225 protein-coding genes, 1 tRNA gene and 1 pseudogene (1 of these 227 only partly in view) are annotated in these 225,975 nt (G+C 63.9%); 119 read left to right on the top strand and 108 right to left on the bottom strand.

The annotated features are described in order from the left end of the window. From EB815_RS11460 to EB815_RS11445, 4 genes are all read left to right on the top strand, one after another. On the top strand, positions 1–68 hold the final stretch of the coding sequence (locus tag EB815_RS11460) for an APH(3')-II family aminoglycoside O-phosphotransferase (protein ID WP_056577984.1). It extends 721 nt beyond the left edge of the window; 68 of the gene's 789 nt are visible here — the last part of the coding sequence; its start codon lies off the left edge, out of view; its stop codon occupies positions 66–68. Positions 69–220: 152 nt separating this feature from the next. Beyond that, entirely contained in the window at positions 221–1,195 is a 975-nt protein-coding gene (gene corA / locus EB815_RS11455) for a magnesium/cobalt transporter CorA (RefSeq protein ID WP_056577986.1), read from the top strand. Positions 1,196–1,318: 123 nt separating this feature from the next. Next, complete coding sequence (locus tag EB815_RS11450) at positions 1,319–1,789, top strand: MaoC family dehydratase (protein WP_056577988.1); 471 nt, start codon at positions 1,319–1,321, stop codon at positions 1,787–1,789. After that, positions 1,786–2,247 carry a MaoC family dehydratase gene (locus EB815_RS11445; RefSeq protein ID WP_056577990.1) on the top strand — a complete coding sequence of 154 codons (462 nt, stop codon included), beginning with the start codon at positions 1,786–1,788 and terminating at the stop codon, positions 2,245–2,247. Before EB815_RS11450 ends, EB815_RS11445 begins: the two co-directional genes overlap by 4 nt. A gap of 153 nt (positions 2,248–2,400) precedes the next feature. Here EB815_RS11445 and EB815_RS11440 read toward each other — a convergent pair whose 3' ends face one another. From EB815_RS11440 to petA, 4 genes are all read right to left on the bottom strand, one after another. Next, the gene (locus EB815_RS11440; RefSeq protein WP_056577992.1) at positions 2,401–2,946 is read right to left on the bottom strand and encodes an adenine phosphoribosyltransferase; all 546 of its coding nucleotides are present in this window, start codon (positions 2,944–2,946) and stop codon (positions 2,401–2,403) included. Positions 2,947–3,043: 97 nt separating this feature from the next. Next, positions 3,044–3,901, bottom strand: coding sequence for a cytochrome c1 (locus EB815_RS11435; protein WP_056577994.1), 858 nt, complete (start codon positions 3,899–3,901; stop codon positions 3,044–3,046). 27 nt (positions 3,902–3,928) lie between these two features. Then, positions 3,929–5,230, bottom strand: coding sequence for a cytochrome b (locus tag EB815_RS11430; RefSeq protein WP_056577996.1), 1,302 nt, complete (start codon positions 5,228–5,230; stop codon positions 3,929–3,931). Positions 5,231–5,246: 16 nt separating this feature from the next. After that, positions 5,247–5,747 carry a ubiquinol-cytochrome c reductase iron-sulfur subunit gene (petA, locus tag EB815_RS11425; RefSeq protein ID WP_236952375.1) on the bottom strand — a complete coding sequence of 167 codons (501 nt, stop codon included), beginning with the start codon at positions 5,745–5,747 and terminating at the stop codon, positions 5,247–5,249. A 375-nt stretch (positions 5,748–6,122) separates the two neighbouring features. Here petA and EB815_RS11420 point away from each other — a divergent pair, with 375 nt between their 5' ends. Next, entirely contained in the window at positions 6,123–6,467 is a 345-nt protein-coding gene (locus EB815_RS11420) for a cupin domain-containing protein (RefSeq protein ID WP_056577998.1), read from the top strand. Positions 6,468–6,527: 60 nt separating this feature from the next. Here EB815_RS11420 and EB815_RS11415 read toward each other — a convergent pair whose 3' ends face one another. From EB815_RS11415 to EB815_RS11395, 5 genes are read right to left on the bottom strand one after another with little or no spacing between them, the layout of a single operon-like run. Beyond that, positions 6,528–6,839 carry a DUF6665 family protein gene (locus EB815_RS11415; protein WP_056578000.1) on the bottom strand — a complete coding sequence of 104 codons (312 nt, stop codon included), beginning with the start codon at positions 6,837–6,839 and terminating at the stop codon, positions 6,528–6,530. A 1-nt stretch (position 6,840) separates the two neighbouring features. Next, positions 6,841–7,320, bottom strand: a complete 480-nt coding sequence (locus EB815_RS11410) for a GNAT family N-acetyltransferase (RefSeq protein WP_056578002.1) — start codon at positions 7,318–7,320, stop codon at positions 6,841–6,843. A 4-nt stretch (positions 7,321–7,324) separates the two neighbouring features. Next, complete coding sequence (locus tag EB815_RS11405; protein ID WP_056578004.1) at positions 7,325–9,208, bottom strand: ABC transporter ATP-binding protein; 1,884 nt, start codon at positions 9,206–9,208, stop codon at positions 7,325–7,327. Beyond that, a complete protein-coding gene (locus EB815_RS11400) occupies positions 9,205–11,091 on the bottom strand; it encodes an ABC transporter ATP-binding protein (RefSeq protein WP_056578006.1) in 1,887 nt (628 codons plus the stop codon). Before EB815_RS11400 ends, EB815_RS11405 begins: the two co-directional genes overlap by 4 nt. A 29-nt stretch (positions 11,092–11,120) precedes the next feature. Next, entirely contained in the window at positions 11,121–11,516 is a 396-nt protein-coding gene (locus EB815_RS11395) for a hypothetical protein (protein WP_081294812.1), read from the bottom strand. 446 nt (positions 11,517–11,962) lie between these two features. Between EB815_RS11395 and EB815_RS11390 the strand changes: the two genes are divergently transcribed. After that, positions 11,963–12,421: a tRNA (cytidine(34)-2'-O)-methyltransferase gene (locus tag EB815_RS11390; RefSeq protein WP_056578010.1), complete on the top strand. Its 459-nt coding sequence runs from the start codon at positions 11,963–11,965 to the stop codon at positions 12,419–12,421. 159 nt (positions 12,422–12,580) lie between these two features. Then, complete coding sequence (gene soxR / locus EB815_RS11385; protein ID WP_056578013.1) at positions 12,581–13,027, top strand: redox-sensitive transcriptional activator SoxR; 447 nt, start codon at positions 12,581–12,583, stop codon at positions 13,025–13,027. Here soxR and EB815_RS11380 read toward each other — a convergent pair. After that, positions 13,024–13,281: a hypothetical protein gene (locus EB815_RS11380; protein WP_027030665.1), complete on the bottom strand. Its 258-nt coding sequence runs from the start codon at positions 13,279–13,281 to the stop codon at positions 13,024–13,026. The genes soxR and EB815_RS11380 overlap by 4 nt on opposite strands. Before the next feature lie 209 nt (positions 13,282–13,490). On the opposite strand from EB815_RS11380, the gene hemF reads away from it, so the two are divergent. Beyond that, a complete protein-coding gene (hemF, locus tag EB815_RS11375; protein ID WP_056578015.1) occupies positions 13,491–14,405 on the top strand; it encodes an oxygen-dependent coproporphyrinogen oxidase in 915 nt (304 codons plus the stop codon). Between the two features lie 159 nt (positions 14,406–14,564). Then, positions 14,565–14,750 (top strand): DUF1059 domain-containing protein, encoded by a 186-nt coding sequence (locus tag EB815_RS11370; RefSeq protein ID WP_056578017.1) that lies wholly within the window; start codon positions 14,565–14,567, stop codon positions 14,748–14,750. Positions 14,751–14,910: 160 nt separating this feature from the next. Here EB815_RS11370 and EB815_RS11365 read toward each other — a convergent pair whose 3' ends face one another. Genes EB815_RS11365 through EB815_RS11355 form a run of 3 tightly spaced genes read right to left on the bottom strand, consistent with a single transcriptional unit; the run spans position 14,911 to position 17,434 of the window. Then, positions 14,911–16,176, bottom strand: coding sequence for a CCA tRNA nucleotidyltransferase (locus EB815_RS11365; protein ID WP_056578019.1), 1,266 nt, complete (start codon positions 16,174–16,176; stop codon positions 14,911–14,913). After that, positions 16,173–16,805 (bottom strand): CoA pyrophosphatase, encoded by a 633-nt coding sequence (locus tag EB815_RS11360; RefSeq protein WP_056578361.1) that lies wholly within the window; start codon positions 16,803–16,805, stop codon positions 16,173–16,175. Before EB815_RS11360 ends, EB815_RS11365 begins: the two co-directional genes overlap by 4 nt. Then, positions 16,805–17,434 (bottom strand): DUF1285 domain-containing protein, encoded by a 630-nt coding sequence (locus EB815_RS11355; RefSeq protein ID WP_056578021.1) that lies wholly within the window; start codon positions 17,432–17,434, stop codon positions 16,805–16,807. The genes EB815_RS11360 and EB815_RS11355 overlap by 1 nt, the downstream gene beginning before the upstream one ends. A 142-nt stretch (positions 17,435–17,576) precedes the next feature. Between EB815_RS11355 and EB815_RS11350 the strand changes: the two genes are divergently transcribed. Genes EB815_RS11350 through EB815_RS11335 form a run of 4 tightly spaced genes read left to right on the top strand, consistent with a single transcriptional unit; the run spans position 17,577 to position 24,420 of the window. Beyond that, a complete protein-coding gene (locus EB815_RS11350; RefSeq protein ID WP_056578023.1) occupies positions 17,577–18,581 on the top strand; it encodes an AAA family ATPase in 1,005 nt (334 codons plus the stop codon). Further along, on the top strand, positions 18,581–19,519 hold the full coding sequence (locus tag EB815_RS11345; RefSeq protein ID WP_056578025.1) for a DUF58 domain-containing protein: 939 nt from the start codon (positions 18,581–18,583) through the stop codon (positions 19,517–19,519). Before EB815_RS11350 ends, EB815_RS11345 begins: the two co-directional genes overlap by 1 nt. After that, positions 19,516–22,338, top strand: a complete 2,823-nt coding sequence (locus tag EB815_RS11340; RefSeq protein ID WP_056578027.1) for a DUF4159 domain-containing protein — start codon at positions 19,516–19,518, stop codon at positions 22,336–22,338. Before EB815_RS11345 ends, EB815_RS11340 begins: the two co-directional genes overlap by 4 nt. A 3-nt stretch (positions 22,339–22,341) precedes the next feature. Then, positions 22,342–24,420 (top strand): hypothetical protein, encoded by a 2,079-nt coding sequence (locus tag EB815_RS11335; RefSeq protein WP_056578029.1) that lies wholly within the window; start codon positions 22,342–22,344, stop codon positions 24,418–24,420. 175 nt (positions 24,421–24,595) lie between these two features. Here the strand turns inward: EB815_RS11335 and clpS are convergent, their stop codons facing one another. The 4 genes from clpS to EB815_RS11315 form a co-directional block, all read right to left on the bottom strand. Continuing rightward, positions 24,596–24,901, bottom strand: a complete 306-nt coding sequence (clpS, locus tag EB815_RS11330; RefSeq protein ID WP_056578031.1) for an ATP-dependent Clp protease adapter ClpS — start codon at positions 24,899–24,901, stop codon at positions 24,596–24,598. Between the two features lie 139 nt (positions 24,902–25,040). Beyond that, entirely contained in the window at positions 25,041–25,355 is a 315-nt protein-coding gene (locus EB815_RS11325) for a hypothetical protein (RefSeq protein WP_056578033.1), read from the bottom strand. Between the two features lie 158 nt (positions 25,356–25,513). After that, positions 25,514–25,765 carry a hypothetical protein gene (locus EB815_RS11320; protein WP_056578035.1) on the bottom strand — a complete coding sequence of 84 codons (252 nt, stop codon included), beginning with the start codon at positions 25,763–25,765 and terminating at the stop codon, positions 25,514–25,516. Positions 25,766–25,802: 37 nt separating this feature from the next. Next, on the bottom strand, positions 25,803–26,102 hold the full coding sequence (locus EB815_RS11315; protein WP_056578037.1) for a hypothetical protein: 300 nt from the start codon (positions 26,100–26,102) through the stop codon (positions 25,803–25,805). A 271-nt stretch (positions 26,103–26,373) separates the two neighbouring features. On the opposite strand from EB815_RS11315, the gene EB815_RS11310 reads away from it, so the two are divergent. Together EB815_RS11310 and EB815_RS11305 are read left to right on the top strand one after the other, a co-directional pair. After that, positions 26,374–27,090: a response regulator gene (locus EB815_RS11310; RefSeq protein WP_056578039.1), complete on the top strand. Its 717-nt coding sequence runs from the start codon at positions 26,374–26,376 to the stop codon at positions 27,088–27,090. Continuing rightward, the gene (locus EB815_RS11305) at positions 27,087–28,496 is read left to right on the top strand and encodes an ATP-binding protein (protein ID WP_056578041.1); all 1,410 of its coding nucleotides are present in this window, start codon (positions 27,087–27,089) and stop codon (positions 28,494–28,496) included. Before EB815_RS11310 ends, EB815_RS11305 begins: the two co-directional genes overlap by 4 nt. Before the next feature lie 36 nt (positions 28,497–28,532). On the opposite strand, the gene choV is transcribed toward EB815_RS11305, so the two are convergent. The 3 genes from choV to EB815_RS11290 all read right to left on the bottom strand — a co-directional run bounded on the left by choV (position 28,533) and on the right by EB815_RS11290 (position 31,632). Continuing rightward, positions 28,533–29,714, bottom strand: a complete 1,182-nt coding sequence (choV, locus tag EB815_RS11300; protein ID WP_056578043.1) for a choline ABC transporter ATP-binding protein — start codon at positions 29,712–29,714, stop codon at positions 28,533–28,535. After that, a complete protein-coding gene (choW, locus tag EB815_RS11295; RefSeq protein WP_056578045.1) occupies positions 29,711–30,565 on the bottom strand; it encodes a choline ABC transporter permease subunit in 855 nt (284 codons plus the stop codon). The genes choV and choW overlap by 4 nt, the downstream gene beginning before the upstream one ends. A gap of 131 nt (positions 30,566–30,696) precedes the next feature. Then, a complete protein-coding gene (locus EB815_RS11290) occupies positions 30,697–31,632 on the bottom strand; it encodes a choline ABC transporter substrate-binding protein (RefSeq protein ID WP_056578047.1) in 936 nt (311 codons plus the stop codon). Positions 31,633–31,919: 287 nt separating this feature from the next. On the opposite strand from EB815_RS11290, the gene EB815_RS11285 reads away from it, so the two are divergent. Continuing rightward, positions 31,920–32,531, top strand: a complete 612-nt coding sequence (locus EB815_RS11285; RefSeq protein ID WP_056578049.1) for a thymidine kinase — start codon at positions 31,920–31,922, stop codon at positions 32,529–32,531. Between the two features lie 21 nt (positions 32,532–32,552). Here EB815_RS11285 and EB815_RS11280 read toward each other — a convergent pair whose 3' ends face one another. After that, on the bottom strand, positions 32,553–33,449 hold the full coding sequence (locus EB815_RS11280) for a DMT family transporter (protein ID WP_056578050.1): 897 nt from the start codon (positions 33,447–33,449) through the stop codon (positions 32,553–32,555). 97 nt (positions 33,450–33,546) lie between these two features. Between EB815_RS11280 and EB815_RS11275 the strand changes: the two genes are divergently transcribed. The 8 genes from EB815_RS11275 to EB815_RS11240 all read left to right on the top strand — a co-directional run bounded on the left by EB815_RS11275 (position 33,547) and on the right by EB815_RS11240 (position 44,156). Beyond that, entirely contained in the window at positions 33,547–34,401 is an 855-nt protein-coding gene (locus tag EB815_RS11275) for a LysR substrate-binding domain-containing protein (protein ID WP_056578052.1), read from the top strand. 117 nt (positions 34,402–34,518) lie between these two features. Next, the gene (locus EB815_RS11270) at positions 34,519–34,908 is read left to right on the top strand and encodes a c-type cytochrome (RefSeq protein WP_056578053.1); all 390 of its coding nucleotides are present in this window, start codon (positions 34,519–34,521) and stop codon (positions 34,906–34,908) included. Positions 34,909–35,216: 308 nt separating this feature from the next. Continuing rightward, entirely contained in the window at positions 35,217–36,305 is a 1,089-nt protein-coding gene (locus EB815_RS11265; protein ID WP_056578056.1) for a hypothetical protein, read from the top strand. A 40-nt stretch (positions 36,306–36,345) separates the two neighbouring features. Continuing rightward, a complete protein-coding gene (locus tag EB815_RS11260) occupies positions 36,346–37,491 on the top strand; it encodes a hypothetical protein (RefSeq protein WP_056578058.1) in 1,146 nt (381 codons plus the stop codon). 24 nt (positions 37,492–37,515) lie between these two features. Next, positions 37,516–39,426 (top strand): AAA family ATPase, encoded by a 1,911-nt coding sequence (locus EB815_RS11255; protein WP_056578060.1) that lies wholly within the window; start codon positions 37,516–37,518, stop codon positions 39,424–39,426. 219 nt (positions 39,427–39,645) lie between these two features. Continuing rightward, a complete protein-coding gene (locus EB815_RS11250) occupies positions 39,646–40,944 on the top strand; it encodes a DUF6638 family protein (protein WP_056578061.1) in 1,299 nt (432 codons plus the stop codon). A gap of 103 nt (positions 40,945–41,047) precedes the next feature. Further along, on the top strand, positions 41,048–42,172 hold the full coding sequence (locus EB815_RS11245; protein ID WP_056578063.1) for a DUF2333 family protein: 1,125 nt from the start codon (positions 41,048–41,050) through the stop codon (positions 42,170–42,172). A 304-nt stretch (positions 42,173–42,476) separates the two neighbouring features. Beyond that, positions 42,477–44,156, top strand: coding sequence for a formate--tetrahydrofolate ligase (locus tag EB815_RS11240; protein WP_056578065.1), 1,680 nt, complete (start codon positions 42,477–42,479; stop codon positions 44,154–44,156). 67 nt (positions 44,157–44,223) lie between these two features. Here the strand turns inward: EB815_RS11240 and EB815_RS11235 are convergent, their stop codons facing one another. After that, positions 44,224–44,868, bottom strand: coding sequence for a cysteine hydrolase family protein (locus EB815_RS11235; protein ID WP_056578067.1), 645 nt, complete (start codon positions 44,866–44,868; stop codon positions 44,224–44,226). Between the two features lie 126 nt (positions 44,869–44,994). Here EB815_RS11235 and EB815_RS11230 point away from each other — a divergent pair, with 126 nt between their 5' ends. Next, entirely contained in the window at positions 44,995–45,990 is a 996-nt protein-coding gene (locus EB815_RS11230; RefSeq protein ID WP_056578070.1) for a GlxA family transcriptional regulator, read from the top strand. On the opposite strand, the gene EB815_RS34220 is transcribed toward EB815_RS11230, so the two are convergent. Both EB815_RS34220 and EB815_RS11220 read right to left on the bottom strand, forming a co-directional pair. Further along, on the bottom strand, positions 45,954–46,277 hold the full coding sequence (locus EB815_RS34220; RefSeq protein ID WP_056578072.1) for a cytochrome b/b6 domain-containing protein: 324 nt from the start codon (positions 46,275–46,277) through the stop codon (positions 45,954–45,956). The genes EB815_RS11230 and EB815_RS34220 overlap by 37 nt on opposite strands. A 199-nt stretch (positions 46,278–46,476) precedes the next feature. Beyond that, positions 46,477–47,034, bottom strand: a complete 558-nt coding sequence (locus EB815_RS11220; protein WP_056578073.1) for a sugar O-acetyltransferase — start codon at positions 47,032–47,034, stop codon at positions 46,477–46,479. Between the two features lie 139 nt (positions 47,035–47,173). Here EB815_RS11220 and EB815_RS11215 point away from each other — a divergent pair, with 139 nt between their 5' ends. Further along, positions 47,174–47,635, top strand: coding sequence for a hypothetical protein (locus tag EB815_RS11215; protein ID WP_056578363.1), 462 nt, complete (start codon positions 47,174–47,176; stop codon positions 47,633–47,635). Next, positions 47,632–49,023, top strand: a complete 1,392-nt coding sequence (locus EB815_RS11210; protein ID WP_056578075.1) for an FAD-containing oxidoreductase — start codon at positions 47,632–47,634, stop codon at positions 49,021–49,023. The genes EB815_RS11215 and EB815_RS11210 overlap by 4 nt, the downstream gene beginning before the upstream one ends. Positions 49,024–49,026: 3 nt before the next feature. On the opposite strand, the gene EB815_RS11205 is transcribed toward EB815_RS11210, so the two are convergent. Further along, positions 49,027–49,476, bottom strand: coding sequence for a MarR family winged helix-turn-helix transcriptional regulator (locus EB815_RS11205; protein WP_056578077.1), 450 nt, complete (start codon positions 49,474–49,476; stop codon positions 49,027–49,029). A 170-nt stretch (positions 49,477–49,646) separates the two neighbouring features. Here EB815_RS11205 and EB815_RS11200 point away from each other — a divergent pair, with 170 nt between their 5' ends. The 3 genes from EB815_RS11200 to EB815_RS11190 all read left to right on the top strand — a co-directional run bounded on the left by EB815_RS11200 (position 49,647) and on the right by EB815_RS11190 (position 54,521). Next, positions 49,647–52,010, top strand: coding sequence for a membrane-bound PQQ-dependent dehydrogenase, glucose/quinate/shikimate family (locus EB815_RS11200; RefSeq protein ID WP_056578079.1), 2,364 nt, complete (start codon positions 49,647–49,649; stop codon positions 52,008–52,010). A gap of 166 nt (positions 52,011–52,176) precedes the next feature. Beyond that, on the top strand, positions 52,177–53,352 hold the full coding sequence (locus EB815_RS11195) for an MFS transporter (protein ID WP_065005141.1): 1,176 nt from the start codon (positions 52,177–52,179) through the stop codon (positions 53,350–53,352). A 113-nt stretch (positions 53,353–53,465) separates the two neighbouring features. Continuing rightward, the gene (locus tag EB815_RS11190) at positions 53,466–54,521 is read left to right on the top strand and encodes a succinylglutamate desuccinylase/aspartoacylase family protein (RefSeq protein WP_056578365.1); all 1,056 of its coding nucleotides are present in this window, start codon (positions 53,466–53,468) and stop codon (positions 54,519–54,521) included. A 1-nt stretch (position 54,522) separates the two neighbouring features. Here the strand turns inward: EB815_RS11190 and EB815_RS11185 are convergent, their stop codons facing one another. Further along, a complete protein-coding gene (locus EB815_RS11185; RefSeq protein WP_056578083.1) occupies positions 54,523–55,293 on the bottom strand; it encodes an isocitrate lyase/PEP mutase family protein in 771 nt (256 codons plus the stop codon). Between the two features lie 68 nt (positions 55,294–55,361). Here EB815_RS11185 and EB815_RS33945 point away from each other — a divergent pair, with 68 nt between their 5' ends. The 3 genes from EB815_RS33945 (at position 55,362) to EB815_RS11175 (ending at position 58,754) form a co-directional block, all read left to right on the top strand. Next, positions 55,362–55,487, top strand: a complete 126-nt coding sequence (locus EB815_RS33945; protein ID WP_274534618.1) for a hypothetical protein — start codon at positions 55,362–55,364, stop codon at positions 55,485–55,487. 125 nt (positions 55,488–55,612) lie between these two features. After that, positions 55,613–57,802 carry an anthranilate synthase gene (locus EB815_RS11180; RefSeq protein ID WP_056578367.1) on the top strand — a complete coding sequence of 730 codons (2,190 nt, stop codon included), beginning with the start codon at positions 55,613–55,615 and terminating at the stop codon, positions 57,800–57,802. Between the two features lie 4 nt (positions 57,803–57,806). Next, the gene (locus EB815_RS11175) at positions 57,807–58,754 is read left to right on the top strand and encodes a cation diffusion facilitator family transporter (protein ID WP_056578085.1); all 948 of its coding nucleotides are present in this window, start codon (positions 57,807–57,809) and stop codon (positions 58,752–58,754) included. 152 nt (positions 58,755–58,906) lie between these two features. On the opposite strand, the gene EB815_RS11170 is transcribed toward EB815_RS11175, so the two are convergent. Then, entirely contained in the window at positions 58,907–59,113 is a 207-nt protein-coding gene (locus EB815_RS11170) for an antitoxin (RefSeq protein ID WP_065005140.1), read from the bottom strand. A 20-nt stretch (positions 59,114–59,133) separates the two neighbouring features. After that, on the bottom strand, positions 59,134–60,237 hold the full coding sequence (locus EB815_RS11165; RefSeq protein WP_056578087.1) for a hypothetical protein: 1,104 nt from the start codon (positions 60,235–60,237) through the stop codon (positions 59,134–59,136). Positions 60,238–60,332: 95 nt separating this feature from the next. On the opposite strand from EB815_RS11165, the gene EB815_RS11160 reads away from it, so the two are divergent. The 4 genes from EB815_RS11160 (at position 60,333) to EB815_RS11145 (ending at position 63,357) form a co-directional block, all read left to right on the top strand. Then, positions 60,333–60,770, top strand: a complete 438-nt coding sequence (locus EB815_RS11160; protein ID WP_056578369.1) for a DsrE family protein — start codon at positions 60,333–60,335, stop codon at positions 60,768–60,770. A 63-nt stretch (positions 60,771–60,833) separates the two neighbouring features. Then, a complete protein-coding gene (locus EB815_RS11155; RefSeq protein ID WP_056578089.1) occupies positions 60,834–61,616 on the top strand; it encodes an SDR family NAD(P)-dependent oxidoreductase in 783 nt (260 codons plus the stop codon). Between the two features lie 63 nt (positions 61,617–61,679). Then, positions 61,680–61,988: a putative quinol monooxygenase gene (locus EB815_RS11150; RefSeq protein ID WP_056578090.1), complete on the top strand. Its 309-nt coding sequence runs from the start codon at positions 61,680–61,682 to the stop codon at positions 61,986–61,988. A 265-nt stretch (positions 61,989–62,253) separates the two neighbouring features. Beyond that, positions 62,254–63,357 (top strand): AbrB family transcriptional regulator, encoded by a 1,104-nt coding sequence (locus EB815_RS11145; RefSeq protein WP_056578092.1) that lies wholly within the window; start codon positions 62,254–62,256, stop codon positions 63,355–63,357. Between the two features lie 242 nt (positions 63,358–63,599). Here EB815_RS11145 and EB815_RS11140 read toward each other — a convergent pair whose 3' ends face one another. From EB815_RS11140 to EB815_RS11120, 5 genes are all read right to left on the bottom strand, one after another. Then, positions 63,600–64,889: an MFS transporter gene (locus EB815_RS11140; protein WP_056578094.1), complete on the bottom strand. Its 1,290-nt coding sequence runs from the start codon at positions 64,887–64,889 to the stop codon at positions 63,600–63,602. After that, the gene (locus EB815_RS11135) at positions 64,886–65,215 is read right to left on the bottom strand and encodes a hypothetical protein (RefSeq protein WP_056578096.1); all 330 of its coding nucleotides are present in this window, start codon (positions 65,213–65,215) and stop codon (positions 64,886–64,888) included. Before EB815_RS11135 ends, EB815_RS11140 begins: the two co-directional genes overlap by 4 nt. 2 nt (positions 65,216–65,217) lie before the next feature. After that, entirely contained in the window at positions 65,218–65,781 is a 564-nt protein-coding gene (locus EB815_RS11130; RefSeq protein ID WP_065005139.1) for a cysteine hydrolase family protein, read from the bottom strand. Positions 65,782–65,833: 52 nt separating this feature from the next. Then, the gene (locus tag EB815_RS11125; RefSeq protein WP_056578100.1) at positions 65,834–66,295 is read right to left on the bottom strand and encodes a MarR family winged helix-turn-helix transcriptional regulator; all 462 of its coding nucleotides are present in this window, start codon (positions 66,293–66,295) and stop codon (positions 65,834–65,836) included. Between the two features lie 155 nt (positions 66,296–66,450). Next, on the bottom strand, positions 66,451–67,332 hold the full coding sequence (locus EB815_RS11120; protein WP_056578102.1) for a LysR family transcriptional regulator: 882 nt from the start codon (positions 67,330–67,332) through the stop codon (positions 66,451–66,453). 145 nt (positions 67,333–67,477) lie between these two features. Here EB815_RS11120 and EB815_RS11115 point away from each other — a divergent pair, with 145 nt between their 5' ends. Then, the gene (locus EB815_RS11115; protein ID WP_056578370.1) at positions 67,478–69,010 is read left to right on the top strand and encodes an MFS transporter; all 1,533 of its coding nucleotides are present in this window, start codon (positions 67,478–67,480) and stop codon (positions 69,008–69,010) included. A 63-nt stretch (positions 69,011–69,073) separates the two neighbouring features. On the opposite strand, the gene EB815_RS11110 is transcribed toward EB815_RS11115, so the two are convergent. Both EB815_RS11110 and EB815_RS11105 read right to left on the bottom strand, forming a co-directional pair. Beyond that, complete coding sequence (locus tag EB815_RS11110; RefSeq protein ID WP_065005138.1) at positions 69,074–69,850, bottom strand: esterase family protein; 777 nt, start codon at positions 69,848–69,850, stop codon at positions 69,074–69,076. Between the two features lie 5 nt (positions 69,851–69,855). After that, entirely contained in the window at positions 69,856–71,022 is a 1,167-nt protein-coding gene (locus EB815_RS11105; protein ID WP_056578107.1) for an ATP-grasp domain-containing protein, read from the bottom strand. Between the two features lie 516 nt (positions 71,023–71,538). Between EB815_RS11105 and leuA the strand changes: the two genes are divergently transcribed. The 4 genes from leuA to EB815_RS11085 all read left to right on the top strand — a co-directional run bounded on the left by leuA (position 71,539) and on the right by EB815_RS11085 (position 76,970). Next, a complete protein-coding gene (gene leuA / locus EB815_RS11100) occupies positions 71,539–73,215 on the top strand; it encodes a 2-isopropylmalate synthase (RefSeq protein WP_065005142.1) in 1,677 nt (558 codons plus the stop codon). Between the two features lie 241 nt (positions 73,216–73,456). Beyond that, positions 73,457–75,220 (top strand): tetratricopeptide repeat protein, encoded by a 1,764-nt coding sequence (locus EB815_RS11095; protein WP_056578109.1) that lies wholly within the window; start codon positions 73,457–73,459, stop codon positions 75,218–75,220. Between the two features lie 224 nt (positions 75,221–75,444). After that, entirely contained in the window at positions 75,445–76,248 is an 804-nt protein-coding gene (locus tag EB815_RS11090) for an alpha/beta fold hydrolase (RefSeq protein ID WP_056578111.1), read from the top strand. Between the two features lie 107 nt (positions 76,249–76,355). Next, positions 76,356–76,970 (top strand): hypothetical protein, encoded by a 615-nt coding sequence (locus tag EB815_RS11085; protein WP_056578113.1) that lies wholly within the window; start codon positions 76,356–76,358, stop codon positions 76,968–76,970. Here the strand turns inward: EB815_RS11085 and EB815_RS11080 are convergent. Continuing rightward, a complete protein-coding gene (locus tag EB815_RS11080; protein ID WP_081294810.1) occupies positions 76,954–77,883 on the bottom strand; it encodes a metallophosphoesterase family protein in 930 nt (309 codons plus the stop codon). The genes EB815_RS11085 and EB815_RS11080 overlap by 17 nt on opposite strands. 71 nt (positions 77,884–77,954) lie before the next feature. Between EB815_RS11080 and EB815_RS11075 the strand changes: the two genes are divergently transcribed. Continuing rightward, complete coding sequence (locus EB815_RS11075) at positions 77,955–78,449, top strand: NUDIX domain-containing protein (RefSeq protein WP_056578117.1); 495 nt, start codon at positions 77,955–77,957, stop codon at positions 78,447–78,449. A 1-nt stretch (position 78,450) separates the two neighbouring features. Here the strand turns inward: EB815_RS11075 and EB815_RS11070 are convergent, their stop codons facing one another. Further along, on the bottom strand, positions 78,451–79,440 hold the full coding sequence (locus tag EB815_RS11070) for a glutathione S-transferase family protein (RefSeq protein ID WP_056578118.1): 990 nt from the start codon (positions 79,438–79,440) through the stop codon (positions 78,451–78,453). A gap of 265 nt (positions 79,441–79,705) precedes the next feature. On the opposite strand from EB815_RS11070, the gene EB815_RS11065 reads away from it, so the two are divergent. From EB815_RS11065 to EB815_RS11045, 5 genes are all read left to right on the top strand, one after another. Next, on the top strand, positions 79,706–80,230 hold the full coding sequence (locus EB815_RS11065) for a GNAT family N-acetyltransferase (protein WP_056578374.1): 525 nt from the start codon (positions 79,706–79,708) through the stop codon (positions 80,228–80,230). Between the two features lie 123 nt (positions 80,231–80,353). Further along, on the top strand, positions 80,354–81,115 hold the full coding sequence (locus tag EB815_RS11060; RefSeq protein ID WP_056578120.1) for a 3-hydroxyacyl-CoA dehydrogenase: 762 nt from the start codon (positions 80,354–80,356) through the stop codon (positions 81,113–81,115). 145 nt (positions 81,116–81,260) lie between these two features. Next, positions 81,261–82,040 carry a HugZ family protein gene (locus EB815_RS11055; RefSeq protein ID WP_056578122.1) on the top strand — a complete coding sequence of 260 codons (780 nt, stop codon included), beginning with the start codon at positions 81,261–81,263 and terminating at the stop codon, positions 82,038–82,040. Between the two features lie 155 nt (positions 82,041–82,195). Then, positions 82,196–82,540 carry an ArsR/SmtB family transcription factor gene (locus tag EB815_RS11050; RefSeq protein ID WP_056578376.1) on the top strand — a complete coding sequence of 115 codons (345 nt, stop codon included), beginning with the start codon at positions 82,196–82,198 and terminating at the stop codon, positions 82,538–82,540. A 103-nt stretch (positions 82,541–82,643) separates the two neighbouring features. Further along, positions 82,644–83,441, top strand: a complete 798-nt coding sequence (locus tag EB815_RS11045; protein WP_056578124.1) for a TrmH family RNA methyltransferase — start codon at positions 82,644–82,646, stop codon at positions 83,439–83,441. 170 nt (positions 83,442–83,611) lie between these two features. Here the strand turns inward: EB815_RS11045 and EB815_RS11040 are convergent, their stop codons facing one another. Next, a complete protein-coding gene (locus tag EB815_RS11040; RefSeq protein WP_056578126.1) occupies positions 83,612–84,763 on the bottom strand; it encodes a hypothetical protein in 1,152 nt (383 codons plus the stop codon). A 158-nt stretch (positions 84,764–84,921) separates the two neighbouring features. Beyond that, positions 84,922–85,458, bottom strand: coding sequence for a DUF1134 domain-containing protein (locus EB815_RS11035; protein WP_244494150.1), 537 nt, complete (start codon positions 85,456–85,458; stop codon positions 84,922–84,924). 385 nt (positions 85,459–85,843) lie between these two features. Between EB815_RS11035 and chpT the strand changes: the two genes are divergently transcribed. Both chpT and EB815_RS11025 read left to right on the top strand, forming a co-directional pair. Beyond that, complete coding sequence (gene chpT, locus EB815_RS11030; protein ID WP_019860754.1) at positions 85,844–86,473, top strand: histidine phosphotransferase ChpT; 630 nt, start codon at positions 85,844–85,846, stop codon at positions 86,471–86,473. A 219-nt stretch (positions 86,474–86,692) separates the two neighbouring features. Then, the gene (locus EB815_RS11025) at positions 86,693–87,061 is read left to right on the top strand and encodes a response regulator (protein WP_056578130.1); all 369 of its coding nucleotides are present in this window, start codon (positions 86,693–86,695) and stop codon (positions 87,059–87,061) included. A 190-nt stretch (positions 87,062–87,251) separates the two neighbouring features. Here EB815_RS11025 and ctrA read toward each other — a convergent pair whose 3' ends face one another. After that, a complete protein-coding gene (gene ctrA / locus EB815_RS11020) occupies positions 87,252–87,947 on the bottom strand; it encodes a response regulator transcription factor CtrA (protein WP_006203583.1) in 696 nt (231 codons plus the stop codon). Between the two features lie 451 nt (positions 87,948–88,398). Between ctrA and EB815_RS11015 the strand changes: the two genes are divergently transcribed. Further along, positions 88,399–88,776, top strand: coding sequence for a hypothetical protein (locus EB815_RS11015; RefSeq protein WP_056578132.1), 378 nt, complete (start codon positions 88,399–88,401; stop codon positions 88,774–88,776). 132 nt (positions 88,777–88,908) lie between these two features. On the opposite strand, the gene EB815_RS11010 is transcribed toward EB815_RS11015, so the two are convergent. Both EB815_RS11010 and EB815_RS11005 read right to left on the bottom strand, forming a co-directional pair. Beyond that, positions 88,909–89,851, bottom strand: a protein-coding gene (locus EB815_RS11010) for an IS630 family transposase (RefSeq protein ID WP_156394344.1) whose coding sequence is annotated in 2 segments (ribosomal slippage) — positions 88,909–89,514 and positions 89,516–89,851 — 942 coding nt in all. Because the reading frame shifts where the segments join, the coding sequence is not laid out codon by codon here. An 89-nt stretch (positions 89,852–89,940) separates the two neighbouring features. Continuing rightward, positions 89,941–90,339 carry a winged helix-turn-helix transcriptional regulator gene (locus EB815_RS11005; RefSeq protein ID WP_056578134.1) on the bottom strand — a complete coding sequence of 133 codons (399 nt, stop codon included), beginning with the start codon at positions 90,337–90,339 and terminating at the stop codon, positions 89,941–89,943. Positions 90,340–90,428: 89 nt separating this feature from the next. On the opposite strand from EB815_RS11005, the gene EB815_RS11000 reads away from it, so the two are divergent. Then, positions 90,429–91,355, top strand: a complete 927-nt coding sequence (locus EB815_RS11000) for an NADP-dependent oxidoreductase (RefSeq protein ID WP_056578136.1) — start codon at positions 90,429–90,431, stop codon at positions 91,353–91,355. Positions 91,356–91,439: 84 nt separating this feature from the next. Here the strand turns inward: EB815_RS11000 and EB815_RS10995 are convergent, their stop codons facing one another. Continuing rightward, a complete protein-coding gene (locus EB815_RS10995; RefSeq protein WP_006203587.1) occupies positions 91,440–91,715 on the bottom strand; it encodes a DUF1153 domain-containing protein in 276 nt (91 codons plus the stop codon). A gap of 287 nt (positions 91,716–92,002) precedes the next feature. On the opposite strand from EB815_RS10995, the gene mnmA reads away from it, so the two are divergent. Further along, the gene (gene mnmA, locus EB815_RS10990) at positions 92,003–93,193 is read left to right on the top strand and encodes a tRNA 2-thiouridine(34) synthase MnmA (RefSeq protein WP_056578138.1); all 1,191 of its coding nucleotides are present in this window, start codon (positions 92,003–92,005) and stop codon (positions 93,191–93,193) included. 15 nt (positions 93,194–93,208) lie between these two features. Here the strand turns inward: mnmA and EB815_RS10985 are convergent, their stop codons facing one another. Then, positions 93,209–94,174 (bottom strand): Gfo/Idh/MocA family protein, encoded by a 966-nt coding sequence (locus tag EB815_RS10985; protein WP_056578140.1) that lies wholly within the window; start codon positions 94,172–94,174, stop codon positions 93,209–93,211. A gap of 241 nt (positions 94,175–94,415) precedes the next feature. Between EB815_RS10985 and EB815_RS10980 the strand changes: the two genes are divergently transcribed. After that, positions 94,416–94,492, top strand: a tRNA-Met gene (locus EB815_RS10980). 130 nt (positions 94,493–94,622) lie between these two features. Here EB815_RS10980 and EB815_RS10975 read toward each other — a convergent pair. Further along, positions 94,623–97,733 (bottom strand): efflux RND transporter permease subunit, encoded by a 3,111-nt coding sequence (locus EB815_RS10975; protein WP_056578142.1) that lies wholly within the window; start codon positions 97,731–97,733, stop codon positions 94,623–94,625. After that, complete coding sequence (locus EB815_RS10970; protein WP_413814144.1) at positions 97,733–98,848, bottom strand: efflux RND transporter periplasmic adaptor subunit; 1,116 nt, start codon at positions 98,846–98,848, stop codon at positions 97,733–97,735. The genes EB815_RS10975 and EB815_RS10970 overlap by 1 nt, the downstream gene beginning before the upstream one ends. Before the next feature lie 78 nt (positions 98,849–98,926). Between EB815_RS10970 and EB815_RS10965 the strand changes: the two genes are divergently transcribed. From EB815_RS10965 to EB815_RS10940, 6 genes are all read left to right on the top strand, one after another. Then, a complete protein-coding gene (locus EB815_RS10965; RefSeq protein WP_056578144.1) occupies positions 98,927–99,505 on the top strand; it encodes a TetR/AcrR family transcriptional regulator in 579 nt (192 codons plus the stop codon). A gap of 46 nt (positions 99,506–99,551) precedes the next feature. After that, on the top strand, positions 99,552–100,850 hold the full coding sequence (fabF, locus tag EB815_RS10960) for a beta-ketoacyl-ACP synthase II (RefSeq protein ID WP_056578146.1): 1,299 nt from the start codon (positions 99,552–99,554) through the stop codon (positions 100,848–100,850). 73 nt (positions 100,851–100,923) lie between these two features. Then, positions 100,924–101,739: an oxidoreductase gene (locus tag EB815_RS10955; RefSeq protein ID WP_056578379.1), complete on the top strand. Its 816-nt coding sequence runs from the start codon at positions 100,924–100,926 to the stop codon at positions 101,737–101,739. Positions 101,740–102,418: 679 nt separating this feature from the next. After that, a complete protein-coding gene (locus EB815_RS10950) occupies positions 102,419–103,882 on the top strand; it encodes a phospholipase D-like domain-containing protein (RefSeq protein ID WP_056578147.1) in 1,464 nt (487 codons plus the stop codon). A gap of 120 nt (positions 103,883–104,002) precedes the next feature. Further along, on the top strand, positions 104,003–104,845 hold the full coding sequence (locus EB815_RS10945; protein WP_081295210.1) for an endonuclease/exonuclease/phosphatase family protein: 843 nt from the start codon (positions 104,003–104,005) through the stop codon (positions 104,843–104,845). A gap of 198 nt (positions 104,846–105,043) precedes the next feature. Then, positions 105,044–105,361: a hypothetical protein gene (locus tag EB815_RS10940; protein WP_081295209.1), complete on the top strand. Its 318-nt coding sequence runs from the start codon at positions 105,044–105,046 to the stop codon at positions 105,359–105,361. Positions 105,362–105,378: 17 nt separating this feature from the next. On the opposite strand, the gene EB815_RS10935 is transcribed toward EB815_RS10940, so the two are convergent. The 9 genes from EB815_RS10935 to EB815_RS10895 all read right to left on the bottom strand — a co-directional run bounded on the left by EB815_RS10935 (position 105,379) and on the right by EB815_RS10895 (position 114,534). After that, positions 105,379–106,773: a glutamine synthetase family protein gene (locus EB815_RS10935; protein ID WP_056578149.1), complete on the bottom strand. Its 1,395-nt coding sequence runs from the start codon at positions 106,771–106,773 to the stop codon at positions 105,379–105,381. A gap of 32 nt (positions 106,774–106,805) precedes the next feature. Continuing rightward, positions 106,806–107,891: a branched-chain amino acid ABC transporter permease gene (locus EB815_RS10930; protein WP_056578151.1), complete on the bottom strand. Its 1,086-nt coding sequence runs from the start codon at positions 107,889–107,891 to the stop codon at positions 106,806–106,808. Between the two features lie 33 nt (positions 107,892–107,924). Then, positions 107,925–108,824: a branched-chain amino acid ABC transporter permease gene (locus EB815_RS10925; protein ID WP_056578152.1), complete on the bottom strand. Its 900-nt coding sequence runs from the start codon at positions 108,822–108,824 to the stop codon at positions 107,925–107,927. Positions 108,825–108,832: 8 nt separating this feature from the next. Next, a complete protein-coding gene (locus EB815_RS10920; RefSeq protein WP_056578155.1) occupies positions 108,833–109,537 on the bottom strand; it encodes an ABC transporter ATP-binding protein in 705 nt (234 codons plus the stop codon). A 42-nt stretch (positions 109,538–109,579) separates the two neighbouring features. After that, positions 109,580–110,734, bottom strand: coding sequence for an ABC transporter substrate-binding protein (locus EB815_RS10915; RefSeq protein WP_056578157.1), 1,155 nt, complete (start codon positions 110,732–110,734; stop codon positions 109,580–109,582). A 43-nt stretch (positions 110,735–110,777) separates the two neighbouring features. Continuing rightward, a complete protein-coding gene (locus EB815_RS10910) occupies positions 110,778–111,503 on the bottom strand; it encodes an ABC transporter ATP-binding protein (protein WP_056578159.1) in 726 nt (241 codons plus the stop codon). Positions 111,504–111,648: 145 nt separating this feature from the next. Beyond that, entirely contained in the window at positions 111,649–112,233 is a 585-nt protein-coding gene (locus tag EB815_RS10905; RefSeq protein WP_056578162.1) for a helix-turn-helix domain-containing protein, read from the bottom strand. A 71-nt stretch (positions 112,234–112,304) separates the two neighbouring features. Beyond that, positions 112,305–113,108 carry an N-formylglutamate amidohydrolase gene (locus EB815_RS10900; RefSeq protein WP_056578163.1) on the bottom strand — a complete coding sequence of 268 codons (804 nt, stop codon included), beginning with the start codon at positions 113,106–113,108 and terminating at the stop codon, positions 112,305–112,307. A gap of 16 nt (positions 113,109–113,124) precedes the next feature. After that, positions 113,125–114,534: an aldehyde dehydrogenase family protein gene (locus tag EB815_RS10895; RefSeq protein WP_056578383.1), complete on the bottom strand. Its 1,410-nt coding sequence runs from the start codon at positions 114,532–114,534 to the stop codon at positions 113,125–113,127. 155 nt (positions 114,535–114,689) lie between these two features. On the opposite strand from EB815_RS10895, the gene EB815_RS10890 reads away from it, so the two are divergent. The 5 genes and pseudogenes from EB815_RS10890 to EB815_RS10870 all read left to right on the top strand — a co-directional run bounded on the left by EB815_RS10890 (position 114,690) and on the right by EB815_RS10870 (position 118,890). Next, a complete protein-coding gene (locus EB815_RS10890) occupies positions 114,690–115,448 on the top strand; it encodes an SDR family NAD(P)-dependent oxidoreductase (RefSeq protein WP_056578165.1) in 759 nt (252 codons plus the stop codon). Positions 115,449–115,499: 51 nt separating this feature from the next. Next, a pseudogene (locus EB815_RS10885) lies at positions 115,500–115,935 on the top strand (efflux RND transporter permease subunit); the annotation flags it as partial. Positions 115,936–116,122: 187 nt separating this feature from the next. Then, positions 116,123–116,497 carry a hypothetical protein gene (locus EB815_RS10880; RefSeq protein WP_056578171.1) on the top strand — a complete coding sequence of 125 codons (375 nt, stop codon included), beginning with the start codon at positions 116,123–116,125 and terminating at the stop codon, positions 116,495–116,497. 455 nt (positions 116,498–116,952) lie between these two features. Beyond that, positions 116,953–117,867, top strand: coding sequence for a hypothetical protein (locus tag EB815_RS10875; RefSeq protein ID WP_056578173.1), 915 nt, complete (start codon positions 116,953–116,955; stop codon positions 117,865–117,867). A 156-nt stretch (positions 117,868–118,023) separates the two neighbouring features. Next, positions 118,024–118,890 (top strand): hypothetical protein, encoded by an 867-nt coding sequence (locus tag EB815_RS10870; protein ID WP_056578175.1) that lies wholly within the window; start codon positions 118,024–118,026, stop codon positions 118,888–118,890. Positions 118,891–119,388: 498 nt separating this feature from the next. Here the strand turns inward: EB815_RS10870 and amaB are convergent, their stop codons facing one another. The 9 genes from amaB to EB815_RS10825 form a co-directional block, all read right to left on the bottom strand. After that, positions 119,389–120,903, bottom strand: a complete 1,515-nt coding sequence (amaB, locus tag EB815_RS10865; protein WP_056578177.1) for an L-piperidine-6-carboxylate dehydrogenase — start codon at positions 120,901–120,903, stop codon at positions 119,389–119,391. Positions 120,904–121,106: 203 nt separating this feature from the next. After that, the gene (locus tag EB815_RS10860; RefSeq protein WP_056578179.1) at positions 121,107–122,381 is read right to left on the bottom strand and encodes an RNA polymerase sigma factor; all 1,275 of its coding nucleotides are present in this window, start codon (positions 122,379–122,381) and stop codon (positions 121,107–121,109) included. Next, positions 122,378–122,752 (bottom strand): YciI family protein, encoded by a 375-nt coding sequence (locus tag EB815_RS10855; protein ID WP_056578181.1) that lies wholly within the window; start codon positions 122,750–122,752, stop codon positions 122,378–122,380. The genes EB815_RS10860 and EB815_RS10855 overlap by 4 nt, the downstream gene beginning before the upstream one ends. Positions 122,753–122,846: 94 nt before the next feature. Continuing rightward, a complete protein-coding gene (locus EB815_RS10850) occupies positions 122,847–123,935 on the bottom strand; it encodes a DNA topoisomerase IB (protein WP_056578184.1) in 1,089 nt (362 codons plus the stop codon). A gap of 103 nt (positions 123,936–124,038) precedes the next feature. Continuing rightward, entirely contained in the window at positions 124,039–124,977 is a 939-nt protein-coding gene (locus tag EB815_RS10845) for a glycosyltransferase family A protein (protein ID WP_056578186.1), read from the bottom strand. A 146-nt stretch (positions 124,978–125,123) separates the two neighbouring features. After that, on the bottom strand, positions 125,124–126,008 hold the full coding sequence (locus EB815_RS10840; protein WP_065005774.1) for a transglutaminase family protein: 885 nt from the start codon (positions 126,006–126,008) through the stop codon (positions 125,124–125,126). Between the two features lie 3 nt (positions 126,009–126,011). Further along, entirely contained in the window at positions 126,012–128,423 is a 2,412-nt protein-coding gene (locus EB815_RS10835) for a circularly permuted type 2 ATP-grasp protein (RefSeq protein ID WP_056578190.1), read from the bottom strand. Positions 128,424–128,429: 6 nt separating this feature from the next. Continuing rightward, a complete protein-coding gene (locus EB815_RS10830) occupies positions 128,430–131,789 on the bottom strand; it encodes a DUF2126 domain-containing protein (RefSeq protein ID WP_056578192.1) in 3,360 nt (1,119 codons plus the stop codon). Positions 131,790–131,904: 115 nt separating this feature from the next. Then, on the bottom strand, positions 131,905–133,101 hold the full coding sequence (locus EB815_RS10825; RefSeq protein ID WP_056578194.1) for an acyl-CoA dehydrogenase: 1,197 nt from the start codon (positions 133,099–133,101) through the stop codon (positions 131,905–131,907). 157 nt (positions 133,102–133,258) lie between these two features. Between EB815_RS10825 and EB815_RS10820 the strand changes: the two genes are divergently transcribed. Further along, positions 133,259–134,170 carry a LysR family transcriptional regulator gene (locus tag EB815_RS10820; RefSeq protein ID WP_056578385.1) on the top strand — a complete coding sequence of 304 codons (912 nt, stop codon included), beginning with the start codon at positions 133,259–133,261 and terminating at the stop codon, positions 134,168–134,170. Here EB815_RS10820 and EB815_RS10815 read toward each other — a convergent pair whose 3' ends face one another. The 8 genes from EB815_RS10815 to EB815_RS10780 form a co-directional block, all read right to left on the bottom strand. Further along, positions 134,171–136,489, bottom strand: coding sequence for a Tex family protein (locus EB815_RS10815; RefSeq protein WP_056578387.1), 2,319 nt, complete (start codon positions 136,487–136,489; stop codon positions 134,171–134,173). It abuts the gene before it with no gap. Between the two features lie 332 nt (positions 136,490–136,821). Continuing rightward, entirely contained in the window at positions 136,822–138,003 is a 1,182-nt protein-coding gene (locus EB815_RS10810) for a serine hydrolase domain-containing protein (protein WP_056578196.1), read from the bottom strand. A gap of 33 nt (positions 138,004–138,036) precedes the next feature. After that, a complete protein-coding gene (locus EB815_RS10805; protein WP_056578198.1) occupies positions 138,037–139,233 on the bottom strand; it encodes a serine hydrolase domain-containing protein in 1,197 nt (398 codons plus the stop codon). Positions 139,234–139,295: 62 nt separating this feature from the next. After that, complete coding sequence (locus EB815_RS10800; RefSeq protein ID WP_056578200.1) at positions 139,296–140,330, bottom strand: extracellular solute-binding protein; 1,035 nt, start codon at positions 140,328–140,330, stop codon at positions 139,296–139,298. 22 nt (positions 140,331–140,352) lie between these two features. Further along, the gene (locus EB815_RS10795) at positions 140,353–141,153 is read right to left on the bottom strand and encodes an ABC transporter permease (RefSeq protein WP_065005773.1); all 801 of its coding nucleotides are present in this window, start codon (positions 141,151–141,153) and stop codon (positions 140,353–140,355) included. Continuing rightward, positions 141,146–142,066, bottom strand: a complete 921-nt coding sequence (locus EB815_RS10790) for an ABC transporter permease (RefSeq protein ID WP_056578204.1) — start codon at positions 142,064–142,066, stop codon at positions 141,146–141,148. The genes EB815_RS10795 and EB815_RS10790 overlap by 8 nt, the downstream gene beginning before the upstream one ends. Further along, the gene (locus tag EB815_RS10785) at positions 142,066–143,160 is read right to left on the bottom strand and encodes an ABC transporter ATP-binding protein (RefSeq protein ID WP_056578206.1); all 1,095 of its coding nucleotides are present in this window, start codon (positions 143,158–143,160) and stop codon (positions 142,066–142,068) included. The genes EB815_RS10790 and EB815_RS10785 overlap by 1 nt, the downstream gene beginning before the upstream one ends. A gap of 138 nt (positions 143,161–143,298) precedes the next feature. Further along, positions 143,299–144,978, bottom strand: a complete 1,680-nt coding sequence (locus tag EB815_RS10780; protein WP_056578208.1) for an amidohydrolase — start codon at positions 144,976–144,978, stop codon at positions 143,299–143,301. Positions 144,979–145,236: 258 nt separating this feature from the next. Here EB815_RS10780 and EB815_RS10775 point away from each other — a divergent pair, with 258 nt between their 5' ends. The 4 genes from EB815_RS10775 (at position 145,237) to EB815_RS10760 (ending at position 148,870) form a co-directional block, all read left to right on the top strand. Then, a complete protein-coding gene (locus tag EB815_RS10775) occupies positions 145,237–145,890 on the top strand; it encodes a TetR/AcrR family transcriptional regulator (RefSeq protein ID WP_056578210.1) in 654 nt (217 codons plus the stop codon). Between the two features lie 23 nt (positions 145,891–145,913). Then, positions 145,914–146,945, top strand: coding sequence for a histone deacetylase family protein (locus tag EB815_RS10770; RefSeq protein ID WP_056578213.1), 1,032 nt, complete (start codon positions 145,914–145,916; stop codon positions 146,943–146,945). Between the two features lie 447 nt (positions 146,946–147,392). Next, positions 147,393–148,103, top strand: a complete 711-nt coding sequence (locus EB815_RS10765) for a helix-turn-helix transcriptional regulator (protein ID WP_065005772.1) — start codon at positions 147,393–147,395, stop codon at positions 148,101–148,103. Beyond that, positions 148,100–148,870 (top strand): response regulator transcription factor, encoded by a 771-nt coding sequence (locus tag EB815_RS10760; RefSeq protein WP_056578217.1) that lies wholly within the window; start codon positions 148,100–148,102, stop codon positions 148,868–148,870. The genes EB815_RS10765 and EB815_RS10760 overlap by 4 nt, the downstream gene beginning before the upstream one ends. Positions 148,871–148,985: 115 nt before the next feature. Here the strand turns inward: EB815_RS10760 and EB815_RS10755 are convergent, their stop codons facing one another. Genes EB815_RS10755 through motA form a run of 6 tightly spaced genes read right to left on the bottom strand, consistent with a single transcriptional unit; the run spans position 148,986 to position 153,819 of the window. Continuing rightward, a complete protein-coding gene (locus EB815_RS10755; RefSeq protein WP_056578219.1) occupies positions 148,986–149,420 on the bottom strand; it encodes a hypothetical protein in 435 nt (144 codons plus the stop codon). Further along, on the bottom strand, positions 149,417–150,499 hold the full coding sequence (flhB, locus tag EB815_RS10750; RefSeq protein WP_065005771.1) for a flagellar biosynthesis protein FlhB: 1,083 nt from the start codon (positions 150,497–150,499) through the stop codon (positions 149,417–149,419). The genes EB815_RS10755 and flhB overlap by 4 nt, the downstream gene beginning before the upstream one ends. 3 nt (positions 150,500–150,502) lie before the next feature. Continuing rightward, positions 150,503–151,513 (bottom strand): flagellar motor switch protein FliG, encoded by a 1,011-nt coding sequence (locus tag EB815_RS10745; RefSeq protein ID WP_056578223.1) that lies wholly within the window; start codon positions 151,511–151,513, stop codon positions 150,503–150,505. 46 nt (positions 151,514–151,559) lie between these two features. Then, entirely contained in the window at positions 151,560–151,946 is a 387-nt protein-coding gene (fliN, locus tag EB815_RS10740; RefSeq protein WP_056578225.1) for a flagellar motor switch protein FliN, read from the bottom strand. Positions 151,947–151,963: 17 nt separating this feature from the next. Beyond that, entirely contained in the window at positions 151,964–152,911 is a 948-nt protein-coding gene (locus tag EB815_RS10735; protein WP_065005770.1) for a FliM/FliN family flagellar motor switch protein, read from the bottom strand. A 32-nt stretch (positions 152,912–152,943) separates the two neighbouring features. After that, positions 152,944–153,819 carry a flagellar motor stator protein MotA gene (gene motA, locus EB815_RS10730; protein ID WP_056578229.1) on the bottom strand — a complete coding sequence of 292 codons (876 nt, stop codon included), beginning with the start codon at positions 153,817–153,819 and terminating at the stop codon, positions 152,944–152,946. A 161-nt stretch (positions 153,820–153,980) separates the two neighbouring features. On the opposite strand from motA, the gene EB815_RS10725 reads away from it, so the two are divergent. The 31 genes from EB815_RS10725 to EB815_RS10575 all read left to right on the top strand — a co-directional run bounded on the left by EB815_RS10725 (position 153,981) and on the right by EB815_RS10575 (position 182,298). Continuing rightward, a complete protein-coding gene (locus tag EB815_RS10725; protein WP_056578231.1) occupies positions 153,981–155,102 on the top strand; it encodes a DUF1217 domain-containing protein in 1,122 nt (373 codons plus the stop codon). Positions 155,103–155,104: 2 nt separating this feature from the next. Beyond that, entirely contained in the window at positions 155,105–155,830 is a 726-nt protein-coding gene (gene flgF, locus EB815_RS10720) for a flagellar basal-body rod protein FlgF (RefSeq protein ID WP_056578233.1), read from the top strand. 1 nt (position 155,831) lies between these two features. Continuing rightward, positions 155,832–157,229: a flagellar protein export ATPase FliI gene (gene fliI / locus EB815_RS10715; RefSeq protein ID WP_056578236.1), complete on the top strand. Its 1,398-nt coding sequence runs from the start codon at positions 155,832–155,834 to the stop codon at positions 157,227–157,229. Further along, positions 157,210–158,064 carry a hypothetical protein gene (locus EB815_RS10710; protein ID WP_056578237.1) on the top strand — a complete coding sequence of 285 codons (855 nt, stop codon included), beginning with the start codon at positions 157,210–157,212 and terminating at the stop codon, positions 158,062–158,064. Before fliI ends, EB815_RS10710 begins: the two co-directional genes overlap by 20 nt. Positions 158,065–158,219: 155 nt before the next feature. After that, a complete protein-coding gene (gene flgB, locus EB815_RS10705; RefSeq protein ID WP_056578239.1) occupies positions 158,220–158,600 on the top strand; it encodes a flagellar basal body rod protein FlgB in 381 nt (126 codons plus the stop codon). A gap of 2 nt (positions 158,601–158,602) precedes the next feature. Next, complete coding sequence (gene flgC / locus EB815_RS10700) at positions 158,603–159,019, top strand: flagellar basal body rod protein FlgC (protein WP_056578241.1); 417 nt, start codon at positions 158,603–158,605, stop codon at positions 159,017–159,019. Then, a complete protein-coding gene (locus tag EB815_RS10695; protein ID WP_056578243.1) occupies positions 159,016–159,339 on the top strand; it encodes a flagellar hook-basal body complex protein FliE in 324 nt (107 codons plus the stop codon). The genes flgC and EB815_RS10695 overlap by 4 nt, the downstream gene beginning before the upstream one ends. Positions 159,340–159,349: 10 nt before the next feature. Beyond that, entirely contained in the window at positions 159,350–160,138 is a 789-nt protein-coding gene (gene flgG / locus EB815_RS10690) for a flagellar basal-body rod protein FlgG (RefSeq protein WP_056578245.1), read from the top strand. A 6-nt stretch (positions 160,139–160,144) separates the two neighbouring features. Further along, positions 160,145–160,681 carry a flagellar basal body P-ring formation chaperone FlgA gene (gene flgA / locus EB815_RS10685; RefSeq protein WP_171883283.1) on the top strand — a complete coding sequence of 179 codons (537 nt, stop codon included), beginning with the start codon at positions 160,145–160,147 and terminating at the stop codon, positions 160,679–160,681. Further along, positions 160,678–161,919 carry a flagellar basal body P-ring protein FlgI gene (locus EB815_RS10680; RefSeq protein WP_056578249.1) on the top strand — a complete coding sequence of 414 codons (1,242 nt, stop codon included), beginning with the start codon at positions 160,678–160,680 and terminating at the stop codon, positions 161,917–161,919. The genes flgA and EB815_RS10680 overlap by 4 nt, the downstream gene beginning before the upstream one ends. Positions 161,920–161,922: 3 nt before the next feature. Continuing rightward, entirely contained in the window at positions 161,923–162,507 is a 585-nt protein-coding gene (locus EB815_RS10675) for a MotE family protein (RefSeq protein ID WP_056578251.1), read from the top strand. Then, positions 162,504–163,214, top strand: a complete 711-nt coding sequence (gene flgH / locus EB815_RS10670) for a flagellar basal body L-ring protein FlgH (RefSeq protein ID WP_056578253.1) — start codon at positions 162,504–162,506, stop codon at positions 163,212–163,214. The genes EB815_RS10675 and flgH overlap by 4 nt, the downstream gene beginning before the upstream one ends. A 20-nt stretch (positions 163,215–163,234) precedes the next feature. Then, the gene (locus EB815_RS10665) at positions 163,235–163,729 is read left to right on the top strand and encodes a flagellar basal body-associated FliL family protein (RefSeq protein WP_056578255.1); all 495 of its coding nucleotides are present in this window, start codon (positions 163,235–163,237) and stop codon (positions 163,727–163,729) included. Then, positions 163,726–164,457, top strand: a complete 732-nt coding sequence (gene fliP, locus EB815_RS10660; protein WP_056578257.1) for a flagellar type III secretion system pore protein FliP — start codon at positions 163,726–163,728, stop codon at positions 164,455–164,457. Before EB815_RS10665 ends, fliP begins: the two co-directional genes overlap by 4 nt. Positions 164,458–164,708: 251 nt before the next feature. Next, positions 164,709–165,704 carry a flagellin gene (locus EB815_RS10655; RefSeq protein WP_056578259.1) on the top strand — a complete coding sequence of 332 codons (996 nt, stop codon included), beginning with the start codon at positions 164,709–164,711 and terminating at the stop codon, positions 165,702–165,704. 274 nt (positions 165,705–165,978) lie between these two features. Continuing rightward, positions 165,979–167,049: a flagellin gene (locus tag EB815_RS10650; protein WP_056578261.1), complete on the top strand. Its 1,071-nt coding sequence runs from the start codon at positions 165,979–165,981 to the stop codon at positions 167,047–167,049. Between the two features lie 130 nt (positions 167,050–167,179). Beyond that, on the top strand, positions 167,180–168,832 hold the full coding sequence (fliF, locus tag EB815_RS10645) for a flagellar basal-body MS-ring/collar protein FliF (RefSeq protein WP_056578263.1): 1,653 nt from the start codon (positions 167,180–167,182) through the stop codon (positions 168,830–168,832). A 3-nt stretch (positions 168,833–168,835) separates the two neighbouring features. Then, positions 168,836–169,459, top strand: a complete 624-nt coding sequence (locus EB815_RS10640) for a hypothetical protein (RefSeq protein ID WP_056578266.1) — start codon at positions 168,836–168,838, stop codon at positions 169,457–169,459. Beyond that, the gene (locus EB815_RS10635) at positions 169,456–170,805 is read left to right on the top strand and encodes a MotB family protein (protein WP_056578268.1); all 1,350 of its coding nucleotides are present in this window, start codon (positions 169,456–169,458) and stop codon (positions 170,803–170,805) included. The genes EB815_RS10640 and EB815_RS10635 overlap by 4 nt, the downstream gene beginning before the upstream one ends. After that, a complete protein-coding gene (locus EB815_RS10630) occupies positions 170,802–172,169 on the top strand; it encodes a hypothetical protein (protein WP_056578270.1) in 1,368 nt (455 codons plus the stop codon). The genes EB815_RS10635 and EB815_RS10630 overlap by 4 nt, the downstream gene beginning before the upstream one ends. Continuing rightward, on the top strand, positions 172,166–173,536 hold the full coding sequence (locus tag EB815_RS10625) for a flagellar hook-length control protein FliK (protein ID WP_056578271.1): 1,371 nt from the start codon (positions 172,166–172,168) through the stop codon (positions 173,534–173,536). Before EB815_RS10630 ends, EB815_RS10625 begins: the two co-directional genes overlap by 4 nt. After that, positions 173,466–174,053, top strand: a complete 588-nt coding sequence (locus EB815_RS10620) for a transglycosylase SLT domain-containing protein (protein WP_056578273.1) — start codon at positions 173,466–173,468, stop codon at positions 174,051–174,053. The genes EB815_RS10625 and EB815_RS10620 overlap by 71 nt, the downstream gene beginning before the upstream one ends. Before the next feature lie 224 nt (positions 174,054–174,277). Then, complete coding sequence (locus EB815_RS10615; protein ID WP_019860967.1) at positions 174,278–174,946, top strand: response regulator transcription factor; 669 nt, start codon at positions 174,278–174,280, stop codon at positions 174,944–174,946. Between the two features lie 79 nt (positions 174,947–175,025). Beyond that, positions 175,026–176,282: a flagellar hook protein FlgE gene (locus EB815_RS10610; protein WP_056578275.1), complete on the top strand. Its 1,257-nt coding sequence runs from the start codon at positions 175,026–175,028 to the stop codon at positions 176,280–176,282. Positions 176,283–176,309: 27 nt separating this feature from the next. After that, complete coding sequence (flgK, locus tag EB815_RS10605; protein WP_056578277.1) at positions 176,310–177,764, top strand: flagellar hook-associated protein FlgK; 1,455 nt, start codon at positions 176,310–176,312, stop codon at positions 177,762–177,764. Positions 177,765–177,767: 3 nt separating this feature from the next. Next, positions 177,768–178,811 (top strand): flagellar hook-associated family protein, encoded by a 1,044-nt coding sequence (locus EB815_RS10600; RefSeq protein WP_056578279.1) that lies wholly within the window; start codon positions 177,768–177,770, stop codon positions 178,809–178,811. A 29-nt stretch (positions 178,812–178,840) separates the two neighbouring features. Beyond that, positions 178,841–179,188, top strand: a complete 348-nt coding sequence (flaF, locus tag EB815_RS10595; protein WP_056578281.1) for a flagellar biosynthesis regulator FlaF — start codon at positions 178,841–178,843, stop codon at positions 179,186–179,188. Beyond that, positions 179,185–179,628, top strand: a complete 444-nt coding sequence (flbT, locus tag EB815_RS10590; protein WP_056578283.1) for a flagellar biosynthesis repressor FlbT — start codon at positions 179,185–179,187, stop codon at positions 179,626–179,628. Before flaF ends, flbT begins: the two co-directional genes overlap by 4 nt. 11 nt (positions 179,629–179,639) lie before the next feature. Continuing rightward, positions 179,640–180,035, top strand: coding sequence for a flagellar hook assembly protein FlgD (gene flgD, locus EB815_RS10585; RefSeq protein ID WP_171883351.1), 396 nt, complete (start codon positions 179,640–179,642; stop codon positions 180,033–180,035). 13 nt (positions 180,036–180,048) lie between these two features. Then, on the top strand, positions 180,049–180,315 hold the full coding sequence (gene fliQ, locus EB815_RS10580; RefSeq protein WP_013893193.1) for a flagellar biosynthesis protein FliQ: 267 nt from the start codon (positions 180,049–180,051) through the stop codon (positions 180,313–180,315). A gap of 339 nt (positions 180,316–180,654) precedes the next feature. Then, positions 180,655–182,298, top strand: coding sequence for an MFS transporter (locus tag EB815_RS10575; protein WP_056578287.1), 1,644 nt, complete (start codon positions 180,655–180,657; stop codon positions 182,296–182,298). Positions 182,299–182,325: 27 nt separating this feature from the next. On the opposite strand, the gene EB815_RS10570 is transcribed toward EB815_RS10575, so the two are convergent. The 10 genes from EB815_RS10570 to EB815_RS10525 form a co-directional block, all read right to left on the bottom strand. After that, a complete protein-coding gene (locus EB815_RS10570; RefSeq protein WP_081295200.1) occupies positions 182,326–182,694 on the bottom strand; it encodes a cupin domain-containing protein in 369 nt (122 codons plus the stop codon). 3 nt (positions 182,695–182,697) lie between these two features. After that, positions 182,698–184,083 carry an NAD(P)/FAD-dependent oxidoreductase gene (locus tag EB815_RS10565; RefSeq protein WP_056578391.1) on the bottom strand — a complete coding sequence of 462 codons (1,386 nt, stop codon included), beginning with the start codon at positions 184,081–184,083 and terminating at the stop codon, positions 182,698–182,700. Between the two features lie 83 nt (positions 184,084–184,166). Further along, positions 184,167–185,282, bottom strand: a complete 1,116-nt coding sequence (locus tag EB815_RS10560; RefSeq protein WP_056578288.1) for an ABC transporter ATP-binding protein — start codon at positions 185,280–185,282, stop codon at positions 184,167–184,169. After that, positions 185,279–186,076, bottom strand: a complete 798-nt coding sequence (locus EB815_RS10555; RefSeq protein WP_056578290.1) for an ABC transporter permease — start codon at positions 186,074–186,076, stop codon at positions 185,279–185,281. The genes EB815_RS10560 and EB815_RS10555 overlap by 4 nt, the downstream gene beginning before the upstream one ends. Beyond that, the gene (locus tag EB815_RS10550; RefSeq protein ID WP_056578292.1) at positions 186,076–186,945 is read right to left on the bottom strand and encodes an ABC transporter permease; all 870 of its coding nucleotides are present in this window, start codon (positions 186,943–186,945) and stop codon (positions 186,076–186,078) included. The genes EB815_RS10555 and EB815_RS10550 overlap by 1 nt, the downstream gene beginning before the upstream one ends. A 24-nt stretch (positions 186,946–186,969) precedes the next feature. Beyond that, positions 186,970–188,046 carry an extracellular solute-binding protein gene (locus EB815_RS10545; protein WP_056578294.1) on the bottom strand — a complete coding sequence of 359 codons (1,077 nt, stop codon included), beginning with the start codon at positions 188,044–188,046 and terminating at the stop codon, positions 186,970–186,972. Between the two features lie 39 nt (positions 188,047–188,085). Next, positions 188,086–188,745: a helix-turn-helix domain-containing protein gene (locus EB815_RS10540; protein WP_056578296.1), complete on the bottom strand. Its 660-nt coding sequence runs from the start codon at positions 188,743–188,745 to the stop codon at positions 188,086–188,088. A gap of 161 nt (positions 188,746–188,906) precedes the next feature. Next, positions 188,907–190,688 (bottom strand): chloride channel protein, encoded by a 1,782-nt coding sequence (locus EB815_RS10535; protein ID WP_056578298.1) that lies wholly within the window; start codon positions 190,686–190,688, stop codon positions 188,907–188,909. 156 nt (positions 190,689–190,844) lie between these two features. Further along, positions 190,845–191,357: a cupin domain-containing protein gene (locus EB815_RS10530; RefSeq protein ID WP_056578300.1), complete on the bottom strand. Its 513-nt coding sequence runs from the start codon at positions 191,355–191,357 to the stop codon at positions 190,845–190,847. Between the two features lie 16 nt (positions 191,358–191,373). After that, on the bottom strand, positions 191,374–192,108 hold the full coding sequence (locus EB815_RS10525; protein ID WP_246740214.1) for an NAD-dependent epimerase/dehydratase family protein: 735 nt from the start codon (positions 192,106–192,108) through the stop codon (positions 191,374–191,376). A gap of 56 nt (positions 192,109–192,164) precedes the next feature. Here EB815_RS10525 and EB815_RS10520 point away from each other — a divergent pair, with 56 nt between their 5' ends. Continuing rightward, a complete protein-coding gene (locus EB815_RS10520; RefSeq protein ID WP_155772552.1) occupies positions 192,165–192,638 on the top strand; it encodes a MarR family winged helix-turn-helix transcriptional regulator in 474 nt (157 codons plus the stop codon). Between the two features lie 39 nt (positions 192,639–192,677). On the opposite strand, the gene EB815_RS10515 is transcribed toward EB815_RS10520, so the two are convergent. Next, positions 192,678–192,977, bottom strand: a complete 300-nt coding sequence (locus EB815_RS10515; RefSeq protein WP_056578304.1) for a putative quinol monooxygenase — start codon at positions 192,975–192,977, stop codon at positions 192,678–192,680. A gap of 172 nt (positions 192,978–193,149) precedes the next feature. Between EB815_RS10515 and flhA the strand changes: the two genes are divergently transcribed. The 3 genes from flhA to EB815_RS10500 are packed head-to-tail and all read left to right on the top strand — an operon-like array spanning position 193,150 to position 196,371. Continuing rightward, on the top strand, positions 193,150–195,237 hold the full coding sequence (gene flhA, locus EB815_RS10510; RefSeq protein WP_056578306.1) for a flagellar biosynthesis protein FlhA: 2,088 nt from the start codon (positions 193,150–193,152) through the stop codon (positions 195,235–195,237). Next, positions 195,234–195,986 carry a flagellar biosynthetic protein FliR gene (gene fliR / locus EB815_RS10505; protein ID WP_038649353.1) on the top strand — a complete coding sequence of 251 codons (753 nt, stop codon included), beginning with the start codon at positions 195,234–195,236 and terminating at the stop codon, positions 195,984–195,986. Before flhA ends, fliR begins: the two co-directional genes overlap by 4 nt. Before the next feature lies 1 nt (position 195,987). Beyond that, positions 195,988–196,371 (top strand): hypothetical protein, encoded by a 384-nt coding sequence (locus EB815_RS10500; RefSeq protein ID WP_056578308.1) that lies wholly within the window; start codon positions 195,988–195,990, stop codon positions 196,369–196,371. Positions 196,372–196,442: 71 nt separating this feature from the next. On the opposite strand, the gene EB815_RS10495 is transcribed toward EB815_RS10500, so the two are convergent. The 4 genes from EB815_RS10495 to EB815_RS10480 form a co-directional block, all read right to left on the bottom strand. After that, positions 196,443–197,660: an SAM-dependent methyltransferase gene (locus tag EB815_RS10495; RefSeq protein ID WP_056578310.1), complete on the bottom strand. Its 1,218-nt coding sequence runs from the start codon at positions 197,658–197,660 to the stop codon at positions 196,443–196,445. Then, positions 197,644–198,501, bottom strand: coding sequence for a DUF1365 domain-containing protein (locus EB815_RS10490; RefSeq protein ID WP_056578312.1), 858 nt, complete (start codon positions 198,499–198,501; stop codon positions 197,644–197,646). The genes EB815_RS10495 and EB815_RS10490 overlap by 17 nt, the downstream gene beginning before the upstream one ends. Before the next feature lie 13 nt (positions 198,502–198,514). Further along, entirely contained in the window at positions 198,515–199,861 is a 1,347-nt protein-coding gene (locus EB815_RS10485) for an NAD(P)/FAD-dependent oxidoreductase (protein WP_056578314.1), read from the bottom strand. 152 nt (positions 199,862–200,013) lie between these two features. Continuing rightward, the gene (locus tag EB815_RS10480; protein WP_056578396.1) at positions 200,014–200,397 is read right to left on the bottom strand and encodes a DUF2147 domain-containing protein; all 384 of its coding nucleotides are present in this window, start codon (positions 200,395–200,397) and stop codon (positions 200,014–200,016) included. A gap of 129 nt (positions 200,398–200,526) precedes the next feature. On the opposite strand from EB815_RS10480, the gene EB815_RS10475 reads away from it, so the two are divergent. After that, positions 200,527–200,937, top strand: coding sequence for a DUF2177 family protein (locus EB815_RS10475; protein ID WP_081295205.1), 411 nt, complete (start codon positions 200,527–200,529; stop codon positions 200,935–200,937). Positions 200,938–200,943: 6 nt separating this feature from the next. On the opposite strand, the gene EB815_RS10470 is transcribed toward EB815_RS10475, so the two are convergent. The 3 genes from EB815_RS10470 to EB815_RS10460 are packed head-to-tail and all read right to left on the bottom strand — an operon-like array spanning position 200,944 to position 203,413. Then, positions 200,944–201,534: a hypothetical protein gene (locus EB815_RS10470; RefSeq protein ID WP_065005768.1), complete on the bottom strand. Its 591-nt coding sequence runs from the start codon at positions 201,532–201,534 to the stop codon at positions 200,944–200,946. After that, the gene (locus tag EB815_RS10465; protein ID WP_056578318.1) at positions 201,531–202,559 is read right to left on the bottom strand and encodes an SAM-dependent methyltransferase; all 1,029 of its coding nucleotides are present in this window, start codon (positions 202,557–202,559) and stop codon (positions 201,531–201,533) included. The genes EB815_RS10470 and EB815_RS10465 overlap by 4 nt, the downstream gene beginning before the upstream one ends. After that, positions 202,556–203,413: a DUF1295 domain-containing protein gene (locus tag EB815_RS10460; protein WP_056578320.1), complete on the bottom strand. Its 858-nt coding sequence runs from the start codon at positions 203,411–203,413 to the stop codon at positions 202,556–202,558. The genes EB815_RS10465 and EB815_RS10460 overlap by 4 nt, the downstream gene beginning before the upstream one ends. 96 nt (positions 203,414–203,509) lie before the next feature. Between EB815_RS10460 and EB815_RS10455 the strand changes: the two genes are divergently transcribed. From EB815_RS10455 to EB815_RS10440, 4 genes are all read left to right on the top strand, one after another. Next, positions 203,510–204,118 carry a rod-binding protein gene (locus EB815_RS10455; protein ID WP_056578322.1) on the top strand — a complete coding sequence of 203 codons (609 nt, stop codon included), beginning with the start codon at positions 203,510–203,512 and terminating at the stop codon, positions 204,116–204,118. Positions 204,119–204,131: 13 nt separating this feature from the next. Beyond that, positions 204,132–204,557, top strand: coding sequence for a hypothetical protein (locus EB815_RS10450; RefSeq protein WP_056578324.1), 426 nt, complete (start codon positions 204,132–204,134; stop codon positions 204,555–204,557). A gap of 29 nt (positions 204,558–204,586) precedes the next feature. Beyond that, on the top strand, positions 204,587–205,108 hold the full coding sequence (locus tag EB815_RS10445; RefSeq protein WP_056578326.1) for a hypothetical protein: 522 nt from the start codon (positions 204,587–204,589) through the stop codon (positions 205,106–205,108). A gap of 194 nt (positions 205,109–205,302) precedes the next feature. Then, positions 205,303–205,587 (top strand): SCP2 sterol-binding domain-containing protein, encoded by a 285-nt coding sequence (locus EB815_RS10440; RefSeq protein WP_013529756.1) that lies wholly within the window; start codon positions 205,303–205,305, stop codon positions 205,585–205,587. An 86-nt stretch (positions 205,588–205,673) separates the two neighbouring features. On the opposite strand, the gene EB815_RS10435 is transcribed toward EB815_RS10440, so the two are convergent. Together EB815_RS10435 and odc2 are read right to left on the bottom strand one after the other, a co-directional pair. Next, positions 205,674–206,243, bottom strand: coding sequence for a GNAT family N-acetyltransferase (locus tag EB815_RS10435; protein ID WP_056578328.1), 570 nt, complete (start codon positions 206,241–206,243; stop codon positions 205,674–205,676). Between the two features lie 152 nt (positions 206,244–206,395). After that, positions 206,396–207,529: an ornithine/lysine decarboxylase gene (gene odc2, locus EB815_RS10430; RefSeq protein ID WP_056578400.1), complete on the bottom strand. Its 1,134-nt coding sequence runs from the start codon at positions 207,527–207,529 to the stop codon at positions 206,396–206,398. A gap of 540 nt (positions 207,530–208,069) precedes the next feature. Here odc2 and EB815_RS10425 point away from each other — a divergent pair. From EB815_RS10425 to EB815_RS10410, 4 genes are all read left to right on the top strand, one after another. Then, positions 208,070–209,266 carry an amidase gene (locus EB815_RS10425; protein WP_056578330.1) on the top strand — a complete coding sequence of 399 codons (1,197 nt, stop codon included), beginning with the start codon at positions 208,070–208,072 and terminating at the stop codon, positions 209,264–209,266. Positions 209,267–209,269: 3 nt separating this feature from the next. Then, positions 209,270–210,169, top strand: coding sequence for a LysR family transcriptional regulator (locus tag EB815_RS10420; protein WP_056578331.1), 900 nt, complete (start codon positions 209,270–209,272; stop codon positions 210,167–210,169). Between the two features lie 200 nt (positions 210,170–210,369). Next, positions 210,370–211,038 carry a DUF1007 family protein gene (locus EB815_RS10415; protein WP_056578333.1) on the top strand — a complete coding sequence of 223 codons (669 nt, stop codon included), beginning with the start codon at positions 210,370–210,372 and terminating at the stop codon, positions 211,036–211,038. Continuing rightward, positions 211,035–212,255: a nickel/cobalt transporter gene (locus EB815_RS10410; RefSeq protein WP_056578335.1), complete on the top strand. Its 1,221-nt coding sequence runs from the start codon at positions 211,035–211,037 to the stop codon at positions 212,253–212,255. Before EB815_RS10415 ends, EB815_RS10410 begins: the two co-directional genes overlap by 4 nt. A gap of 36 nt (positions 212,256–212,291) precedes the next feature. On the opposite strand, the gene denD is transcribed toward EB815_RS10410, so the two are convergent. From denD to EB815_RS10390, 4 genes are all read right to left on the bottom strand, one after another. Further along, positions 212,292–213,269: a D-erythronate dehydrogenase gene (denD, locus tag EB815_RS10405; RefSeq protein WP_056578337.1), complete on the bottom strand. Its 978-nt coding sequence runs from the start codon at positions 213,267–213,269 to the stop codon at positions 212,292–212,294. Between the two features lie 12 nt (positions 213,270–213,281). Next, entirely contained in the window at positions 213,282–213,494 is a 213-nt protein-coding gene (locus tag EB815_RS10400) for a hypothetical protein (RefSeq protein WP_081295203.1), read from the bottom strand. Between the two features lie 89 nt (positions 213,495–213,583). Further along, positions 213,584–214,555: a cation diffusion facilitator family transporter gene (locus tag EB815_RS10395; protein WP_056578338.1), complete on the bottom strand. Its 972-nt coding sequence runs from the start codon at positions 214,553–214,555 to the stop codon at positions 213,584–213,586. A gap of 32 nt (positions 214,556–214,587) precedes the next feature. Beyond that, a complete protein-coding gene (locus tag EB815_RS10390) occupies positions 214,588–215,274 on the bottom strand; it encodes a GNAT family N-acetyltransferase (protein ID WP_056578405.1) in 687 nt (228 codons plus the stop codon). Between the two features lie 83 nt (positions 215,275–215,357). Here EB815_RS10390 and EB815_RS10385 point away from each other — a divergent pair, with 83 nt between their 5' ends. Both EB815_RS10385 and EB815_RS10380 read left to right on the top strand, forming a co-directional pair. After that, a complete protein-coding gene (locus tag EB815_RS10385) occupies positions 215,358–216,542 on the top strand; it encodes a pyridoxal phosphate-dependent aminotransferase (protein ID WP_056578340.1) in 1,185 nt (394 codons plus the stop codon). Positions 216,543–216,693: 151 nt separating this feature from the next. Then, positions 216,694–217,068, top strand: a complete 375-nt coding sequence (locus tag EB815_RS10380) for a YciI family protein (protein ID WP_056578342.1) — start codon at positions 216,694–216,696, stop codon at positions 217,066–217,068. A gap of 30 nt (positions 217,069–217,098) precedes the next feature. Here the strand turns inward: EB815_RS10380 and EB815_RS10375 are convergent, their stop codons facing one another. The 3 genes from EB815_RS10375 to EB815_RS10365 form a co-directional block, all read right to left on the bottom strand. Further along, positions 217,099–217,854, bottom strand: coding sequence for an SDR family oxidoreductase (locus tag EB815_RS10375; protein ID WP_056578344.1), 756 nt, complete (start codon positions 217,852–217,854; stop codon positions 217,099–217,101). Positions 217,855–218,142: 288 nt separating this feature from the next. Then, positions 218,143–218,883 carry a tellurite resistance TerB family protein gene (locus tag EB815_RS10370; protein WP_056578345.1) on the bottom strand — a complete coding sequence of 247 codons (741 nt, stop codon included), beginning with the start codon at positions 218,881–218,883 and terminating at the stop codon, positions 218,143–218,145. A 120-nt stretch (positions 218,884–219,003) separates the two neighbouring features. Next, positions 219,004–219,933: a rhodanese-related sulfurtransferase gene (locus tag EB815_RS10365; protein WP_056578348.1), complete on the bottom strand. Its 930-nt coding sequence runs from the start codon at positions 219,931–219,933 to the stop codon at positions 219,004–219,006. 229 nt (positions 219,934–220,162) lie between these two features. On the opposite strand from EB815_RS10365, the gene EB815_RS10360 reads away from it, so the two are divergent. Further along, positions 220,163–220,801, top strand: coding sequence for a 2-dehydro-3-deoxy-phosphogluconate aldolase (locus tag EB815_RS10360; RefSeq protein WP_056578350.1), 639 nt, complete (start codon positions 220,163–220,165; stop codon positions 220,799–220,801). An 11-nt stretch (positions 220,802–220,812) separates the two neighbouring features. Here the strand turns inward: EB815_RS10360 and EB815_RS10355 are convergent, their stop codons facing one another. Beyond that, complete coding sequence (locus EB815_RS10355) at positions 220,813–221,562, bottom strand: SDR family oxidoreductase (protein WP_056578353.1); 750 nt, start codon at positions 221,560–221,562, stop codon at positions 220,813–220,815. 130 nt (positions 221,563–221,692) lie between these two features. On the opposite strand from EB815_RS10355, the gene EB815_RS10350 reads away from it, so the two are divergent. Together EB815_RS10350 and EB815_RS10345 are read left to right on the top strand one after the other, a co-directional pair. Continuing rightward, positions 221,693–222,586 (top strand): AraC family transcriptional regulator, encoded by an 894-nt coding sequence (locus EB815_RS10350; RefSeq protein ID WP_056578355.1) that lies wholly within the window; start codon positions 221,693–221,695, stop codon positions 222,584–222,586. A gap of 89 nt (positions 222,587–222,675) precedes the next feature. Next, a protein-coding gene (locus EB815_RS10345) for an IS630 family transposase (RefSeq protein ID WP_156394344.1) occupies positions 222,676–223,618 on the top strand; the annotation gives its coding sequence in 2 pieces (ribosomal slippage) (positions 222,676–223,011 and positions 223,013–223,618; 942 coding nt in all). A 119-nt stretch (positions 223,619–223,737) separates the two neighbouring features. On the opposite strand, the gene EB815_RS10340 is transcribed toward EB815_RS10345, so the two are convergent. Continuing rightward, positions 223,738–223,914, bottom strand: a complete 177-nt coding sequence (locus tag EB815_RS10340) for a hypothetical protein (protein ID WP_081295183.1) — start codon at positions 223,912–223,914, stop codon at positions 223,738–223,740. 175 nt (positions 223,915–224,089) lie between these two features. Then, positions 224,090–225,895, bottom strand: a complete 1,806-nt coding sequence (locus EB815_RS10335; RefSeq protein ID WP_244494145.1) for a DUF882 domain-containing protein — start codon at positions 225,893–225,895, stop codon at positions 224,090–224,092. Between the last annotated feature and the right edge of the window lie 80 nt (positions 225,896–225,975).

The following is a 225,975-nucleotide window of genomic DNA, read 5'->3' as shown; positions in this document are numbered from 1 at the left end:
GCTACGGACCACCGCAAGCAGAGCCGGCGAAGCTTTCCTGGTATCGGCTCCTCGACGAGTTTTTCTGAGCGGCCGATGGCGGCCTGTCCCGGTGGGGCTTGTCTTGATTTTGTCATGCCACGGGTCTAAGCGGCAGGCACACGGTCGCGCACACGACGAAGAGCCGTGCAATCCGACACGACGCGCAATCCGAACGCACCTTCGCAGGGGAGATCTGGCGATGATCAAGGCATTTGTCGTGGACAATGATCGCCTGCGCGTCGTCGACGACCTGCTGGCGGATGGCGACAGGGTCGTCTGGGCCGATCTGGTCAATCCGACCAAGGAGGAAGAGGCCACCATCGAAAGCTGGCTCGGGGTCGCCATCCCGACCCGCGAGGAGATGGAGGAGATCGAGATTTCCAGCCGCCTCTACATCGAGGACGGCGCCTACTTTATGACCGCCACCTTGCCCGCGCAGACCGAGGTCGACGATCCCCTGATGTCGCCGGTCACCTTCGCGCTCGCCGGCAACAGGCTGATCACCATTCGCTATCATGAACCCAAGGCCTTCAAGACCTTCCCGCTGCGCGCCGAGAAGGTGGCGACCGGCTGCACCAGCGGCGACACCATCCTGATCGGCCTGCTGGAGGCGATCGTCGACCGTCTCGCCGACATCCTTGAGCGCGCAGGCCGCGACATCGAGGGGATTTCGCGCGACATTTTCGAGGCACGCTCGACCAAGGTGTCGAAGCGCAACCGCGACTTTCAGGAATTGCTCAAAGCCATCGGCCGCAAGGAGGACATCACCTCTTCCGTCCGCGACAGCCTGATCTCGCTGCAGCGCCTCGCCGGCTTCCTCGCCCATGTCGCCACCCAGACCAAGATGAGCAAGGATGTGCGCGCCCGCATCAAGACCTTGTCGCGCGACGTGCTGTCGCTCGCCGACCACGCCACCTTCCTGTCGCAGAAGATCTCCTTCCTGCTCGACGCCACGCTCGGCATGATCTCGATCGAGCAGAACGCCATCATCAAGATCTTTTCTGTCGCCGCCGTCATCTTCCTGCCACCGACGCTGGTCGCCTCGATCTACGGCATGAATTTCGATATCATTCCCGAGCTGAAATGGGAGCTTGGCTATCCCTTCGCCATCGGCCTGATGATCCTGTCGGCGATCCTGCCCTTCTGGTATTTCCGCCGCCGCGGCTGGCTCTGACCGCTGCCGCGGGTGCCCGCTGCCTACGCTGGCTCACCAGAAAGGACTTGACCAAATCGCCCCTGGCCTGCATCCGGGTTTGCCGATCCATGCGGGTCGCGCGTTCCGCAGGGATTCCAGACCATGACCGGAAAGACATGGGCCTATGAGGATTTCGTCGAGGGTGCCTCGTTCGACCTCGGCACCAAACAGGTAACCGCCGCCGAGATCATCGAATTCGCCAGCGAGTTCGATGCCCAGCCCATGCATCTCGACGAGGAAGCCGGCAAGGCCAGCATCCTGGGCGGCCTCTCGGCCTCCGGCTGGCACACCTGCGCCATGTTCATGCGCATGTGGTGCGACGCGTTCCTCTTGGACTCCACCTGCCAGGGTGCGCCCGGCGTCGACCAGGTCAGGTGGAAGAAGCCGGTCCTGGCTGGCGACAGGCTGGTCGGCACCATGGTCGTGCTTGCCAAGCGCCTGTCGAAGTCGAAGCCGGATCTCGGTTTCGTCACCTTGCGCAGCGAGTTGGTCAACCAGCGTGGCGAAAGCGTCTTCGAGCTTGAGAACTCCGTCATGTTCCTGACGCGTGACGCGGCGGGGAATATGGCATGACCCTGGACGAATTCTTCCGCATCGGCACCACCGTCACGCTGGGCTCGCACAAGTTCGAAGCCGAGGCGATCAAGGCGTTTGCCCGCAAATACGACCCTCAGATCTTCCACATCGACGAGGAGGCGGCCAGGAAAAGCCTGCTCGGCGGGCTCTGCGCCTCCGGCTGGCACACCGCCGCCACCTGGATGAAGCTCAACCTCGAAAGCCGGATGGGCGCCGAGTGGACCGGTCCTGGCCCGGCGCCCGAATTCGGCCCTTCGCCCGGCTTCAAGAACCTGAAATGGCTGAAACCGGTCTTCGCCGGCGAGACCGTCACCTTCACCCGCACCGCGCTGTCCCACCGCCCGATCTCGTCACGCCCCGGCTGGCGGCTTTTGTCGCTGCGCTCGGAAGCTTTCGATTCGACCGGCGACAAGGTGCTGGAGTTTGAGAGCGCCGTGCTGGTGAAAGTGGAGTGATTTCTTCCTTCGCCCCGTTTACGGGGAGAAGGTGCCCGAAGGGCGGATGAGGGGCGGCGCCAGCGGTGGTGTCTTGCACTCGACGGTCGTACTATACCCCTGCTCCGCTCGCCTTGCTCGCCTCCCTCCTCGCAAACCGGGCGAGGGAAAGATCTAATGTCCCTCGAACCCGATCAGCGTCCTTACCGGAACACCGAGCGCCTCGAGCTTGGCGCGGCCACCCAGATCCGGCAGGTCGATGACGAAGCATGCCGCCAGTATATCGGCGCCGATCTGGCGCAGAAGCCTGACCGCCGCTTCCGCCGTGCCGCCGGTGGCGATCAGATCGTCGACCAGGATCACCTTCTCGCCCGGTGAAACGCCGTCCTTGTGCATCTCCATCTCGTCCAGCCCGTATTCCAGGCTGTAGGCGACGCGCACCGTCTCATAGGGCAGCTTGCCCTTCTTGCGGATCGGCACGAAGCCGGCCGAGAGCTGATGGGCGACGGCGCCACCCAGGATGAAGCCGCGTGCCTCGATGCCGGCTATCTTGTCGACCTTCTGCCCGGCATAGGGATGCACCAGCTCGTCGATGGCGCGGCGAAAGGCGCGCGCATTGCCAAGCAGCGTGGTGATGTCGCGAAACAGGATGCCTGGCTTGGGGTAATCGGGGATGGTGCGGATGGCCGACAGCAGGGTCTCTTCCAGGGAGGATTTCATGGGCAATTGTTCCGTTGCCTTACAGTTTTGCCGGTAAGCGGCCGAAAAGAAAAGGGCGCCTTTCGGCGCCCTTGCATTTTCAGGTGCCGGCGCGGCCTTAGTGCGCCACGCCTTCCCACACCTTGCGCTTGGTCAGGTAGACGAGCGCGCCGAACAGAAGCAGGAACACCAGCACGCGGAAGCCCATCTTCTTGCGGGCCTCCATGTGCGGCTCGGCTGCCCATGTCAGGAAGGCAGCCACATCGCGGGAATACTGGTCGACGGTCTGCGGCGAGCCGTCGTCATAGGTCACCTGACCGTCGGAGAGCGGCTTGGGCATCTTCAGCGACACGCCCGACATGAAGTACGGGTTGTAGTGCGTGCCTTCCGGGATGACCATTCCGGCCGGCGGCGTCTGGTCGTAGCCGGTCAGCAGCGAATGGATGTAGTCGGGACCGCCGGCGTCATACTGGGTGAAGATGTCGAAGACGAACTGCGGAAAGCCGCGCTCGACGCCGCGCGCCTTGGCCAGCAGCGACATGTCGGGCGGGGCAGCGCCGCCGTTGGAGGCAGCAGCGGCTTGCTCATTGGCGAACGGCGCCGGGAAATGGTCCGACGGCTTGCCGGGACGGTCGAACATGTCGCCGGCATCGTTGGGGCCGTCATGGATGGTGTATTCGGCCGCCAGCGTCTTGATCTGCGCGTCGTTGTAGCCGAGGTCCGACAGCGTGCGGAACGCCACCAGGTTCATCGAATGGCAGGCCGAGCAGACTTCCTTGTAGACCTTCAGGCCGCGCTGCAGCTGCGCCTTGTCATAGGTGCCGAACGGGCCGGTGAAGCTCCAGCCCATTTCCTTCGGCTCGTTGATCGGGAAATGCGTCGGAGCCGCCGCATTGTGCGCCTCTTCGGCCGCGAACGCCGCGGTGCCGGCGGCCACAAGGCCGATCAGCGCAAGCGAGGTGAGAATCTTTTTCATGCCAAATCCCCTTAGATTCTCTACCGCTCAGCCCTTGGTCTGTGGTGCGGCCGTGGCGCCCGCCGGATGCCCGCTGCCACCCTTGTTCTTCTCCAGAACCGCCTCGGTAATCGAGTTCGGCAGCCTGCGCGGCGTCTCGATCAGGCCGAGGACCGGCATGATGATCAGGAAGAAGGCGAAGTAGAACAGCGTTGCCATCTGCGCCATGAACACATAGCTGCCTTCCGCCGGCTGCGAGCCCAGCCAGCCAAGCAGGATGGCATCGGCCACGAACAGCCAGAAGAACAGCTTGTACCAGGGCCGGTAGACGGCCGAGCGCACCTTGGAAGTGTCGAGCCACGGCACCAGGAACAGCATGGCGATGGCGCCGAACATGCACAGCACGCCGCCGAGCTTGGAGTTGATCGGCCCGATGTTGAACGTGATGGCGCGCAGGATCGCGTAGAACGGCAGGAAGTACCATTCAGGGACGATGTGGGCCGGGGTCTTCAGCGGGTTGGCGACCGTGTAGTTGTCCGGATGGCCGAGATAGTTCGGCAGGTAGAAGACGAAGTAGGCGAAGAAGAACAGGAACACGATCATGCCGAACGCGTCCTTGATCGTCGCGTAGGGCGTGAAGGCGACGGTGTCGGTCTTCGACTTGACCTCGATGCCGGTCGGGTTCGACTGGCCCACGACATGCAGCGCCCAGACGTGCAGCACGACAACGCCTGCGATCATGAACGGCAGCAGATAGTGCAGCGCGAAGAAGCGGTTGAGCGTCGGATTGTCGACGGCGAAGCCGCCAAGCAGCAATTGCTGGATCCACTCGCCGACCAGCGGTATGGCGCTGAAGAAGCCGGTGATGACGGTGGCGCCCCAGAAGCTCATCTGCCCCCACGGCAGCACGTAGCCCATGAAGCCGGTCGCCATCATCAGGAGGTAGATGATGCAGCCCAGGATCCACAGCAGTTCGCGCGGTGTCTTGTAGGAGCCGTAATAGAGGCCTCGGAAAATGTGGATATAGACGGCGACGAAGAAGAACGAGGCGCCGTTGGCATGCATGTAGCGCAACAGCCAGCCGGAATTCACGTCGCGCATGATCTTCTCGACCGAATCGAAGGCGAGCGTGGTGTCGTTCGAGTAGTGCATGGCCAGCACGATGCCGGTCAGGATCTGCGCCACCAGCATGATCGACAGGATGCCGCCGAAGGTCCACGCATAGTTGAGGTTGCGCGGCACCGGATAGGCGATGAAGCTGTCATAAACCAGCCGCGGCAGCGGCATGCGGGCGTCGAACCAGCGTCCGAGACCGGTTTTGGGCGTATAGGTCGAGTGTCCCTCGCTCATCGAAATATCCCCTGCCTCAACCGATAAGGATCTTGGTATCGGAAATGAACTTGAATACCGGCACAGCCATGTTCTCTGGCGCCGGGCCTTTGCGGATGCGGCCGGCGGTATCGTATTGCGAACCGTGGCATGGGCAGAACCAGCCGCCGAAATCGCCTTCCTGGCCGAGCGGGATGCAGCCCAGATGCGTGCAGACCTGAACCATCACCATCCAGGCTTCCTTGCCGGGCGTGGTGCGGTTGGCGTCGGTCGCCGGCGCGTCGGCCGGCAGATTGGCGTTGCGGGCGATCGGATCCTTGAGATCGGAAAGGTTGACCGCCTCGCCGTCCTTCATTTCCTTTTCGGTGCGGTTGCGCACCACCACCGGCTTGCCGCGCCACTTGACGATCAAGGACATGCCCGGCGTCAGCGAGGCGACGTCGACTTCAACCGAGGCGAGCGCCAGCGTCGAGGCATCGGGGCGCATCTGGTCGATGAACGGCCAGGCGACGGCACCGGCTCCGACCACGGCCGCCATGCCGGTGGCGACGTAAAGAAAATCTCGACGATTGGGATCGTGGATGTCGGTTGCGCTCACGGGTGCCTGATCCTTTCGCCTCTTCCGCGCCGGTGGCCGAGCCTTGTTCCCCGCTCAATCACGCCAACCCGACAGCGCATGGCGAACAGGCTAGCGAATTCCTCCGGCATTTGGACTTCGGTTTATGCGTGAAGCCCGTTTTTGTCCAGACGGGTCAAGGCACAAGGGCAGATTGTCGCGGGGACAAAATCCCCTATTGCGCGGCAAGGCGGGGAACGGCCGCGAAAGGACGCTAAACAACCGGGAAATATCAGCAAAATCGGGCGTCCTTGTTTACCTCGACTCAGGACACCGGTGTGATCTATCTTCCCTGGCATGGCGCACGTCATCGACCGTGAGGAATGGGCCGTTCGTCCCGACCGCTGGAAGGGCGAGCTGCAATGCGGTGCCTACGGCTCCAACTCCTGCCTGATCTTCAACTACCTGGCCGATGTCGGCGGCGGCCCGCGGCTGCACTCCCATCCCTACGCGGAGATTTTCATCATCCGCCAGGGCGCCGGCCTGTTCACCATCGGCGACAGGGAAATCGAGGCCTCCGCCGGCCAGATCGTCATCGTGCCGCCTCACACGCCGCACAAATTCACCAATCTCGGTCCGGGGCCGCTGGAGACCACCGACATCCACGAGAACGGCAGCTTCATCACGAAATGGCTGGAGTGACCATGATCCCGAAAAGTGGGACCCGGTTTTCGGAAAAGATTATGGTCGACAAAAAGTCCCCTACATGGCGCCAAGCCTGACCAGGACGGCTTTGGGGATGTCGTATTCGCGGATCACGGCGTCGTGCCTTCGCAGGCCGCACAGTTCTCGCTGGATGAAATAGCCATGCACCGCGGCGGCCGCCTCCTTGAGCAGAAGGGGGCGCGACTGCTCGTCGCCATTGTCGCGCAGCCTGGCCAGGGTTTCTTCCACGCGCTGTCCGGCACGGCCGAGCGCGGCCGCCTTCTCGGCCAGGACCTCATGGCCAAGCGCATCGAAGGCCGCTTCAGCGGCCGAGGCGCCGGCAAGATGAGATGGCGGACGCAAGGACATTTCAGTTCCCCTTTCCGAACACCATGCGATGGGTGACGAATTCTTCGCCTTCCACGCGCTCAAAGCCAAGCCGTTCATAAAAAATGAAGGCTTCCCGCGGCGCGCGGGTGTTCAACACGGTGAAATAGCGGCGTGCCCGATCGATGACGGTCTCGACCAGCATGCGGCCAAGGCCGGCGCGACGGTGAGGCGCGCCGACGAACAGGTGCCGGACCCGGCCATGGCTCCTGCCCTCGACATAAGGATCGATGTTCAGCCCGCAGACACCGGCGAGGTCGCGGCCATGCCATGCCCCGTAAAGCGCCTCGCCTCGCTTCAGGAACTTGTTACGGCCACTTGACCAGCCATCCGCCAGGCGCACCAGCATCCAGTAGCCCTCCAGCCGGCTCTCGTCCTTCAGCCTGTCGAAGGCCGGCGTGGTCGGCCGGAGCCGCTTGAGCTCATAACCGATCCCTGGGCTGGCCCTGAGCGATCCACCCATGCGCCTACTCCGCCGGCCGCGTCTCTTCGAGCACGCTTTCCTCGTGATAGAGGAAGCCGCCGGACTGCCGCTTCCACAGCCGCGCATAGAGCCCGTCGAGCGCCACCAGTTCGTCATGCGTGCCTTGTTCGACGATGCGGCCGCCATCCAGCACGACGAGGCGGTCGAGCGCGGCGATCGTCGACAGCCGGTGGGCGATGGCGATGACCGTCTTGTTCTCCATCAGCCGGGTGAGGTTCTCCTGGATCGCCGCCTCGATGTCGGAATCGAGCGCCGAGGTCGCCTCGTCGAGGATCAGGATCGGCGCGTCCTTGAGGAAGACACGCGCGATCGCCACGCGCTGGCGCTGGCCGCCCGACAGTTTCACGCCGCGCTCACCGACAAAGGCCTCGTAGCCGGCGCGATCCCTGTTGTCCCGCAGGCCCAGGATGAAATCATGCGCCTCGGCCTTCTTCGCCGCCGCGATCACCTCGGCATCGGTCGCGTCGGGCATGCCGAGCTTGATGTTGTCGCGCAGCGAGCGGTGGAACAGGGCGGTGTCCTGGCTGACGACGCCGATATTGGCGCGCAACGAGTTCTGCGTCACCCGGGAAACATTCTGGCCATCGATGGCGATGGAGCCGCTTTCCAGCTCGTAGAGCCGCAGGATCAGATTGGCGAGTGTCGTTTTGCCCGCACCCGACGGCCCGACCAGCCCGACCTTCTCGCCCGGCCGCACGACAAGGTCGATGCCGTTCAGCACACCGAACCCCTTGCCGTAATGGAACTCGACATTCTTCACGTCGATGCGCCCGCCGGCGACGACGAGCTCCTTCGCATCGGGTGCGTCGGTGAGTCCGAGCGGCTGCGAGATCAGCGCCTTGGAATTCTCCAGCACGCCGAGATTGCGCAGAATGCTGTTGAGCTGCATCATCAGCCGGCCGAGCAGCATGTTGAGCCTGAGCACCAGCGAAAGCGTGAAGGCGACCGCGCCGACGGTGATCGAGCCCTCGACCCAGAGATAGACGGCAAAACAGCCGATCGCCGTGATCATGATGCCCGACAAGGTCGTCAGCGCCATGCGCACGCCGGTCAGCCTGCGGGTGAAAGGCCGCAGCGCGTCGAGATAGATGTCGAAGCCGTTCCTGATATAGCGGTCGTCGCCATCGGCCGCGAACAGCTTCAGCGTCTGCACATTGGAATAGGAATCGACGATGCGGCCGTTGATCATCGAGCCCGCCTCGGCGGTCGCCTCGGCATGTTTGCGGATCGCCGGCAAATAGAGCCTGGCCAGCCAGCCAAAGGCCACGATCCAGATCACCACCAGCGCCGCCAGCCTGAGATCGAGCCCCGCGACCAGCGCCAGCGTCGTGACCGTATAGACGAGCATGAACCAGACGACCTCGATGAAGCTCTCCATCAGGTCGCCGGTGGCCTGGCCCGCCTGCCAGACCTTGGTGGCGATGCGGCCGGCGAAATCGTTCTGGAAGAATGCGTAGGACTGGCGCGACACGTGGCGATGCGCCTGCCAGCGGACCAGATTGTAGAAGCCGGGCGTGATCGTCTGCTCGTCGACCAGCGCCGACAGGCCGACGACGATGGTGCGGACGACCAGCACAACCGCGACCATGAACACCAGTTCGGGGCCGGCGGCGGTCCACAGCGCATGCCAGCTGCGCTCGCCGGGAAGCTGGTCGAGAATATCGACCAGCCGCCCGACGAAGTAGAACAGGCCGGCTTCGACCAGCGGCGCGATGCCGCCTATGACCAGCATGGCGAAGAAGGCGAATTTCGCTTGGCCGACATAATGCCAGAGAAAACCGCCGACGCTCGCCGGTGGCCGAAGATTCGCCGGCTCCCTGAACGGATAGACCCAGTTCTCGAACCAGCGATAGACGGCTGTCATCATTCGGCAGCTTGGCCCTTTGCAATTGCGTCGTTGGCGACTTCGGTCGGTATGTCCTCGAGCAGGAACCCGCCCGACTGGCGTTGCCAGAGCTGCGCGTAGAGCCCGCCCTTGGCGACCAGTTCGTCGTGCGAACCTTCCTCGATGACACGACCCTGATCCATCACCACGAGCCTGTCCATCGCCGCGATGGTCGAAAGCCGATGCGCGATGGCGATGACGGTCTTGCCCTGCATGAGCTTGTAGAGATTCTCCTGGATGGCCGCCTCGGCCTCGGAATCCAGCGCCGACGTCGCCTCGTCAAGGATAAGTATCGGTGCATCCTTCAACATAACGCGAGCGATGGCGATGCGTTGCCGCTGGCCGCCGGACAATTTGACGCCGCGGTCGCCGACATAGGCGTCAAACCCCTTGCGGCCGTTGTGGTCCGAAAGTCCGCCGATGAAGTCCAAAGCCTCGGCCCGCCGCGCCGCCTCGACGAGCATCTCCTCGGTGGCGTCGGGGCGGCCATAGAGGATGTTCTCGCGCACCGAACGATGCAAAAGCGAGGTGTCCTGCGTGACCATGCCGATCTGGGCCCGCAGCGAATCCTGTTTCACACCGGCGATCTCCTGGCCGTCGATCAGGATCCGGCCGCCCTCCAGGTCGTAAAAACGCAACAAGAGGTTGACCAGCGTCGACTTGCCGGCCCCCGAGCGGCCGACAATGCCGACCTTCTCGCCAGACTTCACCGCCAGCGACAGGTTTTCGATGACGCCCTTCTGCTTGCCGTAGTGGAAGCGGATATCCTCGAAACGGATCTCGCCCTTGGAGACGGCGATCTCCTTCGCATCCGGCCTGTCCTCGACAAGGCGCGGCAGCGAGATCGAGGCGATGCCGTCATGCACCGTGCCGATGTTCTCGAACAGGCCCGACATCTCCCACATGATCCATTGCGACATGCCCCACATCCTGAGCACCAGGCCGATGACCACGGCGACCGCGCCGATCGTCACCACTTGCCCCATCCACAGCCACAGCGAGATGACGGTGACCGAGAACAGGAGCAGCGCGTTCAATATGTAGAGCGTGCCGAAAAGCACCGTCACCAGCCGCATCGACCGGTAGACCGTGTCGAGGAAGCCCATCATGCCTTCCCTGGCGAAAGTGGCCTCGCGGCGCGCATGGGAAAACAGCTTGACCGTCTGGATGTTGGAGTAGCTGTCGACAACGCGGCCGGTCATGATCGAGCGCGCATTGGCCTGCTCCTCGCCGACCTTGCCCAGTCGGGGAATGAAGAAGCGCAGCAACAGTACGTAGCCGACCAGCCAGACGCCCAGCGGCGCGGCCAGCCGCCAGTCCGCCGAACCGACGATGAACAGCATGCCGAGGAAGTAGACGATGACGTAGTTCAGGACGTCGATCACCTTGATGACGCATTCGCGCACGGCGAGCGCCGTCTGCATCAGCTTGGTGGCGATGCGGCCGGCGAACTCGTCCTGGTAGAAGCTCATCGACTGCTTGAGCAGATAGCGGTGCACCTGCCAGCGGATGCGCATGGGATAGTTGCCCATCAGCGTCTGCTGGTTGAGCAGCGAATGCAGCCACACCGTGCCGGGCAGCGCGAACAGCACGATGAAGGCCATGCCGGCGAGCTTCCAGCCCTCCGTCTGCAGGAAGGTTTCGCGATTCTGCCCCGACAGCCAGTCGACGATGCGGCCAAGGAAGCCGAACATCCACACTTCCGCGATGGCGATCGCCGTCACCAGCACCGCATCGATGAGGATATAGGGCCATGCCCCGCGCGTATAATGCAGGCAGAAGGCCACCAGGGTCTTGGGCGGCTCGACCGGTTCCGCTGCGGGGAACGGATCGAGCCTTCTTTCAAACCAGCTAAACAACAACATGAGTCATGCCTGTAAAATCTGTTTTCCGCTTATGCGGCTTGGCGACGTACGAGGTCCCCGGCCCGCATGGCGCCGAGGGCCGACGGTCCGGAATCACCCTGACCGTCGGCCCTGCTTCGCGCTATATAGGGGTTCGCGGGCTTTTCGCCGACAGGCGCGTTTGCCGATCCTGCCGACACCGTGCCGGCAGCCCGGTTTTTCGCGCCCGGCCGGATCAGCCGGATGATCCGGCGCACCAAAGACGGCCGGCTCGGATCGGGAACGGCGCGCGAGAAATCGACATCCGGCAGCATGCCGCGATGCGGGCGGCGGCGGACTTCGGCATGGACCGCAGACGAATAGGTTTCGCCGATCAGCAGCGCCCAGGTCGGCAGCCGGTGGATATGCAGGCTCCTGGAGCCCGGTATTCTGTAGGGATCGAACATCGGTCCGTCCTCCGTGTGAAAATAGAGATAAAAAGGCGAAGCAACATCCTCCGCCGGCATTCGGCCGGAGGCGTGGGTCGCGTCGGTCCGGACACGACGCCAGGCGTCGGTCTGGACATGTTCAGATTGGGCGTTCAGCCCTTTTGACTTTTTGAAAAACATCGCAGGATTCCTTCGAGAGCCGAAAAGGTGTTTCGGCGGGAATCGGTGCGATCAAGTCTTAGAGAGTCAGGAGAATCGTCGTACCGAAACCGCCGGCAGGCAGGTAAGCCCACGAGAGGGGCGCTGGATGTGCATGGTCATCATGAATTACCCCTCCATCGGTTCGGGTTGACAATGCTGGCCGTATACCCGACTTCGCAAAAAATGGCCACCCGCAGGTCCAGCAATTTCCAAAACCGGGAGGTCCCTGTGGCCGATCTGCCACTTATTAGAAGGACGCGGAAATGAACGGTCGTCTCCGCATCGCGCTCTACCAGCCTGACATTGCCGGCAATACCGGGACAATCCTGCGCTTCGCCGCGTGCCTCGGGCTTGGCGTCGACATCATCGAGCCGGCCGGCTTTCCGCTCTCCGATAAGGCGCTCAGGCGCTCCGGCATGGACTATCTCGAAATGGCTGCCCTGACCCGCCATGTCGACTGGCAGGCCTTCGAGGATTGGCGCAAGGCCGGCGCGCACCGGCTGGTGCTCTTGTCGACCAAGGCCACGGCCGCCTACACCGGCTTCACCTTCGCCGACGGCGACATCCTCTTGTTTGGCCGCGAATCCGCAGGCGTGCCGGATCCTGTCCATCAGGCGGCGGACGCGCGGCTGACCATCCCCATGCAGGGCGCCGCGCGCAGCATAAACGTCGCGTTGTCGGTCGCCATGGTGGCGGGCGAAGCCATCCGGCAGCTCGGATAGGATCGGCGGCCCGTCGACAGCGCTCTTGCCGTCGCCGACGACAGTGGTTTCTCCGGTCATTCTCACCCAGGCGCACATCGCCTTCTCCTGTCATTTGCCCGATCAGCATTTCTTCGCTACAAGCTCAACTTAACTTGAGGTCAAGCGGAAAAGTCGGAAATGGCTCCAGTAACGGAATTGACGGTCGGCCAGGTGGCCATGCGCAGCGGCGTCGCGGTGTCGGCGCTGCATTTCTATGAGGCGCGCGGGCTGATCCGCAGCCATCGCACGTCGGGCAACCAGCGGCGCTACGGCCGCGACGTGCTGCGGCGGGTGGCGATCATCCGGATCGCCCAGGAGGTCGGTATCTCGCTCGCCGAGATCGGCGAGGCACTGGCATCCCTGCCGGAAGGCCGCACGCCGACGCGCGACGACTGGAGCCTGCTTTCAACCGCCTGGCGCGATGGGCTCGACCACAAGATCGCTCAGTTGAAGAAACTGCGCGACGGGCTGACCGACTGTATCGGCTGCGGCTGCATGTCTATCGACAAATGCCCGCTCCGGAACAAGGGCGACCGGCTGGCAAGGCAAGGCACGGGGGCGAGGCGTCTGGTGATAGGATCCTAATCCGCCACCGGCAACCGCCTTATCGTGAACTCGATGAGGTCGCCCGGGCGCTCGAACCAGCTTTCGATCTCGGTCCAGTAGGCTTGCTTGGGAAAGCGCTCGAACCATTCCTTGGCCTTGAGCCGCGCATCGGAGCGCGGCAGGACGAAGGTTTCGCGCAGGAAACCGTCGCGCGGCATGCGTGCGCGCTCGGCCCGGCTTTGATCGAGCCTTTTCTTCAAGCCATCCAGCGGCGGTCTTGCCGGGGTGCGCACGAAAAAACTCCTTGCACCGCAGCGCATGATCCGAAACCGGGTTTCGGCAAGGATCACGCGCAAAACCAAAGTCCTGCGGCGTTCCCTGCGCGTCCAATAGACGCGCGGCCCTGCAGCGGGACTTGACCCTGTTCCTCAAGAGATTAGGGATCGCGCCCGGAAAAGACGAGTCTTTTGTCGACTCGCCGCCCCGCAATCGGAGACGGCACTTGGAACGACCCGAAATACCCGCCGGCCTGCCCGCCGACATCGAAGAGAAGAAGATGAAGGCCCGCCTGTGGTTCGAGGCGCTGCGCGAACGCATTTGCGGCGCCTTCGAGCAGATCGAGCAGGATCTCCAGGGCCCACTGGCCTCCTGGTCCCCTGGCCGTTTCGAGAAGACGCCTTGGGAGCGTGACCAGGGTAAGGGCGGCGGCGGCACAATGTCTATGATGCATGGCCGCGTCTTCGAGAAGGTCGGTGTGCACACCTCGACCGTTTACGGCGAGTTCTCGCCTGAGTTCAGGAAGCAGATGCCCGGCGCCGAGGAAGACCCGCGCTTCTGGGCATCCGGCATTTCGCTGATCGCGCACCCCTGGAATCCCAACGTGCCGGCCGTGCACATGAACACGCGCATGGTGGTTACCTCGCGCCAATGGTTCGGCGGCGGCGCCGACCTGACCCCGGTGCTCGACCGCCGCCGCGTCCAGGACGATCCCGACACCGTCGCCTTCCACCGCGCCATGCAGTTCGCCTGCGAGAAGAACGCCGGCGTCGCCGACTACCCGAAATTCAAGACCTGGTGCGACGAGTACTTCTTCCTGGCCCACCGCAACGAGCCGCGCGGCACCGGCGGCATCTTCTTCGACTGGCTGCATTCGGGCGAGGAGAAAGGCGGCTGGAATGCCGACTTCAACTTCGTCCAGGATGTCGGGCGCTCCTTTCTTGTCGTCTACGGCCACCTCGTGCGCGCCAACTTCAACGAGAACTGGACCGACGGCGACCGCGACGAACAGCTTATCCGCCGTGGCCGCTACGTCGAATTCAACCTGCTTTACGACCGCGGAACCATCTTCGGCCTGAAAACCGGCGGCAATGTCGCCTCGATCCTGTCCAGCCTGCCGCCAGAGGTACGCTGGCCGTGAATGTCAGGTAAGCGCAAGGCGCACGGCGCTTTGATGCAACCAGACAGCCCCTTCCGTGTTATCGTTTCTACCCTGCTCATGGTCCGAAGCCCTCATCTGTAATCGACCGTGGGCCAAAGGGAGCCTTGACTGGCTCCATGGAGGAAAAGGAGAAATCCGATGAAGCAATTCCACTGCGGGTCGCTCGTTCCCGGCTGTGACTGGCACACCCGTGCCGACGAGGAAGCCGAAGTGATGCGCCGTGCCGTCGAGCATATGCGCGAGACGCATGGTGAGACCGTCATCCGCGAAACGATGATCGAGGCGATCCGCTCGCGCATCGAAAAAGTCCGCGACGCAGCCTGACTTGAAGCATTCCCTGAGGAATCGCTGCTAGAGCAATTCCAGGAAAAGTGTGAGCGGTTTTCCCGGGACAAGCGCGTAGCGCTTGCCCTTGGGAATTGCGTCTAAACAAGGAGTTAGAGCGGTTCGCCGTTTCCGTGAAACCGTGAAGTGCTCTAATACCCTATCTGGCGTTCAGGGCTTGCGCGGCGCGTTCGAGCAGCGCGCCGCGGTCCGGCGCAAATCCGGCGTCGATCCATTCCGCCTCGAGGTTCTTGAGGATCTCACCCAGCTTCGGCCCTGGCGTCGCGCCGAGCGCCGTCAGATCGGCGCCCTTCAGCGGAAACACCGGCTTTTCCCATTTGAGTGCGAAGGCCAGCAGGCGCGAAAAGCCGCCGGCCTCCAGCAGCGCGTCATTGTTCTCGACAGCGCGCACCCGCGCCGCCGCAAGCGACAGCCGCAGGCGATCGACAAAGCCTTTCCGGTCGCCGCGATAGAGTCGTTTGGCCAGTTCGCCCTCGGTGATCTTCGGCTCGACGGCGGTCGTGAGTGTCCAATAGCGCAGGCGGTGTGCTTCATCGGTCGAAAACCGGAGCCGCTCGGCAAGCGTTTGCATGCGCGCGGCATCCGGCGGCACAAGCGCCTCCAGCCGCAGCAGCGGATCCGCCGCCCAGCCGAGATCCTTTTCGGCCTTGGTCAGCCCATGGATGGCATCGATGCCCCATTTCTCGCTTTCCGGCAGCGCGGTGGTCAGCACACTCGCCTGCCGCATCCACAGCAGCGCCCGCGACGGGTCAGGTGCCGACAAGAGCTTCTTCAGTTCGGACCAGACGCGCTCCGCCGAAAGCTGGGCCAAGCCCTCCTTCAGCCGGGCGCAGGCCTTCAGCCCTTCGGCGTCCGGCCGGCCCTCGCCATACCAGGCGAAGAAGCGGAAGAAGCGCAGGATGCGCAGATAATCCTCGCGGATGCGCGCCTCCGGATCGCCGATGAAGCGCAGCTGGCGCGCCTCGATGTCGGCGATGCCGCCGACCAGGTCGACGACGGTGCCGTCGGCGTCGGCATAGAGCGCGTTTATGGTGAAGTCGCGCCGCTCGGCGTCCAGCTTCCAGTCGCGTCCGAACGACACCTTGGCGCGGCGGCCGTCGGTCTCGACATCGGCGCGCAAGGTGGTGACTTCATAGGGCTTGCCGCCGGCGACGACGGTGATCGTGCCGTGCTCGATGCCGGTTGGCACCGGCTTGAAGCCTTCCGCCCCGGCGCGGCGGATGGTTTCCTCGGGCAAACAGGTGGTGGCGATGTCGACGTCGGCGACCGATTGGCCCATCAGCGTGTTGCGCACCGCGCCACCGGCGACACGCGCCTCTTCGCCGCCTTCGGCCAAGGCGGCAAGCAGGCGCTGCAAATGCTTTTCGGTGAGCCAGTCGGCCCTGCCCGCGATCGAAACACTCACGCATAAAGCCTTTCATAGAGTGTACGGATGATGCCGGCGGTGACGCCCCAGATGCGCCGGTCGCCATAGGGCATGTCGTAGAAGAACCATTCGAGATCGTTCCACATGCGGCTGTCGCGCTTGTGGTTCAACGGGTCCATCAGGAAGTGCAACGGCACCTCGAAGGCGGCATCGACCTCGTCGGCGTTCAAGGTCAGCTGGAAGCCGGGCCGAACGATGCCGAGCACCGGCGCGATCCTGTAGCCGCTGCCGGCGACATAGTCCGGCATGCGGCCGATGATCTCGATGCGATCCCGGCCAAGCCCGATCTCCTCGAAGGTCTCGCGCAGCGCCGCCGCTTCCGGGCTTGCGTCGGTCGGGTCGATGGTGCCGCCGGGAAAGGCCACCTGCCCCGAATGGCTGCGCAGCTTTTCGGCCCGTTTGGTCAGGAGAACCGTGGCCTCACCATCATGATCGACCACCGGGATCAGCACCGCCGCGTCGCGCAGCGCCTTGCCCTGGTTGAGGCGCGGATGGCCTGGATTGAAGCGATGGTCGCCATAATCGTCGCCGGCATGCGCTTGCGGCTGCGCAGCAAAGCGCGCGCGAAAATCCGCCGATGAAAACGGCGCCGGTGACACCTGGTCCATCATGCGCTCAGCCGCTTAAGTTGGCCAGCCGGCATGATTGGAAACACAGCGCCCTTCGAGCGGACCGCGAACATGGTCTCGCCGCCGACCTCGATCTCCTCGCCATGTCCTACCAGTTCGTACATGACGGGCCGCGCCACCAGCGCTTCCAGCCGGCCGCGTACCAGCACATAGGGCTTCAGGCCGCCGGTCTCGTTCTCGTCGACGAAGCGCAGCGGCCGCTCCGGTCCGGCCTCGACCACGTCGCCGACATTGGTGCGAAAGGTGATGATCTGTTCCTCGCCGCTGCCCGAAACATCCAGTTCGACGGCGATGAACGGCGCGTCGGCGACGCGGATGCCGACTTTTTCCACCGGCGTCACCAGATAGGTCCTGCCATCCGCGTCCTTGCGCAGCACCGAGGAGAAAAGCTGCACCAGCGGCATCCGGCCGATCGGCGTTCCCAGGTAAAACCAGGTGCCGTCGGCCTTGATCTCCATGTCGAGATCACCGCAAAAATCGGGATTCCAGCGCTCGACGGGGGCCGCGCCCTTGCCGGCCCGCGCCGCGCGCGAGATCAGCGCCTCCAGGCCGCGTGCCTCGGTCGCCTGCGTAAGGCTTTGTTGGCGATGTTCGTCGTGTTCCGTCATCGTCACGAAATAGTCACTGTTGTTCCGCTTGTCAGCCTAAGTCTGTGATTTAAGTTCGACCATAGGCGCTACGCGAGGCCGAATCGCGGCAACCTATGATATGGTGCGGGCCGGTATTTCCAACCAAAGGGATCGATACGACATGAGCGTGATGGTCAAGGAAAGCCCGATCAGCGAAACGGACATGATCGCTGAGGCCGAGAAGGCGCTGGCTGACATTTCCAGGATCCGCGACGGGGTCGGCCGGGTGATCTTCGGCCAAGAGAATGTCGTCGAGCGCACTTTGGTGGCGCTGCTGGCCGGCGGCCATGCGCTGCTGGTCGGCGTGCCGGGCCTTGCCAAGACCAAGCTGGTCGAGACGCTGGGCGTCGTGCTCGGCCTCGATTCGCGCCGCATCCAGTTCACGCCCGACCTGATGCCATCGGACATTCTCGGCTCCGAGGTGATGGAGCAGGACGAGACCGGCAAGCGCTCCTTCCGCTTCATCTCCGGGCCGATCTTCGCCCAGTTGCTGATGGCCGATGAGATCAACCGCGCTTCGCCGCGCACGCAGTCGGCGCTGCTTCAGGCCATGCAGGAGTATCACGTTACCATCGCCGGCGCCCGCTACGATCTGCCGGCGCCCTTCCACGTGCTGGCGACGCAGAATCCGCTGGAGCAGGAAGGCACCTATCCGCTGCCCGAAGCCCAGCTCGACCGCTTCCTGATGCAGGTCGACATCCTCTATCCCGAAATCGAGGCCGAACGCCGCATCCTCCTGGAAACCACCGGCATCGAGGATGCGAAGGCCCAGAACGTGCTGCAGCCGGCACGGCTGAAGGAGATCCAGACGCTGATCCGCCGCATGCCGGTGCCCGAAAGCGTCGTCGAGGCGATCCTGACCCTGGTGCGCTCGGCGCGTCCGGGCCAGGGCAATGCCGAGACCGACAAGCATGTCGCCTGGGGCCCCGGCCCACGCGCCAGCCAGGCACTGATGTTGTGCACGCGCGCCCGAGCGCTCTACGATGGGCGGCTGGCACCTTCGATCGACGATGTGCGGGCCCTGGCCGAGCCGGTGCTGCAGCATCGTATGGCACTGACCTTCGCCGCCCGCGCCGAGGGCACCAGCGTGCGCGATGTGGTGGCGAAACTTGTGAAAGGGATTTGATGACGCGTATCGGCGAGGTCCAGGCTCCGGCAGCGACGCGCGACGCGCTCGCCCGTGGCCGGTTGCGGGCTTCGCTTGTGCCCGACCTGCTGGTCGAGGCGCGCCGCATCGTCAACACCGTGATCGCCGGCTGGCATGGCCGCCGCAAGCGCGGCATCGGCGAGAATTTCTGGCAGTTCCGGCCCTATGTCGAAGGCGACTCTTCGCGCATCGACTGGCGCCGCTCGGCGCGCGACGACCACACCTATGTGCGCGACCGCGAATGGGAGGCCGCCCATACGGTGTGGCTGTGGGCAGATCCCTCGCCATCCATGCTCTACAAGTCAACCGGCGCCAGCGTTTCCAAGCAATCGCGCGCACTGGTGCTGGCGCTGGCCATGGCCGAGTTGTTGTCGCGCAGCGGCGAGCGTATCGCCTGGCCGGGACTGACCGATCCGTTCACGGCCCGCAACGGCGCAGAGCGCATCGCCGCCCAGCTGATGCATGCCGGCGACCTGCCGGCCAAGCCTGATCTGTCGGACATCAGGCGGTTCTGCGACATCGTCATCGCCAGCGATTTCCTCGATCCGGTCGAAGAGACGATGGAATGGCTCGACGTGCTCGCCCGCCACGGCGTGCGCGCGCATCTGATCGAGGTCGCCGACCCGGCCGAGGAAACCTTCCCCTATGCCGGCCGTACCGAGTTCACCGATCCCGAGACGGGCGAAAAACTGACCGCCGGTCGTGCCGAAATGCTCGGCGACGAGTATCGCCTGCTCTACACCGCCCGCCGCGCGGAATTGGCCGGCTGGTGCAAACGGCTCGGCTGGAGTTTCACCGTCAACCACACCGATCGGCTGGCGTCCGACGCACTGGTGCGCCTGCACATGGCGATGACCGCCGATGGGGGTTATTCCGGGCCAACCTCCGCTCGCGCCGGAAAGGTGGCTGTCGCATGAGTTGGCTGCCGCTCTCCTTTGGCGCTCCCATGGTGCTGTGGGGCCTGCTGGCATTGCCGGTGATATGGTGGCTGCTCAGGCTGACGCCGCCCAAGCCGCAGAGCGAGATCTTCCCGCCGCTGAAAATCCTGGCGCGGGTGCTGAAGCGCGAGGAGACGCCGCAGCAGAGCCCATGGTGGCTGACGCTGCTCAGGCTGCTGATGGCGGCGCTCATCGTCGCGGCATTGGCCGAACCGGTCTTCAACCCGCGCGAAAAGCTGCCGGCCGAGGGGGCTGCCCTTGCGCTGGTCATCGACAATGACTGGGCAAGTGCGGCCGACTGGAACAAGCGCGTCGCCACCGCCGAACGGCTGATCGCCGACGCCGGCTCGAACGGTGTGCCGGTCATCATCGCCTTCACCGCCGAAAAGGCCAATGCGGAGATCGGTCCCTTCGATGCCGCCGCCGCGCTCGACCGGCTGCGCGCCGCCAAGCCGCGGCCAATCCCGACCGATCGACCCGCCGTCTATGCCCGCGTCGCCGGCGTTCTGGAGGGCCTGCCCGGCGCCAGCGTCGCCGTGCTGGCCGACGGACTGGCGGCCAAGGGCGACGAGGCCGCCTTCAACACGCTTTTGTCGAAAAATGCCGCCCGCATCGTCTGGGCAACCGCCGACCGGCTTTCCCTGACCGGCCTGACCGCCGCCGACAACCAGGTCGACGGCTTTGCCCTCACCGCCATCCGCGCGCCGGGCGACCCGGCGCCCGCGCAGGTCATCGCCGGCGCCTTCGACGACAAGGGCCGCCGCATCGCCGATGCGACGCTGACCTTCGCGCCCGGCGAAGCCACCGCCACCGGCACCATGGCGGTGCCGTTCGAGCTGCGCAATGATTTCGCCTCGATCGCGCTCGACGGCGAGCGCCAGGCGGGCGCGGTGCGTGTGCTCGACGAAAGCTCCAAGCGCCGCCGTGTCGGGCTGCTGTCACAGGCCGAGGCAGACCAGGCGCAGCCGCTTCTGTCGCCGCTCTACTACATCAGGCGCGCGCTGCAGCCCTTCGCCGACTTGGTCGAACCCTCCAGCGCCGATCTCGCCGACGCCATCCCACAGATCCTCGACCAGAAGCCGGCGATGATCATCATGGCCGACATCGGCACCATTCCCGCACAGGTCCGGCAAAGGCTGGTCGACTGGGTCGACAATGGCGGCACGCTGGTGCGTTTCGCCGGCTCGCGGCTGGCCGCCGCCGGCAATGATGACGATTTGCTGCCGGTCCGCCTGCGCATCGGCGAGCGTTCGCTCGGCGGCGCCCTGTCATGGACGTCGCCGCAGCCGGTCACCGAATTCCCCAAGGCCGGCCCGTTCGCCGATCTGGCGCCGCCCACCGAGGTCACCGTGAGCAGGCAGGTGCTGGCCGAGCCGACACCCGATATCGTCGAGCGCACCTGGGCGGCGCTGGCCGATGGCACCCCGCTGGTCACCGGGCTGAAGAAAGGCAAGGGCACGCTGGTGCTGTTCCACGTCACGCCCGAGGCGACATGGTCGAACCTGCCGATCTCGGGCAGCTTCGTCGAGATGCTGCGCCGCATCGTCCAGCTGTCGCGCAACCAGGGCGCGGCGGTCGCCAATGCCGAGGCCGCCGCCACCTCGCTGGCCCCCTACCGGATGATCGCGGCCGACGGCTCGCTGGGGCCGCCGACGCCGGATGCGCGGCCGCTGGTGCCGGGCGCCGGCGCTTTGCCGGTGACCTTCGAGAACCCGCCGGGCCTCTATGGTTCCGAGACCGGCGTCTTCGCCCATAATCTGCTCGATGCCGCAACCAAGTTCGAGCCGCTGGCGCGCCCGCAGGTCGCCGTTCCGGTCACCACGATCCAGTATGCTTTCGACGAATCCCGCAACCTGAAGGGCGCGATGGTCGCCGCGGCGCTGGTGCTGATGCTGCTCGACACGCTGGCGGTATTCTGGATGGGCGGCCTGTTTTCACGCCGGCGGCGCCGTGCCGGTGCCGTGGCCACGGCCGCGGCAGTCCTGATGGCCCTTGGCGCACTGTTCGCCAATGCCGATTACGCCCGCGCCGACGATGCCAAGCCGGGCGACGAGGCGGCGATCGCGGCGATCTCCAAGACCCGCATCGCCTATGTGCTGACTGGCGTGCCGGGCGTCGATTCGATCAGCCGCGCCGGGCTCGAGGGCCTGACGCGCTTCCTGATCGAGAAGACAGCGCTCGAACCGGGCGCGCCGGCCGGCGTCGATATTTCGAAGGACGAGCTATCCTTCTATCCGCTGATCTACTGGCCGATCGATCCGGCGGCACCCATGCCGAGCCAGGCCGCGATCGCCCGCATCGATGCCTATATGCAGCAGGGTGGCACCGTATTGTTCGACACGCGCGACCAGTTCGCCAACGGCATCGGCGCCGATTCCACCAGCCCGGCGACCGAGCGGCTGCGCGACATCCTCGGCAACCTCAACGTGCCGCCGCTGGAGCCGGTGCCGTCGGACCACGTGCTGACCAAGTCCTTCTTCATCCTGCCCGAATTTCCCGGCCGTTTCGCCGGCAGCCCACTCTGGGTCGAGGCATCGCTCGATGCAAGCAACGCCGACAACCGGCCGGTACGCACCGGCGACGGCGTCTCGCCGATCATGATCACCGCCAATGATTTCGCCGGCGCATGGGCGGTCGACGAGAATGGCGATCCGCTGCTGCCGACCGTGCCGGCCGACCCGATGCAGCGCATCTATGCGCTGCGCGCCGGCGTCAACATCATGATGTACATGCTGACCGGCAACTACAAATCCGACCAGGTGCACGTGCCCATACTGCTCGAACGATTGGGGCAGTAGCGGATGAACTGGTCAATCTCCCTCGAACCGCTGATCTCCTGGCCGCTGCTCGCTGTGGTGCTGGTGCCGCTGGCGCTGCTTGCGCTCGTCGGCCTGTGGTTTCGCCAGCGCGGTGGTGTCCTGCGCTTCGTCGCCCTGCTGGCGCTCGCTGCCGCGCTGTTCAACCCGGTGTTCCTCAATGAGGAGCGCGAGCCGCTGAAGAGCGTCGTCGCGCTGATCGTCGACCGCAGCCAGAGCCAGGACATCGGCGACCGCACCAGGCAGACCGATGAAGCGCTGGCCGGGCTGCAGCAGCGTCTTGGCCGCTTCAAGCAGTTCGACGTCCGCGTCGTCGAGGCCGGCAAGTCCGATGCCGCCGAGGAGCGCACCGCAACGCGGCTGTTCGGCGCGCTGGAAGGCGCCTTCCGCGACGTGCCGCCCTCGCGCATCGGCGGCGCCATCATGATCACCGATGGCGAGGTGCATGACACGCCTTCGGGCGCGCCCGACTTCAACGCCCCGCTGCATGCGCTCATCACCGGCAACGACCACGAAAAGGACCGCCGCATCCGCTTCGAGAACGCGCCGCGCTTCGGCCTTGTCGGCAAGCCGCTAGACATGACCTACCGCGTCATCTCGGCGGAAAACGAGGCCGGCCCGGTCGATGTGCGTGTTTCGGTCAATGGCGAGCAGGTCTCGGTCGAGCATGCCACCGTCGGCCAGGCCATGCCGCTGCAGGTGACCATTCCGGGCGCCGGCCGCAACATCATCGAACTCGCCATCGACCGCGAGCCGGGCGAACTCACCGACACCAACAACCGCGCCATCGCGCTGGTCGACGGCATCCGCGAGAATTTGCGCGTGCTGCTGGTTTCCGGCGAGCCGCATGCCGGCGAGCGCACCTGGCGCAATCTGTTGAAATCCGACGCCTCTGTAGATCTCGTCCACTTCACCATTCTGCGGCCGCCGGAGAAGCAGGACGGCACGCCGATCAACGAATTGTCGCTGATCGCCTTCCCGACCCGCGAGCTGTTCGTCGAGAAGATCAAGGATTTCGACCTCATCATCTTCGACCGCTACCAGCACCGCGACGTGCTGCCGATCCTCTATTACGACTACATCTCCGAATATGTCGAAAAGGGCGGCGCGTTGCTGATCGCCGCCGGCCCCGAATATGCCGGCGAGGCTTCGATCGCGCGCACCCCGCTGATGTCGGCCCTGCCCGCAATGCCGACCGGCGAGGTGGTCGAAAAGGCGTTCTATCCGCGTCTGACCGACCTTGGCCAGCGTCATCCGGTGACGCGCGGCCTCGACGGTTCGGCCACCGAGCCGCCGCATTGGAGCCGCTGGTTCCGCACCATCGGCGTGCAGAACCCGCAAGGCGAAGTGGTGATGAAGGGCGCCGACAACCGGCCCCTGCTCCTGCTCGACCGCAAGGGCGAAGGCCGCGTCGGCATGCTTCTGTCCGACCAGGGCTGGCTGTGGGCGCGCGGCTTCGAGGGCGGCGGCCCGCATGTCCAGCTCTACCGGCGCATCGCCCACTGGCTGATGAAGGAACCCGAACTCGAGGAAGAGCGGTTGACCGCCGAGGGACGCGGCATGGTGCTTGATATCCGCCGCCAGACCATGGCCGACGATCCCGGCCCCGCACAGATCATCACGCCCTCCGGCAAGACCGTGACCGTCAAGCTCAACAAAACCGAGCCCGGCGTCTTCCTTGGCAGCGTGCAAACCAATGAGATCGGCCTGTTCCAGGTTGCCAATGGCGATCTCACCGCGCTTGCCCATGTCGGGCCGGTCAACGCCCCGGAATTCGCCGACGTCATCTCAACCGAGGATCGGCTGAAAGCGCCGGCCGAAGCCACCGGCGGCAGCGTGCGCCGGCTGGCCTCGTCCGCGGCCACTGGCGGCGACGTGACCCTGCCTTCCATCGTGCCGGTGCGCTCGGCCGGCGATGCCTCCGGCAGTGACTGGATCGGCCTGCGCACCACCGATGACAGCGTCCTGAAGGCCGTCTCGCGCGTGCCCCTGTTCGGCGGCTTCCTCGGCCTCGGCCTGCTGCTCCTGGCGATGGGTTCGATGTGGTACCGCGAGGGAAGGTAGCGCGGCGCCGTTTTCCTTCTCCCCTTGTGGGAGAAGGTGGATCGGCGCGCAGCGCCGAGACGGTTGAGGGGTGTTCCAGCGGAGTGAGGCGTCGGTGTTCCCTGGAACACCCCTCATCCGACCTCGCTTCGCGAGGCCACCTTCTCCCACAAGGGGAGAAGGGAAGAACCCCTCCTCACTCTTCCGGTTCCGTCGTGAACAGCAAGGGATAGCCCTTGGCCTTGCCGGCATCGGTGGCCCGCGTCGCCTTGGTCTCGGCGACATCCCTTGTGAAGACCGCGACCACACAGGCGCCGCGCCGGTGCGCGGTGATCATGATCCGGTGCGCCTGGTCCTCGCTCAGCTTGAATTCACCCTTCAGCACCGTCACCACGAATTCGCGCGGCGTGAAATCATCATTGATGAGGATGACCTTGTAGAGCTTCGGCCGCTCGGTCTGCGGCTTGACCTTGGTGCGGGGTTTCGTGGTGGTTTCAGGCATCGGAACCGACAGTTTCGCGATCGGGCTTCACCGCGTATTTTGCCACGGGCGGCGGCGATCGTCCATTTTGATTGGCGTGCGGACCGCCGGCGGGCGGGCCCGGTCATTCACAATCATGTGGGAGATTGTCGGTCGCGGTTCAACGGCCCTGGCGGCCGAAGACGCGGCGGTTTGCTCCGGCGTCCGCCCGGCGTTCCATCCAGGCCGCGATCGGCCATCCGGCAACGCAGACCAGCGTCACGGCAAGAAGCACGATCAGCAGCCACGCCTGGACAGGCGTGATGTAGTCCCAGTTGCTGGAAATTATCGGCGCGAACAGCGAGGGTTCGGTGCGGCCACTGGCAGGATCGGGCACGGGGCTCGCGGTGAGCAGAATCAGCGCCCTGGCGACACCGGTGGCAACCAGGCCGCCGATCACCATCGAACGCAAAATGGACGAAAGCCGCTTCTTCATGCGGATTGTCCTACACGGCCGGCGTTGAAAACGGGTTAAGTCAGATCGAGATTACAGGCTGTGGGCGCCGGTGCTCAGCCTCTCGATCGGGTACCTGGCAGAAGGCCGCCCCAGCCGGTGCGGCTGGAGCGGCCTTGATGAAAATCGTCGGACCTGGATCAGGCCTTCGGAGCATCCTTGGCCTTGGCCTTCTTCACGGTCTTCTTGGCGGGAGCCTTCTTGTGCTTGACCTTCTTGACGACCTTCTTCACCGGGGGCTTGGCGGTGGCGTCAGCAGCCGGAGCGGTGGTGGTCGTCGTGGTCGAGGCAGCCGGAGCAGCGGTCGTGGTGGCAGCGGCGTTGCCGAGAGCGGGCATCGCGAAAGCCAGGGCAACGGCGAGACCGGTGGCGGACAGGATGGACTTTTTCATGGCTTCATTTCCTTTTTATGCGGGTCGATTTTGAGTGTCACTGGACCGGGTCGTTCGGTGCCACTCCAAGCAGCTTCAAAGCATTGGCGAGCATCCGAATTCCCTGTGCCTGTTTCTTGGCGGCGCAGTACCGGTTGCCCTTTCTCTGAAGTGCCTTTGCCGCGGTGACCTGCGTTGCCGTGGCGTGGGTTTCGAGGGCTTCATCAAATTGGTGGCTGAGATTGGCGCACCGTTCGCTCCGGGTGAGCGGCGCCTTTGCATCCGATTGTCCAACAGCGGCAGTGACCAGGCCAAGGCCCAGCAACGCACCCAACAAACTGATCGACAAGCTTGGCATCGGTTTTTCCGTGAACCCGGAGACTTTGCGTCGCAGCCGGTAATCTGACCGCCACGGCACCGTTATGCCGCCTTACCTTTTCAGGAGTTTTTCCCGATTGTAGAATTTTGTTTCTGGATTGTGTCTGCCAGGACCCCGCCGCTTTCCATGTGGAGAAGGCGGAATTCGTTCTCCCTTGAAATCCAAGGCACTGGCCAACATATGGCCCGAATTCTATCGTGTGGCTCACCTGCCAGGAATGGCTTGGCCGGCAACCGGGACAGGGTACCTCGTGAAATCCGACGCACACATACTGATCGTCGACGACGACAAGGGCATCCGCGACCTGCTTCAGGAGTTCTTCCAGAAGCGAGGCCTGCACACTTCGGTTGCCGCCGACGGCACCGAGATGGAGACCATCCTGCGCCGCTCGCAGGTGGACCTCATCGTCCTCGACGTGATGCTGCCCGGCAAGAGCGGGCTGGAATTGTGCCGCGACCTGCGCGCCCAGTACACGACGCCGATCATCATGCTGACCGCCGTCACCGAGACAACCGACCGCGTGGTCGGCCTGGAGATGGGCGCCGACGACTATGTCCCCAAGCCCTTCGATCCGCGCGAACTCCTGGCCCGGATCCGCGCCGTGCTGCGGCGCAATGGTGCCGCCGAGCCGAAACGCGCCGCGACCAAGCAGATCTATCGTTTCGCCGGCTGGACGATGGACTGTGCGCGGCGACGGCTGACCGCGCCCGACGATGTCAGGGTCGAGCTGACCATGGCCGAATTCAACCTGCTGCAAACCTTCGTCAAGAGCGCCCAGCGCGTGCTGACCCGCGACCAGCTCATCGAGCTGTCCGGTGGCGACAGCGACTATTCCTTCGATCGCAGCATCGACATCCTCGTCAGCAGGTTGCGGCGCAAGATGGAAGATGACCCCAAAACGCCCAAGCTGATCCTCACGGTGCGCAGCGGCGGCTACCAGTTCCTGCCCGAGACGACCTCCGAATGAGACGTCTCCTGCCGCAGACCTTGCCTGCCTGGGTGCTGCTGATTGTCATTGCCGGCCTTTTGATCAGCCAGGTCGCGACCCTCTATATCGTGTCGCGCGACCGCGCCGCCTCCAACGACGTGGTCGACCTCTATCGCCTCAACGACCGCGCCTTCTCGCTGGTGCAGCTGATGAGCGGCGCCACGCCCGAGGAGCGCAAGGCGACCGCGGCAGGCCTGTTCAACTCGACCTACGCCCTTACCGTCTCGGACACGCCCGCCGTCACCTCCTCGATCGCCGGTGACGACGAACTGGCCGAACTCGAGGACATCCTCGTTGGCCGGCTGTCGAAGTTCGGCGTCACCGACGCGCGCGTGCGGCGCGATCCGGCGACGCGCGAGGCCGACGACGCCAGCGGCACCGCATCCGGCCCCGATATCGGCCAGGTGGAGCGCGACCTTCTGGTGCTCGCAGCCGATTTCGCCCAGAGCGACAAGCTGACGGCCTCCTTGCGCTTCGCCGACGGCCAGTGGCTGAATTTCACCGAGCCGATCACGCCGATTGGCCCGATCCTGAGCTTCGACAGCCTGCCGCTCTATGCGCTGATCGCCGGGCTGGTGGTGATCATGTCGATCTGGTCGCTGCGGCGGCTGACGGCGCCCTACCGGATGATGGAAACCGCCGTGAACAGGATCGGCAAGGACCTGAAGAGCCCGCCGATCGCCGAGAGCGGCAGCCGCGAGGTTAAGGCCGCGGCGAGGGCAATCAACGCCATGCAGGCCAGGCTGCGCGAATATGTCGAGGACCGCGAGCATCTTGCCGCCGCGCTGGCGCACGACCTGCGCACGCCGATGACGCGCATGCGGCTGCGGCTGGAATTGTTGCGCAAATCGGCGGTTCGCGAGGCGCTGGCGCATGATCTTGCCGATGTAGAGAGCATCGCCAGTTCGGTGATCGACTTCGCCACCTTCGAGGTGAACGAGGAAAAGACCGAGCGCATCGACTTCTGGTCGCTCGTGGAATCGATCGCCGACCCTTATCCGGAGGTCTCATTCGACAATGACGACACCCGTTCGCGCGGCCTGATCTGCATCGCGCGGCCGGTCGCGCTCAGACGCTGCGTCACCAATCTGGTGCAGAATGCCGTCACCTACGGCAAGAAGGCGCATCTCAGCCTGCACCGCTCGGACGGCACGATCACGCTCACCATCCGCGATGAAGGACCTGGTATACCGCAGGCCCAGATCGATGCCGTGTTCGGCTCCTTCGTGCGCCTCGAACAGTCCCGCAACCGCCAGACCGGCGGCCTTGGGCTGGGCCTCACCATTGCCCGCAACATCGCGCGCGCCGCCGGCGGCGAGATCCGCCTGTCCAATCATCCGGATGGCGGATTGCTGACGGAGCTGCGCCTGCCACTGGCGGCCTGACGCGGGAATTGCGTCAAACGGGAGATTGCGAGGCGCCTACCGACGCAACACCGCGCTCAGCACGTCGCGGATGCCGATGGCGCCGACGAAGCGCGACTGGTCGTCGAACAGCGCCACGGGCGCCGTCTGCGAGCGGTGCATGGCCAGCATCACGGTTTTCAGCGACGTGCCGGGAGTGGCCCAGAAGACTTGCGCCGCTTCCTCCGACTGGGCCTCGACATCGGCGCAAGATACCCACACCGCCGGCTTGCCGTCGCGCTCGGCCGCCGCCACCAGCCCGTGCTCGTCGATCTTGAAGCGTGTCGTCTTGCGCCGGTCGAGCCACACCCAGCCGTCCTTGCCCTCTTCGAGGTCGCGGCGGTCGCGCATCACGTTCCAGGCGGTGAGCACCGAGAGCGGGTTCACATTGGCGATGAAGTCGCGGACATAGTCGTTGGCGGGCCGCAGCACGATGTCCTCCGGCGCCCCGGTCTGGACGATGCGCCCGCCCTCCATGATGGTGATGTGGCTGCCGATCTTCAGCGCCTCCTCGAGGTCATGGCTGACGAATATGATGGTCTTCTTCAGCTCGGCCTGCAGCTGCAGCAATTCGTCCTGCAGCTTGGTGCGGATCAGCGGATCGAGCGCCGAGAACGGCTCGTCCATCAACAGGATCGGCGCCTCGGTGGCGAAGGCGCGGGCGAGACCGACGCGCTGCTGCATGCCGCCCGACAGTTCATGCGCGTATTTCTTCGACCACTGGTCGAGATTGACCAGCTTGAGCTGCTTGTGCACGCGTTCCTTGCGTTCGGCTTCCGGCACGCCGGCAAGTTCGAGGCCAAGCCCGACATTCTCCTCGACCGTGCGCCATGGCAGCAGGCCGAACTGCTGGAAGACCATCGCCACCTGCTTCTGGCGCAAGCGCCGCAAGGTCGGCTCGTCGCAAGTGACCACGTCGACAATCTTGTCGCCGTCCTTGACCAGAACCTGGCCGCGCGACACCACGTTGAGCCGGTTGACGGCTCTGAGCAGCGTCGACTTGCCGGAGCCCGACAGGCCCATCAGCACCGAGATTTCGCCCTCATGCACCGTCAAGCTGGCGTCGGCGCAGCCCAGCACATTGCCGGTCTTTTCGAGGATTTCAGCGCGCGTGGCGCCCTTGTCGATCATCGCCAGCGAACCGGCCTGGTCGGCGCCGAAGACGATATCGACGTTCTTGAAATCGACGGCGACGGTCATTTCTTGCCTCCAACGCCAATGCGGGTCATTCGGTCGAGCACGATGGCGAGCACGACGATCGCCAGCCCTGCTTCAAGCCCGAGGTCGATGCGGCGCGAACCGAGCGCGCGGTTGATTTCGGTACCCAGGCCGCCGGCGCCGATCAGGGCCGCGAACACCACCATCGACAGCGACAGCATGATCGACTGCGTCAATCCCGCCATGATCGTCGGCAGCGCCGAAGGCAGTTCCACCTTCCACAGAAGCTGGCTTTTGGTCGCGCCGAACGCCTCGCCGGCCTCGATGATCGACTTCGGTACCGAGACGACGCCGAGATGCGTGAGCCGGACCGCGGTCGGGATGACGAAGATGATGGTGACGATGAGACCAGGCGCGTTGCCGAGACCGAACAGGGTCAGCACCGGGATCAGGTAGACAAAGGTCGGCAGCGTCTGCATCAGATCGAGCACCGGCAGCATGACGCGGTAGACCTTTGGCTTGTGCGCCGCCCAGATGCCGAGCGGCACGCCGATGGCCATGGCCATGGCGGCGGCGGCGACGACCAGCACCAGTGTCTGCACCGTCTGCTTCCAGAGGTTCTGGTTGATGATGAAGATCAGGCCGAGGAAGACGCCGATGGCAAGCGGCCGCGAGCGCTGCAGCAGCCAGGCGATGACGGCGATGACCAGCGCCAGCAGCACCGGCGGCACCATCAGCAGGAGCTCGACCAGCCCGTCGAGCAAGAAATTCAAACCGTTCGAGAAGGCTCTGAAGATGGTGTCGAAATTGTCGGTGAGGAAGCCGAAGAACGCCTTTCCCCAGGCACCGATCGGGATTTTGTGATCGACCATGAATTGCGAAATCGGATCCATCTTACCCCTCTTCGTCATGAGCCGCCCTGCTCTCGGCTCGCGCAACGTCATCTTGTCACAGGATATGGAAAAGGGCAGCCTTTTCTAAGATGGCTGCCCTTCCTGTTTCGGACTTGCCGAATGCAGTCGGCTCAGCTTCCGAGCGCGGTCTTGATCGCTGCGGCGGCATCGCCACCGTCGAACGTGGTAACGCCCGCGATCCATGGCTTGATGGCATCCGGATTCTTCTTCAGCCAGTCGGCCGCCACCGTGTTGGCGTCGCCGCCTTTCAGGATCGCGTCCATCATCTGGCCTTCCATGTCCAGATTGAACTTCAGGTTGGCGATGAACTTGCCGGCATTCGGGCATTCGGTGGTGTAGCCCTTGCGCGCAACGGTGTAGACGGTCGCCGCGCCGAAGCCGCTGTCGCCCATGCCGTCGAGGTAGGTGATCTTCATGGCGCCCATCACCGGATGCGGCGTCCAGCCGAGGAACGCGATCCACTCATTGTTCTTCATCGACTGCTCGGCTTGCGTCAGCATGCCGGCCTCCGAGGACTCGACCAGCTCGAAACCTTCGAGATTGTCCTTCGGGTTCTTGATCATGTCGAGGATGATGCGGTTGCCGTCATTGCCGGCCTCGATGCCGTAGATCTTGCCGTTGAACTTGTCCTTGAACTTGCCGATGTCGGTCAGCGACTTTACGCCGGCATCGGCGACATAGGTCGGCACGACGATGCCGTAGCCGGCACCGGTCAGGTTGGTGCTGATCGTTTCGACCGAACCGTCGGCGGTGTAGTCCTTGATGTCGTTGGTCATCGACGGCATCCAGTTGCCGAGGAACACATCGAGGTCCTTGTTCTTCAGCGACGCCATGGTCACCGGCACCGACAGCTGGATCGTTTGTGGCGCATAGCCGAGCGCGGTAAGCAGCACCGATGCGACGCCAGTGGTCGCCTGGATGTCGGTCCAGCCGACATCGGAGAGACGCACCGCCTTGCAGCTCGCCGGATCGCCGGCAAAGGCAGCGCTCGTGGACAACAGAGCCGCAAGGCCGAGGCCGGCGGCGAAGGAATTCATACGCGACATAGACAGTCTCCCATTGTGATTCTTTGGCGAAGCGTGGTCACGGTTTCTCTGCCCGCCTTGTTTCGTCAGCCAAACACCATTCTGTTTAGGATTCAAGCGTCAAGGCAATCACGATCAACGGCGCGGACTGGCCAATCAGCGACACGGCTGACGCTTTTATGGTGCCAATATGGTGCCGAGTATTTTTTTAGAGGCTCGGCATCCTTTTCGGAGGCGAGCCGGCTTTTTCAGGGGAATGCGGCGGCGGCCCCTCCCCGCGCGGCGGCAACTCGGCTTAAAAGAGCGGCATGGCCAAGCTCTACTTCAACTACGCAACGATGAATGCCGGCAAGACAACGATGTTGCTGCAGGCGTCGTACAATTATCGCGAGCGCGGCATGACCACGATGTTGTTCGTCGCCGGTCATTACCGCAAGGGCGACAGTGGCCTGATCTCGTCGCGCATCGGACTGGAGACGGAAGCCGAGATGTTTCGCGATGGCGACGACCTGTTCGCCCGCGTCGCCGAGCATCACGACCACACGACGGTGCATTGCGTCTTCGTCGACGAGGCGCAATTCCTTGAGGAGGAGCAGGTCTGGCAATTGGCCCGCATTGCCGACCGGCTGAACATCCCTGTGATGTGCTACGGCCTGCGCACCGATTTCCAGGGCAAGCTGTTTTCCGGCTCGCGTGCGCTGCTGGCGATAGCCGACGACCTGCGCGAGGTGCGCACCATCTGTCGTTGCGGCCGCAAGGCAACGATGGTCGTGCGCCTCGGCGCCGACGGCAAGGTTGCCCGCCAGGGCGACCAGGTGGCGATCGGCAAGGACGTCTATGTCTCGCTCTGCCGTCGTCACTGGGAGGAAGAAATGGGCCGCGCCACGCCCGACGATTTCATCGGCTTCATGGAACCCTGAACATGCTTCCTGCGATCCGCGTCAGGCCGCCGAGACACGCCGTCGCGGGAACCGCCAGCCCAACCGGACACCAAGCGTCGCCACTGCGATCAGTACCATGCCGGCGGCCTGTGCCGGCCCAAGGGGATGCCCATAGATCGCCCAGTCGATGATGATGGCAACGACCGGATAGATGAAGGTGATGATGCCTATCACCGGCGTCGTCAGGCGCGGAAAGGCCGAGTTCATCAGCACATAGGCAATACCGGTGTGCAGCACGCCAATGCTGACCAGCCAGCCCCATGAATGCGCGGGAACATGCTGGCCGATCCCGGCGAAGGGGGCGAGCATGACAAGTCCGACGATCGTCTGGCAAAGCACGGTGACCTCGGCGCGCTGCTGGCCCAGACCCTTGGCGAGGATCGTCGCCACCGCATAGAGCAGCGCGGCGACCAGCGTCAATGCGATGCCCAGCGCCCATGCCGTGCTGGCTTGCGCATGCGAGACCAAAAGACCGCTGGCCAGCACGACGCCAAGGAACGCGCCGAGCATCCACAGCATCTGGTCGAGCGAGATACGCTCCTTCAGGAAGACCACCCCGATGATAACCACGAAGAAGGGCTGGACGTGATAGACGATCGTCGTCGTGGCGATCGACGTCATGGCGAAGCCGGCGAAGAAGGCCGTCCAGCTCAGCACCATGCAGGCCCCGGCAAGCGCTGCCAGCGCGAGGCGGGACAAGGACAGGGTGCGGTCCGGCAGATAGCCACGCAGAAGGCACCAAGTGCCGAGGAACGCGGCGCCGAACACGCATCGCCAGAAGACGACGGTGACGGGGTGCAATCCCGATTCCGTGACGAAGGCGCCGACCGTGCCGGCGATCGTCATCGCAAAGGCGAGGCTCGCAGCTGGAAAACGGGAAGTTGGCAGGTCCTTCATCGACGTTTCCTCAAGCGCACGCCCTATCTGGCCAGGAATACAGCTTTCAAACAAGCGAATAGATTTGGAGCAAGCTATTCGATATGCTGATAGCACTATGGCCGCTCCACTTGACCTCAACCTCTTGAAAACCTTCGTCGCCGTCGTCGAGAGCGGCAGCCTGTCCAGTGCCGCGCCGCGTGTTGGCCGCAGCCAGTCAGCCGTCAGCATGCAGATGCAGCGGCTGGAGGAGATGGTCGGCAACCAGCTTCTGGTTCGCGGTCCCCGAACCGTCACGCCGAACGCGATCGGCGAGGATTTCGTGATCTATGCGCGCCGGCTGCTGAAATTGTCGGACGAGGCATGGGCGAGCGTCACCCGGCCAAAGGAGACAGGCAGCGTGCGCCTTGGCGTGCCGGACGACTATGCCGCATTCCTGCTGCCGCCCGTCCTGTCACGCTTCGCCGAGGATCACCCGCTGGTGACGGCGGAACTGATCTGCGAACAGTCGACCGCACTGGTGAAGACCCTGGCGGAGGGGCGGCTCGATCTGGCGATCGTCACCCGGCTGCCGGAGCAGCCGCTTGACGTGATCCGGCTGGAACGCTTCGTCTGGGTCGCCTCGCCCAACCACGTCGCCTGGCAGACCGATCCCTTGCCCGTCGCTTTGTTCGAGCCGGGCTGCGCCGCCAGGATGAGTGTCCTGCAGGCGCTTGGCGATGCCGATCGCGCCTACCGTTGCACCTATTCCAGCGCCTCGCTGCTGGGCCTGGTCGCGGTCGTGCAGGCCGGCCTGGCGGTCGCCGGTTTGGCGCAGCGCAGCGTGCCGCCGTCGCTGCGCATCATCGGCGGCAATGAAGGTCTTCCAGTGCTGCCGGATCTCGAAATAGGCATCCTGCGCAACCCGCTGTCAACGACACCGGCGGTCGATCGGCTGCACGACTTCCTGCGCCGCGATCTGGCGCAGGCCTGAGTCATCCTCCGGTCGCGGGAGATCGGCCGAAGGTCCGCCTTGCCAACCCGCCACGATGCAGCGTTTGTTAAGGCCTCGGTCCTATAAGGCCGTCAGCCAAGCTCTTCGGGGTCAGCCATGCTTCGAGCCGTTTCCAAAGCCAGCCTTCTTCTGCTTGCCACCTCCATTGCCGCCCATGCCGGCGGCGACCCCGTGCAGGGCAAGCACGTCTTCAACCGGTGCATAGCCTGTCACGAAGCGGCCAGCGACCGCGACAAGGTCGGCCCGCACCTCATGGGTGTGGTCGGCCGCACCGCCGGTACAGCCGAGAGCTTCCTTGGCCATTATTCCGAAGCGATGAAGGGTGCGGGCGCTGCTGGTCTCGTCTGGGACGAGGCCAATCTTGCCGAATATCTCAAGGCTCCCAAGCTCAAGGTTCCCGGCAACAAAATGGCTTTTGGCGGCCTGGCCAATGACGACGACATCGCCAATGTCATTGCCTATCTGAAGGCCGATCCGAAGCCCTGAGCGCGCGCCGGCGCGCGCGACCGCATCGATCTGTTTGCCTGCAACCGGTCCAATCCCCTTTCGAATTCAGCATTTCCGCGTCGTTGGGGGCCGACTGTTTTAGCGGCATGAAAGTTCAATGGCAGTTGAACCAGCCCCGACGGACCGGCTAATCACGCCATGACCCCACCTGCATTGTCTTTCAAGGCCTTGGCGGATTCCTTTGTTTTCATGCGACCCTTGTCTTCACGTCTTTCAATCCCCGGAAGCCCCACATATATTCGCCGCTGTTCGCAACCAGCGACCGGAAGCCGATGCGGGAGGCCCCTATGGCGACATTGCAGAATTTCGACGCCGAAATTGCCAAGACCAAGCAGGTCGTCCAGGACATGCGAACCAAGATCGAGCAGTCCGGCACCGTGCTCGACACACTCGCCACCGCCGACAAGAAGATCGGCGACGCCAATTTCGACATCGAGAACGCCCGCATCGAGGATGTGCTGAAGCAGCAGAAGGTGATGGAAGGCAACATCGCCGACCTGATCATTGGCCTTGAGGACGCCACCAACGTCTTTGGCGCCGAGTTCGAGAGCATGAAGAACTATACCGGCTGGGAGAACTTCGTCGGCGTCTTCTCCAGCCAGCGCAAACAGCGCCTGCGCACTGACCGCGTGCGCAACATGTCGCTGGCCGGCAACCTGCAGGAACTTCTCGCCAAGTCCGACACCATCGTCGGCATCCTGAAGGCGCAGAAAGAGGTTCTCGACCAGCGCTACAAGACTTCCGAGACGAGCCTGTCGCAGGTGATCGAGCGCCGCAAGACCACCATGACCAACCTCGAAGCCGTGCAGAAGCGCATCGAGGAACTCAACCCGATGCTGCTCGACATCGAGAACAAGATCGCCGCCTCGACCAGCCAGAAGGACCGCACGCAGCTCGAGGGTGAACGCTCCAAGCTCGCCACCGAATACAATGAGAAGCAGGCCAAGGAGCAGGAACTGCTCGCCGAAAGCCAGACGCTGGAGCGCTATACCTCGATGTTCCAGACCTTCGTCGATTCGCTCAACAACCAGATCGCCGCGCAGTCGACGCTGATCAACAAGCTGACCATCGATACCGAGCAGCGCATCGTGCTCTACAAGGCGCTGGAAGATTCGCTGAAGACCGCGGCCCAGCAGGACGTCGCCCACAAGATCAACACGCTGGGCAGTCAGGTCGACAACACGGCGGAAGAAACCATGGCCGGCATCGGTGCCGCCTCGCAGAAGCACATCGGCGACCTGCTCGAGATGCATGAGAAGAACATGGTCGCCAGCGCCGATATCCAGCGCCGCAAGAAGCTCGCCGACGACGCCTTTGCCCGCCGCTTCGACGAGGTGCTGAAGAAGCACAATTCGGCCAACTACGTGCAGTCATAATTGCCGCGCGCACCGGTGCGACAATCCCAGGGCTGACAGCATGACCCCCGAAAACGACGCGGCGGCGCGGTATTTCTCGGCAATAACGGCCGCGCTCAGCGGCCTTGAAGTGTTCATGCGCGACGACCGCTCGCCGCTCTACCGGCATGGCATCGTCGCCAAGATCGTTGCCGAATATATCGCCCGGCTCGACAAGTCCTTCTCCTGCTGGCGCAACCGGCTGGGCTTCATGGACACATTCCGCATTTCGCGCGCCGAAAGCGGTTTCCCGGTGTTCCAGAACCTGCTCGAACTGGAGAACGACCGCCGGCAGGCTGATGCACGCCTTGCCAACATCCCGCTGGCCGGCGAGCTGCGTGAGGAGATGGCCGACTTCATCCTGCGCCACAAGGAATTCCCCGAAGCGTTGCAGAAGTCGATGGCCGAGCGGCTCTACCTCGAGGACGTCAGGAGCGAGCAGACCTTCGGTCCCTTCACGCTGGCGCAGACCGCCAAGGTCTCTGTCAATCCGAAGACGGCACGGCCCTATTATCTCGTCCATTGGGCCACCTTCGACGGCAGCGCCAACCTGCCGCTGGTCTACATGGTGACGGTGGAGGATTCTTCTGAAAGCATGATCCGCCAGCTCGTCGACCGAGACGGCAAGCTCAACGAAAAGGTCGACATCCCGCTGCCGGTCGACGGCCTGCTCAACCCCGAGCTTGCGCACCGTTTCGATGATTTCACCGAAAAGAATTCCGCCTACACGCTGTCGCCGGCGACGATCGCGGTCAATCTCGACAAGGATTTCGAACCCCTGCACCCCAAGCAGTTGCGCCGCGTCGTGCTCGGCCCTTTCTATTCCGCGGGCATTACCGACAACAATTCGACGGTGACGGAAGTGCTGGCCAAGGTGCGCAAGCCGGAAAACGCCTGGCTGCTGACCTGGACCATCCAGGAGGTCTACTCCAAGGGCGAGAAGCCCGGCCGCAAGGGGCTGTTTTCCAGCGAAAAGACGACGCAGGAATTCTTCATCAACACCGATGACCTGGAAGCCGCGCGCCAGGGCGTGTCGAGTTACGAGAACCACGCGCTGATCCCGCACGAGGCCTACCAGGCGCTCTACGCCGCCGGCGAGGCACAGAAGATCTTCGGCGGCTACAAGGTTCACATCCTGTCCAATGGGCAGGTCATCTCAGACGTCTGACCGTAACACCACGGAGCATCCTTCATGGACACCGGCCTGACCACCATCCCGGAAGCGGCGATCGAGAAGCACCGCGCCACCGCGCAGAGCTTCATCACCCGCATCGTCGTGCTGGAGGATCCTTCGCGCGAATCCGGCACGGCATTGGCCGGCACCAACCGCCGCTTCGTCTCCACCGTCTCGGTCGGCTCGGTGCGCCGCACGCGCGAGGTCGAGCTGTCGAAGACCGTTGGCGCCGTCCATCCCGACGACCAGTTGCTCACCATCCCGCAGCATACGCTTCTGTTCCGCGCCCGGCGCGGCGCGGCAATCGCGCTCGCCATATCGGATGTCTTCGCCGAGGGGTCAGACCTCGAAAGCCTGCAGGCGAAAAACACCCGCGCCCCGCTCGAGGGCGACGAGGCGTCGGCCTTCAAGAAACTCCTGTCGGCCTCGGCCTACATCTCGGCTTTCAGCCTCGCCTCCTATCTGTTCCAGCTTATCGACAGCGACGGCGAGGCGCCCAACGACATCCCCGAGCCGGATTTTCTGTTCGACACGCCGCAGGATGCGGTGAAGTCGATCCTGGCCGGCCTCGACAAGGCGATAGCGGGCTCGAAGGACGATGCCGACCTGGTGACGCGGGCACGCGCCTTCGCCCGCGTCGCCATCGACGGGTTGCTGGCCCGCAAAGGCCGCTTCGACGGCATCGGCCCGTTCGAGAACGCCCATATCCGCATCGACGCCGACGACTTCACCCTCGACGGCTTCGACGTCGCGCCGGGCAAGCGCTCCAAGCCGCTGGTGATGACCTTCAAGAAGCCCGAAGAGGTCGTCGGCAACCACATCGCCAAGTACCAGTCGGTCAAGCTTGCCAAGATGCTGATGGCCTATGATTTCGAGCGCGAGCTGAACCCGTTCGTCGAGCTCGGCGGCTTCCTGTTCACCTTCATCGGCGACGGCGCGCCCGGCACCGGCAAGACGACGCTTATCCAGATGATCGCCGGTCTCGTCAACGGCTACTGCCAGGTCGCCGGCTATCCTTTCGCCTATGAGAATTTCGGCGTCGACCAGATCTCGTCCTACCAGGGCAAGTCAGGCCAGAACTGCCGCCAGTTCATCAACAATGTCTTGAACCCGCGCGTCATCGGCTTCGGCACCATAGACGACATCGACCAGGTGGCGGCACGCCGCTCCGACGACCGCGCCTCGGCCGGCCAGCAGGAGATCACCGGCGTCTTGATGGATGCCTTCGCCGGCGCGGCTACGGTGGTGCGCGGCAACTGCTCGTTCGGCATGTTCTCCAACTATCCCGAAAACGTCGATGATGCGCTGCGCCAGCGCGCCGGCGCCCGCTGGCTGGTCGACGGACCGCAGACCCGCGACGACTATATCGACATTTTCGTGCTGCTCGCCGGCAAGAACCACAAGATACCGCTCGGCGATCACGAACTCTACGCCGCGCAGGAGATCCAGCGCGCCGTTACCGAGGCTTATGAGGAACACGAGAAGCCGCGGGAAGACGGGCTGATGAAGGTCTATGAGCGCTACATGAAGGAAAATGGCGCGCCCAAGACGATGGCCGACATCGGCACCTACTTGCACCTGATCAAGGATGCCGAGCCACGCTTCACCGGCCGCGCCATCAAGAACGTCACCGACGCCATCAAGATGCGCGCCATGGACATCGAGCTTCCCGACGACTGGTTCGAGAAGCCGGAAGCCTTCATGCACAAGGGCTACGACGAGAAGAAGGCCATGATCGAGGAACTGCGCGGTCCGTTCTCGATGGACATGGTCATGCAGGAGATCAACCGCTACGCCGACAGCGAGTTCCGCTATTCCGACAAGTCCGACGACGCCGCCGTGGAAAAGCTGCTGCGCGACGCCCGCCTGCGCGAACGAGCCGCGCGCGAGATGGAGGAGATGAAGAAGAAGGGGCTGTGGAATGCGTGAGGTGAGCCCGCCTTCCCTTCTCCCCTTGTGGGAGAAGGTGTCGCCGAAGGCGACGGATGAGGGGTGTTCCAGCTTGGCGCCGACGGTACTCTGTGGCGCACCCCTCATCCGTCTCGGCGCTACGCGCCGATCCACCTTCTCCCACAAGGGGAGAAGGGAAGACCGCGCCCCTCATCCGTCCTTCGGGCACCTTCTCCCCGTAAGCGGGGAGAAGGAAAGGTGAGCAAAAAACCCGACCTCCTTCGCGACAACGAGCTGATCTACGGCCGGCTGCTGCCCGTCGACGAGCCGCATCTCATCCAGCGCTACAACAAAGCGCTGGCCGCCTTCGGCCTCAAGCCGACCAGGCTGAAGAGTTTCCAGATCGACCGCACGGGCTTCTCGCCCGAAGTGGCCGAGGAATGCGGCGACTATGATTATCTCGACCCCAACGAGGTCAATCGCCGCTTCATCATCCTGACGCCGTCGCAGATCGACCTGCCGGTGGTGCACACCGCCTTCTCCAACACCTCGCAGCTGATGTTCGAGTTCATGTCCAAGAACCAGCGTGCCATCGACGCGCTGACCATCAAGGACGTCATCTACGGCGAGATCGAAGACTCCGTTCCCAAGGTCAACGACATTGAGGACTTGCTGTCGATCAACCAGGTCGAGTTCAAGGTGCTGTCGGCGGAGGATGTGCTGGGCAAGGCCGCCGAACTCGGCAAGCTGGTCGACCGGCTGAAGCAGGAGCCGGATGCCTGGCGCGACAATGCCATGCTGACCCGCATGGTGGACCTGGCGAAGGTCTGCGGCGATATCCGCGAGAACGCGCTGGTGCCCGACCAGGTGATCTTCCGCCACAACGCCTACTGGACCAGCCATTTTGGCGGGCTCTACGTGTTCGTCGATCCCGACATGACGACGGTGATCAGCGATCCCGCCGCGCCGGGCTTCCGCCGCTCGCGGCCGTGGCAGGTGAGCTATCTCTCGATCAACGACGCCGACAAGGTGTTCAAGTTCCTGGCCAGCACCGGCCGCATCGAGTTGCCGCGCGCCTCCTGGATCGAGGCGTCCGGCTATCTCGAGCACCGGGCTGAGATGGTGGTGCGTGCGCTGATTCGCGACGCCGAGCCGAACCGCAATCTGACCGATGTCGACAAGGTCTTGCTGCAGACCTGGATCCAGAGCCACGCAGACCTGATCACCAGGGACGGCAACTTTCCCTTCCTCAACGCCGCCAAGCGCGAAATCGCCCAGCTTGGCCATCTCAAGATCGAGGATGTGTTCCCGCAACAGCGCTTCCTGGTGATCCGTGCCAAGCCGGACCATCCCGACGCCTGGCTGACCAACCGGCTGATCTCGGATTTCGTGCCGACCGACTTCGTCTCGCGCTATATCTTCAACAAGCAGGGCTTCTACAAGGACTATGAGGGCTTCAGCGACGCCTGGCGATCGCATGTTGTGGACGTTCTGAAAACCACATATTTGAAGGACAAGGTGGCGTTTCGCACACGCCTCTACGGCCTGACTGACTAGAACGAAATGAACCCGTCATTTCGTTCTGACTTATTGTTTTGGCGCATGATGTCATCCAAAAAGTCTGCAACTTTTTGGCATCATGCTGAGGGGTGACACAGCCATGCTCGATCCGATCGTGAACTTCTTCGTCCGGATTTTCCAATGGATCGGCCGCGGCATCGGCCTTTTGATCGGCGTCATCCTGTGGCCGTTCCTGTGGGCCGGGCGCTGGTACGCGCAGCGCGGCTGGATCCTCAAGGCGATGGTCGGCCTGGCCCTGCTGGTCTTGATCGGCCTCTACGCCAACTTCTTCTACGCCACCCAGTGGTGGAACAATTTCAACCCCGACTATCCGGACACCTACACTTTCGAGAAGCGCAATGTTTCCGCCGGTGAGCAGGTGGCCGCGGGCACCGGCACCGACACGGCCAAGACTTGCGGCAACTCGGGCATCGCCCAGGTGGCGGCGGACCTGACCGACTTCAACGTCAACCAGAATGCCTGGATCTCGTCGATGATCCTCTACAAGCTTGGCCTGTTCGGCATCGACTGGGACAACACGCCGTGGATGGACAACAAGGCCTCGTTCCAGCGTGGCATCAACCAGGCGGTGCGGCGCACGGCGACCGAGCTTGCCGACAATCTCGGCCGCGTGCGCACGACCTCGCAGATCGATGCCGACCTGCAGGATGCGCGCGGCAATCTGCAGTTCGACGAATACACCTGGTATTTCGGCGTGAGCCCGTTCGGTCCGAAGACGCCGACGCCGAGCTATTATCGTGACGCGGTGCGCAAGCTGCGCTCGTTCAACGCACGGCTGGCCACCTGCCAGGCCACCTTCGATGCCCGCGCCGACAATCTGAAGCAGTATATCGACCGCATCGCTTCGGACATCGGCTCCACCTCGGCCATCCTCAAGGAGCGCGCCGAGAACCACAACAATGGCTGGTTCGACACCCGCGCCGACGACCGTTACTGGTTCGCCTACGGCCAGCTATATGCCTACTACGGACTGATGAAGGGCGCCCAGGCCGATTTCGAGGACGTCATCAAGGAAAAGCACCTGCAGAGCCTGTGGGACACGATGGACGCGCAATTCGTCTCGGCCCTGCGCATCCAGCCCTTCATCATCGCCAATGGCCGCGAGGATGGCTGGCTGCTGCCCACGCATCTGACGACGATGGGCTTCTACATCCTGCGCGTGCGCTCCAACATGGTCGAAATCAGCAACGTGCTGACACAGTAGCGTTCGCCCGGCGATGGCGAATTTGCGCCGTCGCTTCTGTCGCATTCCGTGCATTGTGCGGCTGTTTTGAGACGGCGGAAGCGCCCCTGCTCTGGCTTCTATACGGCGCGGCAAGCGGAGCCAGAAGGAACCGAGAGCAGGTCGGCCGACCGCAGAGGAATTTTCTCTATAGGAAACATAGTTGCATGAAAGTTGACGCCACGGCAGCGACAGGGTTAGAACATGCCCGCGCTCCCGGTTCAAACCTGCTTGCGATAGAGATCAACCCCGTCCCCTCCACCGTCCAATCCAGAGGAAAGCCGTTATGGCCGAAGTGAAGTCCGACATCGAGATCGCGCGCGCCGCCAAGAAAAAGCAGATCCAGGAGATCGGCCAGAAGATCGGCATCCCGACCGAGCACCTGCTGCCCTATGGCCACGACAAGGCCAAGATATCGGCCGAGTTCATAAAGTCGGTGAAGGGCAACAAGGACGGCAAGCTGATCCTGGTCACCGCTATCAACCCGACCCCGGCCGGCGAAGGCAAGACCACCACCACGGTCGGCCTCGGCGACGGCCTCAACCGCATCGGCAAGAAGGCGATCGTCTGCATACGCGAAGCCTCGCTTGGCCCGAATTTCGGCGTCAAGGGCGGTGCCGCGGGCGGCGGCTACGCACAGGTGGTGCCGATGGAGGACATGAACCTCCATTTCACCGGCGACTTCCATGCCATCACCACCGCGCACAATCTGCTTTCGGCGCTGATCGACAACCACATCTACTGGGGCAATGAGCTCGGCATCGACACCCGCCGCGTGGTGTGGCGCCGCGTCATGGACATGAACGACCGGGCGCTTCGCGAGATCATCTGCTCGCTCGGCGGCGTCGCCAACGGTTTCCCGCGCGAGGCCGGCTTCGACATCACCGTCGCTTCGGAAGTCATGGCGATCCTGTGCCTTGCCACCGACCTGAAGGACCTTGAGAAGCGCCTCGGCGACATCATCGTCGCCTACCGCCGCGACAAGTCGCCGGTCTATGCCCGGGACCTCAAGGCCGACGGCGCCATGGCCGTGCTTCTGAAGGACGCCATGCAGCCGAACCTGGTGCAGACGCTGGAGAACAACCCGGCCTTCGTCCATGGCGGCCCGTTCGCCAACATCGCGCATGGGTGCAACTCGGTCGTCGCCACCACGACGGCGCTGAAGCTCGCCGACTATGTCGTCACCGAAGCCGGTTTCGGCGCCGACCTTGGCGCCGAGAAATTCTTCGACATCAAGTGCCGCAAGGCCGGCCTCAAGCCGGCGGCGGCCGTCATCGTGGCCACCGTGCGCGCCATGAAGATGAATGGCGGCGTCAAGAAGGAAGACCTCGGCAAGGAAAACATCGAGGCGGTGAAGAAGGGTTGCGCCAATCTCGGCCGTCACATCGAGAACATCAGGCAGTTCGGCGTGCCGGCGGTGGTTGCCATCAACCACTTCTATTCCGATACCGACGCCGAAATCCAGGCGATGAAGGACTACGTCGCCTCGATGGGCGAAGAGGCGATCCTGTGCAAGCATTGGGCCAAGGGCTCGGCCGGCATCGAGGACCTCGCCAACAAGGTGGTGGCGCTTGCCGAATCCGGTGCCTCGCAGTTCGCGCCGCTCTATCCCGATGCCATGCCGCTGTTCGAGAAGATCAACACCATCGTCCAGCGCATCTATCGCGGCTCGGAGGCGATCGCCGACAAGTCGGTGCGCGACCAGCTCAAGGCCTGGGAAGACGCCGGCTACGGCAATCTGCCGGTCTGCATGGCCAAGACCCAGTACTCCTTCTCGACCGACCCGAACCTGCGCGGCGCGCCGACCGGCCACACCGTGCCGGTCCGCGAGGTCAGGCTTTCGGCGGGTGCCGGCTTCGTCGTCATCATCTGCGGCGAGGTCATGACCATGCCCGGCCTGCCCAAGGCGCCGTCCTCGGAAAAGATCTTCCTCAACGAGGCCGGCCAGATCGAAGGCTTGTTCTAAAATCCTTCAATTCGAAATCGCAAAGGGCGCCGCGGCTATGCGGCGCCCTTTTTGTTTGCGGATAGTCCTACGCGGCGTTGCGCGCCAGCGCCCGCTGATTGGAGGCGTGGATCGTGTCGCGCTCCGGGAGGACACCGGTCTTCAGGCACTCGGCCCATTCGGCGGTCTTCAGCACCGCGGCGAAGCGCGACTGCAGAATGATCGTGACCACGCGGTGGATCTCCTCGGCCGAGGCATAGCCGGCGCTGTTGGCATAGGGAACCGAGCCTGTCGCATCGGACAGGAACTCGACGGCAAACCCCATATGCACGGCGTGGATGATGGTCGACAGGTCGCAATTATGCGTCATGTAGCCGACGACCGTGATCGTATCGATGGCATTGGCGCGCAGCCAGTCCTCGAGGTCCGTGCCGGTGAACGCCGAGGGCAGCATCTTCTCGACATAATGGTCGCGGCCGCGCCTGGCGATCTCCGGATGCAGTTCGCCGCCATGGCTGCCCTTGGCGAAGATCGGTGACGTCTCGGGGGCCATCTGCTTGATGACAACCACCTTGATGCCGGCGGCGGCCGCGGCGTCCATTGCGCGCGCGACATTGACGACGCTGTCGCGAAACGGCGGATGCTGGATAGCCAGGTTGCCGCCATCGTAGTCGTTCTGGACATCCACGACGACGAGTGCGCGGCGCGGTGTGGTGTTGGCTCTGTCGGACATGGTGTTTTCCTTCCGGCTTGAATGCGATGGGCTGAAATTAGACCGGTCGACAAGCGGCCAAAAGTGGCCCGATTGACATCATTCGAAAGAATTGGGACAATCAGGCTTCCCACACTGGAAACGCCCATGACCGCCCCGATCATTGCCGTCCTCGCCTTCGACGGCATCAGTCCGTTCCATCTCTCCGTGCCTTGCCTGGTGTTCGGCGCCGACCGCACCAGACTTGGCCTGCCGCGCTTTGATTTTCGCGTCTGCGGGGCCGAGGCAGGTATGATCGAGACGGATGCCGGGCTGAGTATCCTTGTCCCACATGGACTCTCCGCGCTCGACGACGCCGACATCGTCATCATCCCGAGCTGGAAGGATCTCGAAGCCCCGCTGGCCAGGCCGATCAAAGAAGCGCTGTGCCGCGCGCACCGGCGCGGGGCGTTGATCGTCGGCCTGTGCCTCGGCACCTTTGCCATTGCCGCGGCCGGCCTGCTATCGGGCCGGAAGGCGACCACGCATTGGGCCTATACGGACCAGTTGCAGGCCTTGCATCCCGACATCTCGGTCGATGCCGATGTGCTCTATGTCGATGACGGCGATATCGTCACTTCCGCCGGGGTCGCGGCCGGGTTGGATTGCTGCCTGCATATCGTGCGTGCCCGCTATGGCGCGGAGGCGGCACTGCGGCTCGCCCGGCACGTCGTGCTCTCACCGCACCGGCAGGGCGGGCAGGCGCAGTTCATCGAACGCCCCGTGGCAAGAAGCGCGAATGCCGACCGCTTCACCCAGGCGCTTGACGCGGTGCGCGCGACGCTCGGCGAAACGCACAGCCTCGACAGCGTCGCCGAATTGGCCGGCCTCACTCGGCGCACCTTCACCCGCCGCTTCCAGAAATCGATCGGCACCAGTTTTGGCGATTGGCTGACCAGCCAGCGCATCGAACTGGCGCAGCGGTTGCTGGAAGCCACGGAGAAATCGATGGATGTCGTGGCCTTCGAGGCCGGCTTCGGCAGCGCCACATCGCTGCGCCAGCATTTCGCCGCGAGGCTGAGGACATCGCCGGCGCAATACCGGCGGGAGTTTTCCAGGCGGGCCGATCAGGGCACGCGCGTGGCGCACGTCCTTTCATCCTGAACGGCAAAGGCGCCGTATCGATACGGCGCCTTTGCATTCCAACCGCCTGGATCAGGCAACGTCTTGCGACGATGGCGCACGCTTGCGCCCGTGATCATGGCGCGAACCAGAGTCTCGTGATGACGCAGGCTGGCCAGCAGCACGCCGCCGACATGAAGCCCGATCAGCACCAGAATACCATTGCCCAGGATCTTGTGCGTGTCCTCGACCCAGGCCACGCCCCACCAGGCATCGGCGAGGTTGTCGTGCGCATCGACGAGGACGCCCGGCTCAGTGTGATCAACCAAGGTCCGGTGGTTCCCGCCCCGGAGAGCTTGGTCAAAACGGTACGAACGCGGCGCGACTCGTGCGGAGGGGTCGGGCCTCGGATTGGCCATCGTCAACAAGATCCTGCAACAGATCGATGCGACGCTGGTCCTGTGAACTCGCCAGCATCCGGCCGGCAGGATGGTTTTGAGGCAACGATCCGGTTTCCCGCGGTGTACGTCAACGACGCTTGACCGGTCGCGCCGGATTGCCGACCACCGTCTCGTTCGCGGGCACATCGCGCGTCACCACGGCACCGGCGCCGACGATGGCGCCTTCACCGATGCTGACGCCGCCAAGGATGATGGCGCTGCCGCCGATCCAGGCATGGGCACCGATCCCGACCGGCCTGGCGATCTCAAGCCCCGCCTGTCGCCCAGCGGCTTCCTTGTGGTGCTCGGCGCAATAGATCTGCACATTGGGGCCAAGCAGCGTTCCCTTGCCGATGCGCACGCTTGCCGTGTCGAGTATGATGCAGCCGGCATTGAGGAAGACGCCATCATCGAGAACGATGTTGAAGCCATAGGCGCAGTGGAACGGCGCCTCGATGCGGGCGCCCTCGCCCACCCCGCCGAGCAATGCCTTCAGGCCTGGCCCGAGATTGCCGCGCTGCTTTGGCGGCAATGAATTGTGCTCGAACACGGCTTCGCGCGCCGTGACGCGCAGCGCCTCCAACTCGTCGTCGAGGCAAGTGTACCATTCGCCGGCCGCCATCTTCGCGCGCTCGCTTCTGGCCATGGCGTGGTCTCCCATCGACGTCTTTGAAATGCATGAGTTCGGCCGGCACAAAAGCATCAATCCGAGTACTGATCAAATATCGGACCTATGGTAGCCTGCCGTTTCGAGGCCGTTCTGGCCGATGATCGAGGGGATCAACATGCTCTTGCTTCTTGCACTTCTGATCGGCGTCATTGCCGGCCTGCGCGCCATGACCGCGCCGGCGGCCGTCGCCTGGGGCGCCTATCTCGGCTGGCTGCCGGTTGCCGGCACCTGGGCGAGCTTCATGAGCCATTGGGCGGCCGTCGGCATCTTCACCATCCTGGCCATCGTCGAGCTCGTCGCCGACCAGCTGCCGTCGACGCCAAGCCGCAAGGTGCCGCAGCAGTTCGGTCCCCGCATCCTGCTTGGTGCTTTCAGCGGCGCGGTGATCGGTGCGACCGGCGGTTCCACCATAGGCGGCCTGATCGCCGGCGCCATCGGCGCGGTCATCGGCACGTTGGGCGGCGCCGAAGCGCGCGGCCGGCTGGCGGCGGCCTTCGGCAACGATCCGCCCGCCGCCTTCATCGAGGACGCGGTGGCGATCATCGGCGGCCTGCTGATCGTGGCGGCGGTGGCATGACGGCCCAGAGCCTAAACGCAAAGACCTTCGACGCCATCATCATCGGCGCCGGCCAGGCGGGGTCGCCATTGGCGGGCCACCTGGCCGCCGCTGGCATGAGCGTGGCGCTGATCGAGCGCAAGCTGGTCGGCGGCACCTGCGTCAACACGGGCTGCATGCCGACCAAGACCATGGTCGCCAGCGCCTATGCCGCGCATCTGGCGAGGCGTGCCGCCGACTATGGCGTCACGCTCGGTGGCCCTGTCGGTGTGGATTATCAACGGATCAAGGCGCGCAAGGACAAGGTGACCAACGACGCCCGCGGCAATCTGGAAACATGGATCGCCGGCATGAAAGGCTGCACGCTCTATCGCGGCCATGCGCGCTTCGAATCCGCCAACACGGTGCGCGTCGGCGACGAGGTTCTGACCGCCGAAAAGATCTTCCTGAACACCGGCGGCCGTGCCTCGGTGCCTGACCTGCCCGGCATTAACGACATCGACTACCTGACCAATTCCTCGATGATGGATCTCGACGTGCTGCCACGCCATCTCATCGTCGTCGGCGGCAGCTACATCTCGCTCGAATTCGCGCAGATGTTCCGTCGTTTCGGCTCTGACGTCACCGTCATCGAGAAGAGCCCGCGCCTGACCGGCCGCGAGGACGAAGACGTCTCGGCCACCATCCTGTCGATCCTCGAGAACGAAGGCATCGCGGTCCATGCCGGCGCCGACGGCATCGGCTTCGCCAAGCGAGGCAACGACATCGCGGTGACCTTCTCGGCCGGCAAGCAGCCGGCCGTCGGTTCTCACGTTCTGCTGGCGCTGGGACGCACCCCCAACACCGACGATCTTGGCCTCGACAAAGCCGGCGTCGCGGTTGACAGGCGTGGCTTCGTCATCGTCGACGATCAGCTGCGCACCAGCGTGCCAGGCATCTGGGCGATGGGCGACTGCAACGGCAAGGGCGCTTTCACCCATACCTCCTACAACGACTACGAGATCGTCGCCGCCAATCTGCTCGACAATGATCCGCGCAAGGTCAGCGACCGCATCGAGGCTTACGCGCTCTACATCGACCCGCCGCTCGGCCGCTGCGGCATGACCGAGGCAGCCGTAAGGAAATCCGGACGCCGCGCGCTGGTCGGCCAGCGGCCGATGACGCGCGTCGGCCGTGCCGTCGAAAAGGGCGAAACGCAAGGGTTCATGAAGATCCTTGTCGATGCCGACACGCGCGAGATCCTCGGCTGCTCGGTGCTCGGCCCGGGCGGCGACGAGGCGGTGCATTGCGTGCTCGACCTGATGTACGCCAAGGCGTCCGTCGACACTCTGGCCCGCGCGGTGCACATCCACCCCACCGTGTCGGAACTGCTGCCCACGATCGCGCAGGAACTGAAGCCGCTGGTCTGAAATCTATTCGCTATCCGGCCCGCTCAGCTTCGTCTCCAGCCGGCCGAGCAGCAGCAGCGCCCCTTTCAGCTCGTCGTCACCGACATCACTGAGCAGATCGGCGCGCAGCACCGCCAGCAGGCGCTCGATCTCGGTCACACGGCCGCGCCCCGCATCGGTGAGCGACAGGATCTTGGCCCGCCTGTCGGCGGCATCCTCGGTGCGCGTCACCAGCCCCTCCTCGACCAGCAGGTCGACGATGCGCACCAGGGACGGCCCTTCGAAACCGAGATGATCGGCGAGGACACCCTGGCGCCGATTGTCACCCAGCCGCGACAGCATCACCAGTGGCATGGCGGTGGCATGCGACAGACCGCAATCGTCGAGCGCCTTGTCGGCCGCGCGCCGCCAAAGCCTTGCGACTGATATAACCAGTTGGCCAAATCTGGCACGATCCGGGTCTTGCTTGGGCATGGCGAAAAAGATAACATGCTATTTATTAGGTTGCGATAAAATTCTTTTCCCTGGCGAAGCCCCAATCGCCAAGAACCGGAAGCCGACGACCGAGCTCCAAAGATCGCCCTGACGGCCCGTTCGGCCGCCGCGACCGCGAGGCGCCGCCCCGGAAAAGCGTGAGGACCGATATGTCGAAACAAGATTCCAACAGCTCTGGCGGCATCTGGCTGCTCGTGCTTTTCGGCCTGGTGCTGATGATCATCGGCCTGCCGCTGCTCTATGGCGGCGTCCAGCTCATCGGTCTTGGCGGCTCCTGGTATTACGCGCTGGCAGGCGCCGGCATCATCGTTTCCGGTTTCCTCTTCGCCTTGCGCCGGCGCGCGGGCTTCTGGCTCTACCTCCTCATCTTCCTCGCCACCATTGCCTGGGCATTGTGGGAGGCTGGGCTGAACTTCTGGCCGCTGGTGCCGCGGCTGGTCGCGCCAGCGGTGCTGGCGGTGATCGCCCTCCTGCTGGCGCCGCTGTTCCCGTCATCCGGCGGCGGCAAGCGCGGCCCGTTCGCCGTTGCCGGTGTCCTCGTGCTCGGCCTGATCGCCACCGCCGCCTACGCCTTCCAGCCGCATGGCGTGATCCGCGATACGGTCGCCGCCAGCGAAGCGCCGCCACTTGCCGCGGCCGCCTCCAGCACCGACTGGCGCCATTACGGCCGCACGCCCGCCGGTACGCGCTATGCGCCGATCGGCCAGATCAACAAGGACAATGTGAAGGACCTCAAGGTCGCCTGGACCTTCCGCACCGGCGACATACCGGTCAAGGGCGCCGAGGACCAGAACACGCCGCTGCAGATCGGCGACACGGTCTACACCTGCTCCTCGAAAAATGTCGTCAACGCGCTCAATGCCGAAACCGGCGAGCCGCGCTGGAAATTCGACCCGAAGGCTTCGGCGCCGCTGTGGCAGCGCTGCCGTGGCGTCAGCTACTACGAGCCGGCGCCCGAAGCCGCGGCCAGTGGCGCCCCAGCGGTCTGTGCCGGACGCATCGTCATGACCACCATCGATGCGCGGCTGATCGAGATCGATGCCAAGACCGGCCAGCCCTGCGCCGACTTCGGCCAGGGCGGCACCGTCGACCTCAAGCAAGGCATGGGCGAGGTGAAGGCCGGTTTCTATTTCCAGACGTCGGCGCCCACCGTCATGCGCGACCTGATCATGGTCGGCGGCTGGGTCTGGGACAATGTCGAGACCGGCGAGCCGTCCGGCGCCGTCAGGGCCTTCAACGCCAGGACAGGCGAGTTGGTATGGGCCTGGGACCTCGGCAATCCGGCGATCACCAAACTGCCGCCGGAAGGCCAGAGCTACACGCGCGGCACGCCCAACGTGTGGTCGACGCCGAGCTATGACGACGCGCTCGGCCTCGTCTATTTGCCGACCGGCAACGCCACGCCCGACTTCTTCGGCGCCGAGCGCAGCAAGGCGGCGGAGGATTACACCGCTTCGGTCGTCGCGCTCGACATCGCCACCGGCCGTGAGCGCTGGAAATTCCAGACCGTGCATCATGACCTGTGGGATTATGACCTTCCCTCGCAGCCGGCGCTCTATGACGTGCCCGACGGCAAGGGCGGAAAGGTACCGGCGCTGATCCAGGTCACCAAGCGCGGCCAGATCTTCATGCTCGACCGCCGCGACGGCAAGGCGATCGCCGAGGTGCAGGAAAAGCCGGTGCCGCAGGATGGCGGCGCCAAGGAGGATTTCCTGTCGCCGACCCAGCCCTATTCGGTCGGCATGCCTTCGATCGGCGATCAGCCTTTCACCGAGGCCAGCATGTGGGGCGCCACCCCGTTCGACCAGCTCTATTGCCGTATCGGCTTCAAGAAGCTGCGCTACGAGGGCGAGTTCACCCCTCCAGGTCCGACGCGTTCGCTGCAGTTTCCCGGCTATTATGGCGGCATGAACTGGGGCAGCGCCTCGATCGACGAAGCCAACGGCTACCTGATCGTCAACGATATCCGCATGCCGCAATTCGTCGAATTGCTGCCGCGCGCCGTGGCCGACAATTATGGCCCCTCGGCGGCGCATGACGGTCTGGGCACCCAGCTCGGCACGCCGTATGGCGCGCTCAAGAACGGCTTCATGTCGCCGCTCGGCGTGCCCTGCCACCAGCCGCCCTACGGCACGATCAGCGCCATCGACCTGAACACGCGAAAACTCGTCTGGCAGATTCCGGCCGGCACGCTGCAGGACACCGGCCCGCTCGAGATGAAGACCGGCCTGCGGATCCCGATCGGCATGCCGTCGCTCGGCGGCCCTGTGACGACGGCGGGCGGGCTCGTCTTCTATGCCGGCACACAGGACTACTATCTGCGCGCCATCGACGTCGCCACCGGCGAGGAGCTTTGGAAAGGCCGCCTGCCGGTCGGCGCGCAGGCAACGCCGATGACCTACACCTCGCCCGAAAGCGGCCGCCAGTTCGTCGTGGTGTCGGCGGGTGGCGCGCGTCAGTCACCCGATCGTGGCGATTACATCATCGCCTATGCCTTGCCGAAGGCGCCATGATCGGGAAAAGCTTGTTCCCCCAAGGCTGATCACCAACGAGGCGCTGCGGCGCCTCGTTTCAATCTGCTCCACGCTTTCTGCATCGCTGCAATGCAGCAATATACATTGCGCCCGGCACGGCTCCTCGCGCAGACTAAAAATTGAACCGATTCAGTCTGGACGTCCCATGCCCTTGCCGATCCTTGCGCTTGCCATTGCGTCTTTCTGCATCGGCACCACCGAGTTCGTCATCATGGGCCTGCTGCCGGAGGTCGCCGCCGACCTTCGCGTGTCGATCCCGTCGGCCGGCCTGCTGGTCACGGGCTATGCCTTGGGCGTCGTCTTCGGGGCACCGATCGTCGCCATGGCCACCGCGCATCTGCCGCGCAAGCCGGTGCTGGTCGGGCTGACGGCTTCATTCGTCGTCGGCAATCTGTTTTGCGCCATCGCGCCTGATTATTGGACGCTGATGGCGGCGCGTGTCTTCACCGCTTTTGGGCACGGCGCCTTCTTCGGCATCGGCTCGGTCGTTGCCGCGAGCCTGGTGCCGCGCAACAAGCGCGCCAGCGCCATGGCGCTGATGTTCGCCGGCCTGACGCTTTCGAACATTCTGGGCGTTCCCGCCGGCACAGCCCTTGGCGAAGCGTTCGGCTGGCGCTCCACATTCATCGCCGTGGTCGGCATCGGTCTGATCTCGGTCGCGGCCATCGCCTGGCTGGTGCCGTCCGATGTCACTGAGCCGAGCGGCGGTGGCCTGCGCGGCGAGTTGCGCGTGCTCGGCAGGTTGCAGGTCTGGCTGGCGATGCTGATCGCCTCGCTGGCCTCGGCCAGCCTGTTTGCCGTGTTCACCTACATCAAGCCCTACCTGACCGACGTGTCCGGCCTGTCGACCTCCGCCGTTACCTGGGTGCTCCTGTTGTTCGGCGCCGGCATGACGATCGGCAACATCATTGGTGGGCGGCTGGCCGACTGGAAGCTGATGCCGACCGTCATCGGCACGCTGCTGTTGATGGCGGTGCTGTTTGTCGGTTTCATGCAGTTCGGCGCCATCGCAAGTGTGGCCGTCGGCATCGTCTTCCTGTGGGGATTGCTCATCTTCGTCGTCGTGCCGCCACTGCAGATCCGCGTCGTCGAGGCGGCCTCGGAAGGGCCAAACCTTGCCGCCACGCTGAACCAGGGCGCCTTCAATGTCGGCAATGCCGGCGGCGCCTGGATTGGCGGCGTGGCCCTGTCGGCCGGCGTTTCCTACGCCAATCTGCCGCTGGTCGGCGCGGTGCTCGCCTTGCTGGCCGTCACCGTGGCAGTGCTGTCGCAGGCATTGGACCGGCGCGCGCCTGTCCCGCTCCAGGCTGCCGCGGAATAGACTTCTCTTCCGTCAGAGGGATGGAAAGCTTGCGCCCATAGCGCGGCCGGCTGGACCAATCGACATCGACAGCCTCAAATGGGCATGTCTTCTTGCTCTTGATGGAGGAAGTCATGCAGAAATCGATCGAACGCATCGCCGGTGACAGCGAAGGCGTTTCCTACGAATTCCCGGTATTCCGCTTCACAGGCGGCGACAAGGCGGCGCCCTCGGCCTATCTGCAGGCGGCACTCCATGCCGGTGAACTGCCAGGCGTCGTCGCCATCGACGCGCTGATGCCGGCGCTGAACAAGGCGGAGGCCGAAGGCCGCATCAAGGGCAGTATCACCATCGTGCCATGGGCCAACCCGATCGGCCGCGCGCAATATCATTTCGGCGAGCACCAGGGCCGCTTCCATCTGGGCACCCGCACCAACTTCAACCGCGGCTTTCCGCTGCTTGCGGCGCCCGACGCCAAGCTCTTGCCGGACACCTCGTTTGGCGGCGCCGACCAGCGGCTGAAGTCACGCCTGGTGCAGCTGTCGCTGGGCCACGACATCGTGCTCGACCTGCACTGCGATGACGAAGGTCTTGCCTATCTCTACGTCCACACCAGCCTGTGGCCGGCCATGGCCGATTGCGCCGCAGCCATGGGCGTCGATGCGGTCGTGCTGTGGAGCGAGGATACCGACGGCACCTTCGAGGGCGCTTCGATCATGCCGTACCAGAACGTTCCCGCCGATGTGGCCAAGTTCGACCGCCGTGTCGCCACCACGGTCGAGTATCGCGGCATCCTCGATGTCGATGGCGTCCTGGCCAAAGCCGATGCCGAAGGCCTCTACCGGCTGCTGGTGGCGCGCGGCGTGATCGCCGACAGCGCGCTCCCCGCACCCGGCCCCTTCACCGGCACCGTGGCCCCCCTGGAAAACATCGATATGATGCCCGCGCCCCGGGCGGGTGCTGTGCTCTATGACGTCAAGCCCGGCGACCGTGTCGCCAGGGGCACGCGCCTCGCCACCATCGTCCACGCGCCGGGCGAAGCCGATGGCCGCACGGAAGTGTTCGCGCCGCAGGACGGCATCATCCTGACCCGCCGCTCGCGCCGCATCATCCGCGCCGGCGAGGATCTTCTGAAGCTGGTCGGCGACAGGAAGAGCGCCGACGCAAGGTCGGGTACGCTCGAGGATTGACCTAGCCAGAAATGGCCAGCCGCGCCTTGGCCTCCAGCCATTCCGCCATCTGCCGGTAGGGCACCGGGCCATGGCTGATACGGGCGACGCCGAGTTCGGCCAGCCGCTGGCGCGGCGGCACATGTGCCAATGCGATGATGTTGACCGGCAGTGCCGTGGCCTTGCAGAGCGCCTCGATGAGGCCCTCGTCGCCGAGACCCGGCGCGAAGAAGCCGCTTGCTCCGGCCTTTTCATAGGCATGCGCCCGCTCGATCGCTTGGTCGAGCAGCGCCTTGTCATGCGCATCGGGCTTGGCCTTGAGGAAGATGTCGGTGCGGGCGTTGAGGAAAGCCGGAATACCGGAGGCCTTGACGGCAGCGGCGGCCGCTTCGACCCGCTTCACCTGCATGCCGATGTCGTGCAGGCCCATGCCGCCAACGATCTGGTCTTCGAAATTGAAGCCGATGGCACCAGCCTGCAAGGCCTGTGTCACCGTCTGGGCAACGACCCCCGGTTCGACACCATAACCGCCTTCGAGGTCCATCGTCACCGGCAGGTCTACCGCCGCCACGATACGCTTGATATTGTCGAGCGCCAGCTCCAGCGGGATCTTCTCGCCGTCGGCATAGCCGAACGCTGCCGCGACCGGCCAGCTTCCGGTAGCGATGGCCTTGGCGCCGGCCTTCTCGACGATCTTGGCAGAGCCCGGATCCCAGGCATTGTAGAGAACGATGGGGTTGCCCTTGACGTGAAGGGAATGGAACGTCCGCGCGCGCTCGGCCTGTTCGGTCATTGGTGTTTCCCGTCTTCGCAGTGTTGAAGGTCCAGCCTAGACGCGACCGCCGGCCCTGGCGATGTGCCATGAGCCTGGGAAGCGGCGGCCACCGAAGAGGCTTTTCAAATCAGTTGCGCATCCAGTTTTTCGCCGCTATGGATTTTGCCATGAACATGCGTTCGACCAAGACCATTTGGTGGTGGGCCTGCTGACAGCGGCCTGTTCGAACGCGCGTGCGTGAAAAGAGAGGGTGGCCGCAACGGAAAGTCCGGGCGGCCATTTGTTTTTTCCAAGCCAGTCCCGGGTCCGTTGCCCAACAAGCCAGATGGAGACGGCAATGACGATGAAGGTTCTGGAAAACGGCGCGGAAAGCTTCGTGACCGCAGGTGGCATCACCATCACCCGCGAGCGCCACGACCGGCCCTATGCAGGCGCGATCGACACTTACGTCGACGGGCTGAATTCGCGCCGCGGTGCCGTGTTTTCCTCGAATTACGAATATCCCGGCCGCTATACGCGCTGGGACACGGCCATCATCGACCCGCCTCTGGTCATCTCCGCGCGCGGTCGCGCCATGCGCATCGAGGCGCTGAACGGGCGTGGCGAAGCGCTGTTGCCGGTCATCGGCAAGACGCTGAGCGGCCTGGCTGATGTCACCATCGCCGAGACGACCAGCAAGCTGATCCGCCTCGATGTCGCCAAACCGGGCCGTGTCTTCACTGAAGAGGAACGCAGCCGCGTGCCTTCGGTCTTTACCGTGCTGCGTGCCATCACCGCTTTGTTCAAAACGGCGGAAGACGCCAATCTCGGCCTCTATGGCGCCTTCGGCTACGACCTGGCCTTCCAGTTCGACCCGGTCGACTACAAGCTCGAGCGCAGGGAGAGCCAGCGCGACCTGGTGCTGTTCCTGCCTGACGAGATCCTGGTCGTCGACCACTATTCGGCCAAGGCCTGGACCGACCGCTATGATTATTCAGGCGAGGGTTTTTCGACCGAGGGCTTGCAGCGCGACGAAATCGCCGAGCCGTTCCAGACCGCCGACCGCATCCCGCCGCGCGGCGACCATGAGCCCGGCGAATATGCCAACCTTGTGCGGCGCGCGATGGACTCGTTCAAGCGCGGCGACCTGTTCGAGGTCGTTCCCGGCCAGATGTTCTACGAGCGTTGCGAGACGCAGCCATCCGAGATTTCGCGCAAGCTGAAGTCGATCAACCCTTCGCCCTATTCGTTCTTCATCAATCTGGGCGAAGGCGAATACCTGATCGGCGCCTCGCCGGAAATGTTCGTGCGCGTCAACGGCCGCCGTGTCGAGACCTGCCCGATCTCCGGCACCATCAAGCGCGGCGACGACGCCATTTCCGACAGCGAGCAGATCCTGAAGCTGCTCAACTCCAAGAAGGACGAATCCGAGCTCACAATGTGCTCGGACGTCGACCGCAACGACAAGTCGCGGGTCTGCGAGCCGGGCTCGGTACGCGTCATCGGCCGCCGCCAGATCGAGATGTATTCGCGCCTGATCCATACCGTGGATCATATCGAGGGCCGGCTGCGCGAAGGCATGGATGCCTTCGATGCCTTCCTCTCGCATGCCTGGGCGGTCACCGTCACCGGCGCGCCGAAACTGTGGGCGATGCGCTTCATCGAGCAGAACGAGAAAAGCCCCCGCGCCTGGTATGGCGGCGCCATCGGCATGGTCAATTTCAACGGCGACATGAACACCGGCCTGACGCTGCGCACCATCCGCATCAAGGACGGCATCGCCGAGGTGCGCGCCGGCGCCACATTGCTGTTCGACAGCATCCCCGAGGAAGAAGAAGCCGAAACCGAATTGAAGGCATCCGCCATGCTCTCCGCCATCCGCGACGCCAAGACGGGCAATTCCGCCAGCACCGAGCGCACCACCGCGCGCGTCGGCGACGGCGTCAACATCCTGCTCGTCGACCACGAGGATAGTTTCGTCCACACGCTGGCCAACTACTTCCGCCAGACCGGCGCCAATGTCTCGACCGTGCGCACGCCGGTGCCGGAGGAAGTCTTCGAGCGGCTGAAGCCGGATCTCGTCGTACTATCGCCCGGACCCGGCACGCCGAAGGATTTCGACTGCGCCGCCACCATCAAGAAGGCGCGCGCCCGCGACCTGCCGATCTTCGGTGTCTGCCTCGGCCTGCAGGCGCTGGCCGAGGCCTATGGCGGGGAACTGCGGCAGCTGCATATCCCGATGCACGGCAAACCCTCGCGCATCCGCGTCTCCAAGCCGGGCATCATCTTCTCCGGCCTGCCCAAGGAAGTCACCGTCGGCCGCTACCACTCGATCTTCGCCGATCCGGTGCGGCTGCCCGATGACTTCATCGTCACGGCGGAGACAGAGGACGGCGTGATCATGGCCTTCGAACATCGCAAGGAGCCGATCGCCGCGGTGCAGTTCCACCCGGAATCGATCATGACGCTCGGCCACAATGCCGGCATGCGCATCATCGAGAACATCGTCGCCCATTTGCCGCGCAAGGCAAAGGAAAAGGCAGCCTGACGAAATGGTCGGAGCCGAGAACGCCATGACGATCGCGACGAAAGCCGCCGGCAAGCGCAAGGTCGCCAACCTTGCCTTCTGGTCGATCGTGATCGCCTTTGTCGTACTCGCGCTGAAGGTCGCCGCCTGGTACGTCACCGGCTCCGTCGCGCTCTATTCGGACGCGCTGGAATCCATCGTCAACGTCATTGCCTCGGTCGCCGCCTTCTGGGCGATCCAGGTCAGCTACAAGCCGGCCGACCAGGACCACCCGTTCGGCCATCACAAGGCCGAGTATTTCTCGGCCGTGCTTGAAGGCGTGCTGATCGTCGTCGCCGCGCTTTTGATCCTGAACGAAGTCTGGCGCTCCTGGCAAACGCCGGCGCCGCTCGAGCAGCCCTGGAAAGGACTTGCCATCAATGGCGTCGCCACCGCCATCAATGCCTTCTGGGCCTGGACGCTGATCCGCGTCGGCCGGGCCGAGAAGTCGCCGGCGCTGGTCGCCGACGGCAATCACATCATGACCGATGTGGTGACCTCGATCGGCGTCTTCGGCGGCCTGGTCGGGGCGATCCTGACCGGCTGGCAGATCCTCGATCCAGCCCTTGCCGTCATCGTCGCGCTCAACATCCTGTGGCAGGGCTGGCACGTCATCGGGTCGTCGATGAACGGGCTGATGGACCGCGCCGTCGACACGCAGGAACATATGCGCATCCGCGACATCATCTCGGCCAACTGCAAGGGCGCGCTGGAGGTGCACGACCTCAAGACCCGCATCGCCGGCCGCGCCACCTTCATCGAGTTCCATCTGGTCGTCGACGCCGACATGTCGGTCGGCGCCAGCCACGTCATCTGCGACCGCATCGAGGACGCGCTGAAAGCCGAAATCCCCTCGGTGCGCGTCACCATCCATGTCGAGCCCGACGATGAGGCGAAGTTGCCCAAGGGTACGACCGCCGTGCCTTTCGCCTGACGCGATTCCTGGTACGACCTTGGAAATTTAGCCGAAGCCTCTCGACTTCGTCATCCACGGGCGGAGCAGGAGCGAAGCTCCGTCGCGAAGACCCGAGGATGACGAGGCGATAGGCTTAGCTCCCGAAAACGTCCGCGCCGAGTAATTCGTCGCTATCGGCCGTCTAAGGCCGCCTCGACAAAATCATCGTCAAGCGGTCCAGTCAGACGGTCGAGCCAGCCCCAATCCTGCGCAAGCGGTTCGAGAACGACCGCTCGGCCCTCGCGGCGGATTGAAACCTCGCTGGTTTCGAAACGATATTTCTTCGGCAGACGTACCGCTTGCGATCGGCCAGACCAAAAGACCTTCGCCTTATCCATTTGCGCTCCTCCATCCGAGCTCAAGGTGCGCAGGCCGATTGCGGCATAGGCTCCAGCCGATAGACCTTGTCGTCCGACTTCGTCTTGCCGTCGGCGGCCTTCGAGCACAGATCGACGATCGCCAGGCTGCTATTGGGGTTGGCCAGCATCATCATGCCGTTGGCGCCGCGCTTGAGGAAGATCTCCTTCTGCGCGATGTCGCAGGAGAAATTGCTCATCTTCGCACTCGCGGCGCAACGCCACTGGTCGGCCTCGCCCTGGCAGGAATAGGTCTGCGTGACCTTGGCGCCATTCTTTCTGGCCGTCACTGAGACGGCAATGTCAGCGCCGTCGGGCCAGTTGGCGGCGTCGCCCCCTGAGGCGAAGGATGCCAGTTCCACGGGTCCGCGGAACACCCGGATCGACTGCGTCAGCTGGTTGGGGTGCGAACTCATATGCGCCGCGTCATAGTCCCGCCCATAGCAGAACGGCTGGTCCGGCTTCAGCCGCACGCGCAACGGGTCCCCGAGCGCCGGATCGATGGGATCGATGCGTGCGAACTCGGCCTTGCAGGTCGCGGCCGGCATCGGGTCGAGGCGGAAATTGTCATCCTCCGGGCCGAGCGCCTGGCGGTTGTATTCCGCCTTGCCAAGCTGCTCCTCCGAGTCCGGATCGAGGTAGATATCGGAGGACAGGTCAGAAAGCAGCAGCCGGCCCTTGTCGTCGACCTTCAGCGAGGCCAGCGTACGGTCGCAATCCATGCCGCAGCGGATTGGACCTGATGTGCCGTCCCCGGATTCATGATTGCACCAGCCGCCGGCCCATTCCGGCGCCTTGGCGCCACGCACCGTGGTGGAGAGAAAGCCATTGTACGACGTGACGGCGTTTGCCGTGGGCTCTTCGTTCGGCCGGCTGACCGGATCATGGCCGTAGTAGAAGAAGATCCGCGTCACCTTCTGCTTCGGATGCACCTTGAGATGGGCCGCGTCATAGACCCGGCCGAAACAGGCATCCGCCCCGTTCGGGCTGAGTTCCCTCAGTTTAAGCGTGTCGCCGGCGACAGCCGTGCCCGACAACAAACAGAGCAGCACCACGCCAAATCCAGCGCCCGCAATTATCTTCCATTCCCCTGCCCTGAACGTCACGTGACCCCTCCCCGCATCGACAGGACGCAGCGTCAATTTATGCTAGTATTGCGGCCGGAGCCATGCAAATCGCGGTGAAATTGGAGGAGGAAGCCATGCGCCGGCGTGACATGTTCCGCGCGGTTCTTGCCGGAACCGCAACGTTTCTTGGCTTGCGGGCGGTGCGGGCGGCGGCCACCGAGCCCGCCAGGCTGAAGGTCGCCTATCACCTGAGCGATGTGGACAAGGTCAATTTCGTGCTCGGCAACATCAAGAACCACTATGAGGGCACCGGCGGCAATGTCGACATCGTGCTGGTGGTGCATGGCCCGGCGCTGGCCGCCTTCAAGTCGAAGGGCATATCGGCCGCGGTCTCCGGCCGCTTCGCCGGCCTGATGCGGCAGGGGCTCGAGCCGCAGGCCTGCGCCAACACCATGCAAGGCATGGACATTTCGCTCGCCGACCTGCTCGACGGCTTCCATGCCGCCGACAAGGGCGGCGTCGTCAAGCTCGCGGAACTGCAAAGCCAGGGCTATGCCTATCTACGGCCATAGTGCACAGTCTCGGCCATGGGACCTGGAACGGCAGCTCCCGTTGAACCCTCCGGAGGACCGACAGTGCCCACCACGACCGCGCTTACCATCCCCGATCTCGCCGGCAAGGCGGTGCTGGTCACCGGCGCCTCGACCGGCATAGGCGCGGCACTCGCACTGGCCTATGCCGCCCAGAAATCCAAGGTGGCGCTGCATTACAATTCAAGCCAAGAGGCCGCCGAGAAACTGGGCAAGACCATTCGCGACAGCGGCGGCGAGGTCTTCCTCGTCCAGGGTGATTTTTCCTTGCCCGCCGATGTCGAACGCGTTGTCGAGGACAGTGCGCGGCATTTCGGCCGTCTCGACGGACTGGTCAACAATGCCGGCGGCATGCTCGGCCGGGTTCCCTACGCCGAGCAGACCGAAGCACATTACGACGCGGTGATGGACCTCAACGCGCGCTCGGTGCTGACCGCCTCTCGAAAGGCAATCCCGTGGCTGAAGAAGCAGGGCGGCTTCATCGTCAACACCTCCTCGATAGCCGCGCGCAATGGCGCGGGCGGCGGTGCCGGTCTCTACGGGTCGGCCAAGGCCTTCGTCTCCAATGTGACGCGCGGCATGGCCAAGGAGCTGATCGGCTTCGGCATCCGCGTCAACGCCGTGGCGCCTGGCACCATTCTCACCCCGTTCCACGAGCGCTATTCGACCGAGGAGCAGATCAAGGGCATGGTCGCCACAATTCCGCAGGGGCGGGCCGGCACGGCGCAAGACTGCGTCGGCGCCTATCTGTTCCTCTCGTCCGATCTCTTGAGCGGCTACATCACTGGCCAGGTGATCGAGGTGAATGGCGGCCAGTTGATGCCGTGACCGGGCAATTGCATACTGGTGACCCATATACTCTTGTCGGAGACTTCAAAGGGAGGCGAAGGAATGTATGGACTGATCGGCAAGATGCGGGCGGCGCGCGGCCAGCGCGACGCGGTCATGGATGTGCTGCGTGACAGCACCGGCGCCTTGCCGGGTTGCCTCAGCTACATCATCGCCACCGATCCGGCCGATGCCGATGCGATCTGGGTCACCGAAGTGTGGACCGACGCCGAAAGTCACAAGACTTCACTGCAGCTTCCGGAAGTCCAGGCGGCCATCGCCAAGGCCCGACCGTTCATCGCCGGCTTCGAGTTCCAGGTGGAGACCCACCCCGTCGGCGGCTTCGGGTTGGTCGACGGCAAGACGGGCTGAGCCGGACGGACGGCTCGATACCTGCTCCGAGCACAGATCTCGCGTCATATCGATACGGTGAACGGTGATAGCCGCGGGTTTCGCAAGCTCAGTCCTAGCGACCCGTGATGGCAATCGTGGAAGGCATTACCCTGCCGACAACGGACGATATTGTGGCTCGTTACCCTGGTCCCATCCGAAAGTTCTGATCAAGGCTTTGGAATCGCGCTTCATTTCTCGGCATTGCGGGGTTCGCATCACGCCGCTCCAGGTCTAAGACCGAAGAATGGATTCCTCGGCCGAGTCTCCACCCCCGGACCAGCCTGCCACCGAGCGCATGGCGCGGATGGGCAAGCCTTGGCAATGGCTGGTCCTGCTCGCCATCTCCACCCTGTTTGCCGGTGCGCTCGAGCTCGCCGCTCTGCCGGCGGCGCTGCTGATCGGGCCGATGCTGGCGGCGATCGTCGCCGGCACCAATGGCGCCACGGTGCGCGTGCCGCGCCTGCTGTTCGGCTCCGCCCAGGCCATTGTCGGCTGTCTCGTCGCCGCATCGATCTCGGCCGACATCTTTCCCGTCTTCTACGCCGAGTGGCCGCTGTTCCTGGGCGTTGTAATCGCCACGGTCGCGGCCTCCAGCCTGCTTGGCTGGCTGATCAGCCGCTGGCGCATCCTGCCCGGCACCACCGCCGTCTGGGGTTCCTCGCCGGGCGCGGCCACCGCCATGGTGCTGATGGCGGGCGCCTTCGGCGCCGACCAGCGCCTCGTCGCCTTCATGCAGTATCTGCGCGTCATCTTCGTTTCGATGACGGCCGCCATCGTCGCCAAGATGTGGGTCGACACGTCGGGCATCGAAATACCGCCCATCATCTGGTTTCCGCCGATCGATGCCCAGGCCTTCGCCGCCACATCAGGAATCGCGCTGGTCGGCGGCCTGGCGGGCAAGCTCTGCCGGCTGCCCTCGCCCTTCTTCCTCGGCACCTTCATCTTCGGCAGCGTCATCCATCTCGGCCTGGGTGTCGAGATGCAGTTGCCGCCCTGGTTGCTGGCTGTCAGCTACGCCATGGTCGGCTGGTCGATCGGGCTGAATTTCACCAGGCCGATCCTGCGCCATGCGACGCGGGCCTTGCCCCAGATCATCGCCTCGATCGTGGCGCTGATCGCATTCTGTGGCGGGCTCGCCTTCCTGATCAGCCATCTCCTGGGCATCGATCCGCTGACGGCCTATCTGGCGACCAGCCCCGGCGGCATGGACAGCGTGGCCATCATTGCCGCCGCGGCGCAGAACGTCGACATCTCTTTCGTCATGGCGCTGCAGTCAGCGCGCTTCCTGCTCGTGCTGCTCGTCGGCCCGAGCGTCGCGCGCCTGGTGGCCAGGAGCATCCGGGATTGATCGGCCTCAGCGCCATCGGCGCCCTATTCCTCGCCGCCGCCATTCTCGCCTTGCGCGCCGCGGCGCCAATAGGCGGTGACCACATGCCTGTCGCGTGGCAACCCCCACTCGATAGCGCTTCAAACGAAGCCGCCGAAAAATCCTGGCCTCGTTGCCATCACGGAGCATGCCACCGCGTCGCCGGGGTTTCCACCAAAAACTTTACCTAAGTATTCATATCTATCGGGACGCCGGAGAAGACCCTATCCGGCCTCCGCCGGCTCGGCTTTGCCATCATCGTGATCGAAGCGGAGACGTCCGGCCTCGATCCGCACGCGCAAGCGGCGATACCTCGCGAGATAGCGAACCCCGACGAGAGCCGCAGCAAAGCCGGCAATGGCGGCCACGCCAAGCGCCCAGCGTGGACCGACATCATCGGCCACCCAGCCGACCACCGGGGCGCCGAGAGCGGTACCGCCCAGCGTTGTGGCCAGCAGGATCGCCATCACACGCCCGCGCATGGCAGGTTCGGTCGAAAGCTGCACCAGGCCGATGGTCGAAGTGGTCATCGTCTGGGCCGAGACGCCGATGACAACGAGCGCCAGGCCGAACAGCCAGTAATTGGGCATGATCGCGGCCAGGCTGAAGCCAAGGCCGAAGATCGCGGCACCCGCCAGAAGAAACGCCAGGCGGGGCTGCTCGCGCCGGGCCGCCAGCAATGCCCCGGTGACCGATCCGATCGCCATGGTCGACGTCAACAGCCCATACTGGCCGGCACCCGCGTGAAAGACGGAAACTGACATGGTCGAAATGAAGATCGGGAAGTTGAGCCCGAACGTGCCGATCAGGAAAAGCATCAAAAGGACGGCTTTAAGGTCAGGACGCTTCCAGACATAGGCAAAACCCTCGGCAAGGCTGCCGCGGCTCCGCTGCGTCTTGTCCTTCAGGTGAAGCTCACTGAGGCGGAGCAGGCCGAGCGAGGCAAGGACAGCGGCAAACGATGCCGCGTTGATCAGGAACACCCAGCCGGAGCCGACGGAGGCGATAAGGGTGCCGGCGACGGCAGGGCCGATCATGCGCGCGACATTGAACGAGGTGGAATTCAACGCCACGGCATTCGACAGATCCGTCTCGCCGACCAGATCTGAGACGAAGGTCTGGCGCGCTGGTGCGTCGAACGCCGTCGTGCAGCCAAGCAGGAATGCGAACACATAGACGTGCCACAATTGGACGAGCCCAGCGACGGTGAGCAGGCCAAGACCGAGCGCGATCAGGCCCATGGCGGCTTGCGTGGCGAACAGCAGCTTGCGCCGGTCGAGATGATCGGCGGCAAAGCCCGTCCATGGCAGCAAGAGGATCTGCGGCGCGAACTGCAGCGCCATCACCACACCCATGGCGGTCGCGTTGTTGTGGGTCAGTTGGGTCAGCACCAGCCAGTCCTGGGCGGTGCGCTGCATCCAGGTTCCCACATTGGACACGATCGCGCCGCCGGCCCAGATCCGGTAGTTGAAATTGGCCAGCGAACGGAACGTGCCTTTTGCCGGGTCGCTCATCCGTCGGCCGGGGCATTGCCGCCGTTGAAGCGGCCGAACATGCGCGCCATTGCTACCCCCATGAGGAGGGTGCCCAAACCCAATGCGACGACATCAGCCGTGGATCGCAGGTCGAAATCTCCGACACGGACCACCAGGAGATAACCGACCGCCAGGTTCAGAAATCCCCACAGGGCATTCACTGTCGAGGAGGAATGGCCCTGGCCGCGCGGCTGGGCGAAGGGGCTTTGAAAAGGCCGCCCCATCACGCCGCTGACGAAATGCGGCACGGCATTCGTCAGCACGGCGCCACCAAGGAAATAGGACACACAGTCGATCCATTGCATTGTCAGGCACCTCCCTTGTCCAAGAGATCGAGGATGTCCCGTGTCGTGCCGTTTTCGCCCAGCCTGGGGAAAATATGCCCGATGCTGTTGGTGTGGGCATCGAGGTTCATATCGGTCATGGCATCGATGGCGAGCGTAACGTTGAACCCGAGATCGCGCGCGTGACGGGCGGTCGCTTCGACGCCCATGCTGGTGGAGACGCCTGATATCACCACCTGGGTGACGCCCTCGCCCTTCAGCCAGGCTTCGAGGCCGGTGTTGACGAAGGCGTCCACAGTGCGTTTGGTCACGATGTGATCCCACCGCTGCTGCTTCAGCTCAGGGACAAGATCAGTCCAGCCGGCGGGAAATTCCCGCACGCGCGGCGCCTGCTCCGTCCGGCCCGAAGGGGCGCCGGCGACGTTGACGAGCACGACCGGCAAGGCGCGGCCGCGGAACGCGTCGGCGAGCGCGCCGGCCCGCTGTACGACGTCGCCGATGGGATGGGCACAGGGTAGCGAAACGATGCCCTTTTGCAGATCGATGACGATGAGTGCGGTCTTCGGGTCAAGCGTGGTGACTGCCATTATGCTTCCTTTCGGCGATCGAAGGGCGGCGTGGATCGTGGATATTGAAGGGTCAGGAGTCAGCGAGCCGTTTCAACAATTCGACGGCGCCCGCGAGTTGCTCCTGCTCCTCGCGGTCAAGGTTCGCCTGGATGGCGCGGAACAACCAGTCCTGTCGTGCCGCCCGCCCGGTCGCGATCATGTCCAGGCAAGCAGACGTAAGCGACAGGAGGACCTGCCGGCCATCGGCCGGATCCGGCGCGCCTTCCACCAGACCGGCCAGTTGCAGAGCCGACACAATGGCGCCCATCGACTGCGGACGCATGTCCTGGGCGCGCGCCAGCGTCGTCACCGTCGCCGGACCCTCGCGCTCCAGATGCAGCAGCGCCGACTTCTGCGACGTGGTCAGATCACCGGTATCGGCCTGTTCGCGCAGCCGCCGGATCAGCCTGCCGGCCACCACCCGAAGCTCGGCCGCCAGGGCCAGCGCATGCGCGGCTTCGGGGTCGTCCTGCGGGGGCAATTGATCTTTCATGGCGGGCTTCTACTAGATACGAAGCTAAACTTCAAAGTTTAACTTCGCATCTGAAATCACAAGACCGTGACCTCTGGCCGGTCGAAGACCGTGACCCCGGGCCGGCCTGTGGCCGTGACCCCGGGCCGGCCGAAGGCCGTGCCCCCTGGGCCTGCCTATCGCACCACGGCGAGGCGCTCGGGAAGAAAATCGACGAGGACGCGCACCTTCGGCGACAAATGGCGATTGGACGGCCACAGCATCCGGAACTGGCCACGGCCATCGACATGATCGTCCAGCACGGTGCACAGCCTGCCGTCACGCAACGCTTCCCGGACCAGGAAATCGGGCATGCAGCCGATACCAAGGCCGGCGATCGTGGCGCCCTTCAAGGCTTCCATGTTGTTGCAGGTCAGCATCGAGCGTGGGTCGGAGCGATCGGCGATGAACGGCCACTCCTGCAGCTTGCCGCTGTTGGGGAAGCGGAAGCGGATGCCGAAATGCCGGGCGAGATCCGCCGGCACCCTCGGTGTGCCATGACGCTCAAGGTAGGAAGGCGCGGCGCACAACAGCAGCCGGAACGGTGCGAGCGGACGCGCCACCAGGCGGGAATCCGGCAGCTCGCCGCTGCGGATGGCGACGTCGATGCCTTCCTCGATGACATCGACGATGCGATCGTTGAAATCGATATCGAGTTCGATCTCGGGATAGCGGGCCATGAACTCCGACAACACCGGCAGCAGCAGATGATAGGTGACGATCGGGGTCGAGACCCGCAGCCGTCCGTGCGGCATCTCCCGCGTCCGCGACAGCATCGCCTCGGCATCGTCGATGTCGTCGAGGATGCGGCGCACCCGCTCGTTGAACAGCCTGCCCTCTTCCGTCAGCCCGATGCGTCTTGTGCTGCGTTGCAGGAGGCGCACGCCGAGTTCCTGTTCGAGCCTGGCGACACTCTTGCCAACGGCGGAGGCGGAGATGCCGAGCGCACGCCCGGCGGCGATGAAACTGCCGAGTTCGGCCGTGCGGGCGAAAGCCAGGAGGCCACTGAGACGATCCATCGCGTTCCCATTCGAGCGTTTCAGTCCGGTATATCAGGAGATATAGTAGCATTTTTCCTGAAAGGCCACCGACCTATCTTGTGGCTGCGACCGGCGCCGCAACCCACGCGCCATGCCGGCGATGCTTCTTCAGATAGGAAAATCCATGACCTTGCAGACCACAACCGGCCCGACCGCGAGATGGCTCGTGCTCTTGTCGGTATGCCTTGCCGCGATGACGATGCCCTTGACCTTCACCGGCCCGGCCGTCGCGCTCTCCCGCATCGCTGCCGATCTCGGCGGCAGCCCGATCGCACTCAACTGGGTGACAAACGCCTTCATGCTGACCTTCGGCGCCGGCCTGATGGCATCGGGAGCGCTGGCTGACAACCACGGCCGCAAACGCGTCTTCCTTGCCGGCCTCTGCCTTTTTGTCGTGGCATCACTCGGCGCGATGCTGGCGCCCGACATCGCCTGGTTCGACATGTTCAGGGCCGCGCAAGGGATCGGCAGTGCCTTGGCCTTCGCCGGCGGCGCCTCGGCACTTGCCCAGGAATTCGAAGGGCCGCTGCGGCTGCGCGCCTTCTCCTTCCTCGGCACCAGTTTCGGCATCGGCCTGGCCTTCGGCCCCATCGCCTCGGGCCTGCTCATCTCCGCATTCGGCTGGCGGTCGATCCTTGTTCTGGTGGCAGTGCTCGCGATCGCGGCGGCAGCCCTCGGCCTGCGCACCATCAGGGAATCGCGCGACCCGGATGCGACCGTGCTCGACTGGGCGGGAGCCGGCACCTTCACCATCGCGCTGGCCGCGCTGACCTATGGTGTGCTGCAGGCGCCGCAGGTCGGCTGGACCGATCCCGTCGTCATCGCGTTGCTGGTGGCGGCAGTGCTCTTCTTCGCGGCCTTCATCATCGTTGAGCGGCGCGTGCGCCGGCCGATGCTCGATCTCACCCTGTTTCGCTTTCCCCGCTTCGTCGGCGTCCAGTTCCTGGCGGCGGCACCAGCCTATGGCTTCGTCGTCCTGCTGGTGCTTTTGCCGATCCGCTTCATCGGCATCCAGGGAATGAGCGAGGTCAAGGCCGGACAATTGATGATCTGCCTGTCGGGGCCACTGCTGATCCTGCCCTTGCTCGCCGGCCAATTGGCGCGCTGGATAGCACCGGCCACGATCTGCGGCGTCGGTCTGCTCATCGCCGCCGCCGGCCTCGTCTGGCTGAGCCTGACACCACCGGTTGCCGTCGCTCTGGTGGCGCCGCTGATGCTGATCGGCGTCGGCATCGCTCTACCCTGGGGATTGATGGACGGGCTCGCCGTCAGCGTCGTGCCGAAGGAGCGCGCCGGCATGGCGGTCGGCATCTTCAACACCACCCGTGTCGCCTGCGAGGGCGTGGCGCTGGCCATCGTCATGGCGACCCTGTCGGGCTTCACCGCGACACAACTCGCTCCTCGAGGCGTATCTTCCGCGGATACGGCCGCCGCGGCGCAGTTGCTTGTCACCGGCAATGTCGGTGAAACGGCGCAACATCTGCCATTGGCCAATGCCGGCGTGCTGGTGCAAGCCTATGAGACGGCGTTCGATCGGCTGCTGGTCGTGCTGGCCGTAATCACCATCGCCACCGCCCTTGTCGTCTTCCTCGGCCTGCGGCGCGGATCGGCGACTGAACACGAGACTGTTTCGCTGCCGGTCTGCCAGGAAGGGTAAGTTGCCCAGGCGTCCGCCAAGTGATGGCGAGGCAGTCGACCCGCCGCTGGATGTCAATGGACCTCAGTCGAGCCTGTGCATCAGGTCATCATCCAGCCAGCGGCCGAAGAAATAGACCAGCTGCTTGTGCCACCATGGCCAGTCATGGCTGACATCGCCCCCCCAATAGTCGACCCAGGCCGGAATCGACTTGTCGCGCAGTATCTGCTCCAGCTGGCGCGTCTCGACCAGCATGCGCTCTTCCCAGGCGCCCTGCCCGGAGCAGAAGATCAGCCTCAGCGCCTTCAGCCGGGCCAGCAGCTTGGGGTCGACGATGCCGGGCAGATAGTCGAGCGGCGAGTTGTAGAAGATATCGCCCTCCAGCGCCTTGCCGAAGAAATCGCGGGCCGAATAGACACCCGACAACGAGATGACGCCGCTGGCCAGCTCCGGAAAGCGGAAGACGAAGTTCGAGGAGTGGTAGCCGCCCATCGAACAGCCTGAAAACAACGGCTTCAGCTTGCGCCCGCCATTGGCGGCCGCCGCGGTGGACAAGAATTCCGGCAGTGCCTCCTCGCGCACGTAGCGGAAATAGGCCTCGTGCCGGGCGATGCGCTGCGCGGCGTCGTGATGCTTGTCGAAGAAGGATTCAGAATCGACGCCGTCGACCGTGAACAGCTGGATGCGGCCGGTGTCGACGAATTCGGCCAGTGCGCCGACCCCGCCGGAATCCTCGAACTGATAGAACCTTCCCTGCGAGGTCGGGAACACCACCACCGGCCGGCCGGCATGGCCGTAGCGCTTGTATTCCATGTCGCGGCCGAGCTTGCCCGAGAAATGCTTATGATAGGAGATGTCCATCGCCTTCAGGCCTTTTCCGCATGGATATAGGCGACCGCTTCACGCAGATCAGCCTGATCCTTCGAGCGCATCTGGTAGGCGTAATTTCCCATGGCGCGGCTGAAAACCTCTTCTATCGGCTGATGGTGGACGATCTTGTCGCGGTGCGCCGCTAGCACGTCCTCATGGCTGTGCAAATAGTGGAGGTGCCGCTTGCGGCTGGCATAGGCGGTGAAATATTTGCCCTCATAGGGCCCGCCGGCGGCGTCCTTGACCACCATATCGGCCCATGCCGCGTAGACGTCGATATCGAACGTGTAGTTGATCGCATCGGTCATCCAGGCGCCGGGCGGCCGCATGTTGACCTCCAGCGCGATGATCCGGTCGTCCCTGGTCTCGAACAGCTCGATGTGGAAGAAGCGCTCGCGCACGTCGAACGCCTTCAGGATCTTGCGTCCGGCCTCCTCGACGACAGGTCGGATCCGGGGAAAGCAGGTGTAGCTCATGTGGCGGTCCTTGTTGACCACCTCCATGACGCTCTGGTCATAGCGGTGGCTGGCCGCCAGCACCACCTCGCCGTCGCGGTTGACCAGCCCGTCATAGGTCACCACCAGCCCTTCGATGAACTGCTCCATGACAAAGGTCACGTCCTCGGGCTTGTCCCGGAAGAACTGGTCGAGCTCCCTGGCGTTGGAGATCTTGAAGGTGTTCGAAGCCCCGGAGCCCGAATCCGGCTTCACCACGACGGGATAGCCGACGCGGCGGATGAAGGTCATGGCGCCGGCGCGGTCGGAGCATTTGCGCTGCGCGATCGTCTCGACGCCGCTCTTGCGGAAGAAGGCGCGCATGCGGCTCTTGCGCTTCAGGTTCTTCACGAAATCGAGCTTGGTGCCGTAGATGTTGAAATCGGTGCGAATGTTGGCTTCCAGTTCCAGCCAGTGCTCGTTGAGCGATTCGAAGCGGTCGATGCGGCCCCATTTGTGGATGAAATGGCCTATCGCCCGGAACACCGCATCGTAGTCCTCCATGTCGGCGACACGGTAATATTCCGAAAGCGCTGCCTTCAGCTTGCCGTCCAGCGCGTCATGGGGCGCATCGCCAATGCCGAGCACGGTGGCGCCCGCCTTCTTCAGCCGGTCGCAGAAATCGGCGCCGTTGGCGGGGAAATGCGGCGAGAAGAACACGAAATTCATGGACGACCCCCTTCCCGGCGATGGTGCACCGCAACCCTCCGGCGCCCAAGTCTGGCGCATTTGCGGCGCGCGGGAAAGAGCACCCGCATCAGGGATAACAATCGACGGATCCCGGCCCGCTTGCCTCTCACGGGCCGCTCCTGTATGAGAGCCGGCATGAACACGCGCGCCACCACCGCTTCCCGTCAGACCGGCTTTGCCGGCGAGACCGTGCGCGCGTTTGCCTCGACCCTGCTTCTTCTCGGCCTTATCGGCGATCGCCGGGTTCGCTGAAGGAGCGCCCGGCGGTCGAACCGCCGCGCAAGCGCATGCTCCTTGGCAGTCATATCAAGCGAACGAAAATCTGGTAAAGGCGCCACTCGCCACCCATCCGTCCAAGACGGATCCGAGGGCCGCCGGGAGAACAAGACGATGAACGCACGAGAAGAAATCCGCCCTGATGCCGCGGTAGCCGGCAAGAATGCTCCGAACGGCATGACCGGGTCGGCCCAGGGCACGACAGGGTCAGCCCGCGGCATGCCGGATGCGGCCAGCAAATATCAGCCCTATCCGACCGTGGGCCTCACCGATCGGACCTGGCCCTCGAAGGTGATCGACAAGGCGCCGATCTGGTGCTCGGTCGATTTGCGCGACGGCAACCAGGCGCTGATCGATCCGATGGGTCATGAGCGCAAGGCGCGCATGTTCGGCCTGCTGCTCGACATGGGCTTCAAGGAAATCGAGATCGGCTTCCCCTCGGCCTCGCAGACCGATTTCGACTTCGCCCGCTGGTGCATCGAGGAAGGCAACGTCCCCGCCGACGTATCGCTGCAGGTGCTGGTGCAGTGCCGGCCTGAGCTGATCACCCGCACCTTCGAAGCGCTGAAGGGCGCCACCAACCCGATCGTGCATTTCTACAATTCGACAAGCGAATTGCAGCGCCGCGTCGTCTTCGAAAAAGATGTCGGCGGCATCAAGCGCATCGCCACCGACGCCGCCAAGATGATCACCGACATGGCGGCCAAGGCCGGCGGCGGCTACCGTTTCGAATATTCGCCGGAGAGCTTTACCGGCACCGAGCTCGAAGTGGCGCTGGAGATCTGCAACGCCGTCACCGAGATCGTCAGGCCGACTTCAGACAACAAGCTGATCATCAACCTGCCGTCGACGGTCGAGATGTCGACGCCAAACGTCTATGCCGACCGCATCGAATCGATGTGCCGCAATCTCGACAACCGTGAAAATCTGATCATCTCGCTGCATCCGCACAATGACCGCGGCACCGGCATCGCCACCACCGAGCTCGGCCTGATGGCCGGCGCCGACCGCGTCGAAGGCACGCTGTTCGGCAATGGCGAGCGCACCGGCAATGTCGACATCGTCACCCTGGCGCTCAACATGTATACGCAAGGCGTCGATCCGGGCATCGACTGCTCCGACATCAACCGGATGAAGGACGTCTATGAATATTCGAACCAGCTGAAGATCCCCGAGCGTCACCCCTATGTCGGCGAGCTCGTCTACACGGCCTTTTCCGGCTCGCACCAGGATGCGATCAACAAGGGCATGAAGGCCTTGAAGAAGGCCAACACCAGCCTGTGGGAAGTGCCCTATCTGCCGATCGACCCGGCCGATGTCGGCCGCAGCTACGAAGCGATCATTCGCATCAACTCGCAGTCGGGCAAGGGCGGCATCGCCTATGTGCTGCAGGCCGATTACGGCTTGAACCTGCCGCGCAATCTGCAGATCGAGTTCAGCCAGGCGATCCAGGCGATCACCGATGCCGAAGGCAAGGAGGTTCCGGCCAAACGCATTCATGAACGCTTCCTCGAGACCTATGTCGACCAGCCGGGCGCGCGCCTGAAATTCCTCGACCACCACACCTATCCCGATACCGAGGTGAAGGGCCGGCGCGTTGTCGAGGCGGTCATCCTCGACAACGGCAAGGAAGTGACCATATCAGGCACCGGCACCGGTCCGATCGACGGCTTCGTCGACGCTCTGTCGCGCCATGTCGGCGTCGAGATGTCGGTGCTCGACTACTCCGAGCACTCGATGCAGCGCGGCTCGAACGCGTCGGCCATTTCCTACGTCGAGATGGAATATCCCGGCGGCAAACTGTTCGGCGCCGGCATCAACACCAACATCGTCGCCGCATCGCTGGAAGCGGTGACTTCGGCCGCCAACCGCATCGTCGGCCGCAAGGCCAAGTAGCATTTGCCGGTTATCGGCGCGAGAGCTTCGACTGGCTCTCGCGCCGCTATTTTTTCAAGCCGGAACAAAGGCTTGGCGATATCAACCCGCATCGTTCGGCGATCGGCGGCGGCCCCGGTCATTAACCACCGGAAAATTATCCGGTTAGGTACGCGATCGCATAAGGGCTGCATACTTGTGTGGCGATGGGGGCACTATATGATCGTGCCTCACCCTGTGCCGACTTCGAGAGGATCGACACTTGCAGCATGCCACGCCTGCCGCCCCCGCAGTGCGCGAGACACTGGAGCGACTGCTTGCCAGCGAAACGTTCGGACGGTCCGAGCGTGCGCGCAAACTGATCCGTTATCTCGTCGAACGCGAGCAGGCCGGCGAAGCCGACAGGCTGAAGGGCTTTTCCATCGCCATGGACGTCTTCGGCAAGGACGGCGATTTCGATCCGTCGACCGATGCCGTGGTGCGCGTGCAGGCAGGCAGACTGCGCGAACTGCTGCAGCAGTATTTCGCCAATGAAGGCATCGCCGAGCCCGTCCGCATCGCCATTCCACGCGGCGGTTACGTCCCGGCCTATGAGCTCAACGCGATCCGTTTGCCGGAAACCGTGGAACCTGCCAGACAGGCCGAACCGGCGACTGCTCCGCCCGAACCATCCGGCGATGCCCCTGCCGCGGCATTGCCCTCTATCGTGCCCTCTGCCGCCCCCTCGGTGGCGCGCCATCTCAGGTTCTTCTGGATGGCGATCGCCCTGGTGATCGCCATGCTCGGAGTTCTGATCATGCGTCAGGGCAGCGGCGCGCTGCTCGCGGGCGGCGACGTGCCGGCCGCGGTCGAGGCCGCAGGCCTGAGCAGCAGCACTGCATCATCGCCTGCGAGCGAAGCCTTGCCGCTCGTCTATATCGCCGTCAAGGCCAGCGGCACCGACGCCAGCCGCGTCGCCGCGGCGCTGCGCGCCGGTCTAAGTGGCTTCGACACGATCGACTTCATCGGTCGCGATACGGTCGACAAGACCGATTCGGTCGCCAGCGCGACAAGCTTCATCTTCGATGTCCTGCCTGGACCGGATGCTGGCGACGTCACCATCGAATTGCAGAGCGTGGCGACCGGACGGGTGCTTTTGTCACGCAACCTGACCGCGGCCGACAGCGCGCCATCGGCAGTCGAGGACCGTATCGCCGGCATACTGAGTTCCGCCCTTCCCGCGTCCGGCACCATCTACAGCTATATCGAGCAGAGCGGCATTCAGACCGCCCTGACGCAGTGCCTGTTGCTCAACGACAAATATTATCTCGACCAGAACGCCAAGACGCACGAGGCCGCCTATCGCTGCCTCGAAACCCTTGCCGACAATGGCGCCAGATCGCCGCTGGTCTATTCGGAGCTTGCCTCGCTGCATCTGGAGGCTGTGAACGACCACTACGCCTATCCGCCGGACGCGACGATCGAGAAGGCGGTGACATTCGCCCATCGCGCCGTGCAGATGGGGCCGACCAGCCCCTACGCGCATCGCTCGTACGGCTACATCAATTCGCGTATCGGCAACGCCGACGAGGCCCTGCGCTGGATGCGCAAGGCCTATGACCTCAACCCCTACGATCTCGCCATGGCCGCCGCTTATGGCTATGGGCTGATCTTCACCGGTCGGTACGCCGAGGGAACGCCGATCCTGGCCCATGCGGTGGACGCCTCCAGCGGCCATCCGACCTGGTGGGATTTCGGGCTTTTCGCTGGCGAACTCATGCTCGGCGACACGAACAAGGCAGCCATCGCCAGTTCCGCCCTGCGAACGACCGCAACCAAATCGCACTATCTCGCCGCCCGGCTGATCGGCGCCAAGATCTCCGGCCAGGACGGTCAAGCGCGAAAGCTGGTCGATGAGCTGAGCGCCAAGTTTCCGAGATTCGCCGCCAATCCGCGCGCGACCTTCATCGACCGAAAATATCCGGCCGACCTGACCGAACGCCTGGTCGGCGCCTTGCGCGCCGCCGGACTCGGCAACGCCAGCTGATGTCAAATGGACCGGACCTGTTTGGATCAACGGGATAGTTGGACGCCCGCGCGCGGCGGACAAAGCCACAATCGCGCTGATTTAGCCGGCTTTGCCGGCAAAGCCACGGAACGGCATGCTCGCGCCCAGGCGCCAGTCGCGAAAACTTTACTGGCCATCCGGTTGGACAAGGAGCAATCCAGCCACATTTCGAGTTTTCCCGCAATTTAACACCTTCCGCGATCATGATCTCATCGCTCCATGCCACCGAACAGGGTGTTGGCTCGAAGACCATCGTCCTGCTGCACGGTTTCGGCGGTTGCTCCGACGGCTGGCGCGACGTGGTCGCCTCGCTCGCGCCTTCCATGCGCACGCTTGCTTATGACTTGCCGGGGCACGGCCTGTCGCTCGATTTTCCGGGCGCCGGGCCTGCAAAGGTCGCGGCAAGGGCCGTTCTTGCCGACCTTGCGGCGCGCGCGGTCAAACGGATCCACCTCGTTGGCCATTCGATGGGCGGAGCGGTGGCGACGCTGATGGCGCTGGCCGAGCCCGAGAAGGTGGCCTCGCTGACCCTGTTGGCGCCCGGCGGCTTCGGTCCGGAAATCAACGGGCCACTGTTGCGCCGCTATGCCTGCGCACGCAGCCCATCAGAGATCCGCGCCTGCCTTGCCGCCATGTCGGGACCACGGGCACGGCCTTTTGATCACGCCGCCGACACCCTCTGCGGCATGCGCCAACGCCCTGGGCAACTGGAAAAACTCGTCGAGATCGCCGCCGCCATGACCAGGGACGACCGGCAAGGCGTCATCCCGCGCGACCAGTTGGAGAGGCTGGCCATGCCGGTGATGGTGGTGTGGGGCAGTGATGACGCGGTACTGCCCTTCACCCAGGCGGACGACCTGCCGGCGCGCTTTCATGTGCATCACGTGCTGGAGGCCGGCCATATGCTGGTCGAGGAAGCACCCGATCTGGTGGCGAACATCATCCAGCGCAACATGAGCCGTCGCGCCAGGCCCATTCGCCCGAGACTCGCCACCGCGACTGGTTGAGTTCTTCCAGCGCACGGCGCCCCGCGCCGCGCGCCGTCTTCTCGCCAGTGCATTTTGCCGGCGGCTGTGTTAACTGCGTGTTAACCAACCCCGCGAGGCAGACGCCGATGAAGGACGCAGGCGAAAAGATCGATCCGTCGAGAAAACTGTCCGATGCCATCCGTGATGTGAAGAACGCTTTCGCCGACCGCGACGATGTCGTCGTCGACATGCGCGAGGCGCATCGCATGCGCCTCGATCTCCTGGCAGCCGAACTTGCGCCTGTCTTCGCCGACGTGCCCGCCGACATGGACAATTTCGATTTCGTCGTTTCCTCGGGACTGCAGCCGCGCCTCTGGATCGATGCCGTCAGCCATGTCGCGATGGGCCGCGACCGCCGCACCTACCGCTTCCTCAAGGACACCCGTATTGGCCGCGTGGTGCTTGCCGAATCGACCGAGATGAAGCCGATTGCCGATTCCGTGACACGCTATGTCGCCGAGCGCATCGTCGAGCGGCAGAGGATGATGGAGGGCGGGGTCGAACCGGCCGTCGCCGGCATGAAGCGCGCCCAGGTGGCGGAAGCCGAGCCGCCGCTGCGCTCGACGACGCGCGGCAATAGCTGGTCGGCCTTCCTGTCAGGCCTTGGCCTGATCGCTGCCGGGGCCCTGGTCGGCCTGGCGGTGTCGGTCGCCCTTTTCTGGGACCGCCTCGTGGCTATGGTGTTCAGCCTGCGGCAATAGAAGCGCTGGCCTCCACACCCAGTTCCATGGTCTGCAGATCGGCAGGCGGTATCGCCGGCCCGGTCAGGCCGCGCCGGGTCAGGCGGATGCGCCAATTGCCCTTTTCGCCATCGATGTCGAACAGATTATACTGTGCCGCCGGATGCTTTCCCCCCGGCGCCTGACCGGCGGCGGCGACGCCGACCACCGGGACCTTGGCGTCGCGCGGGCCGATCTGGAACAGCGACGGTAGATGCGAATGTCCGTGCAGGACGAGCTCCGCGCCGTGCCGGCGGATGATCTTGTGGAAGCGGGCGATGCCGAACAGCCGCTTGTGCTGCGAGACGGCGCCGCGCACCGGCGGGTGGTGGATCATGATCGCGCGAAACAGGCCTTGGGCGGCCGTGTCGCGAAGAATCTTGCCGAGCCGCTCCGCCTGCCCCTCCATGAAGAAGCCGTTGGCCATGAAGGGGGCCGTGGCCCGCGCCGTCGAGACGCCGATCAGCGCGACATTGCCGCGCACGCGCAGATAGGGAAATGCGTTGCGGTCGACCGGTGCGTTGACGCCGTCGCCGCTCATCCAGGCCGCCCATGCGCGGCAGACCTTGTCGAAGGCGCCCGGCACATAGGCGTCGTGGTTTCCCGGAACCACCGAAACATCATGCGGCGATCCCAACGTCTCCAGCCAGTGCTTGGCCATCTCGATCTCGCCGTCGAGCGCCAGATTGACCAGGTCGCCGGTGACGGCGAGATGGTCGGGGTTCTGCGCCTTGATATCGGCGGTGATGGCATCGATGACGGCGTCATGCATGTGGCGGCGGCGGTTGCGCTGCCAGTTTACGTAGCCGAGCACGCGCTTGGAGGCGAGATCGCGATAGGATACATCGGGGAGCGGCCCCAGATGGACATCGGAAATATGCGCGAGCCTGAACATCCATCCCTCATAGGCGACCAGCGTCCCGCTTTCCACTCAAGGTTTCCTTATCACCCACGGTTTCGCACCTGATGGCAAATCCGGAAGATGCCTTCCGCCAGACCGGTTGGTCGGGGCTGCGCGCCAGACTGTTCCATCTCTATTTCGTGCTGCGGCGGCCAATGACGCTCGGCGTGCGCGGCCTCATCCATGATGCCGCCAACAATTCGGTGTTCCTCATCCGGCATACCTATGTGCCGGGCTGGCAGCTTCCCGGCGGCGGCGTCGAAACGGGCGAAACGCTTGCCGAGGCGCTGGCGCGCGAACTGGCCGAGGAAGGCAACATCGCGCTGGCAGCACCGCCGGTTCTCAAATCGATGCATTTCAACCGCCGCTCCAGCCGCCGCGACCATGTCGGCCTCTACCTGATCGAGCACTTCAGCCAGACGGCACCGAAGCAGCCGGACCATGAGATCGCCGAGGCCGGCTTCTTCCCGCTGGATCGCTTGCCGGAAGGCACGACGCCGGCGACGCTGCGGCGCATCGCCGAGGTTTTTCGGGATGAGCCGACATCGCCCTACTGGTAGATCAGGCCCGCTCCCCGAACCGCGCGCGGTCATGCGGCGCGCCATAGTCCAGTTCCGGCCCCACCGGCACGATCCGTGTGGGATTGATCGTTTCATGACTGCCGTAATAATGCGCCTTGATGTGATGCAGGTTTACCGTCCCCGCGACACCAGGCACCTGATAGAGGTCGCGCAAATAGTTCGACAGGTTCGGATAGTCGGCGATGCGGCGCAAATTGCACTTGAAATGGCCGACATAGACCGGGTCGAAACGCACCAGCGTGGTGAACAGCCGCCAGTCGGCCTCGGTGATGCGATCGCCCACCAGATAGCGTTGCCTGGATAGGCGATCCTCCAGGGTGTCGAGCGCCGAAAACAGCTCGCCGAAGGCTTCCTCGTACGCCGCCTGCGTGGTGGCGAAGCCCGCGCGGTAGACGCCGTTGTTGATGGCGGGATAGACCAGCGCGTTGACCGCATCGATCTCGCCCCGCAACGCTTCAGGATAGAAATCGAGGCTGGCGTCCCCCCATTCGTCGAAGGCTGAATTGAGCATCCGGATGATTTCGGAAGACTCATTGGAAACGATGGTCCGCTCCTTCTTGTCCCATAGCACCGGCACCGTCACCCGGCCGGAATAGGCCGGATCTGCCCTGGTATAGATCTGGTGCAGGAAATCGAGGCCGTAGAGCGTGTCGCCGGTGGCGCCGTCCTCGGCGAGAAACGTCCAGCCATTCGCGCCCATGAAATGATGCACAACCGAGACCGAGATGATGCCTTCGAGCTTCTTCAGCGCGCGAAAGATCAGCGTCCGGTGCGCCCACGGACAGGCGAGCGAGACATACAGGTGATAACGGCCGGGCTCGGCCTTGAAACCGCGGCCGCGGTCTCCGGCGGGCATTCCGTCGCGCGTGATCCAGTCGCGCCATTGCGATTGCGGCCGCACGAACTTGCCGCCGCTATCCTTGGTGCCGTACCAGCGGTCCTGCCATTTGCCGTCGACCAGCAATCCCATGAGATGTCCTTTCGCGTTTCCACCTGATGTAGAGCGCGATGCGGCAGGCCGGAAATCATTCGGGGCTGAACAGATTGTCAATCGGTAGGGCCAGCGAAGGCGCCGATTGCGGCGGCCGAAAATTGATGCTAGCGGACACTCCGCATGTTCGACTTTGCTTTGATCCGGTTTGACCGACGACGAAAGGGCGCCCGCGCTTGAAGCGCTGACTGGCGAATGCTGCCGTTTGCAGCAACCTTTCCTCCCCTACCGGAACGCAAAGACCATGAGCCTTGCCGACGTGAAATACCTGCCGGAAACTCCGGCGCACGACCCTGAAATCGAAGCCATCAATGACGAAGCCTTCGGGCCTGGCCGTTTCGTGCTTGCCGCCTACAAGATCCGTGAAGCCGGCGGCCACGAGCGTGGCTTGTCCTTTGTCGCGGTCGACGGCGATATTGTCGTCGCCTCGGTGCGCATGACCCGCATCGCCGCCGGTGCCGGCCGCGCGCTGATGCTCGGGCCGCTTGCCGTGCGGCCGGCCTTCAAGAATCTCGGCATCGGCCGCCGGCTGGTGGCGATCGCACTGGAGGCCGCCGCAAAGTCCGGCGCGCCGGCCGTCATACTGGTCGGCGACGAGCCCTATTACGGGCCGCTCGGCTTCAAGCGCATCCCGCGCGGCCAGATCTCGATGCCGCGTCCTGTCGACCTCGACCGCCTTTTGTCGCACGAGATCACGCCGGGCGCGGTTGCCAGGCTCACGGGCGAGGTCGGTCATGCCAGCCAGGCCAGGGTCGCCGAGCACGCCTAGGCGGTGGCTTGACCTGGCCTGTCGATCCGGGCCTGATCCGTCCTGTTCTCCTGGAGCAATTCCAGGAAAAGTGTGAAACGGTTTCCCACGGGAATTGGAACCGCTTTAGGAAAGGATGACGCCATGAATCCGAACGGCCAGATCGCGATCGTGACCGGCGGCGGCTCCGGCCTTGGCGAGGCAACCGCGCGTGCGCTTGCCGCCAAGGGCGCTCGCGTCGCCATCTTCGACGTCGGCATCGATCGCGCTGCCAAGGTCGCGGCCGACATCGCCGGCATTGCCGTGCAATGCGACGTCAGCAGCGCCGACAGCGGCACCGCGGCCCTCGCCGAGACGGCGAGCAAGCTGGGCGAGCCGCGCATCCTGGTCAATTGCGCCGGCATCGCCATTGGCGTGAAGACGATCGGCAAGGATGGCCCCCATCCGCTCGACCAGTACCGCAAGGTGATCGAGGTCAACCTGATCGGCACCTTCAATATGATCCGCCTCGTTGCGGACCGCGCCGCCAGGCTCGAGCCTCTGCAGGGCGGCGAGCGTGGCGTCATCGTCAACACCGCTTCGGTCGCCGCCTATGACGGCCAGATCGGCCAGGCCGCGTACTCCGCCTCCAAGGGCGGCGTGGTGGGCATGACACTGCCGGTGGCGCGCGACCTTGCCCGTTCCGGCATTCGGGTCTGCACCATCGCGCCCGGCATCTTCAAGACCCCGATGATGGCCGGCATGCCGCAGGACGTGCAGGATTCGCTGGGCGCCGCCGTGCCCTTCCCCTCCCGCCTCGGCGAACCATCCGAATATGCCGCCCTTGCCCTCCACATTGTGGAAAACCAGATGCTGAACGGCGAAACCATCCGCCTCGACGGCGCCATCCGCATGGCGCCGAGGTAATGCAATGCCGCCCATGAGCCTGCCCACGCCTCGAGTCACCAATGCGAGGGAGTTATGGGATGGCGACATGCATGGAACGCTTGCCAAGACCGCCATCATCGTCCGATAAGTGGAATAGAAAAATCAACTTAGCAGGGCGAGAATTTTGGACGACCGAAAGAAGGATGTGATCCGCGAGACCGACGCCGAGGCAATCCGATTGGCGAAAACGCTTCTGCGCAGTGCCCGCTTCGGCGCACTGGCGGTGCTGGAGGTACAGACCGGGTCGCCGCTGGCAAGCCGGGTCGGCGTCGCCACCGACATCGACGGCGCGCCGCTGATCCTGGTCTCGATGCTCTCGGCGCATACGCCTGCCATCCTTGCCGATCCACGCTGTTCCCTGCTGCTCGGCGAGCCTGGCAAGGGCGACCCGTTGGCGCATCCGCGCCTGACCCTGATCTGCCGGGCGTCGCGGCTGGAGCGTGGCTCTGACGCGCATGCTCGTGCCGAGCGCCGCTATCTCAACCGCAATCCCAAGGCGAGCCTTTATGCCGGGCTCGGCGACTTCTCGATCTTTCGCCTCGAGCCGGAGCGCGCCAGCCTCAATGGCGGTTTCGGCAAGGCCTATCTGCTCGATCGCTCCGATCTCGTCACCGGCGGGCCTATCGTCGAAGAACTTGCGACGAGCGAACAATCCGCCGTCGAGCACATGAACGCGGACCATCTCGACGCGATCGCGGTTTATGCGCACCATTATGCCGGGGCATCCGGCGACGGCTGGAGCATCGCGGGTTTGGACGCCGATGGCATGGATCTGGTGTCGAAAGACAATGTTTGCCGGGTATTCTTTCCGCAACCCCTGGTGGCGGCACAAGACCTGCGACCCGTTCTGGTCGCCATGGCCAGGAGCGGCCGCGCCGCCGGGCAGGCAACCAACGAAACTTAATTGCATTTGATCGAAAGCAACACTTGAGATTTGAAAGAAATGTTCTACCCTTTGCGAAGGGCGCTGAATCGTCGGCGGCCTTTCGCTAGTGAATTTATGGATTCAGGCACCATTGCCCCCATGGCGCCTCGATGAACAAACAGCATGGGGCATTCATGGTCTCGACAAAGCTAATCGCCAACGCCGAATCGGCTGCCGAATTTCTGATGCTGATGGGCAACGAAAAACGGCTGTTGATCATGAGCCATCTGATCGACGGTGAAATGTCGGTCGGCGCTATCGCCGAAAAGGTGATGCTCAGCCAATCCGCCCTCTCGCAGCATCTGGCCAAGTTGCGGGCGCTCGACCTCGTGGAAACCCGCCGCGACCGCCAGATGATCTACTACTCCTGCAACTCAGACGCGGTGCGGGAGTTGCTTGTCGTGCTGGATGGTATTTTCGGTGGTGGCAAGGAAGATCTGTCCCAGATGGCACAGAGATTGCGCCGCGCCGGCACTTGACCGAACGCGGCCTCGGCCGTCTACCTCGCTGACGATTTCCGGAACGTGGCTTGCGCGCGGTCATCGACGCACGAACCACGCTCTCGATGTTTGGGCGGAGGATATGGACCCAATTCGCATCGAAGACCCAGGCGATCCCAGGGTCGCCACCTATCTTGATATCCGCGAACGCGATCTCGCCGGCCGGCAAGGGCGTTTCGTCGCCGAAGGCAAGGTGGTGCTCGACCTGCTTCTGTCGTCCGGCCGCTTCGGTGCCGAATCCGTTCTGGTCCTGGAAAACCGGCTCGGCGGCCTGAGGAACATCCTGTACAAGGCACCGGCGGACCTGCCGGTCTACGTCGTCACCAGCGCGGTGATGGACGCGATCGCCGGCTTCCACATGCATCGCGGCATCCTGGCCATCGGCCGCAAGGAGACGCCGCAAGCGGCCGGGCCATTGCTGGATGCCTTGCCCGACCGAGCCCTGGTGGTGGTGCTGGTCGGCATCGCCAACCACGACAATATGGGTTCGATTTTTCGCAATGCCGCTGCCTTCGGCGCCGATGCGGTACTGATGGACGCGACATGCTGCGATCCGCTGTACCGCAAGGCGATTCGCGTTTCCGTCGGCGCCGCGCTCAAGATCCCGTTCGCATCCTTCAGCGACGCCCCTGGCTTTGTCGCAACGCTCGCCGAACGGAGTTTTGAACAATTCGCCCTGTCGCCGCGCGGACGAACCGACATACGCGATGCAAGGCCGGCCGAACGCCTGGCGCTCTATCTCGGCACCGAGGGCGAAGGCCTGCCCGAAAACCTGCTAGCCAGCCTGCGGACAGTGCGGATCACAATGTCGAAAGGCTTCGACAGCCTGAACGTCGCCGCTGCTTCGGCCATCGCCCTGCATCATTTCTCGCATCGTTGAACAAGCGTGACGGCGGCATCACCGCTTAAGGTGCGTTGAGATTCAGGTCAGGCCGAGCCTAAAATGGTGGCTTTCGAGAACCGGAGCGGAGCGTACTTTTGGGTACGTGAGCACCGGAAGCGCAGAAAGCCGCCGTTTGCAGGCCGGCATCACCTGAATCTCGACACACCTTAGTTCGCGGCCGCCTTCTGCAAGGCCCGCACGCGGTCGGCGAGACTGAGATTGCCGCCATCGGATCGGCTGTCCTGCGGGCCCGCCAGCGCTTTTGCGATCGGCGAATCGGGCCCCTCCAGCTTGGCCGTCAGGTGGACGACTTCAGCCGCCAACTCGTTCATCTGCTCGCGCAGCGCGGCACTGCCATTCGCCGAACCCGACGATGCCAAGGCGCCGAGATCCGCCTTGAGCAGCTTGTTCTCGCGCGCCAGCGCCGTTAGCCTGGCCTCCAGCCGTTCGCGATCGCTGTCGAGCTTGGCGATCGCCTGGTCCAGGTCGTCGCGCCTCTTGGCCTCGTCGTCCCCTCCCGCTTCATCCGGCCTGCCGACCAGGCGCAAGGCCGGTCCGCCCTCCTCGGCCTTCGGCTTTTCGCGCAGCCGCGCCAGTTCCTTCTCGCGGCGGTCGAGCTTGTCCTCGCGGTCGGCGAGCGTCGCCAGCAGCCGTTCGACCTTCTTGTCGAGTTCAGCCACCCTTTTCTTCTCCACCTTCAGGGCATCGCGCGCGGCCTTGCTTTCGGCCGCGATTTCCTGATTGCGCCGATCCGCTTCCTTGCGCTGGCCGCGCAGCAGCGAGATGTCGCTGGCAAGCTTCTGCAATTCGGACTCACGCGCCACGAGTTCGATTTGCCGGCTGCTGGAGGCAAAACTGGCATCGTCGTACATATGCTCCAGCTTTTCGAGTTCGAGCGCCCGCTTCTCCAACTTGCGCTCGGTTTCCTTGAGCCGCTCCGAAAGCTGGTGCAGTTCCTCTTCGCGCTGCCGCAATGCTTCGCTTTTGGCGCCGAGTTCCGCGAGCGCGTGATTCTTGTCCGTGCGTTCGACCGCCAGCCCCTTCAACGCCTCGTGGCCGCGAGTGATCTCGACGAGTTGTTCGGCCACCTTTTCGCGCAACGCCTTGACGTTCATCTCGAGGCGGCGCGTCGACATGGCGTACTCGGCCCGGATCCGGTCCTTGTCGGCCTGGATCTCGGCCTGCGTCAACGGGATAGAGGCCTCGATGCGCCGGCGGGTCAGGGAGACCGCACGCCGCCAGACGGCCGGGGCCACGATCAGCGCCAGAAAGCCGGCGCAGAGAAAGCCGAGGGCAAAGAACAGGACCGACTGAACCAAAAGACAACCCGCTATCGGCGGCGACCACCTGGACTGGACCGCATCATACTGGCATGGCGGAAATCCGGCGCTGCGGCAAGGGCCTGCCGCGACGCATGGAGCGTCGCAGGCCTACAATTCCCACGGAAAAGCCGGCTTTGCGGCGACGACGGCTGGAATCAGAATGGATTCCAGGTCGCCCGTTCGGTCAGCTTCAGGTAGCCGAGATTGACGCCGAGCCGGGCGCCGACACCGGTGCGGATCGGTACCAGAAGCACATTGTTGTTCTTCAGCACATTGAAGCCGACACCCGCCACCACATAGGCCGAACCGGCCACACCGCCATAGCGGTTGTAGAGGTTGCCGACATCGTCGAGATTGTAGACCAGCATCATCACCCGGGACCCCTCGCCGCCGAAATCCCAGCCCAGCGACGGGCCTTGCCAGAACACTTTGTGGTCGCCGGCATTCTTGGTGTAGAGCGTGCCTTCGCCATAGGTCAGGCCGCCGATCAGCGCACCCGACCCCTCCTCACCGAGGAGATAGCCATTGGGCAAGCCGTAGGAGGCGAAGATCTTCTCCACGACCGTGGCGAGTCCACCCGATGTCGCGCCGAAGAACTTGTGACCGGAATCGATAATCTCCTGAGCGGTATATTCCTGGGCCCGCAGGGCTGAAGTCGAGAAGACGAGGACGCCCATGAGCGTGATCGCCATTGAGAGGACACGGAGGACACTCCGGTCATAGAATCGGGAAAACATGCTTCCAATCTCCGTCATGGAGCACTTTCGCCGACGCCTCGCATCCGGTCCGGCTCTTTAGGCGGCCGTTAAGGATGACAGTTAGGGCAAACTATGCCGTAATTCTTTTTCAACCATTAACTCCCACAGGAAGATGGCGGTTCGAAGGCTGGCTTTGGGGTCGCGCGGCGCTGCGGCCTGCGCGAACACGCCACTTGCCAGACGAAAATTTTGGGTTTGTTGCTGTACCTACGAGTGCTGTGTATTCAGAAAGCCTCGGGTTGGAGCATGATTCGTGTGCGCAGGCGCGGTAATCAATCGCTCGGCCATGAATTGTGGATTTTTGCAGGGATTTTCACCGATGGCCGATCTGTTCACCCTTTCCGCGCCTGACCTGGCGGCGCTTCTGTGCAGCCGCGTCTGCCACGACATCATCTCGCCGGTCGGCGCGATCAACAACGGGCTTGAACTGCTTGACGAGGGCGGCGCCGACGAAGACGCCATGCGGCTCATTCGCCAGAGCGCCAAGAACGCCTCGGCCCGGCTGCAGTTCGCCCGCATCGCCTTCGGCGCGGCCGGTTCGGCCGGCATGCTGATCGACACCGGCGATGCCGAAGCGGTGGCGATCGCCTTCCTCAAGAATGAAAAGCCGGAGCTGACCTGGAACGGGGCGCGGGCGCTGCTGCCCAAGAACAAGGTCAAGCTGCTGCTCAACCTGATCCTGGTCGCCAACGCCGCCATTCCGCGTGGCGGCAAGCTGGTCGTCACCCTCGAGAATCTCGAAACCGAGCCGCGCATTTCCCTATCGGCAAGCGGCCCGATGCTGCGCGTGCCGCCGAAATTCCTCGAACTGCATTCCGGCCACAAGCCGGAAGAGCCGATCGATGCGCATTCGGTGCAGCCCTACTACACGCTGCTTCTGGCCCGCGAGGCCGGCATGACGATATCGATCCACGCGACGGCGGAAGAAATCGTACTTTCGGCTGCCTGAGCTGCCCGACTTGCCGGCAGAGCAAAGTATTTCAGCACCGTAATATTGTCGTGATGGCTCGGCTGGAAGCGCCAGCGAAGCATCCGCAAAGAAAAGCGCCTCATCCGCATCTTTGCAAAAATTTTACCCAATGGCTTTCCGGGTTCTTTACCAGATTGGTCTAGGGTGCGCAGCAGATGCCCGCACGACCGGATTGCCCAAGGGCAAAGAGGACCCGGAATGAAACGCTGCATGTTCGTCGACGATTCAAGCGTCATCAGGAAAGTTGCAAAACGCATCCTGGGCGGTTCCGACATGATGGTCATCGAAGCGGCCAGCGGGCTTGATGCGCTGGAGATGTGCGCCGCCGACATGCCCGACATCATCGTCGTCGACGGCGCCCTGCCGGACGTCCAGGCGGTCGACCTCATCCGCCGCGTACGCGCCATGGAGAGCCCGATAAAGCCGCAGATCCTGATCTCGCTGGTCGAACTCGACATCGCGTCGATCATGCGGGCCAAGCGCGCGGGCGCCCAGGGTTATCTCCTGAAGCCGTTCAATCGCCCGCAGCTGCTCGAGCGCTTTCGCACCCTGAAGATCGCAGCCTGAGACGCCGGAACGTTTCGCCGTTTCACGGAAACGCCGAACCGCCCTATCTCATTTTTTGCGCGAAGTTCTGGACGGAAAACCGTGTCACGCTTTTCCTGGAATTGCTCTGGCAGCCCACCGTCATTGCGGCCGCTGACGCAAAAACCCGGCTGAAGCCGGGTTTTATTGAAGATGACAATAGTCGGGCGGCTCACGCGCTGACGCGGATGTCCTCGGGTTCGCGCAGCACATAGCCGCGGCCCCAGACCGTCTCGATGTAGTTCTGGCCGCCGGACGCGGCGTCGAGCTTCTTGCGCAGCTTGCAGATGAAGACGTCGATGATCTTCAGCTCCGGCTCGTCCATGCCGCCATAGAGATGGTTGAGGAACATTTCCTTGGTGAGCGTGGTGCCCTTGCGCAGCGAGAGCAGTTCCAGCATCTGGTATTCCTTGCCGGTCAGGTGCACGCGCTGGCCGCCGACCTCAACGGTCTTGGCGTCGAGGTTGACCACCAGGTCACCGGTGGTGATGACCGACTGGGCGTGGCCCTTGGAGCGCCGCACGATGGCGTGGATGCGCGCCACCAGCTCGTCCTTGTGGAACGGCTTGGTCATGTAGTCGTCGGCACCGAAGCCCAGGCCGCGGACCTTGTCCTCGATGCCGGCCATGCCGGAGAGGATGAGGATAGGCGTCTTCACCTTGGAGAGACGAAGCGTTCTCAAGACCTCGTAGCCGGACATGTCGGGCAGGTTGAGATCGAGAAGGATGATGTCGTAATCGTAAAGTTTGCCCAGATCGACACCCTCTTCGCCGAGGTCCGTCGTATAGACATTGAAACTTTCCGATTTCAGCATCAGTTCGATGCTTTGTGCGGTTGCACTGTCATCTTCTATCAGCAGAACACGCATTTCATTCCCCTTTTCTGCTGCCGGACCATTTCACGACCCGTCCTGCCCCGGAGCAGTGGTTGCCTTGTGCAGAGGCTGCCATCGAATGGTTAACAAAACCTAATTTCCCGTCCATGACGGTATCAGATTTTTTAACCCCTTTCTACACCCTCTTGAATCTAATAACGAATCCCAGACCCAAATTCCTAATGCAACACATTAATAACCTGGACTAAGCGACTCCAGGGACTCATCGACGCGCCTTCGCTTCGGCGACCGGAATTTTTACCCGGCCTTAAGCCCTGACCCGTATGATTAACAATGCCCGTAAACGAATGGTTACCGCCGGCAAAAAACTTTAGGGTTTTGTTTCCTATAGTCCGGGGAAAGCCGGTGGACACGGGCAACGCCTGGGCGTTTCCAGGTGGTTTGGACGATATGTGCGGGTGTGCGTTTCCGGGAGTACCGAATCATGAAGTCACGTGAAAACCTCGTTCGGCTGAAACAGTTTCAGGTGAATGAGAAGCGGCGGCAGCTGCTGCAACTCGACATGATGATCGCCGAGTTCGAACGCATGGCCGTCGAACTGGAGCTTCAAATCACCGCCGAGGAAAAGAAAGCCGGCATCACCGACATCAATCATTTCGCCTATCCGACCTTCGCCAAGGCGGCGCGCTTGCGCCGCGACAACCTCAGAAATTCGCAAAGCGACCTCGCACAACAGCGAAGCGCTGCCGAATCACTACTCGGCGAAGCTGAAGCGGAGCTTTCCAAGGCCGAAATGCTGGAATCGCGTGACACCAAGATTCGCGAAGCCGAGACCGGCGGCCGCAGCGCCATGATCGGTTGAACAGGCCGGGACTGTCGGCGTGTAGCTGGAGCAATTCCAGGAAAGTGTCTGGCGGCTTTCCGTCCGGAATTGCGTAAAAGCAGAAAGAATGCGGTTTCCGGGAAACGGCGAGCTGCCTAGAGCGTGTTTCACTTACATTGAAGCATATCCAGCGTTGACGAGATAGTTGGCGCATTCAGCGGGTTGAAAGCTTTCGAGGAGTGTTCCGATACGTCGCCATGTGGCCTCGACGGTCCGTTCTGAAGCCTTTCGCATGAGGTGCTTGAGCTTGGCGAAGACCTGCTCGATCGGGTTTAGGTCTGGACTGTAGGGTGGCAGGTAGAAAAGCTTGGCTCCGGCCGCGCGAATGGCACGACGAATGGCTTGCCCCTTGTGACTTCCAAGATTGTCCATGACGACGATGTCACCGGGCGAGAGCGTCGGCACGAGGAACTGCTCAACCCAGGCCGCAAAGCTTGCACCGTTGATGGGACCATCAATGACGCAGGGCGCGTCGATGCGCTCGCAGCGCAGCGCGGCCAGGAAGGTCAGCGTGCGCCATTTGCCATGCGGAGCCTTGGCGACCAATCGGTGCCCACGAGGCCCCCAGCCTCGTAGCGGCGCCATGTTGGTTTTTGCCCAGGTTTCGTCGATGAACACCAGGCGCCGTGGATCAAGCCTGCCTTGATACTTCCTCCATTGCGCCCGGCGCCGCGCAATCGCCGGCCTGTCCTGCTCGCTGGCGAACAGCGTTTTTTTTGAAGCTGAACCCGGCCTCCTTCAGCACCCGCCACACCGACACCGGGGCTGCCACGATGCCGCGCTCGGCAAGCTCCGCCGACAGCGCTCGCACGCTCACATGCGACTGTGAGGCTACCCGCTCCAGCAGCCACACGCGATGTGGCTCCAAATCCCGGCCGGATTGACGCCCCATGCGCAACGCCGATGCGCTTCCGCTCAATCGTTGGCGTTGCGACCACTTCACAACACTCGCCACGCTCACCCCGAACAATGCAGCCGTTTCCCGGCATGTCCGGCCAGCCGCAACCGCTGCCGCAACGCGCTCACGAAGATCGTTTGAATAGGGTCTTGGCATCCGATGCTGGCCTCCGCCCAGCCAGCATCTTGAATCACAAAATCACCTCGGCGTGAATCCCAACCGATTCAAATCAACAGCAACACGCTCTAGGCGGCCCATTCCCCTGCATTTACAGCAATCGCCTTGGCTCGCGCATCCTTGATGTCTGGCGCATGCTGTTCCGCCCAGGCCCTGATCTGGGTGAGCAGTCCCGCCAGGTTCTGGCCGAGTTCGGTCAATTCATATTCGACGCGCGGCGGAATGACCGGGAAGATTTCACGCCGCACCAGCCCGTCACGCTCCAGCACGCGCAACGTCTGCGTCAGCATCTTGGGCGTGATGCCTTCGAGCTTGCGGGCAAGCTCGCCATTGCGCAGCCGGCCTTTGCGCAGCGCGCACACCACCAAGTAGACCCATTTGCTGGCCAGCATCTCCAGCACGGTGTGCGACGGACATGTCCGCCGGAACGCGTCATAACCGAAGGGGGAGTTATCTTCACTATCCATAAGGTACCTATATATCAAAAAGGTACATACTGGACAAGAGAATATTACTATCCAAATGATAGCGGCAGCAACCAAGCAGGAGACCTCCCATGCGTGCCGTTATCCAGACTTCCGTTGGCGGACCCGACGTCCTTGTCATTGCCGATCAGCCCGACCCCACCGCAAAGCCCGGTGAAGTGCTGGTCCGCGTCAAGGCCGCCGGCATCAACCCGGTCGATGGCGCCGTGCGCGCCGGCTACTATCCGCTGCTTGGCGAACCTCCCTTCATCCTCGGCTGGGATATTTCGGGAACGGTCGAGGCGCTGGGGGCCGGCGTCACCGATCTCAAGATCGGCGACGAGGTATTCGGCATGCCGCGTTTCCCCAAGCAGGCGGCGGCCTACGCCGAACTGACCGCTGTGCCAGCCGATGAAATCGCGCTGAAGCCGAAGGCGGCGGACCACATCCAGGCGGGCGCATTGCCGCTGGCCGGCCTGACCGCCTGGCAAGGCCTTGTCCGCCATGGCGCATTGAAGCCGGGCCAGCGTGTGCTGGTGCATGCGGGCGCCGGCGGCGTCGGTCATCTGGCGGTGCAGATCGCCAAGGCGCGCGGCGCTTATGTCGTCGCCACCGCCAGCCCGAACAAGCTCGATTTCGTCCGCGAGCTCGGCGTCGACGAGGTCATCGACTACACACAAGGCGATTTTACCAACCGGATCAACGACATCGATCTGGTGCTGGACCCGATGGGCGGCGAGCACGCCGAACTCTCTTTGAAGGTCATCAGGAATGGCGGTGTGCTGGTGTCCTTGCTGAACCTGAACGACACCACCAGGGCACTGGCCAGCGCGCGCGATATCCGGGTCGAGCGCATGTCCGTCGTGCCTGACCGAAAAGGCCTTGTGGAGCTTGGTCGGTTGATCGACGCGAACAAGCTTGCCGTTCACGTAGCAAGGAGCTTTCCACTCGAAGAGGCCGGTGCCGCTCACGCGTTTCTCGCCACCAGGCCGATCGGCAAGGTGGCGCTGACGGTCTGATTGCGGGAAATTGCCTCGGGACGAAGGCCCTGCAAAAGCAAAAGGGCGCGGAGTGCCGCGCCCTTTGACTGTGCCAGGCCGGCTCTAATGCCGGTATTGCTGGATGCGCGTGGTGCGCAGCCCGGCAAGGCCATATTCGTCGATCGACGCCTGCCAGGACAGGAATTCCTCGGTGGTCAGCTTGTAGCGCTGGCATGCCTCTTCAAGGCTCAAAAGCCCGCCGCGCACCGCCGCGACCACTTCCGCCTTGCGCCGGATAACCCAGCGACGCGTGTTCGTCGGCGGCAGGTCGGCAATCGTAAGAGGGCTGCCGTCAGGCCCAATAACATACTTGACTCTAGGTCTAACCAGATCGGTCATCGTACTCTCTACAAAAAACTCAAAGACCCAATCCCCGCCACGTTACCGCCACAGCTTTAAAAATTGCCTAAGCAGACCCTAATGACTAGGTAAGGATCGTGAACGGCGCGTTAGTCTTTTCGCAGGCATTTGAAACATCGGGCTCGAAGCCTTGAATTGGTTGGGAAAAATCCGACGGATGGCGGATCGACCGCAATCCGTGAATCGGCCTGCAAGCTGGCGTCGTGGGAAAGCTTGACCTATATTCTCGACATTGGCATTCAGACGCCGCGCAGAATGAAAGCATCATGAACAGTCTCGACCTTCCCGGACGTCCCGAAAACACCCGCATCGTCGTCGCCATGTCGGGCGGCGTGGATTCGTCCGTGGTCGCCGGCCTGTTGAAGCGCGAGGGCTATGATGTTGTCGGCGTCACCTTGCAGCTTTACGACCACGGCGCGGCAACGCATCGGGCCGGCTCTTGCTGCGCCGGACAGGATATCGACGATGCCCGTCGCGTCTCTGAGACGCTGGGCATCCCGCATTATGTGCTCGACTACGAAGAGCGTTTCCGCAAGGCGGTCATCGACCCCTTCGCCGAGAGCTACGTCGCCGGCGAAACCCCCATTCCCTGCGTCTCCTGTAACCAGACGGTGAAGTTCGCCGATCTCCTGGCCACCGCCAAGGAGCTTGGCGCCGACGCGCTCGCCACCGGCCACTATATCCGCTCCGGCGCCAACGGTGCCCACCGCGCGCTCTACCGGCCGGTCGATGCCGACCGCGACCAGAGCTATTTCCTGTTCGCCACCACGCAGGCGCAGATCGACTATCTGCGCTTTCCCCTGGGCGGCCTTTCGAAGCCGCAGGTTCGCGCGATTGCCGAGGAGATGGGGCTGACGGTGGCCGCCAAGCAGGACAGCCAGGACATCTGCTTCGTGCCGCAGGGCAAATATTCCGATATCATCGCCAAGCTGAAGCCGTCCGCCGCCAATCCGGGCGACATCGTTCACATCGATGGCCGAGTGCTCGGCCGCCATGAAGGCATCCTGCGTTACACGATCGGCCAGCGCCGCGGCATCGGCATCGCGTCGGGCGAACCGCTCTATGTCGTCCATCTCGACGCCGAACGGGCCCGCGTCGTGGTCGGCCCGCGCGAGGCGCTGGAGACGCACAAGATCTATCTGCGCAACATGAACTGGCTTGGCGACGGTCCGCTCGCCAATGTGCCCGCCGGCGGCATCGAACTGTTCGCCAAGGTGCGCTCCACCAGGCCGCCGCGTCCAGCGGTGCTGCGCCATGAGGCAGGCGTGACATCAGTCGAATTGGCGGACGGCGAATCCGGCATCGCGCCCGGACAGGCCTGCGTGCTCTATTCCGATGACGGCAACGAAGCCCGCATCTTCGGCGGCGGTTTCATCGAGCGCTCCGAGCGGGGCGCCGAGGCCGAGGCCATGCTGACGAAGCTGGCGGCAAGGCCGGCGCGAATTCCCGCCGAATAGACGGCCGGCGCCTTCTCAGTCTTTCGATTTGGTGTGGGTGACGGTGCCCGCCGTCAGGATGCGCAGCACCCTGATCGCTTCCTCGCCGCTGGTGCGGGGTTCGGCGCGCGTCTCGATGCAGTGGATGAAATGCTCCAGCTCGCGCGTCAGCGGCATGCCTTGCGCGACCGCGACATAGGATGGCTCGTTGGTGGTGAACGCCCATTGGCCGCTGTCCTGCCAGACCGCGTGGCGGTACACGGCAAGCTTGCGCTCCCACGGCTCGACATCGTCGAACACCGCCATCGCCTTGGTGCCGACCACGGTCAGCCGCCGCTCGCGGTAGGGATTGAGCCGCGAGGTGAAAAGATGGCTGCGCAGGCCGTTGGGAAAGCGCATGTGCAGATGCGCGAAGTCGCTGAGATTGTCGAGGAGGGCGGCGCCCTCGCCGCGTACCTCGATCGGCTCGGTGCCGGTGATGGCCAGGATCATCGACAAATCATGCGGCGCCAGATCCCACAGCGCATCGTTCTCGGTGTGGAACTTGCCAAGGCCAAGCCGGTGCGAATGTATGTAGCGGACCTCGCCGAGCTCGCCATTGTCGATCAGCCCTTTCAGCGTCTCGAAGGCGGGATGGAAACGCAGGACATGGCCGACCATGAAGACGCGGCCATTGTCCTTGGCCGCCTGCACCGCACGCTCGGCATCCGCCACCGTCAGCGCGATCGGCTTTTCCACCAGCAGGTCCTTGCCGCTTTCAGCGGCGCGCACGGAAAGGTCGGCATGGAACTGCGGCGGCAAGGCCATGACGATGGCGTCGATGTCGTCCCGGCCGAACAACTGGTCGGGCTCGATCGCCAGGCAATCCTGTTCGCTGGCAAAGCCTTCGGCTCGCGCCCGGTTGGCGTCGGAAACCGCGTACAGCGCGCCAAGCGCCTTGAGGGTGCGGATATGGTTGCTGCCCCAGTATCCGCAACCGAGGACTGCAATGCGCGGCTTCATCTGTTTCAAACTCTAAAAACTCGTGGCCGAGACATAGCGACGTGCCCCTTCGAACTCAACCCCGGCGGTTGCAACCAAATGTCCACGCGGCAAAGCTTTTTTCGGCAATGAGAATATGCTGCGATATGGAATGCTTCGAAGCTTGACAGGCTCGCCCTCCCAACCTTATATCCGCGCGACCTTGGCGAACGCCTCGAAATGCCTTTCGATTTAAGGCGGATTTCGGGCCTTTCGCCGCCCTGGCGGGGTAGCTCAGTTGGTTAGAGCACGGGAATCATAATCCTGGGGTCGGGGGTTCAAGTCCCTCTCCCGCTACCATTTGGTCAACAAGATCAATCAGTTACATGAAAATCCGCTACCGCCAGCCACACTGATTACTCTCACTCACATCGACGCCGCGAACCCGCCAGTCGCCCCGTGCAGACAAATGAGGCTCGACAACAGTGCCCTACTCGGCAGCCATTGCTAGCCGCTGTTCCGGTTCCTCTTTCGAAGCCTCCTGGATCTCATCCGCGGTCGGCTTGATCCGGAACCACGCGATGTAGAGCGCGGGAAGGAAGAGCAGGATTAACACCGTGCCGGCCGCTGTTCCGCCGATCAGCGTATAGGCCATTGAACCCCAGAAAACGGAGTGCGTGAGGGGGATGAAGGCCAGCACGGCTGCAAGTGCTGTCAGGATGACGGGCCGTGTGCGTTGCACCGTGGCCTCGATGACAGCGTGATAGTCATCAATGCCGGCAACACGGTTTTCCTTGATCTGTTCGGTCAGGATCAGCGTATTGCGCATCAGGATGCCAGCCAGTCCTATCATGCCCAGAATGGCGTTGAACCCGAAGGGCTGGTTGAAGATGAGCAGCATCGGCACGACGCCGACAAGGCCAAGCGGCGCCGTCAGCATGACCATGAACATCGTCGAGAAGGATCGCACCTGCAGCATGATGACGATCAACATGGCGGCTATCATAGCTGGGAAGACCTTGCCTAGCGCGGTGTTGGCCTTTTCAGCCTCCTCGATCGATCCGCCCATTTCGATGCGATAGCCGGCCGGAAGGGACGCGATCAGCGGCTGAAGGGCCTTCATGATCTGCTTGGAGACCTCGGGAGGCTGGCTCGCCTCATTGATGTCCGCGCGGATCGTTACAACGGGCATGCGGTCGCGGCGCTTCAGGATTGGCTCCTCCTGACGGATTTCCGAATGCCCGATCTGGTCGAGCGGAATCGAGCGGCCATCTCGGCTAACGAGTGAGAAATCCGCCAGACGTGCCGGATCCAGCCGTTCGCCGCCGGCGCTGCGCGCCACGATGGGGACATTGCGAATGTCCTCGCGGACCTGGGTAACGGGGATGCCGGTGAGAAGGAATTGCAGTTGCTGAGCCACCTCCGCCGACGAGAGGCCGATGAGGTTCAGTCGATCCTGATCCGGGACAAAGCGAAGCACGGGCGTGCGATTGCCCCAATCGCGGTTGGCCTGTCGCACGTCCGGGACGCCCCGCATGATGTCGAGGGCCTTTTCGGAAATGCTGTAGAGTTGTGTGGCATCGGGTCCCATGACCCGGAACTCGACCGGGAACGGCGTATAGGGACCGAACACGAGCTGCGTAACGCGGACATACGCCTCGGGTGCAAGCCCCTGCGCCACCGCCTCTCGGAGCCGGTTCTTCAACGCCTCACGCGCCTCGGCGTCCGGGGTCAGCACGACGATCTTGGCGAAAGCGGGATCGGGAAGTTCCGGCGCCATTGCGAAGAAGAAGCGCGGAGCGCCCTGACCGACATAGCTCGTGACGATCTTGGCCTCGGGCTGTCTGTCCAGCCAATGTTCGAGCTTCTCGACCGCGGCGGTCGTTGTCTCGATGCTACCACCTTCCGGCAGGCGAACCTCCACCAGCACTTCGGGGCGATCGGACGTCGGGAAGAACTGCTGTTTGACGGCGCCCATCCCGATGACGGAAAGCGCGAAGGCGATGCCAACGATACCACAGGTTACGAATTTATGGCGCACGGCAAACGTGATGGCCCGCCGTAAACGTCGATAATTGCGCGTGTCGTAAATAGCGTGGTGACCGCCTTCGACCGGTTTGATCGCCGGCAGCATCTTGACACCGAGATAGGGCGTAAAGACCACCGCGACGATCCAGGAAACGATGAGGGCGAACCCCACCACCCAGAAGATGTTGCCGGCGTATTCGCCCGCCGTCGAGCGCGCAAAACCCACCGGCACGAAACCGGCGATCGTCACCAGCGTTCCAGACAGCATCGGCGCCGCAGTGTGGCTCCATGCATAGGCCGCCGCCTTGATGCGGTCCATGCCCTCTTCCATCTTCACCACCATCACCTCGATGGCGATGATGGCGTCGTCCACGAGAAGACCAAGCGCCAGGATGAGGGCGCCGAGCGTGATGCGATCGAAGAACCGGCCGGTTTCCAGCATGATGAGGAACACGACGGCAAGTGTCAGAGGAACGGCAGCCGCTACGACGATCCCGACGCGCCAGCCCATGCTGAGCAGGCTGATCAGCAGCACGACGCCGAGCGCCATAGCGAACTTCAACATGAACTCGTCGACCGCCGAAGTGATGTTGACGGCTTGGTCGCTTACCTTGTCGAGCGTCATACCAAGCGGCAGGGTCTGTACGATCGCGGCAGTCTTGTCTTCTAGCGCCTTGCCGAGCGCGCGACCATCCCAGCCTTCCTGCATAACCGCTGCAAGCATGATGGTGGGCTCCCCCTGACGGCGGATGAGGTAGGTGGGAGGGTCTTCGTAGCCGCGGCTGACGTAGGCAATGTCGGAGAGCTTCAGCGTTCGACCCCCAGCGACAATCGGCGTGTCCGCGATCGCCTGAACGCTGTGATAGGCGCCGTCGACCCGAATGAGGAGGCGTGGCCCCAGGGTATCGATCGAGCCTGCGGGCGTGACGGTGTTCTGCCGCTGCAAGGCAGCGGCGATGTCCTGTGCCGACACGCCAAGGGTTGCCAGTTTGGCGTAGGAAAACTCGACGAATATCTGTTCGGGACGTTCACCAAGGATGTTGATCTTCTTAACGCCTGGCACGTGCAGGAGGTCCTGGCGGATTACCTCCGCCTGCCTCGCCAGTTCCCGCATCGGCATGCCTTTGGCCTTCAGCGCATAAAGGGCGAAGCTCACATCCGAATACTCATCGTCCACGAAGGGGCCGAAGACGCCGGGCGGCAGGTTGGGGGCCTCGTCGCCGAGCTTCTTGCGAGCCTGGTAGAACTCCTCCTGCACGACGGATGACGGTGTGCTGTCCTTCAGCGTGACCGTCATATACGCGTAACCTGGCCGTGTCGTCGTCTCCACCCGGTCGTACCAGGTCAGTTCCTGAAGCCGCTTCTCCAACGGTTCGGCAACGAGGTCCTGCATCTCTCGCGCCGTCGCGCCCGGCCACGCCGTCGTAACCGTCATGGTTTTGATGGTGAAGTTCGGGTCCTCCGCCCGGCCGAGCATGAGGAAGGCGTAGGCACCGGCAGCCACCAGCAAGAGGATGAAGAACAGCGTGACCGCGCGTTCGCGAACGGCGATCGCGGAAAGATTGAAGCTCATCAGTTGCTCCCGCTTTCGGACTCGGTCCGGACGCGAGCGCCTTCCTGGAGGAGGTGGGCGCCGAGCGACACAATGGGAACGTTGGAGTTCAATCCGGAGATCACAGCGGTTTCGCTGGTTACACGAACAAGCTGGACGGGCTGAAAGTGTACGGTCGAGGTGGCGCTGTCCAGCACCCAAACGCCGGTCTTGCGGCCGTCATCAAGCACGGCTCCCAGTGGCACCTGGACCTCTGGCTGTTTCATCTGGCTTGCGAGCCGAATGGTTACCGTCGCGCCAAGCGGTGCTGCGGCAGCCTCACCGTCGAGCACATAGCGGGCCTCAAACGTTCGGGTCTGGGCATCGGCCGAGTCCGACAACTGCCGCAAATGCGCTGAGTAACGACGCTCATTGCCGGCGTACACGCTGGCTTCGGCCACCGAGCCGATCGCCGGTCGGATCGTTTCGGGAAGTGCGACGACTGCTTCGCGAGGGCCGGCCTTCGCGGTCCGGATCACTGGCTGGCCGGCAGCGACGACCTGCCCCGGCTCGCCAAGCGTTTCAACCACCGTTCCATCCGCATCCGCTAACAGGACTGCATAGGCCGCCTCGTTCTCGGCAACCCGTGCATCGGCTTCGGCGGCGGCAAGTTGCGCTTGGGCTGTATCCATCGCAGCCTTCGCCTGCTCGTAGCGCTGCGGTGTCACCCACCCACTGCCAAGCAAACTGGCGTATCGCCGTTCATCAGGCTGTGTCTGAGCGACTGTTGCTCGCGCTGCGGCAACGGCATTGCGTTTCGCCGACAGCGCAAGGCCCAGGTCGGTATCGTCAATCCGCATCAGCGGCTGACCGGCTTTGACCTCCTGACCGACGTCCACCAACCGTTCCACGATCTTGCCGGGAACGCGAAAGCCGAGATTGCTCTGCACCCTTGCCGCGATAATCCCGGTGAAGCCACGTTCCGATTCGGTGACGGGCGCTGCCGACACAAGCCTGACGAATGGTGCTTCCTGCCTTGGGTCGGTCACCAACGGAGCTTCCCGCGCAGGAGTGGCAAGCGTGGCGAATGCCGCCGCCCATGATATCGCGGTCAGGGTCGATCCCAATACTACAACGGTTCTCTTTTTCACACCCATCGCCTCATCTCGAAATAGATTGCATTCGACCGCTATACTGATTATAGATTACGAACGCAATCAAAAAGGAGAGCGATCATGCGAGTAAGCCGAGTTCAAGCTGCGGAAAACCGCGAGACCGTCATCAATGTGGCAAGCCGGCTTTTTCGCGAGTGTGGCTTTGACGGCATCGGCCTCAAGGATCTGATGAAGGGTGCCGGCCTGACGCAGGGCGCCTTTTACAAGCAATTCGCGTCAAAGGAGGACTTGGCGGCGCAGGCGTCCAGGCGGGCGATGGAGAGCGCCACCCACAGGTGGTCGGCGGCAACTGCGGCAAACCCTGAGAATCCGCTCGACGCAGTGATCTCATTCTATCTCAGCATGGATCATCGCGGAGAGAGGATGGACGGCTGCCCGGTCGTTGCGCTTGGCTCGGATGCCGCCAGACAGGGCGCCGAGGTGAAAGCGTCATTCGAGGCCGGCATCGGGGAATACCTTGAAATGCTCGGCAGTTGGGTTGGCGGGGCCGACAATGATGAGGCCGGCGGCAAGGCCATGGCCATTCTCTCGACGATGGTCGGCGCGGTGCTCCTATCGCGGGTCGTCAACGACCCCAACCTCGCGCAGGCCTTTCTGGATTCGGCAATCGATCGGATCCGCGAAGCAGTCGCCGCTTGAACGGCGTCGGCAGCGCTGTCCGCGCACCAAAGTGACAGGAGAATAGATGCGACGGGTTGTTGTTACAGGCATGGGGACCGTCACGCCCCTTGCCGCCAGTGTCGAAGCGTCATGGTCGCGCCTGCTGGCCGGGCGTTCGGGTATCCGTAGGCTTCCGGACGATGTGGTGCGAGACCTGCCGTCGAAGATCGGCGGCGTGGTGCCCTCCCTGGAAGAAGATCCGGACGCCGGTTTCGATCCCGATGTCATCCTGTCTGCGAAGGATCAGCGCAAGGTGGATCGGTTCATTCTCTTTGCGCTGGCTGCCGCAGAGGAGGCGCTTGCACAGGCGAAATGGAAGCCTGCCTTGGAGACGGATCGCCTGCGCACGGCAACGGTCATCGCTTCGGGGGTCGGCGGGTTCCCCGCCATCACAGAAGCCGTGCGTACGGTCGACCTGCGTGGCGCCCGCCGCCTGTCCCCTTTCACGGTGCCGTCCTTCCTGGTGAACCTCGCAGCAGGCCAGATCTCAATCCGTCATGGCTTCAAAGGTCCGCTCGGCGCGCCAGTGACGGCGTGCGCGGCCGGCATCCAGGCGATCGGCGACGCCGCCCGTCTCATCCGCGCGAACGAGGCTGATATTGCCGTGTGCGGGGGAACGGAAGCATGCATGAACATAGTCAGTCTCGGTGGGTTTGCTGCGGCACGCTCTCTTTCAACCGGCTTCAATTGGGGGCCGGCTCAAGCCTCGCGTCCCTTCGACATATCGCGGGACGGCTTCGTCATGGGCGAAGGAGCCGGCGTGCTGGTCATCGAGGCGTTGAGCCACGCGCTGGCGCGCGGCGCAACACCGCTCGCCGAACTCGTCGGCTACGGCACGACGGCGGATGCCCACCACGTCACTTCTGGCCCCGAGGACGGCGGCGGTGCGCGCCGGGCCATGGAGATCGCGATTGCCCAGGCAGGGATTTCGGCGCGCGAGGTTCGTCATCTCAATGCGCATGCGACCTCCACGCCAGTCGGTGACCTGGGTGAAATCGAAGCGATCAAGAGCGTATTCGGGCGCGATTTCGCGATAGCTGTCAGCGCAACGAAATCGGCGACCGGACACCTGCTGGGTGCGGCCGGCGGGCTTGGTGCCATTTTCGCGATCCTAGCGCTCCGGGACCAGGTGGCACCACCGACACTCAATCTGAGCGCTCCCGATCCGGCTGCGAACGGCATCGACTTCGTCGCAAACGAGCCCCGGCCAATGGAGATGGAATACGCGATCTCCAATGGCTTCGGCTTTGGCGGCGTGAATGCCAGCGCCTTGTTCAGGCGCTGGACCGCCCCGGCGGCCCGACGCGAGGGCCAGGGGCGCTAATGATTGGCACCTTTCACACCGACCTTTCATGCTTCTCCAACTCCGATCCAACACGAAGAAAGAAATGATCTCCATGAACAAGACCAATCCTGGCGTCGCCCTGGTGACAGGGGCATCTTCCGGCATCGGGCGGGCTACCGCCGAAGCCTTGCTTGGCGCTGGCTTTCGCGTATTCGGAACCAGCCGTCGTGGAGCCTCCAACCAATCCGACAGCGTTACCATGCTGACCTGCGACGTGACCGACGACGCGTCCGTTGCGAAAATGGTCGATGACGTTCTGGCCAAGGCCGGACGCATCGACCTGCTTGTCAACAATGCCGGCATGGGTCTGTTTGGCGGAGCGGAGGAGTCCTCGACCGGCCAGGCTCAGGCGCTGTTCGACGTGAACGTCTTCGGCGTCCTTCGCGTGACCAACGCGGTGTTGCCGGCAATGCGACGCCAAGGGAAGGGCAGAATCGTCAATTTGAGTTCGGTACAGGGGTTCATCCCCGCTCCCTATTTCGCGCTTTACGCGTCGACCAAACATGCCATCGAGGGCTATTCCGAATCGCTCGATCACGAACTGCGCTCGTTCGGCATTCGCGTGTCGTTGGTGGAGCCCGCCTATACCCGTACGTCATTCGAGGACAATCTCGCCGCGCCCGATCAGTTGCTTGATGTCTATGACTCCGCGCGCGCTGGCATGACCATAGCCGTGCGGAAATCGATGGAAAAAGGCGATGCGCCCGAAGTGGTAGCCGAGACCGTTTTGGCGGCAGCGACGGATCCCACGCCCAAGAGGCGCTATGCGGCGGGCAAAATGGCGCGCCAAGTCAGTCTCCTACGCCGCTTCGTGCCCGCGTCCGCATTCGACAAAAGCCTTCGAAAGCAGCTCGGGCTGCCGGTCTGACGATTTCGGTTGCGGGCAATTCAAAATGATCCTCATCCAAGACAACGGAGCAGGAACCGCCGATGCGATGAGTGTTGGGAAAGGCGGTAGCGCCCTCCCGCATCGCGAAAAGTGTTACTATGTGTCCGGTACGTTCCGTCACCTATGTCTCGGGTCACTCACACTGCTTTGACGCCGTCGGGTACTCTCGCCCAGGGTCGGGTACTCTCGCCCAGGAATGCGGTGAGACGCTCCACGACTTCGACTTCCCGATCACCAATGAGGTCGAAACACAGAAACGACCGTCTCAATGCCGATCGACACCGTGTAGCTGTTCGCACCAGTGGGAATCCTGGCTCGCGAAGCTGCGATTACTCGCTCAATATGATCCCGGATGCCACGATTTGCGCTGTGCGCTCGGTTAGCTTTTCGCGTTTCACAAGCGTGGGTCTGACGTAGGTTTTCTTCATGGTCACGCTCCGATGGAGTGGCACCGGCATTAAACGACCTCGGCGCGGCGACGTTCCATGGGACCCGGCAAGGCGACGCTGGAGTATGCAGCGCCGATGTTTTTGCCCAGGCCAATCCCGTGGCGCAGATGTCTGTCCAAAGTGCTGACCGAGCCATGGGGCGCCACTGCGGATGCGAAGCATGATCGGCCGCATTGCCTTCTGCAATCGCGCGCTGGATAGTCCCGGCAATGTTCGACACCATTGCGACTCACTGGACCCAAATCCTGGCAATCATCTCGGTGGTGATGGCGACCGTCGGCATCGCCCACGCCGTCATGACCAAGGAAGATGTCCGCGCCGCCACCGGCTGGGTCGGCGTGATGGTGCTTTCACCGATCCTCGGCGTGCTGATCTATGCCGTGGCCGGCATCAATCGCATTCGCCGCGCCACGATCACCGCGCAGCGCCCGCTTGCCGGCGATGCGGTGGCCGCCAAGCACGAGCGTGACGTCGCTGCCGAGGAGGCGCTCATTGTCGAACGGTACGGGCAGCGCTTCACCGGTCTGCGGACGCTGGGCGACAGGGTGGCGCGGCGCGCGCTCAACCCGGGCAATGCCATCGACGTATTGGAGACCGGCGACGAGGCCTATGCCGCCATGTGCGCGGCGATCGATGGCGCCGAACGCAGCCTCCTGCTCGAGACTTACATTTTCGACAATGACGCCGTCGGCCTGCTTTTCGTTGAATCCTTGGCCGGTGCCGTCCGGCGCGGCGTCACCGTTCGCGTGCTGATCGACGCCGTCGGCGCGCGCTATTCCGTCCCCAGCATCCTGGGTCATCTGCGCAAGGCCGACATTCCCGCCGACGTCTTCAACGGCAACATCGTCATGGGCCTGCGCCTGCCCTACGCCAATCTCAGGACCCACCGGAAGATCCTTGTGGTCGACGGCACGGTTGCCTTTACCGGCGGCATGAACATCCGCAAGGGGTTTTCCGCCGAGTTCGCAGGCTCCAACAGCGCAAGGGACACGCATTTCAAGGTTACCGGGCCTGTCGTCGCCGACCTGTTCTCGGTTGCCGCCGAAGACTGGCGCTTCGCCACCAACGAGGCCCTGAAGGGCGATGCCTGGAGAATTGCCCCGCTGTCGCCGCCACCTGGCAAGCCGATGCTGGTGCGGGCGGTTGCATCCGGGCCTGATGCAAGCAATGAGACCAACCACAAACTGCTGATCGGGGCGTTCTCGGTCGCGCGCAAGTCGATTCGCCTGATGTCGCCCTATTTCCTGCCGGACCGGGAGCTGATCAGCGCCTTGATCACCGCCGCCCGACGCGGCGTCGAGATCGATGTCGTGGTGCCCGCGGTGAACAATCTGTTCCTCGTCGACCGCGCCATGACCGCGCAATTCGACCAGATCCTGAAGAACTATTGCCGCATATGGCGCACGGCAGGCCCATTCGACCATTCCAAGCTGCTTTCGATCGACGGCGTGTGGGCGTATGTCGGCTCGTCCAATCTCGACGCCCGGTCGTTGCGGCTCAACTTCGAGATCGATCTGGAGGTCCTTGACGCGGGCTTTGCCCACGAGATCGAAACCCGGATTGGATCGGCAATCGAAACGGCCATGCCTGTCACTCTGGACTCCCTGCGGTCCCGGCCCTTCATCATCCGGCTGTTCGACCGTATCCTATGGCTGGGATCACCCTATTTGTAGAAAGGCCTGACTTTAACAAAACGACGTGTTTGGCGGATAGTTTGACGTCGATCATGGAACATAGGCGCAAAGACTCTATTTGAAGTGCATGGCGAAGGCAGCAGAAACGGCAAGCACACGATGCGAATGAACGGACGCAGCCTTCCGGCAAGCATGCTTTTGACCATCCGTGACCGGCGGATGCGGAAAGCAAACGCCGCTGCGCACAAGGCGACCGCCGCCACCGGCACGCTGGTCGCTTCCTACAACGTCCATAAATGCATCGGTGTCGACCGGAAGTTCGACCCTGAGCGGACCAGCCGCGTCATCCGCGAAATCGACCCCGATGTCATCGCCCTGCAGGAGGCGGACAACCGTTTCGGCGACCGAGACGGCCTCCTGGATCTGCCCCGCCTCGAGCGGGAAACCGGCCTCGTGCCGGTGCCGATTTCGGCCACAGGCAAGGGTCACGGCTGGCATGGCAATGTCCTGCTGTTCAAGAGGGGTGTCGTTCGTGACGTGCATCAGATCAGGCTTCCAGGCCTGGAACCGCGCGGCGCGGTGGTGGCGGAGATCGACCTCGACGGAAACCGGACATTGCGCGTCATCGCCGCCCATCTCGGCTTGCTGCGCCATTCACGCTCCCAGCAGGCTCGCGTCGTGCTGGACATCATGAGCAGCGCTGATGAGAAGCCGACCCTGCTGCTTGGCGACCTTAACGAATGGCGGCTTGGGAACCGCTCCGCGCTCAACACGCTGCATGCGACTTTCGGGCCGCAACCGCCGGCGGTCCCCACCTTCCCCTCCAACCTGCCGCTGTTGGCGCTCGACCGGATCATGACCAATCGGCACGGAATGATAGCGGCGGTCGAAGCGCACGATACGCCGCTATCGCGCGTTGCCTCCGATCATCTGCCGCTTACAGCCTTCGTTCGCCTGGATCATATGGTTTCGGCCGATCACACCACAATATCTAGAGCATGATGCTGAAAAATGTGAAGCGGTTTTCGGAAGACATCATGCTCTATCTATTTGATTTAGAGGCGGATTCAGATTTCCGGTCGACGCGACCTGAAATCATCCGGCTCTAGGCGTCGCAAAGCGTGTAGATTGACAGTGGAACGCTCGGTTCCTCCGCGAGTTGATATGTCGAGTTAAGTCTTGAACTCGCAGGAGGACGAAATGAAAAAATTGATTTTAGCTTCCCTTTTGGCATTGACGGCGACAGCGGCAGTCATTGCGCCAACGCAAGCCGCCAGCGTGATTATCCAGTCCGACGACGGCAACCGATATTCACCGGATGATGAGTCCGATAATGGCGGTATTATTGTTCGCCGGCACCATGACCGCCGCTACGACAATCAGTATGATGGCGACCAGAACGTCCAGTATGAAGGCGAATATCGGCGCCACCACCGGCATCACCGCTGTCACACCGAAACGGTCGTGCATTGGCGCCATCACCACAGGGTGATCGAGGACGTTCGCATCTGCGGCTAAGGTGACCGCCCTCCCCGTCAGCTCACAAAATAGCGCTGCCACTCGAAGTCGGTGATATGCGACGCCTGCCAGGCATCGAACGCTGCCTGCTCGGCGCGCCGGCTTTCGGCGTAATTGTCGCGGAACGCTTCGCCGAACGCCTCGGCGCAGAAGTCCGACGCGGCGAATGCCTCGATCGAGGCATTGAGCGTGCGCGGCAGTTTCGGCTTGTCGAGAGTGGCGAGGTTGGATGTCACCGGCGCCTCGAGCGGCAGGTCCTTTTCGATGCCCTCGCAGCCCGCCGCCAGGATCGCCGCGATCGACAGATAGGGATTGATGTCGGCGCCCGGCGCGCGATGCTCCAGCCGGCACGCGCCGTCATTGGGCGTGGTGATGGCGCGGATTGGCGCGGTGCGGTTCTCGAAGCCCCAGGCGACGTCTTCCGGTGACCAGGCGCCACGATCGAATCGGCGGTAGGAATTGACCGTCGGCCGGAACAAGAGATGCGTTTCCTGCATCCGGTTGAGCACACCGGCGAGGAATTTCTCGGCGACCGGCGTCAGTCTGTTCGGGCCAGCGGCGAAGGCCGGCTTGCCGTCGCGCCACAGGCTGACATGGTGATGCGCGCCACAGGCGCTTTCCTTGCCCGGCGGCTGGAAGCGGGTCATGAAGGTGGCGACCAGGCCCCGCTCGGCGCAGAGCTCGCGCAGGTGCAGCTTGGCGCGCATGGCGTCGTCGGCTGCCTGCAGCGGGGTCTTCGGCGTCAGCGCATATTCATACATGCCGTAGCCATATTCGGTGACCAGCGAGGCAACGCCGATGCCGATGCTCTTCATCCGGGTGATGAACTCGGCGGCGAAATCCTGGTACTCGCCGCTGCGCACCAGATCATAATTGATCAGTGAATGGCCCCAGGGCTTGAGCTCGCGATAGCGCCCGGCGCGCATCAGATCGTGGTCGGCATGGAAGATGCCGAACTCGTATTCCAGCGCGAACATCGGCTCGTAGCCGAGCGCCTTGGCGCGCTCCTCGACACGAGCCAGCACGCCGCGCGGATCGAACGGGCAGACCGCGCCGTCAAGCATGTAGGAACGGGTGATGGCCGAAGCGAATTTCGGCTTCCAGCCATGCCGCACCACGGTCGCGGGATCGATGATCCCCTTGATGTTGGGAAAGCCGTTCTCCTCATTGGCGCTGGGCGATGCGAAGGCGACATCGCCCATAGGCTGGCCGTCACCATGGGTGACGCAATAGAGGATGGCGTTGATGGATTCGCCATGGGTCGATAGCTTCAACGGTGCGATCTTGGAGCGGAACGCGCCCGACGTGTCCACCGTATGCACCTCGATGAACTCGACCCCGTCGGCCGCGAGTTTCTTCTGCAACGCCTCGAGCTGGGGCGCGTAAGCCGCGGCCTTGTCCTCAAATTCCACTTTCAGTCCTCCACCAAGAATGCCGGGCGCCGCTATTTCGCGTTGCGCCGAAAAAATCGCGATAGCAGTTCGTCGAGCTCGTAGCGGCCGCTGATGCCGCTTGGCCGGAACGCCATGCACAGCACGATGACGACGCCGAGCGCCACACCGGACAGGCCGAGCAATTGCGGCAGCTGGACACTGCCGATCGTCACGCCGGATTCGATGCTGCGGATGAATTCGAGCCCGACCGAAAGCACGATCACGCCGGTCACCGCGCCCGTCACCGTGGCCATGCCGCCCAGGATCAGCATCGCCAGCGTGTTGAAGATCATCTGGAAGTAGAAGAGCTTCGGGCTGATCGTGCCGGCGAAATAGGCATAGAGCACGCCGGCAAGGCCGCAGATCAGCGCCGACAGCACCCACGACATCAGCCGCAGCTTCTTCGCGTCGATGCCGAGTGCGGCGGCGGCTTGCGGGCTCTGGGCGCTGGCCCTCAGCTGCAGCCCCCAGCGGCTGTCCTTGAACAGCCGTGCCAATACGATCACCACCACCGAGAACACCAGCATCCAGGGCAGGCCGACCACTTTTGGAATGCCGAAGAAGGCTTGGTTGCCCTTGAACAGATCCGTCCAGTTGAGAAACACCGAATGGACGATGATCAGCAGCGCCAGGCTGACGATGGTTGCGGCGACACCTGACAAGCGGCTGATGACCTTGCCGCTGATAGCGGCGACGATGCCGACCACAATGAGAGCGATCAACGCGGAGGACACCGGGTCGAGCTGCAGGGTTGCGAAGCCGAACGGCGCGTTGGGGATCGACAGCTTTTTCATCGCCAGCGGTGTCGAGAGAATCGCGACGCCATAGGCGCCAAGGCCGACAAAGGCGCTGTGGCCGAGATTGGCGATGTTGGAGTTGCCCATGAACACTTGCAGGCCGACGACGACGATCAGGTTCACGAAGGCGCCGAGCGCCAGATAGGTGTAGTAGGTCGGCGCGAAGCCGAGGATCGCCAGCCCGATCGCCAGCACCGGCAGCGACGTCACCAGCCCGCCGATCAGCGAGCGCGTCAGGGCGCTGCTGGGCCGCGTCACGGTGGCGACGGGGGGCGCGGTGTTTTCTATTACCTGCGACACCTCAGATCTCCCCCACTTCAAATCTCCCTCACTTCAGATCTCCTTGTCGCCGAGTTCGACCCGCTGGCCGAGCAGGCCTTCTGGCCGGTAGACCAGCAGCGCGACGATGATCACGTAGGTGAGCGCATCCTTGAAGCCCCCATATTCCTGCGGCAAGGCAACCAGCAGCCCGACTTCGATGAAGCCCAGCAGCATGCCGCCGGCCGCCGCCCCCGCCAGCGAGCCGAAGCCGCCGATGACGCAGGCGACGAAGGCCTTCAACACCAGGCTGAAACCGAGATCGGGCGAGACGCTGCCGCGCCGCGCGATGATGAAGACGGCTGCGATGCCGGCCAGCGCGCCCGAAATGGCGAAGGCGGTGGCGATCACCCGGTTGGCCTTGATGCCCATCAGCCGCACCGTGGCGAAATCGCGCGATGCCGCGCGGATCGCCAGGCCAAGAGTCGAGCGGTTGAGGAAGAGCACCAGCGCCAGAATGGTCAGGCCGGAGACGATGAGTTCCATCACCTGCAGCGACGACACCGCGAACGGGCCGAAGAACCACATCTGGTTCAGCCCGTTGAGGATCGAGACCGACTGCGGCTTGGGCGAAATCAGCAGCATGAACAGGTTCTGCACGACGATCGAGACGCCGAAGGCGGTAAGCAGTCCTGTCGTCGTCGGCGCGTAGCGTACCGGCCGGAACGCCACCCGTTCAAAGGCGACCGCCGCAAGGGCGGCGGCGGCGACGGCAAGCAGCACGGCCACGAATGGCGAGGTCAGGCCAAGGGCGGCCGCCAGGAGCACGCTGTAGGCCGAGACGCCGATGATTTCGCCATGCGCGAAATTGACCAGCCCCATGATCGAGAACACCACCGCCAGGCCGAGCGCGACCAGCGAATATTCCGCGCCGAAGGCCAGCGCGTTGAGAAGCTGCTGCAAGGCATAGTCCATGTCGCCGCCTACCCGCCAATATAGAGGTTGAAGAGGCCATGTTCGTCGGCAAGCTCGGCCGGCGGCCCGTCGTAGCGGAGCGTGCCGGCGCTGACGACGTAGACGCGGTCGGCGAAGCGCAGCGCCTGCTTGGCGTTCTGCTCGACCACCAGCAGCGTCAGCCCTTCCCGCTTGAGCTCGCCGATGAAATCGAAGATCTGCACGACGATCTTGGGCGCCAGCCCGAGCGATGGCTCGTCGAGCAGCAACAGCTTCGGCCGTGACATCAGAGAGCGGGCGATGGCAAGCATCTGCTGCTCGCCGCCCGAAAGCGTGCCGGCCGCTTGGCCGTAGCGCTCGGACAGCACCGGAAACAGTGCCAGGAAGCGCTCGATATCGCCGCGCACGCCCTTGGGGTCGCGTCGTGTCGCGGCCCCCAGCCGCAGGTTCTCGCCCACGGTCAGATTGGCGAAGATGTGCCGGCCCTCGGGCGTCGAGGTCAGCCCGGCGCGGATACGATCCTCGGTGCGGACACGCGAGATGTCCTGGCCGTCAAGCACGATGCGACCGGAGGCCGGCGTGACCAGGCCGGTCAGCGCGTTGATCGTCGAACTCTTGCCGGCGCCGTTGGGACCGAGCAAGGCGACAAGTTCGCCCCGCCCGACCTTCAGGCTGAGGTCACGCACCGCGCTCACCGCGCCGTAGCGGACGACCAGATTGTCGACGCTCAGCACGACCGGGCCTGCCAGGCTCTCATCATCATCACCTGCTGCCCGTCAGTTCAGCGCCGGCACGAAGGTCGGCGGCGTATCGGTGATCAGCACTCGCTTGCCGTTGGAGAAGCCCATCACCGGTACGGCTTTCACCGGATAACCCTTCTTCTCGGCGAAGGAGATGGTAGGCGCGGTGGTGCCAGGATAGCCGCCCGGTGCGCGGATCGCATCACGCAAGGCGGCGGGTTCGACGGTGCCGGATTTCTTGGCCGCCTCGTAGCTGATCTGCACCATGTCGGCGCCGAGCGCGTCGAAGATGCCGTTGATCTTGTAGCCGTCGGCCTTGCACTGGGCGAGGAACTTGTCGATCGGGCTGTCGATGCCGGTCGCGCCATGGGTGGCGAACATCACCTTCTCCAGCGACGCCGGATCGCCGACCGTGCCTTCCAGGGACTTGTCGTCGAAGGCATCGCAGCCGGCGACCCAGCCGTCATAGCCATTGGCGCGCAGCTGGCGGATGAAGATCCCGACATCGGGCAGCACGCCGCAGATATGGATGGCGTCCGGCTTCTGCGGCAGTGCCTTGATGCTGGCGATCTGCGGCGACCAGTCGGTGGTGCCCCAGGAATAGTTGAACTTGCCGACGACCTTGCCGCCCAGATGCTCGAACACCTCGCCGAACCATTCCGGCAGCTTTTCCGAATAGGAGCCGGCATCGGGCGAGACCATCAATGCCACGCTGCGCGCGCCCTTGCCGTAAAGCGCGTTGGCGGTGGCCGCCGCGTTGATCGGATCGGGCACCGCGCCGGCGATGAAATTGTCGAGCCCTGCCTGCTGCATTTCAAGCTGCGTGTTCGGCGCCGAAAACACGGTAGCGCCGTAGGGTGCCGCGATCTGCGCGGTCGGGATCAGCGCGTCGGGGAACGGCACACCGGTGATGATCTGCGCGCCCGCATCGAGGAACTTCTGGCCGAGCGACACCGACAGCTGCGGGTCGGAGCGGTTGTCCTCGATCATCAGCTCGACCTTGGGATCGCCTGCCGCAGCCGCCTTGTTCAGCTTGTCGGCCATGCAGCGTGCGCCTTCGGCTTCGCTGTAAGGTGCATAGGTGCCGGTCATCGCCACGGCGAGCCCGATCTTCAGATCGGCGGCCCCGGCATGCGCCACCTGCAAAAGCCCCGCCGCGACGACCGCGGCTCCCAAGATCATCTTCTCCATTTGAACCCCTCCTTCTGCCTTGTTGTTGCTGGCCCGGGAGCCGTCACGATGTGGCGGACTGCCCGACATAAACCTCGATGACGCGCGGATCGCGCCACACCTCTTCGGTCTCTCCGGAGGCGATCACCTGGCCCTGGTCCATGACACAGAGCCGGTCGCACAGCCGGTTGATGAAGCGCAGATCGTGGTCGATGACGATGGTGGCGCAGCCGACATCGCTGCGAATGCCTTCGATCGCCACGGCCAGCGTCTCGGACTCGCCTTCGTTGAGGCCCGCGGCCGGCTCGTCGAGCAAAAGCAGCGATGGGCCCAACGCCAGCGCTCTGGCGATTTCGAGCCGGCGCTGGCTGCCATAGGACAGCGTGCCGGCCGGGACGTCGGCAAACCCATCGAGCTGATACTGGGCGAGCAACTGGTCGATGCCGATGCGCGCCGCCGCATCCGGGCGAACCGCCCGGCAGGTGATATGGGCGACCTCGACATTCTGCCTGACGGTCAGATCCTTGAACAGGCGGATGGTCTGGAAGGTGCGCGCGACCCCCGCCCGGGCGCAATGCTCGGGACCATGGCCGGTGATCTCCTGGCCTCCCAGCCGGACACTCCCGGTATCGGGCTTGAGCACGCCGGAGATGGCATTGACCAGGGTGGATTTCCCCGCGCCATTGGGGCCGATCAGGCCGAGGATTTCGCCGGCCTCACACGACAGCGACGCATTGCGCAATGCCTGTACGCCGCCAAAGGTCTTGCTGACTGCCTCAACCGACAGCATCGGTCACCTCTCCCATCCCGGTCGATGGCTATTTCTCCTCTCGGCCGGTCAAGTGGATGCTAGACCTCTGACTTTTCCATAACAAGTATTTTTTTCCATTTTAGAAAATATTCTGAGATGAGCAGCTGTGCGGTCAGCTTTGGGCTCAAATTCCAGCGCCGGCGGGAAGCCCGTCGCGCGGCACCGTGTTCGACATGAGCATGACGACGGGCTCGTCACCAAGCGCGATATAGGCGTGCTGCATTTCGCCGTCGAAGAGGATGCTGTCGCCTGGCAGCAGCACCGTCGGATCATAGTGGATCGTGTGCAGTTCCAAGCTGCCGCTCAGCACGTGGATGAACTCTTCGCCCGAATGGCTGCGCCAGCCGCCATTCTCCTCAAAACTCTTCGCGCGCAGCGTGACGCGCCAGAAAATGTTGGTCTTGTCGCGGAAATCGCTGCACAAGACCTCGAATTCCATGGCATTGCCCTGGTGCAGGATGCCGCTGCCGGCGCGCGTGATGGAACGGCGTGCCTGCATGCCGGGCTTGGGACTGAACAGGAAGGAAGCCACCGGCACATGCAGCACGCCGGCGATCATCAACGCGACATCGACCGTCAGCCGCGCCTTGCCGTTCTCGAGTTTCGACAGTTGCGACACGGAAAGGCCGGAGCGTTCGCTGAGATCGCGCAGCGTGATATTCTGCTCCTTGCGCGCGTCGCGGATCTTGCTGCCCACATTGCCCTGCATCGCCCACGCCCTTGGCTGTCGTGTTTCCAATTCGACAAGCTCTAGCGGGGCCGCCTTGGGGCGTCCAGCCTTTAGACGGCTACGGCTGGTTTCGGCCATAGCGACATCGCAACAGTTGCGAAGACGGTCTCGAGCGTGCGGCTGACAAGCTCGAATGTTTCCGGATCGGAAAGCAGGTCGTTGCGGACCTCGAGGTAGAGGCAAGGCCTGCCCTGCTCCAGCCCGTGCCGGTTCAGCGTGTAGCCGATCGCCTGGCGCCAGTCATAGGGTTCGTTGTCGCTGATCCTCAGGCCTGCTTCCGCACCGTGCGCGCCTAGGGTCTTCAGCACTGAGGTGACAAAGGCGGACGGCTCCCGCCACAAGACGCCAATGTCGACATTGCGCCTGACACCGCCCATAACCGGGGTGAAGGAATGCACAGAGACCAGCGCCTGCCTGCCGGCCGCGGCCTCGACGATTGCCTGTTCGACCGGCGCCCAGGCGATGGACTTGCGCAGCCTGACATCGGTGGCATCCGGCGCGACATTGCCGGGCACCGGGATGCCGCCGAGATCCGGGCGCATGAAGTCCCACTCGCCGGCCGGCCTGTTGTAGTCCAGGAACAGCCGCGAATAGTGCGCGATAACGGCCGGCGCCCGCAACATGCGCGACAGCCGGCGCGTCAAGGCGTCGATGCCGATGTCGACCGCGAAATGCGTGCCGAGATAGTCCCCTGGCAGGCCAAGGTCATGCCAGGGCGCGGGCACGACATGGCCGGCGTGCTCGGCGATCAGCAGGTAGGGGCTGGCGGCATCGATGTGCAGCCGCTCGACGCCGGCCGCGGCCAGCGCGGCGATGGCCGCATCGTCAAGCCCTGCAAGGCCGGGACCGTTCATAGCACCAAGCTCCGCATCAGCCGATGACGGAGCGGACATGATAGGCCTTAGCCGCTGTCGCCTCCGCCAGTCCAGCTCGGCCATTGGTGCGGCCAAGGCCGGAGTTCTTGATGCCGCCCCAGGGCAGATGCAGGTCGGCATGATCGCAGCGGTTGAGATAGACGGTGCCGGCCTCGACTTCGTCAAGCAGCGCCACGCCGCGCTCGATATCCCTGGTCCAGATCGAGGCGCTCAGCCCGAAATCGCTGTCGTTCATCAGGCGGATCGCCTCGTCGTCGCTGCCGACCGGCTGGATGCAGGCCACCGGCCCGAACAGTTCGTCGCGCATGATCTGCATGGTGTGATCGACACCCACCAGCACCTCCGGCGCGACATAGGCTGGACCAAGGCCGGAGGCCTTGAGCGCGCCGTCCCGCGGCATCAGGCGCCTGGCCCCTGCCCGCACCGCGCTGTCAGTGAGACCGCGAATGGTGTCGGCCGCACTTGCCCGCACCACGGGGCCGACCATCGGCTTCTCGTCGAAGGGATGGCCGATGGTCCATTTGGCCGTCTCGGCGACCAGGGCTTCGACGAAGCGGTCGTGGATCGCCTTGTCGACATAGATGCGCTCGACCGAGCAGCAGGACTGGCCGGCATTGGAGTAGGTGCCCTCGGCGATCTGCGGGATCGTCGCCTCGATATCGGCATCGGCCCTGACATAGGTCGGGTCCTTGCCGCCGAGTTCGAGATGCACCTGTGTGAAGGTGCCGGCGGCGGCCGCATGGACACGCCTTCCGCCATTGACCGAGCCGATGAAATTCACCGCGTTGAAGGCACCCGACGCGATCAGCTTCTCGGCATCGGCATGGTCGAGGTGCAGGCTCTGGAAGACACCTTCCGGGCCACCGGCGGCATGGAAGGCATCCTCGGCCAGTTCGGCGATCAGCGGCGTCTGCGGCGAATGCTTGAAGATCACGACATTCCCGGCCGCGAGCGGCGACGTCACGAGGTAGCCGAGCATGGCGGTCGGGTAGTTCCAGGCGCAGATCGACAGATGCAGGCCACCTGCCACGGGCTTGGCGTAGCGGCGGATGTTTTCGTCCGAAGGATACGCCACATCGGCCAGCGTTTCCGGTGCGACGCCGGCCAGCAGTTCGCCAACCAGTGCCAGGCGCGGCGTCTCATCGGCCTGCCACAGCGGCCTGCCGATCTGCCACGCCACCATTTCAGCGAGCGGCGTTGCCCGCGCTTTCATTTCCTCGCCGAAGCGCAGCAGGATCGCCAGCCGCTCGGCCAGCGGCGTGCGCCGCCACGACGGTAGCGCGGCACGTGCCCGGCTCAGCGCGGTCTCGATCGCCACCCCGTCCGCATAAGCGCGCGTCGTGTAGGTCGAGCCGTCGACGGGAGAAGTCACGGAAAAGGTCCGCGCGCCGGAATGCAGGTTCATGGTCGTGAAATCCATCCGAGATGAGAGGTCATTCGGGGCACGATATCGCGATTTTCCATTTTGGCAAATTTTTTCTAATACCGCTTGATGGAATTTTTATCCGCCCCTATTGTCCCGACATCGCGCATTGGCGGCAGCAAATGAGGGGAGTTGAGATGATCGCTTACGATTTCACCGGCAGGCATGCGGTGGTCGCCGGCGCGGGCGGCGGCATGGGCGAGGCGATCACGCTGGCCCTGCTCGATGCCGGCGCCTCCGTCACCGCCATCGACGTCAAGGCCCGTCCGGCGTCGCTGGCCGCCTATGACGACAGGCTCACCTTCGCGCAGGGCGATCTGACCGACGCCGCCTTCGTCGAACAGGTCGTCAACACGGCGGGCCGCGAACGCGGCGGCATCGACTATCTCGCCAATGTCGCAGGCGTGCTGTGGTTCGGCCGTGACAAGTCGGCGCTCGAAATGGACCTCGACGTCTGGGACGAGGTCTTCAACATCAACTTGAAATCCTTCGTCCACACCGCACGCTCGGTCGTTCCGCATATGCGCTCGGGCGGGCGCGGCGGCGCCATGGTGCATTTCTCGACCATCCAGTGGTATCGCGGCGACGCCAATCCACAGGACGCCTACCAGGCCTCGAAGGCAGGTGTGTGCGCGCTCTCCAAATCACTCGCCATGCAGCTCGCCGGTGAGCGCATCCGCTCCAACGCCATCTGCCCCGGCATGGCGTTGACGCCTTTGCAGGCGCGCTGGGACACCGAGGAAAAGCGCTCGGCCGTGGCGAGCTACGCACCGCTCGGCCGCATCGGCACGCCGCAGGACATGGCCAACGCCGCGCTGTTCCTCCTCTCCGACGCGGCAAGCTACATCACCGGCATCGAGCTTGCCGTCGATGGCGGCCTGTTGATGCGCATGTAGAAGGCGCCCACCAGGGGGCGATGGCGCGACCGAGGCGGATGGCCGCGGAGAGCCGGTGTCGGCGTTTTGTTGGCGCTGACCCTGTTCAACATCGAGTTCTCGATCATGGCGCTGATCGGCATCATCCTCCTGATCGGCATCGTCAAGAAGAACGCGATCATGATGATCGACTTCGCGCTCGCTGCCGAGCGCAACGAAGCCAAGCCGGCGCACGACGCCCATCTACCAGGCGTGCCTGCCGCGCTTCCGCCCGATCATGATGACGACCATGGCGGCATTGTTCGGCACCGTGCCATTGGCGATCGGCCTTGGCGAGGGCGCGGAACTGCGCCAGCCGCTTGGCATCGCAATCGTCGGCGGCCTGATCCTCACCCTTTACACGACGCCGGTCATCTACATCTATGTCGACCGCTTCAGTCGCTGGTGCGGGCAATTGCGTTCACGGGCACGGTATCCCCAGCAACCAACCGTGCAAGCTGGGGAGTGAGCCCGCCGTCGATCACAAGCTGTCAACTTTCCGTTCCTCTGCCATGCCGGGCCACGGAACATCCCTATATCGACTTTGCGGGCCACGATCCGCCGGCGATGACAGGATCATCACGACGCGACGCAGCAGATTGCCCGCGATCGGAAAGCGATAACCTACCGCTTTCCCGTTGAAGGGAGGCGCAACCATGCGCGGTTTCACACCAAGGATCATAGCAATCGCATCGCTCCTGGCGGCGGTGCCACTATCGAGTGCCTACGCGGTGCATCGCCACCGGGTCGAGCCTGGCGGCATGTCCGTCGAGGCACGGGCGGTCCTGGACCAGTTGCAGGGCGTCAAGCAGGGGATTGTCGAGGCAATGGATGCAAAGGCGATCACCCCTGAGCAGGAGCACGACCTGATGATGCGGGCCGACAGCATCCATCGCTCGGCCACGGGTGGCGGTGCATACCAGAGCTTGCTCGGCCAGATCGAGAGGCTGGATCAGCAACTGCAAACCGATTCAGGCGGCGGCACCTACATCGGCGACGGCGCCGATGGCGGCTATTACCCGAACGGCTGACACGGGCTGACCATGATCGCACGGCGTCTCGGACAGATTTCCGGGGCGCCGTTTTTCCATCGAGCCTCGCGAACGAGCAAGGCAGGAGCCTGTCGGACCGAGCCGATTGCGCGGATGGAAGCGGTTTCGGCCATGCGTTGGCCGAAGGCCAAGCTGGCCGGTGAAGAAGGCCGTCACCGGCTGCAGGCATCACGTGCATAGGCGTTGTAGGCCACTGTACTGGTGGCTTGCGATGAGGCACGCACCGGCATAGGTGATATCGTAGTTCGGGTTTGCCGTGTTGGAAGATCAATCCAACGCGCGCTCCTTCGGCTGACTATGATTGGGAGGATTTTTCCAAGCCATCGCAATCAGTTAGCAGACTGAACCGTGAACCTGTCGCCGTGGATCCGTATCTCGGCTGGCCCTGTTCTTCGCAATTGGTACGTCTGGACACAAATACCGAAGGCTGGAAAATGAGGAACGCAGTCTCGCCATCAGAGTTGTTTCAAAGCTTCAGGAGATCCGCGCTGAAATTGGAAGACATAGCGGCCCATCCGGCCTTGCACCGCTACGTTCAGGAACAGTCTCAGTCCCTGATCCGAATCTATGAGGAAACCCCGCGGCTGGCTTCCATCTTCGCCACGCAGCAGCGCTGGCTCATGGGCCATGTCGGCCTAGCCATGCACTTCAGGCGCGATCCGAACGACCGCCGCAAGGAACTGACGGTCTCGCGTTTCATCGAGGTCGTGCACAAGAACGCGGTGGCCAGCCGCAACACGGCGGACGCCTTCATCAAGGAGATGCTGCACTACAACATCGCGGAGTATGTGGCGGGCGGGGACGGCCGCACGCATCCCCTGCAGCCGACGGCGGCCACCATCGAGAGGTTCACCGGCTGGGTGATTGCCCATCTGCGCACGCTTGACCATATCGATGGCGGCGACCGGTTGACCAGATTCCTGGACCGGCCCGACATGCTTGCCACGCTGCAGCCCCTGATCGCCGACGGCCTGCTGGCCTCGAAGCCGGTGCGTGAACCCAACCAGACCTTTTCCCTGTTTATCTGGCTCAACAATGGCGGCATCGTCATGGACTGGCTGATGTCCGGTATCGATCCCGATCACGCCAGTCTGGAGCGAATCCCGACCAGCGTGGTTTCGATCGGCGATTTCGCCAGATGGCTCAAGCTGTCGCGCACCCATCTCGGCCGCAAACTGCGCACCGCCGAGGAATTAGGCAGCATCGGCTGGCTTGGTCAGCGCGGCCATTCGGTGATGTGGGTGTCGCACGGGTTCTATGAGGAATACATGACTGTCCAGGCCGCCAAGCTGGCCGTTGTCGATACCGCCTTCGAGACTTGTTTTCCGCCATCGCCAGGCGGTGGCTGAGAAGCGGCGTTTGCGCGAAGCGATGAAACGCTGCCGTGATTTGTACCCGCTAACGCATTCACCCACTGTTGACGGCCGGCGTCTGGACACGAGCCGCGAAGACTGAAAATGTGTTCCTGCGTCTTCGCGACAAGGGGGCTTATCGCAGCGGGGGGAATGGCGCTGACGTTGGAAGAAATTGCCGATCATCCGGCACTGCATCGCTGTATCCGCGTCCAGGCACAGGCGATGAACCAGACCTATGAGATGAATCCGCGGCTCGCGTCGGTGTTTGCCACGCAGCAACGCTGGCTCATGGCCCATATCGGTCTTGCCTTGCATTTCAGGCGGGAGCCAGACGACTATCGCAAGGAACTGACGACGGCGCGTTTCCTCGACGCGATCCGGCAGAATTCGGTGGCCAGCCGCAACACCGCCGACGCCTTCGTCAAGGAAATGCTGCACTACGGTTTCATCGAGTATGTGCCCACGGCACAGGATGGCCGCATCCGCCCCCTGCGGCCGGCCACCGCCTCCCTGGAGCCGGTTACCCTCTGGCTGATGGCGCATCTGCAGACGCTGGACAGTCTCGACGGTGCGAACCGCCTGGCCGTGTTCCTGGCCAGGCCGGACGCGCTCGCCATGCTGCAGCCACGGATTGCCGATGGCTTGCTCTCGTCCAATCCAGTGCGCGAGCCCAAGCAGACCTTTTCCCTGTTCACCTGGCTCAACAATGGCGGCGTCGTGATGGACTGGTTGATATCGGGCGTCGATCCCGGGCATGCCGGCCTCGATCGGATCCCCACCGGCGTCGTCTCGATCGGCGATTTCGCCAAATGGCTGAAACTGTCGCGCACCCACCTTGCACGCAAGCTTCGCGCCGCCGAAGACCTCGGCAGTGTCGGCTGGCTCGGCCAACGGGGCCAGTCGGTCATGTGGGTGTCGCGCGATTTCTATGGGGAATACATGGCCGCCCAGGCGGTGAAGCTGGCGATTATGGATGCCGCCTTCACCGAAACCTTTGGCGCGACGGCAGGCCGCTGACGCGTGTGGCGTCTCCCGCACGGGGGATGCACGAATCCGTCATGCCTACTGGCACTCCAATAGCCGTTATGCGCGGCGCCATGATTGGAGAGGAACTACATGAAAAGACGCTAGAGTAATTCACCGTTTCACGGAAACGGCAAACTGCTCTAACTCATTGTTTTAACGCAACTCCGGACGGAAAACCGTTTCACACTTTTCCTGGAATTGCTCTAGAAAAGCCGACCCTGGACAGGCGCGAACGACTGTCCAGCGTCACGGCGCTCTGCACGCCGTCGACCTGCGTGAATTGATCGCCGAAGCGCCTCCTGCAAGCGAGACACGCTTGCACGACAAGACATACCGGGAGGACCCTGCATGAAGAGACGGCACGAAAAGCCAACGCTGGACAAGCGTCGGAAACTGTCCAGCGTCAGTGCGGCATGTACGCCCTCCACCTGTGTCGATTGATGCTCGCCGAGCCTGATCGACACCAGCCTTGGACTACCCCCGGCGGTCTCAGTCGATGTCGAATGAGACGCCCTGGGCCAGCGGCAGCGCCTTGGAATAGTTCACCGTGTTGGTGGCGCGCCGCATATAGGCCTTCCAGGCGTCGGAGCCGCTCTCGCGGCCGCCGCCGGTTTCCTTTTCGCCGCCGAAGGCACCGCCGATCTCGGCCCCCGACGTGCCGATGTTGACGTTGGCGATACCGCAGTCCGAACCGTCAACGCCGAGGAAGCGCTCCGATTCCTGCAGGTCGCGCGTGAAGATCGACGACGACAGGCCCGCACCCACCGCATTGTGCTCGTCGAGCACGGCGTCGAAATCCGAATATTTCATCACATAGAGGATCGGCGCGAAGGTCTCTTCGGTCACCGGCGAGACCTGCTTCGGCATTTCGACAAGGGCGGGATGCACGTAATAGGCATCGGGATGACCGTTTTCCACCCGCGTGCCGCCGGTCACCTTGCCGCCATGGGCGGTGGCTTCAGTGAGCGCCTTCTGCATGGCCTCGTAGGCAGCCTTGTCGATCAGCGGCCCGACCAGCGAGGACGTCTCCAGCGGATTGCCGACCGAAACGCTCTGATAGGCCTTCTTCAGCCGCGGCAGCAGCGCGTCATAGACACTCTCATGCACGAACAGGCGCCGCAGCGTCGTGCAGCGCTGCCCGGCCGTGCCCATGGCGCCGAAGGCAATCGCCCGCAGCGCCATGTCGAGGTCGGCGCTGGGCGCCACGATGCCGGCATTGTTGCCGCCGAGTTCCAGCACCGCGCGCGCAAAGCGCTTGGCCAGCCGCGGCCCGACCTCCCTGCCCATGCGCGTCGAGCCGGTAGCCGACACCAGCGGCACCTTGGGATGATCCACCAGGACTTCGCCGACGGCACGGTCGCCGATCAGCACCTGCAGCAGGCCCTGCGGCGCGTCGGCGCCGAAACGCTTGACGGCGCGCGCAAAGATCGCCTCGCAGGCAAGTGCGGTCAGCGGCGTCTTCTCCGACGGCTTCCACACCACCGCGTCACCGCAGACCAGTGCCAGCGCTGCGTTCCACGACCACACCGCGACCGGGAAGTTGAAGGCGGAAATGACGCCGACGACGCCGAGCGGGTGCCAGGTTTCCATCATGCGATGGCCGGGGCGCTCAGTGGCGATCGTGAGGCCGTACAATTGGCGCGACAGACCGACAGCGAAATCGCAGATGTCGATCATCTCCTGCACTTCGCCGAGCCCCTCGGACGGGATCTTGCCGACCTCGATCGACACCAGCCGGCCAAGCTCGGCCTTGTGGATACGCAATTCCTCGCCGAGCAGCCGCACCAGTTCGCCGCGCTTGGGACCCGGCACCAGCCGCCAGGACTGGAACGCCTTGTGCGCGGCATCGATCGACCTGGCCGCATCGGCCGGCGAGATCGTCTTCAGCGCCGCGACCTCTTCACCCGTCACCGGGCTCTTCACGATGAGGTCGCCGCCGACAAGCGCCTCCCTGGCAACACCCAGTTTCGCCAGAAGCTCGGCCGTTTCCTTGGCTATGGTCATTTTTGTCCCTTTCAGATCCCGTCGTCACCATATGGCGTCGGGTCGAAGCCTCGCGCCATGCCGCCCGTGTGCCGGAAAGGCACTTCAGGCAAAGTCATGGCGTGGCCTTACTCGTTTCAGGGGAAAATCGCCACCCCGGCATGGTCCAAGCCCAAATTACAAGATTGAGCCAGAGACGATTGAGCCAGGCGGGCGAATACTGCTCAGTTGGCCTTTTTTGCCGGCGTGCGCACGGCCCCGTCTTTCATCAAGCGGTCGATATGCATCCGGATGTGGGCTGCTTCCGCCGCCGTGTTGGCAAGCGCGATGGCCCGGTCGAAGGCGACGCGTGCTTCCTCGCCCCGATCGAGCTGCATCAGGAGCCCACCCTTGAGGCCGAAGAAATGGAAATAGCCGGAAAGCCTCGGCTCCAGCGGCTCGATCATGGCAAGGGCGGCTTCCGGGCCGCGCACCTTGGAGACCGCCACCGCGCGGTTGAGCGTGATGACCGGCGACGGCTGCATCTGTTCGAGCAGGCCATAGAGCAGGTCTATCTCCACCCAGTCGGTGTCCTCGGCCTTGTCAGCCCGCGCATGCAGGGCGGCGATCGCCGCCTGCACCTGGTAAGGACCGGGCTTGCGGTGGCGCAAGGCCTTGTCGACAAGGGCCAGCCCTTCATCGATCATCTTGCGGCTCCACAGGCTGCGATCCTGGTCCTCGAGCAGCACGATCTCGCCGTCTTCGTCGAAACGGGCCGGTGCGCGCGCATGCTGGAGCAGGAGCAGCGCCGCCAGCCCCATGATTTCCGGCTCGGTCTGGAACAGCCGCAGCAACAGCCGGGCCAGCCGGATCGCCTCCTCGCAGAGTGGCGCGCGGGCCGGCGCCTCGCCGCTGTTGGTGGAATAGCCCTCGTTGAAGATCAGGTAGACCATGGCCGCCACCGCCGCGAGCCGCTCGGATCGCTCGACGGCGCCCGGCGTCTCGAACGGCACACCGGCGTCGGCTATGCGCGCCTTGGCGCGGGTGATGCGCTGCTCCATGGCGCTCTCGCCGACCAGGAAGGCGCGCGCGATCTGCTTGACGGTCAGGCCGGAAACGATGCGCAGCGCGACCGCGATCTGCTGGGTCGCCGGCAGGTCCGGATGGCAGCAGATGAAGAGCAGCCGCAATATGTCGTCGCGGTAATGCGCTCCGTCCAGCCGCTCGGCGATATCGCTCTCGGCATCGTCCAGGTCGGAGATCTGGTCTTCTTCCGGCATCGGCGCCTGCTTGGCGCGCTTGCGCACCGCGTCGATGCCGCTGTTGCGGCCGACAAAGATCAGCCAGGCCGCCGGATCGCGCGGCGGTCCGTTCTGCGGCCAGTTCTTCAACGCCCTGAGACAGGCATCCTGGAAAGCTTCCTCCGCCGTATCGAGATCGCGGAAATAGCGCAGCAGCGCGCCCATCGCCTGCGGGCGGGCGGCGCTGATCGCGGAGCTGATCCAGGCAAGTTCGGTCATACGGCAACCCCGGTGGGATTGAACACCGAGACCGGCCGTATCTCATAGGATCCGCCGCTCGGATTGACCTCGGAAAGCTCCCGGGCGAACTCGACGGCCTCGTCGAGATCGGCGCATTCCAGCGTATAGAAACCGAGGAACTGCTCCTTGGTCTCGGCGAACGGGCCGTCGATGACGATCGATTCGCCCTTGACCTTCCGCAGCGTGGTCGCCGCCGTCGTCGGCAGAAGCCGCGCCACGGGACCAAGCCGGCCGGCCTTGGCGTATTTCTCCTGGACGCCGAGGAGGTTGGCCATGACTTCATCGTCCTGCGCCTTGCTCCACGAGCTGACGACGTCTTCGGAGGCATAGCAGAGGATGGCGTAGAGCATGGCTGGTCCTTTCTGTATCAAAGGACGGAACAGTAGGGCCGATCCCGACACGACGTCGATAAAAAAATCCCGAGATGGCGGCTGACGATTGCCTTCAGTCACCGTTCGTGCGTTTCAACCATCTCAGCACGAGCGCCTCCTCCTCATCGAGACCCTCGATGGACCGCTTGCGCTTGTTGGCGTCCGCCATTTCGGCAAGCAGACGCCCCTCCAGCCAGGCCTCGAAGACCAGCGGGTGGATATAGCATTTGCGGCAGACCGCGCGGGTGTTGCCCAGCCGCTCGGCGACCTTGTCGATGACACTGTTCATCGCTCGCTTTTTCTGTGCCTGGCTCTCAGGCAGCTCCGTCTGCGCAAACAGCGACGCGGCATGGATGGTGCCGCCCCATGTGCGGAAATGCTTCGAGCTGAAGGCATCGCCGACCGCCTGGCGGATATAGCGGTTGACGTCGTCGGAGCGGACCGGGCGCCGGTTGCCGTCCTCGTCGAGATACTGGAACAGCTTCTGGCCCGGCAGATCCTGCGCACCCCGTACGATCCTGGCGATGCGGCGGTCGACAAGCTTCAGTCTCCATTCCTTGCCGGATTTGCCCTTGAAGGCAAAGCGCAGGCTCGATCCCTTGATGTCGACATGACGGTCGCGCAATGTCGTCAGGCCGAAGCTCTTGTTGTCACGCGCATAGGCGGCATTGCCGACGCGGATCATCGTGTTGTCGAGCAGCCAGACGACCGCAGCGACGACACGCTCAAACGGCAGGCCGCGGCGGCGGAAATCGCGGTCTATGGTGCGCCGGAGATCCGGAAGGCTTTCGGCGAAGGCGACGAGGCTTGAATATTTGGCACCATCGCGTTCCTCGGCCCATTGTGGATGATAGCGATACTGCTTGCGCCCCCGCTGGTCCCTTCCCGTCGCCTGGATATGCCCATGCGCGTCGGGCGAGATCCAGACATCCGTCCAAGCCGGCGGAATGACGATCGCCTCGATCCGGGTCCTGGTGGCATCCGAGACTGCTTTCCCGTCCGGCCCCTTGTAGGAAAACCGCTTGCCTGCCTTCAGCCGGCGGATACCGGGCTCGGCATCGCTGACATAGGTCAGCGCGGCATCCCTTGCCGAAAGCTGCGCCCCATTCTTCGCTACACCGCCGGCCGATCGGCTGTAGGATGATCCGGATTTCTGCAGCATGACGGCTCCCCGCGGATGTCGGTAGATAAGCCATTGGCTGACTGCTGGTTCCACAGCCGTGCGAAAAGTCGGTAATGCGACGTCGAACGGGGGCCGACTTGCTCTAAAGAACGCCTTGTAGTTCTATCTGTTGAGCTGACAGCCGGCGGCGCACGGCGAGCTTGAGCTTGTAGCGCAGGCAGCGCCATGCCTCCGACCGTCGCTTCGGCGCAACCGCCGCCACCGCCAGGAAACGCGCGGCGGTGTCCAGGTCGCCACGGGCGTAGTGGACGCGGGCGATCTTGAGGGCGACCAGTCCCTCCCTGGCCTTGAGCGCCGAGACCGGGATGCTGCAATCCGTGAGCGTGCGCAGTTCGCGGCGCCACTCCAGGAAGCGCCGCGCCGGGTTTATCGCAAAACGATCGTCCGAACGGGTGGGCGAAACCTCATAGACCATCACCGGCTGCGGCATCATGGCCAACGAGGCTTTGCTCATCAGCCGTGCCCAGAACAGGGTGTCCTCGTCATAGGCAAGCCCCACAGGAAACCGCGTCTCGCCGATGAGGCGCCGGGATGCCAGCACGCTGCCCACCGCGACCGACCGTATGTCGCCTTTCACATAGGCGGAAGCGTTCGCCAGGCAGGCGGCCTGGTAGCCGTTCGGCACCTTGATCTGCCGATCCTCACCGCTCACCCGCCGCCGATAGGCGCCAACGATCATGTCGGCTTTCGGCTGGCTCTCGGCCTGCCGCAGCAGTGCGCGCAATCCGCCATCAAGATGCAGATCGTCGGCGTCGATCAGGTAAACCCAAGGATGGAGTGCCTCAGCCAGCGCCACGTTGCGGGCGCCGCCGGCGTCGAGGCAATTGGACGGCAGCACACGCAGCGGCAAGGACAGTTGCGCCGCGGCCCGCAGCGCCGTCGCCGTCGTGCCGTCCGTCGATGCATCGTCGACCAGCAGGACCTCGCCGATGACCTCGGCTTCGCCGGCGAGTGACGCCAGTGTTGTGGCGATTGTGGCCGCTGCATTGTGGGCAGGAATGACGACGCTGACCGCTTTCAATGACAAAACCCCGCGCTCGCGCGCCTTGGCAGTACGATGGTTGTCCCTCGGAACAAATACAGACTAGCGGCCCGTTCAATGTTTGAGAAGTCGCCTTCGACAATCCAGAATTGCAACAACGGGACGCCTCGGCGTTTCGCTCGCATTCACGCCTTTTCGAGCGCGACAGGAATGACGTCGACAGCCTGTTCGCCCACCTGACCGCCCGTGGTCTTGAGAACGCCGACGATCGGCGCGACATCCGAATAGTCGCGGCCGTAGCCGACGGTGATGTGGTCGTTGCTCGCCCGCATGCCGTTGGTCGGATCGAACTCCTGCCAGCCGGCGTCACGCCCGCACCAGACCTTGACCCAGGCATGCATGGCATCGGCGCCTTCCAGCCGGGGCTTCCCCTTCGGTGGAATGGTGCGCAGGAAGCCGCTGACATAGCCGGCCGGAATGCCGAGCCCGCGCAGGCCGGCGATCATGATGTGCGAAAAATCCTGACAGACGCCGCGCTTCAGCTTGAAGGCATCGCTGGCCCGGGTCCGCACCGTGGTCGCTTCGCCGTCATAGGTGAAGTCACGATGGATGCGATTGCAGAGGCTCATCGCCGTACCGGCGGCCGAGCCGGCAATGCTGTCCCCCGCATAGGCGGTTATCGCCGCGTCGATGCCCGAGTGAGCGCTTCCCACCAGAAAATGGTGCGGCGCATCAGGGGCCAGCGACCGCACGGCGGCCAGCTCCTGCCTCAGCCGGGCGATATTGGGCGACACGTCGAGCCCGGGTTCGGGCCGCGACACCGAAACGCGCGCGCTCATACGGATGTCGAGCGCATCATGCGCGTCGCGAAAGGCGATGGAGGTGACGTTGTTGCCGAAGAAGTCCAAAAAATCCGACCGTTCATTCGGCGCCGGCGTGAAGGACAGGGATGCGGCGATGACGCGCTGCACGCCTGATATCGTCGACGGCAGCACGCGGATCTGATGGCGGCCGCCGCCGGCCGCGGCTGCATAGTCGTAATGGAGATGGAGCCTGATGTCGTAGAGCATACGCTAGCCGAAATAGGCCTTGGCGAGGCTGTTGTAGAGACCGCCTATTTCATAGGCGAGTTCGTCGAGCGCCTTTGCCGTCATGTCCGAAGGCTCCTTGATGGCGATCTGGGTGTTGAGCTGCAGGATCTCCTTTGCCGCGGGCGACATATGCCCCTCGCCGCCAAGCGACGGTAGCAGGCCGATCTCCGCCTTCAGCCTTTCGAGCTGGAACAGGATGGATCGCGGATTGAGTGGGTCGAGCGCCAGAAGATCGATCACCGTGCGCCGGCCGGCCTGCACCGGGTACTGCCGGCGGTGGGTCATGACGCTGTCGCCGATCTCCAGCATCATGTCGAGCGCTCCATCCGGCGCCTTGGCGGCGGTCAGCCGGGACAGCGTACGGGCGATCTGGATGCCGCGCTCCAGCCGCCGGCCGATCTCGAGGAACCGCCAGCCGGCGAAGCGGTACATGTTCTCGTGCAGCAGGCCGGAGAAGCCGGCGAGCTTGCGCAGGATCACCGTCATTGCCCGTGTCGCATCGTCGCCCGGCGCCACCGTCTTGGCGAACTGATGGATGGTCTTGGACAGGTCCTTCAGCGCCAGCCAGCCATCGGGCGAGAAGCGGTCGCGGATCTGTCCGGCGCTGTAGACGGCGCTGTCGAGCGTCCCGATCAGCCCCAACGGGATCGCCGTCGCGACGTCGATGCCGAACGGTTCGAGATAGTCCCTGATATCGGCCAGCAGCGGCATGTCCGGGTCGGACGTCTCGGCCAGCCGCACATGGTAGGCGCGCAGGATGCGCACCGTGTCTTCCGAGCGCTCGATATAGCGCCCGAGCCAGGTCAGGTTCTCCGCCGCGCGGCTGGGCAAGCTGCCCGGCCTGGTGCGGCTGAAGCTGTCGCTCTCTTGCGGCAGCAGCGTTTCACGCTCGACCGGCCTGTCGCTGACCACCCAGACGTCCGCCGCCTGGCCGCCGCGCTGCATGGCGATCGCGGTCGGGTCGAGCGACAGGCCGACCCGGGCGAACCCGCCCGGCATCACCGTCCAGCCCTCGGGCGTGCGGGCCAGATAAACGCGCAGGCTCGCCGGCCGCGGCTCCAGCCAGCCCCCGACAAAGACCGGTGTCGTTGACAGCGTCACCGCTTCCTGGCCGACGAAGGCAACGCCATCGCGTTCGATGCGCGCCACCAGCTCGGCCCGCTCTCCGGCCGACAGCGTCGAGCCCAGCGTGGTCTGGCCATCATCCTCGAAGGCAAGTCTCGTCGAGAGCGCCGGACCGACCACCATGCGGTCGATATTGGCTAGCACATGGGCGCGTTCCGTCGCCTGCCCGCACCACCAGGTCGCTACGCTCGGCAGCAGCAGCTCCTCGCCGCGCAATTCGCGCGCGATCTTGGGTAGGAAAGCAAGCAGCGCCCGCGTTTCCATCAGGCCCGAGCCCAGCGCGTTGACGGTCGCAACAGCACCCTGGCGGATCGCTTCGACCAGCCCCGGCGTGCCGATCTGCGAATCCGATCGCAATTCGAGCGGATCGGCGAAGGCGGCGTCGAGACGCCGCCAGAGCACGCTGATCGGCATCAGGCCGGAAACGGTGCGCACCATCAGCCTGCCGCCGGAAACGGTGAGATCCTCGCCCTCGAGCAGCATGATGCCGAGGTAGCGGGCGATATAGGCGTGTTCGTAGTAGGTTTCGTTGAGCGGCCCCGGCGTCAGGATGGCGACGCGGCCGTCGGTTTCCCTGGCCATGCCGATCAGCGCATCGCGGAAGCGGCGGAAGAAGCCGGCGAGCCGGTGCACGTGCATTTCGCCGTAGATGTCGGACAGCGCGCGCGTGGTGGCGACGCGGTTCTCCAGCGCGAAGCCGGCGCCCGATGGCGCTTGCGTGCGGTCGCCCAGCACCCACCAGCGGCCATCGGGCCCACGGCCGAGCTCGAAAGCACAGAAATGCAGGAAATGCCCACCGGCCGGCGTGGTACCGATCACGGGCCGCAGATATTCGGGGCTGGCCGCGATCAGTCCCGCCGGCAGGATGCCTTTTTCGACCAGCCGGTTGCGCCCATGGATATCGGCAATGGTTTCCTCGAACAGCTCGGCCCTCTGGATCAGCCCGGCGCTGATTGCGGCCCATTCGGCGTCTTCGATGAGCAACGGCACATGCGCCAGCGGCCATTCGCGCTCATTGGCGCCGGCCTTGTCGTAGACGCGGTAATAGACGCCGGCATCGCGCAGATACTGGTCGGCGCGGGCGAAACGCTGGCCGAGCTTTTCAGACCCTATCTCGTCGAGCGCCTCGATGAACTGCTTCCACACCGGACGGGGATTGCCTGACGCATCGACCATTTCGTCGACGACACCGTCGATCGGCTGGTAGTGCCCCAGCAGGCTGTGGATCTGCGGCTTGCCGCGTACCCTCTTGTGATTCCCCTTTGCCATGTCCGATCACAGTCTGGGTGGACGCCGAAGGTCAAGGGTCATCGGGAAATCTTCCGCCGGTTGTTCCTCGCGCAGCACATAGCCTGATGGCGTGTGGCCGCGCGGTTCGAAGCGGGCGAGCCGCCGCGCTTCCGCCTCGTTGCCGTTGACCGGGAAAGTGTCGTAGTTGCGGCCGCCGGGATGGGCGACATGGTAGACGCAGCCGCCGACCGCCCTGCCCGACCAGCGGTCGTAGATGTCGAACACCAGCGGCGTGTTGACCGGCAGCGCCGGATGCAGGCCCGAAGCCGGCTGCCAAGCCTTGAAGCGCACGCCCGCCACCGCCACCTCGCGATTGTCCGTCACCTTCATCGGCACGATGCGGCCGTTGCAGACGATTGCGTGGCGTTCCGGATTGAGCCCTTCGGTCCTGACCTGAAGCCGTTCGACCGAGGAATCGACAAAGCGCACGGTGCCGCCGATCGCGCCCTGCTCGCCCATGACATGCCACGGCTCCAGCGCCTGCCGCAGTTCCAGCTTGATTCCGGCATGCCGCACCTCGCCGCAGAAGGGAAAGCGGAATTCGAGCTGTGCGTCGAACCATTCAGGCCGGAATTCGAAACCGTTGAGCTTGAGGTCGTCGAGCACGTCGAGAAAATCAGCCCAGACATGATGCGGCAGCATGAAGCGGTCGTGCAGCGACGTGCCCCAGCGCACGAAACGGCCGTCGAGCGGGTTCTTCCACGCACGGGCGATGATGGCACGGACCAGAAGCTGCTGCGCAAGGCTCATGCGCGCGTTGGGCGGCATTTCGAAGCCGCGGAATTCGACCAGGCCGAGCCGTCCGGTCGGCCCATCCGGCGAAAACAGCTTGTCGATGCAGATTTCCGAGCGATGCGTGTTGCCGGTCACGTCCGTCAACAGGTTGCGGAACAGCCGGTCGACCAGCCACGGCAGGGGTGCCGCGCCCTGGTCGGGATGCGGCACCTGCGCCATGGCGATTTCGAGTTCGTAGAGCGAATCGTGGCGCGCCTCGTCGAAGCGCGGCGCCTGGCTGGTCGGGCCGATGAACAGGCCCGAAAACAGGTAGGACAGCGACGGATGCCGCTGCCATTGCAGCACCAGGCTCTTCAACAGATCGGGCCGGCGCAGGAACGGGCTGTCGTTTGGTGTCGCGCCGCCGACGACGACATGATTGCCGCCGCCAGTGCCGGTGTGGCGGCCGTCGATCATGAATTTGTCGGCGCCAAGCCGCGTCAGCCGCGCTTCCTCATAGATTGCCGTCGTCGTCGCCACGCAATCCTGCCAATTGGCAGCCGGATGAATGTTGACCTCGATGACGCCTGGATCGGGCGCGACGCGGATGACGTTGAGGCGCGGATCATGCGGCGGGCCATAGCCCTCGATATGGACGGGAAGACCGATGGCTCGCGCAGCGTTCTCGGCGGCCGCGACGAGTTCGAGATAGTCCTCAAGTGCTTCAACCGGCGGCATGAACACGCAGAGCCTTCCGTCGCGCGGCTCGACCGAGAGCGCGGTGCGCACCGCGCCGCCTATCTCGGTGATCTCCTGTTCGACCCGGTCCTGCTGGCCGGTGGCGGCGGTGAACGACGCCGCCTGTTGCCGGCGCGCCATCTCGTCGGCGCCTTCAAGTTCGGCCGGCGCGGCGGAGGGCAAGATGGCTTCACGCGCGGGCAGCGCTCCACGCGGCAGCGACGGATCGACCGGCACGATGTAGGGGAATTGCGCCGGTGGCACATAAGGCAGCGTGCCGAGCGGCAAGCGATAACCGACCGGCGAATCGCCAGGCACCAGGAACAGCCGCCCGCGTCGCGTCTTCCATTTTTCCGAGCGCCAGCGCGGCCCCGACGCCTGGCTGTTCCAGCGCTGCACCGGCAGCACGTAGCCGGACGGTTTGGTCAGCCCGCGCTCGAACACTTTCGCCATACGGCTGCGCTCTTCGGGATCTTCCAGCTTGGAATTGGACGGATCGACATTCTCCGGCAGTTTGCCTTCCTTGAGCAGCCACTCGGCCGGGTCTTCATAAGCTTCGCTGACCATCGACGTGTCGATGCCGAGTTCACCGGCGATCGCGGTGAGCAGGCTTTCGGCCTGTTTGGGGCCGATATCGGCCGAACTCTTTTCGCGTGCGATCAGCGACGGGTCGCTCCATACGGGCTCGCCATCGGCACGCCAGTAGAGCGAAAAGGTCCAGCGCGGCAGGCTTTCGCCGGGATACCATTTGCCCTGGCCGTAATGGAGGAAGCCGCCCGGCGCGAAACGTTCGCGCAGCCGACGGATCAGCGCATCGGCCTTTTCGCGCTTGGTCGGCCCGACGGCGGCGGTGTTCCATTCGGCCGACTCGAAATCATCGATCGACACGAAGGTCGGCTCGCCGCCCATGGTCAGCCGCACATCGCCTTCGCCAAGTGCTGCGTCGACCTTGTTGCCGAGCGCGTCGAGCGCCCGCCAGCTTTCATCCGAGAACGGCTTGGTGATCCGCGGATGCTCGGCGATGCGGTCGACCCGCATGTCGAAGCCGAATTCGACATTGGCAAAGCTCGCCATGCCGGAAATGGGGGCCGCATTGCGGAAATGCGGGGTGGCGGCAAGCGGCACATGGCTCTCGCCGGTGAGCAGGCCGGAAGTCGGGTCGAAGCCGATCCAGCCGGCGCCGGGAAGATAGACCTCGCACCAGGCGTGCAGATCCGTGAAGTCGACCGATGTGCCGGCCGGCCCATCGAGCGCGATGAGGTCGGGTTTGAGCTGGATCAGATAGCCCGACACGAAGCGCGCGGCGATGCCGAGATTGCGCAGGATCTGCACCAGCAACCAGCTTGAATCCCGGCACGATCCCTTGCCGGCGGCCAATGTTTCCTCCGGCGAGAACACGCCGGTCTCCATGCGCACGATATAGGCGATCTCGCGCTGCAGCCGGGCGTTGAGGTCGACGAGGAAATTGACGGTGTTTTTCGCGCCGGTGTCGATGGTTGTCAGGAAAGCCGAAAGCAGCGGCCCCGCCGGTTCCGGCGTCCGGTAGATAGCGAGGTCGTCCCTGATCTCTTCCGGGTATTCGAACGGGAATGTCTCGGCCGATGGTTCGACGAAGAAATCGAACGGATTGTAGACCGTCATGTCGGCGACGAGGTCGACCTCGATCTTGAGCTCGCTCACCGGCTCGGGAAAAACGAAGCGGGCGAGGAAGTTGCCGTAGGGATCCTGCTGCAAATTGACAAAGTGGTTCGCCGGCTCGACCTTGAGCGAGTGGCTCAAGACCTTGGTGCGGGAATGCGGTGCCGGCTGCAGCCTGATGATCTGGGGCCCGAGAACCACGGGCCGGTCATATTTGTAGTGGGTCAGGTGGTAGACGGCTGCCAGAATTGCCATGGGACCCCGGAGATCGGCGTTTATTCAGCCGAACCCTGACACATCTGGCCGCCATTCTCCAAGCGGATGTTGCGCTGCACCTAAATTAAAGAACCGGTTGCCGGCGTAAAGTCGCTCAAAAGAACGCCTGTATCCCCGTCTGGGCCCGCCCCAGGATCAGCGCGTGCACGTCGTGCGTGCCCTCATAGGTGTTGACGGTCTCCAGGTTCTGCGCGTGGCGCATGACGTGGTAGCCGATCTGGATGCCGTTGCCGCCATGCATGTCGCGGGCCTGGCGGGCGATGTCGAGCGCCTTGCCGCAATTGTTGCGCTTGACGATCGAGATCATCTCCGGCGCCATCTTGCCTTCGTCGAGCAGCCGTCCGACGCGCAAGGATGCCTGCAGCCCGAGCGCGATCTCGGTCTGCATGTCGGCGAGCTTCTTCTGGTAAAGCTGCGTGCCGGCCAGCGGCTTGCCGAACTGCTTGCGGTCAAGGCCATACTGGCGGGCGCGATGCCAGCAATCTTCCGCCGCACCCATCGAGCCCCAGGAGATGCCGTAGCGAGCCCGGTTGAGGCAACCGAACGGGCCGCCCAGGCCCTTGGCGTTGGGCAGCAGCGCGTCCTCGCCGACCTCGACGCCTTCCATCACCACCTCGCCGGTGATCGACGCCCGCAGCGACAGCTTGCCGCCGATCTTCGGCGCCGAAAGCCCCTTCATGCCCTTCTCCAGCACGAAGCCGCGGATCTCGTCCTTGCCGTTCTCACCCTTCAGCTTCGCCCAGACGACGAACACGTCGGCGACCGGCGCGTTGGAAATCCACATCTTGGAGCCGGAGAGCTTGTAGCCTTTGGCGGTCTTCTCGGCGCGCGTCTTCATGCCGCCCGGATCGGAGCCGGCATCAGGCTCGGTCAGGCCAAAGCAGCCGATCCACTCGCCGCTGGCGAGCTTGGGCAGGTACCTCTTGCGCTGTTCGTCCGAGCCATAGGCGTAGATCGGATACATCACCAGCGACGACTGCACCGACATCATCGAGCGATAGCCGGAATCGACGCGTTCGACTTCCCGCGCGACCAGCCCGTAGGTCACATAGTTGGCGCCGAGCCCGCCGAACTCTTCCGGGATGTTGATGCCGAGCAGGCCGGCATCGCCCATCTCGCGAAAGATCGCGGTGTCGAAGGTCTCGTTGAGATACGCGTCCTCGATGCGCGGCGCGAGCTTGTCGGCGGCGAAGGCCGCGGCACCATCGCGCACCATGCGCTCATCTTCTGAAAGCTGGTCCTCGATCAGGAACGGATCTTCCCAGACGAAGGCATTCTTATCGGCGGCCATGGCTCTCTCCCGGACTCGATGAATGCCGGCGAAGGATCTCTGGATCCTTGGCAACAACGGCATGCGTGCAGCAAAATCTTGGCCCGGCTTATCGACCCGGGGCCTGAAAAAATCAAACGAAATTGCTTCACCGATCAATGAGCGTTAGGAATGGATGATGAGTGTCCAGCGCCGTCTCCTGCCCAACATCAGCGCCCTCGCCGCCTTCGAAGCGGTGGCTCGGCTTGGATCTTTTACCGCCGCTGCCCAGGAGCTGGATCTGACCCAAGGCGCGGTAAGCCGCCAGATCAAGCTGTTGGAGGACCAGTTTGGTCGCCGGTTGTTCGAGCGCGACAGCCGCAATGTCCGGCTGTCCACGGCGGGTGAAATCTATGCCGAAGCGGTACGTTCAGCGCTTGGCCAGTTGCGCGATGCCGCCCTTGGATTGATGAGCAATCGGCATAGTGGCATCTTGAACCTTGCCATATTGCCGACCTTCGGCACCCGCTGGCTGATGCCGATGATCCCCGATTTCGTCGAGAACAACCCCGACATCACCATCAACTTCGTCACCCGCGTCGGCCGTTTCGACTTCGCCAGGGAGCGGTTGGACGCCGCCATCCACTATGGCCTGCCCGATTGGCCGGACGCCGACTCGACCCTCCTGGTGCGCGAAACCGTGGCGCCGGTGGTGTCGCCCGAATTTCTCGCCGGCCGCGCCATCGCCACGCCGGCTGATATCGGCCGCCTGCCCTTGCTGCATATGGCAACGCGCCCCGGTGCCTGGACCGAATGGTTCGAGCATCAGGGCCTGAGCGCGCCGACCGGGCCCGGCATGCAGTTCGAGCAGTTCGGCACCGCCGCCCAGGCCTGCATGGAAGGGCTTGGCGTCGCGCTCCTGCCGCTGCTGCTCATCGCAGGCGAATTGCAGCGCGGCCAGCTTGTGCCGGCGCCCGGCCAGCCCATGCAAAGCCGCAGCGCCTATTATCTCGTCGTCCCGCACGACAAACGCGGCCATCCCCCGGTCGCCAGTTTTCGCGACTGGCTGCTGAGCCAGGTTGAGAAGGAGCCGTCCGTCCTGGCGTGGTAGCTACTTCCGCTTCAGCGCATCCGCCAACGCGGCACCAAACGCGCCCTGCTGGGCCGGCCGCTCCGGCTGGCGTTGCGGTGTCGGGCCACGTGGCGCCGGCCTGCCGCCGCCATTGTCGCGGGGCCCACCTTTTGACGCCTCACCGCCGTCCTTGCGCATGGAAAGCGCGATGCGCTTGCGCTTGATATCGACATCGACGACGCGCACCTTCACCACGTCGCCCGCCTTGACCACCTCATGCGCATCCTTGATGAAACGGTCGGCCAGTTGCGAGACGTGCACCAGGCCGTCCTGGTGCACCCCGATATCGACAAAGGCGCCGAAGGCCGCGACATTGGTGACGGTGCCTTCCAGCAGCATGCCTGGCTTCAGATCCTTGATGTCATCAATGCCGTCGGCAAAGGTCGCCGTCTTGAAGCCGGGGCGCGGGTCGCGTCCAGGCTTTTCCAGCTCGGCAAGAATGTCGCGGACCGTCGGCAGGCCGAAACGCTCGTCGACGAAGACGCGCGGGTCGAGCGCCTTGAGCGCGGCGCTGTCGCCCATCAGCGAACGCACATCACGGCCGCAGGCGGCGACGATCTTCTTCGCCACCCCATAGGCTTCCGGGTGGACCGACGAGGCATCGAGCGGCTCGCTGCCATTGGCAATGCGCAGAAAGCCGGCGGATTGCTCGAACGCGCGCGGCCCAAGCCGTGGCACCTTGAGCAGGTCCTTGCGGCTGGCGAAGGGACCGGTCGCGTCGCGATGCGCGACGATAGCGTCGGCAAGCGACGCGCCAAGGCCCGAAACGCGCGCCAGCAACGGCGCCGAAGCGGTGTTGAGATCGACGCCGACGGCGTTGACCGCGTCCTCGACCACCGCCTCCAGCGAGCGGCCGAGCCGATACTGGTCGACGTCATGCTGATACTGGCCGACGCCGATCGACTTGGGTTCGATCTTGACCAGTTCGGCGAGCGGATCCTGCAAGCGCCGCGCGATCGACACCGCGCCGCGCAGCGACACGTCCAGACCGGGGAATTCCGCCGCCGCCGCTGCCGACGCCGAGTAGACCGAGGCGCCCGCCTCGCTGACGATGACCTTGAGCGGCTTGGGTCCGCCGTCGGAAGGCATGTCGGACAGCATGTCGGCGACCAGCTTTTCCGTCTCGCGGCTCCCGGTGCCGTTGCCGATCGAAATCAGCTCGACCTTGTGCAGGCGGATGAGTTTGGCGAGTTCCGCCTGCGTGCCGCGAACGTCGTTCTTCGGCGGGAACGGATAGACCGTCGTGGTCGCCACCAGCTTGCCGGTACCGTCGACCACGGCCACCTTGACGCCGGTGCGGATGCCGGGATCGAGCCCCATCGTCGGCCGCGAACCCGCTGGCGCGGCCAGCAGCAGATCCTTCAGATTGCGGGCGAAGACATGGATCGCCTCTTCCTCGGCCCGTTCGCGCAGATCGCGCATCAGGTCCAGCGTCAGGTGCAGCGACAGTTTTATCCGCCAGGTCCAGCCGGCCACATCCATCAGCCAGCGGTCGCCCGGCAGGCTGGCGCCGATGGCATAGGCGTTGGCGATCATCCGCTCGACCGGCTTCACCGGCGAGGTGTCGTCGGCGTCGACCTCGATGTCGAGCGACAGCACCTCTTCGTTGCGGCCGCGCAACATGGCCAGCGCCCGGTGGCTCGGCACATTTGCCCAGCGCTCGACATGATCGAAATAGTCCGAGAATTTCGCGCCGGCCTCCTGCTTGCCGTCGACAACCCGCGCCCGCATGAAAGCGCGTTCCTTCATGTAGCTGCGCAGCTTGCCGACCAGATCGGCATTCTCGGCGAATTGTTCAGAAAGGATGTCGCGGGCGCCCTCAAGGGCTGCCTTGGTATCGGCCACCTCCTCGGTGACATAGGCCACCGCCAGTTCGGCGGGCACCAGGGAACGGTCGGCAAGAATGGCCTCCGCCAGCGGCCCCAGCCCGCGCTCCCTGGCGATCTCGGCCTTGGTGCGGCGCTTGGGCTTGTAGGGCAGATAGATGTCCTCCAGCTCCGCCTTGGTAGCGGCGGCGGCGATCTTGGTCTCAAGCTCCTGCGTCAGCTTGCCCTGTTCGCGGATCGAGCCCAGGATGGTGTCGCGGCGGGCGTCGAGCTCACGCAGATAGGCGAGCCGCTCGGCAAGGTCGCGCAATTGCGTATCGTCAAGCCCGCCGGTCACTTCCTTGCGGTACCGTGCCACGAACGGCACCGTCGCGCCCTCGTCCAGCAGTTCGATCGCCGCGGCCGCCTGTTCGGGCCGGGCAGCGATCTCGGCCGCGATGATGGCTGCGATGCGCTTGATGTCGGATGCCATGTCATTCCCACTCTCGTCGAAAAGAGCGGCGACCATAGGCGCAGATGCCGACCTCGCCAACCGCGACGCTTTCAACCGTCGCGGCCGGTCCACAGGAAAGCATGTCTGCTGTCGAAAGCCGGCGCTGCTCCTCACCTGCCTGCCGGCGCCCTCTCCCCGTATGGTGACGGGGAGAGGGCGCTCTGTCATTGGCTACGCCAATCACCAACGCCGCAAGGAAGCGAGCCGACATTGCCGCCAGCCCCTTCTCCCCGTCACTATACGGGGAGAAGTGCCCGGCAGGGCGGTGAGGGGCGGCGCTGCCGTTTGATAAACCGGCTCACCATCCCAACTCAAATCATCCGGCTCAGCGCTTCGAAGAAGGCGACGATCTCGAGATCAAGCGAGTCATCGACCGGCTCCGGTTGCGACGACATCTTGGAGATCACCACTTCGGTCCTGGGATCGATATAAAGCCACTGGCCATGGATGCCGATGCCGCAATAGGCACCATTCTCATGTCCGGTCTGGTACCATTTGTTGCGGTAACGGCCCTTGGGGAACAGCGGCAGCATCGCGCCGCGCTGCCAGGCTTCCGTACTGCCGCCGGTGCTTGTCGTGTCGCGCACCCAGGTCTCGGACACGATGCGGCGACCATTGGCGGTGCCCCCTTGCCGCATCATTTCGCCGACGCGCGCCAGGTCGCGCGGCGTCACCGAAATACCGCCGGCGGTGCGCGCCGTGCCTTCCATGTCGACGCCGATCGAGGCTTCGCTGACGGCGCCAAGCGGCAGCCACAGCTTCTCGCGCATCAAGTCGGGGAAGCGCTGGCCGGAAGCCCGTTCCAGCAACAGGCCGAGCAGGTCTGAATTGGGCGAGCGATAACGGAAGGTCTGGCCATGCGGCTCGGCCAGCCGCTGCAGGGTCAGGATGAATTCGCGCAGGCTTTCCGTGCCGCCGCCCGGATTCCACAACGTGGCGCGCCGGTAGCGGGCGAAAGCGCTTTCCGGATCGAGATAGGCTTCCTCGAAATCGAGGCTGACGCTCATGTCGAGCACATGCCGGCAACTCGCATCGCCATAGGCCGAGCCGGTGGCTTCGGGGATGTAGGTCGTCACCGGCGCTTCCGGATCGAACACGCCCTCGCCTTCCAATATGCCGGCGATAATGGCGGTCACCGACTTGCTGATCGAGAAGATGATATGGCGGGCGCCGAAATCCATATGCGGCGCGAACCAGTCGCCGATCACCTTTCCGCCCTTCATCACCGTCAGCGCATCGGTGCTGGAGCGCACGAGAAAGTCCGCCACCGTCTCCGGAGCGCTGGCAACCGAAACCTTTTCACCGAGCAACACACCGAAATCGCGCGCGGGTGCCTCGGCACCGCCGGACGCCGCGGCCACGCGCGCTGTCGGCACCAGTTCGCCCAGATTCTGGAACGACCATCGATTGAACGGGTTTACGCGCCAGTTGGAAAGCAGCACCTCGTTGCGGGGAAAGCCGTAGCGGGTCTCGAACGCGGTCTTGCCGGTCATGGCGTTTCCTTCCAGGTCGTTTCTTGTGGGGGTTCAGAGCAGCGCGGCGGCGATGGCGTGCACGGCCTTCAGCGTCGCCGTGGAATAGGCGAGATTGCTGAAATCCGGCCAGGTCGAAAGCTTCACCACGACCATTCCTGTGTTCCAGTCCATATGGATCATTTGCCCGAACACGCCCCGGCACATCAGTGCGCGCGAGCCGGGATCCTCGATCCAGAACTGGTTGCGATAGCTGCCTTCCGGCAGGCTGGCGGAGAAATCCGGCCCGTGCTTGCCATTGCGTGTCGTCTCGATCCAGCCGGCCGGCACGATGCCGCCGCCATTTTCGAGGATCATCTGGCCGAAGCGGGCATAGTCGCGCAGCGTCGCGTTGAAGCCGCCATCGGCGAGCGCATAGCCGGCGCTGTCGACGGTGAAGCAGGCGCTTTCATCGGCACCGAGCTTTTGCCAGAGTTCTTCCGAAACCAGCTGCGCCAGCCGCTTGCCGGTCACGCGCTCCATGATGAAGGCGAGCACGTCGGTCTCGATGGAGCGGTATTCAAATGCGGCGCCATGCGGGCGGACCGTGTCCCTCAGGCCCAGGATAAGCTCGAACATGTGCGAGGGCCATCGGAAATCCGGATCGCTGCCTGGCGGCACCGGCTTCCAGCCGGTGGCGACATCGACCTGGCCGATATCGGAATAGCGGTCGGTGTATTCCTCGGAAAAACGCACGCCCGTCGTCATGTCGAGCACATGCTGGACGCTGGCCCCGGCCCAGCCGGTGGCGGCGAGTTCCGGCAAATAGTCGGTCACGGGCCTCGCCGGGTCGATCAGGCCGCGTCCGGCCAGTATGCCGAACACCGCGCCGGTGACGGACTTGGCCATCGACTGCGACAGATGCAGCGTGCGCTCGTCCATGCCGTTGAAATAGCGCTCATAGGCGACCTTGCCGTGCTTGAGCACCAGGAAGCCGTCCGTATAGGTCTCGTCGAGCAGCCCGGCGAGCGTTGTCGGCTTGCCCTCGCTGTCCTCGACCGCCAGCCCGTCGAGATCGACCTCGGCGCGTTCGAGACGATGGCGATGGCCATTGCCGCGCCAGACTTCGGCGGTCGGCAGGATTTCGCGGATGTGCTGGAACGCCCAGCGGTTCCATGGCGGCCGGTCCCAGTCGAGCTTCGGCGGCACCATGGCGGGCGGCGAGCCCTGCATGATCGGCGGCCGCGGATCGCTGTTGCGATAGGAGTCCATGAAAGGCTATTCCCGGAAAAGAAAAAGACCCGGCGGGTACCGCCGGGTCTCTCATGCAGCGATTACTTCTGCAGTTCGGTCCAGATCTTGGTATAGAGTTCCTGCGTTTCGGGAGCGCACATCTTCTGGAACTCGCCATGCGGCTTGGCGTCGGCCGGAATGACGACTTCCGGCGCATCCTTCATGTCTGCCGGCATGTACTTGTCCGAGCCGGTGATGGCGTTGGCATAGCGGTGGAAGGCCGAGAGGCCCGCCGCGTTTTCCGGGTCCATGATGAAGTTCTGGAACAGCTTGGCGTTCTCGACGTTCTTGGCTTCCTTGAGAACGACGACGTTGTCGCTCCACAGGCCAAAGCCTTCCTTTGGATAGTTGTAGTGGATGGCCGGGTTGGCCAGACGCTGGCGCAATGCCGAGCCGTTCCAGTCGCTGGTGGCCTTGAAGTCGCCGGCGCCCATCTTCTCGATGGTGTTGTATTCCATCGCGATCCAGTTCGGCTTGGCCGCCACCAGGAGGTCGCGCACCTTCTTCAGCACCGCCTTGTCGTCCGTGCACTGCTCGCCGCCGACATATTTGATCGCCGCGAAGATCACGTCACCCATCTCGGGAACGACGTTGACCTTGCCCTTCAGCTCGTCGGGCGTGTTGAAGACGATACCCCACGTGTTGGCCGGCCCCTTGTAGGCATCGGTGTTGACGACGACGCCGATCGTGCCCCAGGCCCATGGCACGGAATATTTGCGGCCCGGATCGAACTCAGGATTGGCCCATTCCGGAGCGACGTTCTTGAAATTCTCCATCTTGCCCGGATCGGTCTCGAGCACGAGACCTTCCTTGATCCAGATCGGCACGTAGGTCTGCGAGGGCACGGCGATGTCGAAGCCGGTGCCGCCCTGCCGGACCTTGGCGAGCGCGGTGTCATTGGAATCGTAGTCGGTGATGGTCACCTTGATGTTGTATTTGTCCTCGAACTTCTTGATCACGTCGGGGCTGGTGTAGTTGCCCCAATTGTAGATGTTGAGCACGCCATCGGCGTGGGCGAGGCCCGTCGAAGCGAGCAGCGCCAACCCCATGGCGGTCGCTGTGGTCTTCCAGTTCATCGTTCTAACTCCCATTTCAGGTTCAGTCTCGTTTCCTGCTGACAAAGAAAAACAACGTGACGATCGCGACCGAAAGCAGCAGGAAAGCGGTCGATATCGCGTTGATCTCGGGTGTGATGCCGCGGCGGATCTGGCCGAGCATGTAAGTGGGCAGCGTGTCCTGGCCGCCCGATTTGACGAACTCGGTGATGACGACGTCGTCGAGCGAGATGACGAAGGCCAGCATCAGGCCGGCCAGTATGCCCGGCCACAAAAGCGGCAGCGTGATGCGGCGGAAGGTCTTCCACGGCGTTGCGTAGAGATCGGCCGCGGCACGCTCCAGCGTCAGGTCCATGTTCTCCAGCCGCGCCCGGATCGGCAGATAGGCGAACGGAATGCAGAACGCCGTATGCGCGGCGACCAGGTAGCCGATGCCGGAATAGCCGGTGAATATCTTGATGCGCGAGAAGAAGATCAGCAGCGCCACGCCAGTGACGATCTCGGGCACCATCAGCGGCTGGTTGATCGCCGCGTATTTGAAGGTAAGGCCGGGATAGGAGGCGGTGCGCGTGGTGGCGAGCGCCGCCATGGTGGCGAAGATCGTCGACAGCACCGCCGCGATGGCGCCGATCTGGAACGAGCGCAGCGTTGCATCGATGACCTGCGTGTTCTGGCACGCCGACTGGAACCACTTCAGCGAGAAGCCGCCCCATTCTGAGGTCGAGGTGGCAGCGTTGAAGGCATAGATCACCAGCACCACGATCGGCAGGTAGAGCACGACGAAACATGTCGCCGCGATCGCGGTGAAGCCCGGCTGGTGCTTGATGGAGAAGTTGCTAGCCATGACGCACCCCCGACTTGCCGGCATTGCGCACATAGGCCAGCAGCGCCACCATGACGATGATCATCACCGTGATCGAAAGCGCCGAGCCAAGCGGCCAGTTGCGACCCTGCCCGAACTGCAATTCGATCAGGTTGGACAGCATCATGTTCTTGCCGCCGCCAAGCACGCTCGGCGTCACATAAGCGCCGAGGGCTGGAATGAAGACAAGGATGGAGCCGGCGATGACGCCGGGTTTGACCAGCGGAAAAATGATCTTCCGCAGCACCTTGAAGCGTGTCGCGTAGAGATCATAGCCCGCCTCGACGAGGCGAAAGTCGAGCTTCTCCATGCTGGCGTAGATCGGCAGCACCATCAGCGGCAGGTAGACATACGCCATGCCGATCAGGATCGCTGTGTCGGTATAGAGGATCTGGATCGGCGCCGAGATGATGCCGAGCTTCAAAAGAATGGTGTTGATGATGCCTTCGTTGCGGATGATCTGCAGCACGGCGAAGGTACGGATCAGCAAGTTGGTCCAGAACGGGATGGTGATCAGGAACAGCCAGAGATCCCTAGTCTTTTCGCTGCGCGTCGCCATGAAATAGGCGGTCGGGAACCCGAGCGCCAAGGTCGCCAGTGTCGTCACTATGGCAAGCTTGATCGAGCGCCAGAAGATGGTGACATGCGCCGCGGCCAGTGAAAGCGTGTCGTCGAAAATATCGCGTTCCAGGAACACCGATGTCCAGGCGTCGGACGAGAACTGCCATTTCACGTCGCCATAGGCGCCGGGCGTCAGGAACGAATAGACGAGAACGATCAGCAACGGGCCGGTGGCGGCGAGCAGGATGACCAGCAGCGCCGGCGCCGACAAAAGCCAGCGGTCACGGACATCACGCCGTTCGGCGGCCTTGGCGACTTCTTCCGCGGTGGCCATCAGTCCCTCAGCACTTGCGCGGCGTCGTTGCCGATCAGGATGCCGACCTTGTCGCCGCGCTCGAAACCGCAGCCGGCGCTGCGCGTGTTCTGCTGGCGCACGGTGAAGGGATCGCCGCTGTCGAGCTGGACGTGGATATGCGTGTCGGTGCCGAAATAGACGATGTTTTCGACCGTGCCCGACAGGTCGCCCTTGTCCTTGGTGAGCTTGGCGTGCTCGGGCCGCACCACCACGGTGGCGTTGTCCTTCGGCTGGAACCCTTCGGCAACGGTGGCCTCGATGGTCGTGCCGGACTTGAGCGTCGCGCGTGCCTTGCCATTGCCGGCGCCCGATATGGCGGCGGTGAGGAAATTGGTTTCGCCGATGAAGTCGGCCACGAAGCGTTCCGCAGGCTTGTCGTATATGTCCCAGGGCGAGCCGACCTGCAGGATCTTGCCCGACGACATCACCGCGATGCGGTCCGACATGGTCAGCGCTTCTTCCTGGTCATGGGTGACGAAGATGAAGGTGATGCCGGTCTCGTGCTGCAGCCGCTTCAACTCGATCTGCATCTCCTTGCGCAGCTTGTAGTCGAGCGCGGAGAGCGGTTCGTCGAGCAACAGCACTTTCGGCTGCGGCGCGAGCGCCCGTGCCAGTGCCACGCGCTGCTGCTGGCCACCGGAAATCTGGGCCGTGCGACGGCCCGCCAGCGCTTCCATCTTGACCAGCTTGAGCATCTCGGCGACGCGCGCCTTGATCTCGGCCTTGGGCTTGCCGAGCATCTCCAGGCCGAAGCCGATATTGTCGGCCACGGTCATGTGCGGGAACAGCGCATAGGACTGGAAGACGGTGTTGACCGGCCGCTTGAACGGCGGCAGCGGCGCGATGTCCTGACCGTAGAGCAGGATCTCGCCGGCGGTTGGAAAGTCGAAGCCGGCAATCAGCCGCAAAAGGGTGGTCTTGCCGCAGCCGGACGGTCCCAGCAGCGTGAAGAACTCGTTCTCGCGAATGGAAACCGAGACCTTGTCGAGGGCAGCCACCTGCCCCTCACCCGATCCGAAAATTTTGCTGACGTCTACAACTTCAATCGCATTCCGATCCGGTTTGTCCGGCACGATTACGCCTCACTGTTGACCCCGCTCTTGCCGGCGGAGCTGTTCCCCTGTTCGATGTGACCACACGGCCGGTAGGTTGGCAAGCCCGGCATTGAATCACAGTTCAGTCCGTCTTTAGCCAGCAAGCCTCATGCCATGTCAGGCCTGATAGGTGATCTTGCCACCGCAGATCGTCGTCACCGGGCGCACCTTGTGCAGGTCGGCCGGCGCCGTTTTCTCGATGTCATCAGACAGAACCACCAGATCGGCCATATAGCCTGATTTCAGCGCACCTTTGCGATGCTCTGCGAATTCGGCATAGGCGCCCTCGACCGTGTAGGCGGCGATCGATTCCCGCAGCGAAAAACTCTGGTCCGGATCGCTGTCTGCCCACGGTTTGCGCATCACTGCCGCCTGAATGCCCAGGATCGGGTCGATCGGCGACACCGGCCAATCCGAGGCGAAGACGACGTGCGCGCCGGCGTTCTTCAGGGTTCGCCAGGCATAGCTCAGCGGCCAGCGGGCCGGCCCGATGCGAGACACGGTCGGCTCCAGCGGGAAATCCATCGCGCCGGGCGGATGCGGCGGTTGCATCGAGGCGATGACGCCGAGTTCGGCAAACCGCGGCACGTCAGCCGTGGTGGTAACCTCGATGTGTTCGACGCGGTGACGGCTGTCGCGCTTGCCATTGGCCTTCCGCGCCGCCTCGTAGCCGTCGAGCACCGCACGCACCGCGCCATCGCCGATCGAGTGGACGGCGATCTGCAGCCCGCGCCTGTCGACGGCGACGGCCAGATCGATGAATTGCCGCGGCGTGAACAGCGGCTCGCCAACCCAGTCCGGACGGTCGGCGTAGGGCTCGACCATGACGGCCGTCCAGGAATCGAGCACGCCGTCATAGAACACCTTGACCATGCCCGACGACAGCCACTCGCTGCTGTAGCGCTCGGCCATGGCGGACGCCTTGTCGAGCATGTCGAGCGTCATGAAATTCTTGTAGTGGAAGGGGATCTGCACGCGGCAAGGCAAGCCCTCCTCGGCGTCGATCTCGGCCAGCAGTTCGAGCTGGTAGAGATTGCCGTCCATGTTCTGGATGGAGGTGATGCCGTGGCGCGCGCACCAGGCGAGGCCGCGCCGCATGATGTCGCGGTCGGCGGCGCGTTCGGCGGCCGACGGCATCGGATCCGGCTCACCGCCAGTGGCCAGCCCCAGCCGCACCCGGCCCTCGCCGGCAAGATCGAGCACCGGCCCGAAGGCCTCGCCCTCGCGCAATTCGCCCGCCGCCAGGCCATCATCGCCCATGACGATCTCATTGCCCGGACCAAGCGCGCGTCCATGTAGGATGCCGGCCATCTCCAGCGCCTTGGTGTTGGCCCACATCGTATGATGATCGGGCGCAGCCATGCAGAACGGGCGATCGGGCAGAATGGCGTCGAGATGGTGGCGCGTCACCCGCTCGCTGCCGAGCACCGTATAGTCGACACCCTGCCCGACCAGCATCGGGGCATTGGGCTTTGTCGATGCATAGTCGCGGATCGCCTTCTGCAGCGCCTCGAAGCCGTGGACACCGCCAAGCTGAAGATGCGCGAGTTCGGCGCCTCCCGAGAACAGATGCATGTGGGCTTCGATGAAACCGGGCAGGACCGAACCGCCCTTGGCGTCGATCACCTTGGTGGTCGATCCCTTGAATTCTTCGATCACAGCACGGCTGCCGATGGCGATGATGGCGCCGTCCTTGACGGCCACGGCCTCGGCTGCGGGATTGTCGTCGTCCATGGTCAGCACACGACCGTTGATGACGATCAGATCCGCATTGCGACCCGCACCCGTGACAGACATCGCGACTCCGCGCTCTTGATGACCGACTGAGACCGACAACCCTGCGCTCAACGACCGGCCACCCACCTGAGCGGCGCCACGGAACAAAAAACGATGCCAGTCCGCTGCCTTCGAAATTCCCCTTGTTATCCCTTGGGACAGCGTGGATAAAGAATGCGACTGATTATTCGCGTTTGTCAACATGCGGAATTTAGAATGTATTGTGGACAGCACCCCGCGCCTGTGTTGGGACCAGGCGGGGAACGAGGGCATCGAGCAGTGAAGCGCAGTCTCGACCGCAAGACCAGGATAGCGCTCGAGCCGCGCAAGCAGCCGCGGCAGCAACGGTCGAGCAAGGTTGTCGACCGGATTCTCGACGCGGCGCTGATCTTGACGCGAGAGCAAGGAACCAGGACGCCGACAACGCTCGCCATAGCGCAGCGAGCGGGCCTGTCGGTCGGTTCGGTCTATCAATACTTTCCCAACAAGGAAGCCATTCTTCTGGACCTCGCCCGGCGCTGGCTGTCCTCCTTTCCCCAGGTGATCGAGAAGCGCATCAAGGTCCCGCGGCCCACCAATCGCGAGGAATTCCGGCGCGAAGTGCGCAAGCTCTTCATCGACACGTCCAGTATCTATCTCGAGAACGCGACGCTGATGCCGGTGATCGAGGCCATTTCAGGCAACGCCGATCTCAGGCCTATCCAGGACGAATATGACGAGCAGATCGTCGCGCTTTACGCCGCCTGGCTGCGGCATGTGAATCCGGCTCTCGAGGACAAGATCGCCAAACGGCTCGGCCTGGTGATGATGGAGGTCGGGCATGCCTGCCGGCTGGTCGGACTGAAGAGAGACCGCAGGACATTCGACCTCATCGAGGACGACGTCGAAGCCATGTGGCTGGCTCTGGTGAACCCCTATCTCAACCTGGACTGATTTCGCATTTCGAGAGGAATTTCATGAAGACTGTCTATTCGCCGCTTCATGCCGGCCATGCCGGCCAGATGGAACTGGTCACATCGGCCATCGTGCCGGGTTTCGAAAAGCCCTCGCGGGCCGAATTCATCAAGGCGCGGGTTGAAAGCGAGAAGCTCGGTCCGATCGTCCTGCCGCTCGAGCACGACCTTGCCGCCGCCAAGCGCGTCCACAGGGCTGACTACATCGACTTCCTGCCGACGGTCTGGCCGCAATGGGTGGAATCCGGCTTCCAGGGTTCGGCGATGCCGTTCACCTGGCCGACGCGCGGCCTGCGCGGCGACGTGCCGCCAAAGCGCATCGACGCCCTGCTCGGATACTATTCGTTCGACGGCGGCGCCACCTTCGTCGAAGGCACATGGGCGGCGATCAAGTCCTCCTACGACGTGGCGCTGACCGCGGCCGGCCTGGTCAAGGGCGGCGAAAGGTCGGCCTTCGCGCTCTGCCGCCCGCCCGGCCACCATGCCGGCGCCGGCTTCATGGGCGGCTATTGCTACATCAACAACGCCGCCGTCGCCGCTCAATGGTTCCTCGACCAGGGCGCAGCCCGCGTCTCCATCCTCGACGTTGACTACCACCATGGCAACGGCACGCAGGAGATCTTCTACGACCGCGCCGACGTGCAGGTCCTCAACCTGCATGGCGACCCGATGGTCGAATATCCATTCTTCCTCGGCCATGCCGACGAACGCGGCGCGGGCGCCGGCGAAGGCTTCAACATCAACTATCCCATGCCGTTCGGCACCAACTGGGACGCATGGAACGCCTCGCTGGAGGATGCCTGCGCCAGGCTCGCCGCCTACGCGCCCGACATCGTCGTCGTCTCACTTGGCGTCGACACCTTCGAGAAGGACCCGATCAGCCAGTTCAAGCTGAAGAGCGCCGACTATCCCAAGATCGGCCGCCGCATCGCAAAGCTCGGCCTGCCGACGCTGTTCGTCCAGGAAGGCGGCTATGCCGTCGAGGAGATCGGCATCAATGCCGTCGGCGTACTGACCGGTTTCGAGGATCGGTAAGCCTACCGCCTGAAAGCGGCAGCCCTTTAGGAGAAAAGGACAAAGCGAAGGGCGGCGTCAGCCGCCCTCTATGTATCTGGCCGATATGGCCGGCTTGCGCAGTCCCGGCATTTTCACACCCTCGAAATTAGCAAAAATGGCTTCCTGAGTCGCGCCTGAGTCCATCGGATTCGATTTTGTCAAATCGCGTTTGATGTCAGATTCATCTGCGGGTAGATTAGACCCGAATCAGCCGGTCCTCGGGGGGCGCGGCGACCACCCAAAGTCTCACGTTCCGGAATCTTCCGGCGCCAGACGCGGACGGCTTCGCGTTCCCTGAATGGATTCCGTCTGGTTGGGCGCGACCCCGCGCCTCGTGTGTGTCTCGTAAAAGTAACGCGTTTTCGGGTTCGGCGGCTGGCTCTCCAGCATCCGGACATCAGAAACGATTCCGGCCAAAAGCAACAGATGAGCAGTCCCGCCGCGCCTCTTCAATCCGACACTTTGGGCTCGCGCCTGGCGTCGCGCGGTGATCTGACCAGCTTCTTCATGGAGTTGACCGCCGAGATCGGCGCCGACAGCTACATGCTGGTTGCCATCGTCCACGACCAGGACCGCAACGACGCGCGCATCGTCTCCTCCAATTGGATCTTCGACGCCATCGAACTGATCGGCAAGCGGCTGATCGCCGGCCTTGCCCAAGGCGCGCTTACCGTCGCGCCCGGCATCCGGCCCAGACCGCTGGTGGCGGCGGAGGCGCCAGACGTCGGCGGGCTGGTCTCCGGCGAAGAGGCCCGTCTCCTCGACGTGCTCGGCCATGCCGAGATCTATTCGCTCAGGCTGAATGTCGGCCGCCAGCGCCTGTTTGCCCTGTTCTCGGCGGCGACGACCGGCCAGATCGACCAGCCGGCGCTGATGAAGGCGCAATTGAAATGCTGCTACGCGCTCTCGCATATTCCGCAGCTGATTGCCGCCGCGGCCATGCAGGATCCGCTGTCGGATCGTGAGCGCGAATGCCTGTTCTGGGTTTCGGAAGGCAAGACCACCGATGAAGTGGCGGTCATCCTTGGCGTCTCCTCCAACACCGTCAACAGCTACATCACCCACGCCATCCAGAAATTCGCGGCCAGCAACCGCGCGATGGCCATCGCCACGGCGATCAGGAGTGGCATCATTTGAAACAGGCCGACATCAAGGACGCCGCCGAGGCGATCTTCAACGATCAACGCAGCCCCTTCGGCGCCTTCTCGCTCGGCTCCGAAACACATCATGCCGTCACCATTCCCGATGCCGTGCGCCGCTGCCGGTGGATCGCGGTCGACATCAATGCCTCGGCCTTCGGCCTGTTCTTCGTCAGCCCGTCGCCGGAACGCGCACGGCTGGTCCCGTGTTTCGATTCCGACTATCCCGGCATTGCCGTGGCGACGAAGTTTATCTCGGGCGCCAATGGCGAGGAGATCGTGCGCCACACCCACAACTCGACGGAGCCACGCTGGTGGACGGATGATGGCGTCGCCGCGATGACCGAGACGTTCGGCAATCTCGCCTGGACCGAGCAGATGGCGCCGCTGGCGCCCGGCACCAGCGGCATCGCCTTTCCCGTCCATGCCGATCGCGGTCAGTGCGGCCTTGTCGTCTTCCTGGGGTCGGAGATCGCGCTGCCGCAGGATGCACTCTACGAGATCCACGCCCGCTGCTTTTCCCTGTTCGCCGCGGTCGCCCGCATCCGTCCAGGTGACACCGGCAGGATGCGTGCCATCTCAAAGCGCGAGTTGGAGTGCCTGAAGCTGACCGCCAACGGCAACACCAGCGAGGAGATCGCGCGGCTCCTGAAGCTGTCCGTGCACACAGCCAATCAGTATCTGACCCAGTCGACCCAGAAGCTCAACGCCGTCAACCGCAACCAGGCGGTCGCCAAGGCGCTGCGGCTCGGTCTGATTGAGTAGTAATGAAACGATGAGGCGCGAGAGCCGGAGCGGAGCGTAGGCTTGGGTATGTGAGCACCCGAAACGCGGGGGACCGCCATTTTGCAGGCCCGCCCCACCTGACCCGCGACAGCCCTCAGAAAGCCATGGGCTCCACCTTGCGGATGCGGGCCTGTTCGATCACCGCTTCCAGCAGCGCCGTATTGTGCTCGGGATCCTCGCCAGGCTTTTCGAACGACACGTAATTGACCACCACAGAGTTACCGGCCTCGCTCAGCGTCAGCTGGAAATAGACGGTCACCCCAGGCGGCCGCAACTCCAGATCGAGCACGATGCGCGGGCCGCCGCTCCAGTCGACATGCGCCTCGCCACCGTGGCCGAGCCTGAGCGTGCCGGGCATGAAGAACAGTTCCACCGCTGAATCGACCAGGTCCGACAGGCACGCGAAATGCTCCAGCCGGATGAAGGCGATATAGTCGGCGACATCGATCAGCCGCAATTCGCCAACCACCTGCTCGATGGCGTTGGCGACGATGATCTCGCGGGATTTTGCGTGCGGTTGGCGGTTCATGAAATCTGTCTGCGCTCAGCCTTTTTCGAGTAGACGATCCGCACCAGTTCGGCGACGGCCTGGTAGAATTGCGACGGGATCACATTATCGACCGAAACTTGCTTGTACATGGAGCGGGCGAGCGTCACGTCCTCGAAGATCGGAATGTTGTGCTCCTTCGCGATCTCGCGGATTTTCAGCGCCACCAGATCCTGCCCCTTGGCCACCACGAGCGGTGCCGCATCCTCGTCGCGCACATATTTCAGCGCGATCGAGAAGTGGGTCGGGTTGGCGATGATCAGCGTCGCGCGCGGCACCGCTGTCATCATCCGCTTGCGCGCGCGATCGCGCGCCAGCGAGCGCAGCCGGGACTTGACGATCGGGTCGCCCTCGGACTGCTTGAATTCGTCCTTGACCTCCTGCTTGCTCATGCGCAGGTCCTGCCTCCAGTGGAAGCGCGACCAGACGATGTCGATTGCCGCGATCAGTCCCATGACGAAGACGATCGCCACCAGTATGTCGACCGCGATGCCGCGGATGACGAGACCGAAGGCGACTGGATTGGTGATCATCCCGGCGAGCAGCTTGCGGTGATCCTCCGACAGTGTGAAGGTGAGCACGGCGATGGCGAAGCCGACCTTTGCCAGGGATTTCAGGAACTCGACCCAGCCCTGGGCACCGAACATACGGTTCCAGCCCTTGGTGATCGAAATGCGCGAAAGCTGCGGCCTGATTCGCTCGCCGACGAATTGCGGCATGTTCTGGAGCACCGAGGCACCGATACCGGCGACGGTCAAAAGCACCAGCAGGCTGAGGATGGCTCGGCCCACTTCCAGCATGACAATCTTGTAGAGCTCGATGACGTCGGTCTCGGTGTCCATTGGCCAGGCTTCGGGCTTCTCGAGGAACATCGACAGGAACATGCCTAGATCGATGATCGCGTCCTTGGCATAGAAGACGGTGAAAACCAGTATGGCGACGAAGGAGGCCAGGATCGCGGTTTCCCTCGAATGGGGCAGCTTGCCCTGTTCGATGGTGTCGCGGATCTTCTTCTCCGTCGCCTCCTCGGTTTTCGAGTCCTTGTCGGTGGCGTCGGACATGCCTTAGGCGGCGTCTTGGGTCGAGGGAAGTTCGAATGCGCCTTCACGCGACAGCCGGATGGTGGTCGTCACGATGGTCTTGCGCGCCGTCGCGATGTCGGCGGCAGGCACTCCATCCGACCCCTGCCCGAGTTCGGCCTCGATCATGCGCCGCGACCGCGCGCCGATCGCCGACAGCACGGATTCGGCGAGCGCCGCCGAGGTGCCGCGCAGCGCCAGAGTGACAAGCTCGGTCGACAGTCCGTCGAACAAAAGCACGCGCGCCTTCTGGGTGAGCAGCGGCAGATCGTCGAAAGAAAACAGCCGTGCCCGCACACCGTCGAGGTCGGGCGTGCCGGCTGCTTCCAGATCCTGCATGACCTCCTCGAGCAGCGGCTTGTCCAGTTCGTTGAGCACGCTCGCGACGCGCGCCTGTCCCGCCGAGGTGTCCTTGGTCGACGTCTCCGCCAGCACGTTGGTCCGCAACCGGTTCTCGACGATCCTGGCAGCGGCATCCGGAACATTGGCCATCGTCACCATGCGCTTGATGATTTCGCCGCGCATTGGCTTGGTCAGCGTCAAAAGAACGCCCGCCGCCGTCTGCGGCGCCAGCTTCGAAAGCACCATGGCCGCCGTTTGCGGATGTTCGCCCGCCAGGAAGGTGCCAAGCCGCGCCGGTTCGAGCTTCTCGAGCTCCGGCCAGATCGGCGGCGGTCCTTCCGGCGCGACCTCGAATTTCTTGTCGCCCATGATCGCGCTCATCTCTTCGGGCGACAGCGACTCGTTGAGGATCGTGTCCATCCTGTCGGCGGAATCGAGGAGGCCGGCACCCTCGGTGAACTCTGCCTCGAATTCGGCGACGATGCGTTCGAGATCGTTCTGCGGAATGGTCCTGAGCAGCCGGGCGCCCTCGATCAGCGCCTTCAACTCTTCCTGCTTGAAGAATTTCAACAGGCGGCTGGCGGACGGCTTGCCCATCGCCACCAATATGGCGGCCGCCTTCTGCGCGCGCGTCAGGCTCATCAGCGGCGTCATGCTGCTTCTCGCCTCCGCTGCAACCGGCAAGCCCCACCAGCCATGTCTAGGCGCCCTTCGTGCCGGTGATGATTTCGGTCAACCTGATGCCGAAGCGCGAGGGGTCGCTTTCAAGCACCGTGATCTCGCCGCGGGCGATCTTGCGGCCGTTGACCACGACGTCAACCGGTTCGCCGATGCGGCGGTTGAGCGCCACCGTCGAGCCCTTCTGCAATGCCATCAGGTCGGCAACCGCCATCTCGGTGCTGCCGAGGATGATCTGGACATCGACAGGAATGTTCATGATGACGTTCGAATTGGCGCCCGCGGCGGACCTGAACGCCGCGTCGGGGCGCTGCTCTTCCTCATGCAGGACCCCGCGCAATTCCTCGATGGCACGGTCGAGTTGCTCGTCTGGCTGGTCGAGCTCTGCTTCCACTTTGGTCTTGGCCATGAATCGTCTCCAAAAGCTCAGGCGCGCCCGGCACCGGCCGGCATGAGCCCATCGATGAAATCCTGCCCGGCATCGAAAGGATGCTTGATTCGGACGGTGTAATTCTGCCCCAGTTTGCCGAACTCGCATACGAACAGCGTCTGGCCGCGCGCGCTGAGGCGCGCCCGCGATTGCGCCGTTTCGTCGAAGTCGATGACCTGGCCCACTTCGAGATTGGCGAGGTCGCCAAGCGTCAGCCGTGTCAGCGGCATGGTGGCTTCGAGCGCCACTGCCGAGCGCATCACCTCTTCCGAAAAACGCGCGCGCCAACTGGTGCCGTGATCGGCCTCGCTGACACTGGCGGTGCCGTCGCGGCCGGCGAGCACGACACGCTGCGGCATCGTCACGGTGATGGAGCCGCTGTCGACCGGCGTCGAGATGCCGAGGACGACGCGGATGGCAGCACCATCGCGCAGCACATGCCGTTTCGCTTCGGTACCCGACATCGCCCGCGGCACCGGCAGCCGCAGGTCGAGCGACCGTGGGCCCGATCCGTTCAGCGCCTGCGCGACCTGCTGGAACACCATGGTCGAGACATCGGTCTCGATCGGCGACAGGTCGCGCTCGATCGGCGACACCGGCATATCCGGGTCGCCACCAAACAGCGTCGAGACCATGATCGCGATCGCGGCGGCGTCGATGACGAGCGTCATCGCATCCGAGGATGCAGGCGAGCCGACGACGGTCATGGCGAAATTGTCGCCGGCGTGTGAGCGTGCGTCGGGTACGCGGCTGACCTCGACGGCCTTGAGGTCGACGATCACGGGAACGCGAAGCTCGCCCGAGAGCCCGTTCTGCAGCAGCGGCACGGCGCGTTCGGCCATGGCGCGGCCGGCTTCGATGACCTGGTCGGCCTCGCCGCTGTCGCCGACCAGACGCTCGATGATCAGCGAGCGCGCCTGCGCGGGGCTGCCCGGACTGGTCATGACAGTTTTGCCGCCGTTCTGTCGAACATCGCTCAGGCGGCCTTCTTTTCAGCGGCGGCGGTGTTCATGGTGCTTTGCTCGACGGCGTCGATGGTCGGCCGCTCATAGGACGAGATGGTCTTGCGGCCGAATTCGATCGCCACCTGCGGCAGCGCGCCGTTCATGTAGGCGAGCAGCGTCTGCTTGACGATGATGTAGAGGCGGTTCTTCTTCTCGCGCACCGTCTTGATCTTGGTGGCCACGGGTCCGACCACGGCATAGGACAGGAAGATGCCGAGGAAGGTGCCGACCAGTGCGGCGCCGATCAGGCCGCCGAGGATTTCCGGCGACTGGTCGAGCGCGCCCATCGCCTTGACCACGCCCAGCACCGCGGCGACGATGCCCAGCGCCGGCAGACCGTCGCCGACCGCGACCAGCGCGTGATAGGCCTTCATCTTGTCGGTCTTGATGGTCTGGATCTCCTCGTCCATCAGCGCCTCGATCTCGTGCGAGCGGGCATTGCCGATGATGATGATGCGGCAGTAGTCGCAGATGAAGGCCATCAGATCGTGATTCTTGAGCACCGTCGGAAAGGCCTGAAAGATGGCTGATTCTTCCGGATTGTCGATATGCGCCTCGACCTCGCTTCGCGACTTAGAGCGCAGTTCGCGCATCAGGCTGTGCAGCACGCCGAGCGTTTCCAGATAATCCTGTTCCTTCGGCACCGCCTGCTTGAAGGCTTCCAGAATGCCCTTGCCGGTGTCCTTGACCGTCTTCATCGGATTGGCGACAAGGAAGGTGCCCAACGCAGCGCCGCAGATGACCACGGCTTCCCAGGGCTGGACCAGCACGTGCAGGTGCCCGCCCATGGCCATGAAGCCGCCGAGGACGCAGCCGAGCGTCACCACAAGTCCGATCAGAATGCCCACGGCAGGTCCTTCCGCATTTCACACCAGGTGCAAGGGATAGTCCCCGTGCCTTGTGTGAGGCTTGAATCCGAGCTGCCGTGGAACCGAATGTCAGGGCGATTCAGTTTCGCGCAAGGAAGTGCGGCTACTGTACCGGCATAGCTTCGGCCGGAGGCACGTTCTTGCTCGATACATTTACCAGCTACCAGTTGATCACCAAGGACATCAACAAGTCTATCGACCGCATCGAGCAACAGCCGACGGTTGATCGCGACACCAAATATTATCTCGCCAACATCACCAAGGTGAAATCGATCGACGATTTCGTCAACAATGACCGGCTGTTCAAATATGCCATGAAGGCCTACGGGCTGGAGAACATGGACTACGCCAAGGCCTTCATGGTCAAGGCGCTCAAGGAAGGTGTCACCGACCCCAACAGCTTCGCCAACAAGCTGACCGACAAGCGCTATGCCCAGTTCGTCAGCGCTTTCAATTTCGCCGCCAACGGCGCCGACGCCACCATCTACAACAAGGCGCAGCAGCTGGTGACAAAGAACTACGCCACGCAGGCTCAAATCGCGGGCGTCGACCCGAATTCAGACTATGTGAAGGGCGAGACCACCTATTATCTCGCCAACATCACCAAGGTGAAGTCCATCGACGACCTGATGTCGAACGGCCGGCTCTATACCTATGCACTGGCAGCGTTCGGTCTCGATTCGGCGACCGAGAACAAGGACCTCATCAAACAGGTCCTGCAGGGTGGCGTGCGCGACCCCGACAGCGTCGCCAACAAGCAGACGGATCCGGCCTACGCGGCACTGGCCTCGGCCTTCAACTTCGAGCAGTACGGCGAGAACGCCACCACCATCAATGCGGCCCAACAGCCGACCGTCGACAAATACATGCGCCAGACGCTGGAGGAGGATGCCGGCAAGACCAATGAGGGCGTGCGGCTGGCGCTCTATTTCCAGCGCAAGGCGCCCGACATCACCAGCTGGTACGACGTGCTGGCCGACACGGCGCTTGCCAGCGTCGTTCGAACCGCGCTGGGGCTCCCCGATTCCTTTGCCACCGCCGACATCGACAAGCAGGCACAGCTGTTCGAGCAAAAGCTCGACCTCACTGATTTCACCGATCCCGCGAAGCTCAGCAAGTTCCTGACGCGCTTCACCAGCATGTACGAGATCAACAACCCGACCTCGACCGCGGTGACGTCCATCAGCGTGCTCTTTGCCAAGCCAGTCACGTCGGGCATCTCCACCGACCTGATGATGGCCATGCAGAAGTTGAAGTTCTGACCATGCAAGACAGTCTCTACGTCGCCCTTTCCGCTCAGATGGCGCTCGAGCGCCGGCTCGACACGATCGCCGACAATGTCGCCAACGCCAACACCGTCGGCTTTCGCGCTACTGGCGTGAAATTCGAGGACGTCGTGTCGGGCACCGGGCAGAAATCGGTATCCTTCGCTTCGTCCGGCAAGACCTATCTTTCCGGTGCCCACGGATCCCTGACCGAGACCGGCAATCCATTCGATTTCGCCATCCAGGGCGACGCCTGGTTCGCCATCGACACGCCGGCCGGCACCGTCATGACCCGCGACGGCCGATTCTCGATGAACGAGAATGGCGAATTGATGTCGATCGAAGGCCATCCGGTGCTCGACGCCGGCGGCGCGCCGATCCAGCTCGACCCTCGCAACGGCCCGCCCAAGGCCGGCGCCGACGGCTCGCTGCGTCAGAACGACCAGCTTGTCGGTTCGATCGGCCTCTACAATTTCGACCCGGGCGAGAATTTCGTGCGCTACGGCAATTCAGGCATCGTGCCTTCGCGCACTCCCGATCCGGTCACCGATCGCTCCGATGTCGGCATCGCCCAGGGGTTCGTCGAAGAATCCAACGTCAATCCGGTGATGGAAATGACCCGCCTGATCATGGTCCAGCGCGCCTTCGAGAACACCGCCGCCCTGATGCGGCAGACGGATTCCTCCACCGACGAGGCGATCAAGACGCTCGGCTCGAAGTCGTAGCATGCCGCTCGGCCAGCCATCCATCCGCGCACCCGAAATTCCGCTCCAGCCGACGCCGGAAGATCGGCTTGCCGCGTTGGAGCGGGTATGGCGGCGCTTCAGCAGCGCCGATGGGCTGGTCAAGCGTGGCGGTCTGGTCACCGAAGTCACGCCCACGCACTACAAGGTTCGCGGCCTTTCCGATTTCGCCAGGCTGGGCGACATCGTCGAGCAGCGCGGCCAGGCCGGCACGCGCCGCGGCGAGATTGTCAAGATCAGCCGCGACGAGGTCGTCATCGCTCCCTTCGAACGCAGCGCCGATGCCGGTATCGGCGATGCCGTGTTCCGCAGGGGTCCGCTCGCGGTGGCGCCGCACGGCTCATGGCGCGGCCGTGCCATCGACGCACTCACCAGGGCGATCGATGGCGGCCCGCCGCTGATCAGGGGCGACGACATGTCGGGCGGCACCACGCCCGGTGCCATGGCACGTCAACGCGTCGGCACCGCCTTCATGACCGGCGTCAAGGTCATCGACATCTTCACGCCGCTCTGCTTCGGCCAGCGCATGGGTGTCTTCGCGGGCTCGGGCGTCGGCAAGTCGACGCTGCTCGCCATGCTCGCCGGCGCCGATGCGTTCGATACCGTCGTGGTCGCGCTGATCGGCGAACGCGGCCGCGAAGTCCGCGAATTCCTCGAGGACACGATCGGCGACAGCATGGCCAAGACCGTGGCCGTCGTCGCCACCAGTGACGAGAGCGCCATGATGCGCCGGCGCGCACCCGACACAGCCATGCTGGTCGCCGAGCACTTTCGCGACCAGGGCCATCGCGTGCTCCTGGTGCTGGATTCGATCACCCGCTTCGCCCATGCCTTGCGCGAGGTCGCGACAGGCACCGGCGAGCCGCCGGTCGCGCGCGGCTATCCCGCATCGGTTTTCACCGAGCTGCCCAAGCTGCTCGAGCGCGCCGGGCCTGGCGCGGAAGGCAAGGGCTCGATCACCGCCATCATCTCCGTGCTGGTCGACGGCGATGACCATAATGATCCGGTCGCCGATTCCGTGCGCGGCATTCTCGACGGCCATGTCGTGCTCGACCGCGCGATCGCCGAACAGGGCCGCTATCCGCCGGTCAATCCGCTGTCGTCCATATCGCGCCTGGCCGGCAAGGCCTGGAGCGTCGAACAGCGCGCCTTGGTGACGCGGCTGAAATCGATGATCGCCCGCTTCGAGGACACGCGCGACATTCGCCTGCTCGGCGCGTATCAGGGCGGCGCCGACGCCGAACTCGACATCGCCGTGCGCCAGGTGCCGCTGATCTACGAGGCGCTGACGCAATCGCCCAGGGACCGCCCTTCGGCCGATCCGTTCTCCGATCTTGCCCGCCATCTCAAGGGAAAGCTGAATGCCGAACCAGGAGACTGAACGCCAGTATACCGAGCGCATCCTGAGCGAGATGCTTGCCGAGGCGAAAGCCGCCGAGGAAGCTCGAGCCGAGGAGACCAGGATCGCCAAGGCAAAGGCCGCCAGCGCCATAGCCGCCAAGACCGCCGCTGTCCTGGCCAGGGCCGCCAAACCCGCTCTGGCCAGAGCCAAGCCGGCTGCACCCAGATCCCAGCCTGTTCTTGCTCAGACTGCCGTGCCCTCCATGCCTGTTCCCCACGTCGAGGCCGCCGAGACGACCCAGGCAAGCCGCGAATCGTTGATCGACGGCCTGTTTCCCGTCACTGAATGGCCGCAGCCGCCAAAGCCGCAATTTCCAAAACTGGCCAGGAAAGCGGACCGGCGGAGCGACTTCGTCATCGCCGCGCTCGGCGTCACGCTCGGCCTGATCTGCGCTTTGTTTCCCTGGTATATCTTCTTCAACCAGGACCAATTCGGCGTTCAGGCGATCAAGTTTGGCGGCACCGGCACCAATTCGGGACGCGAGGGTGGCGGCGTGGTCGCCGAGCGCAGCGCGCCGCTGACGACCAGGGATGTTCCCAACACCAGCATCGATCTTTTCGCCACCGGCACGGTTCCGGATGGCGCCACCCCGGCACAGCCGCCCGGCGACCAGCCCTTCCCCGCCGATGTCGCGAAATTCCGCATGGTCCATGTCGCCAACGGCCGCGCCATGATCGAGGACGATACCGGCCTGTGGATGGTCCAGCGCGGCTCGACACTGCCGGACTCGAGCACGGTGTCGTCGATCGAGCAGCGCAACGGCAAATGGGTCATGCTGACCAGCACCAACCAGGTAATCCCGCTTTCCAGGTAAGACCGTCGCGGTTGTGCCCTGCCCTGGATCAGGAGAGAGGGCATGATGTCTTCCGAAAACCGGCTCATGCTTTTCGGCGTCATGCCCTAGCGGCTCTCCGCAAGGTCCGCGCAAGACTGGCGGCCTAGTCTTTGGGCACATGCCCGGAGATTCCCATGGAGCCTGTTTCCCTTTTCGATCTCGCCGCCAAGCAAGCGCAGTGGCTTTCCGTGCGCCAGTCGGCGATCGCCGGCAACATCGCCAACGCCAACACGCCGGGCTACACGGCAAACGATGTCGAACCCTTCGAGAAGGTGCTCGACCGTACCGCGGTGTCGCTGCAGACCACCGAGGCCGGCCATCTCGGCAGCGCGGCGACCAATGCCGGCTTCACCATCAAGCCGCAGGAAAATGACGGCGTGATCATGCCGTCCAAGAACACCGTCGTGCTTGAAGACCAGCTTCTCAAGGCCGGCGAAGTGCGCCGCTCCTTCGAGCTCAACACGGCGATCGTCAAGGCTTTCCACTCGATGATGATGATGGCGGTGAAGAGCTGATCATGGACGCGCTGACCGCAGCCCTGAAAGTCGCAGCATCCGGCCTCGGCGCGCAGTCCGAGCGCCTGCGCGTGGTTTCGGAAAACCTCGCCAATGCCCAGTCGACCGGCACCACGCCCGGCGCCGACCCCTATCGCCGCAAGACCATCAGCTTCGTCTCCGAACTCGACCGGGCGACCGGCAGCTCGACGGTTGAAGTGAACTCGATCGACCGCGATCCGAGTGATTTTCCCGTTGAATTCCAGCCCGGCAACGAGGCCGCCAACGAGAAGGGCTACGTCAAGATGCCCAATGTCAACGTGCTGATCGAAATGGCCGACATGACCGAGGCCAACCGCTCCTACGAGGCCAACCTGCAAGTCGTGAAGCAGGCGCGCGACCTCATTTCAATGACCATCGACCTGATGAGGAACCAATGATCGTGAACGGCATCGGCGCGCTGAACCTGAAGCCCGGGCTGGGCGATACGGCGACGGACCTGCTCCAGGGCGGCGTCGCGCCGGCCACGGCCGGCAACCTTGGCACCTCCTTCGCGGAGGCGGTGAGCCAGGCGGCGTCCAAGACCGTCAACACGCTGCAGAATGCCGAGCAAGTGTCGCTGCAGGCGCTCAAGGGCGATGCCGATACCCGCCAGGTCGTCGATGCCGTGATGGGCGCCCAGCAGGCGCTTCAGACCGCCGTCGCCATTCGCGACAAGGTCGTCTCGGCCTATCTCGAAGTCAGTCGCATGGGCATCTGAGGAGTAGGTCATGAAAGCACTCGCCATCGCCGCCACCGGCATGAATGCCCAGCAGACGAACCTGGAAGTCATCGCCAACAACATCGCCAACATCAACACCACCGGCTACAAGCGTGCCCGCGCCGAATTCTCCGACCTGCTCTACCAGGTCGACCGCACGCAGGGCGTGCCCAACCGCTCCAACGCCTCGCTGGTGCCGGAGGGCGTCTCGATCGGCCTCGGCGTCAAGACGACGGCCGTGCGCAACGTGCACACCCAGGGCGAACTGACCAGCACCGGCAACAGTTTCGACATGGCGCTGACCGGCAGGGGCTGGTTCCAGATCGAGGGCGCCGATGGCGGTACGCTCTACACCCGCGCCGGGGCCTTCAACACAAACGCCACCGGCCAGCTGGTGACGGTGGATGGCGCGAATGTCATTCCGGCCATCACCGTGCCTGTCGACGCCGTCGAGGTCATCGTCAACAAGACCGGTCAGGTCTTTGCCCGCATCGGAGGCCAGACCGACCTGCAGAATCTCGGTCAGCTCCAGATCGTCAACTTCGCCAACGAGGCCGGCCTCGCACCGCTCGGCGACAATCTGTTCCAGGAAACGACGGCCTCCGGACCGGCCAATGTCGGCGTGCCCGGCGACCCCGGCTTCGCCACCATCCAGCAGGGTTATCTCGAGGCTTCCAACGTCGACCCTGTCAAGGAAATCACCGAACTGATCTCGGCGCAGCGCGCCTATGAGATGAATTCCAAGGTCATCCAGGCCGCCGACGACATGGCCTCGGTCGTCTCCAAGAACATCAGGTAACGGATGATGATCATGCCGATCACCTGCTCCGCATTCCGCCGCACCGCGCTGATCCTTGCGCTGGTGGCCGGCGGCATGCCGGCTTTCGCCCAGGAATCGGCAAACCAATCGGCAAATCAATTGGCGACGCAGATCGCCGGCAATCAGACTGCCGGCGAGGTCGTGCTGATCCCCAACCGGGTCATCTATCCCGGCGAGACGATCGAGCTTGCAGCCCTGAAGCAGGTGACCCTGATCCCGGGCAAGCACAAGCCTGAAGCGATGGCGACCCGCGCCGAGGAGCTTCAAGGCAAGATCGCCAAGCGTACGCTGCTGCCCGGCCGCTACATTCCGTCCGCCGCCATCCGCGAGGCCTGGCTGGTCGAACAGGGTGCCGCGGTGCAGGTCTTCTTTGTCGCTGGCGGGCTGACGATCACCGCAACCGCCGTAACGTTGCAGCCAGGTTCGGCCGGCGACCTCATCAAGGTTCGCAACAGCGACAGCGGCAAGATCCTCTCCGGCACGGTGATGGCCGACGGAACCATCCAGGTCAGCGCTTCATGATGCGCCCGCTTGCCCTTCTGCTCGCGGCCGCGCTCGGCCTGCAGCCGGCGCTGGCCGACGGCCTGACCCCCAAGGCCAAGCGCGATCTCGCCGCCAAGAATGGCGGCGTCTACGACGATCCGGAATATGATCCGGCGACCACCACCCGCATGTTCCGCGTCTCGCCCGGGCCAAGCTCGTTGCCGCCCGGCCAGGTCGCCTCGCGCATCAAGGACATCGCCCAGCTGCAGAGTTCGCGCGATAACCAGCTGGTCGGCTACGGCCTCGTCATCGGGCTCGCCGGGTCCGGCGACAGCCTGCGCAATTCGCCGTTCACCGAACAGTCTATCCGCGCCATGCTCGAAAATCTCGGCATCGCCACCGAAGGCGGCAGCGCGCGCGCCAAGAACGTCGCCGCCGTCATCGTCACCGCCAACATGCCGCCCTATGTGCAATCGGGTGCCCGCATCGACATCGACGTCTCTTCGATGGGCGACGCCACCTCGCTTACCGGCGGCACGCTGATCATGACACCGCTGAAGGCGGCGGATGGCGAGATCTACGCCGTCGGCCAGGGCGCGGTGATCGTTTCGGGTTTCACCGCGCAGGGCCAGGCCGAGCAGGTGACGCAAGGCGTGCCGACCGCCGGCCGGGTGCCGAACGGCGCCATCGTCGAGCGGCAGGTGAAAGCCGAGTTCGACGACCAGTCGACGTTGACGCTGCAATTGCGCAATCCCGATTTTTCGACCGCCATCCGCATCGCCGACGCGATCAACGACTACACCAGCCAGCGCTTCGGCATGCGCGTGGCGGCCGAGCGCGATTCCCGCACCGTCCAGATCAGACGGCCGAAGAGCGTTTCGGCGGCCCGCTTCTATGCCGAGATCGAGAATCTGGTGGTCGAATCCGACACGCCGGCCCGCGTCGTCATCGACGAGCGCACCGGCACCATCGTCATCGGCAACGACGTCAAGATCTCGCGCGTCGCCATCAGCCATGGCACGCTGACGGTGCGCATCACCGAGGCGCCGCGCGTCGTGCAGCCCGAACCCTTCTCCAAGGGCGAAACCGCGGTCGAACCGTTCACCGCCATCGATGTCAGCCGACCCAACGCCCGCGTCGCCGTGCTTGACGGCCCCGACCTGCAAACCCTCGTTTCCGGCCTCAACCGTCTCGGCGTCAAGCCGGATGGCATCATTGCCATCCTTCAAGGCATCAAGTCGGCCGGCGCCCTGCAAGCCGATCTGGTTCTCCAATAGGCCATGCCGATGATCTCGTCTCCCTCATCCCATGAAAGGCGCCGCCCCGGCGCAATCCTGTTCGCGGCCGCGGCTCTCGCGGCCGTGTCCGTATCCGGTGGCGCACATGGTGAGGATACTGTTCGCCAGGTTCTGCCGGGAGCGCAGCCCGCGGTGGCACCGCAGCAATTGGCGCGGGAGAAAGCGCCCGACCAGAGCGAGATCGAGCGCTTCTGCTCCAACATCGCCGACGCCGCACGCGACCGGCGCTATGCCTTGCAGGCCGAGGAGTTGAAGCAGCTCCAGGCCGGTATCGACGAGCGCATGAAGGCGCTGGACGCAAAGAAAACCGAATACGAGACCTGGCTGAAGCGGCGCGAGGTATTTCTCGCCCGGGCCGAGGACGGCGTCGTCAAGATCTATGCCGGCATGAAACCCGATGCGGCGGCCGAACGGCTGGCAATGGTCAATGCCGACCTGGCGGCGGCCATCCTGATGAAGCTCGATTCACGCAAGGCCGGCGTCATTCTCAACGAAATGGACCAGAAGGCGGCGGCGACGCTCACCGGCATCATGGCCAGCGCAGCCCGAAGGGTAGATCCGTCATGATCCGCAGAATGCTCATCCTGTGCGCGGTCACAGCACTGTCCGGCTGCGGAACCAACCTCAAGGAGGTCGGCAAGGAACCGTCGCTTTCGCCGGTGGGCTCCGGTATCGACGGCGGCAGCACCGGATCCATGTACAAATATCCCGAGACGCCGCGGCAGCCGGTGAAGAAGTTCTCGCTGTGGGACGATCGGCAGAGCCGTCTTTTCACCGATCCCCGGGCGCTGTCCCAAGGCGACATCCTGACCGTCAAGATCAAGATCAACGACCGCGCCAACTTCAAGAACCAGAACGACAGGAGCCGCACCGCCAATCGCAAGCTCGGTTTCGACCTCAGCGCGCAATGGGACAAGGTGGGCAGCACCGCCGGCAAGGGCTCCGGAGCGCTCAACTCCCAGACGGACACGACCGCCGATGGCGAGATAAAGCGATCGGAAACACTTGAGCTCAACGTCGCGGCTGTCGTCACGGACGTCCTGCCCAACGGCAATCTGATGATCAGCGGCTCGCAGGAAGTGCGCGTCAACTATGAACTCAGGGTGCTGACCATCGCAGGCATAGTGCGGCCGGCCGATATCGGCGCCGAGAACACGATCCCCTATGAGCGTATCGCCGAGGCGCGCATCTCCTACGGCGGACGCGGCCGCATAAGCGAGGTTCAGCAGCCGGCCTACGGCCAGCAGGTTCTCGACCAGGTTCTTCCGTTCTAGGAATTGGAGAACAAGACGCCATGGCCAATATCGAACAGGTTCCGCCTCGCAAGGGTCCTTCCCTTGCGGTCCAGGGCGCCATGCTGCTGGTGGTGACGGCCGCCGCGATCGGCATGGGCTGGATGTCCGGCGGCTATCTCAAGGGCGTCGGCGCACCGTCATCGGTGCCGGTTGCGCCCGAGAATGAAGGCAAGGTCGCAGAGCCTGCCGCCGCGCAAGAACCTGGCACGGGACCGACGCTGGTCGCGCTGGCGCCGATCACCACCAACATGGCCTCGCCCGCCGGCACCTGGATCAGGATGGAAGTATCCGTGGTCTACGATGCACCGCAGCCGCCAACGATGACGGACGACATCCATCAGGACCTTCTGGCCTTCGTGCGTACGCTGAAGATGCATCAGATCGAGGGCGCCAGCGGTTACCAGCACTTGAAGGCGGACCTCGAGGAACGCGCTTCGATCCGCAGCCAGGGGCACGCCAAGCAAATTCTCATCAGGACATTGCTGCTCGAATGAGAAAATTCCTTCTCGCAATCGCATTGATCGGTGCCGCCACCTCCGTCGCGGCGGCGCAGCAGCTGGACCTCGGCGGCATCGGCAAGGCCGACGGCACCACCGTCGGCTACATCATCCAGATGTTCGGCCTGCTGACCGTGCTGTCGGTGGCGCCGGGGTTGCTGATCATGGTGACGAGCTTCACCCGTTTCGTCATCGCTTTCTCGATCCTGCGCGCCGGTATCGGTCTGCAGTCGACGCCGGCGAACCTCATCCTGATTTCGCTGTCGCTGTTCATGACCTTCTATGTCATGGCGCCTACCTTCGATCAGGCCTGGAACACCGGCGTCAAGCCGCTGATGGACAACCAGATCAGCCAGACCGAGGCCTTCGAAAAGATCTCGGATCCGTTCCGCACCTTCATGCTGCACAATGTTCGCGACAAGGATTTCGACCTTTTCGCCGATCTCGCCCGCGAGCGCGGCCAGGTCGTTGCCAAGGAGACGGTCGACCTGCGTATCCTGGTGCCCGCCTTCATGATCTCCGAGATCCGTCGCGGCTTCGAGATCGGCTTCCTGATCGTGCTGCCATTCCTGGTCATCGACCTGATCGTCGCCACCATCACCATGGCGATGGGCATGATGATGCTGCCGCCCACCGTGGTGTCGCTGCCTTTCAAGATCCTGTTCTTCGTCCTGATCGACGGCTGGAACCTGCTCGTCGGCAGCCTGGTGCGCTCCTTCACCTGATTCTTTTTCCGCCGCGCACCGGCGAAGGAGGCCATCCCCGACAGGGGTTGGGCGGTGCGGAGCCGTCATCGAATTCTACCGAATTATTTTCGATTAACCGTCCGATTTAGTTCTTTGGTAGGGACTTGCCGCCATAGTCGCTCGCAGATGGCGGGTGACCCAAACGCAACGGTCATTGGCATGATGCCGCTCCGTCATACCGGACAAACCGGTATGTCAAAAAAACCTGTAAAATTAGGGTACGAGTAGCCATGGCCAGTATCATGACCAATGCCTCGGCGCTGACCGCGCTGCAGAGCTTGAACGCCACGCAGAAGAACCTTGACACCACCCAGGCCCGCATCTCGACGGGCTATCGCGTCTCCCAGGCTTCGGACAACGCCGCTTACTGGTCGATCGCCACCACAATGCGCTCCGACAACCAGGCCATGTCCACCGTTTCGGACGCGCTCGGGCTCGGCGCCTCGAAGGTCGACACCGCCTACACCGGCATGGACAGCGCGATCAGCACCATCAACCAGATCCAGCAGAAGCTGACCGCATCTTACGGCCAGACGGATGCTTCCAAGGAAAAGACCCAGGTCGAAATCGCCGCCCTTCAGAAGCAGTTGAAGGCCTACGCCGATGGCGCCACCTTCTCCGGCACCAACATGCTTTCGGTAGACAGCGGCGCGACTGCCACCAGCGCTGCGGACGTCAAGATCGTTTCGGCCTTCAACCGTACGTCCACCGGTTCGGTTTCGATCTCGACGATCGATGTCAACGTGGAAAGCATCAAGCTGTATGAAGCCGGCACAGCCGCGACCGTGTCGAAGGGTATTCTCGACTCCAATCGCCTGGGCACCACCGGCGCCACAGTCGCCGCTGCTTCGGCTCCGACCCTGGGTAATGCCGCGGCGGCAACCGACACCTATACGGTCGCCAGCATGGCCATCTTCTCGGGCACCACTGCTGCCAGCGACACCCAGATCCAGCAGATGATGACCGTCGTCGATGCCGCGCTCAAGGACATGACGAACGCCGCCACCAAGCTCGGCGCCGCCAAGAGCTCCATCAGCCTGCAGAAGACCTTCACCTCGAGCCTGATGGACTCCATCGATCGCGGCGTCGGCCAGCTCGTCGATGCCGACATGAACAAGGAATCGACCCGCCTCCAGGCTCTGCAGGTTCAGCAGCAGCTGGGCGTCCAGGCACTGTCGATCGCCAACGGTTCGTCGCAGTCGATCCTGTCGCTCTTCCGCGGCTGATCGCTCTCAAACGGCTTCAAAGTCAAACGGGCCGCGCCAAAAGCGCGGCCCGTTTTGCGTTTGCTCCAGCCCCACGCAACCCTCGTTTCTTAACCCTCGAAAGCACGCCTTTAACAGGGCGTTAACCATAACGCGCTAGTCATGGTTAACCATAGCTTACAACGGATTGGCGAATCGGCCCGGTCGGTCGACGGCAATCGATGGGGCGGGCCAGCGGCTCGCGAGGGCAACGCCGGTTTTAAGAAAGCCGGCCTGGGAAAAAGGAGCGAGTTTCTTGGCGAGCATCATGACAAACGCTGCGGCGTTGACTGCACTTCAAAGCCTCAACGCCACCAACAAATCGCTTGAGCAGACACAATCCCGAATCTCGACGGGCTACAGGGTCTCGGAGGCCGCCGACAACGCCGCCTACTGGTCGATCGCCACGACGATGCGCTCCGACAACCAGGCGCTGTCGACGGTGCAGGATGCGCTCGGCCTCGGCGCCTCGAAGGTCGACACCGCCTATACCGGCATGAACAATGTTCTGACGACGATCGGCCAGATCAAGACCAAGCTGCTCTCCACCGTCGGCCAGACGGACGCCGCCAAGGCGAAGACGCAGACGGAAATCACCGCGCTCCAGGCGCAGATGAAGTCCTTTGCCGATGCCGCCACTTTTTCGGGTTCCAATTTCCTGTCGGTGACGTCAACGCAGGTGGCCACCAACAATGACGGCGTCCAGCCCGACGCCAAGATCGTCTCGTCCTTCAATCGCTCCTCGTCAGGCGCCATCTCGCTCGGAACGATCGACATCAATGTCGAGAGCACGAAACTGTTCGATTCCGGTCTCTCCACCGCCGTCAAGAACCAGGGCACGCTCGACCGCAAGACTTCCATATACGCGACAGCCGCCGCCCAGACCCTTTACGACAACGCCTATAAGACCGCGCTTGCCGGTGGCGCCACCGACATCGCCGCCAACACCGCCGGCCAGACGGCGGCGGGATCGACGGTTGCCAGGATCGACAACGTTTCCGCCTTCAATCTCGACATCACGGCTGCAGGCGTAACCGACGACATCATCACCCAGATGATCGGCAAGATCGACAACGTCATGAGCCAGCTGACCGACCAGGCCACCATCCTCGGCTCGGCCAAGAGCAGCATCTCCCTGCAGAAGACCTTCACGCAGAGCCTGATGGACTCCATCGACCGCGGCGTCGGCCAGCTCGTCGATGCCGACATGAACAAGGAATCGACCCGGCTGCAGGCGCTGCAGGTCCAGCAGCAGCTGGGCATCCAGTCCCTGTCGATCGCCAACAGCTCCTCGCAGTCGATCCTGTCGCTGTTCAAGAACGGCTAATTCAGCCGTAACCGACGCCACCCCTACTTCCAATTCATGGGCCGCGCCGCAAGCGCGGCCCGATTTCATTTTCGCACAAGCTTCGAGGGCTAGTGTTCCGGCGGACAATCATGCTGGGAGTCGCTCTACCGTGCCGGAACAGATCCAGAGCATCATCTCGAATCTCCGCGATTTTGGTGTGAAGCGCCTCGCCATGCTCGCGGGCATCGCCGTTCTGGTGATGGGTGTCATCGGCATCGCCTCGGTCTACCTCAACCGTCCCGCCTACGACACGCTCTATGTCGGGCTCGATCGCTCCGACGTGAACCAGATCGGCCTGGTGCTGGGTGAGGCCGGCATCGGCTTCGACGTCGGTTCGGACGGAACCTCCGTTCTGGTGCCTGCCGGCACCACGGCGCAGGCACGCATGCTGCTTGCCGAAAAGGGCCTGCCGACCAGTTCCAATGCCGGCTACGAGCTGTTCGACAATGTCGGCTCGCTCGGCCTCACCTCGTTCATGCAGCAGATCACCCGCGTGCGCGCGCTCGAAGGCGAGATCGCCCGCACCATTCAGTCCATATCGGGCATCAAGGCGGCACGCGTCCACATCGTCATGTCCGAGCGCGCCAATTTCCGACGCGACGAACAGCAGCCCTCGGCATCGGTCGTCATCCGCTACGCCGGCATCGACGCCGAGAAAAGCGCCCAGTCGATCCGCCATCTCGTTGCCGCCGCCGTCCCCGGCCTTTCGGCCGACAAGGTGACGGTGCTCGATTCCAACGGCAACCTGCTGGCCGCCGGCGATGATCCCTCCAACACCAGCGCGGCCCGCACGCTCGGCGTCGAGCAGACCGTGGAGGCGCAGATCGGCGACAACATCCGCCGCGCGCTGACCCCCTATCTCGGGCCCGACAATTTCCGCGCCAGCGTCAAGGCCGATGTCAACACCGACACCCGCCAGACCGAAGAGACGATCTTTGATCCGGAATCGCGCGTCGAACGCTCGGTGCAGTCGGTGCGCGCCAATGAGAACAGCAACCAGAAGCAGGCCTCCACCCCGGCCAGCGTCGAACAGAACCTGCCGGAGACCCAGGCGACCAGCACCGAGGGTCCACAGACGTCCTCGGCCAACGACCGCAAGGAAGAGATCACCAACTACGAGATCAACTCCAAGAGGATCGCCACCGTCTCCAACGGCTACACGGTGACCAAGATGTCGATCGCCGTGGTCGTCAATCAGGACCGGCTGAAGACGATCCTGGGCAAGGACGCGACCCCCGAGCAGATCGCCAAGCGCGTCGCCGATATCCAGAAGATGGTAAGTTCCGCCACCGGCTTCGACGACAAGCGCGGCGACGTGATCGACGTCTCCGCGGTCGAGTTCATCGACGGACTTGATGGCGAGGCGATCCCGCAGGCTGGAATGCTGGATTCCATCGGCCAGCACGCCGGCACGCTGATCAACGCCGGCGCTTTCATAGTGGTGGTGTTCCTTGTGGCCTTCTTCGGCCTGCGGCCGATGGCGGCGGCGCTCACGGCAAAGGCGACGCCCGCTTTGTCGGGCCCCAATTTCGATGAAGTCCAGCGTTCGCTGCCGACACCGGAGGCAGCCGCTTCCGCCGATGCGGGTGCCGCCATCGGCGCCTTGCCCGGCGCGCGGCCCGGCGGCGCCACCCCGCTCGATGATCTTCGCCAGAAGATCAGGCCGGCGCCACAGGAGCGGCTTGCCCGCATGGTTGACCTCAATGAGGAACGCACCGCGCAGATCTTGCGCAAATGGGCGGCCCAGGAAGTCGCGGCGTAACCCATGGCCTCCGCAGCCCTTTTCGATCTTCTCCCTGATTTCGGCACGCGCGCGCCGCGTGTGAGCCAGCCCCAGGCCACGTCCGAGCACAAGCTCGAGGCATCCGCACCGCCGCAGGCCGATATCGGCACGCTGATCGCCGAGGCGGTCGCCCAGGCGGAGGCAACGCTGGCGGAACGGCTTGTCGCTGCCCACGACGCGGCACTGGAAGCGGAGCGTCAGGCCAATGCCGAGGAAGCACGTATCTTTCTCGAAAGCTTGGGCGGTGACATCGGCAACGCCGTTTCGACACGCATCGACGCCATGGAGGCGCGCGTGACGGGGCTTGTCGCCGCCACGGTCGCCCGCATCATCGGCGGTGTCGTCAGCGACGATCTGCAGAAGCGCTCGCTCGAAGCGCTTGCCGGCGCGGTTCGTGAGGCGGTCGGCGATGGCGAAGCGGTGCGCATCGCGGTGCGCGGGCCGCTGTCGCTGTTTGAAACGCTGAAGGCATCGCTTGGACCACGCGCCGCGAATCTCGATTTCATCGAGGCGCCCGGCTTCGACCTGACGGTGACCATCGACGAGGCCGTGTTCGAGACACGCATGGCCGAATGGTCGGCAACCCTTTCCGAGGTCTTGTCATGAGCGTCGCCGAGGCCGATCACGGCAGGCACGAGATCATCATCGTGCGGCGGGGTCATGGTGATGACGACGAAGGCCACCATGGTGGCGTCTGGAAGATCGCTTTCGCCGACTTCATGACCGCCATGATGTGCTTCTTCCTGGTCATGTGGCTGATCAACGCCGCCAATGAACAGACAAAGGCGGCCGTCGCCAGCTACTTCAACCCCGTCAAGCTGGTCGACCGCAATTCAAGCCGCAAGGGCCTGGAAGACCTCGGCGACGGGCCGAGCGCGATTGGCACGACCGCCCAAAACCCGCAACCGGCGACTGCCAAGCCAGGTCAGGGCGGCAATGGCGAGGCGGGCTCATCCGACCGCAAGCAGGACAAGCAGGCCCCACAGCAGCCGCAACAATCCGACGATCATCTCTTCGCCGACCCTTACGCGGTGCTCTCGGAAATCGCCACCGACACCGGCGTGATGCAGAATGTCAGCCAGAAGGGTGACGGCGGCGCGCAGAGCGCCGGTCCCGCGACGGGCGCCTCGGGTGGTGCATCCTATCGCGATCCCTTCGAACCCGATTTCTGGTCGCAGCAGGTGGCCACGCCGGCCGCAGAGGCGAGTGCGCAGCGCGCCAAGATCGAGGGCGACCCTCTCAAGCCAGGCGACAAGGCCGCCGAGACGCAAGTTGCCAAGGTCAAGGCCGTGCCGCCCGCCCCGCCAGCCGAGGACGCGCCGCTCGAGCCCCTGGCCAAGGATGGCAAGGAGGTTGCCGCGGCTGTGGCCAGGGCCGGCGAGACCAAAGCCAGCGATGCCAAGGCGGCCGATGCGCCCCAGCCGGATACAACCGTCGAGAAGCAAGAGGCTGCAAGGCCCGAGACTGCGGAAAAGGCGCCCACCGCCGCCGCGCTGAAGGCGGCGGCCGACGTCAAGCAGCAGCTGGCTGACGTCTTCAAGCCCGGCGACAAGCTTCATGATGGCGTCTCGGTCGAGGCCACCGACAAGGGCGTCGTCATCTCGATCACCGATCAGCTCGACTTCGGCATGTTCGAAGTCGGATCGGCCGTGCCGAGCCGCGAACTGGTGCTGGCGATGGAAAAGATCGGTCGCATCGTCAACGGCCAGAAGGGCACCATCAGCATCAACGGCCACACCGATGCGCGCCCCTTCCGCAGCGCCAGCTATGACAATTGGCGGCTGTCGACGGCGCGCGCGCATTCGGCCTACTACATGCTCGTGCGCGGCGGCGTCGACGAACGCCGTATCACCGAGGTTGCCGGCTTCGCCGACCGCCAGCCGAAGGATCCCGCCGACCCCATGTCGGCGGTCAACCGCCGCATCGAGATCCTGATGGCGACCGGCGGATGAAGCGCGCGGCCGTCACCAGCCGGCTGATGGGCCTGTTGCTGCTGGCCGCAGTGTATCCGTCGGCCGGCTTTGCCCAGGACACGCTGCAGCCTTACCAGCTGGTGCGCTCGCTGCAGCTTATCCAGGATCGGATCGCCGCCGGCGACCACGCCGCGATGCCGATGCAGGCCAAGCTGCTCGAGATGACCGACGCGCGCCTGCGCGCAGCGGACGCCGAGGACTTCAAGGATCCCAGGAATTTTCGCGCGCTGCTGGTCTACGGCATGAGCGGTGGCAATCCATCCACCGTCGAGGCGGCGGTCTCCCGCGCCAACCCGGTGGATGCCCAGGATCTCTCGATTGCCAAGGGCGTCATCAACTATCTGGTTGGCCGGCCCGCCGGCGCTATTGAAGTCCTGAAGCCGATCGACCCCATGACATTGCCAAGCGACCTCGGGGCCTTTGTGGCGCTGGTCAAAGGATCGCTGATGGCGACGGACGACCCGGCGGCGGCGCTCACGCTGCTCGACGAGGCCAAGCTGCTCAGCCCCGGCACCCTTGTCGAGGAAGCCGCCTTGCGGCGCTCGGTCGGCATCGCCGCGGCGCAAGGCGATGCCGCGCGGTTCGCGCTCACTTCCACCCAGTATGTCGAGCGCTATCTCTATTCGCCCTATGCCAGCCAGTTCGCTGATTCCTTCGTTTCCGGCGTCATCGCGCTGCACATGTCGATCAGCCAGGACAAGCTGGCCGATATCACCTCGATGATGGATCCCGAGCGCGAGAAGGTGATTTACCTGCGCATTGCCCGCCGTGCCGCGATCGACGGCCTCAGTGAATTGTCGGCCTTCGCCTCGGCGCGGGCCCAGGGCCGCGACGGCAACACCAATCAGGGCGATCCGCGCGCCCAGCTTTACTCCAGCCTGTCCACCGTGACGTCGGACACGATCGAGGACGTGCGCACCAAGCTTGGCAAGATCGACCGCAGCAGGCTGTCGGACGGTGACCGTGCCCTGCTCGACGCCGCCCAGGCCATCGCCGGTGAGGTTGTGGCGCCGCCTGCTTCCCTTCCCGCCGCGAATACGGCGCCGGCAACCGTTGCACCGCGGTCCGAGACCGAGGTCACCGCCACGCAGGCCGCCGACGAGGCCGGATTGCCGCCCGTCGAGGGTGCGGTCTCCGAACAGCCCGCTGTCGCGCCATCCGCCGCCGCGCCGGCTGCACCAAGCGCGCCGGCGCCTTCGGCCCCATCGGCGACGGTCCTGCCGGCATCGGCACCGGCAACCCCTGCCAGTCCCGACACGAATGACCCGACCGACGCCGCCATGATGAAAACCCGTCGACAGCTCGACCTGATCGACCAGATGCTTGGAGCCGCCCCGAAATGACCCCCAGCCTCGGCCCGGCCCTCCCAGGATTTACCGCCACGCGCACGGCGGAGCAGCCGGCCGTGCCTGGAAAGAAGGATGATGCTGGTTTCGGCAGGATGGTGCATCGCGGCGCAGTCCAGGCGGAAAAGCAGCCGACGACCGAGACCGGGGCACACGATCCGCGCTGGAGCAAGCTTGCTGCCGGCCTTGCGGCGCAAACCGGCGAGGACGAACCGGTGCCGGCAGGCAAGGCGAGGATCGCAGAGACCGGATTGACGACTGCGAAATCCATGAAAGACGGCAAGGACGTCGAGGCGGACAAGGACGCCGACACCGAAACACAGACGACCGACGCCGGCGCAACACCGCTCGACGACCATCTGCCTTTGCTGATGGCGTTTCATGACCTGCGCCATTTCTCGACATCGGCCAAGACGGACGTAGCGGGCCAGGCCGGACAGGGATCGGCGCCCGACGGACAGATCTTGCCCAAGGCCTATCGGGCGACTTCCGCCGGGCATGACGACCTCGAGCCGATATCGAAGCCCGAGCGGGTATCGCTCGTCGACGGACCGCTGACAAAGCTCGACAGCCAGTCCGTCCGCGACGCCGCCACTGGCGTATCGCGACATGACAATGCAATCGCTGCCGGCCCGCTACCCGAGCCCACGGCCGCCGAGGTGCCTGGTACCGGGTCGAAGCAGGCGGCACCGCAAATGAAATCCATCGCCGACGTCCAGTCCTCGTTGCGGCTGGAGCCAGGAAAACAGCTTCCGGCGTCGGCGCGCATCGACGTGGTCTCCGAACGCAGCTTCCCTGCCCCGCCTCAGGCTCCCATGAGCCAGGCAGCGCTCAGCATAATCAACGCCGTAGCGGCAGATGGTGGCCCGCGGCAGGCGTTTTCGACGACCTCCGCGGCCGCCCAGACGGCCGGCTCTGTTGCCGTTCCGACACATGTGTTGAAGATCGAACTTCACCCGGCCGAACTGGGCATGGTCACCGCCCATCTTCGCCTCTCCGGAGAACAACTCTCGATTGAACTGAAGCCCGAAACACACGATGCCTACCGCAGGCTTTCCAGCGACAGCGAGGCGATCGTCAAGTCGCTGCGTGGGCTCGGCTTCGAGGTTGACAAGGTCACCATCATGCAACCGTCAGTGGCCGTTCCGGCTACAACCCGGGCGGATACAACCGCCTCGCCCGCCGCCGCGCCTGGCCGCGACCAGTCCTCCTTCCAACCTGGAAACTCTGGCGGTGGCAACAACGGCGCCGGCGGCCAGCAACCGGGCCAGCAGTCCGCAAGGGGTAACCATGATGACGCGCAGGATTACGGCCGCGCCGCTTCGCCATCTCGCGAGCGCGCTGGCGGCGATATATTTATCTAGCCTCGCGAACGCCGCCCTCGCCGCAACCAATCCCTGCGAGCCCGAGATCCTGCGCGCCGCCGACCGCTACGGCGTGCCCGCCGGCATCCTCTATGCCGTCGGCCTGACCGAGACGGGCAAGAAAGGCAGCCTGCAGCCTAACGCATTGAATATAGAAGGAAAAGCGGTTTTCCCGAGGAGCCGGACCGAGGCGCTTGCCACCTTCGCCAACGCGCAACGCGAGGGCAAGACGCTGATCGATCTCGGCTGCATGCAGATCAACCACCACTACCACGCGTCGCATTTCCGCAGCGTCGAGGACATGCTGGACCCGCGCCAGAACGTCGACTACGCGGCGCGTTTCCTGGCCAGTCTCCATGCCCGCCACGAAACATGGTCGATGGCCGTCGCCCGTTATCATGCCGGCCCGGACAACGACCCGGCGCAGAAGGTCTATGTCTGCCGGGTGATCGCCAACATGGTTGCCACCGGCTTTGGCAGATGGACAACCAACGCCCGCGCCTTTTGCAACCAGTGAGCGCATTTTCTGCTTCTAATGTGCCGATTCCGCTGCTTTGGGCTTGCCGTTTTGACTTGCCCAGAACTTCCCGCCGCAAGCATATCTGGCTGCACGCTAATGCAACCGACACGATTCCAGACTCCCAAGAAACTAGTTACAAGAAATGACGGTTGTTCACGATTCCCACCAGCGGTTACGCCTTTCCCCACGGGGCAGATGTGCTGATTCGGAAGGCGGGGCCGATGATCGTTATCGTTGACGAGCGAGAGCTCGTGACTGAGGGATACAATTCACTTTTTGATCGCGAGGGCGTCGCCTGCGCGGGCTTCGCGCCCGGCGAATTCGGCGAGTGGGTGAACTCGGCCGCCGACACCGACCTGCGTTCGGTGCGGGCCTTCCTTATCGGCGACTGCCGCGAAGGCGCCATCTCGCCGCGCCAGATCCGCGACCGCACCGGCGCTCCTGTCATTGCGCTCAGCGAGCAGCATTCGCTTGAGAACACGCTGCGGTTGTTCGAGAGCGGCGTCGACGACGTCATCCGCAAGCCCGTCCATATCAGAGAGATCCTGGCCCGTATCACCGCCATCCGCCGTCGCGCCCATGAGGATGTCGCCTACACCGAGATCGGCGCCATGCGCATCTTCATGGACGGCCGCGATCCCGAGATCGACGGCCAGCCGCTGCCCTTGCCGCGCCGCGAACGCCGCATCCTCGAATATCTGGCGAGCAACCGCGGCCGCCGGGTTACCAAGACCCAGGTCTTCAACGCCATCTACGGCATCTTCGACGAAGAGGTCGAGGAGAACGTTGTCGAAAGCCACATCAGCAAATTGCGCAAGAAGCTGCGCGAGAAGCTGGGCACCGACCCGATCGATTCCAAACGCTTCCTCGGCTACCGGCTCGTGTTCTGATGCCGTGCCGCGCCAGCCTCGCGCAAGACAGGGCGCGTAGCCTCGCTGCCAGTGGCATGGATATTGCGGAGACATCTCGATGAGCCTCTACGGAATGATGCGGACCGGCGTTTCCGGCATGAACGCCCAGGCAAACCGCCTGTCGACGACAGCCGACAACATCGCCAACTCCGACACCAACGGCTACAAGCGATCCTCCACCGAATTTTCGACGCTGATCATGCCGTCCACGGGCGGCGCCTACAATTCCGGCGGCGTCACCACGACGATCCGGCAAGCGGTCAGCGATCCGGGCGTCCTGCAATACACGACCTCGGTCTCCGACCTAGCCGTCAGCGGCGATGGTTTCTTTGTCGTCCAGGACCCGAGCGGCACGCCCTTCCTGACCCGCGCCGGCGCTTTCGTTCCCGACGCACAGGGCAGGCTCGTCAACGCGGCCGGCTTCCAGCTCATGGCCTACAGCTACGAAAACGGCGTGCCGGCGGCGACGGTGAACGGCTTCGAAGGTCTGGTGCCGGTTGTCATCTCCGACCAGGGATTGACCGCAACGCCCAGCACCGCAGGCATTTTCAGTGGCAATCTGCCGGCGGGCGCGACACCGGTCGTCGCCGCCAACCTGCCCAGTGCCAACGCCGCCACCGCACAATACACCCAGAAATCGTCGATGGTCACCTACGACAATCTCGGCAACAAGAAGCTGCTCGACGTCTATTTCACCAACACCGGCGCCGGCACCTGGGAGGTGGCGGTCTTCGATCAGTCCAAGGCGACGCCTGGCACATCGTTCCCCTACACCGGCGGCGCACTCGGCACCGCCAACCTGACCTTCGACGCCACCACCGGCAAGCTCACCGGCACGCCCACCGACGTCACGTTCACCGTGCCGGGCGGCGCGAGCCTCGATCTCGACCTGTCGAAACTGACCCAGCTCGGCACCGGCTACACGGTTTCCGACGCCCAGGTGAACGGTAACGCGCCGAGCACCATCGACAAGGTCCAGATCGGCAAGGACGGCACCATCTACGCCCAGTACAAGGATGGCTCCACCAAGGCGCTCTACAAGATTCCGCTGGCCGATGTGCAGAGCCCTGACCAGCTCAAGGCCCTCCCCGGCAATGTCTACGCGCAGGGCACCGAATCCGGCGCGATCCGCGTCGGCTTTGCCAATGAAGGCAAGCTGGGCTCGATCATCTCCGGCGCGCTCGAGAATTCCAATGTCGATATCGCCGAAGAGCTGACCGACATGATCGCCGCGCAGCGCAGCTACACCGCCAATTCGAAAGTCTTCCAGACCGGTTCCGACCTGATGGACGTCCTTGTCAACCTGAAGAGATAAACCGGGCGTGGCCCGTGAAAGACCAGCATGTCGTTATCTTCCGCATTGAGCATCGCCCAATCGGCGCTTATGAACACCGCGCGGCAGACCAGCGTTGTCTCGCGCAACGTCGCAGACGCCTCCAATCCAGACTATACGCGCCGCATCGCCGTCGTCACCAGCACGGCGCCAGGCGCGCGTTCGGTTGATATCCAGCGCGTAACCAACGACCTGCTCTTCCGGCAAAATCTCAGCGCCTTGTCGGCGTATAGCGGCCAGAACGCGCTCTACAGCGGCATGGATCAGCTGGACGTTTCGGTCAACGGCGTCGACAACGCCTCCTCGCCCTCGACCGCCATCGCCAATCTGCAGCAGGCGCTGCAACTCTACGCCACCTCGCCGTCCAACCAGAATCTCGGCTCCAGCGTCATCGACGCGGCCAGGCAGGTCGTGCGCTCCCTGAATGAAGGCTCCCAGGCCGTTCAGGATTTCCGCACCCAGACCGACAGCCAGATCGACACGGCGGTCAAGGACCTCAACTCGCTGCTCAGCCAGTTCCAGGACGCCAACCAGGCGGTCATGTCCGGGACCCGTTCAGGCACCGACGTTTCCGACGCGCTCGACCAGCGCGACGCGCTGCTGAAAAAGATCTCGGAGTATGTTCCCGTATCGACCTTCACGCGCGGCGACAACGACATGGTCATCACGACGGGCGATGGCACCACGCTGTTCGAGACCATACCGCGCACGGTGAGCTTCACGCCATCGGCCGGCTATGCCGCCGGAGCCACCGGCAACACCGTCTATATCGACAACGTGCCGGTCTCCGCGGGAGCCGGCGGCAACACCAGCGCCAGCGGCAAGCTCGCCGGCCTGCTGCAATTGCGCGACGGCGTCGCCTCGACCATGCAGAGCCAGCTCGACGAGACCGCGCGCGGCCTGATCACGGCCTTTGCCGAGACCGCGACCTCGATGCCCAATGCCGCTGGCCTGTTCACCTGGTCCGGCGCGCCGGCGGTGCCGGCCGCGGGCACTCTGGTCAATGGCCTGGCTTCCACGATCAGCATCAATACGGCGATGGATCCGAGCACCGGCGGCAATCCGACCTTGCTGCGCGACGGCGGCGCCAACGGCGCTGCTTACGTCTCCAACACCAGCGGCGGTGCTTCCTATTCCAGCCTTCTGGTTGCCTATGGCGATCGGCTCGACCAGCCGATGACGTTCGATCCCGCCGCCGGCATTTCGGCTACCTCCAGCGTTTCCGACTACGCCGCCAATTCGATCGGCTGGCTCCAGGGCATGCGCCAGCAGGCTTCGACAGCCGCCAACGCGAAGGAAGCGCTGGCACAGCGCAGCTCCGAGGCGCTGTCCAATGCGACCGGCGTCAATGTCGACCAGGAGATGTCGCTGCTGCTCGACCTCGAACACACCTATCAGGCATCGGCCCGGATGATGAAGACCGTCGACGACATGATGACGGCCCTGTTGAACGCGGTGGGATAATACATGACCTCAGTTTCCTCGGCCGCCCTCTCCAATGCCATGCGCTATCAACAGATGCGCATGCAGGCCGACCTCGTCAAAGCAACGAAGGAATCATCGACTGGCAAGGTCGCCGATGTCGGCCTGGCATTGGGCGGACGCACCGCCCAATCCGTCACCTTCTCGCGCGACCTCGACCGGCTGAACGTGATCGTCGATTCCAACGGTCTGGTCACCGCCCGGCTTGCGTCGACCCAGACCGCGCTCGGCCAACTCTCCGGCGTGGCGCAGACCTTCCTGTCCAGCCTGACCACCGCGTCTTCGGGCGACAACTCCGACAGCCTGACCCAATCGACCGGGCAGACGACGATCCAGCAGCTTGCCTCGATCCTCAACACCAGTGTCAACGGCGAGTATCTGTTCGCCGGCACAAACACCGACGTCAAGCCGATCAACGATTTCACCGCCGCGGGCTCAACGGCCAAGGCCGCCTTCGATGCCTCCTTCGTCGCCAAATTCGGCTTCACGCCCAATGATCCGGCCGCCGCCAATATCACCACCGCCCAGATGGACGACTTCATCACCAATGATGTTACGCCGCAATTCCTCGGCGCGGGCTGGCAGGCCAACATGTCGAACGCCACCGACCAGCAGATCGTCAGCCGCATCGCCCTCAACGAAACCACCGCCACCTCGACCAGTGCCAACAGCGACGGCATCAAGAAGCTCGCGATGGCCGCCGCCATCGTCTCCAGCCTGATGTCCACCAACATCAGCCAGGCGGCGAAGGACAGCATCGTCAGCCACTCGCAGACACTGGTCGGCGAGGCGCTGAGCGGCATCGCCCAGGTCCAGTCCGAAACCGGCATCGTGCAGAAACGTGTCTCCGATGCCAGCGACCGCATGAAGACGCAGGTCGACCTGTTCGAACGGCACATCCTCGATCTCGAGGCCGTCGACCCGGCCGAAGCCGCGACCCGCGTCGCCGATCTGACGCAGCATATCGAGACGTCCTTCGCTCTGACGGCGCGCCTGCAGCAGCTCAGCCTGTTGAATTACCTGACCTGACAACTCCCAGCGGAACGGTAGAGCCAACGATGTACCAATTTTCCTATGCCGACGTCCAAAGCACCTCCGTCTCGGACGCCAAGGATCGTGAGCGCGAACTCCTGACCCGCTCGATCGACATGCTGGCGGCGGCGGCGGTGGCCGGCCAGGCTTCGATGGAGGCGGTGGAGGCGCTGCATTTCACCAACCGCGTCTGGACCACCTTCGTCGAGGATCTCGGCTCCAGCGACAACGCGCTACCCAAGGAATTGCGCGCCAACCTGATTTCCATCGGCCTGTGGCTGCTGCGCGAGGCCGAGGACATTCGCCAGGGCCGCACCAACAATTTCGAAGGGCTGATCGAAGTGTCCCAGATCATCCGCGACGGCATTCAATGACCAACACGCTGAAGATATCGCTGAAGCCCAACGAGAAGATCTACATCAATGGTGCCGTCATCCGTGTCGACCGCAAGGTCACCATTGAACTGATGAACGACGTGCAATTCCTGCTCGAAAGCCATGTGATCCAGGCCGACCAGGCATCGACGCCGCTCAGGCAGCTGTATTTCATCGTTCAGGTCATGCTGATCAACCCGGCTGGTGCTGGCGAGGCGCGCGAGATGTTCCGCCGCTCATTGCCGCTGCTCATCGCGAGTTTCGAGGACGCCGACATCTGCAGCGCCCTGAAGCAGATCGACCGCATGGTCGGCGAGGATCATATCTACGAGGCTTTGAAGGCGATCCGTTCGCTTTATCCTCTCGAACGCCGCGCGCTTGGCGGCAATGACGATGTTCCGGGCGCACCGCGCCCGCTGGCCGTGGGAGCACGCTACTGATGACCGTGGACATGACGACGACGATTCCGGTTGGCGCCAATTCGACGACCACGCCGACTTCGAAGACAGCGGTCGACTACCAGTCGTTCCTGAAGCTTCTGATCGCCGAGATGAAGAACCAGGACCCGACCAAGCCGATGGATTCGACGCAGTACGTCGCGCAGCTCGCCACCTTCTCGCAGGTCGAGCAATCGGTGCAGACCAACACCAAGCTCAACCAGATCATGCAGTCCTCGGCGTTGTCGCAGGCCGACGCTCTCATAGGCCGCAACATCACCTCGGCCGATGGCAAGACTACCGGCACGGTGGCTTCGGTGACGCTTGGCAGCAACGGACTGATCGCAGTGCTCCAGGATGGCACCACGGTTCCCGTCGGCTCCGGCGTGTCGATCAAGCCGGCAAGCTAGGCCAACGTCCCGCATGAACGAGGCCGACGCACTCGACATCGTCCAGTACGCGGTGTGGACGGTGCTGACCGCCTCCGCGCCGGTTGTGCTGGTCGCCATGGCGGTCGGCATCGGCATTGCCCTCATCCAGGCGCTGACGCAGGTCCAGGAAATCACCTTGACCTTCGTGCCGAAGATCGTCGCCATCATGCTGGTGGTGGCGCTCACGGGTCCGTTCATCGGTGGCCAGATATCGGCCTTCACCAACGTCATCTTCGAGCGCATCCAGAACGGGTTCTGAAGCAACCTGCGGGGATGCACGGGGCTTTTGCCCGCGACGTCCATCATCCGGCAAGTCGCCGGAGCTCGATAGCGCGGTAGTCGTCGCAATGGCCTCTCGCAAAACCCCCAGGTTAGCCCTGGCCGATCGGCGGACCATGTGCGCCATGGCCGGCGTCCGGCCGCGAGTGATGGCCTGGCTTTTCGCGATGCGGAGGTGTGGCCCTCCTCTATCCCCTTGTTGGACCATGATCTTCCTCGCATGACATTCGCCCTTTGCGGCGCGATGCCATAGTTTCGGCAAACGATGCGGAGAAACGGATCACCGCAAGGATCAGCACGCCGTGGCAGGGACCTATCCATGATTGACGAGAAACCGGAAAGCGAAGGCGCTTCGGCGCTGGCGCCCTTCCGGCATGGCATTTTCCGCGCCGTCTGGTCCGCAAGTCTCGTTTCCAATTTCGGTGGTCTGATCCAGGGCGTCGGTGCCGCCTGGATGATGACCACGATCGCCACCTCGCCCTATCAGGTCGCCCTGGTCCAGGCCTCGACCACCTTGCCGATCATGCTGTTCGCGCTTGTCGCCGGCGCCATCGCCGACAGCTTCGACCGGCGCAAGGTGATGTTGGTGGCGCAGACCTTCATGCTCGTCGTTTCGGTGCTTCTGACGGTGTTCACCTGGTATGGCCTGATGACGCCCTGGACGCTGCTCGCCTTCACCTTCCTGATCGACAGCGGCACAGCGCTCAACAGCCCATCCTGGCAAGCGTCCGTCGGCGATATGGTGCCCCGCAACAAGGTGCCCGCGGCCGTTGCGTTGAACTCCATGGGCTTCAACCTGACACGCAGCGTCGGGCCGGCGATCGGCGGCATCATTGTCGCGGCCGCCGGCGCCGCGGCCGCCTTCGCGGCGAACGCGGTCAGCTATATCGGCCTTATCGTCGTGATGGCGCGCTGGAAGCCTGACGTGCCGGTATCGACCTTGCCGCGCGAGTCGCTGGGTGCTGCCATGGGCGCCGGCCTGCGTTATGTCGCCATGTCGCCCAACATCGGCAAGGTGCTGGTCAGGGGTGCCGCCTTCGGCTTCAGCGCCGGTGCCGTCCTGGCGCTCTTGCCGCTCGTCGCGCGCGACGTCGTCAAGGGCGACGCCTTGACCTACGGCATCATGCTGGGTTCCTTCGGCATCGGTGCCGTCGGCGGCGCGCTGATCAGCGTGCGGCTGCGGCAAATGCTCTCCAGCGAGACGATGGTGCGCTGTGCCTTCGCCGGCTTCGCCGTCTGCGCCTTCAATGCCGCGATCAGCCATCACGCCTGGCAGACGTCGCTTGGCCTGCTGGTCGGCGGCGCCTGCTGGGTGATCGCGCTGTCGCACTTCAACGTCACCGTGCAGATGGCAACGCCACGCTGGGTGGTCGGCCGTGTGCTGTCGGTCTATCAGACCGCGACCTTTGGCGGCATCGCGCTGGGCAGCTGGATCTGGGGTGTCGTGGCCGATGCGCATGGCGCCGAGACGGCGCTGATCGCGGCCGCCATCGCCATGCTCGCCGGCGGCGCCATCGGATTTGTGCTACCGCTGCCGCAGCAGCAGGTGCTGAACCTCGACCCGCTCAACCGCTTCAAGGAGCCGCATCTGGCGCTGGACCTGAAGCCGCGCAGCGGTCCCATTGCCATCATGATCGAGTACATCATCCGCCATGAGGACGAGGCGGAGTTCCTAGCCACCATGGCCGAACGCGGCCGCATCCGCCGCCGCGACGGTGCCCGCAACTGGACGCTGGCGCGCGATCTCGAAAATCCGACGATATGGATCGAGCACTACCACACCCCGACCTGGCTCGAATATGTCAGGCACAACGGCCGCATCACCCATGCGGACGCCATGGTCGGCGAACGCTTGCGGGCTCTGCACAGTGGCGACGAGCCACCGCGCGTACGCCGCGTCATCGAGCGTCCGACCACCGCCGGCACGGCGCTGGTGATGGCCAAGGGGCCGATCGAGCACTGATTTCGGTGCGGCGCCGACGTCCGTCGATCACCCCGCCGACTGGATCATATAGAGCTTGCGCGTGGTCTCCCGGATCCGCCATTCGCCCTTCCATCCCCGCGGCAGCACGAGAAGGTCGCCCGGCCCCAACTCACGCACCTCGCCGTCGGCGCGGCTCACCTCCACCCGTCCGGAAATGATGTGGCAAATTTCGGACGAATCCGACCGGTCGGCGGTGAAGCGGCCGGGCGTGCACTCCCAGATACCGATATCGACGGTGCCGTCCGGTGACTGGAAAAGTGAGCGCGCGGCTTCGACCTGATCTCCCTCGATGGATGTGGGCTTGGGTGAGAACGCGCCGATGTCGGCCTTGGCGAGATCGTGGAAGGTCGAAAGATCGATCAAATTGGGCTCCATGGATCAGTGACCGGTAATGCTGTCGGCGAGCGCGGCCAGTCTCGACGTATGCGCAAGCCCGGCGGCTTCGCGCCCGTCAGCGATGCGATAAAGCTGGTACATCGAATGCACGCCGAGCCAGCGAAACGGCTCCGGCTCCCATGGCCTGACCTTGCGGTTGACCCAGGGCAGCTTCGTCAGCTCCGTCTGCTGGCCAAGGATCAGGTCGGCCAGCGTGCGCCCCGAAAGATTGGAGCTCGACACGCCAAGCCCGACATAGCCGCCGGCCCAGCCGATACGGGTGGCGGGATCGAGGCCAACGGTCGTGCACCAGTCGCGCGGCACGCCGAGCACGCCGCACCAGGCGTGCTCGATGCGGCAGTTCGCCGTCTGCGGCAGCAGCGTCGTCAGGATCTGATGCAACTGGTCGATCGTGGCCTGCTGCGTCCGCCCATTGATGTCGGTGCGCGAGCCGTAGCGATAGGGCACGCCGCGCCCGCCCATGGTGATGCGCCCCTCGCGCGTACGCTGGGCATAGCAATAGGCGTGGGCGGCGTTGCCGAGAAGCTCGTGGCCTTCCCAGCCGATCTGGCGCCAAAGCGCCTCGGACAGCGGCTCGGTCACGATCTGCGCGCTGTTGAGCGCCAGCCAGGTCCGCTCCTCGCCGGGAATGCCTGCGGTAAAACCCTCCGTCGCGCGGATGACGGTCTCCGCCCGCACCGTGCCGCGGTCGGTCGTCACGATGCCCTTGGCGATGGACGTCACCGTCGTCTGTTCGTAGATCGGCACGCCCAGCCGCTCGACGGCGGCGGCAAGCCCGCGCACCAGCTTGGCCGGCTGCACCCGCGCCTGGCCATGGACCACGAAACCGCCCATGACATTGCGCACATTGATGCGCGCCCGCGTCGCCGCTTGATCCAGCATCTCGACGCGGCCCGGATCGACGTCCCAGGCGCGGATCGTTTCGCATTCCTCGCGCGCGCGTTCGAGCTGCGCCGGGTTGGTGGCCACCGTCAGATTGTCGACGCGGCGGATATCGGCATCGATACCTTCCGCGCTCGCCACCCGGATCACCTCGTCGACGCAACCCGCCATGGCCGCCTGCATGGCGCTTACCCCTTGCCGGGTCGAGGTCTTGAGATACTTTTCGCGCGACCAGGAGAAGCCACCCGACAGCCAGCCGCCATTGCGGCCCGAAGCGCCGAAACCGGCAAACTCGCGCTCGATCAGCACGACGCGCAGCGACGGCCTGGCCTTCTTCAAATAATAGGCGGTCCACAGCCCGGTATAGCCGGCGCCGACGATCGCGACATCGGCCTCGATATCGCCGGGCAAGGGCGGCCGGGGCGTGGGAACCCCGCCCAGATCCGCATACCAGAATGATATGTCGCCGTTGCGTTTGGCTTGCATGGGATGGACTTTCAGGAAGAGCAATTCCAGGAAAAGTGTGAAACGGTTTTCCGTTCGGGATTGCGTTAAAACAAAGAGTTGGATCAGGTCAGCGTCGCGTCGGCCGTGCTGTCATCGGCCAGAATCTTGGCATCGGCACCGTCGAAGCAAAGCTCCACCTTCTCGCCCAGGCCAAAACTCTCGCCGGTCAGCGGCGAGCGCACGATCGCCGTGGTGCCGTCGGCGAGCCTGACTTCATATTTCGATCCCGAGCCGAGATAGATGGCTTCCGCGATCGTCCCCGGCAGCCGGTTGTTGGTGCCCGCCGCGATCTGGCCGGGCCGGCGGATGGCAAGCTTTTCGGGGCGCAGCAGCATGACCGGACGGGCTTCACCCGCCATCCGCCGCGGCACAGTCACCGTCTCGCCGGCGATGCGCAACGCAGTGCTGGCGCCATCGCTTCGCGCCTCTCCGCGCAGCACCGTGGAATCGCCGATGAAGCGGCCGACGAACAGCGTCGTCGGTTCATCGTAGAGTTCGCGGCCGGTGCCGACTTGCTCGATCCGCCCGCGGTTGAAGACGGCGATGCGGTCCGACAGGACCAGCGCCTCTTCCTGGTCGTGCGTCACGTAGACGAATGTGGTGCCGAGCTCACGATGGATGCGCTTGATCTCGAGCTGCAGCCATTCGCGCAGCTTCTTGTCGAGCGCGCCGAGCGGCTCGTCCATCAAAAGCAGCGGCGGATCGAAGACGATGGCACGGGCCAGCGCGACGCGCTGCTGCTGGCCACCCGACAGCTCGCTGGGATAGCGATGCGCGAAGTCGCCCATCTTGACCATGTCCAGCGCTCTTGCCACGCGTGCTTTTCGCGCTGCGGGTTCGACGCCACGCAGCGTCAGCGGATAGGCGACGTTGCGGCCGACGCTCATATGCGGGAAAAGCGCGTAGTGCTGGAAGACAACGCCGATATTTCGCTTGTGCGCCGGGACGCCGACCACGTTCTTGCCGCCGACCAGCAGCTTGCCGCTGGTCACGTCGGTAAAGCCGGCCACGACGTTCAGCGTCGTGGTCTTGCCGGAGCCGCTCGGGCCAAGCAGCGTCATGAACTCGCCGGGCTCGATCCGCAGCGAAACGCCATCCAGCGCCTTGAAGCCGCCATAGGCCTTGCTGATCGATTCGAGATCGATCGCCGCGCCCTTGCTCTCCTGTTCCGGCTTCATGGGCGTCCTTTCCGCTCGTGGCCAAGAAGAAGCATGCCCCCGCCGATCAGGATCGTGGTGGCCAAAAGCAGGATCGTGCCGACGGCGGCAACCGTCGGGTCGGCGTCACGCGTGATCGAGGCGAATATCTGCACGGGCAAGGTCTTGAGGTAGGGGTTGGTGATGAACAGCGACACGACGATCTCGTCGAAGGAGGTGGCGAAGGCAAAGAGCAGGCCGGACAGCATGCCGGGCAGGATCAGCGGCAGCGTCACCGTGCGAAACGCGGTCAGCGCTCCCGCGCCGAGGCTTGCCGCCGCCGTCTCGAGGCGCCTGTCGAACACTTCGAGACTGGCGGAAACCGCGATCAGCACGAAGGGAAGAGCAAGGATGGTGTGGGCAAGCACGAAGCCCAGCAGCGTGCCGACGAGATGGGTGTCGAGATAGACGGCGTAGATGCCGATGGCCAGCACCACGCCCGGCACCACCATCGGCGTCAGCATCAGCATCCGCAACAGGTTGGCGGGCCCTGCCTTCATGCGATCAAGGCCGAAGGCCGCCAGCGTGCCAAGCACCGTCGCCAGTACCGCGACCACCGAGGCGACCTTCAGCGAGTTGAGGAAGCTCGACGACCAGTCAGGATTGGTGAAGAAATTCTGGTACCACTGCCAGGAGAAGCCTTGCGGCGGGAAGGCGAGCGACTTGTTCTCGTTGAACGACATCGGCACCACGACCAGGGTCGGCGCGACAAGCCATATCGCCACCAGCAGGCAGACGAGGCCGAGGATCACGCGGGTGAGCGGCTTCATCTCCATCAGTTCCGTCCCGCTTCCCGGTATCGCGAGCGCATCACGGGTGCCGCGAGCGCCAGAAGCACGAACGTGGTGACGAGCAGCACCACGCCCATGGCGCCGCCGCGGCCCCATTGCAGCAGGCTGAGCACCTGGGTCTGCACCAGCGTCGACAGCATGGTCGAGCGCGGTCCGCCGAGCAGCGCCGGCGTGATGTAGAAGCCCAGCGCCAGGATGAACACGATGATCGCGCCGGCATAGACGCCGGGCAGCGACAGCGGCAGGTAGACGGTAAAGAACGCACGCGAAGGTCGCGCGCCCAGGCTTTGCGCGGCCCGCATCAGCCTGAGGTCGATGCCCTTCATCACCGAATAGAGCGGCAGGATCATGAAGGGCAGAAGCACTTGCGCCATGCCGATAACCACGCCGGTCTGCGTACGGATCAGCCGGATGCCGTCAAAACCGGCCGCCCGCAGCAGCGAATTGATGACGCCCGAATCCTGCAAGAGGATCACCCAGGAGAGCGTGCGCACGACACCGCTTACCCAGAACGGGATGAGCACGCAGAGCACCAGGACGAGCCGCACGCGCGGCCCGACGGCGGTCATCAGATAGGCGTAAGGGTAAGCGCAGATCACGCAGACGATCGTCACCCAGGCCGAGATGGTGAAAGTGCGCTGTAGCACCGTGAGATTGATGGGCGCGCCGAAGAACCAGACGTAGTTCTGCGCGCCCCATTGCGGCTCCGACAGGCTGCGCAGCACGATGGTGAGCAGCGGATAGCCTATCACCGCGGCAAGCAAGACCAGCGCCGGCAGCGTGAGCGCGAACGGCCGCCATGCCCATCCGGCCCGTGTCGGGGCGGATGGCGTCGTCGGTTCGTGCGCGCTCACGGGCCTTGCCTTTGCTTCAGCCGGTCAGTTGCCGGCCATCAGCGCCGACCACTTCTCCTGCGCCACCGCGAAGTTCGGGACCCAGAACTTGAAGTTCTGCTTGTAGCCCTGCTTCTGGCGGTCCGGAGTATTGGTCAGGAAGGCGGCGACGGAAGCGTCGACCTTGGGCTGCGCGTCGCTGTTGATCGGCGTGTAGGACGTCTGTTCCGCCAGGACTTCCTGGGCATGCTTGCCGAGATAGGCATTGAGCAGCGCGTAGGACGCGTCCGTGTCCTTGACGCCGACTGGGATCGTCATCTGGTCCATCACCACCAGCCAATCCTGCCAGGCGGGCGCATATTTGGCGCCGTTCTTGACCGCGGTCATGGCGCGGCCGGTCCACATCATCAGCATATCGGCTTCGCCGGATTCGGCGAGCTGCTGCGATTCGGCACCCGTCTTCCAGAAAATCGTGTCGGGGCCGAGCTTGCGGACCACGTCGATGGCCTTGTCGATATCGGCCACCGTCATCGCGTTCGGATCGCCGCCGGCGACCTTGAACGCCTGTTCGAGCAAGCCGCCGGTCGGGCTGCCGGAGCCGTCGATTCCGCGCACGCCCGGGAACTTTGCCGTGTCGAAGAAGTCGGCCCAGCTCTTGGGCGGATTATCCTTGTACTTCTCGGTGTTGTACATCAGCACGACGCCGTAGTTCATCGCCGGCACCGAGCATTCGCCGACCTGGCCTTCCGGGATTTTCGAGACGTCGAGCTTCGTCAGATCCAGCTTCTGGAACAGCTTGCCGCAATAGACGTAAGGCGGCAGGTCGTCGGTATCGACAACGTCCCAGGTGACGTTGCCGGACTCGACCTGCGCCTGCAACTTGGCGATCTCGGTCGGGCCGTCATTGAGCAGCTTGACGCCGGACTTGTCGACGAATTCCTTCAGCGCCGCGGCCTGGCCGTCCTGGTAGATGCCGCCATAGGAAACGAGCGTCAGGGTCTTGCCCTTGAGCGAACCTTCCTTCACCTCGCCCGCCACCGGCTTGTCCTGCGCAAAGGCCGCGCCGGCCACAACGCCAAGCGCCAGAATGGCGCCGAGGCCTGCAAATCTCGATTTAAACATCACACTAACTCTCCCATTCATGCCCGCGTTTTGATCGGACTACCTGGCCGCGAGCGGTTTCCAGGCCGTATATTGTTCGAGTTCGGCGCGCGCCGAGGTCGGCGGCGCGATGATCCACATCACTTCGGCTCGGCCGCTGCCGATGTTCTCTGAGCGATGCGGTGTCGACGTCGTGTATTCGATGCTGTCGCCCTCCTCGAGGACGTGGCGCGCCTCGCCCAGCGAGACCTCGACGATCCCGCGCAGCACGACGAGCATCTCGTGCGCGTCGCCGTGAGTGTAGCGATCGGGCCCGGTCGAGCCGCCAATGTCGAATTCCCCGACATAGACTTCCATGTCGCTCAGCGGCGGGCGCGACAACAGCATCTTGCGGCAGCCGTCGCTGGGCGGCAGGCTCGGCCGCTCGCTTCGTCTCAGGACGCCATGATTTTGCGCCGCGCTTTCCTCGAACAACATGGCGACGCTGACGCCAAGCGCCGAAGCCATCTGGTTGAGCGATGCGGTGCTGGCCCCGGTCAGGCCGCGTTCGAGCTGGCTGATGAAACTGGCGCTGGTTCCAGTCGCCTCCGCAAGCTCCCGCAATGACAGCCTGCGGGCGAGGCGAAGGCTCTTGAGGCGCATGCCCAGCACTTCATGTGCATGGGTCGCGGCGGGCGCGTCGCCCGTCTTTGCCGAAGCCGCGCCAGAGGCCTTGCGCATGCTGTCTCCTCGCTTCACTTAACAATCTGTACAGTACCACTGCACAACTGGCAAGCCACGCGTGGCGCCAGGACCTCGCCAATGGCTGGGCCAGGCTCGCAAGCTGGGAAGATCTGTCGGTGAAATATGCAGCAACCTTCGGGAAAGCGCAGGGAGAACCTCTACCCCTCGCCGGACAGGTCCCGACGCGCTTTTTCGAGCTCCTCGGCATAGCGCCGCATAAGGTGTCCCTCGGTCAGCAGCCCGAGCACGATATGGTCGGTGAAATCCTCGACGACGGCCAGTTCCTCGGCTCCGGCGCGCTGGAACGTCTCGGCGGCGGCCTGCACGTTCATGCTGGGAACCAGAACCGCGTCCTTGTACTGGGCAAGATCGCGTACCGGCACGTCGCCGCCGGAGGGGTCGCTGTGCAGTTCGGCCACAATCAGCACGCCGACATACTGATCGCCCGGGTCGACGGCGATGACGCGTTGGGCGGAGCCCAGCGGAATCTGCTTGCGGAAGGCGCCCAGTGTCGTCGAGGCATCGATGGTCTTGATGTCCTTGCGCATCATCGAGCCGACGGTGAGGCTGCGCATCCAGCCGACATCGTGCGCGCTGCGGATCGTCTCGCCGCGCAGGTGGAAGCGCCACGTCGAGAACGAATAACCGAATGTCTCGCGCACCAGGATCGCCGCCATGATCGAGGCCGCCAGCACGACGCCGGTCAGTGTCAGGTCGCGGGTCGATTCCAGCGCCAGGAAAGTCATCGTCAGCGGACCGCCGACGACACCGACGGCAAGCGAGGTCATGCCAACGACGGCGGCGACCGAGGGGTCGATACCGGTTGCCGGCGAAACCAGCGCCATCACGCCGGCGAATGCCTTGCCGAGCAGCGCACCGAGGAACAGCGACGCAAAGAACAGGCCGCCGCGAAAGCCCGAACCAAGCGAGACCGCCGACGCCGCCAATTTCAGCACGAAGACGCTGGCCACCACGGTCAGACCATAGTTCATGGCGAACTCGCGATGCAGCGCGCCGTGGCCGCTGGACAGGACCTGCGGCGTGATCAGCCCCAGGAGGCCGACGATGACGCCACCGATGACGGGGCGCAGCGAGGCATCGACCGACAGCCTGTTGAAACCACGTTCGATCAGCGTCACCAGCTGCATGATGGCGATCGAAGCGGCGCCGCCGAGCAGTCCGAGCAGCAGGAACGGCACGTACTGGCTGGCGGTGAGTTGCGGCAGTCCCGAAAGCTCGAGCGGAAACGGCACGCCGCCGAACATTTCCGCCGTCAGCGAAGCGCAGATGGCCGCCGTCATGACAGGCGCGACATTGGCGACCGAGTAGATGCCGATGACCAGCTCGAAACCATAGAAGGCACCGGTCAGCGGCGCATCGAAGGCGGCGGCGATGGCGCCGGCCGCGCCGCAACCGACGAGGACGCGGACATCGTTGCGCCGCAGCCTGAAGATGCGCGCCAGCCGCGATGCCAGGCCGGACCCGACCTGCGTGTAGCCGGCTTCCAGTCCGACCGACGCGCCGAAGCCGCTGGAGATCATGGTCTGGCCGGCGATGATGAACGTGTCGGTCAGCGACATGCGCCCGCCATAGAGCGCGTTGGCCTCGATCGGATCGACCGGAGTGCGGAATTTACGCAACCGCAGCCAGATCACCGTCAGCCCGAGCAGGGCGCCGCCGATCGCCGGTATCAGCGCCTGCACGGGATTGGCGAGCGAGAACATTCCGGACAGCCGGCCGCCGGGCTGAACGCCGAACAGAAGCCCGTGCAAATCCTGCACGATCTGGCTCATCGCGGTCACCAGTATGCCGGCCATGATGCCGACGACGCCGGCGAGGATGACCACGGCGATGCCGCGCGCCTCGAGCAGAGGAATGGATCTCAGAAGCACCGCGCGCAGCCGGCGGGCGTAGACTTCGCTGTGGTTTCTGGAAAGCACCGGGGCGGCTCGCCGACATCAAAAGGCAGACCCGCCTGATACGCCGGGCGGCACGACATGACAACCACAATGGCGACATCAAAGGCGCCATTGTGCCCGTGAAACCAGCTGATTTCGTCTTGCAGGCCTCTGATCGCGAGGCAGCCTGCCCCGCGCTCAGTCCGGTATGGTCAGCGTCCCGCAATCGTCGTCGGCGACAAAGGTCGCCAAGAGTTCGGCGGGCTCGGTGGTGCTGACATTCTCGGCGAAGAGATGGACCGCGCCGGACGGCTCGAACCATGTTTGTCCTTGGGTGTAGGTACCGGCCGGGCTGCCTTCGAGCCGCGAGCGCAGAGTGCCCTTCAGGACGAAGGCGCTGACCGAGCCCGGATGCCGGTGACGAGGCGTAAAACCGTCTGGTGGAAATGCCACGATCACCGTGGTGATCGACTTGCCCGGCACGTCAGGCAGTTTTTCGCAGGAGACCGGCGTGACGACCGTTTTCGGCCGCGCCCCGGCAACACCGTTCACATCGGCATTTGCCATCTGCATATGCATTTCCATGCCTTTCGACGCGACGCGCGTGAAATCCGGGCCGGTCCACTTTGCCGCGAGCGCGAACAAAACCCCGACAGCGCTGACCGCGATGACAGATTGGCCGGCGCGCGGACGAGCTTGATTGCCGATCATCTCGACGTCTCCGAATTCAGGCAGGCAAACGGAAATCAGCACGCCAACCCAGTTCCTCGACCGCCTTTTGCGTCGAGACAGCCTGGTTGGGTTCCGCCACGTTGAAGACGCCGGGCGCACCCTTTTCGAGTGCTAGCAGCGCCGCATGGGCGGCAGCATCGACATGCACCGGCGACGCGCCGGCAGCCGCATCGGTTCCCGTTCCCGGTCCATAGAGCTGGCCATATCGCAGGACGACTCCGGCGAATGGCGCGTTTAGAACAGCCTTTTCCAAGGCGATGACGCCGCCGACGCTGATGCCGCGGTTGCCGCTCGCCTCGCTATCCAGCGGGTCGGCTTCGCCATGCGGCTCCGGTCCCGGCGCATAGGCCCAGGCGATGCTTTGAGCGACCATGCGCCGGGCGCCGGACGCGGCGGCCGCAGCGACCAGATTGCGGGTACCCTCCTCGCGGATGCGGGCATTGCGAACAACCGCCTCGCCCATCCGGCTCGGATCCAGCCCTGGCGGCAGGTCGGTCAGCTGATGGACGACGATGTCCGGCCGGGCGGCAAGCATGCGGCGCGACAGGACCTCGGCATCGAAGACATCGACGATCACCGGTTCGATGCCGAGGGAACGCAATGTCGCGGCCTTGTCAGGACTGCGCGTGGTACCCGTCACATGATGGCCGGCGGCCAGAAGCTGCGGGATGAGCCGCTGTCCGATGGCGCCCGAGGCGCCGGCAAGAAAAATTCGATGCCCCATCGTCATGAACTCTACATCGTCATAGTATCAGCACACGAACAATATATAAGAGCTCTGATATCATGCGCAAGGCAAATCCGACAGTTCCCGCTCCGGGCGAAGGCAAACGTGGCGAGGAAGGCTATCTCGGCTATCTCCTGCGGCAGGCTGCCGGCGCGCATCGGCTGAGGGTCGACAGGGCGCTGGCCGATCTTGGCGTGACGCAGCCGCAATTCGCCACGCTGACCATGCTTGGCGCCTATCCCGGCCTCTCCAACGCCGATCTGGCCCGGCTGGCACTGCTCACCCCGCAAACGCTCAGCGTCATCGTCGCCAATCTCGAACGGGCCGGCTCGCTGGTGCGCAGGCCGCATGCCGTCCATGGCCGCATCCAGCATATCGAGCTGAGCGACAGCGGACAGGCGCTGCTGCGGGAATGCCGCGAGCGGGTGCATGCCATCGAGCGCGAACTGACGGAAGGCCTCTCGTCCGGGGAAGAAAGGGCCGTCAGGCGCTGGCTGGTCGGCGTCGCCACGGCCGAGACAGCCAGGCCCTAACTGTCTGCCGGCGGCTGACGATTATCGAGCGGCGGCCGATCAACTCGGCACCGGCTCACCCGCCTCATAGAGCATGAGGTTGCGCTCGCCTATGCCAAGCGCCGGCCAGTTCGAGCGCCACTCGGCGATGTGCGGCGAGCTGAAATGCGCATCGAGTGCCGCCTTGTCGCGCCACACCTCGGTCACCCGGATCAGCCCAGCGTCGAGCACATCCCGCGCATAGGAATATTCGAGGCAGCCAGCCTCGGCACGGCTGCCTGAGATCATGCGCTCCATCGCGGACCTTGCCTCCTCGAACCGGCTGGGCGGCAAACGGATCGTGCCGATGATCACGAGCATGGGCCTTCCTTCTTGCGAAATAGTCTATCCGCCTGCCGCACATCGCCCAAAAGCGGCCGCGGCTCTGGGAAGACGACATGCATAAACCAGAGTCTCCCACCCTCGCGCAAGCTTGGCCAGCTACCCTCGCCGGGCTGTCGTATGCACGGCAGGCTATGGTTCGAGGACTTGAATGGCGATCAGCGAAAGCATCCAGCCCGGCGCGGTGGCCAAGAACGGCCGCGACATCTTCTTCGCGCTCGGCATCGTCATCATCCTGGCCGTGCTGTTCCTGCCGATTCCGGCCTTCCTCATCGACATCGGCCTCGCCTTCTCGATCGCACTTTCGGTGCTGATCCTGATGGTGGCGCTGTGGATTCAGCGGCCGCTCGATTTCTCCTCGTTCCCGACCGTGCTGCTGATCGCCACGATGCTGCGGCTATCGCTCAACATCGCCACCACGCGCATGATCCTGTCGCATGGCAATGAGGGCACGCACGCCGCCGGATACGTGATCGCCGGCTTCTCCAAGCTGGTGATGGCCAGCGACTTCGTCATCGGCCTCATCGTCTTCATGATCCTGATCGTGGTGAACTTCATCGTCATCACCAAGGGTGCCACCCGTATCGCCGAAGTCGGCGCCCGTTTCACCCTCGACGCCATCCCGGGCAAGCAGATGTCGATCGACGCCGATCTCTCCGCCGGCATGATCGACGATAAGACCGCGCAGTTGCGCCGCCGCGAACTGGAGGAGGAATCCTCCTTCTTCGGCTCGATGGACGGCGCCTCGAAATTCGTGCGCGGCGACGCGATAGCCGGCCTCATCATCACCGCCATCAACATCGTCGGCGGCATCGCCATCGGCTACATCAGGCACGGCATGGGCATGGGCGAGGCCGCCGATGTGTTCATCAAGCTGTCGGTCGGCGACGGCCTGGTCACACAGATCCCGGCGCTGATCGTCTCGCTCGCCGCCGGCCTGCTGGTTTCCAAGGGCGGCACCCGTGGCTCGACCAACCAGGCCGTGTTCGGCCAGCTGGGCGCCCATCCGCGCGCGCTTTACGTGGCGGCCGCGCTGCTGGTGTTGCTAGGCCTCATGCCGGGCTTGCCGCTGTTTCCCTTCTTCGCGCTGGCCGGTGGCATGGCCGGGCTCGGCTACGTCATTCCGATGCGCGCCAACCGCGTCCTCGCCGAGGCCGAGGCGCTGAAGGCCCAGGAGAAGGTGTCCAAGGCCGAGGAAGAGAAGAACTCGGTCAAGGCTTCGCTCGCCACCGCCGAGATCGAACTGCTCATCGGCAAGCAGCTGTCGACCCGCCTCCTGGTCTCGCATCAGGAACTGGTCTTCCGCATGGCCAAGATGCGCAAGAAATTCGCCCAGCAATACGGCTTCGTCGTGCCGGAAGTGCGCGTTGCCGACGACTTCGCCATCCCGCCGAAGAGCTACCAGATCAAGGTGCATGGCACGGTGGTGGCCGAATATTCGATGCGCGTGGGTGAGATCATGGTGCTGCTCGGCAGCCGCGACGTGCCCGAAATCCCTGGCGAAGAAATCCGCGAGCCGGCCTTCGGCATGCGCGCCTATTCCGTCATGGAAACCTTCGCCGAGGATTTGAAGCGCGAGAACTACACCTTCGCCGACAACATGTCGGTGCTGCTCACCCATCTTTCCGAAGTCATCCGCAACAACCTGCCGCAGCTCCTGTCCTACAAGGACATGAAGGCGCTGCTCGAACGCCAGGACCAGGAATATCGCAAGCTCGCCGATGAGATCTGCACAACGCACATCTCCTATCCCGGCCTGCAGGCGGTGCTGAAGCTGCTGCTCGCCGAGCGCGTCTCGATCCGCAATCTCCACCTGATCATCGAGGCCATCGCCGAGATCGCGCCGCATGTGCGCCGCACCGAGCAGATCGTCGAACATGTCCGCATCCGCATGGCGCAGCAGATCTGCGGCGACCTATCGGAAGGCGGCGTGCTCAAGGTGCTGCGCCTCGGCAACCGCTGGGACCTCGCCTTCCACCAGAGCCTCAAGCGCGACGCCAAGGGCGAGGTGCGCGAGTTCGACATCGATCCGCGCCAGCTCGAGGAATTCGGCCAGGACGCCACCAAGGCGATCAAGAAATTCCTCGAGGCCGGCGAGCGTTTCGTCCTCGTCACCGCCCCGGACGCCCGTCCCTATGTGCGCATGATCATCGAGCGCCTGTTCACCACGCTGCCGGTGCTCTCCCATGTCGAAATCGCCAAGGGCGTCGAGATCAAGGTGCTCGGAACCATATCGTGAGCGTTCTCTCGCAGAGCGTCGTCATCGCGGCGTTCCTCGCCTTCTGCCGCATCGGCGCCTGCTTCATGCTGATGCCGGGCCTGTCCAGCGCCCGCGTGCCGGTCCAGGTCCGGCTGTTCGTGGCGGTCGCCGCCACTGGCGGCCTGCTCGCCTTCCTGTGGGACCGCATCATTCCCTTCGTCGATCCGCGCCCGCAGATCCTGGTGCCGATGATCATATCGGAACTTCTGGTCGGCGGGCTGATCGGCGCCATGACCAGGCTCTACATGGAGGCGCTGCGCTTCATGGGCTCGGCCATCGCCATGCTGATCGGCTATGGCGGCTCGGGCGGACCGGCGATCGAGGAACCGGAACCGCAGGCCGCCCTTGCCGCGATCATCTCGTTCTCGGCGCTGCTGATGCTGTTCGTCTTCGATTTCGACCATGAGATCGTGCGCGCCCTGGTGGCGTCCTACACGGTCGCGCCAGTCAACGTCTTCTTCAACCCGCAGGCCGCGCTCGTCGACATCACCGACACCGTGTCGGACACCTTCTTCCTGGTCATCCGCCTCGGCAGCCCGTTCGTCGCCTATGCCATTCTGGTCAATCTGACGATCGGCTTCGTCAACAAGCTGACCCCGCAGATCCCGATCTATTTCATCTCCCAGCCCTTCGTCATCGCCGGCGGCATGATCATCTTCTATTTCGCCATCGGCACCATGCTGTCGCTGTTCGTCGACGGCTTCGTCGACCTGACTCTGGCGAGGTGACATGAGCACGCGCAAGGACCGCCTGCGGAAACTGGTCAAGGTGCAGGAGCAGCTGAAGGCGCTGCACGAGACCCGACACGCCACCTTCCTGGCCGCGGCAAACGCCGCCGAGGCCGAGGCCAGGGAATTGATCGGCCATTTCGACCAGGAGAATTCCCTCTCCGGCCTGTTCCCCGATCTCTATCATCGCCGCATCGCGCAGGCGGTGGTACGCCAGGAGAAAAGCCTGGAAAGCGCCCGGCAGGAGGTCGGCCTTATCGCCACGGCAAACGCGCGCACCAATATGGTCGAGCGCGCCTACAAGGATGTGCGCAACCGCGACGAACGCGAACGCACCGACCGCGAGCGGCTTGATTTGATCGCGCAGAAGCGGGCCGAGGAGTAGCGACCTATCGCTTTTGATCCCCGCCGGAAATCGAGCTTTTCCCGATCAAGCAAGAGGGATCGGGCTTCAGCTTAGTCCTTCTCCAGAACATACAACCCGACATCTATCGTGCCGACCCGAAAGCCTGCTTCGCAGTAGCTGAGGTAATATTCCCAGATTCTTTGAAAGTTGTGACTGAAGCCGATTGCCTCGATCATCGGCCAGGCCTTCAAGAATCGACGCCGCCATTCAGCCAGTGTCAGGGCATAACTGGCGCCAAAACTGTCCACCGAAGCCAGTGTGAGATGGGCCTGCTTCGCCAGTTCGGTCATGATCGTCTTGGTAGGAAGCATCCCGCCTGGGAAAATGTAGCGCTGGATGAAGTCGGCGTTTGAACGGTAGCTTTCGAAACGCTTCTCATCGATCGTGATGACCTGCAAAACAGCCTTCCCGCCAGGCTTCAGGCGCTCGCGCAATATGCTGAAGTAAGTTGGCCAGTATTTTTCGCCGACAGCCTCGAACATTTCGATCGAGACAATGCGGTCGAACGTTCCCTGCGTGTCGCGGTAGTCCTGCAGTTCCAAGGCCACCGTGCCGTCGAGTTTCTCTTTTTGAACGAGATTTCTTGCGTGGGCCAGTTGTTCCGCGGAGAGCGTTATGCCGGTGACGCGCGCCCCGTGCCGACCCAGAACAACGGCAAGGTTTCCCCATCCGCAGCCGATCTCCAGAACCTCCTTGCCACCGCCCAGATCAAGCAATTCCACGACGCGTTGCAGTCTGGCCTGCTGGGCTGTCTCAAGGGTTTGCCCGGACTGCCGATAGAGCGCGGACGAGTAGGTCATGCTGGGATCAAGCCAAAGCGAATAGAAGTCGTTGCCGAGATCGTAGTGGAAGGCAATGTTGCGGCGGCTCCCGGCCTTGCTGTTCGCCTTCAGCACGTGGCGAAGCCGATTGACAAGGCGGACCGGAAGAAGCCCGCCAACCACCTGTTCGATGTGTTCCAGGTTGAGCGCGGCAAGTTCAATGAGCAATGTGAGGTCGGGGCTGGACCAGTCGCCCTCGATGTAGGCCTCCGCGAAAGCGAGGTCGCCCCCCGTCAGGAGGCGGCGGATCGCGCGCCACCGGTGCACGATCAGAACCGCTTCCGGGCCAGGCGCATCGGATCGATGGTCGATCCGCTGGCCCGAGGGCGTCACGATCGTGATCCGCCCTCTTTCGAGGCAAGCAAACATAAGCTTGAGGATATAGGCTCCTGGACCGCTCGCACGGGCCACGGTCCGCGTGGCGCCGGTTTCACTTTCGAGGGACATGCGGCTCCGGCCCTATCGGGATGCTGTATTGCGCGGACTGCGCGACTTCAGGAGTTTCAGGGCTCGGATGAAACCGCGCGCCTTTCAGCCACAACTTCAGTGCTTCCCAGTGAATGCCGAGAATGATCTTCAAAGTCATCAGTGGAAACTTGGCCAGGCATGCGCCAATATCCGGCGTGGCGAGCGGGCGTGCTGTCCCAGCAAAGGCCGCTGCCAAGAGTGGTTCGCCATTTTCCGTCTCGTGGATGCGAAGCCTGACCGTCTTGCCTGGCGGCAGAATGCGAAAGTGATACCGCGCATCCATGCCGATGAAGGGCGAGACATGAAAGAGCTTGGCTTGTGTCTGGCGCACTCCTGCGGGGCCGAGTTCGCCCGGTCGGATCGGCGACACGTAGATTCGCCGGCCACCGAACGTGTTACGCACCGCATAGATCAAGGCGATCAGCGCGCCCGTGGCGTCGTAGCAGAAATACACCGAGATTGGATTGAAGACGTAGCCGAAGATGCGGGGATAGGCGAGCAGCAGCACGCGCGCCGCCGGTTTGCCAAGGCCGGCATCGACGAGCAGCCCGTCGACGAAAGCCCGTAGCGTCTCGCCTGGGGTGTTGACATGATCGCTTTCGTGGAAAGATGCCAGGCCGGGCCGATTGACCCGCAACAGCCATGTCATGCGTCCGAGCTCGGCGAGCCTGTCTATATCGACCAGCAACGAGAACACGCGGTAGACAAAGCGGTGGCCGAAGGGCTTCAGCCGCGCATGCATCACCTCACCGGGATAGAGCACGCCGGCCGCCTGCGGCGGCGGGCCGTTCTGCTCCAGTGTTGTGATCCGTTCGCCCATTCCTACAGAGGCCTTATTCCGCCGTCAGCAGCGCTTTGGACAAAGCCGTCTCGCGTCGACGCCACGGCACATCGGCGCCGAGCGCAATCGCCGCGTCGAGCCCCGAACGCAAGCCATCCTCATGAAAGCCGTGTCCGGTCCACGCACCGGCGAAATAGGTGCCGCGCGCACCTTGGATATCATCGAGACGGGCTTGCGCTGACAAGGCACGCGCATCGTACTGCGGATGGTCGAACATCCATTCCCCGAAGACCAATTCCGGGCGTGGCTCGACGACCGGATTGAGCGACACGAAGAGCGGCTTTGCCGCGTCGATCCCCTGCAGCCGGTTCATCCAGTATGTGACCGACACTTCCGGTTCGTCGCGGTCACATGAGCAGCGCAGATAGTTCCACGCCGCCCAGGCGGCCCGCCGCTTCGGCATCAGGCGCGGGTCCCGGTGCAGGACGACCCGGTTGGGGCGATACGATATGGCTGACAGGATCCTCTCCTCGACGCTCGAGGCGTCGCCGAGCATGGCCAGTGCCTGGTCGCTATGGCTGGCGATGATGACATTGTCGAAGCGCTCCGGCGCGTCATCACCAGCCCACACGGTAATGCCAAACGCATCGCGCACCATTGTCTTGACCGGTGACGATAGGCGTAGTGCCGACCCGAGCGGCGCCAGCAGCTTTTGCAGATAGTTGCGCGAACCGCCGCTTACCGTGCGCCACATCGGTCGCGTATCATTGTCGATCAGGCGATGGTTCTCGAAGAAGCTGATGAAGCTTGCAGCCGGATAGTCCAGCATTTTGGCGCGCGGCGTCGACCAGATCGCCGCCGCCATTGGAATGAGATAATTGTCGCGAAAGCCTGCGGAGAAACCGCGGGTGCGAAGATAGTCGCCTATCGAGACGTCGCCCAGCGTGCCGTTGTCGCGCTCGGCAATACACGCCTTGTTGAAGCGCAGGATCTCCCTCAGCATCCACAGAAAGCCGGGCGAAAAGACATTACGCTTCTGGGCGAAGATGGTGCGCAGCGTCGAGCCGCACCATTCGAGCTTGCCGCCATCGAGCGAAAGCGAAAAGCCCATGTCGCTCTCATGCGTGGCCACACCAAGATGCGAGAACATCGCGCTGAGATCCGGGTAGGCCAGTTCGTTGTAGACGATGAAACCTGTGTCGACAGAAATCGGTGTGGAGTCATAGTCGATGTCGACCGTGGCGGTATGGCCGCCCGCGCGATGCGACGCCTCATAAAGGATGATTTCGGCACTCGGGTGCAAAGCCCATGCGGCGGCGGCGCCTGATATGCCCGATCCGATGACGGCGATTTTCTTCCGGCCGTTGGAGCCACCACGGTGAATGGGCACAATGTTCATCGAAAATCCTTTTGGAAATCAAGCCTGTAAGGTGCGGGCGGCACCCTGGAACTTTTGTAGATACGGGAGGATCCGGCGTGAGTTTCACTGTGCAGTCGAGGTATTTTGTCGCGAGGTGAAGAGGCGTCCGACCTGCCCAGTCACTTGCATCGTCAGCGGGCGCGGGACCAGCTGACCGACTTGCAAACCAGGCCGCCGACCAGGCAACCTCGCGTGACCAGTTTCTGCCCGGCCACCTTGAGTTGGATCGCATAGGTCAGCGCGCGCTTTGCATCGAAAGCCTTGCCGGTCAGCGTGTCGGCGGACTTCGGCTTCAGCGTCATGACGAGCTTGTCGCCGACAGCTTCACCGCCGCTGGTGTCCTTGATCCAGACATTTGTGGCACAGATGTTCGAACCGCACGGGGCGATCCGTACTTTTGCGTTTCCATCGCCGCGGTTCCATGTTCCGCTGGGGTCAGGCGCCGATGCGGCAAACGCCGCGCCGCTGAACGAGACAAGAAAAAGAAGACCTGCCGCCACTGCCAGTCGGTTCATCATTCCTCCTTGTCATTCGGTTTACGAAGCTACGGACGACATGCCTGGTGAGTTTCGGCCGGTCGAAACTATCGCGGCTGAAAACCGTTGCTGAGATCAACAGCCAATGGGATTTCAGGAGCGGACATGATCAAGACCTACGGCATCGCCTATCTGACGACGGCAGTCGTGTTCCTGTGCATCGATGCTGTCTGGCTGACGGTGATGAGCAGCCGGCTTTACAAGCCGCTGCTGGGGCCGATCCTGCTCGATGATTTCAACGTCGCGGCGGCGGCACTTTTCTACGTCATCTACATCGCAGGCGCCGTCTATTTCGCGGTGCTGCCCGCCTTTCAGAGCGGATCATGGACGACCGCGGCGGTAAACGGCGCCGTGTTCGGCTTATGCGCCTACGCCACCTACGATCTGACTAACCAGGCGACACTGAGGAACTGGCCCGTCGCGGTCACCATCGCCGACATCTGCTGGGGAATCGTGCTCACCGCAATCGCGGCGACGGCGGGTTTCCTCGTCTCCAGTGCCTTGTCGCGATCTGCGTAGCAGTCGTCAGCGCTTGGCCGGGGGATTGATCAAGTTCATCACGAGAAGACCTATGAAGGCGGTAAGCGTGCCAGCGCTGAGGGCGTTCATTTTCAGAAAACCCGCATATTCCTCGGCCGAGTAGATGTGGACGGGCGCGCCGTAGCGCCCGTGTAGGACAGTGAACGCCAGCATGCCGACCGCCGCTATGGCGATCGCGATGATGCGTTCTCCAGGCCTAAACAGCACGAAGCCGAGCAGCACGCAGGGCAACAGAAACATCTCGACGCCGGAGGCGACGCCGAAGACCTCGGCGCTAAGCACCGTGTTACCGATCCCGGCGATCGGCAGCAATGCACGCCCGGCACGGCCGTTGGCGCGACCCACTGCCGGAACCGCCAGGAAGAACGGCGTCGAAAGGAATGTGTAGAAGGTTGGCGCGATGTCGGTGCCCACGGACCAGTAGACATAGAGCGGATAGAACGGCTGGTTCCAAAGCACGACAAGAGCGACCAGATTGGCGGTGGCCACGAGAGGGTCGTCGTGGGCGAAATACGCCTTCGCCGCGTTCCAGAACGTCCTCAATATTCCCGATCGGGCGCGCGTTTCCAATCTCATGTAGCCGCGCGCAGGCGATAGTGGCTGACCCCCCATTCCTCGCCATTCGCATGTCCGAACAGCCCTGCGGTGGCGAGGAAAAACAGACGCCAGCGCCGGCGCCAGATCAAGGCCTCCTTGCCGTAGACGTCGGCGAGGATGCGGTCAACCTCGGGCAGGTTGGCGTCCATATTGGCGAGCCACTGGTTTGCGGTGCGCTGGTAGTTGCGGCCATTCCATCGCCATTCCTGCTCGACGTCGAACAGGGCCGGGAAATGCCGGATCAGATCGTGGCTCGGCATGATGCCGCCGGTGAAGAAGTGCTGCGCAATCCAGTCGGACTTGTCGCGATGATCGAAACGGTAGGACCGGCTCTTGTGGGTGAAGACATGGATGAAAAGCCGCCCCTCCCGTGTCAGCCAGGAGTGTACGCGTTCGAGCAGCTTTTGCCAGTTCGACATATGCTCGAACATCTCCACCGAGACGATGCGATCGAACATGCCGTTTGGATGGAAGGCGTTCATGTCGGCCGTGATGACATGGATGTTGGCGAAGCCCCTCTTTCGAGCCTGCGCTTCGATATACGCCTTTTGAGGCGCCGAGTTGGAGACCGCGGTGATCCTGGCGGCGGGAAAACGCTCCGCCATGAACAGCGTCAGGGAACCCCAGCCGCACCCGAGTTCGAGGATGTCCTGGTCATCGGCGAGATCGGCGTGAGCAACGGTTTCCTCCAGCGCGAGCACCTCGGCCTGCGCCAGGCTCTCGTCGCCGCGCCGGTAAAGGCAGGAGGAGTATTTGCGCTGCGGCCCGAGCACCAGTCCAAAGAAGGCCGGCGGCAATTCATAGTGCTGCTCGTTGGCCGCTTGCGTGTGCTCGGCAATCGGATGATCGGCCATGGCATCAGCGAAAGCCTGCTCTTGCATGGCCGGGTGTTCGAGTAGGTTTCGACGCGTGCGTCCGACCAGAAAGCCGATACCCGTTCTGGTCACGGGATCTGGAAACGGGCTGCGTTCGACGGTGCGTATGGCGGATGCGATGAGGCTCACGATGCCTGGCCTTTCGATGTCTGTGGAGGGATATTGCGGGGCGGCCCCGGCCAGAACGCATTGACGCGCGCCTGGTAGGCACGGAACTTCTCGCCACGCGATTTCAGCATGTGCGCTTCGAGCGGCGGAATGCCGGACACATGAACCAGGAGCCAGTACATGAAGAGTGGGCCTGAGATGGCGACCCAGCCCCATGGGTAGGCGCCGGTCATGTCCAACGCGATCGCGACATAGGCCAGCCAACCGAACCACTCGAAGAAATAATTGGGATGGCGCGAGAGGCTCCAGAGACCGACGTCGCATACTTTTCCTCTGCTGGCTGGAGCCTGGCGAAATCGCGCAAGCTGGCGGTCGGCCAGGCCTTCGCCAAGGATGGCAATCGCCATAATCGCGATGCCCAGCCAGTCGCCGATTTGCAGATGCGGCACCGGATTGCGTGCTGCGGCGAAAATGGAGAGCACAAGCAGCAAGGCGGCGCCGGCCTGCACCTGCAGAAACAGAAAAAGCCGGCGAGGAAAATCCTTGCCCCATTCGCTGCGCAACTGCGCGTAACGCGGATCGTCGCCACCGTGCAGGGTCCTGACGACGATATGCAGTCCAAGCCTGATCGACCAGATCGCCGCGAGCAAGGCGACGATGACAGGTCTTGTCGTCGATTGCTGCCAGCCGGGCAGTGGAACAATCGCCATGGCGATGCCGGCGGCGCCCACGGCAAAGGACCATATCGCATCCACCCAGCCGGACTTGCCGCTTCGAATGGCAATCGCCCACGCGATCGCCATTACAAGCGACAGGCATATGGCTGCACCGAAAAACAAGCTTGCAAACGTCACATCGTAGCCCTGCGCGATCATCGCGATCTGTTGCGTGAGGTACGGATCGGTGTGGAGGCAAGTTTCCGCGCCCCACTCAAATTCGAACCGGCAAGCCTGCCACAAGCTTGTTGAGGCATGGTCTGGCTAAGGAAACCTGGCAAAAGGCGGACCTTCTTGGCGATTTCTCCACCCAGCGACATCGTTATGGATGTCGCCCGAGCCGCGGAGCCAGCGGACATCGAGGCTGCCCGTGCCGCGCTGACGAAGCGTGCGGGCGGCGCTGCCGGCACGTTCTCGGTCGACACCGCCGCGTCGGTCGATGCCGGCTCCATCCTGTCGCGCGCCACCGCCGAACATGCGGCCGGAACCGATCCGGCCAAGAAATTCAAGAAGTTCGAGGCGATGGTCCTGCAAACCTTCATCCAGAACATGCTGCCCAAGGACACCGAAGGCGTCTACGGCGCGGGTCTTGCCGGCGACATGTGGAAATCGCAGCTGGCCGAGCGCGTCGCCGACGTCATGGCCGAGCGCGGCGGCATCGGCATCGCCAAGTCGCTGCTCGCCGACCACTATCTAGACGGCAAGCGCAAGGTGCCGATCGGGCCGGTTTCAAATGGACCGGAAAAGGCCGAGATCGATCAGCAAACCCGTCTGTCCACCTCGCTCGTCCAGGAATTGCAGCGCAAGGCCGCCAGGTCGATGACCGGCGACGAGACAACCATAAAAACAGACACCAAGATCTAGACTGGGAAACGCCATGGCCGACTCTTCCGAATTCACCGCCAACCTGCCAGCGCGCACGACCGCGCCGGAGGCTCCGATCCCGTTCGCGCGGCCTGGAAACCTTGCCGCCATCATTGGCCGCATCGAGGAGGTGGTCGAGGAAGAGACCGCCGGCATCCGCAGGGATACCGGTTATGACCTCAAGGCCTCTAACGCCCGCAAGAGCCGCTATCTCTACGAGCTGACCCGCGCCATGAAGGGCGGCAGCGAAGCCGAGTTCCTCGAACAGCACCGCGAGGGCCTGACCCGGCTGCGCCAAAAACTGGTGAAGAACGAGGCGGCGATCCTGGCGCATCTGAGCGCCGTCAACGAGGTCGCCAACCTGTTGCGCAGTGCCATACAGCGCGCCGAAACCGACGGCACCTACTCCGCCGGCGAGTTCGGCCGGCTGAAAGGCTAGAGCGCGGTCATGCCGGGCTCGAATTCCGAATGATAAAGGTCATCGCCATCGCGGTCTGGGTCTGCGCCGCCACGCTCGGCGCGGTCTTCTATTCGTTCCAGGCCGCCGGCGACCGCGGCGTCGGCGAGAAACCCAAGCCGATGCTGGGCGGGCTGGATTACGTCAAGACCGACGTCATTTCGGTGCCGCTGATCCACGATTCCAGGATCGACGGCTACTTCCTGGCCAAGCTCGTCTACACCGTCGAGCCGGAGCAGATAAAGAAACTGTCGATTCCGGCCGAGGCGCTGATCACCGACCAGGTCTACAGCTATCTCTACGCACACCCCCAGATCGACTTCGGCAAGAAGCAGCCAATCGACCTCGACACCTTCCGCGCCGCGATCCGCGACACCGTCAACGCCCGCGTCGGCGCAACCCTCGTGCATGAAGTTCTGATCGACCAGGTCAATTTCCTGAGCAAGGACGAGATCCGCGACAACTGGCTGCGCCGCCGGCAGGATGCCGGCACCACGGCGCCCGAGGCGGCCAAGCCGGTCAGCGCGCACTGAGCGGCACTGGCCGGGCATGGCTGGTCCCGGCACCTCGCCCGGTGCGGCGATAGGAACCAGTCTCCGCAATTCGCGTTGACGTAAACGTCAATCCAAAGCTATATGCGCCTGCGACCATGATCGCGAAGTGCTGCGTGGGCTCCAGCCGGACCGAAATGCCCTGCGCGACAGATGCAACCAGACAGGAGAACAGCGTGAGCGTTCAGGAGATTGCCGAGAAGATCAAGTCGCGCGTGGCCAGCAGCGGATTCGATCGTTCCGTGAAATTCGACACCGGCAGCGACGGCGTCATCGTCATCGACGGCGCGACCGTCTCGAACACCGATGCCCCGACCGACTGCACCATCAAGCTCTCGCTCGACGATCTCGACTCGCTGATCGCTGGCGATCTGAACCCAACCATGGCGTTCATGACCGGCAAGATCAAAGTCGAAGGCGACATGACCGTCGCCATGGCGCTCAGCCAGTTGATCGGCTGAGCCGACTCCATTGCCGCGACGGGCTCATGGCCCACGAAAAAACGCCGCCTTTTCGGGCGGCGTTCTGTTTTGAGCGGACTTGGCGCTCAGGCCGCCATTGTCGGGGCCGACGCCTTCAGCTTGCGGCCGGAAGCCTTCAGCGTCCCGTGCGCGCCGTCGAGCGCGCCGTCCACCAGCTCCAGCGCCAGCAGGCGGTGCCGCTCATAAGGTCCCGGCATCGCGAGCGAACCGGTCCTTTCGGCCGAGAAGCCGAAACGTCCATAGTAGGGCGCATCGCCAACCAGCAGGATCGCCGCGTGACCGAGACGCGCCGCTTCGGCCACGGCATGACGCATCAGCGCCGAGCCTATGCCTGCATTCTTGAGCGACGGATCGACCGCGAGCGGGCCAAGCAGCAGCGCTGCCGGACCGCCCTCGCCCAGCGTGACATCCCACAGCCGCACCGTGCCGACCACGTCGCCCGACGCATCGCGCGCGACGAAGGCCAGGCCTTCCGAGGGCCGGCGGCCACGCCGCAGCTTCTCCGACGATTTGGTCTTGCGCTTCGGCCCCATGGCACGATCGAGCAAGGCTTCGCGCACAGCCATGTCGGCGGCGGTTTCGGCGACCATGGAGAAGGCCGGCGCATGAGCTACGATTTCAACTGACATTTCCATTTCCGCAATCCTTCACGAGCGGAGATCTGTTCCACAAGCGAGACCCGGGTGGACGACAGGCGACCACCTGGGATGATCTGACCGCCTCTCAGCGCACTTTCAGGCGAAGTTGTGTCCGGTTCGCCGTTCGAAAATGCGCTGAGAGAGCGCCGTCAGATCACGTAGGATCGGAGAGGCTCGAAGCCGTTGAACGCGACCGCCGAGTAGGTGGTCGTGTAGGCGCCGGTGCCTTCGATCAGCACCTCGTCGCCGATGGTCAGCGACAGGGGCAGCGGATACGGTGTCTTCTCGTACATCACGTCGGCCGAATCGCAGGTCGGGCCGGCGAGCACGCAAGGCGCGGTCTCCGAGCCGTCATGGCGGGTGACGAGGGGATAGCGGATCGCCTCGTCCATCGTCTCGGCGAGGCCGCCGAACTTGCCGATGTCGAGGAACACCCAGCGCACATTGTCGTTGTCCGCCTTCTTGGAGATCAGCACGACTTCCGACTTGATGACACCGGCATTGCCGACCATGCCGCGACCCGGCTCGATGATGGTCTCGGGCAGCGCGTTGCCGAAATGCTTGCGCAGCGCCGAGAAGATCGCCTGGCCGTAGGCCTGTGCCACCGGCACGTCCTTGAGGTAACGGGTCGGGAAACCGCCACCCATATTGACCATCTTCAAGACGATACCTTCCTCGGCGAGCGTGGCGAACACCTTCTTGGCGTCGGCCAGCGCGCGGTCCCAGGCGGTCAGGTCGGTCTGCTGCGAGCCGACGTGGAACGACACGCCATAGGCATCGAGGCCGAGGCCCTTGGCATGGCGCAGCACGTCGACGGCCATGGCAGGCACGCAGCCGAACTTGCGCGACAGCGGCCACTCGGCGCCTTCGCCGTCGGTCAGCACGCGGCAGAACACGCGCGCGCCGGGAGCGACGCGGGCGATCTTCTCGACCTCCTCGACGCAATCGACCGCGAACAGGCGGATGCCGAGCTGGTAGGCGCGTGCGATGTCACGCTCCTTCTTGATGGTGTTGCCGAAGGAGATGCGGTCCGCGGGCGCACCCGCGTCCATCGCCATCTCGACTTCGGCAACGGAAGCGGTGTCGAAGGACGAGCCCATCGCAGCAAGGAGGCGCAGGATTTCCGGCGCCGGGTTTGCTTTCACCGCATAGTAGATCTTGGAATCGGGCAGAGCCTTCTCGAAGGCGCGGAAATTATCGCGCACGACATCGAGGTCGACGACGAGGCAGGGGCCGGACGGACGTCGGGTGGCGAGGAAGTCGAGGATGCGCTGGGTAGCCATCGGATTCTCCATCACGCCTTTCGGCGCGCACAAGGGTGCGGACGCGGGCTGTCGGCCTCGCGAACACGCGGTCAAACAAAGGCGGGACGAAAATTCCATGGAACCAGCCGGTGGAGACCCCGGAACCATGAAACGCCGTCTCGCGGCGATGAACCTAGCCTTGCCCGGCTTCGGTTCGCTTTGTCTGCCTTGGCTTGGATTGGGAGAACCCCGTTCCGCACTGCCGGCAATGAAGGTGTGCCTCTTCAGTAACCCCGGTCTTTGGACAACCGGCAGAGAACCAGAAAGGCCCGCACCGTCGTTGCTTCAAGGTGTCCTCGGTCTGGCGGTTGGCCGCTAAACCGACTGGAGGGGTTAGCTCCAGTTACCTTACCGATTTCCCTCACCATTCGAGGATCGGCGGACACCCACAGGCACGTGCGACTTTGGGCAAGCGCGATATAGGGGCGAAGGATTTCACAATCAATAAAAATCGTATCGCAGGTTGTAAAATTTCTGGCATCGAACAATGTTGGTGCAACCGTATCCGGATATCGAACGATGACAGGCACGCACGGCCCCTACAACGCCTTCCTCGATCTTCACCAGATGCCGGTGGCCCATGCCGAAATCGGCCCGCTCGCCGGCCTGCGGCTGGCCGTCAAGGACATCTACGACGTTGCCGGCTATCGCACCGGCTGTGGCAATTTGCGGAAGTTCGCCGAAAGCCAAACCGCCTCGCGCACGGCGCCCGCCGTGCAGGCGATTCTCGATGCCGGCGCGCGCTTCGCCGGCAAGACCCAGACCGACGAGCTTGCCTTCGCGCTGTTCGGCCAGAACGCGCATTTTCCGTTTCCGGTGAATCCCGCCGCGCCCGATCGCGTCACCGGCGGCTCCTCGTCGGGGTCGGCATCGGCGGTGGCGGGCAGGCTGGCCGACATTGCCACCGGCTCCGACACTGGCGGCTCGATCCGCGCGCCGGCGAGTTTTTGCGGGCTGATCGGGCTGCGCACCACGCATGGCCGCATTTCGCTCGATGGCACGATGAAGCTCGCGCCAAGCTTCGACACCTTCGGCTGGTTCGCCGACGACATCGAGACCTACGAGACCGTCGGCAAGCTGCTGCTCGGCCGCGATCCGCACCAGCATTCGCTGGACCGCCCGCTGTCGCTCACCTGGCTCGACGAGATGGTGGCGCGCCCCGCGCTGGCCGAATATGCCAGGATGAAGGCCCTGGCGGGCGCGGTTTTTGGTGCCTTGGCGAAGCCGACGACGTACTTCTCCTCTTCCCCTGATGAACTCTACTGGTGCTTTCGCCGGCTGCAGGCCAAGGAAGCCTGGGGCGTGCATGGCGAATGGATCACCAGCGGCGAGCGCGACCTTGGCCCCGGCGTCGAGGAGCGTTTTGGCTTTGGCCGTGCCGTCGATGACCGGACAGCGCAAGCCGAGAAGGTGCGCCGGCTGACCTTTCGCGGCGAACTGGGCGCCCTGCTCGGCAAGGACGGCTTCCTCATCCTGCCGACGGTGCCGGGCCCGGCACCCTATATCGACTCGACGCCGGAGCAGTTCCAGGCCTATCGCGAGCGAGCCCTGCATCTTCTGTGTCTCGCCGGCCTTTCCGGCTTCCCGCAAATCACCTTGCCCATCGGCTCTGTCGCCGGCGCACCGTTCGGCCTGTCGCTCCTTGGCCCTTCCGGCAGCGACGTTGCCCTGATACGGCTCGGCCGAAAACTACTCGACGCAGCCAAGAGGGCCTGAACCATGGACACACTGACCCGCATGCGCGCCTTCATCGACGTCGTCGAGGCCGAGGGCTTTTCGGCGGCGGCGCGCAAGATCGGCCGCTCCAAGGCGTTGCTGTCGAAATATGTGCGCGAACTGGAAGACGAGCTCGGCGCGCTGCTTCTCAACCGCACCACGCGCCAGTTCTCGATGACCGAGGCCGGCCATACCTACTACCGGCGTGCCTCGGAGATCGTGCGCGAGGTCGACAGCCTGGCGGACGCCGTGCGCGAATCCTCCGGCGACGTGCGCGGCAGGATCAAAGTGTCGGCGCCGCGCACTTTCGCCGACGCGCCGATCGGCCAGTCGCTGATCGACTTCGCCAAGCAGCACCCCGACATCGTGCTCGACATCCAGCTCGACGACCGCTTCGTCGACCTGGTCGAGGAGGGCTTCGACCTCGCGGTGCGCATCTCGCGCCTGGAGAATTCGTCGCTGATCGCCAGGCGGCTGGCGCCATTTTCGATAAAACTCTGCGCCTCTCCCGAACTGATCGCCAAGCATGGCATGCCGACGCGGCCCCAGGATCTCGGCCACATGCCCTGCATCGTCGACACCAACGGCCGCGGGCTGAACAACTGGCCGTTCAAGGGCGACAACAACGATCAGCTGAGCGTCGCGGTGTCGGGCCCGATCGAAGTCAACAGCCCGATGGCGGCGCGGGCCGCCGCCATTTCCGGACTTGGCTTCTGCGTCCTGCCGGATTTCATCGCCGCTCCCGATCTCAAGAGCGGCCAGCTGGTGACGGTGCTCGATGACCGAATCCTGTCGGGCGGCGGCATCTTCGCCGTCTACCCGCACCGCCGCTATCTGCCGGCCAAGGTCCGCGTTTTCGTCGACTTCCTGGTGCAGTGGTTCAGGACGCGTGAGATCGCGTGAGCGGCCTCGAATTCTCGCTGCGTGCCTGTCGTTACCTCAAGACCGCCGCGCACCTTTGGGCGACACGCTTTGAGCTTGGCGGGTGTCGTCGCCCCAGAGCCGCTGCGCACTTTTGGGTGACACGCACTGGCGGTCCCAATTTCGCCCCCTTTCTGGTGACCTTCGGTTCCTCTCCAAAGCCAAGGGAATCGCGACCGGGAATGCATCTCAAGCGGCACGCAATCACACTGGCTTCGGCCTTGGTGGCGACCTTTGCCGCCACGGGACCGGCTTACGTGCATCCGCATGTCTTCGCCGAGGCACGCCTCGACGTGATCCTGTCCCCGGATCACCAAAGCGTGAAAGCACTGCGCCATCTCTGGCGCTTCGACGACCTGTTTTCGAGTACTGTCATGATGGAGTTCGACAAGAACTCGGACCTGAAGCTTGACGACAAGGAGCTGAAGGATGTCGCCGACACCGTTCATGCCTCTTTGGCCGAATTCAACTACTTCCAGCTCGTCACGCAGAACGGCAAGGACGTGACGATGGTGCCGCCGCCACACCTGATGGCCAATTTCGACAACGATCAGCTGATCATCCTGTTCGAGTCCGAACCCAAGGAGCCGATCAAGCTGACCGGCACGATCGACATCGGCGTCTATGATCCGACTTTCTACACGGCGATCGACTTCACCGAGGATTCCAACATCACGGTCGAAGGCCTGCCGTCGAATTGCACCAGCAAGGTGATCCGTCCGGATCCGGATGAGGCCATCAAGGAAAACCAGAAGACCCTGACGGATGCCTTCTTCAACGACCCGACAGGCACCGACATGAGCAAGATCTTTGCCACCAAGCTCGAACTGACCTGTCAGCCAGAAGGATGAAGCCGGTGACGAAACCGTCCCTGCGTTTGGCATTCGGCCTGTTGGCCCTCACCTTTGCCGCGATGCATTTCGCCAGCGCCGCGCACGCCCAGAGTTCACTTGGCATCGGCGTCAATGACGGCATGGCGCCGACCACCGGTCCGTTCGCCCACATCCTGATGTGGATCAACCTGCGGCAGCAGGAATTCTACCGCGCTCTCGCGGGCGCCATGAAAGCGATGCGCCAGGATGGCAGCAAGATCTGGATCCTGATCGGCCTGTCCTTCGCCTATGGCATTTTCCATGCCGCCGGCCCCGGCCACGGCAAGGCGGTGATCTCGTCCTACATGGTCGCCAATGAAGTGGCGCTGCGGCGCGGCATCCTGTTGTCCTTCGTCTCCGCCCTGCTGCAGGGCCTGACGGCGATCGTGGTCATGCTGCTCGCCTATTTCGTCCTGCGCGGCACCACCATCTCGATGACAGACGCGGCCTGGTTCATGGAGATCATGAGCTTTGCCCTGGTCACCCTGTTCGGCGCCTGGCTGTTGTGGCGCAAGCTCGGCCCGTCCATCCTGCGCCTGTTCGGCAGGGCGCCCGCCTACAGCCTGTCGGCCGCTCACGCCGGGCATTCGCATGGTGGCCACTCCCATGCAGGGCATTCTCACGCGGGCCATTCCCATGCCGATCATTCGCATGCGGCCCACGGCCATTCGGCGCATGCCCATTCGCACGCGCTCAAGGTACATGACGATCACGACCATGTTCATGACCATTCGCACGACCACGCCGCGCATGACCCCCATCACGATCACGGCGCCCACGATCATGCGCATCACGATCATGCGGATGGCGAGGTCTGCGAAACCTGCGGCCACTCGCATGCGCCCGATCCGGCGCTGCTGTCGGGCGACCGCTTCGACTGGCGCACCGCCTGGTCGGCGGTGGCGGCCGTCGGCATCCGCCCCTGCTCCGGCGCGCTGATCGTGCTCAGCTTCGCGCTGCTCAACGGACTCTGGCTCGGCGGCCTGCTGTCGGTGCTGGCAATGTCGCTGGGCACCGCCATCACCGTCTCGGCGTTGGCAACGCTTGCCGTGACCGCCAAGAACTGGGCGGTGTATTTCGCCGGCGATGGCCGCATGGGCAACCGCATCCATTCGATCGTCGAGATCGGCGGCGCCGCCTTTGTCTTCCTGTTCGGGTTGCTGCTTTTGTCAGCCAGCCTGACCGGCAGCGTCTAGGCCATCCCCATCCCGTAAGAATGGGATGTCAAACTCCTAACCGGGAATCTTGCCGCCCAGCTCATCCTCGATATGCGCCTGGATGATCTCGTCAAAACTCTTCTCGGCGCTGAAGCCGAGTTCTCGTGAGCGTCTTGCCTCGAAGCGGGTCGGCCAGCCCTTGACGATCGCCCAGATCGTCTCGTCCGGCACCTCGCGGATCAGGCCTGCCGTCTTCGGCCCGGCGATGCGCTCCAGCGCCTCGATCTGCTCGCCGACGGTGACGCCGACGCCAGGCATCGTCAGGTTGCGGCGCGGTCCGACGGCGGCACCTTCGATCTCGGCCGCATGGATCAGGAAATTCACCGCCGAGCGCGGACTGGCATGGGTATGCACGACCGAGCGCGGCACCGGCAGGATCGCCTCCTGGCCGCTCAACGGCTCGCGGATGATGCCGGAGAAGAAGCCGGAGGCCGCCTTGTTCGGCTTGCCGGGCCGCACGCAGATCGTCGGCAGCCGGATCCCGATGCCGTCGAAGAAGCCGCGCCTGGAATAGTCTGCCAGCAGCGCCTCGCTCATCTGCTTCTGCGTGCCATAGGAGGTCAGCGGCGTCGGATGGAACTCGTCGGGGATGACATCCGGGAACGGCGCGCCGAACACCGCGATCGACGAGGTGAAGACGACGCGTGGCGCAAAACTCGCCAGGCGGATGGCATCGAACAGCGCGCGCGTACCGTCGAGATTGACGCGGTAGCCAAGATCGAAATTCGCTTCCGCCTCGCCCGACACGATGCCGGCGAGATGGAAGACGACATCCGGTCGCGACGCGACCAGGCTCTCGGCGGCGCCCGCCTCCGCAAGGTCGCCGGTATGGGTGTCGATGCTGACGCCGTCCATGGCCGGGGCCTGCGGTGGCACGATGTCATGCAAATCGAGCGCCGTGATCTTTTTGCCGCGCAGCATGCCGTCCTTGGCCAGCCTGGCGATGAGCTTGCGGCCGACCATACCCGCGGCGCCAGTGATCAGAATGCGCATGTCAGATATCCCTTACTTGCCCTGATTTTTGCGCTGGCTGCGCGCGCGCAGCCAGAACACGAGGAAAAACGCCAGCACGAAAACGATGCCGAAGATGCCGGCCAGCACGGTCGAAAGACTGCCCAGTGCCAGCATCACCGTCGGCAGGTAGAAGGCCGCGATGCCGAACAGAAGCATGATCCACAGCGCGGCAATGGCCGCGTTCCTGGTGTCGCGGTCCATCATGCTGCACCGGGACAGCAGGCGTTCGTCGGGCTGGCTTTCAAACTGTGGAACTCCTGAGGCAAGGCCGATCGATATCAAACGGATCGAACCTAGTGGTGGTGGTCGTGATGCGGGGCCGCATCGTGCCCGTGATCGTGGCCGTCGCCCTCGTCGGCGCATTGGTCGAATTCCGGCTCCACGGTGGCATGGCTGATGCCGTGCTCGCTGGCAAGCCGCTTCTTTATGGTGCTGACCGCCTGATGCGCGTCGACGCCCTCGTCAAGGCAGGCATGCAGCGTGGCCATGTTGCTTGAGCCGTCGATCGACCAGATATGCATATGGTGCACTTCGCGCACGCCCTTCACCGTTACCGCGAGATCACTTGCGATGAGATCCCGGTCGAGGGTTGGCGGCACGCCCTCCAGCAGCACGTGGGCGGCGGCGCGCATCAGCGACCATGCCGTCGACAGGATCAGCAGCGAGACCAGCACCGACAGGATCGGATCGATCGGCGTCCAGCCGGTCGCCAGGATCACCAGTGCCGCCACGATAGCCGCCGCCGAGCCGAGCAGGTCGCCAAGCACATGCAGGATGGCGCCGCGCATGTTGAGGCTCTCGCGGTCGCCGCCATGCAGCACCAGGAAGGAGGCGACATTGACCAGGAGGCCGAGGATCGCCACCGCCAGCATCGGTCCGCCCAGCACTGGCGCAGGCATTTGCAGGCGCCTCCACGCCTCGTAGACGATCCACAGCGCGATGACGAAGATAGCGATGCCGTTGGTGTAGGCCACCAGGGTCTTCACCCGGCCGAAACCGTAGGTGAGTTGTCCGGTCGCCGGTCGCCCCGCAAGATGGAAGGCATACCAGGCAAGGCCGAGCGCGATCGCGTCGGCAAGCATGTGGCCGGCATCGGCCAGCAGCGCCAGCGACCCGGTGAAGAGGCCGCCAAGCGCTTCCGCAACCATGAAGCCTGCCGTCAGGCAGGCCGCGACCAGCACACGCTTCTTGTCGGTAGAGCCGTGCACGTGACCGGCACTGCCATGATCATGGCCGCTGTGGTCGTGGGAATGCGTATGCGCCAAATGGCAAACTCCCGTTGAGCCCCGAATTCAGCTCACGCCCCGAACTGCGAGCGAAAATCCTCGAGCCGCCGCGTCTGCTGGCCGTCGCCATCGAAATTGGCCGGATCGAGCCACGCCCCATAGGCGTTGCGAAGGGCCGGCCATTCCTTGTCGATGATCGAATACCATGCGGTGTCGCGGTTTTCACCCTTGACGATGAGGTGCTGGCGGAAAATGCCCTCGAACTTGAAGCCGAACCGTTCCGCGGCGCGCTTCGACGGTTCGTTGCGGTTGTTGCATTTCCATTCGTAGCGGCGATAGCCAAGATCGTCGAAGACATATTTCATGAACAGGAACTGCGCTTCCGTCGCGCCCGGCTTGCGCGAGATCAGCGGCCCCCAATAGATGTTGCCGATCTCGATGACGCCGTAAGCGGGATCGATGCGCATCAATGTCTGGCGTCCGGCGACCTTGCCGCTGGCCTTGTCGATGACGGCAAAGAACAGCGGATCCTCGCTGGCCTCGACCTTGTCCAGCCAGGGTTGGAAGGCGGCGCGGGTTTCCGGCGGATAGTCGGGCAGCCAGGCGAAGCGGCCGTCGACGTCGGACACGGAAGACGCTTCATATAGCCCATCACCGTGCCTTGCGGCGCTCAGCGGTTCAAGCCGGACATATCGACCGTCGATCGCCTTGCGCTCCGGACGCGGGCGTGGCTGCCAATTCGCGAGATTTTCCGACACCGAAGACTCCAATCCGTTTGACTTTTGCGGGCCGAAGCTCACAAAAACACGACCTCACAGCAAGAACCACATGGACGGGAAAAATGCTCCACACGATTTCGGCCTTCGACCGTCTCGGCGAGGAAAATGCCTTCGCGGTGCTCGCGAGGGCGACGGCACTTGCCCAGCAGGGCCGCGACATCGTCAATCTCGGCATCGGCCAGCCGGACTTCAAGACGCCGCAGCATATCGTCGAGGCGGCGATCAAGGCGCTGCGTGACGGCCACCACGGCTACACGCCGGCCAACGGGCTTTTGGCAACGCGCGAGGCAGTGGTTCGCCGCACGCTGACCACCACGGGCGTCGAGGTTTCGCCCGAGACGGTGATGATCCTGCCCGGCGGCAAGCCGACCATGTTCGCCGCCATCCTGATGTTCGGCGAGCCCGGCGCGGAAATCCTCTATCCGGATCCGGGCTTTCCCATCTACCGCTCGATGATCGAATTCACCGGTGCCGCCCCCATTCCTGTGCCGATGCGCGAGGAAAACGGCTTTGCCTTTTCGGCCGAAGAAACGCTGGCGCTGATCACACCGAAGACCAGGCTCTTGATCCTCAACTCACCAGCCAACCCGACCGGCGGCGTCACGCCGCGTGCCGAGATCGAAAAGCTGGTCAAGGGACTGGAGAAGCATCCCGATGTCGCGATCCTCTCCGACGAGATCTACGATGTCATGACCTATGACGGCGAGACGCATTGCTCGCTGCTCGGCTATCCCGAGATCCGCGACCGGCTGATCGTGCTCAATGGCTGGTCCAAGACCTGGGCGATGACCGGCTGGCGCATGGGCTGGTCGATCTGGCCGAACGGCGACAAGGGCGCGCATCTCTACGACAAGGTGCGCAAGCTGGCGGTCAATTGCTGGTCCTGCGTCAACGCGCCGAGCCAGTTCGCCGGCATCGCCGCCATCGACGGCCCGCAGGACGACGTCGACACCATGATGCGCGCCTTCGACCGCCGCAGGAAGGTCGTCGTCGAGGGCCTGAACGCCTTGCCAAACATTTCCTGCATCACGCCCAAGGGCGCATTCTATGCCTTCCCCAACGTGTCGAAGACCGGCTGGAAGGCAAAGAAGCTGGCCTCGGCGCTGCTCGACGACGCCGGCGTGGCGCTGATCGGCGGCCCCGATTTCGGCATTCTCGGCGAAGGCTATGTCAGGCTCTCCTACGCCAATTCCGAAGAGAACATCTTGCGCGCTCTGGAGCGGATCGGGGCGTTCCTGGCCAAGTAGGCCTCAAGGCAGGCCGGAGCCATTTCCGGATGGCTTGCGGCGGGCCGCCATGTCGATGTCATGATCCGTCCGGAGGCTCACGGCCAAGACTGTGCGTCCATGTCTGGAACGGTTACGGTCCCGAGATCAGGATCGAACCGGGATGCCCTAGATGTTTTATGCAATCCTTGCCTATCACGTGGAAGACGCGATCAAGGCGCTGACGCCGCAGGAAGACGCGGCCCTGATGGCCGAACTGCTCAAGATCAACACCCGGCTTCATGAGGAAGGCACTCTAGGACCGTCCGCGCGTCTGGGAGCGACACAGGACGCCTGCACCTTGCGCGGCCCTGGCGACGGCGTGATCATCGACGGCCCGTTCGCCGAGACCAAGGAACAGTTGCTCGGCCTCTATGTCGTGGACTGCGCCGCGCGGGACGAGGCAATCGCGATCGCCCGCGACCTTCGCCGCGTCAATCCGACCGCCGTCTACGAGATCAGGCCCATTCTGCTCTTCAAGCCGGGCGTACCACTGGCGGGAAAATGAGGTGGCGAGAGCCCTGCCTGTGCCCTCGGCTCAACCACGTCCGACGAACGGCATCTTGGTCGCCATGACAGTCATGAACAGCACATTGGCGTCGAGCGGCAGGCTCGCCATGTGCACGACGGCGTCGGCAACGCGCTGGACATCCATTACCGCTTCGGCGGCGATGGAGCCGTTGGCTTGCGGTACGCCGACGGTCATCGGCTGCGCCATGTCGGTCAGCGCGTTGCCGATGTCGATCTGGCCGCAAGCGATGTCATAGGGCCGGCCGTCGAGCGCCAGCGTCTTCGTCAATCCCGTGATGGCATGCTTGGTCGCTGTATAGGGCACCGAGCCCGGTCGCGGCGCGTAGGCCGACACAGAGCCGTTGTTGATGATGCGGCCGCCCATCGGCCGCTGCTTGCGCATGGCACCGAAGGCGGCACGGGCGCACAGGAACGAACCGGTGAGATTGACGCCAACGATATCGTTCCACACCTCGACCGGGATCTCGTCGATCGGCGTCGACTTGTAACCCATGCCGGCATTGTTGAAGAGCAGGTCGACGCGGCCGAAGGCTTCCGCCACCGTCTCGAACAGGTCGTCGACCTCGCCGGCCTTGCTGATGTCGCAGGCGACCGCCAACGCCCTGGCCGGGGTCCGGCCGGCCTCGGCGATGGCGGCATCCAGCACCGACTTGCGGCGGCCGCAGAACACGGTGTTCCAGCCGGTCTTGAGCAGTGCCGTGGCAACGCTCTTGCCGATACCCGTCCCGGCGCCGGTGACGATGGCGGTTTTTTGCTCGGTCATGACAGATATCCTCCGGCAGCGCCGCGCGCGCCTGACTGATTTTCCAGGATTTTGCTCGGCAGAAGGCATCGCAAATGACGGCAGCGATGGCAAGCGCCCCAGGGCACGCCCTTGAGAAGTTGGAATCCGCTTTCGGAGGAAGCCCGGCAGGGGTCGACAAAAAGGGCGGTCATTGGCGACCGCCCTGATCTGAACCGGGCTTGGGAGGAGGAAAAGCCGATCCGACTGTGTAGAATCATGCGCTTCCTGAGTTAACGAAAGGTAAACGGCTCTCTGTGCCGTTTTGGCCTACCAGCGCGGGTTGGGCGAGGTGCCCGCCTTGCCAGCCGGAACCTTGGCCGCCGAAACCGTCGCCTCGACATGATCGACCAGAGGGTCCGGCAAACCGAGCCGGCCGGCCAGCAGGTCGAGATAGCCGCGCTCGGCGCGTGTGTCGGGATCGATGGTGAGGCGCGATGCGGTGTAGAGTTCGAGCTTCTGCGCGTCGGTCTTGGCACCCGCGACCAGCGTGTCGAGGTCGAGCGGGCTTTCCAGCTCCGCCATCAGGAATTTCTCGGCATCGGTGCCGATTCCCGCAAGACTGAGCTTGCCGGCGATCTTCTTGCGCTCCTCATCGTCGACATGGCCGTCGGCCTTGGCCGCCGAGATCATCGCGCGAACGAGCGTCAGCGTGAACTCATCCTCGCCTTGCGGCGCCTGCGAAGGGTGGAAGGCGGTGTCCTTGGGCGGCGGCAGCAATTCCGGTTCGCCGGCCGCGGGCGCCTGCTCCGGAGCATTGCCGGCCTTGTAGTTCTGGTAGGCCTTGTAGGCGAGACCACCGATCGCGGCCAAGCCACCGAGCTTCACCGCGGTGCCCGTCACCTGACGCCCGGCGCCAGTTCCAAGCAGCACGGCCGCGAGCGCGCCGGCCGCAAGCGGATTGTCCTTGGCCATCTGCACAGCCTGGCCCGCCTTGTCGCGGACGGTGCCGCTGGTGCCGGGAATTTGCGAGCCGAGCAGATCGTCGAGAAGCTTCTTGGGATCGAACATTCAGTGCCTCCAGCATGCGCCCGGCCGAACGGGCAGGTTTCGAACGCCGAAGACGTAGGTCCCGGAACTTGACATTGCAATGACAGGTCGCCGCTTTGCCGCGGCCCCGGAGCCTTGGGTTCAGGACCCGATATGCGGCCCCTTGCCCCGCGCCTCGGCGAGCTCGACCTGCCGCTGGCGCTCGGCATAACGCTGACGGTCCTCGTCCGACCGGGCATCGAAGCAATGCGGGCACGAGATACCCGCTGCATATTTCGGCGACGACAGCTCGCCTGCCGTCAGCGGATGGCGGCAAGCACGGCAGAGTTCCGCGTCTCCCTCGGCGAGGCCGTGCGAAACGGAAACCCGCTCATCGAAGACGAAGCACTCGCCTTGCCACAGACTCTGCTCGGCCGGAACCTCCTCGAGATATTTGAGGATGCCGCCCTTGAGGTGGAACACGTCCTCGAAGCCGAGCGACTTCACGTAGGCCGTCGCCTTTTCGCAGCGAATGCCGCCGGTGCAGAACATCGCCACCTTGCGGCCTTCGAGTTCGGCTCGATGCGCTTCCACCCAGGCCGGGAATTCGCGAAAGCTCGCGGTCGCCGGATCGACCGCGCCCTTGAAGGTGCCGATCGAAACTTCGTAGGCGTTGCGTGTGTCGATGACGATCGTGTCGGGCTCGGAAATCAGCGCGTTCCAATCGGCTGGTGCCACATAGGTGCCGGCGCTCGTCGCCGGGTCGATAGTCTCGATGCCCATGGTGACGATCTCGCGCTTCAGCCGCACCTTCATGCGATGGAAGGGCATTTCCGCGGCGCCGCTGTACTTGACCTCGAGGCCCGCCAGCCCGTCGATGGCTTCGATATAGTCGATCAGTTCGGCGATCGCTGCTTCGCTGCCCGCGACCGTGCCGTTGATGCCTTCATGCGCCAGGAGCAACGTGCCCTTGATGCCGCGGCCGCAACAGAAGGCGGCGAGCGGCGCGCGCAGTTCGTCAAAGGCATCGAGCCGGGCAAACCGGTAGAGCGCGGCGACGCGGATGGGCTGGCTTGTTGTGGACGGTGTCATTGCCAGAGCAACTAGACGCTCGTAAATCCTGTTTCAAGGTGAAACGGGCTTTGGTGCTTGTCATGGCCCTGTCGGGGAAGAGCCGATAAGTTGTCCGACAGCGCGTGACATCGCGACGCGACCGGTTTCGTGGACAGGCAAACACGCGTCTGCTAATCGGTTGAAATGAACCAGGAGCGCGCCACGCCGAGACGGATTCATACGGCGCGCTTGGGATACGGAGAGACAGATGCCCAGCAAGACCGAGAAACTCCTGTCACTCCTCAATGGCCAGCCGGTCATACCGGTGCTGAAGATCGCCAATGTTGCCGATGCGGTGCCTCTGGCCCGTGCCCTGGCACGTGGCGGCCTGCCGGCGATCGAGATCACGCTCAGGACCGCCGATGCGTTGGAAGCGATCCGCCGCGTGGCGGCCGAAGTCGAGGATGCCATTGTCGGCGCCGGCACCATTCTCGACGCCCGCCAGTTCGACGAAGCGGCGGCCGCTGGATCGAAATTCATTGTCAGCCCCGGCATCACCAGCCAGCTTCTGGCCGCGGCGAAAGACAGCGCCGTCCCATTGCTGCCCGGCGCCATCACGCCCGGCGAGATCATGGCCGCGCGCGAGGCAGGCCTGCGCTTCCTGAAATTCTTCCCGGCCGAGCAGTCCGGCGGCATCGCCTCGCTGAAGGCTTTCGCCTCGCCGCTCGCCGACGTCAAATTCTGCCCGACCGGCGGCATCACCGGCAAGAATGCCGCCGACTATCTCAGCCTGCCCAATGTCATCTGCGTCGGCGGTTCCTGGGTCGCGCCCGACGACATGGTCAAGGCGGGCAAATGGGACGAGATCGAAGCGCTTGCACGTGAAGCGAGCAAGCTCAGGAAATAGTCGATTCCCGCTCACCAGGGCAACGGACCGTTCTCATCGAAATAGCCGCCGGTGGGTCCGCCCGCCTTCAGCGTCGCCAATTGCACGATGATCCCGGCAGCCTGCTGCACCGTACGCCCGCCCCTATGCGCATTGAGGTCCGTTGCCGTGTAGCCGGGAGCGGCGGCGTTGACCATGATGCCGCGCGGGGAGAGCTCCCTGGCGAAGGCCACGGTGATGGCATTGAGCGCTGTTTTTGAGCTGCCATAGCTCATCACATTGGGCGACTGGCTGTTGCCGGCGGCGCGCGCGATCGAGCCGAGATAGCTGCTCACCATGACGATGCGCGCGGCGGGCGATGCCAGGAGCAGCGGCAGGAACGCCTGGGTGACGCGCACCGGGCCGAAGACGTTGACGTCATAGGTGGCCTTCATATCGGTGATATCCTCGCGGCTCGGCGGCCGTTCGTAGCGGCCGTCCGGTCCCAGCGCGTCAACATAGCCGGGGGCAATGCCGGCATTGTTGACCAACGCGTCGAGGCTGGATACCTGCGCTCCCAGGGTCTTGGCCGCGGCTGCCACGCTGTCGTCGCTGGAGACGTCGAGCTCGAGCCATTTGACGTCGAACCCTTCGTTGCACAACGCCTTTGCCGCGGCCTCCCCGCGCTCGGCGTCGCGGGCGCCAGCCCAGACCTTGAACCCCAGGGCCGCCAGCCGGCGAGTGGTCTCGAGGCCGATACCCTTGTTGGCGCCGGTGACCAGCGCATTTCTCTGCGTCGTCATGTCGATGTCTCCGTCTTTGGTGACCTGGAGATGACGTGCCTCGGCCGGTTTCGCGCGCCGGATACTCGCGCCCTCTTGCCTAATCCTCTCAATTGGTTGCGCGGGCCGCCCGGATCGGCAATGCTGGGGGATGGAAGAGGTTTTGCGGGAATTGATCGGCATCGCCGGCCGCCATGCGCATGGGCGGCGCACCAAGACGGCGATCCCGCGCGTCACGATCGGCCGCAGCGAGGTCGCGACCCCGCCCCTGCCCGAGCTTTGCCAGCCGACGGCGCTGTTCGTGCTGCAGGGGACCAAGACGGTGCTGATCGGCGACCGCACGCTTCGCTATGGCGCCGGCAGCTATTTCATCTATGCGGTGGAAACGCCGGCCACCAGCCAGCTCCTCGAGGCGAGCAGCGCCCGTCCTTACACGGCCATCGCCTTCGCCCTCGATGTCGGGCTGATCGCCGCCCTGATCATCGACCACAAGCCGGCGGTGGACGGCGACGGCTTCGTGACCAACCGGGCCGATGATGAACTGCTCGATGCATGGCGCCGCATGCTGCGGCTGCTCGACCGGCCAACCGAAATTCCCGTGCTCGCGCCCATGCTCGAACGCGAGATCGCGTTCCGCTTGCTGCAAGGTCCGCAAGGGGCGAAGTTGCGGCAGCTCGCGCACGCCGATGGCCGCCTGTCACAGATACGCCGCGCCACCGCCTGGATACGAGCACACTACAACGAACCCATCGATGTAACGGAGCTGGCCGAACTCGCGCATATGAGCAACGCTTCGTTCCATCGCCATTTCAAGGCGGCGACCGCCATGAGCCCGATGCAGTATCAGAAGCAGGTGCGTCTGCTGCAGGCTCGTCATCTGCTGATCGCGGAGCCGGGCAGCGCCATGCGTGTCGCCTTTGCCGTCGGCTATGAAAGCGCTTCGCAGTTCAGCCGGGAATATGCGCGCCATTTCGGACTACCGCCGGCGCGCGACGCCGCCCGGCTTCTGGCCAAGGGCGAAGCAGCCACGCTGGAAATCGACTAGAGCGTGTTGCTGTTGATTTGAATCGGTTGGGATTCACGCCGAGGTGATTTTGTGATTCAAGATGCTGGCTGGGCGGAGGCCAGCATCGGATGCCAAGACCCTATTCAAACGATCTTCGTGAGCGCGTTGCGGCAGCGGTTGCGGCTGGCCGGACATGCCGGGAAACGGCTGCATTGTTCGGGGTGAGCGTGGCGAGTGTTGTGAAGTGGTCGCAACGCCAACGATTGAGCGGAAGCGCATCGGCGTTGCGCATGGGGCGTCAATCCGGCCGGGATTTGGAGCCACATCGCGTGTGGCTGCTGGAGCGGGTAGCCTCACAGTCGCATGTGAGCGTGCGAGCGCTGTCGGCGGAGCTTGCCGAGCGCGGCATCGTGGCAGCCCCGGTGTCGGTGTGGCGGGTGCTGAAGGAGGCCGGGTTCAGCTTCAAAAAAAACGCTGTTCGCCAGCGAGCAGGACAGGCCGGCGATTGCGCGGCGCCGGGCGCAATGGAGGAAGTATCAAGGCAGGCTTGATCCACGGCGCCTGGTGTTCATCGACGAAACCTGGGCAAAAACCAACATGGCGCCGCTACGAGGCTGGGGGCCTCGTGGGCACCGATTGGTCGCCAAGGCTCCGCATGGCAAATGGCGCACGCTGACCTTCCTGGCCGCGCTGCGCTGCGAGCGCATCGACGCGCCCTGCGTCATTGATGGTCCCATCAACGGTGCAAGCTTTGCGGCCTGGGTTGAGCAGTTCCTCGTGCCGACGCTCTCGCCCGGTGACATCGTCGTCATGGACAATCTTGGAAGTCACAAGGGGCAAGCCATTCGTCGTGCCATTCGCGCGGCCGGAGCCAAGCTTTTCTACCTGCCACCCTACAGTCCAGACCTAAACCCGATCGAGCAGGTCTTCGCCAAGCTCAAGCACCTCATGCGAAAGGCTTCAGAACGGACCGTCGAGGCCACATGGCGACGTATCGGAACACTCCTCGAAAGCTTTCAACCCGCTGAATGCGCCAACTATCTCGTCAACGCTGGATATGCTTCAATGTAAGTGAAACACGCTCTAGAACGCTCGGAACCAAGCCCTGAGCGCTGCGTCGGCTGGCACATGAAAAGCCCGGCCGACTCTCGTCGACCGGGCCAATTCTCCCGGACCCCATCGCTTCCGGATCAGCGGCAGACCTTGACCTTCTCGGTCACCCTGTGATGGTGCACCCAATGCGTGACCAGCTTGGTCCTGCAGTGATGCTTGCCATTCTTGATGATCACGGTTTCGGCTCGCGACGGAGCGATCGCGGCGGATGCTGCAACCAATGCCAGAACGGATGCCAGTAGAATTTTCTTCATGAATTTCCCCAGGGTTGGAACGTACCCACGCTAACCCGCAAACAGCCAGGCCGTTCCGGCTTCACGAGAAGTTCAGTCCGCGTGATTCACCGGGTTGGGTGCCGGATGCATCACCCCGGACAGCAAAAAGCCGCGCTGGTCGCCCGGCGCGGCTTTGTCTCGTCTGGCCAGCAGGCTATTTCGTCTGGAAGCGGGCCACCGACATGAACTTGACGGCGTTGCCGGTGAACCGGTTGGCGTCGGCGACCTGGTTGCTCGGCTGGAAGCCGGCCGTGTAGACCTCGCTCGGCGGCGTATGCACGATGTTGTAGGCGTAGCCCGGCGCCGTCGTCGCAGCCGAAGCGGTGGCGACGTTCTCGCCGCTGGTCAGCGCCCAGCGGGCGGCCTGGGGCGCGGCGGCGACCACCATGGCCCTGGGGCCGGGCTTCTGGTCGCGGGGGGTGGCCCTGGCTTCCTTGCGGGTCGTCTTCACGCCGGCGCCGATCGCGGCGGCCGGATCGGAACCGGCCGGGCGGGCGGCAACCGCCTGACGCGGCGATGCGGCATCGACACCTGACGGATCGTTGAAGGCCGAGCGCGGTTCTTGCGACAGCGACGCAACCTTGTATTCGTCGGCATTGCCGACCTGGGCATTGGCCTCGTCAAGCACGGCCTTGACGGCGTCCGGCTTGGCCGGTTCGGGACGCTCCGTCGGCAGCACCGAGAACGCATCGGACGCGGTCTTGCCCTGTTCGGCCGTATCCGCCAGCGCCATCAGCACATCCTTGCTGGGCGGCGGTGCGAGATCAGCCGGCAGCGTGCGTTCGGGACGCCACGTCGGCAAGGGGATGTTGTTGACGGCAACCTGTGCCGGATCGGCCGCCGCCGCCACAGTGGCGGGATCAGCCTTGGCGAACGGCATGTTCGCCGGCGCCTGCGCGGTCGCCACGGCCTGTTCGGTGGTCGCGGTCGCGTCCGCCATGGCGAACGGAACATTCTCAGGCTGAGCACCGACATCGGCCTTCGGCCGCGGCGCGAAATCGGGCAGCGGAATCTCCCTGGCCGGCAGCGCGGCGATGATCGTTTCCGGCGTGTCCTTCGCCGGTTCCGGAGCCTGCTCGTCGGCAATCTGCGGGATATCGGCGCGCTGTGCATTCTCGGGCGCGACGATGGCGATGCCCGGCAGGTTGCTGCTCTTGGCGGTCGCGGCCGGCTTCAGGTTTCTAGCCTTGGGCGCAGGGGCGGCCGAAGCGGTCTCGACGTCGGCGCTGTCGTCGGCTTCGTCGTCGCCGCCACCACCGAAGAAGGCGGAGAGGAAGCCGCCGGACTTCTTGCCGCTGCCGCCGGCGCTCGCAAGCTCGACATTGGGCGTACCGGCGCCCTTGCGCGCCTTGTAGGCGGCCATTGCCTGCTCATAGCCCGGCAGCGGCCGGCCGTCGCTCGGCACATGCAGGGTCTTGCCGTTGGGGAACAGGCTGACCAGTTCCTGCCGGCTGATGCCGGGCCAGTGGCGTACATTGCCGACATCCATATGGACGAACGGCGAACCGGAGGTCGGGTAATAGCCGACGCCACCGCCCTGCATCTTCAGGCCGATGTTGCGCAGCTTCTTCAGCGGCACGCCGGGAATATAGAAATCCATCGCCTTGCCGAGCATATGCTGGCTCTTCTCGGCAACGCCCCGGCTGCGGCTGCGCAGCATCGAGTTCGTCGACGGCGAACGGTAACCGCAGACGACCTGGATATAGTCGGTGGCGCCGCTTTCGCGATATGCTTCCCAGACCAGGTCCAGCAGGCGCGGATCCATCTTGGTCGGTTCGTTGCGGCGCCAGTCGCGCAGGATGATGTTGATCTTCCTCAGGCCCTCCGGATCGTAGCGGCCATTGCGCTTGTAGACGATCTCCGCCTTCTCATGCGTGTGGAGGTGGTAAAGCTTCAGCGAACGAACTTCGGCCTGGGCGCCGGTGGCGACCGCGGCAACAAAACCAAAAGCGACAATCACCGCTGCCAGCCATCTCGGCCAGACGCTCAGATGATGATGCCGCCCGTTTGTGAGTCGTTCGATTCTGTTCAAATCAAAAG

It is taken from the genome of Mesorhizobium loti (assembly GCF_013170705.1).
Classification (GTDB): Bacteria; Pseudomonadota; Alphaproteobacteria; order Rhizobiales; family Rhizobiaceae; genus Mesorhizobium; species Mesorhizobium loti_D.
This window is presented reverse-complemented; position numbering and strand designations above follow the sequence as displayed.

Excerpts from the sequence above, each read along its gene's own strand:
- corA (WP_056577986.1), top strand. The coding sequence starts at position 221 with ATGATCAAGGCATTTGTCGTGGACAATGATCGCCTGCGCGTCGTCGAC.
- EB815_RS11450 (WP_056577988.1), top strand. The coding sequence starts at position 1,319 with ATGACCGGAAAGACATGGGCCTATGAGGATTTCGTCGAGGGTGCCTCG.
- EB815_RS11445 (WP_056577990.1), top strand. The coding sequence starts at position 1,786 with ATGACCCTGGACGAATTCTTCCGCATCGGCACCACCGTCACGCTGGGC.
- EB815_RS11440 (WP_056577992.1), bottom strand. The coding sequence starts at position 2,946 with ATGAAATCCTCCCTGGAAGAGACCCTGCTGTCGGCCATCCGCACCATC.
- EB815_RS11435 (WP_056577994.1), bottom strand. The coding sequence starts at position 3,901 with ATGAAAAAGATTCTCACCTCGCTTGCGCTGATCGGCCTTGTGGCCGCC.
- EB815_RS11430 (WP_056577996.1), bottom strand. The coding sequence starts at position 5,230 with ATGAGCGAGGGACACTCGACCTATACGCCCAAAACCGGTCTCGGACGC.
- petA (WP_236952375.1), bottom strand. The coding sequence starts at position 5,747 with ATGGCGGCCGTGGTCGGAGCCGGTGCCGTCGCCTGGCCGTTCATCGAC.
- EB815_RS11420 (WP_056577998.1), top strand. The coding sequence starts at position 6,123 with ATGGCGCACGTCATCGACCGTGAGGAATGGGCCGTTCGTCCCGACCGC.
- EB815_RS11415 (WP_056578000.1), bottom strand. The coding sequence starts at position 6,839 with ATGTCCTTGCGTCCGCCATCTCATCTTGCCGGCGCCTCGGCCGCTGAA.
- EB815_RS11410 (WP_056578002.1), bottom strand. The coding sequence starts at position 7,320 with ATGGGTGGATCGCTCAGGGCCAGCCCAGGGATCGGTTATGAGCTCAAG.
- EB815_RS11405 (WP_056578004.1), bottom strand. The coding sequence starts at position 9,208 with ATGATGACAGCCGTCTATCGCTGGTTCGAGAACTGGGTCTATCCGTTC.
- EB815_RS11400 (WP_056578006.1), bottom strand. The coding sequence starts at position 11,091 with ATGTTGTTGTTTAGCTGGTTTGAAAGAAGGCTCGATCCGTTCCCCGCA.
- EB815_RS11395 (WP_081294812.1), bottom strand. The coding sequence starts at position 11,516 with ATGTTCGATCCCTACAGAATACCGGGCTCCAGGAGCCTGCATATCCAC.
- EB815_RS11390 (WP_056578010.1), top strand. The coding sequence starts at position 11,963 with ATGAACGGTCGTCTCCGCATCGCGCTCTACCAGCCTGACATTGCCGGC.
- soxR (WP_056578013.1), top strand. The coding sequence starts at position 12,581 with ATGGCTCCAGTAACGGAATTGACGGTCGGCCAGGTGGCCATGCGCAGC.
- EB815_RS11370 (WP_056578017.1), top strand. The coding sequence starts at position 14,565 with ATGAAGCAATTCCACTGCGGGTCGCTCGTTCCCGGCTGTGACTGGCAC.
- EB815_RS11360 (WP_056578361.1), bottom strand. The coding sequence starts at position 16,805 with ATGGACCAGGTGTCACCGGCGCCGTTTTCATCGGCGGATTTTCGCGCG.
- EB815_RS11355 (WP_056578021.1), bottom strand. The coding sequence starts at position 17,434 with ATGACGGAACACGACGAACATCGCCAACAAAGCCTTACGCAGGCGACC.
- EB815_RS11350 (WP_056578023.1), top strand. The coding sequence starts at position 17,577 with ATGAGCGTGATGGTCAAGGAAAGCCCGATCAGCGAAACGGACATGATC.
- EB815_RS11345 (WP_056578025.1), top strand. The coding sequence starts at position 18,581 with ATGACGCGTATCGGCGAGGTCCAGGCTCCGGCAGCGACGCGCGACGCG.
- EB815_RS11340 (WP_056578027.1), top strand. The coding sequence starts at position 19,516 with ATGAGTTGGCTGCCGCTCTCCTTTGGCGCTCCCATGGTGCTGTGGGGC.
- EB815_RS11335 (WP_056578029.1), top strand. The coding sequence starts at position 22,342 with ATGAACTGGTCAATCTCCCTCGAACCGCTGATCTCCTGGCCGCTGCTC.
- clpS (WP_056578031.1), bottom strand. The coding sequence starts at position 24,901 with ATGCCTGAAACCACCACGAAACCCCGCACCAAGGTCAAGCCGCAGACC.
- EB815_RS11325 (WP_056578033.1), bottom strand. The coding sequence starts at position 25,355 with ATGAAGAAGCGGCTTTCGTCCATTTTGCGTTCGATGGTGATCGGCGGC.
- EB815_RS11320 (WP_056578035.1), bottom strand. The coding sequence starts at position 25,765 with ATGAAAAAGTCCATCCTGTCCGCCACCGGTCTCGCCGTTGCCCTGGCT.
- EB815_RS11315 (WP_056578037.1), bottom strand. The coding sequence starts at position 26,102 with ATGCCAAGCTTGTCGATCAGTTTGTTGGGTGCGTTGCTGGGCCTTGGC.
- EB815_RS11305 (WP_056578041.1), top strand. The coding sequence starts at position 27,087 with ATGAGACGTCTCCTGCCGCAGACCTTGCCTGCCTGGGTGCTGCTGATT.
- choV (WP_056578043.1), bottom strand. The coding sequence starts at position 29,714 with ATGACCGTCGCCGTCGATTTCAAGAACGTCGATATCGTCTTCGGCGCC.
- choW (WP_056578045.1), bottom strand. The coding sequence starts at position 30,565 with ATGGATCCGATTTCGCAATTCATGGTCGATCACAAAATCCCGATCGGT.
- EB815_RS11290 (WP_056578047.1), bottom strand. The coding sequence starts at position 31,632 with ATGTCGCGTATGAATTCCTTCGCCGCCGGCCTCGGCCTTGCGGCTCTG.
- EB815_RS11285 (WP_056578049.1), top strand. The coding sequence starts at position 31,920 with ATGGCCAAGCTCTACTTCAACTACGCAACGATGAATGCCGGCAAGACA.
- EB815_RS11280 (WP_056578050.1), bottom strand. The coding sequence starts at position 33,449 with ATGAAGGACCTGCCAACTTCCCGTTTTCCAGCTGCGAGCCTCGCCTTT.
- EB815_RS11275 (WP_056578052.1), top strand. The coding sequence starts at position 33,547 with ATGGCCGCTCCACTTGACCTCAACCTCTTGAAAACCTTCGTCGCCGTC.
- EB815_RS11270 (WP_056578053.1), top strand. The coding sequence starts at position 34,519 with ATGCTTCGAGCCGTTTCCAAAGCCAGCCTTCTTCTGCTTGCCACCTCC.
- EB815_RS11265 (WP_056578056.1), top strand. The coding sequence starts at position 35,217 with ATGGCGACATTGCAGAATTTCGACGCCGAAATTGCCAAGACCAAGCAG.
- EB815_RS11260 (WP_056578058.1), top strand. The coding sequence starts at position 36,346 with ATGACCCCCGAAAACGACGCGGCGGCGCGGTATTTCTCGGCAATAACG.
- EB815_RS11255 (WP_056578060.1), top strand. The coding sequence starts at position 37,516 with ATGGACACCGGCCTGACCACCATCCCGGAAGCGGCGATCGAGAAGCAC.
- EB815_RS11245 (WP_056578063.1), top strand. The coding sequence starts at position 41,048 with ATGCTCGATCCGATCGTGAACTTCTTCGTCCGGATTTTCCAATGGATC.
- EB815_RS11240 (WP_056578065.1), top strand. The coding sequence starts at position 42,477 with ATGGCCGAAGTGAAGTCCGACATCGAGATCGCGCGCGCCGCCAAGAAA.
- EB815_RS11235 (WP_056578067.1), bottom strand. The coding sequence starts at position 44,868 with ATGTCCGACAGAGCCAACACCACACCGCGCCGCGCACTCGTCGTCGTG.
- EB815_RS11230 (WP_056578070.1), top strand. The coding sequence starts at position 44,995 with ATGACCGCCCCGATCATTGCCGTCCTCGCCTTCGACGGCATCAGTCCG.
- EB815_RS11220 (WP_056578073.1), bottom strand. The coding sequence starts at position 47,034 with ATGGCCAGAAGCGAGCGCGCGAAGATGGCGGCCGGCGAATGGTACACT.
- EB815_RS11215 (WP_056578363.1), top strand. The coding sequence starts at position 47,174 with ATGCTCTTGCTTCTTGCACTTCTGATCGGCGTCATTGCCGGCCTGCGC.
- EB815_RS11210 (WP_056578075.1), top strand. The coding sequence starts at position 47,632 with ATGACGGCCCAGAGCCTAAACGCAAAGACCTTCGACGCCATCATCATC.
- EB815_RS11205 (WP_056578077.1), bottom strand. The coding sequence starts at position 49,476 with ATGCCCAAGCAAGACCCGGATCGTGCCAGATTTGGCCAACTGGTTATA.
- EB815_RS11200 (WP_056578079.1), top strand. The coding sequence starts at position 49,647 with ATGTCGAAACAAGATTCCAACAGCTCTGGCGGCATCTGGCTGCTCGTG.
- EB815_RS11195 (WP_065005141.1), top strand. The coding sequence starts at position 52,177 with ATGCCCTTGCCGATCCTTGCGCTTGCCATTGCGTCTTTCTGCATCGGC.
- EB815_RS11190 (WP_056578365.1), top strand. The coding sequence starts at position 53,466 with ATGCAGAAATCGATCGAACGCATCGCCGGTGACAGCGAAGGCGTTTCC.
- EB815_RS11185 (WP_056578083.1), bottom strand. The coding sequence starts at position 55,293 with ATGACCGAACAGGCCGAGCGCGCGCGGACGTTCCATTCCCTTCACGTC.
- EB815_RS33945 (WP_274534618.1), top strand. The coding sequence starts at position 55,362 with ATGAGCCTGGGAAGCGGCGGCCACCGAAGAGGCTTTTCAAATCAGTTG.
- EB815_RS11180 (WP_056578367.1), top strand. The coding sequence starts at position 55,613 with ATGACGATGAAGGTTCTGGAAAACGGCGCGGAAAGCTTCGTGACCGCA.
- EB815_RS11175 (WP_056578085.1), top strand. The coding sequence starts at position 57,807 with ATGGTCGGAGCCGAGAACGCCATGACGATCGCGACGAAAGCCGCCGGC.
- EB815_RS11170 (WP_065005140.1), bottom strand. The coding sequence starts at position 59,113 with ATGGATAAGGCGAAGGTCTTTTGGTCTGGCCGATCGCAAGCGGTACGT.
- EB815_RS11160 (WP_056578369.1), top strand. The coding sequence starts at position 60,333 with ATGCGCCGGCGTGACATGTTCCGCGCGGTTCTTGCCGGAACCGCAACG.
- EB815_RS11150 (WP_056578090.1), top strand. The coding sequence starts at position 61,680 with ATGTATGGACTGATCGGCAAGATGCGGGCGGCGCGCGGCCAGCGCGAC.
- EB815_RS11145 (WP_056578092.1), top strand. The coding sequence starts at position 62,254 with ATGGATTCCTCGGCCGAGTCTCCACCCCCGGACCAGCCTGCCACCGAG.
- EB815_RS11140 (WP_056578094.1), bottom strand. The coding sequence starts at position 64,889 with ATGAGCGACCCGGCAAAAGGCACGTTCCGTTCGCTGGCCAATTTCAAC.
- EB815_RS11135 (WP_056578096.1), bottom strand. The coding sequence starts at position 65,215 with ATGCAATGGATCGACTGTGTGTCCTATTTCCTTGGTGGCGCCGTGCTG.
- EB815_RS11130 (WP_065005139.1), bottom strand. The coding sequence starts at position 65,781 with ATGGCAGTCACCACGCTTGACCCGAAGACCGCACTCATCGTCATCGAT.
- EB815_RS11125 (WP_056578100.1), bottom strand. The coding sequence starts at position 66,295 with ATGAAAGATCAATTGCCCCCGCAGGACGACCCCGAAGCCGCGCATGCG.
- EB815_RS11120 (WP_056578102.1), bottom strand. The coding sequence starts at position 67,332 with ATGGATCGTCTCAGTGGCCTCCTGGCTTTCGCCCGCACGGCCGAACTC.
- EB815_RS11115 (WP_056578370.1), top strand. The coding sequence starts at position 67,478 with ATGACCTTGCAGACCACAACCGGCCCGACCGCGAGATGGCTCGTGCTC.
- EB815_RS11110 (WP_065005138.1), bottom strand. The coding sequence starts at position 69,850 with ATGGACATCTCCTATCATAAGCATTTCTCGGGCAAGCTCGGCCGCGAC.
- EB815_RS11105 (WP_056578107.1), bottom strand. The coding sequence starts at position 71,022 with ATGAATTTCGTGTTCTTCTCGCCGCATTTCCCCGCCAACGGCGCCGAT.
- leuA (WP_065005142.1), top strand. The coding sequence starts at position 71,539 with ATGCCGGATGCGGCCAGCAAATATCAGCCCTATCCGACCGTGGGCCTC.
- EB815_RS11090 (WP_056578111.1), top strand. The coding sequence starts at position 75,445 with ATGATCTCATCGCTCCATGCCACCGAACAGGGTGTTGGCTCGAAGACC.
- EB815_RS11085 (WP_056578113.1), top strand. The coding sequence starts at position 76,356 with ATGAAGGACGCAGGCGAAAAGATCGATCCGTCGAGAAAACTGTCCGAT.
- EB815_RS11080 (WP_081294810.1), bottom strand. The coding sequence starts at position 77,883 with ATGTTCAGGCTCGCGCATATTTCCGATGTCCATCTGGGGCCGCTCCCC.
- EB815_RS11075 (WP_056578117.1), top strand. The coding sequence starts at position 77,955 with ATGGCAAATCCGGAAGATGCCTTCCGCCAGACCGGTTGGTCGGGGCTG.
- EB815_RS11070 (WP_056578118.1), bottom strand. The coding sequence starts at position 79,440 with ATGGGATTGCTGGTCGACGGCAAATGGCAGGACCGCTGGTACGGCACC.
- EB815_RS11065 (WP_056578374.1), top strand. The coding sequence starts at position 79,706 with ATGAGCCTTGCCGACGTGAAATACCTGCCGGAAACTCCGGCGCACGAC.
- EB815_RS11060 (WP_056578120.1), top strand. The coding sequence starts at position 80,354 with ATGAATCCGAACGGCCAGATCGCGATCGTGACCGGCGGCGGCTCCGGC.
- EB815_RS11050 (WP_056578376.1), top strand. The coding sequence starts at position 82,196 with ATGGTCTCGACAAAGCTAATCGCCAACGCCGAATCGGCTGCCGAATTT.
- EB815_RS11045 (WP_056578124.1), top strand. The coding sequence starts at position 82,644 with ATGGACCCAATTCGCATCGAAGACCCAGGCGATCCCAGGGTCGCCACC.
- EB815_RS11035 (WP_244494150.1), bottom strand. The coding sequence starts at position 85,458 with ATGGCGATCACGCTCATGGGCGTCCTCGTCTTCTCGACTTCAGCCCTG.
- chpT (WP_019860754.1), top strand. The coding sequence starts at position 85,844 with ATGGCCGATCTGTTCACCCTTTCCGCGCCTGACCTGGCGGCGCTTCTG.
- EB815_RS11025 (WP_056578130.1), top strand. The coding sequence starts at position 86,693 with ATGAAACGCTGCATGTTCGTCGACGATTCAAGCGTCATCAGGAAAGTT.
- ctrA (WP_006203583.1), bottom strand. The coding sequence starts at position 87,947 with ATGCGTGTTCTGCTGATAGAAGATGACAGTGCAACCGCACAAAGCATC.
- EB815_RS11015 (WP_056578132.1), top strand. The coding sequence starts at position 88,399 with ATGAAGTCACGTGAAAACCTCGTTCGGCTGAAACAGTTTCAGGTGAAT.
- EB815_RS11005 (WP_056578134.1), bottom strand. The coding sequence starts at position 90,339 with ATGGATAGTGAAGATAACTCCCCCTTCGGTTATGACGCGTTCCGGCGG.
- EB815_RS11000 (WP_056578136.1), top strand. The coding sequence starts at position 90,429 with ATGCGTGCCGTTATCCAGACTTCCGTTGGCGGACCCGACGTCCTTGTC.
- EB815_RS10995 (WP_006203587.1), bottom strand. The coding sequence starts at position 91,715 with ATGACCGATCTGGTTAGACCTAGAGTCAAGTATGTTATTGGGCCTGAC.
- mnmA (WP_056578138.1), top strand. The coding sequence starts at position 92,003 with ATGAACAGTCTCGACCTTCCCGGACGTCCCGAAAACACCCGCATCGTC.
- EB815_RS10985 (WP_056578140.1), bottom strand. The coding sequence starts at position 94,174 with ATGAAGCCGCGCATTGCAGTCCTCGGTTGCGGATACTGGGGCAGCAAC.
- EB815_RS10975 (WP_056578142.1), bottom strand. The coding sequence starts at position 97,733 with ATGAGCTTCAATCTTTCCGCGATCGCCGTTCGCGAACGCGCGGTCACG.
- EB815_RS10970 (WP_413814144.1), bottom strand. The coding sequence starts at position 98,848 with ATGGGTGTGAAAAAGAGAACCGTTGTAGTATTGGGATCGACCCTGACC.
- EB815_RS10965 (WP_056578144.1), top strand. The coding sequence starts at position 98,927 with ATGCGAGTAAGCCGAGTTCAAGCTGCGGAAAACCGCGAGACCGTCATC.
- fabF (WP_056578146.1), top strand. The coding sequence starts at position 99,552 with ATGCGACGGGTTGTTGTTACAGGCATGGGGACCGTCACGCCCCTTGCC.
- EB815_RS10955 (WP_056578379.1), top strand. The coding sequence starts at position 100,924 with ATGAACAAGACCAATCCTGGCGTCGCCCTGGTGACAGGGGCATCTTCC.
- EB815_RS10950 (WP_056578147.1), top strand. The coding sequence starts at position 102,419 with ATGTTCGACACCATTGCGACTCACTGGACCCAAATCCTGGCAATCATC.
- EB815_RS10945 (WP_081295210.1), top strand. The coding sequence starts at position 104,003 with ATGCGAATGAACGGACGCAGCCTTCCGGCAAGCATGCTTTTGACCATC.
- EB815_RS10940 (WP_081295209.1), top strand. The coding sequence starts at position 105,044 with ATGAAAAAATTGATTTTAGCTTCCCTTTTGGCATTGACGGCGACAGCG.
- EB815_RS10925 (WP_056578152.1), bottom strand. The coding sequence starts at position 108,824 with ATGGACTATGCCTTGCAGCAGCTTCTCAACGCGCTGGCCTTCGGCGCG.
- EB815_RS10915 (WP_056578157.1), bottom strand. The coding sequence starts at position 110,734 with ATGGAGAAGATGATCTTGGGAGCCGCGGTCGTCGCGGCGGGGCTTTTG.
- EB815_RS10910 (WP_056578159.1), bottom strand. The coding sequence starts at position 111,503 with ATGCTGTCGGTTGAGGCAGTCAGCAAGACCTTTGGCGGCGTACAGGCA.
- EB815_RS10905 (WP_056578162.1), bottom strand. The coding sequence starts at position 112,233 with ATGCAGGGCAATGTGGGCAGCAAGATCCGCGACGCGCGCAAGGAGCAG.
- EB815_RS10900 (WP_056578163.1), bottom strand. The coding sequence starts at position 113,108 with ATGAACGGTCCCGGCCTTGCAGGGCTTGACGATGCGGCCATCGCCGCG.
- EB815_RS10895 (WP_056578383.1), bottom strand. The coding sequence starts at position 114,534 with ATGAACCTGCATTCCGGCGCGCGGACCTTTTCCGTGACTTCTCCCGTC.
- EB815_RS10890 (WP_056578165.1), top strand. The coding sequence starts at position 114,690 with ATGATCGCTTACGATTTCACCGGCAGGCATGCGGTGGTCGCCGGCGCG.
- EB815_RS10880 (WP_056578171.1), top strand. The coding sequence starts at position 116,123 with ATGCGCGGTTTCACACCAAGGATCATAGCAATCGCATCGCTCCTGGCG.
- EB815_RS10875 (WP_056578173.1), top strand. The coding sequence starts at position 116,953 with ATGAGGAACGCAGTCTCGCCATCAGAGTTGTTTCAAAGCTTCAGGAGA.
- EB815_RS10870 (WP_056578175.1), top strand. The coding sequence starts at position 118,024 with ATGGCGCTGACGTTGGAAGAAATTGCCGATCATCCGGCACTGCATCGC.
- amaB (WP_056578177.1), bottom strand. The coding sequence starts at position 120,903 with ATGACCATAGCCAAGGAAACGGCCGAGCTTCTGGCGAAACTGGGTGTT.
- EB815_RS10860 (WP_056578179.1), bottom strand. The coding sequence starts at position 122,381 with ATGACCGAACTTGCCTGGATCAGCTCCGCGATCAGCGCCGCCCGCCCG.
- EB815_RS10855 (WP_056578181.1), bottom strand. The coding sequence starts at position 122,752 with ATGCTCTACGCCATCCTCTGCTATGCCTCCGAAGACGTCGTCAGCTCG.
- EB815_RS10850 (WP_056578184.1), bottom strand. The coding sequence starts at position 123,935 with ATGCTGCAGAAATCCGGATCATCCTACAGCCGATCGGCCGGCGGTGTA.
- EB815_RS10840 (WP_065005774.1), bottom strand. The coding sequence starts at position 126,008 with ATGCTCTACGACATCAGGCTCCATCTCCATTACGACTATGCAGCCGCG.
- EB815_RS10835 (WP_056578190.1), bottom strand. The coding sequence starts at position 128,423 with ATGGCAAAGGGGAATCACAAGAGGGTACGCGGCAAGCCGCAGATCCAC.
- EB815_RS10830 (WP_056578192.1), bottom strand. The coding sequence starts at position 131,789 with ATGGCAATTCTGGCAGCCGTCTACCACCTGACCCACTACAAATATGAC.
- EB815_RS10825 (WP_056578194.1), bottom strand. The coding sequence starts at position 133,101 with ATGGCCGCCGATAAGAATGCCTTCGTCTGGGAAGATCCGTTCCTGATC.
- EB815_RS10820 (WP_056578385.1), top strand. The coding sequence starts at position 133,259 with ATGAGTGTCCAGCGCCGTCTCCTGCCCAACATCAGCGCCCTCGCCGCC.
- EB815_RS10815 (WP_056578387.1), bottom strand. The coding sequence starts at position 136,489 with ATGGCATCCGACATCAAGCGCATCGCAGCCATCATCGCGGCCGAGATC.
- EB815_RS10810 (WP_056578196.1), bottom strand. The coding sequence starts at position 138,003 with ATGACCGGCAAGACCGCGTTCGAGACCCGCTACGGCTTTCCCCGCAAC.
- EB815_RS10805 (WP_056578198.1), bottom strand. The coding sequence starts at position 139,233 with ATGGACTCCTATCGCAACAGCGATCCGCGGCCGCCGATCATGCAGGGC.
- EB815_RS10800 (WP_056578200.1), bottom strand. The coding sequence starts at position 140,330 with ATGAACTGGAAGACCACAGCGACCGCCATGGGGTTGGCGCTGCTCGCT.
- EB815_RS10795 (WP_065005773.1), bottom strand. The coding sequence starts at position 141,153 with ATGGCTAGCAACTTCTCCATCAAGCACCAGCCGGGCTTCACCGCGATC.
- EB815_RS10790 (WP_056578204.1), bottom strand. The coding sequence starts at position 142,066 with ATGGCCACCGCGGAAGAAGTCGCCAAGGCCGCCGAACGGCGTGATGTC.
- EB815_RS10780 (WP_056578208.1), bottom strand. The coding sequence starts at position 144,978 with ATGTCTGTCACGGGTGCGGGTCGCAATGCGGATCTGATCGTCATCAAC.
- EB815_RS10770 (WP_056578213.1), top strand. The coding sequence starts at position 145,914 with ATGAAGACTGTCTATTCGCCGCTTCATGCCGGCCATGCCGGCCAGATG.
- EB815_RS10765 (WP_065005772.1), top strand. The coding sequence starts at position 147,393 with ATGAGCAGTCCCGCCGCGCCTCTTCAATCCGACACTTTGGGCTCGCGC.
- EB815_RS10755 (WP_056578219.1), bottom strand. The coding sequence starts at position 149,420 with ATGAACCGCCAACCGCACGCAAAATCCCGCGAGATCATCGTCGCCAAC.
- flhB (WP_065005771.1), bottom strand. The coding sequence starts at position 150,499 with ATGTCCGACGCCACCGACAAGGACTCGAAAACCGAGGAGGCGACGGAG.
- EB815_RS10745 (WP_056578223.1), bottom strand. The coding sequence starts at position 151,513 with ATGACGCCGCTGATGAGCCTGACGCGCGCGCAGAAGGCGGCCGCCATA.
- fliN (WP_056578225.1), bottom strand. The coding sequence starts at position 151,946 with ATGGCCAAGACCAAAGTGGAAGCAGAGCTCGACCAGCCAGACGAGCAA.
- EB815_RS10735 (WP_065005770.1), bottom strand. The coding sequence starts at position 152,911 with ATGACCAGTCCGGGCAGCCCCGCGCAGGCGCGCTCGCTGATCATCGAG.
- flgF (WP_056578233.1), top strand. The coding sequence starts at position 155,105 with ATGCAAGACAGTCTCTACGTCGCCCTTTCCGCTCAGATGGCGCTCGAG.
- fliI (WP_056578236.1), top strand. The coding sequence starts at position 155,832 with ATGCCGCTCGGCCAGCCATCCATCCGCGCACCCGAAATTCCGCTCCAG.
- EB815_RS10710 (WP_056578237.1), top strand. The coding sequence starts at position 157,210 with ATGCCGAACCAGGAGACTGAACGCCAGTATACCGAGCGCATCCTGAGC.
- flgB (WP_056578239.1), top strand. The coding sequence starts at position 158,220 with ATGGAGCCTGTTTCCCTTTTCGATCTCGCCGCCAAGCAAGCGCAGTGG.
- flgC (WP_056578241.1), top strand. The coding sequence starts at position 158,603 with ATGGACGCGCTGACCGCAGCCCTGAAAGTCGCAGCATCCGGCCTCGGC.
- EB815_RS10695 (WP_056578243.1), top strand. The coding sequence starts at position 159,016 with ATGATCGTGAACGGCATCGGCGCGCTGAACCTGAAGCCCGGGCTGGGC.
- flgG (WP_056578245.1), top strand. The coding sequence starts at position 159,350 with ATGAAAGCACTCGCCATCGCCGCCACCGGCATGAATGCCCAGCAGACG.
- flgA (WP_171883283.1), top strand. The coding sequence starts at position 160,145 with ATGATCATGCCGATCACCTGCTCCGCATTCCGCCGCACCGCGCTGATC.
- EB815_RS10680 (WP_056578249.1), top strand. The coding sequence starts at position 160,678 with ATGATGCGCCCGCTTGCCCTTCTGCTCGCGGCCGCGCTCGGCCTGCAG.
- EB815_RS10675 (WP_056578251.1), top strand. The coding sequence starts at position 161,923 with ATGCCGATGATCTCGTCTCCCTCATCCCATGAAAGGCGCCGCCCCGGC.
- flgH (WP_056578253.1), top strand. The coding sequence starts at position 162,504 with ATGATCCGCAGAATGCTCATCCTGTGCGCGGTCACAGCACTGTCCGGC.
- EB815_RS10665 (WP_056578255.1), top strand. The coding sequence starts at position 163,235 with ATGGCCAATATCGAACAGGTTCCGCCTCGCAAGGGTCCTTCCCTTGCG.
- fliP (WP_056578257.1), top strand. The coding sequence starts at position 163,726 with ATGAGAAAATTCCTTCTCGCAATCGCATTGATCGGTGCCGCCACCTCC.
- EB815_RS10655 (WP_056578259.1), top strand. The coding sequence starts at position 164,709 with ATGGCCAGTATCATGACCAATGCCTCGGCGCTGACCGCGCTGCAGAGC.
- EB815_RS10640 (WP_056578266.1), top strand. The coding sequence starts at position 168,836 with ATGGCCTCCGCAGCCCTTTTCGATCTTCTCCCTGATTTCGGCACGCGC.
- EB815_RS10635 (WP_056578268.1), top strand. The coding sequence starts at position 169,456 with ATGAGCGTCGCCGAGGCCGATCACGGCAGGCACGAGATCATCATCGTG.
- EB815_RS10630 (WP_056578270.1), top strand. The coding sequence starts at position 170,802 with ATGAAGCGCGCGGCCGTCACCAGCCGGCTGATGGGCCTGTTGCTGCTG.
- EB815_RS10625 (WP_056578271.1), top strand. The coding sequence starts at position 172,166 with ATGACCCCCAGCCTCGGCCCGGCCCTCCCAGGATTTACCGCCACGCGC.
- EB815_RS10620 (WP_056578273.1), top strand. The coding sequence starts at position 173,466 with ATGACGCGCAGGATTACGGCCGCGCCGCTTCGCCATCTCGCGAGCGCG.
- EB815_RS10615 (WP_019860967.1), top strand. The coding sequence starts at position 174,278 with ATGATCGTTATCGTTGACGAGCGAGAGCTCGTGACTGAGGGATACAAT.
- EB815_RS10610 (WP_056578275.1), top strand. The coding sequence starts at position 175,026 with ATGAGCCTCTACGGAATGATGCGGACCGGCGTTTCCGGCATGAACGCC.
- flgK (WP_056578277.1), top strand. The coding sequence starts at position 176,310 with ATGTCGTTATCTTCCGCATTGAGCATCGCCCAATCGGCGCTTATGAAC.
- EB815_RS10600 (WP_056578279.1), top strand. The coding sequence starts at position 177,768 with ATGACCTCAGTTTCCTCGGCCGCCCTCTCCAATGCCATGCGCTATCAA.
- flaF (WP_056578281.1), top strand. The coding sequence starts at position 178,841 with ATGTACCAATTTTCCTATGCCGACGTCCAAAGCACCTCCGTCTCGGAC.
- flbT (WP_056578283.1), top strand. The coding sequence starts at position 179,185 with ATGACCAACACGCTGAAGATATCGCTGAAGCCCAACGAGAAGATCTAC.
- flgD (WP_171883351.1), top strand. The coding sequence starts at position 179,640 with ATGACGACGACGATTCCGGTTGGCGCCAATTCGACGACCACGCCGACT.
- fliQ (WP_013893193.1), top strand. The coding sequence starts at position 180,049 with ATGAACGAGGCCGACGCACTCGACATCGTCCAGTACGCGGTGTGGACG.
- EB815_RS10575 (WP_056578287.1), top strand. The coding sequence starts at position 180,655 with ATGATTGACGAGAAACCGGAAAGCGAAGGCGCTTCGGCGCTGGCGCCC.
- EB815_RS10570 (WP_081295200.1), bottom strand. The coding sequence starts at position 182,694 with ATGGAGCCCAATTTGATCGATCTTTCGACCTTCCACGATCTCGCCAAG.
- EB815_RS10565 (WP_056578391.1), bottom strand. The coding sequence starts at position 184,083 with ATGCAAGCCAAACGCAACGGCGACATATCATTCTGGTATGCGGATCTG.
- EB815_RS10560 (WP_056578288.1), bottom strand. The coding sequence starts at position 185,282 with ATGAAGCCGGAACAGGAGAGCAAGGGCGCGGCGATCGATCTCGAATCG.
- EB815_RS10555 (WP_056578290.1), bottom strand. The coding sequence starts at position 186,076 with ATGGAGATGAAGCCGCTCACCCGCGTGATCCTCGGCCTCGTCTGCCTG.
- EB815_RS10545 (WP_056578294.1), bottom strand. The coding sequence starts at position 188,046 with ATGTTTAAATCGAGATTTGCAGGCCTCGGCGCCATTCTGGCGCTTGGC.
- EB815_RS10540 (WP_056578296.1), bottom strand. The coding sequence starts at position 188,745 with ATGCGCAAGGCCTCTGGCGCGGCTTCGGCAAAGACGGGCGACGCGCCC.
- EB815_RS10530 (WP_056578300.1), bottom strand. The coding sequence starts at position 191,357 with ATGATCGGCAATCAAGCTCGTCCGCGCGCCGGCCAATCTGTCATCGCG.
- EB815_RS10525 (WP_246740214.1), bottom strand. The coding sequence starts at position 192,108 with ATGACGATGGGGCATCGAATTTTTCTTGCCGGCGCCTCGGGCGCCATC.
- EB815_RS10520 (WP_155772552.1), top strand. The coding sequence starts at position 192,165 with ATGCGCAAGGCAAATCCGACAGTTCCCGCTCCGGGCGAAGGCAAACGT.
- EB815_RS10515 (WP_056578304.1), bottom strand. The coding sequence starts at position 192,977 with ATGCTCGTGATCATCGGCACGATCCGTTTGCCGCCCAGCCGGTTCGAG.
- flhA (WP_056578306.1), top strand. The coding sequence starts at position 193,150 with ATGGCGATCAGCGAAAGCATCCAGCCCGGCGCGGTGGCCAAGAACGGC.
- EB815_RS10500 (WP_056578308.1), top strand. The coding sequence starts at position 195,988 with ATGAGCACGCGCAAGGACCGCCTGCGGAAACTGGTCAAGGTGCAGGAG.
- EB815_RS10495 (WP_056578310.1), bottom strand. The coding sequence starts at position 197,660 with ATGTCCCTCGAAAGTGAAACCGGCGCCACGCGGACCGTGGCCCGTGCG.
- EB815_RS10490 (WP_056578312.1), bottom strand. The coding sequence starts at position 198,501 with ATGGGCGAACGGATCACAACACTGGAGCAGAACGGCCCGCCGCCGCAG.
- EB815_RS10485 (WP_056578314.1), bottom strand. The coding sequence starts at position 199,861 with ATGAACATTGTGCCCATTCACCGTGGTGGCTCCAACGGCCGGAAGAAA.
- EB815_RS10480 (WP_056578396.1), bottom strand. The coding sequence starts at position 200,397 with ATGAACCGACTGGCAGTGGCGGCAGGTCTTCTTTTTCTTGTCTCGTTC.
- EB815_RS10470 (WP_065005768.1), bottom strand. The coding sequence starts at position 201,534 with ATGAGATTGGAAACGCGCGCCCGATCGGGAATATTGAGGACGTTCTGG.
- EB815_RS10460 (WP_056578320.1), bottom strand. The coding sequence starts at position 203,413 with ATGATCGCGCAGGGCTACGATGTGACGTTTGCAAGCTTGTTTTTCGGT.
- EB815_RS10455 (WP_056578322.1), top strand. The coding sequence starts at position 203,510 with ATGGTCTGGCTAAGGAAACCTGGCAAAAGGCGGACCTTCTTGGCGATT.
- EB815_RS10450 (WP_056578324.1), top strand. The coding sequence starts at position 204,132 with ATGGCCGACTCTTCCGAATTCACCGCCAACCTGCCAGCGCGCACGACC.
- EB815_RS10445 (WP_056578326.1), top strand. The coding sequence starts at position 204,587 with ATGATAAAGGTCATCGCCATCGCGGTCTGGGTCTGCGCCGCCACGCTC.
- EB815_RS10435 (WP_056578328.1), bottom strand. The coding sequence starts at position 206,243 with ATGGAAATGTCAGTTGAAATCGTAGCTCATGCGCCGGCCTTCTCCATG.
- odc2 (WP_056578400.1), bottom strand. The coding sequence starts at position 207,529 with ATGGCTACCCAGCGCATCCTCGACTTCCTCGCCACCCGACGTCCGTCC.
- EB815_RS10425 (WP_056578330.1), top strand. The coding sequence starts at position 208,070 with ATGACAGGCACGCACGGCCCCTACAACGCCTTCCTCGATCTTCACCAG.
- EB815_RS10420 (WP_056578331.1), top strand. The coding sequence starts at position 209,270 with ATGGACACACTGACCCGCATGCGCGCCTTCATCGACGTCGTCGAGGCC.
- EB815_RS10415 (WP_056578333.1), top strand. The coding sequence starts at position 210,370 with ATGCATCTCAAGCGGCACGCAATCACACTGGCTTCGGCCTTGGTGGCG.
- EB815_RS10410 (WP_056578335.1), top strand. The coding sequence starts at position 211,035 with ATGAAGCCGGTGACGAAACCGTCCCTGCGTTTGGCATTCGGCCTGTTG.
- denD (WP_056578337.1), bottom strand. The coding sequence starts at position 213,269 with ATGCGCATTCTGATCACTGGCGCCGCGGGTATGGTCGGCCGCAAGCTC.
- EB815_RS10400 (WP_081295203.1), bottom strand. The coding sequence starts at position 213,494 with ATGATGGACCGCGACACCAGGAACGCGGCCATTGCCGCGCTGTGGATC.
- EB815_RS10385 (WP_056578340.1), top strand. The coding sequence starts at position 215,358 with ATGCTCCACACGATTTCGGCCTTCGACCGTCTCGGCGAGGAAAATGCC.
- EB815_RS10380 (WP_056578342.1), top strand. The coding sequence starts at position 216,694 with ATGTTTTATGCAATCCTTGCCTATCACGTGGAAGACGCGATCAAGGCG.
- EB815_RS10375 (WP_056578344.1), bottom strand. The coding sequence starts at position 217,854 with ATGACCGAGCAAAAAACCGCCATCGTCACCGGCGCCGGGACGGGTATC.
- EB815_RS10370 (WP_056578345.1), bottom strand. The coding sequence starts at position 218,883 with ATGTTCGATCCCAAGAAGCTTCTCGACGATCTGCTCGGCTCGCAAATT.
- EB815_RS10365 (WP_056578348.1), bottom strand. The coding sequence starts at position 219,933 with ATGACACCGTCCACAACAAGCCAGCCCATCCGCGTCGCCGCGCTCTAC.
- EB815_RS10360 (WP_056578350.1), top strand. The coding sequence starts at position 220,163 with ATGCCCAGCAAGACCGAGAAACTCCTGTCACTCCTCAATGGCCAGCCG.
- EB815_RS10355 (WP_056578353.1), bottom strand. The coding sequence starts at position 221,562 with ATGACGACGCAGAGAAATGCGCTGGTCACCGGCGCCAACAAGGGTATC.
- EB815_RS10350 (WP_056578355.1), top strand. The coding sequence starts at position 221,693 with ATGGAAGAGGTTTTGCGGGAATTGATCGGCATCGCCGGCCGCCATGCG.
- EB815_RS10340 (WP_081295183.1), bottom strand. The coding sequence starts at position 223,914 with ATGAAGAAAATTCTACTGGCATCCGTTCTGGCATTGGTTGCAGCATCC.